Source organism: Oryzomonas rubra (genome assembly GCF_008369015.1).
Classification (GTDB): domain Bacteria; phylum Desulfobacterota; class Desulfuromonadia; order Geobacterales; family Pseudopelobacteraceae; genus Oryzomonas; species Oryzomonas japonica.
Genome location: NZ_SRSD01000003.1, coordinates 57,672 through 287,596 on the forward strand (window position 1 = coordinate 57,672; position 229,925 = coordinate 287,596).

Sequence of the window (229,925 nt, forward strand, 5' to 3'; positions counted from 1 at the left end):
GACAGTCCCTTGCCACAGACAGCCAACAATCATCAGCAGCGCCGCATTGCGACAGACACCATGGAGAACGCCAGGGCGGCGCGCCTCCAGAAGATAATGAACAGCAGGCAATGACAAAACCATTATGCGCAGAAAGTGAGTATCCCATGCCGCACACATCGATCTTGTCCCCGTTTCTGCTGATCCTGACGGGGATATGCCTCATTGCCGCCCCGTCCCATGGGGAAGAACGGCAACAGCTCAATTCCTCCGGAGACAAAATCCAGTACGCCATAGGGGTTGAGGTGGCCAGAAATTTTAAAAACCAGGGACTGGAATTGAATCTGGATTTGGTTACGAAAGGCATGCGGGACGTATTGTCCGGTGAAAAACTTCTTGTTTCGGAAAAGGAGCTTCGAAGCATCCTGATCTCTGTTCAGAGCGACATACGGCGAAAACAGTCGCTGGCGAGGCAGGGGGTTACCGGCGACAAAAAACCATGAAAGGTTGACCTGTATTTGAGTATTTGAAAAGACGTGGAGTATCTGGCTTTTCACCATGTAAAGAGAGGGGCATCATGAAAAGAGAACAATTCTGGATATTGCTACGACTGGTGCTGGTAATTGCCGTTTTCCTCTGGAGCCCCCCACGGGTCCAGGCAGGCCCGGGAGGTGGCACCTACTACGCCAACAGCCCCTCCGGAGGCCTTTCTGGCGCGGCCCTCCGGAAGTTTGTCGACAAGCTTCCAGGCTTGGGGCTCCCCAACTGCACCATGAGCAGCCCACCGGGGGTGGGGACCTGTAATGAAAACAACCTGGGAAGCTACATCCCGATTGCCAACAAGGTCACCAGCCCGACATTTCCGGCAACAACGGCAACGGACGGCGTGACCGCCATACCTGCTTCCGACTATTATGAGATCGGGCTCGTTGAGTATTCCCAGAAGATGCACTCCGACCTGCCGAAAAAAACCCGGCTGCGCGGCTACCGGGACCTCAATGCCAGTTTCACCAACATGTCCACCCAGTATCTGGGCCCCCTGATTATCGCCCAACGGGATGTGCCGGTCCGCGTCAGGTTCAGGAACCTGCTCCCCACGGGTAATGCCGGCAAACTGTTCATCCCGGTGGATACCAGCCTGATGGGCGCCGGACGGGGCCCAACGGTTACCACGTCCGCAATCGCCAGCACGATCGGCGCCACCGTTCCCGCATTCACGAATTACAGCGGCAACTACACCCAGAACCGCGCCACGGTCCACCTCCATGGCGGCAACTCCCCCTGGATCAGCGACGGCACCCCCCACCAGTGGACGGTGCCGGTCAACGAGATATCGACCCCGTACCAGAAGGGTGCCTCCGCCCGGGACGTCCCCGACATGGGTAAAACAAATCCGGGAGAACTGACCTTCTACTGGACCAACCAACAGAGCGGCCGCTTGATGTTCTACCACGACCACTCCCTCGGGATAACCCGCCTGAACGTCTATGCCGGCGAAGCGGCCGGCTACCTGATAACCGATCCGGTGGAAGAGGGGCTGATCAACAACGGAACCCTGCCGAACATCTGCCCCGGCGGAGGGACGGCGGTCTGCGAATACCGTTACGGGATTCCCCTGATCATCCAGGACAAGACCTTTGTGCCCAAGAACATAGACACCCAGGACGCCCTCTGGACAAAGAGTTCCAAAGGGGTGGCAAACAATTGGGGCGTCTACGGCGACCTCTGGTTCCCCCATGTTTATGAACGGAACCAGGACCCCACCAGCCCAGGCGGGGCGAACCCCTTCGGGCGCTGGGACTACGGCCCCTGGTTCTGGCCGCCGGTATCCATAGCGGCGGATAAGAATACCCTGCCCGAGCCTTCCACGACACCGGAAGCGTTCATGGACACCATACTGGTCAACGGCACCGCCTACCCCTATCTGACCGTGGAGCCGAAACCGTACCGGTTCCGCATACTGAACGCCTCCAACGACCGCATGCTCAACCTGAGCCTCTTCGTTGCTGACCCCAACGATCCGCTGGGCACGGAAGTAAAGATGGTGGCGGCCGCCCCCACGCCGTCATTTCCGGCCGGGCCGTTCCCGGATGTGGCTGTCTGGCCCACCGACGGCAGGGCCGGCGGCGTGCCGGACCCAACCACCATGGGGCCGAATATCATCCAGATCGGCAACGAGAGCGGTATTCTGCCCAATCCGGTCGTTCACCCCAACCAGCCGGTCAACTACAACTATAACCGCCGCGACATCGTGGTTCTGAACGTCCAGGAAAAGAACCTCTTCCTGGGGTCTGCGGTGCGTGCCGATGTGATCGTCGACTTCTCCGACCCGAAATACATCGGCAAGAACATTATTCTCTACAACGATGCCCCGGCGCCGGTCCCGGCCTTTGATACGCGTATCGACTACTACACCGGCAATCCGGACCAGACCACCAGCGGCGGCGCCCCCTCGACCCTGCGTGGGTACGGCCCCAATACCCGCACGGTCATGCAGTTCCGGGTGGCGGGCGCACCGCAACCGAATCCCAACCTGCTGGCCAACCTTAAAGCGGCCCTGCCGGCCGCCTTCAAGACCAGCCAGCCGGCCCCGCTCATCCCCGAGCCGACCTATCCCGTGGCGGCATGGGGCGTTACTGCGCCGACGGAGCGATACGCCAGGATTCAGGATTATGCCATCACCCTGAACCCGTTGAATCGCGACTACACCGCGAGCACCATACCGGTGACCATCCCCTTCCAGCCCAAGGCCATCCAGGAGCTGTGGGACCCGTACGGGCGTATGAACGCCACCTTGGGGATCGAACTTCCCTTCACCACCCAGCTCAACCAGACGACCATCCCCATGGGGTACGCCGAGCCGGCCACGGAGCGGATCGTGGACGGGCACCCGCAGATCTGGAAGATAACCCATAACGGTGTCGATACTCACCCGGTCCACTTCCACATGTTTGACGTGCAGGTACTCAACCGGGTCGGCTGGGATGGAGCCATCCGTCCGCCGGACGACAACGAACTGGGCTGGAATGAAACCGTCCGCATGAACCCGCTGGAGGACATCATCGTCGCCCTGCGGCCCAAGGCGCAGGCGTTGCCCGGCGCATGGGTGGGCTTGAATACAGACCCCACTGCTGTTGGCTTGCCTCTTCCCAAAAGTAATCGCCTCATCGACCCGACCATGGCCCTCCACGCCCCTATTGCAACGACCGATATCGGCAATCTCGGCCAGGGGGGGACACCGGTCGCCGGTCTTGCCGTAAACGTACCCAACGATCCCACAGACTACGGTTACGAATACGTCTGGCACTGCCATATCCTCGGTCATGAGGAAAACGACTTCATGCGACCGGTCATATTCAGCGTATCCTCGGCGCCTCCTCTTTCTCCGAGCGGTCTTGTCGCCAGCATTGGTGGGGTTCCAGTACAAGGTCTGACTAACTATGTTACCCCCTACACCAACCCGAACATCAACCAGGTCGTGCTCCAGTGGACCGACAGCGCACCCGTTTCCACGCCCAGCCGTTTCCAGGTGTTTCGCGCTTCCGGTGCCGGTCCTTACACGTATCCCACAGGCTTCACTGCCCTGGCGGAGATATCCTATTTGCCGGGCTATCCGCCAATCTATACCGATACCAATGTCAACCCGGGGACGACATACACCTATGCCGTCATCTCCCTGAACGACTACTCAACGCCTAACAACCCATCGAGTGCCACACAGAGCGCACCGGTCACCACGGCCGCCTGGACCGCGGCCACCGGTGTGACCATCACCGACGGCAAACCGGTGGGGCATGTGGTCGGCACCAATGTTTCGTTCACCGCCGCCGGTACGGGCGCGACATCGGGCAATGCGGCCCTGGCCGTCGTCTATCAGTACCGCTTCCTGCTCAACGGGGTCGAGGTACAGGCTTTCAGCACCAACGACATGTGGACCCTGCCGGATACCGCGGCCGTGGGCAGTTACACCATCACGGTCGAAGCGCGCACCAGCGCGGGGCAGAACCCGGTTGCCACCGCGACCATTACTCATGTGGTCAATAATCCGCCCAGTCCGCCGGTAACGGTTGCCAGCCCGGTCCCCGCCGTCTATTCGGCGGCTCCGGTGGTGGTGTCCCTGACCGCAACAACCAACGCGCCGCCGGCGACCATCTACTACACCCTGAACGGCAGCACGCCCACGACGGCGATGCCTCCCTACACCGGGCCGATCACGCTGACCCAGACCACCACCATCAACTACTTCGCCGTCGACGTCAACGGCACGGCCGAAGCGGTCCACACCGACACCTGGTACATCCATGTGCCGGACCTGGTGGCCACCATGCAGATCAACAACGGCGCTACCCTGACCAAAACCCTGGCCGTTACCCTGAACCTGAACGCCTTTGACCCGGTCGGCGTCGCCACCATGGAATTCTCCAATGACGGCATCAACTGGAGCGGCGAGGAGCCCTATGCGACCCGTAAAACCTGGACTCTTCTTACGGGCAGCGACGGGCCGCGCACGGTCTATGCCCGTTTCCGCGACAAGTCGTTGCCCACCGGTGTCCAGTATCCTCCGATCACCGCCGCCATCACCCTGGATACGACCCCGCCGGTCACCACGCCGAGCCCGGTTCCGGGTACCTACACCAATGGCAGCTCGCTTGCGGTCACCCTGACGGCAAACGAGACAGCCACCATCTACTACACCGCCGACGGCACCACCCCGACTACGGGTTCGCTGGTCTATGCAACCCCGATTCAGATCAATACCGCCGCCGGTTCGTCAACGACCATCAAATACTTCGCCATTGACAGCGCCGGCAACCAGGAATCGGTCAAGAGCGGTGTCTGGAACATGGCGACAATCGACCTGGTCGCCAGCGCCCTGATCAACAACGGGGCCAGTTGGACGCCGACCCCCAATGTCACGCTGACGCTGAAGGTCTTTGATCCAACGGGGATTGCCAGTTATGAACTCTCCAACGACGGCTCGACCTGGTCCGGTCCGTTCGCCTCGCCGGACATGACCGCAGGAGTCACCGTAACCATGACGCCGAGCTGGACCTTGACCAGCGGCGAGGGGTTGAAAACCGTGTACGTGAGATTCACCGACACCAATCTGGGGGGCGGCACGACCTATCCCCCCATCACGGCCTCGATCCTCCTGGGCAATAAGGATGGCCTGCTGCCGGGCACCAGCGGTTACCTGGCCAGCGCCCTGAAGGCGCTCCACATCGCCACCGGTTTCGAGTCACCCACCCCGTTGGACCTCGTTCATGCCGACGTTGCTCCCTACTCCAACGGTGCGGCAAAACCGGACGGCAAAATCAACCTGCTTGACGTCTACGCCATCCTACTCCGCAGCCTTGGTCTGATAGCAACGTTCTAATGATATACGGGAAGGCCTCCGAAAAGGAGGCCTTCCTTACACAACCCAAACCAGGAGAGTTCTTCTATGAAAAGATATGTGACGACAACTATGATCAGCGTTATTTTCGCTCTAACACTTGCCGGATGTGGAGGAGGCGGTGGCGGTGGCGGCTCCGTAACGAAAGCGACCACCAAAGCCTACCTGTTCGGCAACATGACATCCACTAGCACAGTGGTAACCGTCCAGACAACGATGAATGTACCCAGTGGAGTGTTGGTGAATTACTCATCAACTCCTGGCGCCACGACGGGCCTTTGCCCGCTTCGCAAAGGGGTCATCGTGCCATCCGGGCCGGTCTTGGTCTCATCGTCTGATTTCAATTTGAGTTCCTACGACATCGGCAGCAGGGTGCTGACCATCTCTATGGTGAATAACGGCAGGGTGCCACTGAAAAGCAGTACAACCGCCAACACCGGCACTGGAGCCGAGTTTGCGACAATTAACTTTACCCTCGCCACGGCAGGCGCCGTTCCTGCGTCCATGCCTTTGGTTGACCCCGCACCTACAGTCGGGCAGGAGCTCCCTGGTCCCAACTTGAGCATCTTACCCGGCAGCAAAATCAACTTTGTGACAACATATCAATAACCGACGCTCTATACGCCTAGGGACAAAAGTGCTTTACAAGAAAGCTGGTAACGGGACCGCACATCCGTTACCAGCTTTGTTCAGAAACAAACGGCAGCAGGTGAAGATACGCTGAATTCCGTTGCCATCAATTCCGCCCTAAGCTATGCTTATACCTAACAAATTTCATCCGGCAGAAAGAGACAAACCATGACTCGACATATCGGACATATCCTTATGGCGGCAACCCTGATCCTGGCAAGCGCTTCGCTTTCCCTGGGGGCGTCCATAACAGTCAGTTCTTCCGGTAACGGCGTCTATACCGTCCAGGGAAGCAGCATGGATGGTGTGTCGGGTATCGAGATGACCCTGAAATACGACACAACGAGCCTGGCATCGCCGTCGGTCACCCAGGGAAGTCTCATTTCCGGTGCAATGATGGCAGCCAATACCAACGTTGCCGGGTCGATCAGGATCGCCGTCGTCAGCAGCGCATCGTTTTCAGGCAGCGGCACGATCGCCACCATCGCCTTTGGGACACATACGGGAACAGGCACGGTCTCGCTTGCCTCCTCCAGCTTGATCAATAGTAGTGGGAGCGCTATAAACGATTCTTCCTCCACCTCTACAGCAAGCGATAACAACGCGACCAGCACCACCACGACCTCAGACACCACCAGCGCGGCCTCAGTCTCAGGCACCACCGGCACGACTTCAGGCGCTACCAGCGCAACTTCCGGCGCCGCAACTGCTACCAGTAGTGGTGGCGCCACCTATCTCGGCACGGTCACCATGCCGTCGGACAGCCAGATAAAGGGTGAGACAAAAACAACTGCCACCGGTGAAACGCCGGTCCAACCCAGCACTCCTGAGGCGGCCGCCAAGCCGGGGGAAACGCCTCCCGCGGGCGAAGCCCCCGTTGCCGGGGAAGTGCCGGCCGCGACCAAGGCCCCGGCGGCGGCAAAGAAAGCGGAAACGATCAACGTCGCTTCCAACACGGCTGTCCTTGAACGCTTCAGGGCTTACCGGGGAGACAAGACTCCCGCCATCATGGTCGCACTGTTCAAACAGCAGATTTCCCCCTCCTTCCGCCAGGAGCCTTTTGTCGTCCTGAGCGACGGCACGACCACCGTGACCATAGTCGCCGATCTTTCCGCGGAGACGGGAAGTTCGCCCAATTTCGCCCTGACCGGCGCAAAAATGGTCTCCCTGAAAAAAGACGACACTTCATCCACCTGGCTCATTAAAGCCCTTCCTGCGAAAGGCGCGTTGAGCGCAAGCCTGATGGTCCTGAATGAAACCAAGGTGACCGAATACCCTCTGACCATCGCCCCGGCCATCAAGAAAGCGGCAGCTACGGAGAAGGAATTCGCCGCCTTCCTCAAGGATGCCGCCAAGACGCCGGCGAAGCACGACTTGAACGGTGACGGAACGTACGACGGGATCGATGATTACATCTACACCGCCAATTACCTCGTCCGGCAGCAAAAGGCCAAAACAACCGCAAAATAGCTATTCCCCCTTGCAGGCCGCAAACAAAGAAAGCCGACCGGAATTTCCGGTCGGCTTTCCCCTTTCCCCAATAAAGGGCGTTGCCCTATCCGGTCATGGCCACAACCTCTTCATAGGTCGTCACCCCCTCCAGCATCTTCTGAATGGCGATCTGCCGCAGGGAGGCCAAACCGTCCTCGCGGGCTGCGGCCAGCAGGTCCCCCAACTCCACCGACCCGGTAATCAGGGACTTGACCCGCTCCGACATGTCCAGCACCTCGAAGATGCCGGTACGTCCCTTGTAACCGGTGGAGCGGCACTCCTTGCACCCTCCCCCCTCCCAAACCCTGGAAGCCTTTTTACCCAGTTGCAGGTAGGTGCGTTCGTCATGGGTCAGTTCGCGTTCGCTCTTGCAGTGGGGGCAGATCCTGCGCAGCAGCCGCTGCGCCACAATACCGATCACCGTGGCTGAGATGAGGAATGGTGGCACCCCCAAATCGAGCAGGCGGATGATGGCCGAAGCGGAATCGTTGGTATGCAGGGTGGAAAGCACCAGATGGCCGGTCAGGGCGGCCTGTACGGCATTTTCGGCAGTTTCCCGGTCGCGGATCTCGCCGATCATGATGATGTCCGGGTCCTGGCGCAGGATGTTGCGCAGGATGGAATCGAAGCCGACGCCGATGGCCTGCTGCACGCCGATCTGGTTGAACTCTTCCATGACCATCTCGATCGGGTCCTCGACGGTGATGATGTTCACCTCCGGGGAGGAAAGGGAGCGCAGGGAGGAATACAGGGTCGTGGTCTTGCCGCTGCCGGTCGGGCCGGTAACCAGGATGATGCCGTTAGGCCGCCGGATGAACGCGTTGTAGAGGGCGAGTTCCCGGGGATAGAAGCCCATGCTGTCCAGATCCTGCAGCAGGATGTCCGGATCGAAGACCCTGATGACCACCTTTTCGCCGAACGCGACCGGAACGGTCGAGACGCGCAGTTCCACATCCTTGTTGTTGGAACTGGTCTTGATGCGGCCGTCCTGGGGACGGCGCTTCTCCGCCAGGTCCATTCGGGAGAGCATCTTGATGCGCGAAACGATCGGGGCATGAAGCGGCTTGGGGATCACGTGGATATTGTGCATGACGCCGTCGATCCTGAAGCGGATCAGGGACTTTTCCCGCTTGGGCTCGATATGGATATCGCTGGCGTTCTGGTCGAAGGCGTATTGCAGCAGGAAATCCACCGCATCCACCACATGCTTGTCGTTGCCTTCAATGTCGTGGTGCCCCTTGAGCTTGAAGAACTGCTCCAGATTCCCCAGTTCGACACCGGATGACGCCTCGGCTTCGGCGGCCATGACCGAGGCGCGGAACCCGTAGAATTCGCGCAGTATCTTGAGGATATCGCTTTTGGAACTGAGGACGCGCCTGATCTCCAGCCGGCGCGCCGCGGCCAGTTCCTTGACCATGGTATCGTTGAAGGGGTCGGCCACGGCTACCGTGATCACGCCCTTGTCTTCGGCAACGGCGACAATCAGGTTTTTCAGGGCAAAGGGGCGCGGGATGTGGGCGGTGACGACATTCAGATCAAGCTTGAGCGGGTCTATCCTGAGGTAGGGCAGGCCGACGGCGGAGGCCACGACCTCGGTAATGAGATCTTCCGTCAGGAATTTTCCGGGAGAGCCGGACAGTTCGAGATTGAAGGAGGCGATCACCTCCACCGGCGAGATGGCCTCGGCACCGTGCTGGACCCTGCGGGATGCGCCGGCCTGGTAGTAGGCGAACAGCTTGCTTTCCTGAGCCTTGCCGCGGGAAAGGATATCCTTCTGTTGCTCCGGGGAGATGACCCCGCGGCGTTGCAACAGCAGGGCGCAGTTTTCAAGGGTCAATCGGTTCGATGGGGGCATGGTCCCTTCCGGTGTTCCGTGCGGTTGGTCGTGGGAAGTTATTCCGAACCGTTTTGGCTGGTGCCAAGGTGCGGCGACACGGGTGGCGCAGGTTTTACATCAAGGAGCCGCAACGACGGCAGCGGCCAAAAGAGCCGGAAGCACGAGTACGAAGCAACCGCACGGAGCGCTAGTTCGTGAATTTGTTCTTCTTGGCCGCCTCGGCCTTCTGGGTCTCTATGCGCTTGACCACCTCTTCCACCACCTTGTCGGGGGTAAAACTGGACACGGCCGGTATCTGCCCCGCCGCCACCCCTTCAGGTTGGACATTTACCCGTTCCTGCGTCTCCGCCCGACGGGGCTGATGTACCGGCAGCGGAGTCTCCTGATACTGTGCCATGGCGTCCGTCAGGCTGCGCACCAGGCGAATCCCCATGATCACGGTGATCCCCAGCGCCACAATATCCTCGCGCCAGTACGCCAGACTGAGATTGGTCGTCATGGAACCGGCCAGCAATCCCGCCGCTGCAATCAATAGGCAAAGGCCATTGCCGATCACGGTTAATTCGATATCTTGAGGCTCTTTTCGCCCGACCGCCTGGCTCGCCATGGTAGTCCTCCCGTCCCTGCCCGCTACAGTTCCTGATCGGCATCGGTCACTGAAAGCTTTAGCCCGATACGCTGCACGACCCACGTCTGCATGCGGTCCATATAATAATATACCGCCGGGGTGATGTACAGTGTCAGTTACAACAAAGCCCATTCAACCGCCGGATGAATGGGCTTTGCCACAGCTTGCAAAAAATACGGCAGCTATTCTCTCACATACGTGTCCATATCGGTTTCATGCACCATACCCATGACACGCGCATATTCGGACTCGATCATCAGGTAGTGATTGTGGGTTTCCTTGGCGTTCAGTTCGTACACCGCCCGTACCCCGGAGTCGTTAACCTTTGCCGCTGTTTCCAGAAGGGTCTGCTCCAGGTTTTGCTCCCGTTCCATAGCCAGTTCCAGCGCCTTTTGCTCGGTAAAGTCCTCGTCGATGAGCCGGGAGATCGACGTAATCCAGCTCGATTCATTGTCGGGGGGAGTATCAAGGAACTGGTCCAGGGACGGGATATCCTTGCCATCATATATCCGGTAAAATTGCCCGGCATGCTCCCGTTCTTCCTGTGCCAGAATTTCGAATGTCCGGCGGGCCGCCGTGTCCCTCATCTGTTTGGCACCCACCTGGTAAAAATTCATGGCGTTCTTTTCGGTCTGAATTGAACGTTTGACAGCCTCCTGAACGTTAATACTCATGATATCTGATCTCCTTTCCCTGGATTCTGATACTACCGGCACCTGCCGTCGGATAGACATAAACACTACCTATTGCCTCTTATTTGTCAAGCGATTGCCTGCGGAAAAATCCAAAGCGGTTGACAGTCGTCACAAGCGACGTGTAAAAGGATGTGACATTTCGGTTCCCAAAGGAGACTGCGCGTGGCACAGGAAGTTACTAAAATCATTTACTCGATGATGCGGGTCAGCAAGTTTTACGACAAGAAACCGGTCATCAAGGACATATCCCTCTCCTACTTTTATGGTGCCAAAATCGGCGTGCTGGGCCTGAACGGTTCGGGCAAGAGTTCCCTGCTCAGGATCATGGCCGGCGTGGACAAGGATTTCAACGGCCAGGCGGTGCTCTCCCCTGGCTACACCGTGGGCTACCTGGAGCAGGAACCGCACCTGGACGAGGCCAAGACCGTGCGCCAGGTGGTGGAGGAAGGGGTCCAGGAGACGGTAGATCTGCTGGCCGAGTTCAACGCCATCACCGACAAGTTCTCCGAGCCGGACGCCGATTTCGAAAAGTTGTGCGAACGCCAGGCCACGCTGCAGGAGAAACTGGACCACCTGGACGCCTGGGACCTGGACAGCCGCTTGGAAATGGCCATGGATGCCTTGCGCTGCCCGCCGGGAGACACGCCGGTCCAGGTACTCTCCGGCGGTGAAAAACGCCGCGTAGCGCTCTGCCGGTTGCTCCTGAAGAAACCGGACATCCTGCTTCTGGACGAGCCGACCAACCACCTGGACGCCGAAACCGTAGCCTGGCTGGAGCACCATCTGCACAACTATGCCGGCACCGTCATCGCCGTGACCCATGACCGCTATTTCCTGGACAACGTGGCCGGCTGGATTCTGGAGCTGGACCGGGGTGAGGGCATCCCCTGGAAGGGCAACTACTCATCCTGGCTGGAACAGAAGCAAAACCGCCTGGCCCAGGAGGAAAAGCAGGAGAGCGATCGCCAGAAGACCCTGCAACGGGAACTGGAGTGGATCAGGATGTCCCCCAAGGGACGCCACGCCAAGTCCCAGGCCCGCATCAGCGCCTATGAGCAGTTGGTGGCCCAGGAAAGCGAAAAACAGGCCAAAGACCTGGAGATCTACATCCCGCCAGGGCAGCGCCTGGGGGACATCGTCATCGAGGCGGACAACGTGGCCAAAGGCTTCGGCGACCGGCTGCTGTTCGAAACAATGAACTTCCGGCTGCCCCGGGGCGGCATCGTAGGGATCATCGGCCCCAACGGCGCCGGCAAGACGACCCTGTTCCGCATGATCACCGGTCAGGAACAGCCCGACAGCGGCTCGTTCCGTATCGGCGACACCGTGCAGTTGGCCTACGTGGACCAGAGCCGCGACGCCCTGAACCCGGACCGGAATATCTGGGAGGAGATCTCCGAGGGGCAGGACACCGTCCAACTTGGCAAGGTGGCCGTCAACTCACGGGCCTACGTGTCGCGCTTCAACTTTTCCGGTGCGGACCAGCAGAAGAAGGTGGGCATGCTCTCCGGCGGTGAACGCAACCGGGTACATCTGGCCAAGATGCTCAAAAGCGGGGCCAATGTAATCCTGCTGGACGAACCGACCAATGACCTGGACGTGAACACCATGCGCGCCCTGGAAGAGGCGCTCGAGAACTTCGCCGGCTGCGCCGTGGTCATCAGCCATGACCGGTGGTTCCTGGACCGTATCGCCACCCACATCCTGGCCTTCGAGGGAGATTCCAGCGTGGTGTTCTTCGACGGCAACTATTCAGAATACGAAGAGGACCGCAGGAAGCGGCTGGGCGCGGCGGCGGAGCAACCGCACCGGATCAAATACCGTCAGTTGACCAGGGCCTGACACGCAACAACACGATTTCGATCCACAACCAGACAGCCCCGGACCACGGTGAGAAACTCACGAAGAGCGGGGCTGCCTGGTTTTCCGTATTTCACGTGCTTGCCGTCAGGAACGCGAGCGCCCCCGTTCAAACGAGGTCGTCATAAGGTCCACAAAGGCCTCACGGGTTTCAGGGTCGACAATACCGGCCGCCTGTTCGGCAATGAACGCCTTTTGTTGTTCGCCCAGCACTTTCGGGGGCGCCGGCTCGTCATCATCGACAGGTTCGGTATTCTTTTTAAACGTACCGGGCCGAAGGACAATCTCCTTGATCAGCTCCGCCCCAAGCTGTTCGTTGAGCTTTTGCTTCATCATGGTGGTGAGGAACCGCAGCTCCTGCATCCAGGCGGCGCTCGACACGGCAACGGTCAGGGTGCCGTTGATGATCCGCAGCGGTTGCGCCCGCGAGGCCACCGTCGGGCCGACCACCTCGGGCCAGAGACGCCAGATCTCCACCTCCCGCAGCCGTTCCGCCAATCCGAGCCCCGCCATCTGTTTTTTGAGCAGGTCCGGCAGGAGTTGGGGGAAGCGCATCTTCGCCCGCTTAGCCATTTTGTTTTCTCCGCCGGTTGATGATACCACCCGTAATCTGGCCGGCCACCGCCCCTCCCAGGGTGAGGGGGATGACGCGCCAACTGAGGCCGGCCGAGATGCGTAGCAGGGCAATAATGGGGATCGAAATATGAATGAGCAAAAACCACATGAATGAATATTTTTTGTAATTCTGGCGTAAATACCCGCAGGGAATACTGGAAAGGAACGCCACACAAACCACCAGTACAACTATCAAAGACTCTTGCATGAACAACTCCTTTCAAGCATAGTAGAAATTCGTCTACAGTTTGTCAATCCGCTTATGTTCTAACAGGATGGGGAGATGGAGAAACGCCTTATGGTACAGGAGGGACATTTACTGGCGGTATTCAATTCCGGCCACCGGGTCATGAAGGCCGAAGGCGTGCTCAAGGCCCTCGGACTGCCGGTGCTGCTCATACCCGCCCCCCGCCAGCTCCAGACCGACTGCGGGCTGGCCTTGCGTTTCAGCGAAGATGTGCGGGAGGAAATCATGCAGATACTGGAACGGGAGAGCCTGCTGCCGGCCTTTGTCAGCCAATACATGGGGGGAGAGTTCGTTACGTTTTGGGTTAACGAGGCAAACGAGCCCCTGACCATTTTATAGAGAGGTACGGAAAGAAATGACTACCATCGACTGCAGGAACCTGGCCTGTCCGGCCCCGGTGATTACGGTAAAGAAGGCGTTGGAGGAGCAGACGGAACTGCGGGTCCTGCTGGACGACGGCGCACCGCGGGAGAACGTTACCCGATTTGCCCGCAATCGCGGCTGTCAAGTGAGTGAAGAGCGGGACGGCACCGGCTGGGCCCTGACCATCGTCTCCAGCGGCGAACCGGCGCAGAAAGCGGCGACGACTGCCGTCACCGGCGAACGGGTGCTGTTGATCACATCCGACCGTCTGGGGGACGGCCCGGAGGAATTGGGGCGCCTGCTGATGAAAAACTTCATCCACACCCTGCTGGAAACGAGCGAACTCCCGGCGCGCATGCTCTTCCTCAACACCGGGGTGTTCCTGACCACGGAAGGTTCGGATGCGCTGGAGGCGCTGGAAAAACTGGGGGGCATGGGGGTGGAAATTCTCTCCTGCGGCCTCTGCTTGGACTTCTTCAAACTCAAGGACAAGCTAAGGGCCGGCGGCACCACAAACATGCTTACCATCGCCGAAAGCCTGCTTTCGGCAGGACAGGCAATACGGCTTTAAAAACAAATAGTTCTTGACAGTTCTCCAAAGGCTACTTTATAGTAAACCCCTTTTGGAATATTCCGTACCATGAGACGATGCAACGACGATGTTTGACAGCCTTTCGGAAAAACTTGAATCGGTCTTCAAAAAGCTCCGCGGCCAAGGGGTAATGACCGAGGACAATATCAAGGAGGCGCTGCGGGAAGTCCGCCTGGCGCTCCTTGAGGCTGATGTCAATTTCAAGGTCGTCAAGGACTTTGTCGAGAGCGTACGCGTCAAGGCGGTCGGCACCGAAGTCGTGCAGAGCCTGACGCCGGGCCAGCAGGTCATCAAGATCGTCCACGACGAACTGGTGGCCGTCATGGGCGGCAACGAGGACAATGGCCTCAATCTGTCGGCCAAACCGCCGGTGGCGATCATGATGGTCGGCCTTCAGGGCGCCGGCAAGACGACCACCTGCGGCAAACTGGGCCGGCACCTGAAGAACCAGAAACGCCGTCCGTTGCTGGTCCCGGCCGACGTCTACCGCCCGGCCGCCATTGAACAGCTTACCACCGTCGGCAGACAACTCGGCCTTGAGGTCTTCAACTCCTCGGCCGACCAAAAACCGGTCGATATCTGTTCGGCCGCCATGCGTTTCGCCGAATTGAACGGTTTCGACACGGTTATCCTCGATACTGCCGGACGGCACCAGATCGACGATTTCCTGATGAACGAGTTGGCCGAGATCAAGGCCGCCGTTCTGCCCTTGGAAATCCTCTTTGTGGCGGACGCCATGACCGGCCAGGAGGCCGTCAACGTTGCCGGCGGATTCAACGAGCGGCTGGACATCACCGGCGTAGTCCTGACCAAGCTGGACGGCGACGCCAAAGGTGGCGCCGCTCTTTCCGTCAGGGCGGTTACCGGCAAACCGGTCAAGTTCGTCGGCCTGGGTGAGAAACTCGACGCCTTGGAGGTTTTCCACGCCGACCGCCTTGTGTCGCGCATCCTGGGCATGGGCGATGTCCTCACGCTGGTGGAAAAAGCCCAGTCGGTCTTTGACGAAAAAGAGACTGCCCGGCTCCAGCAGAAACTGAAGAAGAACCAGTTCGACCTGGAAGATTTCCTGGCCCAGCTCCAGCAGATCAAGAAGATGGGTTCGCTGGAATCGCTCATGGGGATGATCCCCGGCATGGGCAAAATGATGAAGCAGATGCAGGGGGCCCAGCCCAGCGAGAACGAAATGAAGCGGATCGAGGCGATTATCCGCTCCATGACGCCGGGCGAGAGGGCCAATCACGGTATCATCAACGGCAGCAGGCGCCTGCGGATCGCCAAGGGGAGCGGCACCACCGTGCAGGAGGTCAACCAACTGCTCAAGCGCTTCACCGAGGCGCAGAAGGTGGTCAAACAGCTCCAGAAACTCGGACCCAAGGGGCTCCTCAAGGGTATGGGGGGGCTTGGCAAGGGCATGCTCCCGTTCGGCTAGACAACAATCGCATTACGGTTTTACTTAACTTCGCAGAAGAAAGAATCAGGAGGATTCAGATGGCAATCAAGATCAGGCTTGCACGTGCAGGCGCAAAGAAAAGACCTTTCTACCAAGTGGTTGTAGCCGATGAGCGCTGCCGCAGGGATGGACGTTTCATTGAAAACGTAGGGACCTACGACCCTACCAAAAATCCGGCAGCCATCAAGCTGAACGTGGAAAAGGCCCAGGCCTGGCTTGAAAAGGGCGCACAACCGACCGAAACCGTTCGCCAGCTTCTCAAAAATGCCGGCGTTCTGGGCAAGGCGGCGGCTCCGACGGCATAGCGAGTGTATCCACCCCGGTCCGCCGGCGATTCTACATGAGCAGAGGATACCGACATGAAAGCACTTGTTGAAACCATCGCAAAGGCATTGGTTGACGATCCGACTCAGGTCAAGGCGGCCGAGGAAACGGAAGAGGATACCTTGGTCATCAAACTGACCGTCGCCAAAGAGGACATGGGGCGTATCATCGGCAAGGAAGGCCGCACTGCCAAGGCGATTCGCACGATCCTCAATGCCGTGTCCACCAAGGACAACAAGAAGGCTATCCTCAAAATCGTAGAATAATGGGCGATCCGGACGAACTGATTACCGTGGGCAAGATCAGCGGGACCCATGGGATCAAGGGACAGCTCAAGGTCTATTCCTATTCGGGCAACCTTGAGAGCTTGGGCGCTGCGCGGATCATCACCCTGAGAAGCCCTGACGGCACGACGCTGCGGCAATTCGGCGTCAAGGGTGTAAAGCCGCACAGCGCCGGTTTCATCCTCACTCTGCGGGATTTCGACAGTATCGACCAGGTTCTGCCTCTGGTGGGGAGCGAATTATGCCTCCGGCGCAGTCAGTTGCCGGAACCGGAAGATGACGAGTATTACTGGTGCGACTTGCTCGGCCTTCGGGTCGTGACGGTCGACGGGGTCGAACTCGGTACGCTGGCCGACATCTTTGAGACCGGAAGCAACGACGTCTATGTGGTACGCAAGGAGAAGCAGGAGTACCTGATCCCGGCGGTAGCCTCCGTGATCAGCTCCGTTGATCTGGCGGGCGGCACCATGGTCATCACCCCAATGGACGGGCTTCTGGATCTATGATTTTCGATATATTGACCCTCTTCCCCGGGATGTTCGCCGGTCCTTTCGACGAGAGCATCATCAGGAGAGGGAAAGACAAACAGCTCATTGAGATTGCGTTGCACAACATCCGCGATTGGGCCACCGACCGGCACCAGACCGCCGATGACGCTCCCTATGGCGGCGGCGCCGGCATGGTCATGAAGGTGGAACCTCTGGCCGCCTGCATCGAAGCGGTCAAGGCCCGTCGTCCCGCCTCGACGGTGGTTATGACCTCCCCCCAGGGGAGACGCCTTACCCACCAGGTGGCTGCGGAACTGGCCGGAAGCGACGGTTTGATCATCGTTTGCGGCCGCTATGAAGGGATCGACGAGCGTATCCGCCAGTTGTACGTGGAGGATGATATCTCCCTGGGCGATTATGTCCTTTCCGGGGGCGAAATCGCCGCCATGGCCATCGTGGATACCGTGACGCGGCTTTTGCCCGGCGTGCTCGGCAGCGACGAATCGGCCGAAACCGACTCGTTCTGCGACGGCCTTCTGGAGTACCCCCAGTACACACGCCCGCCGGAATTCGCCGGCATCAAGGTGCCGGAGGTGCTCCTGTCCGGCAACCACGAGCTGATCAGAAAATGGCGGCGGCGCGAATCGCTGCGCAAAACGCGCTCACTCCGGCCGGACCTGCTGGAGGAAATCGCCCTGAACAAGGAAGATCGCGCATTGCTGGCCGAGATTGAACGGGAAGACGGCACCTGTGGCTGCTGACAGGGCCAACATGGCGATAGCGCTGCTGCACTACCCGGTTTATAACAAGCGGCGCGAGGTGGTGACCACCGCCCTGACCAACCTGGATCTGCACGATATCGCCCGTTCATCGCGTACCTTTGGACTGGAGCGCTTTTATATCGTGACCCCGTCCGCCGAACAGCGGAGTCTGGCGGAACGGATCACCGGCCACTGGCAGGAGGGGTGGGGAGCGGACTACAACCCGGACCGCCGCGAGGCGCTCGGTATCGTCCGGATCTGCACGGACCTGAAAATGGCCGTCGACGATCTCCAGGCCGGATTTGCCAAGCCGGTCAAGACGATCATCACCGGGGCGGCACAGCGGCCGGACAGCCTTTCTTTTCCGGCTTTCCGACAGATGCTGGCCGAGGCCGACCAACCGTACCTGCTTCTTCTGGGTACCGGCTGGGGTCTGACGGATGAATGCTTTATTGCGGCAGATCACGTTCTTGAACCCATCGCGGGTGCAGGATCTTATAACCACCTCTCGGTCCGTTCGGCGGCGGCCATCATGCTCGCCCGCCTGAGGGGAACACAACAAGAGGCACTTTAACAGGAAGCAGATACATAGAGGAGGAAGGCACTCATGAACACCATCGATACTCTGGAATTCGAACAAATGAAGAAAAACATCCCCCCCTTCAAGGTCGGGGATACGGTCAAGGTACAGGTTGCGATCGTTGAAGGCGACAAACGTCGCCTCCAGGCCTATCAGGGCGTGGTGATCGCCCGCCAGAACGGCGGCATCCGCGAGTCCTTCACGGTCCGCAAGATTTCCAACGGCATTGGCGTGGAGAGGGTGTTCCCGCTGCACTCCCCCAGCATCGAGGCCATCGAGATCGTGACCCGCGGCCATGTTCGCCGCGCCAAGCTGTACTACCTGCGCAATCTGCGCGGCAAGGCGGCCCGCATCCGCGAGAAGAAATATATCGCCGGAGCCTGAGAAGAAAAGAACCGAAAAAGCCCCGCTTAGCGGGGCTTTTTCGGTTCTAGGGACCAACCATGCGACAAACAGAACTCTTTCCCGTCCCCCCTCTGGACACCCTGGCCCTTGAGCAGCACGCCCGCAGTCGGGGGTTTACCATGATTGCCGGGGTTGACGAGGCGGGGCGCGGCCCCTTGGCCGGTCCCGTGGTTGCGGCGGCGGTCATACTTCCCGAAGGGCTTCGCATCCCCGGGGTCGATGACTCGAAGAAACTTTCTCCGGAAACCCGCGAACGCCTTTTCGATGTCATCCAGGCCCAGGCCCTCGCCATCGGCGTCGGTATGGGCAGCCCGGAGCTGATTGACCGCATCAATATCCTCCAAGCCACCCGCCACGCCATGTTGGAAGCGGTCTCCGCCCTCTCCCCCCGGCCCGATTTCATTCTGATCGACGGAATCACCCAGATCGACTCCACCCTCCCTCAGAAAACCGTCAAAAAGGGGGACTCCCTCAGTCTCTCCATCGCAGCCGCCTCGATCATCGCCAAGGTCACCCGCGACCGCCTGATGCGGAAACTGGATGTCATGTACCCCGGCTACGGCTTTGCCGGCCATAAGGGGTACGGCAGCGCCGCCCATCTTGCAGCGATCCGCCAACTCGGCCCTTCACCGGTCCACCGCCTGAGCTTCGGCGGCGTCAAGGAACACATCCCATGTCCCTCTTCCTGATCACCTTCCTGAGCCTCTACGGCGGCATGCACGCCTATGCCTTTCTCAGGCTGCGCGGCGCATTCCTGCCGAACCACCCCCTCACCCTGGTACTGGCGGCATGGATGATCCTGATGACCGCGGCCCCCATGCTGGTGCGCCTGGCCGAAGGCGCCGGCCTAGAACGGAGCGCCCTTTTCCTGGCATGGCCCGGCTACACCTGGATGGGGGCGCTCTTCATCTTTGTTGCTACGCTGCTGGCATGCGACGCACTAAGGCTGCTCGCCTGGCTGTCGAACCGCCTCTGGGGGACCGCCACCCCGGGGTTTCTGACCGCAACCGTCACCTGCACGGTCGCCCTGGTATTCGCGTTCCTTGCCAGCGCCTATGCCTTCTACGACGCCCGGCGCATCAGGACCGACCATGTGACGGTGACCACCGCCAAGCTTCCGCCATCGGCCGGCCGGGTCAGGATTGTGCAGATATCCGATGTCCACATCGGGCTCCTGTTCCGAGAATCCCGTCTGAACGGCATCCTGACCGCCGTCCGGGACGCTCGGCCCGACATTCTGGTGTCCACCGGCGATCTGGTGGATGGCAGGCTCTCCCGGGAGGATGTCATGTCGCATCAGAACAGACTGGCCACTATGCTGGCGTCCATCGAGACCCCGGGCGGAAAATACGCCGTGACCGGTAACCACGAGTTCTACGCCGGTCTGGACCAGGCGCTGGCCTTCACCCGCACGGCCGGGTTTACCGTGCTCCGCAACCAGGCGGTCCCCCTTCCCAACGGCATCACCATCGGCGGCGTAGACGATCCGGCCGGCCGGCGCATGGGGGTTCCCGCCCCTTCCCCTTCGGAACAGGCGCTCCTGAGGTCCGTCCCCAGAGACCGCTTTTGCCTGCTGCTCAAGCATCGGCCGGATATTCCGGTCGCCAGCGACGGCCTTTTCGATTTGCAGTTGTCCGGCCATGTCCACAAGGGGCAGATATTTCCCTTTAACCTGCTGGTACGTATTCAGTACCCAATCCCCTGCGGAACAACCACTACCGCCAGAAATTCGCTCATCCACGTCTCCCGTGGCAGCGGCACCTGGGGGCCACCGTTACGCCTGCTGGCCCCTCCCGAGGTAACCATCATAGACATCATCCCCCAAGGGGAGCAAAAACCTTGACGTGCTGAGGTGGAGATTATCGTCGAGGATGCGGGAACGCAGGCGCGGCGGGAGGCGGTTTTACGGAAATTTTACCATTTTCGCCACACTCGCTTCACATTTCCCTGCTAAACTTGGTATAATCAATTACATTTATCGGGGGTGTTCGTCAAAGGCTGAAAAGGAGGTTTGTATGGGTAAAAAGATCCGCAATTCCATCGAAATCGTTGTAGAACAATTTCAGAATCTTCTCGAGAAATGCCTGCAAACCAAGGACGACCATGAGAGGGTCGTGTTGGTCAGAAGACTTATCAATCTGGTTGGAGTCATTCAGTTTCTGGTTTCGGTGCAAAAGGCCACGCCCCACACCTGAAACCTGAGCCAAACAAAAAAACAGAAAGCCGGAGCCCCAAACAGGCCATCCGGCTTTTTTTTTGCAGAATTTCACGCTGGTATGGGTATCAGTTTCTGAGATAGCGCGCAACGGCCCGATTATGCTCCTCCAGGGTGCGGGAAAAATAGTGGGTACCATCCTGGCGGGCCACGAAATAGAGGTAGTCGCTGCGGGCCGGATGGAGGGCGGCGCGCAGGGCGTCAGCCCCCGGATTGCCGATGGGGCCGGGTGGCAGTCCCTTGACAAGATAGGTGTTGTAGGGGGAGTGGCGGCCGATGTCGGCCTTGGTGACCTTGCCCGAAAAGGCCCGCACACCGTAGACCGCCGTCGGATCGCTCTGCAGCGGCATTCCCAGGCGCAGACGGTTGTAGAAGACCGAGGAGATCAGCGGCTTTTCATCCCCGGAAACCGCCTCCTTTTCGATGATCGAGGCCAGGGTCACGATCTCGTGGAGGGACAGCCGGCTCTGTCCCCGACCGCCCGTGGTCACATCGTCGTAAACCTTCCGGAAGTGGCCGACCATCTGGGTGACCAACTGTTCTTCCGTGCCGTTGCGCGCCAGGTTGTAGGTGGCCGGAGAGAGGTACCCCTCGGCACTGGCGGCGTGGATACCCAGGCGCTCCAGCAGGGCGGTGTCGCGGCACGCGGCCAGAAACGCATCCCGCTTGAAATACCCCTTCTGGTCCAGCATCTCGGCGGCCTGGTAGACGGAATACCCCTCCGGCAGAGCAAAACGGCGGTAATCCACATCGCCTGTCGCCAGCTTGCGCAGGATATCGCCCGGCGTCATGCCGTCCGTGAGGCGGTAATCACCCGCCTTGAGGCGGTGGGCCTGCCCCCGCAGGCGGGCGAGGAGGATGAAATGCCACGCACTGCGGATAACGCCGCCCCGCTTTAGTTCCCCAGCCAGCTTTCTGATGCCGCTGCCGGCCGGAAAGGAGATATCGCGGACGAGAGCGCCCTTTCCCGGCGGGATAAAGGTGCAAACCAGATACCAGCCCAGCAGGAGCAGAAGACTGGTGCGGATGGAGAGTACGGCAAGTTTTTTGGGTGTGGGGGTTAACGGAAGCATTGTCGGCATTATGGGGTTTTTCCGGCCCGCAGTCAAGCCTGTGGGCGTTCCTTGACATCAGGGGCGAATGTTGTTACAAAAATTGATACAGAGAGAGCCATCATCATTGGGGCACCGACGCGCCGAACCGCCTCGATACGGCGGCGAAAGGGGAAACCATGGAACTGTTCAAGGATATCCGCCAGGTGTTCGACTTTGCCATCGAAAAGGAAGAGGCCTCGTACCAGTTGTACTCCAAGGCCGCCGCGATGGTATCGTCAACCGCCAGCCGCAAGATGCTGGAGGAGATGGCCGGGCAGGAACTGGGGCACAAGCGCCTTTTGCAGGGGCTGGACCGGGAGAAGGTCCATGAATACCGGTTCGTCAAGGTGCCGGATCTGAAGATCGGCGATTACCTGGTAGACATCGAATACCGGGACGACATGACGTTCCAGGAAATCCTGGTCTTTGCCATGAAGGCCGAGGAAAAGGCCGCCCGGCTCTACAGCGAGGCCAGCCACCTGACCGACGTTCCCGAGATCCAGCGCATGTTGTTGATGCTGGCCAACGAGGAAAAGAAGCACAAATACAACCTGGAATCGATGTACGACGACAAGATACTGACCGAGAACTAGTGCCCCATAACTAACCGCACGGGACACTAACGTATCGGATGCCGCCTCCGGGCGGCATTTTCTTTGTGAGGCTCTTATGATGTTTCCCGAACAGATCCACCTCCCCTTCAATTTTGCCATCATCAAAGAGTATTTCCAACTCTGTTATCCCGCCCTGCACGAACCGGCGGAAGAAGGCTACTGGGCCATCATGCAGGGCAACAGCATGCTTGTGGCGCGGGATGAAAACGGCCTATCTCTGCACCAGGGCGGCCTGCCGGGCTGGCTCCAGCCGAAAGCTCCGCCGATCTTCATCGGCCACTGGCATGGCAAGCCGCTCCGCGCCTTTGTCGCCGCCAGCGACCTGCCCCTCCAGGCCCCCTTCGAGGCCGAGGCGTTCAACGCTGCCGAGCAGCGTCTGGATATGGCGACCCTTTCCGTGGGCGGCCTTGCCAAACAGATTCTGCACTGGGACCAGCAGAGCCGCCACTGCTCCCGCTGCGGTGCGCCGACCGAGCCCATGACCGGCAATTGGGGCAAACGGTGCACCGGCTGCAGCACAGAGCACTTCCCCCACATCCACCCCTGCGCCATCGTACTGGTCAAACGGGGCGACCACCTGCTCCTCACCCGCAAGGCGGAATGGCCGGCGGGCAGGTACAGCCTGGTGGCCGGATTCGTCGATTTTGGCGAATCCCTGGAAGAGTGCGCCATCCGCGAGGTCAGGGAAGAGACCGGCATCGGGATCGAAAACGTCCGCTACGTGGGAAGCCAGAACTGGCCCTTCCCGGCCCAGCTCATGGCCGGCTTCGTGGCCGACTATGCCGACGGCGAGATCACGGTTGATCTGAGCGAACTGGAGGATGCACGCTGGTTTCCCCTGGACGCCCTCCCCTCGCTCCCGCCCCAGCGCAGCATTGCGCGCTGGATCCTCGACAACTTCAAAACGCCGACATCCTGCCCTATTTGAGGCAGCCCGTTTCAACCTTACCGTCTGAAAGAGCCTGTTTATGCCATTCCTCCGCACGGCATGTTCTTTGCGTTATACTAATTGAACCGAGAGACACCATCGCCCCAACCGGGGCAAGGAGGCTGTTATGCAACGCGTACTCTGGATAGTTTTCATGCTGTTCATCGCCATCCCGCCATCCTGGTCCCTGGCCGGGGTCATCAGCCCGGCCCGGGTACACCAGCAGGCCGGCGACGTCTATTTCCGCACCCCCAGTGATACGGATTGGCTGCCGGTTGCCATCAACACGCCACTGGACGAGGGGGATTCAGTCTGGTGCCCCGACGGCTCGCGGCTCGAGATCCAGTTGAACGACGGGTCCCTGATCAGGATCGATGGTGGCTCCACCATGGAGATGCTCGCTGTGGAGGAGGGCTTTACCCAGATACATCTCTCCGCGGGGCGCATGTACGTGCACACCGTCAGCAATGTCAAGGAACGCAGCCTGCAAATCGATGCCGAGGACACCACGGTGCTCCCCGCCAGCCGCACGCGCCTGCGGATCGACATGCTGCCCAACAGTGAAGAGGACGTATCCATCTTCAAGGGTTCGGCCTATGTGGAAGGCAACGGCAGCCGCACCAGGGTGCGGGCCGGCGAGCAAATCGCGCTGGAAGAGGGGCATAACGAATTTTTGGCGCTCAATCCCCCCGACGATTGGGAGCGTTGGAACACGGACCGCGACCGGGGTATCATTCGCAGTTCGCGCTCGGAGGCCTATCTCCCCGAGGAGATCAGGGGGTATGCCGGAGAACTCGACGCCAGCGGCGAGTGGGTTCGGGTTCCCGACTACGGCATGGTCTGGCGTCCGACGGTGATCCTGGCCGACGACTGGGCGCCCTACCGGAGCGGCCGCTGGATCTGGAAGGGCGACGACTATGTCTGGATCTCCTACGAGAACTGGGGGTGGGCGCCCTATCACTACGGGCGTTGGATCGTGGTGGGCGGACGTGGCTGGTGCTGGGTTCCGCCCGGTCGCGGCGATGTCTACTGGGGACCGGGGTACGTGGGGTGGTATCGCACCGGCGACCGCGTCGGCTGGACGCCGCTGGCACCGGGCGAGACCTACTACGGACATCGTTCCTACGGCCGCAACAGCGTCAACATCAATGTCACCAACATAAACGTCAGGAACACCACCGTGGTCTACCGGAACAGCCGGGCCCGGGGTGGGATGACCATCGTTCCCCAGAACGATTTCCTGCGGGGCAGGACCGTGAATACCCCGATGAGCGGGAGAAACGCAATGCCCCCTTCGTCGGCCGTATCGGTGGGCAGTCCGCGCATCAAACCGATCCGGGAATCACGCATGCCGGTCGTCAAGGGCACCCCTCCCCGGGTCGCACCGCCTGAGGTGAAACGGGTGGCGCCCCAGGAGATGCGGCAACGTTTCCCGCGGATAACGCCATCTGCGCCCGCCGCCACCCCCGCCCCGGCAAGAACGCCGAAGACAGCAGCGCCTGCGCCCGTAGCGACGCCCCAGGTGCGGGACAGGAAGAATGTCCCCGCCGGGCAGCCAACCGCACAACCACAACCGGCCGGCAGAACGACTGCCCCGGCTGAAACCCGCGCACCGGCCTCTCCGGCAACCCAAGGGAGGGGAGAACGGCGCTCCCCGGTGCCGGTAGTAACGGCACCGGCAGTAAAAACAGCCCCGGCGATGCAAACACGGCCCCAGAGTAGCCCGGCCCCGAATGCCGGACAAAACCGCAGAGCGGCACCGTCACCCCAGGCGCAGCCGAGAAAGGTCTGGAACGTTACGGCTCCTGAACAGCGCAATGAAAATAAGGGGGCGCCGGTCCCCGCACGGGGGCGTTCGGAAGAACGGCGGGAGGGTCCCCAAAGGTAGTTTGAACCGTGAAGAAGTACATCTGCCGGTAACGCAAAAGGCTCTCCATGAGGAGGGCCTTTTGTGTTGGTAAAACATATGTGCAGCCGGGCAGAGGGGAGGCACCATGAGCTAAAGGCTACTTCACCAGCATCTCCATCAGGTCATGCCCCTCCACCTTCAGACCGGTCGTCCCGGCCTGTTCCTCGTCGTAGGAGCTTGCGCCGTTACCCGGCCCTTCCCCGCCGCGATAGATGACAAAGGGAACCGGTTCTGCCGTGTGGGTCATCAGGCGCACCGGCGTGGGGTGGTCGGGGGTGCAGAGGATGGCGAAGTCGCCGAATTTCCTGATCCCCTCCAGCACCGTACCCACCACCTGGCGGTCAAAGTCCTCGATGGCCTGGATCTTGTGATCCATCCTGCCGGAATGGGATGCCTCATCGGGGGCCTCCACATGCACATAGACGAAATCGTGATTTTCCAGGGCCGCAAGGGCGGCTTGGGCCTTGCCCAGGTAGTTGGTGTCGATGTAACCGGTGGCACCCTCCACGTGGATCACGTCCAGGCCGGCGCAGACGCCGATCCCCCTGATCAGGTCCACTGCCGAGATTACCGCTCCCGAGAGGCCGAATTTCTGGCTGTAGGGATCGACCCGGGGGGTCTTGCCGTGCCCCCAGAGCCAGATGGAGTTGGCCTGCCGCTTCCCCTCCTCCTTGCGTTTTTTGTTGAGGGGATGGTCGTGCAACACCATCTGGGCGTGGTTCATGATATTGTTCAACGTGGCGGCGCCATCGCCGCTGGGAAGGTACTCCAGCACCGCCTTGCCGGTGATGTCGTGGGGAGGGGTGGCCGTCATGCCGTCCTTGCCGCCGCGCCAGACCATCAGGTGGCGGTAGCCGACCCCGGGATGGAACTCGAACTCGGCGCTGCCGATCTCCTTCTGGAGCGCTGCCACCAATCCGCGCCCCTCCTCTGTGGAGATGTGGCCCGCCGAGAAATCCTCCATGTAGAGCGAACTGCCGTGGGGCTTGAGGGTAACCAGGTTCATGCGGAAAGCGACATCGTCCGGCCCGAGGGTCACCCCCATGCTCACCGCTTCCAGCGGAGAACGGCCGGTGTAGCAGGTCCGCGGATCGTAACCGAAGATCGACAGGTTGGCTACGTCGCTGCCCGGCGGCAGCCCCTCCGGCACGGTATTGGCCAGGCCGACCTGACCGTGCCGGGCCATGAAATCCATGTTGGGGGTCTTGGCCGCCTGGAGTGGTGATTTGTTGCCGAGTTCGCTGTAGACCACGTCCGACATGCCGTCGCCGAGGAGGATGATGACCTTCATACGCGCCTTTCAGGATGAGAATGGGGATAGAAAGCTAATACTGAGGAAGCCAGGTTATATTAGTTTCCGAATCATCCCCTTGTCAACCTTCCTTGACGCTATTTCCGCACAAAAATCTCTTTTGCCAGGTTGCCGTCGATGGCGAACTCGGAAAATCCGACCCGGAAGATGTAGGAGGGGAACGACTGCACCAGCACGATACGATTGCCCGGCAAGACCCCCATGGCCATCAGCTTCTGCATCTTCTTGCTATCCTCGGTCTGGATGTAGGCGATCTCCCCTTCCTGCCCCGATTTGAATTCGGTCAGGGCCACCACGCCAAGGTCGCCCTGGGCCCGGGCATCCGCGCAGCACTCGCCCGGCGGTATCGGCTTGCCGTGGGGGCAGGTGGTGGGATGGTTGAGCATGGTGCAGATCTTGACGTCCACCCCTTCATTGAGCAGGTGCTCGAACTGGCAGGCCTTGTCGTCTCCCTCGTCGCCGCGGAGGTTGAGCACATCCATCATCAGGCGCTCCGCCAGACGATGGCGGCGGATGGTCATCTTCCCTTCTTCACGCCCCTCGGGCCGGAAATAGACCATCCCCTGGCGCAGTTCCACCAGCGCGCGGTCGGTCAGCTCCCGGTAGGCCGGGTCATCGGCCGGGAACCCCATCTTCTCCGGGTCGAGAAAACGCCCCCCCTCTTCTTCCACCGCGATCCACAGGGCCTCCAGGATCTCTTCCGCCTTTTCGGACAGTTTCATATACGCTCCTTCTTTGCCACCGGGTGACAGGCATACAGAGAAACAACCATCAGATCGGACATCGCGCCATAGCTTTCCCGTCGGGAAAAACTATTTTAAGATGCCTTTGATTTTTTGTCCTCTGAATTCTCTGTAGCCCCAGCGTCGGATGATGTTTTCCGTTTCAACATGTTTTTCAGCTTACCGATAAAGGCCGGTTCCAGGGGATTCTTGTAGTTGCAGCGCGGGCAATGCACGCTGTGGCACCCGCCGGGGCAGCCGCCGCACCCGCGTTTTCCTTCATTTTCATCGAACTCGTGTCCGCAAAATCCGCAAATCATCTTCATATCTCCAAGGGGCCCCCTCGCAGGGTGCTAGGAAAGAATCCCCGTTGCCAGAAGGAAACGGTTGAGCGCATAGCCGCTGCCGAAGGCCAGCAGGCTGACGAACACGCCGATACTGCCCGCTACCTTCCACCCCCGCTCCTTCTTCATGATCAAAAACTGGGCCACACAGGGGATGAACAGGGTCAGGGTCACCGCGGCAACAGTCAGTTGGCGGGCATCCATCAACCCTTTCGTCTGCAATTCGTACAGGCCGGCAGCGCCGTAATCCCGGCGAAAGAAACCGAAGATGAAGGCCACGGCCGTCTCCTTGGGCAGACCGATGGACGCCATCACCGGCGTCATTGCCGTTATCAGCTTTTCGAAGAAGCCGGTGATCTTGCCGAGCCAGAGCAGTATGGAGGCCAGTACGAACAGGGGCAGAATCTCCATGAAATACCACTGCATGCGGGTATAGGTCTTGGTCAATACATTGGAAAGCTGCGGGAGCCGCATGGGGGGCAGTTCCATGTAGAACATGGGGGCTTCGCCCGGCATGACCCGGGCCGCCAGCAGGCCCACAACCACGAACAGCAGCAGCAGACAGACCCCCCACACCACGAGGGCACCGGGGAACTTGGACAAAAGCGCCAGGATCACCCCCAACTGGGCCGAGCAGGGGATGGTCAGGGCCAGCAGCACCGTGGCGATGACCCGCTCGCGGGTCGTTTCCAGGGTACGGGTCACCATGGTCGCCATGGTGTCGCAGCCGAACCCCAGCACCATGGGAATCACCGCCCGGCCGGTGAGGCCGAACCGTTTGAAGATACGGTCGACCAACAGGGCCAGACGCGGAAAGTAGCCGGTATCCTCCAGAAAGGAAAAGAAGATGAAGAAGGTCGCCACGATCGGCAGGATGATCCCCACCGCATAGCGGATCCCCAGGGTGATGATGCCGTACTCCCCCACGAACAGTTCCTGGATGATCTCCCAGGGGATGACCATCTTGACGATACCGGTAATCCAAGGGTTGAATATCTCCACGAAGAGCTTTTTTTCCAGTACGTCAACCAGCGTGCCCGCGCCGAAGTCGCCGACGAACTTGTACAGGCCGAAATAGAGCACGATCAGCAGCAGGGGGATACCGGTCAAAGGCCTCACCGAGATGCGCGACAGCCGCTCGCCCCAGGTAACGACCCGTTTCTCCGGGCTGGTGAACACGTCCAGAACCAGCTTTTTGACGATATCCTTACGCTCCATGGAGAGATCCAGGTGGAACGAGCCGCGGCGATTGAAGGCGATGTCCCGCACCCTTTCGGCAATCACCCCGAACCCCTCCCCCTCCCGGCGGCGCACCAGGGAGGTGATCTCTTCGTCCTGCTGGAAAAGCAGCAGGGCCAGGGCGCGGCGGGAAAGGATGTACTCACCTTCCATGAGCCCGGACACCTCGTTGATGTCGTGCTCCAGGAGACGGCTGTAGGCAAAATGCCGGGGGCTACCCATATCCTGGCAATAGGTGGCGATGGCGGAACGGATCTCGCCAAGCCCCCGTTTGCGGGTCGTGGCCGCTCCCACCACCGGGATGCCGAGCCTCTGCCGCAGCAGTTCCAGGTCGATCTTGAGCCCCATCCGCTCGGCTTCGTCCATGATGTTGACCACCAGAATCACCGGCAGACCCGCCTCGATCAACTGGAGCGTCATGGCCAGCATACGCTCCAGGTTGCGCGCATCGAGCACGTGCAGCACCACGTCCGGGGTCTCGTGCAGCAGGATCTCCCGGGCAACCCGTTCCTCCTCGGTGATGGTATGGATCGAATACATCCCCGGGGTGTCGATCACCTCCCACGGCTGTTCATTGATCACGGCATGGCCGCGGGATACCTCCACCGAGGTCCCCGGATAGTTGGAAACGGTTACGTACGACCCGGTCAGGGCATTGAACAGTACACTCTTTCCGACGTTGGGATTGCCGACCAAGGCCACCCGCTTGGCATTTGGCACCTTTCCCGGCGCTTCCGTCTGTTTACCGCAGCATGTCGCCATTACTCCATCCTTTATGCTCTTGATTTTCAATTTCAAATATATGGCAAAAAAAATTACTGGTTAGCTCTGCATGCTGCGCACAGTCCGTAGAGTTCCAGTTTATGACTCTTGATCATGAAACCGTGGAGTAGCGCTATCTCCTTCTGCAGTTTCTCGATGGTCTCATCCTCGAACTCGATGATCGCGTTGCACCCGGTGCAGACCAGATGGTCATGGTGCTCGCCCGCCGACACGTGTTCATAGCGGGTTTGGCCGTCGTTCAGCAGGATCTCGCGGGCCAAGCCGGCCTCGGTGAACAGCTTGAGGGTGCGGTACACCGTGGCATGTCCGATGCCGGGATGGCTGGCCTTGATCTTCAGGTACAACTCTTCGACGCTGACGTGCTGGCGGGTGGAAAGAAAGAAATCAAGGATTATGTCCCGTTGCCGGGTAGAGCGGAGTCCTTTGGCCGCAGCAAACGCATTGAAAGCCTTTTTCTTTTCGAGGATCATCCCGCCCTCCTTTTTGAACTTGAAATTCAATATAATGGACTCGCCATGATCCTGTCAACACAAAAATATACGGCCCGAAACTGAGCCAATAACTTGAGTTACCGGGAGCAGAATGCTATATAAGGGCTGTTGCAATTTTTGATTCAACTTGAATTGCCGGAATCCCGCAAACGGTGCATTGCGAGGTTTCGTCGGTTTTCCCGGAGATGTTTGACTCGTGGGATTGACCCAAATCGACAATATTGAAGTGGGGATGACCCTGGCAAGCGATGTTCACGACCGCACCGGCAGATTGTTATTGGGCGCGGGCGTGGAGTTGAGCCAAAAGCATCTTGTGGTGTTGCGAACCTGGGGGGTGATGGAGGTCAACATCGTCGGGACGGAGGACGATGATCCGAATAGCCGCCTCCCCGCAGAGATCACCCACGAGCAGTTGGATGCCGCCATGGCGTCACTTGGACCGCTATTTTGCAACAGTGACGTACAGCACCCGGTCATGCGCGAACTGCTCCGCCTCGCAGCGTTGAGAAAGGCCACCCATGAGCTTTGCTGAACGCGCGCCCATCACCCTGGAACGGCTCGTGGAGCAGACGCGGACGATCTACTCCCTCCCCTATTTCTACGAACGCTTCAACGAGGCCATCAATCACCCCCGCAGTTCCATCGCCGATATCGCCAAGATCATTATCGAGGACCAAGGCCTCACCGCACGCATCCTCAAACTCGCCAACAGCCCGCTGTTCGGCTATTACTCCCGGGTCGATTCGATCACCAAGGCGGTGACCATAATCGGTACCCAGCAGTTGCGCGACCTGGCGTTTGCCGCCTCGGCCATGGGCGTGTTCAAGGGTATCCCCGACGATTTGATGAATATGGCCTTATTCTGGCGGCACAGCATCGCCTGCGGCATCATCGCCCGCAATCTGGCGACCTGCCTGCGCGAAAGCAATGTGGAGCGTTTCTTCGTGGCCGGAATCCTCCACGATGTGGGGCAATTGATCCTGTGCGCCGCCATACCGGAGACGGCCGGCGAGTTGCTGGCGCTGAGCCGGTCGCGTCAGGAGCATTACCACCATACCGAGCGGGACCAGTTGGGCTTCGACCATGCAGACCTGGGCGGGGCGCTGTTGCAGGCATGGAAGCTTCCGGCCAACATTTTCGAACCGGTGGCATGTCACCACACCCCCCGCTCCGCGGCCCAGTTCCCCCTGGAATCAGCTATCGTCCACCTGGCGGAAATCGTCTGCCAGGCATTCGAGTTCGGTGCCAGCGGTGAGTGGTGCGTCTCTCCCCTGGATCCGGCGGCCTGGGATCGCCTCGGCATGCCGGTCAACATCCTGGCAACGATCCTGAAACAGTCGGAACCACAGATCGAGGAAACCTTCGACATTCTGATGGAGGGGCAATGAGAGCAAAAAGCCCCCCCCTTCCCCTTGAATTTCTCCAGGAGCGGGTCCAGTTTTTGGAAGAGGCCAACCGGCGTTATATGTCGATTTTGGACATGCTCGCGTCGAGTCTGGACTTCCAGGGCGACCTCAACCGCGCCAAGGACTTTTCCGCCATTTTCCAGGCTACCCAGGTCCAGGTCCGCAGAATCCTGGTGAGCCGCGAAATGGGGTGCCTCGAGGCGATGGAGGATGGCAGCTTCGAGTTGGCATCCTGGGAACCGGGGGATGCCCGAAACGGGATTCAATCCGAGATCGACGCAAAGATCATGGACGGAACCTTCGCCTGGGCCCTGAACCGCAACCAAGCCATCCTGGTGCCCCTTGCCGACAACCGGACCCTGCTCCTGCACAGTATCGCCACCCGTTCCCGCATCCTGGGGATGTTTGCGGCCATCCTGCCCGGAGATTCGACCTCGGTCGATGCGGCGGCCCTCAACGCCATCTCCATCGTACTCTACACCTGCGCCCACGCCCTGGAGAGCACCACGCTCAACGCCAAGCTGCATGAAAATATGGTCACCCTTGAAGAGAAGGTCCTGGAGCGGACCCACGACCTGGCCATCGCCCGTGAACAGGCAGAAGAGGCCAGCCGCGCCAAAAGTGCCTTTCTCGCCAACATGAGCCACGAGATCAGAACCCCCATGAACGGCATCATGGGGATGACCGATCTCCTGCTCACTGGCGGGCTCGCCCCTGCCCAGGAGCGGCAGTTCCACCGCGCCATCATGGATTCGGCCGACGGCCTGATGCTCATCATCAACGATATTCTCGATTTTTCCAAGATCGAAGCGGGCAAGACCGTACTCGACCATGCACCCTTCCTGCTGCGCACGGTTATCGGGCAGATGCTGCGCTCGCTGGCGCCCAAGGCGACCGACAAAAAACTGGAGTTGCTCAGCGTCCCGGAAATAAATGTACCCGACGCGCTGCTCGGCGATGCCGGAAAACTACGGCAGGTGTTGGTCAATCTCGTGGGCAATGCCATAAAATTCTCGGATCGGGGGGAAATCGTCGTCCACACCAACCTCCTGACAGACGATGGCGACCAGGCGCTGCTCCAATTTTCCGTCTCGGACCGGGGGGTCGGGATCGCCCCGGAAGCCTGCGGGCGGATCTTCAACATGTTCGAACAGGCCGATTCGTCCACGACCAAACGCTTCGGCGGCACCGGCCTCGGCCTGACCATCTCCCGGCGGATCGTGGAACTGATGGGGGGCACAATATGGGTCGACAGCACGCCGGGGCAGGGGAGTACATTTCACTTCACCGCCCGCCTCCAGGTCCAGCAGCACGGACCTCCCCGGCCGGAACCGGCCGAACTGCTGGACCAGCACGTCGTGGTGGTGGAACTGATCGAGTTGAACCGGCGCACGTTGGCCCAATACTTGACCGCATGCGGCATGCGGCCTTTTTGTGCTGCCGATGGAGCAGAGGCGCTGGAACTCGTCCGCCGACTGAGTGACGCCTCCAAACGCCCCCTGCTGGCGCTGGTCGATTTGCAGACCCTGGGCGGGGATTGCTGGGGTGTGGTCGAACAGCTTCGTGAAGCCGGCCGCGCCAGCCTGTTGATGATCGTCATGACCAGCGCCGGGATGCGCGGCGACGCCGAACAATGCCGCCGGCTGGGGGTCGGCGGGTATCTCGCCAAACCGTGGATACACGATGAACTGCGGGACGCCATCCTGGAGGTTCTGACCGGCCGGGGCTCAGTGCAGCAGGTGCCGATAGCCCGCCGCCCCCCGCCGGAGGAGCAGGCCCGCCTTGACATCCTGGTGGCCGACGATGTGGAGGTCAACCGGATGCTGGCGTTGGCCATCCTCGAAAAGCAGGGACACCGGGTCACCCTGGTCACCAATGGTCAGGAGGCTGTTGCAGCCTATGCCGCGGGGCATTTCGACGTCATCCTGATGGATGTTCAGATGCCGGTCATGGATGGATTGCAGGCCACACGTCAAATCCGGGAGTTGGAGAAGGCTGCCGGCCGGAAATGTCCCATCCTCGCCCTGACGGCTTATGCCGGCCAGGAAGATCAGGATAAGTGCCTGGCCGCGGGTATGGACGGGTACCTTTCCAAACCATTCAAAGCGGCTGAACTTGAATCCGCCCTGCACAAACAGTGTGGCCTCCCCCTCTCTCCCCAAGAGCACGGTTCGGGGTCACCCGTCCCCAGGAAGACTTCTGAACCGGACCTGCCGGTATTCGACCGCGATGGGTTGCTTTCCCGCCTGGGTGGGAAGACCGAACTGATCGGTAAATTTGTGGCGCTGTTCCGCAAGGGGATGGACGGCAACCTGGAGAAACTTCTCGCTGCCGCGGAAAGCCGTGATCGTGAAGGGATGCGAGTAAACGCCCACACCATCAAGGGGGCAGCCGGCAATATCGGAGCGCCGCGAATCCAGGACATCGCCCGGCGCATCGAAGAGGCCGCCCGGGAAAAGCGACCGGTTGAAGCGCTGGACCTGCTCCCCAGTCTCAACAACGAATATGATGCCTTCGTGCGCCTGACCGATGAAGTCTCATAACCGGCCCGACCCACGTGGGCAGGATTTCACAGAGGAGGAATTACATGGAGCTCAAAAAATGCCTTGTCGTCGATGATGACGAATTGGGACGCGAGATCGTCGCCCAGTACCTGGAGAACGTTCCCGTCGTCGACACCGCCGTCGGCGGCCGGGATGCGGTCGAAAAGTTCCAGGCAGCCATGACGGAGGGCGCCCCCTATGAGCTTATCCTGCTGGATATCGTCATGCCGGACATGGATGGGATCACCGCCGGCAAAGAAATCCGGAAGCTGGAGAAAGGACTGGCCTTGCCGACGGACAGGCAGGTCAAGATCGTCATGCTAACGGCCCTCAATACTCCCCAGGATGTCATGCAGTCCATGCTGGCGGTTCAGTCGTCAGCCTACCTGGTCAAGCCGGTGGAACCGGAGAAGGTCCATAAAACGATCAGCCAACTGGGACTGCGGATTTCCAGCTGAAGGACATTGGCCGGGCAAACCGTCAGGGAAGCTGAAATTACAAGATAATGAGGAAGATTGTCTTGTAATCGGGCGATTTATAGTATGAATTTTGATTAGGGCGATATAATCATGTTAATCTTTCAGGCGTGCTATCGATGACTGTTCCGACAATCCTTATCGTTGACGACGATGAACTGAGCGTTCGCATGCTGGAAGCCCAGCTTGGCGAGGCTGGTTTCGCTCCCGTAGCCGCATTCAGCGGTGCAGAAGCCTTGGACATCATGGAGGAACGCCAGATCGATCTGGTCATCTCCGATCTGGTCATGCATGAAATGGATGGCCTGGAACTCATCGAGCAGATCGGGAAGCGGCACAAAGGGATACCGGTCGTCGTAGTAACGGCAAACGGCAGTGTGGAGAGCGCTGTTGAGGCTATGCGGCGCGGGGCTTACGATTACCTTGAGAAGCCCATCAATCCCGCTATTTTACGCATCACCACCCAACATGCCCTCGACTACCACCACATTGTCCGCGAAAATGAACAGATCAAAGGGCTCCTGGGAGAACCATTCACCTTTCAAAGCATTGTGACCGTCAATCCGTCGATGAAAGAGATGCTGCGGCTGGCTGCCAAGGTGGCTGCGGTACGCCAGACGACCATAGCCATCTACGGCGAAAGCGGTTCCGGCAAAGAGGTGTTGGCGCGAGCCATCCACTTTGCCGGCAAGGGGCTCCCCACCAATTTTGTAGCGGTAAACTGCGCCGCTATTCCCGAGCACCTCTTGGAGAGCGAACTCTTTGGCCATGTTCGGGGAGCCTTCACCGGTGCCGACCGTGATCGGGAAGGCAAGTTCAGCCTGGCCCGTGGGGGAACTCTCCTGCTCGACGAGATCGGCGACATGCCTCTGCCGCTCCAGGCCAAGCTGTTGCGGGTCCTCCAGGAGCGCGTTTTCGAAAAAATTGGGAGCAACACCCCGCTTCCCGCCGACTGCCGGGTCATCGTAGCCACCAACCGCAATCTGGCCGAGTGGGTCTCTGCCGGGCGCTTCCGTGAGGATCTCTACCACCGGATCAACGTTTTTCCGCTTACCATCCCCCCCCTGCGGGACCGCAAGGACGACATCCCCCTGCTCTGCGAACATGTGCTCGACCATCTGCGCCAGCATCTGGGCAAGGCACTGCCCGGCATCTCCCCAAAGGCCATGGAAGCCATGCTCGACTACCATTGGCCGGGCAACGTCCGCGAGCTGCGCAACTGCCTGGAACGCGCAGCCATTCTCACGGACGGAGAGCTGATCCGTCCCGCCCATCTGGGGATCAATTCGGCAGGTTCCACTGATGCCGCCAATGGCGGCAACGTCGGCGACAGCGTCACCTATACCCTGACGGTGCCGGGCGAGACCCTCTCACTCGATACGTTGACGAAACGCATTCTGGCCATCACCCTGGAACGGTGCAACGGCAACAAATCCAAGGCCTCCCAAATGCTCAAGATCGGCCGCAAGGCATTTTACCGTCCCTGACCCTTTGCTGTCCATTCTCCCGCCCCAGTCTGCAGCCGATGTACGCCTCTCATCAAAAGTTTGGCCGGGAAATCCGGGCAAAAACCATAGGCGTGGCGCAGCGGCAGCCGGAACCGTATTCCGGCTGAGACGTCATGAAGGCCGGGAATGGGGGGACATGGAGATTTTTAGTATGTTATGCGGAGGAGACCGACAGAGAGGGCAACGTTGTTGGAGGCTGTGGGCGAATCGACAACCTCGGGAACAATGGTAGGCATGGCAAATTTGATTGTGCCGTCTTCGATTTCAGCCAGCGTCCTTACCGCTTTTGCCAAACCGAAGATGGTGCCGCCGATAGCACCGCACCCCGCCCCTACTCCAAAGTTGACAAGGTGTTTTGCCGGTTTCTTGGTGAAAGCGACGGTCGCGCCGCCGACCAACGTGCCGATCATGACGCCGTAGAGGGCATCCTGGAGCGTTTCCTGAAGGGCTTGGTCAACCGCAGAAGCGGGAATGGCACTCAATATTGTGGCAGAGATCACGATCATTGAAACAATTTTACGGGTTTTGGGTGCTTTCATCGAACCTCCTGTCTATCCGTTGCCATGGTTTCCCGGCATCACCCCGCCAGCGGGCCGCCACCCCAAGATACGCTCTCAGAGGCGTTCCCCGGTTGCGCATATACATACTGCATCTGCACCATTCTTTCGTAGACATCTTTGCGGCAGAACACCTCGACAGCGATAATCTCGCCATCGATTACGTCAACCAGGATATTGCCCTGTTTAGGAGCCAATGCAATCGTGGTCTGCCCCGCTCCCCATCCTTTCGAAGGCTGCAGCCCCGTACAGAGCATGGCGCAAAATCCCCCACCGATCACACATCGCCCCACATCCACCGGCATGTCCCTCACTTGGCAGGCAAGTTCAGGCCTGTCCTCCTCAAGGAGCAGACGCTCCAGTTCCCCCACAAAATCCGGCAGGCAATCTTTCAGATATACTTTTAGCATGACCTTACCATGTACTTGTTCATCTCGCCGGGCAGGGGCACCGCATTTCCGCAGCAACGGCCTCAAATCGCCTCCCCTGCCGGCATACTCACTCGGGTTTCGCTTGCTCGTTCAGGGATGGGGGGAGTGTTTCTTTGATATCGGCCTTGCGGATCAAAGACTTCATGAGTTCCATGGCGGTGAGGTTCACGCCCTCGGAGGTGTCGTTAATGGTTACTCCCCACAACAGCCTGCCGGTTGTGGTATCGGCTATCTTGGCGGTCAGGGAAACGGTGCAGCGGTTTTTCTTGTCCATATTGCTGGCCAGACTGGCTACCAGCGAGGGAGACCGGATCGTCTCGCAACTGAAATCATTGACACTGCCGAAAACCACTGCAGCTATATTACGGGACTGCAAAGCATTCCGCATATCATCACTCAGGCCCGAGCCGTAGAACTTTGTTTCATTCACCAAGGCAGTAGCGGTGCTTCGATCAATAACGATATATCCCTTGGCCACCAGTTCCAATGCTACGCGGTCGGCGGCCTCCTGGCCGATGCTTTTGGAACTGGCGGTAGAAAAGAAGGGCATGAGCGCTACCGTCCTTGTGTCGGGAGGGCTTCTGAACAGAGAGCAGCCGGCCAATGGAATACAGAGAATAATGTGACAGATGATTCGTTTCATTAGTGCTGTTTCCGTAACCTTTCTGTGGTAAATGCCGAGGTAAAAAAGATCATGCGGCCTCAAATTTGTAGCCGGCGCCGTAGACCGAATGGATAAACTCCGTGTCGGGATTGGCACCTGCAATCTTCTTGCGCAACTTTTTAATGTGGCTGTCGATGGTACGACTGCTGACAACGCGGCGGTCGAGATAAATCTGTTCCATGAGTTGCTGACGGCTGTAAATTCGTCCCGGCTTTGCCGCCAAAAACTGTAACAGTTTGAATTCAACAGCGGTGAGGCAGAGTTCGTGTTCGGCAAGCGTGGCCCGATAGCGCGATTCATCAAGCATAAGCCCGGCAGCCTGCGTGGTCAGTTCGTCGCCCATACGGCGCAGAACCGCCTTGACCCGAGCGACGACCTCCCGCGGGCTGAACGGCTTGCAGATATAGTCATCGGCGCCGAGCTCGAGCCCGAGCAAACGATCCACCTCATCAATACGTGCGGTCATCATAATGATCGGCACATTGGAAAAGGTTCTGATCTCCTTGCAGATATCTATACCGTCACGCCCGGGCAGCATCAGGTCGAGCAAGACAAGGCTCGGTCCATTATCTTTTACCCAAGACGCAACTTCAGTACCATTAAACAAGCTAGCCGTTTCGAATCCTGCAAGATAGAGATAATCTTTTAATACATCGACAAGCTTAAGCTCATCTTCAACAATAAGTATCTTTTTTGCCATAGGTATTTCCCCACAAATATGTATCACGAGGTGATACTAGTTTAGCGTGGTACACACTATTACCATAACAAGACCCGACTGTATCGCTACCTGTATATATTTTCCCATTTTTGACACATTCCCGCCACGTTTCCTTCTTTTCTACCCATTTCACCCATTTCAGCATCGCCGAGAGACGCAAACATCATTGGACCGTGCCGCTGACGACGAGGGAGATGGGGGACGACGCCGTGGCCACCGTTGCCGCCCCTGCGGCCAGCGCCCCGGTCGTCTGGTTGACGGTGTACCGGGAGATGGAGTTGCTGTAGTAATTGGCCGCATAGGCGAACGTTCCCGAGGGATCGATAGCCAGCGAGCGGGGCTCTTTACCGGAAGCCGCGGTCGTGCCGGCGGTCAGCGCCCCGGTAGACTGGCCGATGGTATAGGAGGAGATGGTGTCGGAACCGTAGTTGGCCGCATAAAAATACTTTCCGGTGGGATCGACGGCGACAGAATAGGGGCTCGTGCCCGCAGCCACATCCGTTACCTTGACCAGCGCCCCGGTGGTTTGGGTGATGGTGAATACCGAGATGGTGTTGGAGCCGCTATTGGCCGCATAGGCGAATCGCCCCGTGGGATCAATGACAACCGAGACAGGATTCGTACCTGCCGCTGCCGTCCCGACGGCGGTCAAGCCCCCGGTGGTCCGATCGATGGCATAGGCCGAGATCGTGAAAGAGGTATAGCTGGCCGTATAGAGAAATCTTCCCGAGGGGTCCACGGCGATCGAGACCGGGTTGGTATCCGTTCCGACAGAAACCGTCGTCACGGCGGTCAAGGCGCCGCTGGTCTGGTTGATGGTGTAGACCGAAATGGTACTGGCACCGTAGTTGGCCACATAGGCAAATCTTCCCGAGGGATCGACGACTACGGAACGCGGCTCAGTGCCGGCAGCAACCGTCGTCCCGGCGGTCAAGGCACCCGTGGTCTGGTCGATGGTATACACCGAGACATTATTGGACGAGCGGTTTGCCACGTAGGCGTATTTCCCGGAAGGATCGACGGCGATGCCGTAGGGGCCTGTCCCGGCAGCCACAGCCGCCCCGGCGGTCAAGGCTCCACTGCTCTCATTGATGCCATAGACCGAGATACTGTCCGAAGCATAATTCGCCGCATAGACGAATTTCGGCACATAGGTGACGGCAGCGGTCCCGGATACCATGGCCACCTGAACGGGGCCGCTGCCGGTGGAGACCGTTCCTGCGGCGTTTAAGGCGCCGGTGGTTTGGTCGATGGCATAGACCGGGATGGCGTAGGAATTAAAGCTCGTTGCATAGGCAAATTTGCCCGAAGGGTCCACCATGACGGAGGCGGGGTTCGTCCCTGCGGCCACCGACGTTCCCTCGGTCAGGCCCCCCGTGGTCTGATTGATGGTGTAGACCGAAATGGTGTTGGAATCATAGTTGGCCACATAGGCGAATTTGCCCGAAGGGTCGACGGTTACGGCCGTAGGGGTCACCTCGGTGAGGGCTGCGGTCCCCGCAGTCAAGGCCCCAGTAGTCTGATTGACGGTATAGACCGAAATGGTGTTGGAACCGCTATTGGCCACATAGGCGAATTTGCCCGAAGGAGCAACGGTCACGGATACGGGTGTCGTACCGGCAGCCACCGGGACTCCTGCGGTCAACGCCCCGGTAGTCTGATTGATGGTATAGACCGAGACGGTATTGTTTCCGCTGTTGGCTACATAGGCAAAGTTACCGGAGGGGGCGATGGTCACCGAGGAGGGGGTTGCGCCGGTAGCCACGTCGGTTCTTGCACTCAGAGCCCCGGAAGTCTGATTGATGCTGTAGGCTGAAATCGTGTTGTCGACGCTATTGGTCACATAGGCGAATTTACCCGAGGGGGCGACGGTTACGGACAAAGGAGCCGTGCCTGTGGTCACGGCGGTCCCGGCGGTCAGGGCCCCGGTGGTCTGGTTGACGGTGTAGACCGAAATGCTGTTGGAACCGTAATTAGCGACGTAGGCGAATTTGCCGGAGGGGGTGACGGTCACGGCACGAGGATGCGTCTGGGCAGCCACATAGCCGCTATGGCGCAACTGGCCGGTTGAGGCATTGACGCTATAGATGGAAACCGTCCCGTCGTTATAGTTTGCGGCGTAGGCAAAGCGGGGATATGTCGGCGTGGCGTTTGTACTGTTGCTTTCGCCGCTGCCGCACGAAGCCGATACCAAAAGAGCAAGAATCAAGACTGCCGTTTTCATTACATCCCGGACCATAACCATGTCGTCCTCTTTGAATTAGTATTTTACATTTGAAATACGGATCGCGTTGTTGAATGGGATTGCGCTGTCTTTGGGGAAAGAAACAGAGGGACACGGATACTGAGCACGATCTTCAGCTGCCCCAAAACGTCCAACCGTATGAACGGGTTCGGTTTACTTGCGATGCAATTTAGACCAGGAATGTGGTTAAAATATGTCAGAATTGAGCAAACACATCTGAGGGCACCCAATTGCGCCCTTATCCGCGGCACCAGATGCGCTCGGGAAAAGACGTATGCCTGTCCTTGTTATGGTTCGCCAGAAAGGTAAACGGTGGTTCATCAATAAAATCGCATTTTTAAATATGATATGTTCCCAAATAAAGGGTCGTCTCATCCAATTGAGGCGAATGTGCTGCTGCAACCCATCGAATAGGGCCAGCCTCATAACGTTGCAAGCGGGCCGGGAGCGGTCCGCCTCACCTCCGCAACCGTACCCAGAGGACACACCATGTACCTCGCGGGTACACTTCGCTGGTCTCGCCAACTCACAACCCACTGTAATTAGCGCGTTCTTACTATTGGCATCCAACCTGCTAGATATGAGAGGTAGTGCACAGACTGTCCCCATACCGCACAGACAAGGCGGCGAGTGACAGTGCGTGCTTCATCTTGTTACGGGGAGGGAAGACATGGGATTTTCATCGGTCTTGTTGGAGAGACTTCGTACGACTGAGGATATGTTGGCAAAACAACTCGTTCGGGACGTCAAAGAGGTATTCAGCACCATGATCGGCATGGACGATCTGCTGCATCTTCCGCTGGAGATCGACCCCGTGAACCATTTTTCCGGCTGCACCAGCGCCCTGGTCGGCCTGGCGGGCACCTACAACGGCCTCATCAGCCTGCACGTCCCCGACGAATTGGCCCACAACATCACCACCAGCATGCTTGGCAAGGAAGCTGGTGGGGACGCTGATGACGATATCCAGGATGCACTGGGAGAGGTCGCCAACATGATTGCCGGCTCCTTCAAACAACACCTGACCAACAGCGGATTGGATATTCGTCTCTCGACGCCATCGGTGGTCACCGGGAAACGGTACGCCATCGCCCTCACCAACAAGCCGGAGGCAATGGCGCTGCGCTTTGCCGCCTCGGATGAGGATTGGTTCATGGTTGCCGTGGCCCTGGAACAGGGTTAGGCGTCAGGCTCCGCCAGCCACTACCCCTGTCCGACGAAATACCTGATGATATCGTTGTAGAATGCCAGCGCCATCAGTCCCAAGAGCAGCATCAGACCGATCTGCTGGGCATATTCCCGTGCCTTTTGGCTGACCGGGCGGCGGAATACCAACTCCCAAAAGAAGAAGAAGAGATGCCCGCCGTCAAGAACCGGCACCGGCAGGAGGTTGAGCACTCCCAGGTTGACGCTGAGCAGCGCCATGAAGGCCAGGAAACTGGAACCGCCGGCCTGGGCCGTTTCACCGGCCATCTTGGCGATCATGATCGGGCCGCCGAGCGTATCCAGCGGTACGACGCGCTGGGCCAGTTTTACCAGCGACATGACCGTGATCTCGATCACCTTACCGGTTTGGGCCGTTCCCTTGACAACCGACTGCAGGGGGCCGAAATGCTCGGTGACGACCTCACCGGCCGAGGCCACGCCAATGGCGAAGCCGTTGACCTTCTCGCCGAACAGATTCTTGCTTATGCGCGGTTCGGGCAAGATGGTGAACTGCAGGTCCGCAGCGTTGCGCTTTATTGCCACCACAACCGGCTTGCCCTTGGCCGCGGCAATCGCCTCGGCTACCTCTTCCCAATGGGTAATGGCTTTACCGTTGATGGCGGTTACGACGTCGTTCTTTTGAATCCCGGCCTTTGCCGCCGGCTTGTCCTTCAAGACCTCGCCGATTTTGGGGGTGATGGAGGGCACGCCCAGCATGCAGAGCACGATAAAGGCAAACCAGGCAAACACCAGATTGAAGACCGGACCGGCCATTACGATGGCGATCCTTGCCAGAGGAGGCTTATGGGCGAAGGAACGTTTTTTTTCCTCCTCCGTCAACTCCCTCGGAGCAGCGACAGCCTCGCCGGCAACTGCGGCGCTGTTTTCCTCCCCATCTTCAGAAGCGGGATGGTGCGACTCCCCCCCCTCGATGAAGCCCCCTTCGCCGAACATCTTGACGTACCCGCCCAGGGGAAAGGCGGAGATCAGGTATTCCGTCTCGCCGATCTTCTTGCCCGCCAGTTTGGGTCCGAAGCCGAGGGAGAATTTTTCCACCCTGACGTTGAACAGCTTGGCCACCAGAAAATGCCCGAATTCGTGAACGAAGATCAACACACCCAGGACGATTACGGCATAGACGATCATCATATCAGTTCACCATTCCCCGGCAGATCTCGCGCGCCCGGTCGCGTCCCCAGCGGTCGGCCAGCAGCACCTCTTCGATGGATTTCAGGTTATGGGCCTCATGGGCGTCCATGGTCCGTTCAATGACTTGGGCGATCTGCATGAAACCGAGCCGCCCCTCCAGGAACGCCTCCACAGCGATCTCGTTGGCGGCATTCATCACGGCCGGCATGCTCTCCCCGTCCTTGATGGCGCGATAGGCCAGGCCGAGGCAGCGGAATTTTTCCCTGTCAGGCCTGAAGAAGGTCAGCCCGGACAGAGCGGTCAGGTCGAGCGGCTTGACGCCGGTAGCCACCCGTTCCGGATACGACAGGGCGTAGGCGATGGGGGCCTTCATGTCGGGCGAGCCCAACTGGGCGATAACGCAGCCGTCCACGTATTCGACCATGGAGTGGATGATGCTCTGGGGGTGGATGTTGACGTCGATCTTCTCCACGGGCACGCCGAACAACCAGCGCGCCTCCAGTACCTCCAGCCCCTTGTTCATCATGGTTGCCGAATCGATGGTGATTTTGCGCCCCATGCTCCAGTTGGGATGATTGAGGGCATCCCGCACGGTGACGCCGGCCAGTTGCTCGGTCGGCGTGTTCAAAAACGGACCGCCCGAAGCGGTCAGGATGATCCGCGTGATATCCTCGCTACGATGCCCTTCCATGGACTGGAACACGGCGCTGTGCTCGCTGTCCACCGGATAGAGCTTGACGCCGTACTCGGCGACCATATTCATGAAGAGATGCCCGGCGGTGACCAGGGTTTCCTTGTTGGCCAGGGCGATATCCTTACCGGCCCGAATGGCGGCGGCGGTGGGGACCAGACCGGCGGCGCCGACGATGGCGGCCACCACCATCTCCGTCTCGTCGGCGGTGGCTGCGGCGATCAGGCCTTCGACACCTCCCAGAATCTCCACCGTCACCCCGGAACACATCTCCCTGAGACGGGGGACATCCTCCTGGGCGGCGACCACGGCGATGCGCGGCGAGAACGCTTTGATCTGGCGGGCGAAGAGTTCGAGATTGCGGCCGGCGGTCATGGCGACCACACGGAAACGGTCGGGGTACGCGGCGACGATCTCCAGAGTGCTGACGCCGATGGAACCGGTTGAACCGAGAATGGTAAGATGTTTCATAGAGCTATCCCTTGAAAAAATAGATGACGTAGTAATAGAGGGCCGGCGCGGCGAAGATGATGCTGTCCAGACGGTCCAGCACGCCGCCGTGGCCGGGGATGATGGTCCCGGAATCCTTGACCCCGAAACTGCGTTTAAGTAATGATTCGAACAGATCGCCGGCCTGCCCGAGGGCGCCGATGAACAGGGCCGTCACCAGGGCATCCCGAAAACTCAATTGGGGGAAGAAGCTGAACTTGGCGATCAGGGTGCCGACAATGCTGCCGACGAGCCCGCCCAGAGCCCCTTCGACGCTTTTCTTGGGGCTGACCAACGGGTAGAGGGGGTGCTTGCCGAAGGCGCTGCCGGTGTAATATGCCGCCGAATCGTTGGTCATGACGATCAGCATGATGACCAGGAGCCATTGAATGCCGTAGGTCGTCTGGCGCAGCGCGACCAGGTGCATCAACAGGAACGGGATGTAGAGAAACGCCAGCATGGCATAGGCGATCTCCCGCGCGGCATCGGCCACCTCCCGGATACGGAAGAGGAACAGGAGGGCAAAGCCCAGAAACAGGAGAGCGACCCCTGCCAGGAGATGGCGATCATTGCCGAAAAAGGGGATGAAAATAAAGAGCGTCCCGCAGACGGCTGCCGGCCACACCTCAACGGTCCTGGCCGGGAGGGCCATACGGTAGAATTCATGGATGCCGATGAAGACGAAGATGGCCAGCAGACAGGCGAATAACAGCGGGCCGCCCTTGAGAATGGTCAGGATCAGGACCGGCAGGAGGATAAGCGCTGAGATCAGGCGTTTAATAAGGAGCCCCTATTCAGTAGTTGGTCGCTGGTTTTGCCGAACCGCCGTTCACGGGATTGGAAGTCGGCCAGAGCCTTGTGGAACTCGTTGATGGTGAAATCGGGCCAGTAGGTTTCGGTAAAATACAACTCGGTGTAGGCCAGTTGCCACAGCAGGAAATTACTGATGCGCATTTCTCCGCTGGTGCGGATCAGGAAGTCGGGGTCGGGCAGTCCCCCGGTATCGAGATAACCGGAGAAGAGCTCCATCGTGATGTCGTCCGGTTTGATTTTTCCGGCCGCCACGTCCCGGGCCAGCCGGCTCGCCGCCATGCTGATCTCCTGGCGGCCGCCATAGGAAAGCGCCAGGGTCAGCACCATGCCGGTATTGCCGGACGTCTCGCGAATGGCGTCTTCCAGGGTCGCATTAACGTCATCGGGCAGATCGCTGCGGTTGCCGATAACATTGTAGCGGATATTCTTGCGCATCATGCGCGCCGTTTCCTGGCGGATATACTTCTTGAGTAGCGCCATCAGCGCCTTGACCTCCATTGCGGGACGGGACCAGTTTTCCGAGGAAAAGGCGAAGAGGGTCAGGTACTTTATCCCCAGAAGGGACGCCTGCTCCACCACCATCTTGATGGTCTCGGCCCCGCGCTGGTGGCCTACGATGCGCTTGAGCATGCGCTGCTGAGCCCAACGCCCGTTGCCGTCCATGATGATGGCAAGATGCGTGGGCAGTTTGCCCGGTTCGAGCGGTTCCATCAGACTTCCATGACCTCTTTTTCCTTATGGGCCACGGCCTCGTCTATCTTGGTCTCGAAGTTCTTGGTAATGTCCTGAACATCCTTTTCATACTTTTTCAGTTCATCTTCCGTGACCGCCTTGTCCTTTTCCAACTTCTTCAGTTTATCCATCGCGTCGCGGCGGATGTTGCGCAGGGCAACCTTGTCCTCTTCGGCCTTTTTCCTGAGATCCTTGACGATTTCCTTGCGGCGTTCCTCGGTCAGCGGCGGCAGGTTGAGACGGATGATCTTGCCGTCGTTGGAGGGGGTCAAGCCGATATTGGCGTTGAGGATCGCCTTTTCGATGGGGCCGATCATCTTGGCCTCCCACGGGGAGATGGTAATGGTGCGCGGCTCCGGCACCGCCAGGGTCGCCACTTGGCTAATGGCGGAAGGATTGCCGTAATAGTCCACCTTGACCGCATCGAGAATGCCGGTGCTGGCGCGGCCGGTCCTGATCTTCTGGAATTCTACCTTGAGAACGCTGACGGTCTTTTCCATATGGGACTTCATGTCGTCGATCACGGCCTTTGGCATAGTTCTATTCTCCTTGTACGATTGTTCCGATTTCTTCGCCGCAGATGACCTTCTTGATGTTCCCCTCGGTGGTCAGATCGAATACGATAATCGGCAGGTTGTTATCCATGCAGAGCGAGGTCGCGGTGGCGTCCATAACCTGCAGCCCCATCTTGAGCACTTCGAGATAGGTGAGCTTCGGCAGTTTGACCGCCGTGGCATCCTTCTTCGGGTCGGCCGAGTAGACACCATCCACCTTGGTTCCCTTGAGGATCACCTGGGCGTTGATCTCCATGGCCCGCAGGCTGGCTGCGGTATCCGTGGTGAAGTACGGGTTGCCGGTGCCGGCGCCGAAGATCACCACCCGTCCCTTTTCAAGATGCCGTATGGCCCGCCGGCGGATATACGGCTCCGCCACCTCCTGCATGGCGATAGCCGACTGGACGCGTGTGGAAACCCCCACCTTCTCCAGGGCGTCCTGCATGGCCAAGGAGTTGATCACGGTGGCCAGCATGCCCATGTAGTCGGCGCTGGCACGGTCCATCCCCTTGGATGAGGCGGCCAGGCCGCGAAATATATTGCCGCCGCCGATCACGAGCGCCAGTTGGACCCCCGAGTCCACTACCTCTTTGATCTCCCGGGCGATGGTGCTGATGGTCAGCGGATCAATGCCGTATCCCTGGTCGCCGGCGAGCGATTCGCCGGACAGCTTCAAGAGCACTCTGGAAAATGACGGCCTGTTCATGGTCTGCTCCCGTCTTGAATGTGATGTACGTATGAAGTCGTCAGATTTGAAATGATACCAAGGCGGCGAGTAAAAAAAAAGCCGGCCATGGCGGCCGGCTTCGGCGTCTGATTACATGCCGGCCGCTGCTGCCACTTCGGCAGCAAAGTCCGATTCCTTCTTTTCTAACCCCTCGCCCAAGACATACTTGGTAAAGCGGCGAATGGACATATTCTCGCCGATCTTGGCGATGGTTTCATTGAGGTACTGCTCAATGGTCTTATCCGTATCCTTGACGTAAGCCTGCTCCAGGAGACAGACATCGGCGTAGAATTTGTTGACCTGCCCCTCAATGATCTTCTCAATGATGTTTTCCGGTTTGCCGGTTTCACGGGCCTTGGCGCGATAGATTTCCTTCTCGCGCTCCAGAACGTCGGCAGGCACTTCCTCGCGGCGCACGCAGGTGGGCGAGGCAGCAGCGATATGCATGGCGATGTCCTTCACGAAGACCTGGAAGTTTTCATTCTTGGCAACGAAGTCGGTCTCACAGTTGATCTCGACCATGACGCCGATCTTGCCGCCGGCGTGGATATAACAACCGACGGCACCTTCAGTGGCGGCTCTGCCGGCCTTCTTGGCGGCAGCGGCAAGCCCTTTTTTGCGCAGGTAATCCACGGCTTTTTCGAAATCACCGGTACTTTCTTCAAGGGCCTTCTTGCAATCGAGCATGCCGGCCCCGGTCGATTTTCTCAGTTCGTTGATCTGTGCAGCAGTAACAGCCATCATATCCTCCTTCCCCGTACCAGGGGATCAATGTATAATCAGTGCCTATTCGGCAGTCTCGCCGGCAACATCTTCAACCGCTTCAGCAGCGGCGAATTCCTCGGTCCCTTCGCTGTCGGCCTGAAGAGCGGCGTTGCGGGCCTGGTTACCTTCGATGGAAGCGTCGGCAATCTTGGAGCTCAGCAGACGGATGGCGCGGATGGCGTCGTCGTTGCCGGGGATGACGTGGTCGATGGGATCGGGGTCGCAGTTGGTATCGACGATGGCAACAACGGGAATGCCCAGTTTGTTGGCTTCCTGAACGGCGATCTCTTCGTTCTTGGGGTCGATGACGAACATCAGGCCGGGAAGTTTGTTCATCCCTTTGATGCCGCCCAGGATCTTCTGGAGCTTTTCCCGCTCCTTATCGAACTGGAGAGACTCCTTCTTGGTATAGGCGTCAACAGTGCCGTCCTCGAACATGGCGTCGAGCCGTTTGAGACGGTCGATGCTCTGCTTGACGGTGGCGAAGTTCGTCAGCATGCCGCCCAGCCAGCGCTGGTTGACGTAAAACATGCCGCAACGGGTCGCCTCTTCGGCCACCGAGTCCTGAGCCTGCTTCTTGGTGCCGACAAACAACACGGTGTTGCCGCTTTCGACCGATTCCTTGACGAAGTTGTAAGCGGATTTGAAATAACGGACGGTCTTCTGCAGGTCGATGATGTAAATCCCGTTACGGGCCCCAAAGATATAGGGTTTCATCTTGGGGTTCCAACGCTTGGTCTGGTGGCCGAAATGGACGCCGGCCTCCAGCAGTTCCTTCATGCTGATACTTGACATATTCTTCTCCTTTGGTTTTTCCTCCGCCCCGTTGAATCCCTGCAAGCCACAAGGGACACCGCCGGTTCATTACCCGAGGCGTGCGAATTGAAATCGGAATTTTATAGCATGATAGCCACGGGATGACAAGCAAAATCACCTCCGGGTACGTGCGTCTTTCTTCCCGGCCCTCCATGACGCCACACAATTTTTGATCAGGGGGGCTTGACAGAAACCGCAGGCTCTGTTATTCAATTGGAACATTCGGGCGCTTAGCTCAGCGGGAGAGCACTGCCTTCACACGGCAGGGGTCACTGGTTCAATCCCAGTAGCGCCCACCAATGAAAACCATAATGGCTGGCCAACTTGGCAGCCATTTTTTCGTTCGAGCACGGCACGGCCAAACAAAAAATCCGTTCAGCTTTTGATGCTGCCATTGCTTGTTATTTAAATTTGAGAAATACAAGCAGATGAAAAAGTTCACTTTGTCATTGCTGATCTGTCTTGCAGTCATGGCAGGATCAAGATCGTCGCCCCATTCAAAATAGACATTTTTCTAAAATTCCGCGGGGATTCCCTGAAGATCGATGGCAGCAACCTCTCCCTGACCAAAATCAAATAACTCACGCTACGCATTATCCGCGTTGAACAGGCACAAAGGCCGAGGGAACCATTCCCCCGGCCTTTTCTTTTTCAAGCATTCGATAGATCACATCACGCCCTGCAGCGCAATCAGCGTCAACATTCCGCTCCGCCCCTGGCATATGCGTATTCACCACTAAAATACGTTACAATTTTATCGAGTGATGGCCATAACTTATTAGCTCAAAAACCATCGCAACGTTCCTCATGGAAAAATTGACCCACAAATACATCACCAATATGCTAAATATATCCTAAAAATTTATTGACAAAATATATGTAGTTTGTAAATATTGCTTCAAGACAATCGAATAACAACTCAGACCTTATTGAGAGTGGTGGAGGGAAAGGCCCGACGAAACCACAGCAACCGGCCCAGACGGGGCGACAGGTGCTAATTCCTGCCGGTACCGGCAAAGATGAGGTGGAGGTTGCGAAACCCATCCTTCGTGACACCCATCCCATCTGACATCAGATGGGATTTTTTTATGGAGACACATCAAATGGAAACACCACTACGTTTTGATTCGCTACTCGTGCATGGCGGCCTGGAACCGGGACCTGCGGGCGCCACCTCGGTCCCCATCGTTCAGTCCAGCGCCTTTGCCTACGAAACAGCCGATGCCCTTGAGGATGTCTTTCGCGGCCGGGCGGCCGGACAGGTCTATACCCGCCTGGGCAACCCGACTACCGAGGCCCTGGAACGGCGCCTGGCACTGTTGGAGGGGGGCGGCACGGCCATAGCGACCGCTTCGGGCATGGCGGCCATCACCACCACGGTCATGACCATCCTACGGGCCGGTGACGAGATCCTGGCGTCTTCCTCCCTGTTCGGCGGCACCTTTTCCCTGTTCCGCGATACCCTCTCCAACTTCGGCATCACGGCCCGCTTCGTCGATCCCCTTGACCTGGAATCGGTCCGGGCCGCCATCAACGACCGAACCCGGCTCCTGTTCGTCGAGACCGTGGGCAACCCCAAACTGGATGTACCCGACCTCCCCAGACTGGCCGAGATCGCCCACCAGGCGGGACTCCCCCTGATCGTGGACGCCACCGTCACCACCCCCTATCTTGCCGACGGCGCCAAACTGGGGGCGGATATCGTGATCCATTCCACCAGCAAGTACATCAACGGCAGCGGCACATCCATCGGCGGCGTCATCATCGACCGCGGCGTCTTCAACTGGAACACCGCCCGTTTTCCCCATTTCGAACCCTTTCACAAAAAATATCGCCAATTTGCCTTTACCGCCCGCGCCCGCAAGCTGGTGCACAAAGACGTGGGGGCCTGCGCCGCGCCGTTCAACTCCTTCCTGCTGACCGAGGGCATCCAGACCCTGGCCCTGAGGATGGAGCGGCACTGCAGCAATGCCCTGGCCCTGGCGCGTTTCCTCGCACAACACCCCAAGGTGGCGTGGGTCAACTACCCCGGCCTGGAGGACGCCCCCGGCCATGGGGTCGCCACCCGCCTGTACGGCGGCCGCTACGGCGGGCTTTTGACCTTCGGCACCGGCTCCAAGGAAACGGCCTTCCGCGTCATCAACGCCCTGCGTATGGCTAAAAACCTGGCCAACATCGGCGACGCCAAGACCCTGGTGATCCACCCGGCCAGTACCATCTGCGCCGATTACCCCCTGGAGGACAAGGCACTCATGGGGGTGTGCGAAGACCTGGTCCGGGTGTCGGTCGGCATCGAGGCCTCCCAGGACATCATCGACGATTTCAATCAGGCGTTGGACGCCATCTGATACGGAGAACTGCTATGAACATAACTATCAACGGAAAAAAAACCACCCTTGCAGAAAACCCGGCCCGCACCGTAGAATCCCTGCTGGAGGAACTGGATGTGGCGCAGCGCCAGTACGTTACCGTGGAACTGAGCGGCGAGATCCTGGAACGGGACGCCTTCGGGAACACGCTGGTACAAGACGGCGACGCCCTGGAATTCCTCTACTTCATGGGCGGAGGACGCTGACCATGCTGACCGACGAACAGATCGAACGCTATTCCCGCCACATCATGCTGAAAGAGGTGGGGGGCAAGGGGCAGCAGCGACTCTTCGATGGCCGCGTGCTGATCATCGGCGCCGGCGGCCTGGGGGCGCCCATCGCCCTCTACCTGGCGGCGGCAGGAATAGGCACCCTCGGTATCGCCGATGCGGACGACGTGGACCTGTCCAACCTGCAACGCCAGGTGATCCATTTCACCCCCGACGTGGGCAAGCCCAAGGTGGAATCGGCCCGGGAGAAGATGGAGGCCATCAACCCCGCCGTTCAGGTCAAAACCTACAAGGAATGGGTCAACGCGGCCAATATCGCGGACATCATCCGCGACTACGACTTTGTCATCGACGGCACCGACAACTTCGCGGGCAAGTTCCTGATCAACGATGCCTGCGTACTGGCCGGCATCCCCTACTCCCATGGCGGCATCCTGCAGTTCGACGGCCAGACCATGACCGTCAAACCGGGGGAATCGGCCTGCTACCGCTGCATCTTTCCCGAGCCGCCCCCCAAGGACGCCATTCCCACCTGCTCCCAGGCCGGGGTGATCGGCGTGCTGCCCGGCGTCCTGGGCACCATCCAGGCCACCGAGGCGATCAAATTCCTGCTGGGCAAGGGTGAACTGCTGACCAACCGCCTCCTCACCTACAACGCCCTGCGCATGAAGTTCCGGGAGATTCCGCTCAAACGCAACCCGGCCTGCCCGGTCTGCGGCGAGCACCCGACCATCACCGAGGTAAAGGACGAACTGGACGCCCTGACGGTCTGCGATCTGAAGAATTAAACCATTCGGGTTACCTGTGCCACAGAGGCGCAGCGTTAACGAAATTGAGTGATGGTATTTAATGCCACCTCGTTACCGTTCCTCCATCGTGGCAAGCGGTTTTAGACGTACTCCGTGATTTGCTCTGTGTCTCCGCGTCTCTGCGGCAAATACGTAGTGAGGTGTTCATTGTGCTGAAAATTCCCGATTCCATCCATGCCGACCTGATCGCCCATGCCCGCGAGGGATTCCCCCTGGAAGTGTGCGGGATTCTCGGCGGGACGGGCGATACCGTATCTGCGATCTACCCTATGACCAATACCGATGCCAGCAACGAGCACTTCATGATGGAGCCGCGGGAGCAGTTCAGCGTGGTGAAGGATCTGCGGGCCAAGGGGCTCTCCATGCTGGCCATCTATCACTCCCACCCCGAGACGCCGGCCCGCCCGTCTCAGGAGGATATCAAGCTGGCCCTCACGCCGCTGGTTTCCTACGTCATCATCTCGTTGGCCGATCCCACGAACCCTGCCGTGAAATCCTATAAGATTCACGACGGAAATGTAGAGCCTGAGCCGATCGAAACGATTAAACACTAAATCGGTAATAAAACATAAAAATATTCTTGACAATGTCTATGTGTTTAATATAGGTTTAAAGCATACTTTTTCAGGAGAGAAATAAATGTCAAAGGCACAGCAGCCCACAAAGATAGATTTGAGCAATCTCAAGTCCGGCGGGTTCATCAAGGAGCGGGGTAAAGACCTGTTCACCGTGCGTCTGCGGGTTCCCGGCGGCAGGATGTCGGTGCCCCGCCTGAAAAAGATTGCGGAAGTGGCGGAAAAATACGGCGGCGAATTTGTCCATCTTTCCGTGCGGCAATCCATCGAGCTGATCAATATCAACTTCAAGGATTTCGACGTGGTGGTGGAGGAATTGGGCGAGGCGACCCAGAAGGTTGCCTCCTGCGGGGCGCGAGTGCGCGTTCCGGTGGCCTGCGGCGGGTGCGAGTACAACCCCAACGGCCTGGTTGACACCCAAAAGTCGGCTCTGGAGGTGGATGAGAAGCTGTTCGGTACCGCCACCGGCCACCACAAGTTTAAGGTTGCCTTTGCCGGTTGCCCCTTCGACTGCCCCAAGTCGGCCACCAACGATGTCGGCTTCCAGGGCGCGATCTACCCTCAGTTGGACAAGGCGGCCTGCATCAGCTGCGGCCTGTGCGCCAAGAGCTGCGTCCCCAAGGCGATCACCATGGGTGAGGACAACAAGCCGGTTTTCAACGCCGAACGCTGCATCTGGTGCGGCGACTGCGTCAAGGTTTGCCCAACCAGCGCCTGGAGCGAGAAACGGCGCGGCTACACGGTGCGTATCGGCGGCAAGTGGGGGCGCAATCCCTTGGTCGGCACGCTGTTCGCCACCTTCCTCCCCGAAGAACGCGTACTGGACTTCATCTCCGCAGTATTGGGGTGGTACAAAGAAAAGGCGGAGTCCCTGGGGCGCATCAGATTGGGGGACATTATCATCAAGGAAGGCCCCCAGGCCCTGCTCGACCATCTGCGGAAGCAGTTCCCAGACAACACGGTTACGGCAACCATACCGCCCCAGGTCATTGAGACCCAGGTGGGAATACGATCATGAAAGGAGCATGCTCATGCAGGTGATCGATCTGCGGGGCGTCGGTTGTCCCACGAACTTCGTCAAGGCCAAGCTGGCCCTGGAGGATATAGCGGCCGGGGAAACGGCCCAGATCCTCCTGGATGACGGGGAGCCGGTCAAGAATGTTCCCCGCAGCCTCAAGGCCGAAGGGCACAAGTTGCTGGGACTGCGGCAAACGGATGAAGGCCACTATGTCCTGGAGCTGGAAAAGGTTGAGGATTAACACTGGATCAGCGCATTATTTTGGGGTTTATTTCTATAAACTCTATAGACAAAAATAGGAGGTAACACGATCATGCACCCACGCAAGCTTGTCACCACCATCGCCGTACTGTCGTTAACCCTTGCAGCGGCATTGCCGGCATTTTCCGCGCCGGGCGTCACCCTGCAGAACGTTTCCTACGACCCGACCCGTGAATTGTACCAGGATTTCAACAACGCCTTTGCCAGATACTGGCACAAAAAGAGCGGCCAGAACGTCACCGTCAAACAGTCCCACGGCGGCTCCGGCAAACAGGCCCGTTCGGTCATCGACGGCCTTGATGCCGATGTGGTCACCCTGGCCCTGGCCTACGACATCGACGCCATCCAGGAAAAAGGACTGATCAAGCCCGGCTGGCAGAAACGCCTGCCCCACAACAGCTCTCCCTACACCTCGACCATCGTCTTTCTGGTACGCAAGGGCAATCCCAAGCATATCAAGGACTGGAGCGATCTCATCAAGCCCGGCATCTCGGTCATAACCCCCAACCCCAAGACCTCCGGCGGCGCCCGCTGGAATTATCTGGCAGCCTGGGGCTACGCCCTGCACCAGAAAGGTGGCAACGAGGCCAAGGCGAGAGAATTCGTCACCAAACTCTTCAAAAACGTGCCGGTGCTTGACTCCGGAGCCCGCGGCGCCACCAACACCTTTGTGCAGCGCGGCCTGGGCGATGTACTCCTGGCTTGGGAAAACGAGGCCTTCCTGGCCATCAACGAGTTGGGACCGGACAAATTCGATGTCGTCACCCCGCCCGAGAGCATCCTGGCCGAACCGCCGGTAGCCGTTGTGGACAAGATTGTGGATAAACACGGCACCCGCAAGGTGGCCGAGGAATACCTGAAATATCTCTACAGCGCCGAAGGGCAGCGGATCGCGGCCAAGCATTACTACCGTCCCGTCGACAAGAAGGTGCCCACCAAGCTGGCCAAACTCAGGCTCTACACCATCGACCAGGCTTTCGGCGGCTGGCAGAAGGCCCAGAAGAAACATTTCGCCGACGGCGGGGTGTTCGACCAGATCTACGGTGCAAATAAATAAGTGATACACTTTTACTGCAATGTGAGGGGCGGGCACTCCCTGCCCCTCACATAACAAACCCAAATACGTTTCAGCATGATCCCGAGCGAGAGGAAGCGCATGAAACCGACAATCTCCCACACTATATGGGAACCGTCACGCCTCTTCCCCCCGGCTCGGTAGCATCCAAGGGCCTCAATCATGAAACTTTTCAAGCGCCATAACAACGTCCTGCCCGGCTTCGGGCCGACCATGGGGTACACGCTCCTCTACCTGAGTCTGCTCGTGCTGATCCCGCTCTCTGCCCTGATCTTCAAGACCGCGGGGCTGAGCTGGCACGACTTCGTGGCCGTTGTAACGGCGCCGCGGGTGCTGGCCTCCTACAAGGTCACCTTTGGCGCCGCCCTGGCGGCAGCCGGCATCAACGCCCTGTTCGGCGTCCTGGTGGCCTGGGTGCTGGTGCGTTACCCCTTCCCCGGCAAGCGGCTGGTGGACGCCCTGGTGGACCTCCCCTTTGCCCTGCCCACGGCGGTGGCCGGTATCACCCTGGCGACGGTCTACTCCGCCAACGGCTGGGTGGGGCGCTATCTGGAACCCCACGGCATCAAGGTAGCCTTTACCCCCCTGGGGATCATCGTAGCCATGACCTTCATCGGCCTCCCCTTCGTGGTGCGCACGGTCCAGCCGGTGATCGAGGAGTTGGACAGCGAGATCGAAGAGGCGGCTGCCTGCCTGGGGGCCAACCGCCTGCAGACCTTCCGCCGGGTATTGTTCCCGCTCTTGCTCCCGTCAGTTTTGACCGGCTTTGCCCTGGCCTTTGCCCGGGCCGTGGGTGAGTACGGCTCGATCATTTTCATCGCCGGCAACATGCCCATGGTCTCGGAGATCACCCCCCTGGTCATCATCACCAAACTGGAACAGTACGACTACCAGGGGGCAACGGCCGTGGCCACGGTCATGCTGGTGGCATCATTCGTCATACTGCTGGTCATCAACCTGCTCCAGAAGTGGAGCAGAAGGTACGCCGACTAACTACTGAGACTTATGGGACTTATAGGTCTTATGAGACCTATAAGACCTATAAATAACCGTCTTTTATTCTCTCGAGGTCCCCATGTCCGCACCAACCACAACATACGCCGCAAAGGCAAACGACAACCACCGCATCACCGAACCGGCCCTCGTGCGCTGGGGGTTGACGGTCGTGGCCCTGGTTTTCCTGGCCCTGTTCCTTGTCCTCCCCCTGGCGGCGGTGTTCAGCCAAGCCTTCGAAAAAGGGTTGGACGTCTACCTGACCGCCCTCAAGGAGCCGGACACCCTGTCATCCATCAAGCTGACACTGATCACCGTCGCCGTGGCGGTGCCGCTCAACCTGGTGTTCGGCGTGATGGCGGCCTGGGCCATTGCCAAGTTCACCTTTCCGGGCAAGAACCTGCTGATCACCCTGATCGACCTCCCCTTCTCGGTCTCCCCGGTCATCTCGGGCCTGATCTTCGTGCTGCTGTTCGGCCGCCAAGGATGGCTGGGCCCCTGGCTCGACGCCCACGACATCAAGATCGTCTTCGCCGTGCCGGGCATCATCCTGGCCACCATCTTCGTTACCTTCCCCTTCATCGCCCGGGAGTTGATCCCGCTCATGGAGGCCCAGGGGAGGGACGAGGAGGAGGCAGCCCTGGTGCTGGGCGCCAGCGGATTGCAGACCTTTTTCCGGGTCACCCTGCCCAACATCAAGTGGGGCATCATCTACGGCGTGATCCTGTGCAACGCCAGGGCCATGGGGGAATTCGGCGCCGTGTCGGTCGTCTCAGGGCACATCCGCGGCAGCACCAACACCGTGCCGCTGCACGTGGAGATCCTGTACAACGAGTACAACTACACAGCCGCCTTTGCCGTGGCATCGCTCCTGGCCTTCCTGGCCCTGATCACCCTGGTGGTGAAGACCGTGGCAGAGTGGAAGGTCCGGCAGCAGTTAGGTAACTGATAGTAAAAGCTAAAACCTGCCAAGACACGGAGAAAGGCGAATCTCCAAAGAATGAAGGACAACCGCATCACGGTTTTCCATGAGTCCTATCAGTCACATAAGTCATATAAGTAAAAGAATCTGATTTTATAGGTGATCCCATGAGTATCGAGGTAGAAAACATCCATAAGCAGTTCGGCAGCTTCACCGCCCTGAACGACGTCACCCTTTCCATCCCTTCGGGAGAACTGGTGGCACTGCTGGGACCGTCCGGGTCGGGCAAGACCACCCTGTTACGGATCATTGCCGGCCTGGAACGTGCGGACAGCGGGCGCATCCTCTTCAACGGCGAAGATACCACCGAACACCATGTGCGGGAGCGCAAGGTCGGCTTTGTCTTCCAGCATTACGCCCTGTTCAAACACATGACCGTCTTCGACAACGTGGCCTTTGGGTTGAACGTCAGGCCGCGCGGCACCCGCCCCTCCAAATCGGAGATCAACGCCAAGGTTATGGATCTGCTGCGCCTGGTACAGTTGGAAGGTTTGGCGCAACGCTATCCGGCGCAGCTCTCCGGCGGCCAGCGCCAGCGCATCGCCCTGGCCCGCGCCCTGGCGGTGGAGCCGCAGGTGCTGTTGCTGGACGAACCGTTCGGCGCCCTGGACGCCCAGGTGCGGGCTGAACTGCGCCGTTGGTTGCGCAAACTGCACGACGAGATCCACGTCACCAGTGTCTTCGTCACCCACGATCAGGAGGAGGCGCTGGAGGTGGCCGACCGCATCGTGGTCATGAACAAGGGGAGGATCGAGCAGGCCGGCACGCCGGACCTGGTCTACGACCACCCCGCCAACCCGTTTGTACTCAACTTCCTGGGCAACGTCAACCTGTTCCACGGCCGCCTGAACCAGCCGGGCGCCGACCAGCATGGGGCAGACGAAAACGCCGTGTCGTACGTCCGCTCCCACGACATCGAGATCGAGCGCAGCCCCCAGGACTCGACGGCCCTGAAGGCCGAGATCAGGCATATCCAGAAACTGGGCCCCTCGGTGCGGGTCACCCTGGCCATTGACGCCACCGGAGAGTTCATCGAGGCGGAGTTAACCAGGGACGTATTCAAGAACCTGGGATTGCAGCAGAGTGAGCAGGTATATGTGCGGCCACGCCAAGTCAGGGTGTTCGTGGAGGATTACCAGATTTAGCGAGGAACGCGCCTTTTCCGCCCTGGCTGCGTAAGTCTTCGGGCTGGATCGTGCGACGTAGCGCTGCTACGTCTCCTCACCATCCCTCGACAGCCTTGCCAGGACGAAAAAATCGCGTTCCGAAGAGAAAGGCAACTAATGAGTGCAAACATTCCTGAAATAACGGCAAACGCCACCCCGGCGGAGATTCTCCGCGCCGGCATCGAGGCCGCAGGGGGGCCGGTATCCCTGGCCTGCTCCTTCTCCCTGGAGGATGTGGCCATTATCAATATCGCCCATGAAGCGGGGCTTTCCCTGGGGGTATTTGCCCTGGACACCGGGCGGCTGAACGAAGAGACCTACGAGGTGGCCGATGCCCTGGTGGAACGCTACCATCTGCACATCGACTGGTTTTTCCCCCGCCACGAAGAGGTCGAGCGACTGGAACGGGCCGAGGGGCTCTTCTCCTTCCGCGAATCCCTGGACAAGCGCCACGCCTGCTGCCATATTCGCAAGGTGGAGCCGCTCTCCCGGGCTCTCACGGGGCTTGCAGGCTGGGTGACCGGCATGCGCCGCGAGCAGAGTGTCACCCGAAGTGATCTGAAGGCCGTCGAATTGGACTCACTGAACGGCGGCATCTTGAAGATCAACCCGCTGATAGACTGGAGCGAGGAGCAACTCACGAGCTATACCGACGAGCACCGGCTGCCCAAAAACCGCCTGTACAGCCAAGGGTACCGTTCCATCGGCTGCGCCCCCTGCACCAGGGCGGTGCAACCGGGCGAGGATGCCCGCGCCGGCAGGTGGTGGTGGGAGAATCCCGAGAACAAGGAATGCGGGCTGCACCGGCGATAACGGTATGAGGTCAACATGAGCAAAAAACATGTCGTGATAGCCATGAGCGGCGGCGTCGATTCATCGGTCAGCGCGGCCCTGCTGAAGGAGGAGGGTTACGAGGTGACCGGGGTGTCGTTGCAGTTGTACGATCCGGTCCCCCGGGAGCCGGGAAGCCGGATAAAGACCTGCTGTTCCCTCGATGATGTCATGGATGCGGGCAGGGTGGCCAAGAAGCTCGGCATCCCCTTCGAGGTAGTCGACATGCGGACCGAGTTCAAGGAACTGGTCATCCAATACTTCATCGGGGAATATGCGGCCGGTCGCACCCCCAATCCCTGCATACGCTGTAACGACCTGATCAAATTCGACCTGCTGCTGAAGAAGGCGCACGAGATGGGGGCAGATCTGCTGGCAACCGGTCATTATGCGCGTATTGCCGAGGATGGGGCGGGCAAGAAATGGCTATTGACCGGTCTCGACGCCGCCAAGGACCAGTCCTACTTTCTCTTTACCCTGACCCAGGAACAGCTGCAGCACGTCCTTTTTCCGGTCGGCATGCTCGAAAAAACCGCAGTCAGGAAGCTCGCCGCCGAATTCAACCTCCCGGTGGCGCAAAAGCATGAGAGCCAGGAGATCTGCTTCATTCCCGACAATGACTATGTGAACTTCCTGGAGAGCCATGGCGTAGATCAGAAACCGGGTGATATCGTGACCGGTGACGGAACCGTTGTCGGCCGTCACGCCGGGATGCACCGCTACACGATCGGACAGCGAAAGGGGCTGGGGATTGCCTGGAAACATCCGCTGCACGTACGGGCCATCGACACGGACACGAATCGGGTCGTGGTGGGGGGGCGCGAAGAGTTGGCGGCCCTGTCCCTGACTGCGGCCCACTCGACCTGGAACACCACCCCCGCAGCGACGAGGTTTCGCGCAACATGCCGCATCCGCTACCACCACAAACCGGCACCGTGCGAGGTGGTCATGCTTGCGGAAAACCGCTTCGAGGTGCACTTCGATGAGCCCCAGACCTCCGTGACGCCGGGACAGGCCGCGGTGCTTTATGACGGGGAGCGAGGGGAGCGGGTCCTAGGGGGCGGTTGGATAGAGTGAAACAAAAAAAGGTTCAACCTATCGGATGTGGATTTTTCGTCAGGGCAAGGCTGTCGAGGAACCCCGCGGAGGCGTAGCAGCGCTACGCCGCACAAGCGGGTTCCGAAGACTTACGCAGCCCTGGCGGAAAAGCCGCATCCGTACTAACGGAGACAACATGAACTTGACACATTTACAGCAGCTTGAAGCCGAAAGCATCCACATCATCCGCGAAGTCGTCGCCGAATTCGGCAACCCGGTGATGCTCTATTCCATCGGCAAGGATTCTGCGGTCATGCTGCACCTGGCCCGCAAGGCATTTTACCCGGCACCGCCGCCGTTTCCCCTCCTGCACGTGGACACCACGTGGAAGTTCCGGGAGATGATCAGCTTTCGGGACCGCATGGCGGCCGAGTGCGGCCTTGAGCTGATCGTACATGTGAATGAAGAGGGGGTACGCAGGGGTGTCACCCCCTTTACCCACGGCTCGGCGCTTTACACCGACGTCATGAAGACCGAGGGACTGAAGCAGGCGCTGGACCGCTACAAGTTCGACGCTGCCTTTGGCGGCGCCCGCCGGGATGAGGAAAAATCACGGGCCAAGGAGCGTATTTTTTCCTTCCGCAGCGCCAACCACCGCTGGGACCCCAAAAATCAGCGCCCGGAGTTGTGGAACCTGTACAACACCCGCGTTAAACCGGGCGAGAGCATCCGCGTCTTTCCCATCTCCAACTGGACCGAACTGGACGTCTGGCAGTACATCCACCTGGAACAGATTCCGATCGTCCCGCTCTACTATGCCGCCGTCAGGCCGGTGGTGGAGCGGAACGGCATGCTCATCATGGTGGATGACGACCGCCTGGAACTCAAGCCGGGGGAAGTCGTGCAGCACAAGTCGGTCCGTTTCCGGACCCTGGGCTGCTACCCCCTGACCGGGGCCGTGGAATCCACTGCCGACACCCTGCCGGCAATCATCCAAGAGATGCTGCTGACCCGCACCTCGGAGCGCCAGGGGCGCCTGATCGACCACGACCAGGCAGGGTCGATGGAGAAAAAGAAACAAGAGGGGTATTTCTAATGGCACACCAGTCGGATTTGATCGAAAAAGATATCCTCGCCTACCTCAAGAGCCAGGAGGAGAAATCCCTGCTGCGTTTCATCACCTGTGGCAGCGTGGATGACGGCAAGAGCACCCTCATCGGGCGCCTCCTGTGGGATTCCAAGATGGTGTTCGAGGACCAGCTGGCGGCCCTGGAGGTGGACAGCAAAAAGGTCGGCACCCAGGGGGGCGCCATCGACTACGCCCTTCTGCTGGACGGTTTGCAGGCGGAGCGGGAACAGGGGATTACCATTGATGTGGCCTACCGGTACTTCTCCACCGATCGGCGCAAGTTCATCGTCGCCGATACCCCCGGCCACGAGCAGTATACCCGCAACATGGTCACCGGCGCCTCCACCGCCCAGGTGGCGGTGATTCTGGTGGATGCCCGCAAGGGCCTCCTTACCCAGACCAGACGCCACAGCTACCTGGTTTCCCTGGTGGGTATCCGCCATATCGTCCTGGCGGTGAACAAGATGGACCTGATCGGTTTCGACCAACAACGTTTCGATACCATCTTGGGCGACTATCGGCAGTTCGCCGCCCCGCTCGGTTTTGACTCCATAACGGCCATCCCGATCTCCGCCCTGAACGGGGACAATATCATCGAACCGAGCGTCAACACCCCCTGGTATCAGGGGCCCACCCTGATGAACTACCTGGAAACCGTCCAGGTTGAGGGTGAGAACGTGGAAAAGCCGTTCCGGCTGCCGGTCCAGTGGGTGAACCGCCCAAATCTGGATTTTCGCGGCTTCTGCGGCACCATTGCCGCCGGTACCGTTCGTCCGGGCGACGAGGTGCGGGTCGCCTCGTCGGGACGCACCAGCCGGGTGGCCCGGATCGTCACCATGGATGGCGACCTGCCCGAGGCGACCGCCGGTCAGGCGGTGACCCTGACCCTGGCGGATGAGATCGATATCAGCCGGGGCGACACATTGTCCGTCCCCGATGCCCCGCCGCTCCAAACCCGTTTCCTGGAGGCGCACCTGGTATGGCTCCACGACGAGCAGTTGCATCCGGGGCAGAGCTACCTGATCAAGACCTCCTGCGCCGTGATCCCCGGTCGTGTCACGACTCTGCGGCACGTGGTGGATGTCAATACCCTGGAACAGAAGCAGGCGCCGACGCTGAGACTCAACGAGATCGGTGTCGGGCTCCTGGAACTGGACCGCCCGGCGGCCTTCGATCCCTACCGCCTGAACCGTGCAACCGGCAATTTTATCGTTATCGACCGCTACACCAACGCCACCGTGGCGGCAGGGATGGTTATCGCTGCGGCGCCGGAGATCCTGCAACCCCAGGAATTGGTGGCGGGGGGCATCCCGGCACCGGCGGCCGAAAGCAACGCCGCCACCCGGCGGATCGACCTGGGGGCCCGTTTCATAAACGGCGACGAGGGGAACCTGGTGGATCTCACGGAGGAGCCCGGGCAGATCGAATTCGACGTTAGCCCGGCCTTTCTCGACGCCCTGGCGCAGGGAAACCGGGTGCTCTTCCGTCTGCGCAGCCCCGAGCAACTCCCGCCGGTGGCCCTTTTAGCCTACGAGCACAGCCTCCAGTGCACCTTCAGCCGGGCTGGCGACCGGGTAAACCTGATCCTTTTCAGCGGTCCGGCCATTACGATACCCCTGGATGGGGGAGCCGATACCGGCCTCTAGTTTTCGCTATGAGTATCTGCCGGATTCCGGTAAAATTTGTAAAGAAGTATCAAGCTTGTCTGAAAGGATTTGCGCCACCCATGGATCAGGCACTACTGAACAAAACCACTGAACTCAAGAAGCTCCTCGCCGGGATGGGCGGGTGCGTGATCGGCTTTTCCGGCGGGGTGGATTCCACCCTCCTGTTTGCGCTGGCGGCGGAAGTGCTGGGGCCGCGCGCTCTGGCGGTCACCGCCACCTCCGAGACCTATCCCGAACGGGAACGGCGGGAAGCCGAGGCGCTGGCCGAGCGTATCGGCGGCCGTCACCGGCTGGTCGTGTCCGAGGAGCTGGATATCCCCGAGTTCCAGGACAACCCGCCCAACCGTTGCTACTACTGCAAACACGAACTGTTCGGCAAGCTGCGCGCCATCGCCGACCAGGAGGGACTCCCCCATGTGCTGGACGGCACCAACGTGGATGACCGGGGCGATCACCGTCCTGGCCGCCAGGCAGCGGCGGAGATCGGGGTGCGCAGCCCCCTGGAGGAGGCGGGATTCACCAAGGAGGATATCCGCCAACTCTCCCAAGCCATGGACCTTCCCACCTGGGACAAGCCGGCCTTTGCCTGCCTCTCCAGCCGCTTTCCCTACGGCACCGCCATCACCGCGGAGCGGGTCCGCAAGGTAGGGCAGGCCGAGGAATCCCTCCGGGAACTGGGGTTCCGCATCCTGCGCGTCCGCTACCACGACAGCGTGGCGCGGGTCGAGCTGGGGCAGGAGGAGTTTGCCCAGGCGGTGGGACCGTTGCGGGACGAGGTCGGCCGCCGGGTCAGGGCGGCAGGCTTCACCTATGTCGCAGTTGATCTTCAGGGGTACCGCACCGGGTCCATGAACGAGGGGATCGCCGCCGGGACGCCGTGATGCACGAAGAACCGGCCTGATGGCCCATACCCCAACCTTGAGAGAGGGTCAGCACGTTGGTGCCGACCCTCTTTTCTATTTCACCCCCACTATTTATGCAACTCCCTTCCTGTAAATGCCGTTAACGTCCCCATCAGTGGCATTGACCTTTTCTTGACGCTTTTCCCCTCCATTTTCACACCATCTTTACCTGTTACGTCCTATCGTAACAGTGAAGGATAAAAACACGCCCCGGAGGGGCCCGTCCCACAAAAGGAGCCGGATACATGGTACACTTTCTACAAAACGTGACAGGGGAAGATTCATCGCGCAGCCCGATACCCACACAGCGGAGAAACCGTCATGAACTCCTATGATTGGCTGCAAATTATCTGCTTCTTTGTCGTTCTGCTGGCCCTGATCAAGCCCCTGGGTAGTTTCATGGCACACGTTTACCAAGGGGAGCGGACCTTCCTGTCGCCCCTCCTCGTTCCCTGCGAAAACCTGCTGTACCGCATCTGCGGGGTGGACAAGGAGAGTGAGATGGATTGGAAGCGCTACGCCGGGGCCATGGTCCTTTTCAACCTGGTACTCTTCGCGGCGCTCTTCGTCATGCTGCTGACGCAGCACCTGCTGCCCCTCAACCCGCAGAAATTCCCCGCCTTTACCTGGCAGTTGGCGCTCAACACCGCCATCAGCTTTGTCACCAACACCAACTGGCAGGCCTACAGCGGCGAGTCGGTAGCCAGCTACTTCACCCAGATGGTCGGGCTGACGGTGCACAACTTCGTCTCGGCCGCCACCGGCATGGCCGTCGTGATCGCCCTGATCCGCGGCTTTGCCCGGCGCAGGACCTCCCTGCTGGGCAACTTCTGGGTCGATATGACCCGCGGCACCCTCTACATCCTGCTCCCCTTGTCGCTGGTCGGCGCCATCTTCCTGGTCTCCCAGGGGGTGATCCAGAACTTCTCCGCCTACAGGACCGTGCCGCTCCTACAGGCGGTGACCTACGACAAGCCGAAGCTGGACGCCACGGGCAACCCGCTCAAGGACGCCAATGGCAATGCGGTCACCGAGAGGATAACGGCGAAGGAGGTCACCATCCCCATGGGACCGGTGGCCTCCCAGGAGGTCATCAAGGAGTTGGGGACCAACGGCGGCGGTTTCTTCAACGCCAACTCGGCCCACCCTTTTGAAAATCCGACCCCCCTCTCCCATTACGTGGAGATCCTCCTGATCCTGCTGATCCCCGGCGCTCTCACCTACACCTTCGGCGTCATGGTGGGCAATACCCGACAAGGGTGGACGCTCCTGGGGGTGATGCTGGCGCTCCTGATCATCTCCTTCGGGGTCCTGCAAGGCGTGGAGAGCAGCGGGAACCCGCTCGTGGCAAAACTCGGCGTCCAGGGGGCCAACCTTGAGGGCAAGGAGGTGCGCTTCGGCCTGGCGGGCACCAGCCTGTTCGAGGTGGCCGCCACCGGCACCTCCTGCGGCGCCGTCGCGGCCATGCACGACTCCCTGACCCCCATCGGCGGCATGGTGCCCCTGGGCCTGATCCTGCTGGGCGAGATCGTCTTCGGCGGGGTCGGTTCCGGGCTCTACACCATGCTGGCCTTTGCCGTCATTGCGGTCTTCGTGTCCGGCTTGATGATCGGCCGGACGCCCGAATATCTGGGCAAGAAGATCGAAGTGCGGGAGATGTGGATGTCGATCACCACGATCCTGACGGCCGGGATCATGGTCCTCGTCCTCTCGGGCATCGCCTTCCTCGTCCCGGCGGCCGTGGCCTCCATGGCCAACCCCGGCGCCCACGGCCTCTCCGAGGTGATCTACGCCTTTGCCTCCATGGCCAACAACAACGGCAGCGCCTTTGCCGGGCTGAACGCCAACGTCAACTTCTACAACCTGGCCGGCTCCCTGGCCATGATTGCGGGACGCTACGTCCCGGCCATCGCCGTACTGGCCATGGCCGGCTCCCTGGCGGAGAAGAAGTATATCCCTCCCAGCCTGGGTACCCTGCCGACCGACAAGGTGCCCTTTGCCCTCTGGCTGTCGCTGGTCATCCTGATTGTGGGGGCGTTGACCTTCTTTCCGGCCCTGGCCATGGGACCCATCGTCGAACATCTGACCATGCCGGGAGGTAACTAGGCCATGGCGAAGCACGCACAACAACCTCAATCGGCTTTCGATAGAGAACTCATAGGGGGAGCTCTGGCCGACTCCCTGAAGAAACTCGATCCCCGTTCCCTGTGGCGCAATCCGGTCATGTTCTGCGTGGAGATCGCCAGCGTCATAACCCTGATCACCTTTGTCATGTCGCTCACCGGCAGCAACAGGGAACCGGCCTGGTTCACCGGCGCCGTGTCGGTGTGGCTCTGGTTGACGGTGATCTTCTCAACCTTTGCCGAGGCTCTGGCCGAGGGGCGCGGCAAGGCGCGGGCCGCCTCCCTGCGCAAGGCGCGGACCGACATATCGGCCAAGCTCCTCGCCGGGCCCGAATTCGGCAGCGCCTCGACGGCCGTGGCCGCCAGCCAACTCCGCAAGGGTGATTACATCCTGGTGGAGGCGAACGACATGATCGCCGGCGATGGCGACGTGGTAGCCGGCGCAGCGCTGGTGAACGAATCGGCCGTCACCGGCGAATCCGCCCCGGTGATCCGGGAGTCGGGCGGCGACCGCAGCGCCGTCACCGGCGGCACCACGGTCATCGCCAACGCCATCATCGTGCGGATCACCGCCAATCCGGGCGAAACCTTCCTGGACCGCATGATCTGCCTGATCGAGGGCGCCAAACGGCGCAAGACTCCCAACGAGATTGCCCTGGAGGTCTTGCTGATCGCCTTGACCCTGGTGTTCCTGCTGGTCTGCGCCAACATGAGCCCGCTCTCCATCTACAGCGTCAAGGCGGCCGGCCACGGAACGCCGGTTTCGCTGACCATCCTGGTGGCGCTCTTCGTCTGCCTGGCCCCCACCACCATCGCGGCGCTCCTGCCGGCCATCGGCATCGCCGGCATGGACCGCCTCTTCCAGAAAAATGTCATCGCCCTGTCGGGGCGCGCCATCGAGGCGGCCGGCGACGTAAATGTGCTGCTCCTGGACAAGACCGGCACCATCACCCTCGGCAACCGGGAGGCGGTGGCCTGTGTCCCACTGGGGGGCCACAGCGAGCAGGAGGTGGCCGAGGCGGCACTCATGGCATCACTGAGCGACGAGACCCCTGAAGGGCGCAGCATCGTGGCCCTTGCCCGGCAAAAGTACGGTTTCACCAGGGACGCACCGCCCGCAGGGTCCGAGGCCATCGTTTTCAGCGCCGACACCCGTCTTTCAGGGATCAACGCCAACGGCATACAGTACCGCAAGGGCGCCGCCGACTCGGCGGTGGCCTTCGTCAGAAGCCTGGGAGCCACGTCCGTGCCCAGCGACCTGGGCGAGATCGTGGACAGGATCGCCCGCGGCGGCGCGACCCCGCTGGTGGTCAGCCGCAATGAGGAGATCTTCGGCGTGGTCAACCTTAAGGACATCGTCAAGGGGGGCATCCAGGAGCGCTTCCTGCAACTGCGCAGCATGGGGATCAAGACTGTCATGATCACCGGCGACAATCCGCTCACCGCCGCCGCCATTGCCGCCGAGGCCCAGGTGGACGATTTCCTGGCCCAGGCCAAACCCGAGGACAAACTGCGGCTGATCCGGGAGTATCAGGAGCAGGGGTTCATGGTAGCCATGACCGGCGACGGCACCAACGACGCCCCGGCACTGGCCCAGGCCGACGTGGCCGTGGCCATGAACACCGGGACCCAACCAGCCCGTGAGGCGGCCAACATCATCGACCTGGACAGCAACCCCACGAAACTGCTGGACATCGTGGAGGTGGGCAAACAGATACTCATGACCCGTGGCAACCTGACCACCTTCAGCATCTCCAACGACATCGCCAAATACTTCGCCATCATCCCGGCGGCGCTGCTCTCCATCTATCCCCAACTGGGGGTGCTCAACGTGATGCATCTGGCCAGCCCCTACAGCGCCATCCTGTCGGCGGTGATCTTCAACGCCATCATCATCCCGATGCTGGTGCCGCTGGCCCTGAAGGGAACCAGGTTCCGCCCCATGCCCGCCGAAAGGCTCCTGATCCATAACCTGCTCATCTATGGGGTTGGAGGCATCATTGCCCCCTTTGTCGGCATCAAGGCCATCGATCTGGTGGTGGGGCTGTTGGCGTAACACATACTCACAGGAGAGAACGACATGAACGACCTGCGCTCGGCAATCCTTATGTTCCTCGTATTCACCATCATCTGCGGCGGCGTCTATCCGGCCATCGTTACCGGAGTCGCCTCTGCCGTTTTCCCCCATCAGGCCGCGGGGAGCTTCATAACCGACGCAGATAGCAAGGAGGCCGGCTCCGCCCTGATCGGGCAGCCCTTCTCCGCTCCGAAGTACTTCTGGCCGCGCCCTTCGGCCACCACCGATTTCGCTTACAATCCCATGGCATCGGGCGGGTCCAATGCTGGGCCGACCACCCCCGACTTCATCAAGACGGTCGGGGACCGGATAGCGTCGTTGCGCACCGCAGGGGTGGCCGACCCGATTCCCGCCGACCTGGTATTGGCTTCGGCCAGCGGGCTCGATCCCCATATTACGCCGGCCGCCGCACGGCTCCAGATACCTCGAATCGCCAAGGCCCGCCGCTTGGACGAGGGAACAGTGGCAGCGATCCTGTCCCGGAGTGTCGAAGACCGCCAAATGGGCTTTTTGGGGGAATCCCGGGTGAATGTGCTCATGCTGAATCTGGCGCTGGACAGGCTGAAGCCGTAGACGAGGAGCGGTCATATCGTATCGGAACCGCACATACCCTTTGGTCGCATGGCCTCCCGCATCGAGAGGCCATGTCTGTTTTTAGTGGTGAAAAGTGATTGCTAAAATTAAGTTAATGGCAATCAAGTTATGTATAAATAAGCATAATTGTTTGACATGATTTTTGAACAGGTATACAAATATGAAACATTAGCCGACTGCTGTTATGATGATTTCTACTCTAGGAGATAGTTATGTTCCTTCTTCCGAAAGGCAACCCTCTTTTTGAGAATCTGGCAGTCGGCACGCTGAAGCTGCCGGAAGTCCTGGCAAAGCTGAGCACCGGCAATTTCACCGGATATGCCAGCTTTGTTTTTCAGGAATCGACTATCACCCTGGTGTTTGAGGCAGGTAAAGTAGTCAGTGCGCTGCACGAAGAAGAAAACGGCAACCGGCAAACCGGCCTTGAGGCCCTGACGGCCCTGTGCCACCTGATGGTCGGCACAAGCGGCGGCACCCTCAACGTCTACAAGCTTTCCAAAGACCTCACCAGGTGTATCCATGCCCTGCTCCAGGGCGAGATTCTCTACAAGGCACAGGAACTGAAACTGGTCGATATCAAGGCCCTTCTGGAAAAAATCGGTACCGACAGGATGAGTGGCTGCCTGCGGATTTACACCGATGAGCGTTCAACCATAATCTTCTACAAGGACGGCGTTCCCCTGGGATTTTTCCATGACGGTTCCCAGGATATCGAGACATCATCCAGCGAATCCCAGAAGATCGCCGGGCTACCCGGCGCCAAGATCGATCTTTTCACGACCCAGGGGGTTGAGCACCTGATGGGGCTGAACCTGCTGGAGATAATCAACATTCAGAACATCTGGGAAACCGCCGTTGCGCTTCAGCAATCCGAGATCAATAGAATCAATACGGCACGCGAAGAGCGGGAGAGAAAGAACATTGCCGGAAAACTCGAGGAACTGGAAGATCAGGTAAAGACCATTGTCGTCGAATCTGTGGGCAGGGTCGGGCGGGGTATCGTCGATAAAGAGCTGAATGATCAGGGCGGCAACAGCTGTCTGCTCGACGAGACCAATGTTGTGAAATTCCTCGCCGGCGTCGAGCGTTCGGCAAAGCTGCTCATCAGCGCAACCAGCCTTAAAGTAATGATGGAACAACTTTCCAGAACCATCACCGCGGCCAAATCGGGACATTGAACACTTTTTATAGCGCAATCGGAGGCTAATAATGGAACAATTCATTGAGTTGCTCTCCCAGGTCAACACCTTTGAGCTTATCAGGACGATCTTCTGGGGCTTGGCCGGTGCCATAAGTTTTTACTTCAGTATCGGCAACGCCCGCGTGTGGACCAGCATTTCCATCGGCTTCTTTCTCATCTTCCTCGGGCAGGCGTATGCCATTAATCCCTGGGTCCACTATTACAAACTTTCCGCGTTCCACAATATTGTCGGGACCGTGGCGATCGTCGTAATCACCCATGGCTTTCTGGAGTACTATGTTTTTTGCCGCACCTTCGAGATTTCAGGCAAGAAGGTTACAGTCTATCTTTTCTCACTGCTCATCCTGGTCGCAGGCGGCTTCTTCCTGTTTGTTAATCCGACCCCCAGCCCCAATACCATCAGGAACTTTAAAATCGTCGAGAACGCCATCTGGGTGTTTCTCTCGATCATGAACCTGGAACTGATCCGCAAGATCTATGTCGCCATCAAAGACTCCCCCATTTCAAAGGGGTTCATAGCCTTTGGCATTGTTTTCTTCCTGATTTTCCTCTGGAGGGGCTCGGAGCTCTATCTGCAAATCTTCCAGTGGGATAAGGACTGGCAGGACATTATCGCCGTCATGACCGACGAGGTGTCGGATATCGACAAATTTGCCGACCGCGTGCAGATTTCGACCCTCGTCAACAAGTATGCCGGCTTCCTGTCCAGCCTTTCCGTCGGGGGTACGTTCATCTATATCTACCGTTTGCTGAGATAGCTAGACTGCCGTTGAAAGGCATGTTGCGCATTTTTTCAGGAGGATCACACATGGTCTCAAGAATTATCGCTGCATCATTGCTTCTGACAACGTTCCTGCTGGCCTTGGCCGGCTGCGGCGAAAAAACGGTTACGGCCAGCGGCAGCACAAAGCTGGCCCAGTCGGAAGCCTGCTTCAACAACAATTGCCATCAAAACGCCGTCAGTCCCGGCACCGGCAAGAATATCGCCGAGGAATGGAAACTTTCGGTCCACAACACCTCCAACGCCGCCGGTTGCGCCGATTGCCACGAGCCCGAGGCGGGACACCCCAACAGTTGCAGCCGGTGCCATGGCGGTACGCCGAGCGGTACGCCGGGCAGCGCGAATCACGTCAGCAGGAACCCGGATACCGACGGCAAGTGCGACAAGTGCCATGCCAAGTCAAATGGGATATTTAACATAACTACCTATGACGGGATAACCGTTGATACACAATTCAGCCATTTCAGTACCAGTGCTAGCACTAAAGTGCAGCGCCCCGTCTACGTCGCCGCCAATTACAAGCACTACTGTCGTAAGTGTCACAATCCCCACGATACCACCACAGCCAAGACAATGCTTCAGCAGTGGTCCCGTTCCGCCATGGGGGGCCCCACCCTTCCCAGCACCATTGACTTCAAAACCCGTGGCAGTGCGCTGGCGGCGAGTGCCAATTACGGCGGTTTCTGCGTACGTTGCCACACCTCCACCGGTTTTATCAACTTCGTAACATCCAATTTCACCAATGTAAATGCACTACCAAGCGACTCAACCCGCGAGCCAACCGCGGCCTGCGACACCTGCCACAGCGACGGCAGGTCCAACGATGGGAGTGCCTACAGCGGCAAACTGCGCAGTGTACCGGCAGCTTCGATCTGGTACATGTACTCATCCCACCCCGCAGGCGTCTCCCTAATCCGGGCCTCGTTGAATATTCAGTACGACTCACTTGGCAATTCAAACGTATGCATGCCGTGTCACGCAGGGCGCGAAGTCGGGGAAATGATCAAAACCGCCGACAAACTCGGCTTGTTTGACTATAACGGCTTGAACCCTAACGCCATCTCGCCGCACGATTTTGCCTCTGGGGCCAACCTTCAGGGAAGGAGCGGCTTCCAGTTTTTCGCCGACTCCATGTACGCGGTCAACCCAACACACAAAAATGTCGGTGCCGCTCTGAACATGGCGTCAAAAGGCGCCTGCATCGTCTGCCACATGACCAATGACCGTCCCCACTACGTCTTGGCGGCAAGTTGGGGGAATACCAGTACCGTCAGCAATTCCATCAAAAACATGCTGAGTGAGCAACCAGTATGCAGTAAATGCCATTATTCAGGCTCCACGGTAGCGGACCCGAGACCGCGCACGGCAGCATTCATGAACGCCGAACGTGACAGCTACCGTGCAGCAGTGCTGGTGCTCAACGCCCTGTTGAGAAGCCGCGGTGTTTACGGTTCTACTCCCAATCTAAGTCCCAACAACAACTGGAAGAAATTCGGCAATTACACCGTGGCGGCCTCCGGTACCAGCAAAATCCGCGCCGGAGCCTACACCATGGGTGCCTACTTCAACTACAGCCTCTTCTTCAACGATCCGGCCGGATACACCCACAATCCGATCTATTCCAAACAGCTCATCTATGACTCGATCGACTGGCTGGTGAATAACAATCAGAATTTTACCGCCGGCGCAAACCCCGGCACTGTCTATACGGCCATCCATACGGCCACCATGCCGACATTGCCGCTTACCGGCAGCGGATTAACCTACTCGGGCCCCTACAATACCGAGCAGGCCTTGAACTTCATCTGCAAAAACTACGACAGTAGTTCAGGGATGTGCTACCGCTGGTAACGATTTTAATTTAATCAAATTACAGGAGGAAGACACCACCATGACAAGAAAACCGGCTTTGATTCTGTGCCTTATAGGATCTTGTCTTGTCCAACTGATTGTGGTTGCCTCATCCCACGCCATCCCTGCATTCAGCCGCGCCTACAAGGTCGAATGCAGCACCTGCCATACCATCTACCCCGAATTGAACGAGTACGGCGAGGCGTTCCTTAAAAACTCATACGTCTACTTCGGCAAGGGACAGAAGGCGGCCAAGGCCAAGGAAGCCCCCCCCGCCCCCAAGGCGACAGCCAAGCCGGCTGGCGGGGCCATAGAGGTGAAGGGTGAAGGTGACGCCGACAAGTTGAGCAAATTGAAGGGCAGGGCACTGGGGGCCGCAGAGGCGTCCGCACCCGAGCCGGCCCAGGAAGCGGCTGCGCCTGACGCCGCTCCCGGGGGCGAGGCCAAGCCCGAAGGGCTTCTCCTGGCGGCCATCCCCGAACTTCTGCCCATATCCTTCACCGCCTCGATACATGCGACCTACGACCACAGCGCCGCCAACGAGCTCGACCTCTCGACACGTGCCCTCAAACTGAACGCCGGCGGCAATTTCCGGGAAAAGGTCGCCTTTTTCGCCACCTATGTGGCCTACAGCGAGAATACCGACAACATCCTGAATACGAATACGACGAGCACCACCCCGGCCAACAACAGCACCAATATCAATGAACTATTCGTCATCTGGCGCCACGCCTTCGACACCCCCATCAACTTCAAAGTGGGGCGCATGCAGCCGAAACTCGGGCTCTGGAAGTCCAACAACAAACTCTCCACGACCAACTCCTTTGCCCCCTACGCCTACACGGTCGGCACTTCCGAATTCAAGCTCGAACAGCCCCAAGACGCACTGGAGGCCAACGCCGTCCTTGCTAACCGCTTCTTCGTCGCCGCCGGGGTGGTGAACCGCAAGTATCAAAACACCAAGGAAGGTTATGGCCACATCTCCTACAAGTTCGGCGGGGCGGATTACCTGGCAAACGAACCGGAGGTGGATCTGGCCAAGGAGGAGAGCATCTTCGACTTCCTGACGGTCACCGTTGGGGCCTACGGCTACTATGGCAAGAATGGTACCCCAAACACCACGGAAGGCGGCCTCATCCAGAACAGCTACTATCGCAGCGGCCTGGACCTGGACATCCTCTACAAGCTCTTCAGGCTCAGGGTGGCCGGGGTGCTGGGCAAGGACGACAACCCCTACCTGACCACGACCCCGACCGAGGTAAAGTCCTATGTTGCCGCCGTTGAAGGCGAGTATACCTTTCTCCAGAACCTCATCGGTGCCATGCGGTTCGAATATCAGGATGACGGACGCGGCCTGGTGCGTCGTTTTATCCCGACCCTCGCCTACGCACCCCTTCAAAACGTAAAGGTGGCCCTGGAGTACAAACATGAGATCGCCTCTGCGTACAAATCGACCGTGAGCTCGAGCGCCCAGGATTTCACCAACAAGATCGGGACCCTCGGGGTGACGTTCAGCTTCTGATGTTTACGTCATGACCACCCCCAGGGTTCTTTGCTATACTAGCCGCCATAATCTCGTCTGAAGGAGTCTCACATGCGGAAGCTCATCATACTGGTCACGCTCTTCACGCTTGTTATTGCCTCGGTTGCCGATGCACGCATCAGGGTAAAGGGACGCGGGGACAGAATGAATTTCGATCCCGACAGCATCCCGGCCAACTACAGGGCATCGTTCGATCTCATGTCGCGGAAATGCGTCAAGTGCCACACCATGGAACGGACCGTCATTGCCGTGCAGACCGGGAGGGCTCCCATCACCGGCCAGCCCTTTGACCGGCAGGCGGTAAAGGCCTATGGCATCAAAATGCTGCGGAAACCCAATTCCAATATGAACAAACAAGAGATCAGGGAAGTTGTCATACTGTTGAATTACCTGCTTGACGAGAACGCACGGTAGGGGCATCGGCAACACTGGCGTTTGGCCCCCTGTTATCTGCCTGTTCCACACAGCCTCGCCCCTCCCGGTGCGAGGCTGTTTTTATATTATAATCGTCTTATTTTATCTTGAAATTTCCATCCCAATTATGCAGAGTAGGGCTTTATACCGATAGCATCGGAACCAATCGCACGTGTGGGCATATTGGTCGTTTGACGGAAGGGGGGAAGCGGTGCGCCTTTCGTCATGCGTGATCGGCCCCGCGGACAAAGGGGCGTGCCATGCCGCTGAAAAATGACCTCCTGGACGCTCTTCACACGAGCGAAGACGAACTGCTCAAACACCTTATCCGTGATGTGGAAGAGGTGTTCTGCACCATGGTAGGCATGGAAAACCTGCTGCACCTCCCGCTCCAGGTGGCACCGGAGACACATTTCAAGGACTGCATTACGGCAATGGTCGGGTTTGCCGGTGTGTATAACGGCCTGGTGAGCCTGCATGCCCCCCAGAAGCTGGCGCTCGCCTTTACATCAAGCATGCTCGGCATGGAAGTCACCGAGTTGAACGACGATGTTCGCGATGCCCTGGGCGAGATCTCCAACATGATTGCCGGTTCCTTCAAGCAGCATATCTCACCGGGCGGCGCCGATATCAAGCTGTCAACTCCTTCGCTGGTCAGTGGCGACGATTACTATGTCAATGCCGGCAACAATCTCGACACGCTCACCCTCCGGTTCGCAACCGATGAGGATTGGTTCATGGTGGCGATAGTGCTCGAAAAAGAATGAGCAAGGGAGGGCCGCCGGACCGGCAATGATAACCACCCGTCCCACTGCGTTCCGAGCCTCTCCCGCTAAAATATTATTGACAAGATTGGTGGCATATCGTAGGCTCAACCCACAATAATTCACACAAAAAATACATAAAATTTCTTATCGAGAGCGACCGAGGGACTGGCCCAACGACGTCGCGGCAACCAACCTGCAAGGGTAAGGTGCCAATTCCAGCGAAACCGCACGGTTTCGGGAGATAAGGAAGAGATGCCCTAGAGGAATCCTCTTCCACACCCCGGAAGGGGATTTTTATTTTGGGAGGTAGAAGATGAATATCAGTACGCAGGCGGTTCAGATCGGTCTGGAATGGGATACCCGGACCGGCGCGGTTTCGGTGCCCATTTATCAGACCGCCACGTTCAGGCATCCGGGGCTCGGCCAGAGCACCGGCTATGATTACAGCCGCTCGGGCAACCCAACCCGTCAGTCCCTGGAAGACGGCATGGCCCGCCTTGATAACGGGGCACGCGCCTTTGCCTATTCCTCCGGCATGGCCGCCATCGCCAACCTGCTGTTGCTGTTTCGTTCGGGGGACCACCTGGTCGTTACCGAGGACCTGTACGGCGGTACCTGCCGCCTGTTCGACAAGGTGTTCAACCAGTTCGGGCTGACCTTCAGCTATGTCGACACGAGCGACGTGGAGGCGGTGCGGGCAGCGCTCACGCCCCGGACCAGGGCGGTATTCGCCGAATCGCTCACCAACCCCCTGCTGAAGTTCGCCGACATCCCTGCCCTGTCCACCCTCTGCCGTGACCGCGACCTGCTCCTCATCGTGGACAACACCTTTCTCACCCCGTACCTCCTGCGCCCCCTGGACCTGGGAGCCGACATCGCCGTCTACAGCGCGTCCAAATACCTGGCCGGCCACAACGACACCATCGCGGGGCTGGTGGTGGTCAAGGACGCCGAACTGGCCGAGCGGGTCTACTACCACCAGAACGCCGCCGGTACGGTGCTGGGGCCCCAGGACTCCTGGCTGGTGATGCGCGGCATAAAGACCCTGGGGGTTCGCCTGGACCGGCAACAGGAAAATGCCGCAAAAATCGCCGGCTGGCTGAAAAACCACCCGGCCATCGCCAAGGTCTATTACCCGGGTCTCGAAGACCACCCCGGTCATGCCCTGGTAAAGCGCGATTCCCGCGGCTTCGGCGCCATGATCGCCTTTGAGGTCGCGACCCACGCCCTGGTGGAACAGGTGCTCCTGAAAACGCGCCTGATCTCCTTTGCGGAGAGCCTGGGCGGGGTGGAAAGCCTGATCACCTTTCCCGAGGTACAGACCCACGCCGATATACCGCTTGAACTCCGGGCGCGACTCGGCATCAACAACACCCTGCTGCGCCTGTCGGTCGGCATCGAGGACGGCAGCGACCTGATCGAAGATTTGAACCAAGCCCTGGAAGCGTAAGGAGACGACCATGAAATTTGCAACCCAACTCATTCACGGCGGCCAGACCGCCGATCCCTTGACCGGCGCGCTGGGCGTGCCCATCTACCAGACCTCCACCTATCGTCAACAATCGGTGGACCACTTCGGGAAATACGACTACGCCCGTTCCGACAACCCCACCCGCGAGGCGTTGGAGGTGGCCATCGCCGGGCTGGAAAAGGGGAGCCGGGCCTTTGCCTTTGCCTCCGGCATGGCGGCCATTTCCTCCACCCTGTTGATCTTCTCTCCCGGCGATCATCTGGTGGTGTGCGAAGATGTCTACGGCGGCGCCTACCGGGTGCTGACCAGTATCTTCCAGCGCCTCGGCATCAGTTCCACCTTCGTTGACGCCACCAGCCTTGATGCCATCGAGGCCGCCATCAGGCCGGAAACCAAGGGCATCTACCTGGAAAGCCCCTCCAACCCGCTGCTCAAGGTCACCGACCTGCGCGGGGTCGTGGCCTTGGCCCGGCCACGGGGTATCATCACCCTGGTTGACAATACCTTCATGACCCCTTACCTGCAACGCCCCCTGGAACTCGGTTGCGATATCGTTCTGCACAGCGGCACCAAGTTCCTGAACGGCCACAGCGACGTCATCTGCGGTTTCGCCGTTGTCAGCGACCCGGAACTGGGCAATCGTATCCGCTTCATCCAGAATGCCTTCGGCGCCATCCTGGGCCCCCAGGATTCTTTTTTGACCCTGCGGGGGCTCAAGACGCTCAAAGTCAGGATGGACCAGAGCCAACGGAGCGCGGAAAAGATCGCGGCCTGGCTCCAAACCAAAAAGTCAGTCCTCAAGGTGCATTACCCCGGACTCGCCGACCATCCCGGCCATGCCGTCAATGCCGCCCAGGCCGACGGCCCCGGCGCCGTTCTCTCCTTCGAGCTCGAATCCTACGCGTTAACCAAGGAACTATTGGAGAAAGCGCAGCTTTCCGCCTTTGCCGTCAGCCTGGGGGGGGTGGAAAGCATCATCTCCTACCCGGCAAAGATGTCCCACGCGGCAGTTCCCAAAGCAGAACGGGAAAAGAAGGGGATCAAGGACACCCTGGTGCGTTTCTCGGTCGGGCTGGAGGATGTTGACGACCTGATTGCCGACCTCCAGCAGGTCATTGGCCGTTAGATAATAGTCTTGTCTTTCCGAAAGTTTGAGATTAAACATCCGACAGTGCCGGAATGCCCCGGCGATACTTTACAGACGAAAAGCAGTTTGCCCATGCGCATACGGATAAACGAGATAGCAACGGAAATCGACCCGGGGGCAACCCTGGCGTCACTGGCTGCGCAATGGAAACCGGGCGCAGACGTGCTGATCCACAACGGGTTTCCGGCTCCGGCCGAAACTGCGCTCCGGGATGGCGACGAGGTCTACCTTATCAAACGAGGGGAGCGGCCGTCGGAAGATGAGTTGCAACGGCTGATGGCTGCCCGCCACACCCCGGGCGTGCATGCCCGATTGCAGGCGGCCACGGTCGGCATCGCCGGTGTCGGCGGGCTCGGTTCGGCGGTAGCCGTGGCCCTGGCACGGACAGGCGTCGGCAGGATCGTGATCGCGGATTTCGACGTGGTGGAACCGTCCAACCTCAACCGGCAGCAGTATTTCGTCGACCAACTGGGCCACCCCAAGGTGGCTGCCCTGGCCGACAACCTGGCCCGCATCAACCCCTATATCACGGTGGAACCGCACCACGTCATGCTGAGCCCCGCAAACATCCCTACGGTCTTCGCCTTATGCACCGTTGTGGTCGAGGCCTTTGACCGGGCCGATATGAAGGCCATGCTGGTGGAGACGCTCCTCGCCCTGATGCCGGAGGTCGTGGTCGTGGCCGCATCGGGGCTGGCGGGGTATGGCCCCAACAACGCCATTGTCACCCAGCGGGCAGCCTCCCGCCTGTACCTCGTGGGGGACGGCGAATCGGAGGCCCGGACCGGATGCGGCCTGATGGCCCCGCGGGTCGGTATCGCAGCCGGCCACCAAGCCAATCAGGTGGTGCGAATTATTCTCGGAGAGGAGGGTACCTGATGGACTCCGAAAAAAAACCGGTTGTCGCCGTCGCCATGAGCGGAGGGGTGGACTCATCGGTCACCGCCGCCCTGCTGAAACGTCAGGGGTACGAGGTGATCGGCATTACCATGCAGCTCTTCGCACCGCGCAGCACGGGCAGCGGCTCGGCCGCCCACGATGCCGCAGCCGTGGCCCGGCACCTGGGAATCCCCCACCATGTGATCGGCCTTGAAACGGATTTCCGCCACCTGATCATCCAGGACTTCATCGACGAGTACCGTTGCGGCCGTACCCCCAATCCCTGCGTGCGCTGCAACCGCTACGTCAAGTTCGGCCTGCTGCTGGAACAGGCGCGCGCCGTGGGGGCGGACCTTCTGGCCACCGGCCACTACGTCAGGAACACCGTCGATAGCGCGGGCCTCTGCCATCTGCGGCAAGCACGCTGCATCGGCAAGGATCAGTCCTATTTCCTCTACACACTCTCCCAGGAGCAGCTATCTCAGGTGCTCTTCCCGCTGGGAGAGATGGCGAGCAAGGATGAGGTGCGCCGCCTGGCCCACGAGTTTGCCCTGCCGGTGGCCGACAAGGGTGACAGCCAGGAGGTCTGTTTCATCCCCGACGATGATTACGTGGCGTTCCTGGAAGAAAGCGGCGGCCTGGCGGGAACGCCGGGGAACATCGTGCATGTGGGAGGGCAGGTTGTCGGCCGCCACCGCGGGACGCACCGGTATACCATTGGCCAGCGCAGGGGACTGGGGGTCGCCTGGAACAGGCCTCTGTACGTAACAGCCATCGATACCGACCGCAATGTCGTGGTGGTGGGGGAGGAAGAGTATTTGGCAGCTGCCGGCCTGCTTGCCGCAGAGGTGGGCTGGATCGTCCCCCCGGATGGGAAGGAGTTCCAGACGGCCTGCAAAATCCGCTATCGCCATCACCCGGTTGCGTGCCGGGTCAGGCTGCTGCCGAAAGGCAGATGCGAGGTACGCTTCGATGAACCGCAGCGGGCTGTTACGCCGGGCCAGTCGGTGGTTTTTTACCGGGGTGATGAGGTGCTGGGAGGCGGGAAAATCGCAGGGGCGATAGGACCGTCTGCCCCTTGTGCAGAAGAAACGGTTTGACAGCCGGGCAGGGAAGGCATCCCTCGGGCGGGTGATCACGGTTCGGCATCACCCCTGCGGCGACGCGCCGATCTTATCCCAGGTGGGATTTTCATCGGGCTTGCGGATTTTGAACTCCAGGTAGTGCGCAGCCATCTTGAGTTTTTCCGTTGCCGTCTCCGATTTCGAGAAAACCTCCAGCGATTCCAGGACCCGCTGTACGGCGAGCTGACTGGAAAACCCCTCCCCCTCGGCCAAACTTCGAATGTGGCCGAGAACGGCCTTTTGCTCCTCCGCGGTATCGAACCTCTCGGGACCGGTAAGAAAAAGGATATACCGAGCCATGTTCCGAAGGTCCTCCACCAGCCGTTTCTCGTTGAGCAGCGACTCCATCACCGTCGCGATGCTCCCCTTTTCGGCGTAGTTGAGATTCTTGTTTTCGGCGTAAGAGGTGAGATAATCGAGGGCTGCGGTTCGATTCCGGGTGTCCTGCAGCTTGAAGATCAGTATATTGGCGGCCAGTAGTTTGAGCGCGTCGTTCTCTCCCGGGAGCAAAAAACAGTGGAGCATAAGGGCAATCTTCTCCCGGGCGGCCTCGCTGAGCGTTTCCGTATCCAGCTTCGCCCTGATCTGTTCCAACAGGTCATGTTTGTCGGCATATTCGCCATAGATGATCTTGATGATGAGCCCGCGAACCTCGGTCTCATCGCTCACATCCCATAACTCTTCAACTGCTGCGATGATGCGGCGGCAAATCCCCTTGAGTTTTTCTTCCTTGGGCACTTCATCGTTGTTCCAGTAGTCCGGATAGATATCCATGACCGTGTCGGCTTCTTCAGGGTTCCGCGCCTTTTCCAATACAAATTTGAAATAGTTGAGCATCTTGAGTTGGAACGTTTTGCCGCCATCGTTCAAGGGGCGCAGCAGGTCCTCGAGAAAGGTGATATTCAGACCCGAAGCGCCACTGCACAGGTAGCGATACACCCCTTCCGCCTTTTCGATCTGCTTTTCGATATACTTCTGCCGCAGGGTCGCACCGAGGTTGGTGGACTGCACCTTCTTGAAAAAAACGCTCAGCAGGTTGGAGGCGTGATGTTTGATGTTATAATCTGCATCATCGGAAAGAACGATGTCCAGGCAGGCGTCAAAGATCTTAACCTGTTCGCGCTCGTCTTGTGATGAATCGATATAGGCTTCCAAAATGGCAATTATTTCAGCCATATGGGTTCTATTCCTGCTATTGAGCAGGGTCATGAAGGTATCCCGCAGACTACTGGAATCGATAATACCGAAAAGGAACCGTATCGCCGCATTGCGATGGGCTCCTCCCTTGGTATCTACCGTTTTGAGCAGTTTGAGGATGCTTTCGGCCGGATCGGAAACCCAACCGGGGAGCAGGTCCTCCAGCAGTATCTCGGCCTTTCTCCGGACCCGGGCATCCAGATCATAGACGAAATATTTGGCGATCTCGATCTTGAAGTCATGGTTGCCGTTCGAAGCGGAAATGATCTCGAAAGCGGTGGCCTTGTCCTTGGCGGACAGTTTGGCGATGTCCTTTTTTGCCTTGGATGCATCGTTGATTTTTATGTAAAAATTGACTATGTCTTTAACCGACACTTCGGCATCAAGGGCCATGACAGATCACCTTCCACAAAGATTTGAAGAATTATATACTTATCGCCATCCGAGTGCAACCACCAGATTGGCGGCCCCATGGGGCGGCCAACGATTGTATCCGGGCCGAAAGGAACCCGCATGAAGATCATCCTGTCTGCCATCATCCTGCTGCTGATAATCGTTGCAGAGGCCGGCGCAGCCAACAGAAGCGTCACCTTTTTCTCCGACGGCGCTGTCGTGGAACTGACAGGCGTCGCCGCCAGGGGCGTCGTCGAGATCCCCCTGCCGCCCGGTACGCGGGAAGATACCGTGCGAATCAGGCCGGAGAGGGGCACCAGCATTCAACGCGTCGATATATTGCCGCTCCGCCGGGATACCAGGGGAGAAAAGGAGCTCGCTTCTCTGATCGAGCAGAGGAACCGCCTGGAAGATCGACTGGGTACGCTGGCGACGCGTGAGGAGATCTTCAAATCCGCCGCCAAGTCCCAAAGCAGCAAAGCCCCCCGCAAGACCAAATCAAACCCGGACCCGATGCAGTCGATCCGCCAGGGGACCGACTTTGCCATCACCCAACTGGAAGCGGTGTATACGGCCCGGCGCAGGGCGGAGCAGGAAATCCGGCGCATCGACGCCCGTATCGCAACCGCGCGGAAAGCGGGAGCCGGGGAGGACCGGGTGGCACGGGTGATCGTTTCGCCAAGGAATGGGCGGGTCACGGCACGCTTCGCAATGGGCAAAGCCGGCTGGACGCCCTGCTACGACATTCGCAGTAACGGCGGTGGAAACGCCCGGGTCACACTCTACGGTCAGGTGCCCGGGTTCTTCGCCGGCTACCAGATCCGCGTATCCCCCACATCCCTGGCAGGCGCTGCCGCGGAACGATCCAGCGTTCTCCCGGCAGCGGGACAACGCGCCCGATTGGCGGAATATCGGATGGCCACCGAAGAGGAATATTTCGGCAGCGGGCCGCTGCCATCATTCAGCTTCACGCTGAAAAACGCAACCGGCGCCGATCTCCCGGCGGGAGAAGCAGCCATTTACCGGACCGGAGAATATTGGGGGGCCATCAGATTTACGGGGATTTCATCGGGACGCAGCGCCAGGCTCGCCTCCAAAGCGGTACGGTAACAAACAAGGCCGGCCCTTCTGTCGCTGGGCCGGCCTCGTTTCGATGTCACGGGATGTGAACCCCGGTTACTTCAACAGGACCTCAACCTTGGCGGTCTTCCGGAGTTCCGTCAGAAAATCGCCCACAGCGGCGTTAATCTTCTGGTTCTTCAAGTAGTCCTCTATCCGGGGGCGGACCGTGCTGAACGGTACAGTCTCGGCCTTTGTCTTTTCCGTTTGCTTGATGATGTGGTAGCCGAACTGGGTTTCGACCACGCCGCTTATCTCACCCGGCTTGAGGGCAAAAGCGGCCTGCTCGAACGGCGGCACCATCTGCCCTCTGCCGAAGAACCCCAGGTCCCCCCCCTGCTTGCTGCTGGGGCAGGATGAATTCTCCTTGGCCAGGGTGGCGAAGTCCGCTCCATTGGCCAATTCCTTGCGCAATTTTTCCGCCTTTTCGCGGGCCTTCTTCTTTTCTTCGGCACTCGCCTTGGTGTCTATGCCGCACAGGATGTGGCTGGCCCTCACCTGTTCCTCCTGCCGGAATTTATCCATATTCTGGTCGTAAAACTTCTTGCTTTCCTCTTCGCTGACCGCAATCTTGGGGGCAATGGTCGAAGTGACGAAATTGGAGATGATCAGGTCCCTGCGGGTATACTCGCGAAGTTCCTTTTCTGTCATGTCAATGGCTTGGATAGCCTTGGCAAACTCCGCCTCGCTGGCAAAACGCCCCTTGCTCTGTACGATCTTGGCGTCCACCTGCTTGTCGAGGTCCTTGATCTCCAGCTTCAAGCCCGCCTGGTAGAGCAGTTCGGCGGAAACCAGTTGGTCCACCACCCTCGTGTCGAGCTCTTTCTGTTCAGCGGCGGAAAGCTGCCCCACGGGCTGGCTGGCCTCCAGAATCTTGTGGGCCCGTTTCAATTCGGCGGCCGGGATATCCGTGCCGTTCACCCGGGCGACCGGCCCCCGCAGCAGAGCGTCGGCGGCAGGCGCCGGCGTTGTTTTCGGTCCTGACTCCGCAGCTGAAGCAGAAATAACGAACAGACTGAATGCAGTGATCAGGGTCAGTGATCTGCAGGTGATATGACAGAGTGTGCGCATGAACGAATCTCCTTCTATGAGTGTGGTATGGCGCTCCTATATAACATGCTTTACTGGCCGGTTAAAGACAAACATATTTTTGACATTTTACCACTTTTCGAGTACATTCGCTCCGCTCATTAAATTTTGGACAGCCCGGCATGAAGCGGCCGCAATGCGCATCAGGAGGATACATCACATGAAGAAGGTTCTTGTCGTTGACGACAGCCTTTCCGTAGCCCGACAGCTCGAGAAGATCATTTCTGAATCTGGTGAATTCACGTGTGTCGGACATGCCAAAAACGGCGCCGAGGCCATCAAGATGAATCACGCCGAGGACCCGGACATTATCTGCATGGACATGAACATGCCCGGCATGGATGGTCTGACCGCCCTGCGCAGCCTGTCGATGTTGGACAAGGAGGTCAAGGTGGTCATGGTCACCTCTCTTGGCGGCGTAGGCGATAAATTTACCGAAGCGCTCAAACTGGGCGCCAAGAATGTTATCTCAAAACCATTCGAGGCCGACGACGTCCTGAAGATACTTCGGGATCTCTGATTTTTTCAGCACCAATAAACTCACGATACAAGGGGATATGTGCATGGCCGTCAAATTTTTCGGGCAGTTTCTGGTGGAAAAAGGGATCGTTTCACGTGAGGCTCTGCTCAGGGCGATTGAACTACAGGAACAGAAAAACCTCAAATTTGGCGAGATGGCACTGGCTATGGGCTACGTAACGCCGAACGATATCGAACGCGCCCACCACGCACAACTCTCCCGCGACATAAAACTCGGGGATCTGCTGGTGGAGATCGGTATCCTGACCCTTACCCAGTTAAACGAGGTCATCACCCGCCAGAAGAACAACCACCTCTACATCGGCGAGGCGCTGGTACTTGTCGGTGCCTTCTCCAACGAGCAGCTTCAACAGCATCTGAATGAATTCAAGGCCGACCAGGCGCCGTACATCTCCGAACGGGTCGAACTTCCCGCCGGCATCCCCAATCCCGAAGTATGGGAGATGGCCGCAGACCTGACCTACAAGATGATTACCCGTATTCTCGGGCTCCCCTTCAGGGCCGGAAAATGTCAAACCGTCACCACGGTGGACACCAACTTCGTCATGGCGGCCATGGACCTGTCCGGCGATCAGGATGCCCGCTTTATCATCTCGGTTTCCCAGGGGCTTCAGAAGTCGGTGGCCAAGGCGATCCTGCGCGAGACATCGGTGGATAATGAACCGCAGGAGGTTCTCGAAGACACCGTGATGGAATTCGTCAACGTGGTGTGCGGCAACATCGCCGCCAAGGCCTCTCAGGCCGGCAGGATCGTCAACATCAACCCTCCGGTCACCATCCGCCCCGACGCCGAGGGACTGGCCGTACCTGCGGGCCATACCGGCCTCTGCTTCCCGATCCTGGTCGGTGACGGCGAAACCATGCAGTTGGTGCTCCTTATCAAGAACTAAAGGCGGCACACAAACCGACACCGTACCAAAAGGGCGCCCTGCGAGGGGCGCCCTTTTCTATGCCGGTCATATACGACAAGGCTATTCACCCAGAATCCGTTGTGCCTCGCAGGAGTACTCCCCCTGCTCATCGTGGATAAGGAGCGGCGGCAGAACCAGCGTATCCCCTTTTCTGCCCTTGGCGAGCTGCGCCAAGAACATCGTTGCCGGTGCGGCGGCGGAACCGTGCACCATGCGGAGCCTGAGCAGCGCAAGCTTGAGCTCCCCGGCACAGCGGACAAACTCCGCCAGCCGCGAGGGATGGCTGATAAAACAGATGGCTCCCGACGGTTTTACCAGATATTTGGCAACGGACAGGAAATCGAACAGGCCGGCGCTCGATTCATGGCGCGCAAGATCCCGGCCGGCGCGCGGGCTGATGCGGCCGCTGCCCGGTGTACGGTAGGGGGGGTTGGCGGTCACCAGATCAAACGACGAGACCGGGAACCTCCTGCGCAGGGAGAGGATATCGTCACAGATAATCCCGATCCGCTCCTGGAGGCCGTTCAGGGCGACATTACGCATTGCCAGCCCGGCCGCCTCCTCCTGGAACTCCACGCCGACCAGAGAGGCCCCGGCAGCTTTCCGGGCGAGAATCAGGGGAATGATCCCGCAACCGGTGCCGAGATCGATTACCCGGCCAACGGAACCCGCCTCGATAAAATCGCACAGCAGCAGCGGGTCCAGGGAAAAACGGTACCCCTCTTTCGGCTGGCGGACCCGCAGGTCGTAGGCACGGAGTTCGTCGGTGGTTTCCTCAGCTTGCACCTTCCACCCTTCTCCTCAACCACCACTCCCTGCCCAACATGACGGCGAAGAGAGCGAACGACGCCAGGGTCAGCCATTTGCCGACCTTGAACGGCAGCGGATCGAAGACAAACTCCACCCGATGGGGGCCGGGCGTCAGATATACCCCGCGCAGGATATGATCCACCGGCACGATCTCGGTTTTATTGCCATCCACAGAGGCGTACCACCCTTTGTAGTACTTTTCACCCAGGACAAGCAGAGTATTCACCGGAGCAGCCGCATCTACCACGATACGATTCCCCTCGTACACCGGTACGGTCACACGTTGCTGGACCAGCGGCACCGCCCCATCCGGATTGGCCATGGCTATCGACGGCGGGGACTCAACAAGGGCAACCGCCGCAGGGTTGAAACCGGGATTCTGCATGATTCCCACCCGTTGCGCGGGTTCGTTGATTACCGCAGCAGCAGGAACCAGCCACCCCTTAGGCAGTACGTTGCGGTTTTCAAGAACAACCGTGGCACCGCCGGGAGCGGTGAAAACCGGGGCGAATTTATTGCCAAGCAGGCCTTTCTGTTGTTGATAGCTCTCGTTCGCTATGATCAGGTATTTTACATTTACGATATCCGGCATGGGACCGAGCGGGTTAAAACCGTCGAGAAACTGTTGCCAGCGCATCTGCTGAACCGCATTGGAGGTGAACATCACCGGAATGCCTTCTGATACGTACTGCATCGGGTCGCTGCCGTCCATAGGCAACACGCGCCAGGTCTTCTGGGTAGACTTCAGGAACCTCAGCAACGGTGATACCTCACCCGCTTTTGCCTTGACCGGAGCTTCCGTGAGAAAGAGGAACTTGTCGTTGATCCGCCACGTATCGCCGACAAACAGCAGCAGCAACAACCACGGAACCGCAGCCACCAGACGCGGCTTCCTCAGCATCCAGAACACTGCGGCGCAGACCGCAGCCAGCCCGCCGGCAAGGGCCGTTTCACGCACCAGGTTGGCCCAGCGTTGCCCCACCAGTTGCGGTCCCTGTTCATAACGGGTCGGTTGGGCAAGCATATCCATAAATTGCCCCATCCAGTGATCCGCTCCCGCACGTTCTATTCCCAGCAGGACAAACAGCACTATCGGCAGTACGGTAATGCCGAGAAGGTACCGGAAAAACTCCTTTGTTTTGCGTACCTCCTCATCCCTGATCAGATCAATCCCCCGGGCGGCCAGGATCGCCAAGCCCAGCACCGGGATGAACATCATCATCTTGGGCACCCTGAAATGGTTGATTCCAGGGAAAAACCTGTACAGCATCCAGTAGAAAGGCGTGTATTTGCCCATGGAGAACAGGATGCCGCCGACAATTCCGCCCAGGGACAGCCAGGTATACTTGTCGCGCCGGAAGATCAGCGGCAACGGCAGCAACAGCCAGGGGATCAGCCCCATATAACTGACCGTCTGGGTGAAGCGCATCCTCCCCCAGTAATACGAGGCGATGTTAGGAGGGTTATCCCCCGCTTCCTGGCGGGAGAGGCCGAAAAATCCGGGGATGACAAAGGCCCCCAACTCTTCCGGCGGCAGGGACCAGGACATAGCCTCCTCCACATCCAAGCCGCCTTTGGCAGCGCTGCTACCCGCCGCCTGGTTGGCTCCGCTCTGCACGCCCCGGTTGGTATCCTTGGACCAGTTGGCCAGCGGCAGCAGCGAAATTGCAACCGTGGTCAGGAAGAACACCAGCAGCACCATGTTCATACCGAACAACCGGGGGAACAGCTTCCGCCCCTCGTCCTTGTCCGCGACCACAATGCCGAGCAACCGGCAAATGCCGTAAGCGCCGACGCACAGACAGGTGTAGAACGCGATCTGCCAATGGGTGTTGAAAAACTGGAAAGCCAATACGAAAGCGGTGGTAAGGAAAAAAATCACCCGCCGCGTCTGAAACCCCCGTTCCAGGAAATAGAAGGCCCAGGGGGCGTAACAGATGGTAGCGATCTTCATCACATGGCCGGCATTGATGAGCGAAGCATTTTCTGGAGCCAGAACGAATATCAGCCCGCCCAGGAATGCTGCGAGCCGGCTGGCGCCGATGACGCGACAGCAGAGGTAGGTGCCGCATGCGCCAAAGAAGAGGTGGAGCACGATGAACCAGGCCACGCTTTCCGGAGCGGGAATCAGCCAGAACAGGAGATTCCTCCAGACAAGAAAGGCTAAGGAGACATCCCCCCCCTCGACCGAGTAGCCGCTGTTGATCATCATATTCCACGACGCCTGGAGACTCCAGGAAGGAAGGATATCGAGGAACTTCATATCCCTGATCCCCCGTACCCCCCAGTAAAACTCGCCGATGATGTCTGGGGCGCGGATTATCTTGTCGGTGAACAGGATGCGCGAGAAGAAACAGAGCAAAACAAGCAGCATGCCGGTAAAAATGGCCAGTTTTTTCGTACGGTCACTCATGCAATGATCATCTCCGATTCTCGTTTTATGTACCGATATTCCCGCATAGCGCAGGATATTGTCCGGGCAGCAACTTCTGTGGGAGCATAGTCATCCCGTCCCTAGCGACAGCAAACGTCAGATTATTGCTGACAATTCCCCGCGTAAAACGTTGCCAGCCTCCCGGCAAACTCATGCCACGTGAATCGCTCCGCGAGGTAACGGCGTCCCTCTTCCCCGACCTGCCTGCCCAGCGACCTGTCCAGCGCGAGGGTGGCCGTCCTTTCCGCCATGTCTTCCACCTGGGCCGGGTCGCACAGATATCCCGGCGCCCCGTCGCTCACGTATTCGGCAGCCTGCCCGACCCGGTCCGCCACAACCGGTATGCCCGCCCGGATGATCTCCGTCAGCTTGGCGGGGCATTTGGCCCGGTTGACCAGGGTATCGTCCAGCGGATAGATGGCCACGTCGGCAGCCGCCAGATAATCGGGGATCTCCTGCGGCTCGACCCAGCCCGCCATGACCAGCGCCTCCCGGAAGCCCCCGGTTTCCGCGGCACCGGCCAGTCGCTCCTCCTCGCCGTGCCGCCCCTTGCCCACCACCAGGAAACGGACATGGTGGACCCTCCGGTACAGGTCGGCAAACAGCCGGTGCAGACGCTCTTGGGAGAACTCGAAGAAGCGGGTATACAATAGCACCACCGGCGCATCCGCTTCAATACCCAACCGTTTCCGGGCGCGAAGGCCATCCCCCGGCGGAGCCTGCTCCACGCAGTTGGGCAGATAGAGGATCTTTGCGGCCGCCACCCCTAGCCCGGCGGTCAGCCGTTCCAGTTCGCGGCTGGCGACGGTCACACCGGCGGCATGGCGGGACAGCCACTGTTCCTGAAAGGCGAAGAAGCGTTTTTCAAGCGAAGAGTAGGTGTGGAGCTCGTTCATCCCCCCCTTGCCCTCCCAATCGTCGGTATCCACGAACAGGGGGGAGAGCCCTACCCCCAGCCGTTGCAGCGCGATGTGCGCCATGGCCGCCAGACCGCCGTATCCCTTGGGCTTGAAGAGGTGGACCACATCCGCCCGTTCATGGAGGGCGGCCCGGAACATGCGCCACGCTAGGGGGAGGGCCCGCCGGGCATTACCGCCGGTCGGGAGCGCAACGTTCACCAGCCGCACCCCGCGCAGCACCTCCGTCTTCCCCGAGTCCTCGGGATTGGTGTAGGGGGGGGCGACAATCACCACCTGGTGGCCCAGGCCCTGCAACTCCGCCGCCAAGGGCAGCATGCGGGCGATCACGGTCCCCTTGGGGCGGATGCCGAAGGGTGCGAGAAAGACGATCTTCATACCCCGCTCCCCATCTTGCGCAGGAAGATTCCCACAGGGGAGGCCCCCCTCGCCAACAACCCCGCGATTTGAGCGTCGTTCAACCGGCGCAGGCGCGCTATTTCGCGCCGCTTGCGCAGCAGGGGCGGCAGGTCGCGCAGCACGTGCAGCCGGGCCCGCAGCGCCGGCACGAACCGCCCCCGCACGAGCGCCAGCAGCAGCGCGGCCCCGTCCCAGGCGAGGATTCGGGGCAGATGGCGCAGCAGCAGCGTCGGCGGCCAGTTTTTCAGCAGCACATACCACTTGTTGCGCTGGACCTGATACACGGTAAACGGACTCATGCGCCCCCCGGTGGCCGAATGGACATGGTACACCACCGCGCGCGGGGCCGTCACGGCCCGCCACCCCGCCAGCCTGCCCCGCCAGGCCAGGTCCAGGTCCTCGTAATAGGCGAAAAAATCCCCGTCAAAGAAGCCGATCTCCTCCAGCATGGCCCGCCGGTACAACGCCGCCCCGGCGCAGGGGCCGAAGACCTCGGACGGCACGTCGTACTGCCCCTCGTCCGCCTCGCCGACCCCGATATTTATGCCGAGTCCCGCCGTTGTCGGCCGCACCCCCACCGAGTCGATGCGGCCGGTCCGGTAAAAGTTGAGCATCTTGGCCGCCACCATGCCGATGCCCGGATCGGCCTCCACCGCCGCCACCAGTTCGGCGAGGAATTCCGGCTGCACCGCGGTGTCGTTGTTGAGGGTCACGATATGGGCGCCCTGGGCAACGGCCAGCCCCCGGTTGTTCCCTTCGGCAAAGCCCACGTTCTCCGGCAGTTCCACCAGCCGCACCCAGGGATAGGCGTTCCGCACATAATCAGCCGAACCGTCGCGGGAGCCGTTGTCCACCAGGATCGTCTCGAAATCCCGGTACGACTGCGCGGCCAAGGCGTCGAGGCACGGTTGCAGGAACGTTTTGCCGTTCCAGGTGAGGATGATGATGGATATCATGGGCATGCAAGGGCCGTTGAATTATCGAGTGAAAAGATCTCTGGATCTCACGAAAGTTCTTCGAGCCAGAAAATATAGCAGCGCCAAAAAGCTCCAAACCAAGCCAAAATTTTTTCTGACAACCTGTAAAGATTCCGCCAGATCATACCTGCTACTCAAACCGGCAGGCATGGCATACCCAACAAAAGCATCCGAATAAACGAAATTAGCACCCTTCTTTAACAGCCGCTGGTTGAAATCGAAATCCGCAAAGATTTTGAATCTGGTATCAAAGGGCAATTCTGGATGGACCGATTTATTGACCAATAATGCTTGATGGTGGAGAGTATTCCTGACTCTCAGCGCAATAGAGGCCTTTGACGAAAAGAATCTGCCATTTCCCAATTCAACTCTACCGTATATAACATCGTCGAATTCGTATTTATCCATATCCGGAGGTAACGATAGTACCTTGTCACCAGCACCCAAAAACAATATATAGCTATTTTCTTTGGCTGCTTCCCACCCTTTATTCATCGCATCATAAATGCCATTATCCTTTTCACTGACCCAGTAGGATATCTTTGACTGGTATTTTCTTATGACATCAACGGTCCCGTCCGTAGAACCGCCGTCAATAACGATGTACTCCAGATTTTTATAGGTTTGGCCCAGAACGCTGGTGATGGTGTCCTCAAGATGCTCCACCCCGTTATACACAACGGTAATGATGGTAATTGCCGGTTGGCGACCAATGGCCGATTTCTCTAACATGCTAAGCCTTATCCGTTCAGATCACGTACACGGTTTTCAACATATGAGCGGGCAATCGCCAGAAAGGTCATGGCGAAATCATTACATTCCTTCTTGTTTGTTTCCCTGGCCAGCGTCTCTTTGCCACCATCAGGACCAGGAGTAAGAGAATGCCAGAAATCTGCCATTACTTCGGCTAGTGCGGCAGGAGAAGAACATTCGAAAAAGCAGCTCTCCGGCGGATTCTGCTCCAGGTGGACAGGGATATCAGACAAAATCATCGCTTTGCCCAGGCATCGCGCTTCCTCGACTACCGTGCTCCACCCCTCGAACTGGGAAGGCTGTATGAGCGCAAGAGAGCGCCGCAACAGCTGTATCTGATCGTTTTTGGGAATGAGCCCGACCAGTAGAATCTGCTCCTCTAAACCAAAAGATTTAATGGCATCGAGGACAACCGAGGCATATTTCGGCTGCCGGTAATCGTTGAGTTCGCCAGTACAGACGATAACAGGCTTTACACCATTATCCTTCAACAATTTCAAGGCGTTAATTACGGTCAGATGTCCCTTGTGCTGCCAAAACTGGTTACTGACCAAGAAAAACCTGTCGGGCAAAGAATACTTGGCCTGGACGTTTGCCGGGTCCCCCTGGACCCACATATCCCTCATGACGCTCTTAAAAGAAAGGACCCGTGTTTTTTTGATGAAATCGGGATAGAATCTTTCAAAATCAACTGCGGCCGATTTGCTGCTCAGGACCACCATGGGCGAGGAATGGACCAACTTGGAGTAGGTTTTCTCCCGGCCATGAAGCTCTCGCTTCGAGAAGTACTGGGGCAAATGTTTGTGCTGAAAATCCGGAATCCACGCTACAACTTTATCGAGACTGAAGCGGCAATCCCAACTTGTCGCGGGATAGACGAAATTCAGACCAAATTTATTCAGAATGACATCGTACCGTTGGTCGGAAATCCTGAGAAGGCGGCTCTTGATGCTCCAGAGTATCAGTTCGGGAAATTTTGGCGGGACTATCTGGTCGAGATAATGAACGTTTGTTACGTGAGGTTTGATCGAATCGATAAAATTCTCATCGGTCGCAGTGTTCGTCAGAAGATTGACCTCGAACGTAGCGCGGGTCTCCTGCGGGAGGCTTGCCAGGGCCAGGATGATATTCCGTATGTATTCAGCGCCCCCCATCCATCCGGCCCCACCCTGCATGATCAGGCCGATACGAAGCAGATTCGTCATATGCTTGCTATCTCCGCACGGCACCACGTTGCAAACGTTCTGATGCCTTGTTTCAAGGGAATGTCCGGGGTAAAACCCAGTGCGTGCAATTTGGTGATGTCAGCCTGCCAATTAACAGGATTGCCTTGCGGAATAACGCCATCAAACTGTGGAGAGCAGCCTTCGTTCAATGCATCCAGCACCAGAGAAGCAAGCTCCAGAATCGTCGTTTCATTACCGCTTGCAAGATTATACGTCTCGCCTTGCATCGGTGCGTTGGCTGCAACTATATGCAATGCCTTCGCAACGTCGCGTGCATGGATAAAATCCCGGCTTTCCCGGCCTGTCCCCTGGAGTTTCAGCGCATGCCCGGTGATCACCTTAAAACACATATCCCAGAGTACTTGGCGGCGCAAACCGGGTCCGTAGGCGGAAAAAATCCGAACACTGGCCGTCTTTAGACCATAAATCCTGGCAAACTCCGAGCACAACTGTTCGCACTGCCATTTGTGAAAGCCATAGGGCGAAATAGGCGAAGCGGGCTGTTCCTCATTCACCGGCAGGGTCTGCGGGTTACCGTAAACAGCGGCGCTGGACAGCAAGATGAACCGGCACGCTGGTGCGTGCAGCCGCAATGCCTCCAAGACTTCGAACGTCAGGACCGTATTGGTATAAAAGTCGGCTGATGGATCAGAAACCGACAGGGGCACGGAAGCTCGTCCCGCACAGTGAATGCAGACATCTGGCGACAGAGTGCGCAACAGGTCATCGAGAGCCTTATCCGGCAGCTTTACGTTGTGGTATGCGGTAAGATGGGCGAGCGGCGCATTCTCAGGAGGGATGGAGTCAATGCCGATGACGGTACACCCCAACTCTGAAAAAAACTGGGCAGTATAGCGACCGAGGAAGCCTGCGGCACCTGTAATTAGTACTGATTTCATTTATTTCCTAATATCAGCCGGAAGATTTTTTACTAATTTTGCAGGATTTCCTGCCACCACGGTCCACGGTTCAACATCTCTCGTAACCACGCTACCGGCACCAATTATCGCGCCTTCACCAATGGTGACACCTTTAAGTATAATACAGTGCATACCGATCCACACGTTATCTTGTATCACAATAGGCTTTGAATTTACTACTGACCAATCTTTGCTCAATATAAAATTTTTGCCATTCCTATAGTCCTCTAATTGCCTACTCATATCTAAGTGGCGTTGTCGGTAATCAAGCGAGTGGGAATCATGGTCATAGAGATAGCCCCCCCATGCGACAAAGATATCGTTGCCAAATTCAATTTTTGATCTGCAAATTACAGTCCCGCCACCTAAGTAAACTCTGTCACCTATACTGACTTCGCCCCCTTCTGATTCAAAAACAAAATTCCCATTTATCATGCAGTCGTCACCAATTCTAAGGTACTTCTTTTCACGAATTGGGTTCCGCAGATCAAGGTTAAAGCCTGGAAGCATGACTGACTTACCGATTTCGAGGTGCGAGGCATATTTCTTCACAACATTGGGCGATATAATTTTTTTTACAGCTTTGATGATGCCGCCTCTGACGTCCATATCGCCCCCGCTTTCAATCGAACTGCGAATTTTTGGAAGTAATTTTAGCCAAACGCCTGGTTACCATCCGTGCTGAAAAATAAAATAATTTTGACAACATCTTTATTCTACAATTTGACTTAACAAAAGAAATATAGAGATATTTAATACCATCAACCAAGCTAATATCGCCTTGTATTTGTGCAAGCTGATAATAATAAATCGATATTTTGTCGTTAACTATTGAGGTATATACATGATTTAAATATTCATCAACAACGTTATAAGCATTTATTACATCCAGTATGTTTCTGACCTGATTACGTAATGACCATACGCCACCAACGTGATGCCGGTGTCTTCCCAGCACCCTGTTGATATAACCGATATCCCCATGCTGGGCATTCAAAATATGAAGTGTCCAATCGCCCATTCCAAGCGTGTAATACCAGTCAGGAAAATCTTCAAACAGCCTGTTGCGAAAAAGAGCCGAACACGTGGGAATAAAATTACAATATAAGAGAAGATCTTTCAGACTTGATATCTCTTGCTGGTTATCTGCGCAATAATTCCATGATGGCTTTGTTCCATCATCATAAAACTCCTCACTGTTGTGGAAACAGATCGCACATGAGGGGTGTGCATCCAGAAAATCGACTTGGTCCTGCAGTTTATCAGAGGAGGTCCAATAATCATCTCCTTCAAGCAGCGCAATATAGTCACCAGTACACGATTTGAAGGTAGTGACAAAATTATTGGTCATACCCAGATTTTTTTCCGGCAGGAGTAGTCTAATTTTCCCAGGATATTTCTCATGATATTCGAGGAGAATACTCCTCGTATTGTCCGTGGAACAATCCTCCCCAATCACAATTTCATAATCGAAATTCACTTTTTGCATCAGAATACTGTCCAATGCCTGGGCGATATACTTCTCGTGATTATAAGTTATCATCAAAACACTAAGTTTCATATGAGACCTGTTTTTGTCTTTGCCAACCGCCCTGTAATTTCGCCACCATGTGAAACCGCTAGTCGTATAATCCGACCGATTGCTTTGATGTCTTCTTCGTCGACAGCAGTACCCGTTGGCAGAGACATGACTCGCTGGGCCAAGCGCTCGGTATTGGGCAACAGGAGCTCCGCATGAGGAAAGTAGGAGCGATACGGTTCCATCCGATGGCAACCGGGATAGAAATAACGCCGGGCCATGACATTTTCCGCATGGAGGACTTCAACGAGATAATCCCTATTCAAGCCTGCTTTTCCTTCATCAATTTCCAAAACGATATATTGGCAATTGCATCTCTCTTTATCATTATACTTGATCAAGCTGACGCCGGGGATATCCGCAAGCTCAGCGGAGTATCGGCGGTAATTGCGATGATTGACCGCTATAAAATCATCGAGACTCTCCAACCCCGTCAAGCCCATGGCAGCGCATATCTCCGTCATCTTCCCGTTCGTACCGACGTAAATGACATTATCATAACCGGCAAAACCGAAGTTTTTCATCAACCTTATCTTCGCTGCCAACTCATCGCTGTTGGTTACGATGGCGCCTCCCTCGAACGTGTTGAAAAACTTGGTGGCGTGAAAACTAAACACCTCTGCATTGCCGAAATTGCCGATCATCTTCCCATTGTGGGAGCAGCCGAAGGCATGGGCCGCGTCGAACATCAGCTTCAGGTTATGGCTCTCTGCTATTTCGGTTAATGCCTCCACGTTGCAGGGACGTCCCCAGAGGTGCACTCCGACGATACCGCTGGTACGCGGGGTGATCATCCTGCGAACCGCTTGCGGATCAAGAGTGTGCGTATCGGGATCAATATCGCAGAATACAGGTGTTATTTCCTGCCACTGCAATGAATGGGCGGTGGCGACAAAAGTAAACGAGGGGACGATGACTTCGCCAGTTAACCCGAGTGCACGTACAGCAATTTCAAGCGCAACAGTTGCGTTGCAGAGGACGATGCAGTTACGGACACCGAGCATCCCTGCAAGTTTCTGTTCAAGCTCCTGTACCAGCGGGCCATTGTTGGTGAGCCAGTTCCGATCGAACATCTCGTTTACTCTCGCCAGGAAACGCTCACGATCACCGAGGTTCGGCCGACCGACGTGAAGTTTTTCCGGAAAAGAAGGCGATCCGCCAAAAAGTGCAAGTTCTTCAATACAGTCTTTCATGATTGCCTCAATTAAAGGGTCTTTAAAATCCATCCATTGTCTTAATCTGACGTGCTGGGTTTCCTACAGCAAGGACGTTTTCCGGCAGTGACTTGGTCAACACCGATCCGGCTCCGATGAAACTACCGGTCCCGATTGAAAGTTTCTCGATCAAAGTGGCGCCTGTACCGATCTCAACGCCATCGCCTAACGTAATATTCCCCGAAATAGCGACATTGGGTGACAGGGTGCAGAAGTTGCCGATTATCGCGTCGTGGCCGACCGTACAACCAAGATTAACGATGGTGTGGAGGCCTATAACGATTTGCGTTGTCAGTATGCAGCCCGCAGTGATCATGGACCCCTCGCCGATTGAAACAAACGATGATTTTTGGACTGATGGGTGGACCAGTGTCGCAAACTTCGGTTTTCCCTGCCCACTCATTCTCTGGATTATCCCTTTCCGGTGACGTGGCGAACCGATGGCAACAACAAATGAGGCCTCAGCAAAGTGGGGCCAATCGTCGATTCCTCCCAGGTGGGGGATTCCGCAAAGCTCCTTTTCCTCCAAGTATTTTTCATCGACTAGAAACCCGATAGGATTCCATGCACCGGTTTCACGTGCCAGCCAGATTACCTCTCGCGCCATTCCTCCTGCACATACTACTACAAGCGATTTGGCTTCACTCATAATTCACCTCGTCGGTAAGAATAAAATCCGATGCCCGTTTTTTTACCAAATTTTCCCGCACGGACGTATTTCCGTAATAATGGCGCAGGCCGGTATTTATCATCTCCTGTTTCCGCAACAAGTGTTTCCAAAATGCTGAGACACACATCAAGCCCAATAAAATCGGCAAGTTCCAAGGGGCCCATGGGGTGATTTGCTCCAAGTTTCATGCAGTTGTCAATCGTCTTCGGTTCAGCTATCCCTTCCGCCAACAGAAAAATTGCTTCATTAATCATGGGAAAAAGAAGCCGGTTGACGACGAAACCGGGAGTCTCGGGGAGAACCACCGGGTGCTTGTGTAGCACCGCAAGAAACTGACAAATTTCGTCAATGGTTTCATCCGAGGTGTATTCGCCACGGACTAACTCCACCAGCTTCATGGTAAGTGGGGGATTAAAGAAATGAACGCCAATGAATTTCGATGGGTCGCGGGTCTGCGATGCCAAACTCGTAATGCTGAGAGTTGAAGTATTAGTGGCAACAATCTTTTGCTCCGATAACACCGCCATAAGCTTGTTCATAACTGCCAGTTTGACCGGGTAATCTTCCTTCACTGCTTCGATGATAAGGTCACACGATGCAATTTCCAATATGTCATCCACATGAACAACGTTCGCAATAACCGTATCAATGGAACTTTTTTCTATTGCTCCGAGACGTGATTGCAGCAGAATAATCTTCCGGAATGAACGTTCGAAGTCCTCCCTCCGCCGATGATTCCAGAGAACCACGGACATCCCGTGAGCAGCACACAGAAGTGCTAACTGCGTTCCCATTGTTCCCGCCCCCAGAATACCTACTTTTTCTATTCCCACGAAAAGACCTCCTTGCTGCTTTACTGATTCTTCGGCAATCTGCGCATATTTAGAGAATTACCAGAACTTCGGTAAAAGCAAAGAATGCGTAATCATACTTCCGTTTCGACGTAACGGTTTGAACACATAGCAAATAGCGTGTGCAGAAATCCAGTACGAAATACACGATGCTGCAGCGGCACCAACACCGCCGTATTTAGGGATGAGAAAAAAGTTCAACGCAATATTTACAACTGCTGAAGCGACATTAACCCAGAACAGTATCCAAGTCCAGTTCATGGCCAAAAGGAATGTCCCTCGCGCCATCGCCAAGTTGATAAACAGGTCACTCCATATAAGAATGACAAGCATCGGAGCTGCCGTAGCATATGCCTTCCCGTAAAGGAGATGGATGATAATTCCCGCAAGGAACGTTACAGGGACGGCAACAGCGTACCCAACAAAAGCAAGAACATTATACAGTTTTTGAAGCCGGTTATAGAATTCGGCTTCATCAACCTCCTTCGCTCTGATGATGCTTGGGAAAACTGACGCGATGACGGCGGACGGTATGAAAAACCAGACCTCCGCAACTCGAACCGCCGCTGCATAAATGCCGACTTCTTTAGAATCTGCCAGTTGACCGAGAATGACCTGGTCAATTCGAAGCCCTACCATAGAAATGATACCAGCCAAAAGGACAGGCCAACCGGTTCGCAGAAGATTAGTAGCAATGGAAAGCCTGACTCGCCATTTTCTGACTGATCCATTTTTCAGAGAATAGACATAGAGTAGCGCAATAGCGCCCAAGGAAAGCTCCACGAGATTCATTACCGCAAAGGAGACAACCGATGTCTTGGCTAAGATCAGGATCACTCTGCCGATGGCACTGACGATGAACCCGAAGTTCCTCGCAATAACTACATATTTTGAAAGAACTTTTGATTGAAACCAAAAATCAATTACGTCTAAAGCATTAACCGTCAGCGACCAACCAAGGATTGCAACGATAGCATGTGCAATTGTGTCATCAGGCCGGAGAACGAAAACCAGACCAACCACAAAAAAATACGACATAATTCCCGCAAAAAACTTAAGAATAAAGGTCGTACCCAATATTTCGCCACATTTATCTGGGCGGTGGACAAGCTCTCTAATAACAATGCTGTCTAAACCAAGTCCCGCCACGGCCCCAACCATGCCAATCAGAGAACCAGCATAGCTGATCTGACCAAACAGCGCAGGTCCCAAGTACCGAGCAACCCATACGCCAACAAGCAGTCCAACCCCCATGCGAAGAATTTTATCAGCAAAGAGCCAGCCGCTATTCTCCACCGCCTCTTGGAAAACGTGCCGGTCCTCGAAACGTTTGCGGAGAAATGAGGGGAGATAACGCACCCATAACCGATCCGTAGGAGCGGGAGTCATTGACGCCCCCTCTCTGTCACGCACGCCCAACATCCGCTATGCATAAAATTTTTCCGCTGAACACCCATCAACCACAACACGGATCACTCTTTCTTTCCCTCCCCATCCCAATAAGGAATTCTGCAATCCTCCCGGCCGCCTTGCCGTCCCCATACGGGTTATGCGCCTGACTCATTGCCCTATATGCCTCCCCGTCCGTAAGCAGGCGGCCAGCCTCAGCCACAATCCTCTCAGGGTCCGTTCCGACCAGCCGCACCGTTCCCGCCTCAAGGGCCTCGGGACGCTCGGTGGTGTCGCGCATGACCAGCACCGGCTTGCCCAATGACGGCGCCTCTTCCTGCACGCCGCCGGAATCGGTGATGATCAGGCGGGAGCGGTTCATCAGCCAGACAAAGGGGAGGTAATCCTGCGGTTCGATCAGGTGGATGTTGCCATGCTTGCTGCCCAGGAGGCGCCGTACCGGCTCTTGAACATTGGGGTTCAGGTGCGCGGGGTAGACGATCTCTACGTCAGAATACGTCTCACCTATTTCAGCCAGCGCCCGGCAGATATTTTCGAAGCCTTCGCCGAAGTTCTCCCGGCGATGGCCGGTGACCAGGATCACGGGAGAGGTCCGGGAGGTCAGAACGGGGGAATTTTCCGGGAGGCACCGGCGCAAGCGTTCCATGATCCCCGCTTCGTGCTCTGGCTGCCGCACCTTGTCGACGACCGCCAGGAGCGCGTCGATCACCGTGTTGCCGGTGACGTGGATGGTTGCGGGGTCGATCCCCTCGCGCAGCAGGTTGTCCCGCGCCCACGGCGTGGGTGCGAAATGCAGGTCTGCAATCACCCCGGCGACGTGCCGGTTGATCTCCTCCGGGAAGGGGGCGTACTTGTTGTGCGTCCGCAACCCCGCCTCCACGTGCCCCACGGGGATACGCAGGTAGTAGGCGGCCAGCGAGGCGGCCATGGTGGTGGTCGTATCGCCGTGGACCAGGACGATATCGGGCCGTTCCTCTTCCAATACCCCGCGCAGCCCCAGCAGCACGTTGTAGGTGATGTCAAAGAGGTTCTGGCCCGGCTTCATGATGTCCAGGTCGTGATCCGGGACGATGTCGAAGAGGTGCAGCACCTGGTCGAGCATCTGGCGATGCTGGGCCGTGACGCAGACGCGGCTGACGAACCGGTCCGCATGTTTCTCAAGCTCCTTGACCACCGGTGCCATCTTGATCGCTTCGGGACGCGTGCCGAATATGGAGAGGACCTTGATCATGCCCGACCACCGCCATTCTCCTTGCCGCTTTCCGCCCCTGCGGTGAAGATTCGCCCCAAGGCAACCCCCTGCCCCAGGAGCGCCTGCAACAACTCCGTGCGCCGCTTCATGGAGGAGATCACCAGCGAAGCGCCCACCTGGGGCACCCCTGCCGCCAGTGCGACGACCGGCACCCCGAAGAACGTCTCCCCGGCACGTGCGTCGTCCATGACCGCAACCAGCTTGATATCGGTCTCCTGCAACGACAGGTAGGCCACCTCGGCCACCTCGTCCACCCCGCAGAAGGCGACCTCCCGCACACCGGCGGTCTCCAGGCGGCGGAACAGGTCCAGGTAGTCCTGGCGGGCAACGGTGTAGAGGCTGGTGAAGTAACTGAGGTGCTGATAGGCCAGGCGGCTCTTCTCGGCCAGGCCTTGGGGGGTGAGGAGATAGGCGTAGCGGTTGCTGGGGAAGTTTTTGACCCGCACGTAGCCTTTGGAAACAAGGTTTTTCAGATAGGAGTTGACCAGACCGACGGCAATGCCGAGCCGGCGGGAGAGTTCCCGCTGGGACAGGGGCTCTTCGCCGGTTATCTCGGAAAGCAGCAAGAGGGAGCGGTAGGATTCGAGTGATTTTTCGCTGTTGTTCATATTCTGAACATTAGCGAAAAACAGGGGAAAATTGCAAGCTAAAACGGTGAAACTGTGAATTGTGAATTGTGAAAACGGTGAAGGGTGAAACTGTGAATCGTGAAGGGACTACTTCGTATTTTCTCGTACTTTGTTGATGAGGCCGGCAAGCTTTGCTGAAATCGAGTCGATCCTGCTATCCATTTCCTTTTTCTGTGGAGATTCGATAAATCCGAGGTTGAAGGCAATTTCCAACTGCGTGTCAAGCTCACTCAAAGAACCACCGGCAATACTGAGAAACTGGGCAAATTCTTTCGTTGAAAACCGTGCGGCCCCTTCGGCGATATTGCTCGGTATTGAGACTACAGCCCGGCGCATTTGAGAGCTCAAGCCATATATCTCAGATTTTGGAAATGCCTCTGTCAGCTCATATACGGCGGTCGCAAGGGACACACCTTCCTGCCAAACTTCCAGTTTTTTATGAGCCCTCTTCACCATTCACAATCCTTTTACCCGCCTTTTTCACGATTCACCATTCACGATTCACAGCCCTGCTCCTGATACCAGCGATACGTTGCCGCAAGCCCATCCTCCAGGCCGATACGATGCCGCCAGCCGAGGGCATGGAGCCGGGACACGTCGCAGAGCTTGCGCGGCGTGCCGTCGGGCTTGCCGGGGTCGAAGGCCAGATCGCCCGCGAATCCGACCACTTTTTTCACCACCAGGGCCAGTTCGCGGATGGTTAGCTCCTCGCCGCTGCCGATATTGATCAGGGCCGGGGCCGCAGGATCATCCAGCAGGCGGCCATACTCCGCCTCCGGCAGGTTGATCAGGTGCAGGCAGCCGTCCGCCAGGTCATCCACATGGAGGAATTCCCGCAGGGGCGTACCGCTGCCCCAGATGGTCACCGTGGCGTCGCCGCGCTCCTTCGCTTCGTGGAATTTGCGGATCATGGCCGGCAGGACGTGGGATGAGACCAGGTCGAAGTTGTCGTTGATCCCGTAGAGGTTGGTGGGCATGGCGGCCAGGTAGCGGGTGCCGTACTGGCGGTTGAAGGAGCGGCACATGGTGATGCCGGCGATCTTGGCCACGGCATAGGCGTCGTTGGTCGGTTCCAGCGGCCCGGTCAGGAGGTATTCCTCCTTCAGAGGTTGGGGCGCCAGCTTGGGATAGATGCAGGTGCTGCCCAGGAACAGCAGGCGCTTGACGCCGGTGTTCCACGAGCCATGCACGATGTTGTTCTGGATCATCAGGTTCTCGTAGATAAACTGGCCCGGCTGGGTGCTGTTGGCTACGATTCCGCCCACCTTCGCGGCGGCCAGGAAGACGTATTCCGGGCGTTCATCGCGGAAAAAGGCCGCAACCGCAGCCTGGTTGCACAGGTCCAACTCTGCCCGCGAAGGGAGCACCAGGTTGGTGTAGCCCGCCCCCTGGAGTCGGCGCACGATGGCCGATCCGACCATGCCGCGATGTCCGGCCACATATATCTTGTCCTGCGGATTCATCTTGAAACTCCTTAAAGCGTGAATGGTGAAACGTGAAGGGAAAGACGTGAATCGTGAATAGAAAGACGTGAATCGTGAAGGGAAAGATGTGAATGGTGAATGGAAAGACGTGATGCGTGAAGGAAAAGACGTGAAGGGTTGTTATTCACTATTCACCATTCACGATTCACTTTGCACCATTCACGATTCACGTTTCACATTCTCACTTCAAATACCCGAACTTCTTCATCCGGTAGCGGAAGGCGTCGATGCCCAGGCTGAGCTTCTTGGCGGCCTTGGACTGGTTCCACTCCGTGCTGTCGAGGGCCTGGCGGATCAACTCCTTTTCCACCTCCTCGATATCGATGCCCTCGGCCGGCAGCCGGAAGGTCGCCAGGGGGGGGCCGCTCTGGGGGGTGGTCTTGGCGACGATTTCCAGGGGCAGGTGCTCCAGCATGAGCGTGTCTTCGTTACCCAGGATAATGGCCCGCTCGATGACGTTTTTCAGCTCCCGCACGTTGCCCGGCCAGCCGTAATCCGCGAGGATACGTTCGGCCATGCCGGCGATGCCCTGCACCTTCTTGTTGAAGTCCTTATTGTAGACCCCGATGAAATGGTTGGCCAGGGGGATGATGTCCTCCTTGCGGTCCCGCAGGGGCGACAGGTGGATGGGGATGACCTGCAAGCGGTAATAGAGGTCGTTGCGGAAGGTTTTTTCCTCGATGGACTTCTGCAGATCCTTGTTGGTGGCGGAGATGATGCGCACATCGACGGTAAAGACCCGGCCGCCGCCGATACGGCGGAACGAGCGGTCCTCCAGGAAGCGGAGCAGCTTTGCCTGCATCCCCATCTCCATGTCGCCGATCTCGTCCAGAAACACGGTGCCGCCGTCGGCCAGTTCGAACAACCCTTTTTTGGTGTTCTTGGCGTCGGTGAAGGCCCCTTTTTCATGGCCGAACAGCTCGCTCTCCAAAAGCGTGGCCGGCACCGCCGCGCAGTTGATGGCGATGAACGGCTTGTCCGCACGGTTCGAGCTGTAGTGGATCCACTTGGCCACCAGTTCCTTGCCGGTGCCGGATTCCCCCTGCACCAGAACTGTGGAGGCCTCGCTCTTGGCCACCTTGTCCAGCACCTCCATCAACTGCTTTATCTGCCTGCTGTCGCCGATGATATTGGGCGGGAAGGATTTCTTCGTCTCGGAGCGGAGGCGGGCCACCTCGCGCTTGAGGTCCGTGGTCTCCAGCGCCTTTTTGATGATGATGGCCAGTTCGTCCAGATTGAACGGCTTGCTGATATAATCGTAGGCCCCCAGGCGCATGGCGTTGACCGCCGTCTCAAGGCCGCCGTGGGCGGTCACCATGATGACCACGATCTCCTCATCGTATTCCTTGAGCTTTTCCAGCGCCTCGATGCCGTTGATGCCCGGCATCTGGATATCCAGCAACACCAGGTCGGGCTGCTCTTCCCGGGCCAGGCGCAAAGCCTCCTCGCCGTCGCCGGCGGTAACGACCTCATAGCCCTGCTTCTTCAGGTTTTGCTCCAACGACCAACGGATCAGGTGCTCGTCGTCAACAACCAGAATTTTGTTACGTTTCATGCGCTCTCCTTACCTCTTCGATGTCATGAACGCTGCAGGCCGGCAGCTCTATGGTGAATATGGTGCCGCGGGGGGTGTTGTTGGCAACGGTGAAAAAACCGTTGTGCAGGTTGATCAGCTTGTAGCATATGGGCAGCCCCAGGCCGGTGCCCTGGGCCTTGGTGGTGAAAAACGGCGTAAAGATCTTTTCCTGAATCTGGGGGGGAATACCTGAGCCGGTATCGGCCACGTCTATCCGCACATGGTCGCGCCCCTGGCGGGTGGACAGGCTGGTGCTGATGGTCAGCGTCCCCCCTTCGCTCATGGCCTGGAAGGCGTTCAGGATGAGGTTGAGAAATACCTGCTGCATCTGCTTGCCGTCGGCATACACCGTGGGAAGGCCGGGGGCGAACTCCAGCTGCCGTTCGATGTGCTTTACGCCCCGGTGCTGGGAAGCGAATTTGAGGGTCTTCTCGATGATATCGCTGATGTCGATACAAGCCAGTTCAGGGACCGAAGGCTTGCCGAAAAAGAGCAGGTCGTTGACCGTCTTGTCCAGGCGCTGCACCTGTTGCAGCACCTCCTTGAGGATGCCACTGCGCGGGTCGTCCGGCTCCATGTCGTCCCTGATGATGCTCACCGCGGCGGAGATGCCTGCCAGCGGGTTTTTGATCTCGTGGGCGATGCCGGCGGCCATCTCGCCGATGGCGGCCAGGCGGTCCGCCCGTTCCAACTGTTGGAAATGATACTGCTCCAACTCCTTTTTGGTCACCTCGAGCCGGTCCACCATGGAGTTGAAACTGTTGATCAATTTGCCGATCTCGTCATCCGTGCCCCGATAGTCGATGCGCACGCTCAGGTCGCCGTTTTCTACCCGCGACATGTTGGCGGTCATGCTGTCCAGGGGCTTTTTGACAAACTTGAAGAGTATGAACGAAATGGTGATGGAGAGAAAAAAGGTGATGGCAACCGACGAGGCGATAAAGATGCGCGAAGCCGTCAGCATCTGCATCTTGGTCCGGTAGAGCGAATAGTCCACATTGAGGATGCCGATGACCTTGGCCTTGCTGCCGTGGCAGGTGTGGCACGCCGCTTCGTTGTAAATCGGCTTGACCATGGACAGCACCTCGCCGTAGGGGGGGAGGTCGAAGATGCCGTAATGTTTGGGATTGAGGTACAGTCGATAGTCATCCATACCGACCACCTTGCCGACCTCGGCCGGGTTGGACGAACGCAGGATCACCCCATGGGGATGGAAGATGCGCACGCCGACCAACTGATTGTGCTGCCCCATCATGGCCAGGATCGAACTCACATCCTGAACGTTTCCCAGGTGCATGGTGTTGTAGATACTGTTTTCTACGGTATGGAGCAGCAATTCTGTGTTTTCGCGGGCCGTATCGATCAGCTGGGACTGCTGCTGCCGGACGTTAAAAAAGGTATAGATGAAGATGCCACCAACAAGCAGGACAATGGTCGTGGCAATAATGCGGGTTGTCAGGCTCTTGAACACTAATGGTATCCCTGTGCGATGTCAGCACGTCGCTGTTGCGGCCGAAGGGCCCTACGTGACCGTCCGTTTGAGGTAAAGCCCCCACGGCCAGGATTATTTGTCATTGGCACCGAAAAACGAAAGGATGGCGTCGTCAAGCTTGACCACCTCTTTCGCGGCTTTGTCGCGGTCGGCCGCTTCCTGCGGGGCGGCGCCGCCCTGTTGCGGCACAGGCGCTGCGAACAGGAGCGAGACGTCGGTTTTCGCGGCTGACGGAGATGGAGGGGCGAGCGGCGCAGAAAGGAGCTCGGAATCCGCAGATGCCGGGGGAACGGGCTGCTTGTCGGCGACAGCCCCTGCCCGGGAAGAAGGGGCCTGAAAGGCGCGCTGGTCGAATTCCCCTGATTTGAGACGCCGCATCATCTCCTTGTGCTGATCCTTCATCAACTCTTCCACCACGGATTCAAGGTTCTCTATCTTCAGGATGTCGGCGTAACTGGTCTTCTTGGAGCAGAGGATGACTCCCCCCCGATAGAGCAGGGTAATGATGTGGGGAGAGGAGACACCACTGTCCTCGGTTTGGACGTGGAAGACCTCTCCCTTATACATGACGTTGTGATTGAATCCCAGAACCATGAGCAAACCCGTACGCGAAATAACGGAATTAACGTGACGTTACCACAAAAGCCCCAGTAACTGCAACATGTTAAATAGTTGATTCAAAAAGAACTCCCCGCCAAATCACCGCAACAAAATCACCCCTCGGCGCCCAGCAACTGCTTGATCCTGGCAACGGCCTCCATGGCGTCGCGGGCATAGAGATCGGCGCCGATTTGGTCGGCGTATTCCTGGGTCACCACCGCCCCCCCCACCATGGTAAAGGTCTTTACCCCAGAGGCCCTGAGCCGTTTGATCACATTGTCCATCTCGGACATGGTGGTGGTCATCAGGGCCGAGAGTCCCACCGCATCGACGGCGTACTCCTTTGCCTTGGCGATGATGGTGGCTGCCGCTACGTTCTTGCCGATATCGAAGACCTCGAAGCCGTGATTTTCCAGCAAGGTACAGACGATGTTCTTGCCGATGTCATGGATGTCGCCTTCCACGGTGGCCATCAGGATGCGGCCGCGGCTCTCGAACGCCTGCCCCTTCATCTCCTCTTTCAGGCGGACGAAACCGGCCTGCATGGTGTCGGCCGACTGCATGACCTGGGGCAGGAAGAAGATATTCTTCTCAAAGCGCCGCCCCACCTCCTCAAGACCGGGCAAAAAGCCCTCGCTGCTGACCTGCATCGGGGCCAACCCTTCCCGCAGAGCCTCCTCCACCAAGGGAACGATGCCGTCCCGGTCGCCGTCGATGACCGCCCGGGAAAGTCGTTCGCGGATGGAAAGCGGGGCGTCGGATGCCGCGACCGCCTGAACGGTTGCCGCTGCCTGCTCGCCGCGGTAGGCCTCGATATAGACCGCTGCCTGATGATCGCGGTTCAGGAGGACCATGGCCGAACGCCAGGCCGCCATCATGGCGCCGTCCCTGGGGTTGATGATGGCGGCATCCAGCCCGGCCTCCATGGCCATGGCGAAGAATGCCGACGAGATCAACGGCCGCTGGGGCAGGCCGAATGAGATGTTGCTGACCCCCAGCACCGTGGAAAGCCCCAGTTTCTGTTTGACCAGCCGGATGGCCCGCAGGGTTTCGGCGGCCCGCTTCTGCTCGGCGCTGACCGTCAGGGTCAGACAGTCGATGATGATATCGGCGTCCGGGATACCGTGCCGCCGGGCGGCGTTACGGATGCGGCGGGCGATGGCCAGCCGCCCCTCGGCGGTGTCGGGGATTCCCTTCTGGTCCAGGGCCAGGCCGATCACGGCGGCCCCGTACTTTTTGGCCAGGGGCAGCACACGGCGCAGGCTCTTGGCCTCCCCGGAAACCGAGTTGATCAGGACCTTGCCGTCGGCCGCCTTGAGCCCGCGCTCCAGGGCAGCCGGGCTGGAGGAATCCAGCACCAGCGGCACACCGGCGGCAGCGGCGGCGCAAAACACGGCACGCTCCATGGCGGCCGGCTCGTCGATGCCCGGCGTCCCGACATTCACGTCCAGCAGGGTCGCTCCGGCCGCGACCTGTTCCATGGCCTCGCGGCGGATGTAGGCCACCTTGCCGTCCTGGAGTTCCTGGGAATAGATCTTTTTCCCGGTGGGATTGATCCGCTCTCCGATGATGGCGGTCTTGTTGCCGCCCCCCGCCGCCGTCCAGCCGGAACGGCTGGAAAGGAACGTCACGCCGGTCGATTCCGAGCGCGGCTGCCATGGCTGCTGCACCGTGCCGAGCGCCGCCTTCATAACGCTGATATGGGCAGGCGTGGTGCCGCAGCAGCCACCGATCACCCTCACCCCCATCCCGATCATCCGCTCGTGATAGGCGGCCATCTCCTGCGGTGTCCCGGGAAAGACCGTGGCGCCGTCGATGAGTCGCGGCAAACCGGCGTTGGCCTGGGAGATCAGCGGCAGATGGGTCACCGTGCGCATCCTGCAGAGGATATCGTAGATGCCATCCACCCCCAGGCCGCAGTTGGAGCCTATGATGTCGGCCCCGGCAGCGGTCAGGGTGATGGCGGCGGACTCGGGCGGCGTACCCAGCACCGAGCGGCCGTTGTCGTCGAAGGTCAGCATGGCGATGACCGGAATCGTCCCGGAGACCTCGCGGATGGCGATCAGGGCGGCGCGGCACTCCTTGATGTCCAGAAACGTCTCCAGGCTGAGCAGGTCGGCTCCGGCGTCGATCAGCGCCGCCGCCTGTTCGCGGAAGGCGGCCTTCATCTCGTCGAAGGGGATCTCGCCCAAAGGCTCCACGAATTGCCCGGTGGGACCGATGGAACCGCCCACGTACGCCCTGCCGCCCGCTTCCTTGCGGGCGATCTGGACGGCGCGGGCATTGATCTCGGCCAACCGTCCCTCCAGGCCGTAGTGGGCCAGCTTGAAACGGCTGCCGCCGAAGGTATTGGTTATGATGATATCGGCCCCGGCCTCCACATAATCACGGTGCACCGACGCAACAACCTCCGGCATGGTCAGGTTGAGCTCCTCCGGGGACTGCCCCGGCCTCAAACCCCGTTCCTGGAGCATGGTGCCCATGGCCCCGTCGAGAATAAGCACCTTTTCTTGGATGGCTTCGAGGAATGGCTTCATCATTTTCCCTTTTTCGGTGTGGATGGTGCGACGGCCGGGGCCTGTCCGGACGCTTGTTCCAGAGAATAGTCCGGCGCCAGGGGGGCGGACAGATCCAGATGGTTGAGCACTGTCGAGCTATTCCCCTCTACCGTCAGCTTCACCCGACTGATCTGGGGGTAATTGGCACTGATCGTATCGACGATGGAATACACGGCCAACATCTCCGCAGAGCTACCGGACGGCAGATCCACGGCAAACTCCCGGCTCAGATCGACAACGGCCGTACCACCTTCTATGCGCACACTGTTCAAACTCGTGTTTTCCGGCAGAGCTACGTCATAGTCCCCCAGGGGACCGCTCAAAAGGGCATCCAGCGTGTTTTTGATGCAGGCCCCGGCTTCGTTGCACGACTCCAGCTCCCGGGCCTCGCGCGCCAATCGATTGCCGTCGGCCACAAAGAACAACACCACCGTGCGGGTGCCCGAATGTTGCTTGGTTTGCGGGGTCGCAGGAATCCTGTAGCTGGTTTGGTACTTTTGCCAGAGCATCCACCCGAACGCCAGGGCGATCACCAGAAACGGCAGTACCAGGCCAATATTGACACGTTTTCGCCGGACCAATGGCATGGGTCAGCACTCCTCTCCGTCTTTGTCAAGGTCCACCTGATACACATCCCCCAGGCGCCCCCCCAGGAAACGGTTCCCCACCCGGATGAATCCGGCCGGGATATCGCTGACATAGTAGTGATGATTTCCCTCCTCCGCGGCAGGGCGCAGGAGGTGTTTGTCGGCCAGAATGGCGGCCACGGTCCGTGCGGTCTCTTCAGCCGAGTCCACCAGGGTGACGTCCGGCCCCATGATATCGGCGATGAGCGGTTTGAGCAGCGGGTAGTGGGTGCAGCCCAACACCAGGGTATCGATCCCGGCTTCCTTGAGTTCGCGCAGGTAGCTCTCGGCCGTAAGGCGCGCCACCTGATTGTCGGTCCACCCCTCCTCGGCCAGGGGGACGAACAACGGGCAGGCGCGGGTCAGCACACAGGCGTCGGGTTTGAGGCGCTTGATGGCACGGGTATAGGCGCTGCTCCGGATGGTCCCGGCAGTGCCGATCACCCCCACCCGACCGCTGCGGGTCACTTCGACCGCCCGGCGCGCCCCCGGCTCGATCACCCCCACAACCGGGAGCGAGAACTGGCGTTTAAGCCCGGGAAGCGCTACGGCGGAAACGGTGTTGCAGGCCACGACCAGCAGCTTGATATCCCGCCGGCACAGGAACGACGTGATTTCGTGGGCGTACCGGGTCACCGTTTCGGGTGACTTGGTGCCATAGGGCACCCGGGCCGTATCGCCGAAGTAGATGGTATCTTCCTGGGGCAGCGTCCGGATGATCTCGCGCAGCACCGTCAGCCCCCCTACCCCTGAATCAAATATGCCGATGGCCTGCCAAGACACGCCTGAACTCCTCCCAAATGGCCCCTAAACGCTGATGAATTTTGAATTATATACTCGTTTCTCTTTCCGAGGCAAGCCATTTGACGGACCGGCGCAATCGCCGGAATACTTCTTATTGTCCTTGACAAATCAGGAACCACTTATTACCTTGAAATCAAGAACTAGCACTCCCTGATGTTGAGTGCTATTTTTTTGAGGTTTGGTCATGGACGTGGAGCTGTCAACCAGAAGCAGACAGATACTTGAAGCGATTGTCGAGGATTACATCGCCACAGCCGAACCGGTCGGCAGCGGTTCCGTGGCGCGCAGACACGCCCTGCCCCTCTCAACGGCTACCATCAGAAACGTCATGGCCAACCTTGAAGAGATGGGGCTCCTGACCTCGCCCCACACCTCGGCCGGCCGGGTGCCGACCGAAAAAGCCTATCGACTCTACGTGGACTCCCTGGTAGCGCTTCGGCAGGTCAGCCGTGACGAAAAGAAACTGATCATACGCCGCTGTCGCGAAGCCGGGGCCGGACTTCTGGGGATTCTCAAAGAGACCAGCCGCACCCTGTCGTCGCTCTCCAATTATATGGGGATCGTCGTGGCGCCCAGCTTCACTTCAGACGTGTTCCGCCATATCGAATTCATCCGCATCGGGAGCCACAAGGTGCTGGCGATCCTGGTATCCAGCAACGGCACGGTACAAAACCGCCTAGTGGAAAGCGATACGGAATTTTCCCAGACCGATCTGATCACCATGGGCAATTACCTGAACGAGCTGATGCAGGGGCTGACCATCTCCCAGGCCCGGAAGCGCATCCTGGAAGAGATGCACACCGAGAAGATGCAGTACGACAACCTCATGTTGCTCGCCCTGCGCATGACCGAGCAGGCCGTTTCCGGTGAGGGAGACGAAATATTCGTCGAGGGCCAGGCCCGTATCCTTGACCAGCCGGAATTCAACGATGTGGGTCGCATGAAGGATGTTTTCCGCGCCTTCGAACAGAAGGGGCAGTTACTGAAGCTCCTGGAACGGTGCATGTCTGCCGATGGCGTGCAGATCTATATCGGCTCCGAATCCCCCTTGAGCCAATCGGCCGGCGTCAGCCTGATCACATCCCGTTTTGTCACCAGCAGCAATACCGTCGGGTTGTTGGGGGTGATCGGCCCCACCCGGATGGGCTACTCCAGCGTCATCCCCATTGTCGATTACACCGCTCGCCTGGTAAGCCGGATGCTCGCGGAAACCTGAGCCGAAACGCAGTATATCTTAGAAAAAGGATTATAAGCGACCATGAAAGCGCACGATACCGTAGAACCGAAGAACGCCGAACAAGCCGCCGGCCAGGGTGGCGACGCCGCAGACCAAACCGCAGCCGGAGTACCGGAGGTCGAGCCCCTGTCCCTCGAGGAGCAGCTCGCCGCCAAGGAAAAGGAAGCGCGGGAGAACTGGGACCGCTTCCTGCGGGAACGGGCCGATCTGGAAAATCTACGCAAACGCACCAATCGCGAAAAAGAGGAATTGCTCAATTACGGCTACAAGTCGCTGATCGAGGAGATACTGCCGGTACTGGACAACCTGGAGCGCGCCTTGGGCCATGCCTCCGAGGACGGGTTGCCCGCCCTGGTGGAGGGGATTCGCATGACCCATACCATGTTGCTGGCGTCGCTCCGGAAATTCAACGTGACGCCGGTCGAAGCGGTCGGCGCCCCCTTTGATACGGCCTTCCACCAGGCCATGGCCCAGGTGCCGACCGATGAATCCCCCCCCAATACGGTTGTGGAGGAATACCAGAAAGGCTACCTGCTGAAGGATCGCCTGCTGCGCCCGGCCATGGTGTCCGTCTCGACGGAGATCAAAGGATAAAACCGTGAATCGTGAAGGGTGAATGGTGAATGATTGAAAAACGAGTGGTTTGCGGGTTACGCCATTCACGATTCACGATTCACGATTCACCATTCACTTTTTTTCACCATACCCTTGTTTTTTCCCAAAACGATGACTAGTTTTATTTCTACAGGAAGATATGAAAAGGAGGATTATCCGTCATGAGTAAAGTAATCGGAATCGATCTGGGGACCACCAACTCCTGCGTCGCAATCATGGAGGGTGGAGAACCGGTTGTTATCGCCAATTCCGAGGGGAGCCGCACCACACCCTCGATGGTGGCTTTTGCCGAGAATGGTGAGCGCCTCGTGGGGCAGCAGGCCAAACGGCAGGCAGTTACCAACCCGGAGAACACCCTGTACTCCATCAAACGCCTGATCGGCCGCAAGTTTGAAACGGATGCGGTCAAAAAAGACATCGCCATTTCACCTTTCAAGATCGTCAAGGCAGATAACGGCGACGCCTGGGTCGATGTACGCGACAAACGCTACTCCCCCCCCGAGATCTCGGCCATCGTGCTGCAAAAGATGAAGAAGACCGCCGAGGACTACTTGGGCGAGGCCGTCACCGATGCCGTCATTACCGTGCCGGCCTACTTCGACGACTCCCAGCGCCAGGCCACCAAGGATGCCGGCAAGATCGCCGGCCTGAACGTCCTGCGCATCATCAACGAGCCGACCGCCGCCGCCCTGGCCTACGGCCTGGACAAGAAGAAAGACGAGAAGATCGCCGTCTTCGACCTGGGCGGCGGTACGTTCGATATTTCGATCCTTGAGCTGGGCGACGGGGTATTCGAGGTCAAGTCCACCAACGGTGACACCTTCCTGGGGGGCGAGGACTTCGACCAACTGGTGATCGACTGGATCGCCGACGAGTTCAAGAAGGACCAGGGCATCGACCTGCGCGGCGACAAGATGGCCCTGCAGCGCCTGAAGGAAGCGGCCGAGAAGGCCAAGTGCGAACTCTCCACCTCCGTGGAGACCGACATCAACCTCCCCTTCATCACCGCCGACGCCTCCGGTCCCAAGCACCTGACGCTGAAACTTTCCCGCGCCAAGCTTGAATCGATCTGCGCCCAGTTGCTGGCCAGACTGGACGGCCCCTGCCGCACCGCCCTCAAGGATGCCGGTCTCTCCTCCAGCGAGATCGACGAGGTTATCCTGGTGGGCGGCATGACCCGCATGCCGGCCGTGCAGAAACGGGTCGAGGAGATCTTCGGCAAGACCCCCAACAAAGGCGTCAACCCGGACGAGGTGGTCGCCATCGGGGCGGGCATCCAGGGCGGCGTGTTGAAGGGTGATGTGAAGGACGTGCTGCTGCTGGACGTTACCCCGCTTTCGCTGGGTATCGAAACCCTGGGCAGCGTCATGACCAAACTGATCGAAAAGAACACCACCATACCGTGCCGTAAAAGCCAGGTGTTCTCCACCGCAGCCGACAACCAGCCGGCCGTCTCCATCCACGTTCTTCAAGGCGAGCGCGAGATGGCGCATGACAACAAGACCCTCGGCAACTTCGAACTGACCGGCCTTCCGCCGGCACCCCGCGGTGTGCCCCAGATCGAGGTCACCTTTGACATCGATGCCAACGGCATCGTCCACGTCTCGGCCAAGGACCTGGGCACCGGCAAGGAGCAATCCATCCGCATCACGGCCTCCTCGGGGCTTTCAAAGGAAGAGATCGACAAGATGGTGCGCGATGCCGAGGCCCACGCGGAAGACGATCGCAAGAAACGCGAAGCCATCGAGGCCCGCAACCAGGCCGACAGTATGGTCTACAGTACCGAAAAATCGCTCAAGGAGTTCGGCGACAAGATCGATGCCGTTGAAAAGGGGAATATCGAGAACAAGATCGCCGAGCTGAAGAAGGTCATGGAAGGCGAAGACGCCGAAGCGATCAAAAAGGCCACCGACGAACTGGCCCAATCGGCCCACAAGCTGGCCGAGGCCATGTATGCCAAGACCCAGGAGGCCGGGGCCGAAGGAGAAGGCGCTGCCGGCGCCGAACAGGCCGGCGCTTCGAAACACAAGGATGAGAAGGTCGTTGACGCCGATTTCGAAGAGGTCAAAGAAGAGAAGAAGTAAGCCAAAATACTTTTAATATCAGCAGGTAGCACATAATTCACCAAGCACGGGCAGTGCCTCTCCCAAGGGGCGCTGCTCGTTGCATTATCAAGGACACTATTTTGGCAAACGGCGAAAAACGCGATTACTACGAGGTATTGGAGGTCCACCGCAACGCCTCCGAGGCCGAGATCAAGAAGGCCTTCCGCAAGATGGCCATCCAGTATCATCCCGATAAGAACCCGGATGACAAGGCCTCTGAAGAAAAGTTCAAAGAGGTGACCGAGGCCTACGAAGTGCTTTCCGACGCCCAGAAACGCGCCCAGTACGACCAGTTCGGCCATGCCGGCGTCTCCGGTGCGGGCTTCGGCGCTGGCGGGTTCGGCGGCGGATTCGGGGCCGGCACCCCCTTCGGCGACATCTTCAGCGATATCTTCGGCGATATCTTCGGCGGAGGCGGGACCGGACGCGGACGCGCCCAGGGGCGGCGCGGCGACGACCTGCTCTACAACATGGAGATCGGTTTCGAAGAAGCCGCCTTCGGCACCGAGCAGAAAATCGAGGTTCCCTTTGCCAAACGGTGCGGGACCTGCAACGGCTCCGGCTCGAAACCGGGCACCGAGCCAAAGGTTTGCCCTTCCTGCCGCGGAGCGGGCCAAGTCCGCTATCAGCAGGGATTTTTCAGCGTCAGCAAGACCTGCAGCCAGTGCAACGGCGAGGGCAAGGTGGTGGACAACCCCTGCCCGGACTGCCGCGGCAAGGGCAGCGTCAAGGACACCAAGACCCTCTCGGTCAAGGTGCCGGGCGGCGTGGAAACCGGGTCGCGCCTCAAGCTGACCGGCGAGGGGGGCCAGGGCAAAGGCGGCCCCAACGGCGACCTCTATGTGGCCATCAGCGTCAGGGAACACCCCATCTTTCAGCGTGAAGACAACAATGTCATCTGCGAGATCCCGATCAGCTTTATCCAGGCGTCCCTGGGATGCGAACTGGATGTGCCGACCCTGGACGGCAAGGTAGCCATGAAGATCCCGGACGGCACCCAATCCGGCAAGGTCTATCGCCTGCGGGGCAAGGGCATCCCCTCGCTTCAGGGCTACGGCCGGGGCGACCAGTTGGTGATCATCAGGGTGGAGACCCCCACCAACCTCAACAAAAAGCAAAAGGACCTGTTGGAGGAGTTCGCCAAGATCAGCGGCGAGGATGTCCATCCCTTGAAAAAGGGGTTTCTGGACAAGGTCATGGATATCCTGAGCTGACGATTCGCTTCGCCGCCCGGGGAAGAATACGGGATGCCCGCGTCAAATTGGCTTGCCGGGCATCCCGTTTTGCATTACTATTCCAGGGAATCGAGTCCAAACCTGTCAGAAACGGAGCGCTTGCATGGATAACCAGCAACTGACGGAAAAGGCGACCGAGGCGCTGCGCCCCTTCGAAACCGCCAACCTGATGAATACGATTCAGCATCTCACCCTGAAGCAGATATTCACCCACCCGGTATTCTTGGTCGTCGTCACGGCGATCTTTTTCTTCGGCGTCGTCAAACGGTCAAAAACCGTCCTGCTGACGCTGTTCACCCTGATCGCTTTCATCGTCATCGTGCGCTTCGCCATACCGGCACCCGGCGAGGAACTGTCCCTGAAATCCTTGTTGCCGTTCATAAGCGGCGGCTTGGTTATCGGTGGTGTGATCATCTACTTCTCACTCATCAAATCAGACTGAATCCAGGAGAAGGGACGTTATTTCATGAAAATCGACAAACGCGACTGGCTGTTCATCGGGCTCATCGTTGTGGTACTGGGCATATTCTTTGCCATCTCCGGCAAAGAGAAGACCAAGTTCGTTCCTCTGGACGACAAGCATAAACCGTTTTACGATACCTTCGCCCAAACCGGCAGTAAAAAGGAAGCGGAAAAGGGGTGCGAAACCTGCCACAACGAAAAAGGGGTCCCCTTCCCCCCCAACCACCCCCCCAAGAACCGTTGCCTGCTCTGTCACAAACTGAAACGCTAGCAAACCTTTCAGGCAGCCCCCACGTCAAGGGGGCTGCCTATTTTTTAACCTTATCCAGACTCTTTTCCCCTCACCACGGAGCGACATCGGACCGACGCCGCGCCAGAGCGTTCCGTAACCATTGCATTTTGAACGGTATCTTGTTTTGGCCCTAATTTTGCTTCGATTTTCACCGAGCCGCACACACCTCACGCAAAAGACGAGCGCGCTATGGCAGCCATCCCTTCCGACACATCCCAGAAACCCCGCATCTCCTACCACGAATTCTATACCGATGGCTTCACCCCCCGTGAGCACTACCGGCCGCTCTGGGAGCACATCCAGTCGGTCGGCCAGAACGCCTTCGAGGCCAAGGTGCATGAATCGCAACTGGCCCTGCACGCGGAGGGGGTAACCTTTACGGTCTACGGGGACTCGGACGAGGGGATCGAACGCATCTGGCCCTTCGACCTGATCCCGCGCATCATCCCGGCCAGCGAGTGGAGCATCATCGAGTCGGGCCTCAAGCAGCGGGTCCGCGCCCTGAACCTGTTCCTCAAGGATATCTACCACGACCAGCGCATCCTCAAGGACGGCGTCGTGCCGGCCGAACTGATCTACCAGGGCAAGGATTTCCGCCGGGAGATCATGGGCATCGACCCGCCCCACGATATCTACACGCACATCAGCGGCATCGATATCATCCGGGACGAGGACGGCAAGTACCTGGTGCTGGAGGACAACCTGCGCACCCCCTCCGGCGTATCCTACATGATCGAGAACCGGGTCATCGAGCGGCGCATCCTGCCGGAATTTTTCGCCAAATACCGCGTGCGCCGGGTCGAGCATTACCCGGCCCTGCTGCTCGAGGCGCTGCGGGCCGTATCCCCCCGCGGCACGGGCCAGGCCGAGATCGTCGTGCTGACGCCGGGCATCTACAACTCGGCTTATTTCGAGCACACCTTCCTGGCCAAGGAGATGGGGGTGGAGTTGGCCGAGGGGCGCGACCTGGTGGCCAAGGACGACGTGGTCTACCTGAAAACCACCACCGGCCTGCAACGGATCGATGTCATCTACCGCCGGGTGGACGACGACTTCCTCGACCCGCTCGTGTTCAGGTCCGATTCCACACTGGGAGTGGCCGGGATCATCAATGCCTGGCGGGCAGGCAACATCGCCATCGTCAACGCCCCCGGCAACGGCATCGCCGACGACAAGGCGGTCTATCCCTATGTCCCCGACATCATCCGCTACTACCTGGCCGAGGCCCCCATCCTGCACAACGTCCCCACGTACCAGATGACCAACCCCGAGGAACGGGCCTATGTCCTGGACAATCTGGAACGCATGGTGGTCAAGGCGGTCAGCGAATCGGGCGGCTACGGCATGCTGATGGGCCCGGCCTCGACCCCGGCCCTGCGCAAGGAGTTTGCCGCCAAGGTGCAGGAAGATCCCCGGAACTACATCGCCCAACCGGTGATCCAGCTCTCGCGCCACATCTGCTACATGGACGGCGAACTGGAGGCGCGCCACCTGGATCTGCGTCCCTACATCATTTACGGCGACGATATCAATGTGGTGCCGGGCGGCTTGACGCGCGTCGCCCTGACCAAGGGATCGCTGGTGGTCAATTCGTCCCAGGGGGGCGGCAGCAAGGACACCTGGGTCCTGGCCGAGTGAGGAAGCGCGCCGCACACTGAAAGGCTGTTGAAAAATCAAGGTTGTTCAAAAATAGTCAGATCGTCGCACCCGCAGGAGGCGTAGCAGCGCTACGCCGCACGAAAGGGCTTTCGAGGACGAAGGCCTGATGGCTGTTTTTCAACAACCACCCAGTATTCACAAAGGACACACCATGCTGAGCCGCATAGCCGATTCTATCTACTGGATGTCCCGCTATCTGGAGCGGGCCGGCGATACCGCCCGCCTGATGGAGATCAACCTGCTCTACCTGTTGGAGGCCGAGGAGGACATGTCCGAGGGGGACAAGTGGCGGCCGCTGCTCAGCATCACCTCGGCGGAGTCCGCCTTCAGCGGGCTGTACGGCGAGGGGCACCTCACCCAGGGGCGGGTGCTGCAGTTCATGACCGCCGAAAAGAGCAACGGCAACTCGATCCGTACCTGCCTGCGCCTGGCCCGGGAGAACGCGCGCATCGCCCGCGACCGCATCTCGCGGGAGATGTGGGAGGCCATCAACGAGCTCTGGCTGAATGTCGACCAGCAGTTGAAAACGCCGCTGCCCCCCCTGCGGGCCAGCCAGTTTTTCTCCTTTGTGCGCAGCGAGGTGGCCCGTTTCCATGGCCTGACCAGCACCACCATGATGCGGGGCGAGGCCTTCGGCTTCTACCGCCTCGGCACGTTTCTGGAGCAGGCCGACATGACCGCCCGCATCCTGGACGTGAAGTATCACCTGCTCCTGCCGGACCTGAGCCTGGTCGGATCGGCCCTGGATTACTATCAGTGGGCGGCCCTGCTCAAGTCCCTCTCCGGGTATGAGGCGTTCCGCCGCAAGTACCACGCCGGGTTCCGCCCCATGGACGTCGTGGAGTTCACCATCTTCGAGCAGGAGTTCCCCCGCTCCCTGGCCTATACGGTCAGACGCATGCGCCGGGCCCTGGCCGACACCGGCATCACCGGCCAGCAACGCTCTCCGGCGGCCATGGAGCGGCTGGAAGGCATGTTGGCCGGCAATTCGGCGGAGCAGATCTTTTCCACCGGCCTGCATGAGTTCCTGGAGGAGTTTCTGGCCGCCATCGCCGCCCTTAACCAGGCGGCCCAGGCCGATTTCCTCGATACCCATATGGAAGAGCCGTGATATGCGTTATTTCATAGAGCACGAAACCGTTCTGGAGTACCCGGAAGCGGTGCGCGAGCACCACGTCGAACTGCGCCTCACGCCCCGTGAAGATTCGTACCAGCGGCTGTTGGGCATCACGCTGGAAACCGAGCCGACGGCCGGGCTGCGCGGCTACCGGGACTATTACGGCAACCAGGTCACCTGCTTCGACATCATCCAGCCCCACCGCCGCCTGGTAACCCGCATGCGGGCCGAGGTGGAAAACACCCTGGCAAATCCCTTCGACTTCCAGCCGCTGTCCCCCGGCGACGAACAGGAGCGGCTCAGGGAAGCGCTGCGCACGACCCCGTCACTGTACGATTACATCCTGAGCCGGAGCCCGGCCACCCCGAACCTGGGACGGCTGGACCAGGGGTTCGCCTTCCCGTGCCATGAGCCGGGCCGCCCGGTCCTGGAATCGGTGCAACAGGCCATGGAGTGGATCACGACGGTGCTCCGTTATAAAGCCGGCGTGACCACTGTCCACTCCACCCTGACCCAGGCCCTCACCGCCGGAGCCGGGGTCTGCCAGGATTTCGCCCACCTTTTGATCGCCATCGTCAGATCGTGGAAAATTCCCGCGCGATATGTTATGGGATATCTGGCATCGCGGGAAGAGGAGGCGGAGGAGTCTCCGCCCGCCACCCATGCCTGGACCGAGGTGTTCATCCCCGGCCGTGGCTGGACCGGTTTCGACGCCACCCAGCAGATCCTCGCCAACGACCTGTTCATCCCCGTGGCCGTGGGGCGCGACTACCTGGACGCGGCCCCCCAGCGGGGCAGTTTCAAGGGGGATGCGGCGGGCGACAACCCGGTGATACGGCTGTCCATATCCCAACAATAACCCTGGAGCAACGACGCACCATGCCCGAATCCACCATAGCCATCAGTACCTCGTGCATCCTCTCCCTGGAGATGCCCTACAGCGAACAACTCTGCATCCGCCGCACGGTGTACCGCGGCGGCGACGGTCCCCGGGCCGCCATCGTGGCCGGCATCCACGGCGACGAACTGGAAGGGCTCTACGTCTGCCACCTGCTCGCCGACTGGCTGGAACAAATGGCCCGGGAGAACCCGGCCGGGCTGGCCGGGACCGTGGAACTCTATCCGGCCATGAACCCCCTGGGGCTGGACACCCTGACCCGCGCCATCCCGGTCTTCGACACCGACCTGAACCGCAATTTTCCCGGCTCACCCAACGGCGACCTGCCGAAACGGATCGCCCACGCCGCCATCGAGAACCTGTCCGGCGCAGCGCTGGTGGTCGATATCCACGCCAGCAACATTTACCTGCGGGAGATCCCCCAGGTGCGGATCAACACCGACTTCGCCGACAGCCTCGTCCCCCTGGCCCAGCGCCTGAACCTGGACCTGATCTGGCTGCACGGCGCCATGACCGTGCTGGAGGCCACCGTCGCCCACAGCCTCAACAGCGTCGGCACCCCCTGCCTGGTGGTGGAGATGGGGGTCGGCATGCGCATCACCCCCGATTACTGCCGCCAGGTGATGTCCGGCATCCTGACCCTCTGGAAGGACCTGGGCGTGCTGGCCCCGGACGTGGAGCTGCCGCCCCTCAACCACCTCCCCCTGATCGCCGACGACAGCAACGTCCACTACCTGAACGCCCCCACCTCGGGGCTGTTCGTCCCGGTCATCGAACACTGGACCGACGTGCGCAAGGGACAATTGCTGGGCAACATCGTTTCCCCCCTGCAGGGGGGCATCCTGGCCGAGGTGCGCTCCCCGGTGGACGGCATCCTCTTCACCCTGCGGGAATATCCGCTGGTGTACGAGGGGTCGCTCATGGCGCGGGTCATGGCCAGAAAAGGGAGGTTGGCATGAGCAGCCGCGACCTGGTACTCATGACCGCCCCGCTGCGGGAGGACTTCACCATCCCCTGCCACGAGCTCGGCCCGGCTGCGGGGAACCCGGCTGTATCGTTCGTGTCCGGCCTGCACGGCGACGAGATCAACGGTATCTACATCCTGGCCCGCCTGGCCGATTTCCTCACGGCCGTGGAGGGGGGTGGATATCCGAAACTGCGCCTTGCGCAACGGGTCCTGATCATCCCGGCGGTCAATGTCCTGGGCACCAACACCCTGCGCCGCGCCTGGCCCTTCGACCAGAGCGACCAGAACCGCATGTTCCCCGGCAACCAGATGGGCGAAACCACCCAGCGTATCGCCTACACCGTGCTGGAGGCGACCAAGAAGTCCGCCTACCGCGTGGACCTGCACAGCTCCAACCTGTACTTCGAGGAGCTGCCCCAGGTGCGCCTCTACGATCCGACCCCGGAGGAGCGGGAGACCGCGCATCTGTTCGGGCTTTCCGCCATCATGGAGCGCTCGGTGAGCCCGGTATTCACCACCACCCTGATGTACTCATGGAAATACTGGCCCGGTCAGAGTTTCCTCCTCCAAATCGGACAGGCGGGCTCCATACAACTGCCCCACTGTCAGCAGGTCTTTCGGGGGCTGGTTTCGTTTTTGGGGAGGATCGGCGTGCTGGAAGGGGTGGAGGTGGCCGAGGCGGACCAGGAGGCCCTCTACTTCACCCGGGAGTGTTCCGTCCGCATTTATGCCGACCGGGCCGGCATGTTCGTCTCGGACAAAAGTCTGGGGGGATGGGTGAGTAAAGGGCAGGAGTTGGGGTACATCTACGACAGCTTCAACGGCAACGTCCGCACCCGGGTAACCGCGCCGGTAGCAGGCCTGCTCACCGGCATCCGCCGCCAGCCGATGCTGTTCGAGGGGGACCTGCTGATGCGGATCTGCACCAGGACGCCCTGAGGGGTTCAACGCTTTTCAGTACCGGTTCCCGGGCAACGGGCACCACCCCGGACGGATAATGGGCGCATTCAGGGGGCGCGCGAAACCTAAACGGTCTTTTCCCGGTATCAGTACATCTCGTACTTCAACAGCCGGCATTCGATCGGCCCGTTGAAGAGCACATACCGGCGCGAGGCCTTCAGGCCGATGTATTTGGCCAGTTCCAGGTTGCCGGTCAGGATGAAACCGGTCCAGCCCCGGCAGCGTTTTTTCAGGACATCGCCGATCTGGCAGTACAACTCCCGCAGTTCGTCCTCATCCCCCAGACGCTTGCCATAGGGGGGGTTGATGATCACGACCCCCTTGTCCCCCTCGGGCTGGAACTCCTCCAGAGCAGCGTGAAAGAAGTGCACCTGCCCCTCGAATCCGGCCAGGGCGGCGTTGCGGGCCGCCAGGGCCAACGCCCGGCTGTCCCGGTCATAGCCGGTAATCAGGCCGAGAGGGAGCCGCTGCATGCCGCCCTCCGCCTCCCGGAGCAAGCGTTTCCACACCCTTTCGTCGAAATCCTGCCAGCGTTCAAACCCGAAGGAGCGTTTCAGCCCCGGCGGCACATGGGCCGCCAGCAGAGCCGCCTCCACCGGGATCGTCCCCGAGCCGCACATGGGATCGGCCAGGGGGATTGAGCCGTCCCAGCCGGTCAGGGCGACCACGGCGGCGGCCAGGGTCTCGCGCATGGGGGCCTCGTTGCGTTCCAGCCGGTAGCCGCGACGGTCCAAGGCATCTCCCGAACTGTCCAGGCTGACGGTACAGACGTTCTTGGACAGGTGGACATTAATGCGCACGTCGGGCGCAGCGGTATCCACGCTGGGACGGCTGCCACACGCCTCCCGAATCCGGTCGACCACGGCGTCCTTGGTCTTGAGGGCCACAAAACCCGAGTGGGTCAGGGCCGAGTCGCGCAGACTGCAATCCACCGCCAGGGTCATGGCGGGGGTAATCAGTTCCTGCCAAGGGATGGCGTACACCCCGGCATACAACTCCTCGGGGGACAAGCAGGGGAACAGGGCGAGCTGCACCAGCACGCGGCTTGCGGTGCGCAGCCAGAGGTTTGCCCGGTAGAGCCCCTCGCGGTTGCAGGTAAACGAAACCCCGCCCCGTCCGGCGGCCACATCCCCAACCCCCAACTGTTCGAGCTCGTGGGCCGCAATCTCCTCGGCGCCGCGGGGGACAGCGGCAAAGCAGGTCATCTTCGGATCGGGCCGCTGGGCCTGCCGCGGGCCGGGCCGCAGAATGTGATTCTTTTCACTCATGGTGTACCGCTATCTCCTTGTCCCAAATTTCCGCCAAAAGAAGGCGTGTCTCCTCAAGGGTCCCGCTGTTGTCGATCACGACCCTGCCGTGGCGTTCCTTCTCGGCCAGGGGCATCTGACTGCCAATGATCCGTTCGGCCTCTTCCCGGCCGATGCCGTCCCGCGCCATGAGCCGTTCCAGCTGAACCTCCGGCCGCACCGTCACCACCCAGATCTCATCCACACGGTCGGTGACGCCCGCCTCGATCAGGAGCGGCGCCATGTATATCACTATTCGCTGGCCGGTAGCCGCGGCCCGGGTAATGCGTTCCTCCGCCAGACGCCGAATCTCGGGGTGCAGGACCGCCTCAAGCTGCCGCCGCTTGTCCGCGTCGGCGAAAACGATACCTGCCACGCGCTTGCGGTCGAGGGTGCCGTCCCCGCGCAGCACTCCGGCCCCGAGCAGCGCGGCAAGCCGGGCCAGACAGGGGCTCCCCGGCTTGACCGCCTCCCGGGCCAATTGATCGGCATCCACGACCGGCACGCCCCGTTCCGCGAAGAAGCGGGCCACACTGCTCTTGCCGGTGGCGACACCGCCGGTCAGACCGATGACGCGAATCCCGGACGGCCTCATTTCAACTCCTTCAACTCGTTGTAGGCGCGCCGGAAATTGGCGTCGAAAAAGGTGCGGAATCCGGGCATGCCCTGGTATTGCGGCAATGAGAACTCCCGCTTGGCGGCGTCCACGTCGAGCCCTTTCGCGGCAAGGCGCAGGATTTCGGTGGTAAAATCGCGAAAAAAGGCCCGGAAACGTTTGATGCCGTCGTTGTTCGTCACCGCGCCCAGCCCCGGAACAACCGTGCGCGCGCCGACCTCGTCCAGGGTATCGAGGTCCATGAGCCAATCGCGGAAGTAGCCGTCCCCCATGTAACCGCCCACATCGTTGAACAGGAGGTCTGAGGTGAACAGGACCCCGTCTTCGGGAAGGGAGACGAACACGTCCCCCTCGCTGTGCCCGCGCTCGGTGGCGGTCATGACGATCTCCCGGGAACCGCGCTTGATGGTAAGCCCCTGTTCGAAGAAGATTACCTGATTCTTGATCTGGCCCGGTTCCTTCCTGAGGAGTTGCCAGGTACGTTGGGAGGTGATGATGTCGGCATTGCGGGGAAAATCCGTATCCAGGGCGTCGAAGCCGCTATGGTGGTGGGTCAGGATGACGTAGCGCACCTGGAGCGGCGTTATGGTCCCGACAAACTCGAGCAGTTCCCGGGTGGTCGCCTTGGTGAAATGGGCGCCGGCCAGGATGACCTGATAGTCGGCCACAACGATCAGGCAATTGCTGGCGGCCCGGCTCCCCGGCTCGGCAATGGCCGCATAAACATCGCCCCCAACCTTTTGAAACCTGAAGTTGGCCGCATCGGCCACAATCGGCAAAAAAAGCGCAACAAAGAGCACTATGGCCAAGGACACGCGTTTCATGGTTCTCCCTTGAAAGCGCATTCTAACAGAGCATCCGATAAAAAGACAGATTTTTGGCTTGAGTTGCCCGCTCGATTAGTGTAATTTGTTTGGATAATGTCCGAAGCTGGACAGGAATGGTGCGGGCGGTTAGCTCAGTTGGATAGAGTACAGGCCTCCGAAGCCTGGGGTCGTGGGTTCGAATCCCATGCCGCCCGCCAATCCTGCAACACGGGATGATGTTTTACCTCTCTTTGTTCGCTATGGCTCACACGGGTAACAGTCCCATGCCAACACGCAGCACATCAGCCATTTTCTCCAGCCTCCTCCAGCCGTCTCCAATCACCATCTCCATCGTAAACATCGTGCTGCTGGTCATTCTCGGCTGGCTGGACTACATAACCGGCGATTATTCCCTGATCATCTTCTACCTGATCCCGGTATCGCTCGCTGCGTGGCATGTGAGCAGGGGGGGCGGCGCGTTTTTTTGCCTTCTCGCGTTCATCACCCGCTTGACCGCCGATGGAGCCGGCACGTCTTTTTCCTTTTCCTATTCGCCGCTCCACTACTGGAATGTTTTTGTCGAGTTTGTCTTCTTGCTGATCATGAGTTTTCTGGTCGCGGCCTTGAAACGGCACCTGCACGCGGAAAGGTCGCTGGCAAGCAGCGACCCCCTGACCGGCCTGCTCAATCGCCATGCCTTTTTCGAGTCGGCCGCTCATGAGTTGCATCGTTCGCGCCAGAGCAGGCAGCCGGTCTCCATCGCCTGCATCGATCTTAACAATTTCAAGGAGATCAACAACCGGTTCGGCCATAAAACGGGGGACGGCCTGCTCGTGGAGGTGGCCGGCACCATCAGGGCAACGACCCGGGGCAGCGATCTCCACGCCCGGTTCGGCAGCGACGAGTTCGTCGTGCTGATGCCCGATACCGATAGTACCACGGCTCTACCGCTTATCGAGACACTTCACCACCAATTGCAGCAGGCGATGGCACACAAGGATTGGCCGGTCGGTTTCACCATCGGCGCCGTCACCAGCCTGCACGATCTGCCCACCATCGGCGAATTCGTCCACAGGGCCGAAGAACTCGCACGCACCGCCAAGGGGCGCGAAACGGACGGCATAGCGCATGTGGTGGTCTGATCATCTTCATTTTGTGACTATCACGGAGGGACCTCATGGCAAAAGGGAGTTTTGACGCAACCGACTTATTGGCTCCACTCATGTTGCGGATACCGCTGGGGCTGATCTTCATGGCCCATGGCTCGCAGAAATTGCTGGGTCTGTTCGGCGGACAGGGCTTGACCGCCACCTTCAAGACCTTTGAACTGAAAATGGGTATCCCGCCGATCTTCGCCCTCCTGGCGATCATTGCCGAATTCGGCGGCGGCTTCGGCGTGTTGACCGGATTCCTGACCCGGCTTTCGGCGGCCGGCATTTCAGCGGTCATGCTGGTGGCCATCTACAAGGTGAGTTGGGTGAACGGTTTTTTCCTGAACACCTATTGCATACCGGGCCACGGCCATGGCATCGAATTCAATATCGCGCTTTTGGGCATGGCCCTCTATCTGGTTCTCGCCGGTGGGGGCCGCTGGTGCCTGGACCGCCTGGTCTTCCGTTCGTAGGGACGGATTCGGGGACTCGCCCCCCTGAAATCATCATGGAAAAAACAAAGGCGGGCCAAGCCCGCCTTTCGATTGCTAAAGGAGCACACGTGGAAATGCATAACCAGCAGGAAGTCGACAAACGCCGTACCTTTGCCATCATCAGCCACCCTGACGCCGGCAAGACCACCATCACCGAAAAACTGCTCCTCTTCGGCGGGGCCATCCAGCAGGCCGGAGAGGTCCGCGCCCGGAAGAGCTCCCGCCATGCCACCTCCGACTGGATGGAGCTGGAAAAGCAACGCGGTATCTCCGTCACCTCCTCCGTCATGAAATTCACCTATTCCGGTTGCGAGATCAACCTGCTGGACACCCCCGGCCACAACGACTTCTCCGAGGATACCTACCGGGTCTTGACCGCCGTTGACTCGGTGCTGATGGTGATCGACTCGGTCAAGGGGGTGGAGAGCCAGACCAAGAAGCTCCTGGAGGTCTGCCGCCTGCGCCGTACCCCGATCATGACCTTCATGAACAAGCTCGACCGGGAGGGGCAGGACCCCCTGGACCTGTTGGACGACATCGAGAAAAACCTGCACATGCAGACCGCCCCGGTCACCTGGCCGGTGGGGATGGGCAAGCGCTTCCGCGGGACCTATCACCTCCACACCAAGGAGTTGACCTTTTTCGACCCCGATGCGGCCAACGGCACCGGCCAGGTGCTGACCGCCACCGGCCTGGACGACCCGCTGCTGGACGAACTACTGGGCAGCCAGGTGGATGAGCTGCGCCATAACGTGGAACTCCTGGAGGGGGCCGCCCATCCCTTCGACAAGGAGGCCTACCTGGCCGGACAGCAGACGCCGGTCTTTTTCGGCAGCGCCATCAACACCTTCGGCGTTCAACAGCTTCTGGACGCCTTTGTGGAGTATGCCCCCGCGCCGCTGCCCCGCGAGACGATCAGCCGGATGGTGTCGCCCTACGAAGAGCCCTTCAGCGGCTTCACCTTCAAGATCCAGGCGAACATGGACCCGGCACACCGGGACCGGATCGCCTTCTTCCGCATCTGTTCCGGCAAGTTCACCCGCGGCATGAAGGTGCGCCACGTACGCCTGGGACGCGAGGTGCAGATCGCCAACGCCACCATCTTCATGGCCCAGGACCGGACCAATGTGGAGGAGGCTTGGCCGGGGGACATCATCGGCATCCACAACCACGGCACCATCAAGATCGGCGATACCTTCACCCAGGGGGAGGAGTTGAAGTTCACCGGCATCCCCAGCTTTGCCCCGGAACATTTCCGCAAGGTCAGGCTGCTCAACCCCATGAAGTCAAAGGCGCTGGAGAAGGGTCTGGTGCAACTGGCCGAAGAGGGCGCCACCCAGGTTTTCAAACCGCTGATGGGTGCCGACTGGGTCATCGGGGCGGTCGGCTTGCTGCAATTCGAGGTGGTCATGCACCGCCTGGAGTTCGAATACGGGGTCAAGGTGGCCTTCGAGCCGGTCAGCTACGTGACCGCCCGCTGGGTTCTCGGCGAGAAGAAGGAGATCGAGGAGTTCGAGAAGAAGGAGGTCATGCACCTCTATATCGACGGCGAAGGGAAGCTGACCTACATGGCCGGCAGCCAATGGCGTCTGGACAATACGATGGAAAACTGGAAGAAGCTGGAGTTCCACGAAACCAGCGAGCATAGCTAGGCATGACCGAAGCCGCCGCACAACCGGGCAAGCAGGGTGAACCGCGGGGGGGATACCGGGTACGGGCGACCTGGCAGGCCATCAGAAGACTGCCCCTGGAGAATTTTCCCCTGATGCTGCCCCATGTCCATCCGGTTGCCGCATTTTTCATCCTGCGACGGCTGAAACGGCAGGGGTTTTCCAACTGCAAGGTCGTGACCACCGCCAAAGGGCTGGTTGTGCATGCTCAACGATAAGACAAAAAAGGGCGGTCCCTGACAGGGCCGCCCTTTTTGTTTTCGCTTTTCTCTTGAGGAAGGTAGCCCTGCGGCTACCCCATGAACTTGGATATCTCGAAACCGATCTGCCCCAAGGGCAGCACCTCATCGGCGACCCCGCCTTCGACACAGGCCCGGGGCATGCCGTAGATGGTCGATGTCGCCTCGTCCTGGGCAATAGTCAGCCCCCCCTTGCTCTTCAGGAGCTGCATCCCCTTGAAACCGTCGTTGCCCATACCGGTCAGGATAACCCCCAGCATGGAGCCGTTGGTTGCCTCGGCCATGCTCGAAATCATCAGGTCCACCGAGGGGATATAGACATACTGCGGATAGGCGCTGGTGGGGACGGTTTTAACCACAACGCTCGTTCCCCTGCGCACCAGGGTGGTATGCATGCCGCCAGGGGCGACCAGAGCCAGGCCGGGCTTGAGTACATCGCCATCCACCGCCTCCCGGATGGTCATGGAGCATTTGGCGTTCAGGCGATCGGCATAGGGGCCGGTAAAGGCCTTGGGCATGTGAATGCCGACGATGATGCCGTAGGGAAAATTGACGGGAATACGGGAGAGCACCTCTTGGAGCGCCACCGGTCCCCCGGTGGATGCGCCGATCCCCACATAATTGATCTTTTTGCCGGTAAACCGCGATGCCGTGGGGCGCGTCGGAGGTGCGGCAACGGGGGTAACGCCGGCCGGCCGTACCGGCGAGGAGGCTGCGATGCGGCCCACATGGGATTTGCCGGCTTCCCGGACCTTGCGCAGCAACTCCTCGCGAAAGATGTGCTGGGCCTCGGCCGAGTCGGTGACGTTCTTGGGGATGTAATCGATGGCGCCGGCGTCGAGGGCCTCGAAGGTGGCCTTGGCCCCTTCGTTGGTCAGGGTGGAGACCATGAGCACCCTGGTGGGCGCCTTGGCCATGATCTGGCGCAGGGCCGCGATGCCGTCCATGCGGGGCATTTCCACGTCCATGGTGATGACGTCCGGCTTGAGGGCGATGGCCTTCTCCACCCCTTCCATGCCGTCTGCCGCTGTACCGACGATATCAAAGGAGGGGTCCTTGGAGAGCACACTTCGTATCGCCATGCGCATGAACGAAGAGTCGTCAACGATAAGTACCCGTATTTTTCCGCTTCGGGAAGTAAGCATCAATCCCCCGCCTGTTCGTGTGAAGTAAATATCGAACTGACCAACGCCTTGACATCGGGAATGGCGTCGTCCAGCTCGTAGCAGAAACGTTCAATATCAAGGTTTGCCAGATTCGGGGCCTCGTTCCTGAGTATCTGCCAAGCGGCTTCATCGGACAGGTTGAAACTTACCCACTCTCTCCCACCATAATTAAGTTCACGCACGCCGCAGAACAGGTCGGACAGGTTGACGATGGCGCACAGGACCGGGTCGATGGTCGCCTCGGCAGGTGTGTGGTGCTGGGAAATCAGCTCGCAGTACACCTCGGGGAAGTTCCATTTCCGGGCCATGCACAGGCCGATCTCGCAGTGGGTCGTGCCCAGCAGCTCCGCCTCGGCATCCACCAGCTTGATCGGCTTATCCTTGATGCGGTCCAGGACCGCCTGAAAATTCTCGCGCTGGTACTGGCTCAGGAAGACGACGCCCAGGTCGTGGATAATGCCGCCGATATAAGCCTTTTCGAGATCCGGATACCCGATCTTTTCGGCAATGATCTTGGAAACCATGCCGACCCCGAAGGAATGCTCCCAGAAGGCGCTGATCTGAAAATCACCCGTATCGGCGTCAAAGGCATTGATCAGGGAGGTGGTAAGGGCCAGTTCGCGGATGTGCTTCAAGCCGAGATAGACAAGCGCCAGCCTGAGGGAGGTAATGTCGTGGCCGGGCTTGAAGATCGGCGAGTTTACCATCTTCATCACCCGGGCGGTCATGACCTGATCGGTCAGCATCAGGTCGGCCACATCCTCGACCCTCACCTCCGGTTGGTCAAGGAGCAGCAGCACCTGGGTGGCGACCACGGGAATCGTCGGCAGGTCCTCGATTGTACCAACCAGTTCTTCCGCCCTCTGTATCATCGCGAGCTTGTCCATGGAGTATACCTTTCAGGCTACTTTTTGTAGGTGAAGCCACCGGGGAAGTGGACGGTCTTGAACTTGTCGTTGACCCCGTGCAGGGACTCGGACTGGCCTACAAAGAAATAACCGTATGGTTGCAGGTTGTTGTAAAAGTGTTGGACAACCTTGGATTTTGAAGCAGTATCGAAATAGATCAACACGTTGGCACAAAAGATAAAATCAAAACTCTTCATGAAGATCATCTTGGAATCATCGTACAGGTTGAGCTTGTTGAACGTAACGAACTTCTTGACCTCCGGCGCAAGAAGGAACTTGCCGTTCTCCTCCTTTATGTACTTGCGTTTGTAAAGGTCGGGGATGTTACGGACCGAATAGGCGTTGTAAATCCCCTCTTTGGCCTGGGAGATGACGGTTTCGTTGATATCAGTGCCGACGATCTCGATAATCCAGTCCTTGAGGAGCGTCGTACGCTTTTCCAGCAGCATCATGGACATGGTATAGGCTTCCTCCCCCGAGGAGGAGCCGGCACTCCAGATGCGCAGCTTGCGAAACCCCATCTTATTCTTGGTTTCGACGATTTCGGGCAGAAGTTTTGTTTCCAGCGCCGTCAGTTGCGGCACATTACGGAAAAAATAGGTTTCATTGGTGGTGATTTCATCCATCAGATACTTCAGTTCTTCGGAACCGCGGGGCGATTTGAGGAACTGATAGTACTCCAGATGCGTCTTCGTGCCGGTAATCTCCATCCTCCGACTGAGACGGCTCTCCAAGAAGTACTTTTTGGTGGTATGGAAGTACATTCCGCAGATATTGTAGATAAAGTCGCGCAGCTGTATGAAATCACTATCGGATATTGACACGGTCGGTCCTTTTGGGCTTGTGGTTGGCGCCTACTCCAAGAACGCCAGCATATCTATGTCAGTTATCGAATCGGCAACCTTCAATTGTACCGGTTTTTTGTCCAGGTCCCTTTTAACGCGAGTCGAATCGCCGACTCGCGCTGCCGGGAAGAAAAAGATTGGGGGGAGCTGCCGGCCTACCGGCCCGGAGCGCTTTCGCCGTCATCGATGAGCCCAACCGGGTCGACGATCAGGGTGACCCGGCCGTCGCCGAGGATGGTGGACCCGGCAATGCCGGGGATGTTGGCCAGGTAGTTGCCGAGCGACTTGATGGCCACCTCCTGCTGGCCCACCAGGCGTGTGACCACCAGTCCCATGCGCTTGTCCGCGGCGCCGACAACGACGACATAGCAGAAATCGTCGTTTTCATAGCGCTGCTGTACGTTGAACTTCCGTTGCAGGCGCATCAGCGGCAGCACCGATTCGCGCAGCTTGAGCACCTCCTGGCCGCCGACCATGTGGAACGTGCGCTGTTCGACCCGCAGGGTCTCAAGCACGGAGGAGAGCGGAATGGAGTAGATTTCTCCCTCCACCTCTACCAGGAGCGATTGGATAATGGCCAGGGTCAACGGGAGGCGCAGGATAAATTCCGATCCCAGCCCCTTTTCGCTCTTGATCTCGATCAAGCCGTTGAGCTTCTTGATGTTGGTCTTGACCACGTCCATGCCGACCCCCCGGCCCGAGAGGTCGGAAGCCTTCTCCTTGGTCGAGAAGCCGGGCAGAAAGATCAGATCGAAGACTTCACGCTGGCTCATGGCGGCCAGTTGCTCCTCGGTGATCAGCCCCTTTTCCACGGCCTTGCGCCCGACCCGGTCGGTGTCGATGCCGCGGCCGTCGTCCTTGATGCTGATGATGATCTGGTTGCCCTCGTGGACGGCGGCCAGGATCAGGACGCCCACCCGCGGCTTACCGGCGGCAACGCGTTCGTCGGGGGTCTCCAGGCCGTGGTCCATGGCATTGCGGATCAAGTGGATGAGTGGATCGCCGATCTCGTCAACAACCGAGCGGTCCAGCTCGGTCTCTTCGCCGAAGATCTGCAGATCGACCTCTTTGCCCAGATCGCGGGCCAGGCTGCGGACGATACGGGGAAACTTCTTGAAAACCTTGTCCACCGGGATCATGCGCATCTTCAGGACCTGCATCTGCAGTTCCGAGGTGACGAAGCTCATCCGCTTGGTGAGCTTGCCGAATTCCTCATTAAAATCGAGCCGTTCCGATTCACCCTGCTGCAGATCCTGATTAAGCTGGATCATGCGGTTACGCTCAAGCACCAGTTCGCCCACCTGATTCATCAGGTCGTCAAGGCGTTTGACATCGACGCGCACGGTGGTGTTGTCGGAAAGATCCTCTCCCTTTCCCTCGGTCGGCTTGGGCACCGGCGCCTTCTTGGCGACCGCGTCCCCGGCCGGTTTCGGCGGCGGGACCGGTGCGACTTCCTGTTTGACAGGCGACGGCGGCGGTTCGGCCGACGATGCTGCCGCGGCATCCGGGGCAGGAGCCGCATCGGGCTCGGCAGCCGTCTGCGGACTTGCGTCGGCAGCGGGTTGCGGGGCGGCCGGAGCCTGGGCGGCAACGCTCTCGGAAAGGAGCGGCATCAGCTTGGCTATGGTGCCGTCGATCTCCCGTTCCTGAATCTCACCCGCCTTGATATCGCTTACCAGGACCTTGACCAGATCCGTGGCTTCGAGAATGACATCCATGATTTCAGGGTTCACCGTCAATTCGCCTTTTCGCAGGCGATTGAGGACATCCTCCGTCTTATGGGTCACTTTAACCAAGAGGTCGAAGCCCAGAAAACTCGAAGCGCCCTTAACGGTGTGGATCGACCTAAAAATCCGATTGAGAAGTTCGGGGTCGTCCGAGGACTTTTCCTTCTCCAAAGCCACAAGATCGTCGTCGAGTTTCTCGAGCAGCTCGGTTGTCTCGGTAAGGAAGCCTTCCAGCAGTTCCTGGTCTTCACTATCAAACGGTGGCATTAACGTCTCCTTGAAAAAAACTGGACCCTACGACTACATTGATGCAAAAAGCCGTCTCTCGTCGCCGGAGAACATCTTCTCCAGGTCGAGCAAAACCAGCAGACGTTCAGCCTGATTTATTACACCAGCAATGCACTCCTGGTCAATGCCACTGGCCACTACCGCGGGCGAAGGCTGGATCTCGCTGCCGGAAATGCGGATGACCTCCGAAACGGCATCGACGATGAAGCCCATCAGCTCTCCTTCCACATCCATGACCATAATGCGGGTCTGCTTGTCGTTGTCCACTTCCATCAGGCCGAATTTTTTGCGCATGGAAATGATGGGGATCACCTTGCCGCGCAGGTTGATGACACCGTCGACATACTGGGGAGTATTGGGAACGCGCGTCACGTTCGGCATCCGGATAATTTCCCTGACCTTGAGGACATCGACCCCATATTCCTCCTGGTCAAGATTAAAGCTTACCAACTGTATCAATTTATCGCGAGATTCATCAGATTTCACCGGCACGAGCGCATCGTTCATTACTCCCTCCTCCATGTGGATAAGCATGCTCGAAATGATCAAAATAGTTATGGAAGTTTGTCAGGACGACAGACCCCGCATAAATTAGAATACTAAATTATGACTAATATTTATCATGCAGGCCGCTATTTATCAAGTACGATAAAAATTTAATTCGGGCCGACAATACCAAGCAGATCAATTGCCCTGCCAATCGCAAAAAACATAAAGTCATTTTCTTGACTTTAGTGTCAATGAGCCCTATTATTCATCCTCAAGGCCTTTCGAAGCACCCTGGACACATCATCGCATACCTCCGCCAGTAATTGGATACATCATGGATACGCCGGGCACCATTTTCATAGTCGAGGACGATCGCAAAACCCGCGATCTCATATCGGCTTTTTTGAAATACCAGGGGTACAACATCGCCCACGCCACCCAGGCATCCAATATTTTTGACACGCTACATGAAAAACATATCGGCATCGTGATCGCAGACTTGAAGCTGCTGGCCGATATCGCCCCTGATTTCATCGAAGAGGCCAAGAAGATAAACCCGCTTCTCGTCCTGATCGGCTACAGCAACAATGCCCATATCAACTCGGCAAACGAAGACAATGTTTTTTTCCTGTCCAAGCCGCTCAATCTGGACGAGCTGGAAAGTCTGGTCATGCGCGCCAGGGAGTTCCAGACCATGAAAACGCCCCACGCCTGGGCTGCACCACGCGCCCCTCGCGCGCTCTGCTCCTCCATCATCGGGAAAAGCAGCCGGATGGCCGCCCTCTTCGAATTGATCGAAAAGATCGCCGCATCAAACGCCACGGTGTTAATCCAGGGAGAATCGGGCACTGGCAAGGAACTTGCAGCTCGTGCCATACACCAGTTGAGTTCCCGGAGCGACAAGAATTTTGTCCCGATCAACTGCGCAGCCATCCCCGAAGACCTGATCGAAAGCGAGTTGTTCGGCCATATCAAGGGGTCGTTCACCGGCGCGTATGCCAATCGTGCGGGACGTTTCGAGATGGCGGACAAGGGGACGCTGTTCCTGGATGAAATCGGCGACATGAAGGCCAATCTGCAGGTCAAGCTCCTGCGGGTTCTGCAGAGCAAGGAATTCGAGCCGGTCGGGTCGACGAAGTCTCAGAAGGTGGATGTCCGCATCATTGCGGCGAGCAACAAAAAACTGGAGGAACTGGTGGAGTCCCAGGACTTCCGCGAAGACCTCTTTTACCGGCTGTCGGTCATTCCCATCACCATCCCCCCCCTGCGGGAACGGCGTGAGGACATACCGCTGCTGATAGACTTCTTTCTGGACCGTTTCAATGGCGAAAAACGGCATGAGGTAACGGGCTTTTCCAGCGAAACCCTCGGAATCCTCTGCGCCTACGACTGGCCGGGGAACGTCCGGGAGTTGGAGAATCTGGTGGAACGCCTGGTGATCCTCAAGGACAGCGGCCTCATTACCCCTGACGATCTCCCGGAGAAATACCTTTCCCGGACGGTTCAGGTACAGGCCCCGGCAGTCACGGTCGGGAACGAATTCCCGGAAAGCGGCATCTGCCTCAACTCGGTCCTCGACGAGTTCGAGAACCGGCTGATCCTTCAGGCTCTGGAGCGGACCAGGGGGAACAAGAAGGAAGCGGCCATGCTGCTGAACCTGAAACGCACGACCCTGATCGAGAAGCTGAAGAAAAAGAACCTGGCCTACGGCAAGGAGTCCGAGACGCAATGACCATCGATATCAGCGGCAATCTGTCGCTTCTCAAATCGGTTCTGGCGCTGGAATCGCGCAAGAGCGAGCGCCAAGACGCCACTGGACGGACCGACGGCGTCTTCGCCGAACGGCTCGACCGTGCCATGGAGAGCTCGGCGACAGAACAGACGCAGCAGGCCAGCGCCCAAAACCTTGCCGAGGCTCTCAGCCTGCAGATGCTCCAGACCACCCTGAGTCTGGCGGGAGACGGCTCGTCCGACGCCTCGCCGGCCCAGACGCTCGGGCAGCAGCCGTCCCTGCTCCAGCCCCTCATCAAGGCCTATGCCGACGCCGCCGTGCAGGCAACCCCCAGCCAGACAGCCGACAGCGGGGGGAAGTCCCCTTCGGCACAACCTGCTGCGGTGTACCCGTCCGCGTCTTCGACGCCCCTGGGCAGCGACAAAGAATGGCTGGAGCCGATCATCGCCAAGGCCTCCAGCCGTTACGGGGTCGATACGGGGCTCATCAAGGCCGTCATCAAGGCCGAAAGCAACTTCAACCCCACGGCCGTTTCCTCCGCAGGGGCCCGGGGCCTGATGCAACTCATGCCCGGGACCGCCCGTTCCCTCGGCGTCAACGACTCCTTTGACCCCGAGCAGAACGTCATGGCCGGGACGCGCTTCCTGCGCGACCTGCTCGACCGCTATGACGGCAACGTGGACTCGGCCCTGGCCGCCTATAACTGGGGGCCGGGCAACGTGGACAGGAGGCCGGACCGCATGCCCCGCGAAACACAAAATTATCTGGTACGGGTAAAACAGCTCTACGCATCGTACAGCGCCTGATCCTAGCATCTTTACCGCACCTCAAGCCGTGCGGCATCCACCCCGACCCTGAATAGGTGATTTCATGCCACCCCTGTATATCATCGGCACCGGCCCCGGCGACATCGTCCACCTGACCGATGCCGCCCGGCAGGCCCTCGCCGAATCCACAACCATTATCGGTTACGACAGTTATCTGGAGCAGATCAGCCCCCTCATCGCCGGGAAAACGACGGTGGCAACCGGCATGATGCGCGAGATCGAGCGCTGCCGCGAGGCCATCGTCAGGGCGCGCGCCGGCGAAGCGGTCGCCCTGGTCTCCGGGGGGGACGCCGGCATCTACGGCATGGCCGGCCTGGTGCTGGAGTTATTGGAAAACGAGGCCGAAAGCGGCCTGCCCCAGCCGGATGTCCGGGTCATACCGGGCATTTCGGCCATCCAGGCGGCGGCCTCCGTGCTGGGCGCCCCGCTGATGCATGACTTTGCCGTCATCTCCCTTTCCGATCTGCTCACCCCCTGGGACCTGATCATGACACGGCTTACAGCGGCCGCCCGGGCCGATTTCGTCATCGTGATCTTCAACCCCCGCAGCACAAAACGGGTCACCCAGATCGAGGAGGCCCGCCGCATCATCCTGGCCTCCCGGCCGGCCGAGACCCCGGCGGGCATCGTGCGCAACGCCTGCCGCCCGGACGAGCGAAGCACCGTCACCACCCTAGGGGGGCTGTTGGAGCACCGGATCGACATGTCCACCATCGTGATCATCGGCAACAGCAAAAGCTTTGTGGACAGCCACGGACGCATGGTCACGCCCCGCGGCTATGCCGGCAAGTACGGCGCCGCCACCAATACGGAGCCTGAATCCGTGACGCCGGAATGCCGCAGTGGCCAGAAGAACCGGAGCCCGCACGCCGACCATGCCGCAGCGGACCAGGCGCCATGCCGGTCCTCCGCCGGACGGCCGGTTATCTCCATGCCTGCAAAGGCAGAGGTATCCCGGCCGGGCGCCGTCATGTTCTGCGGCACCGCGTCGGACGTGGGCAAATCGGTCATCACGGCCGGCTTCTGCCGTCTGCTGGTCAGGCGCGGCATCAGCACCGCTCCCTTCAAATCCCAGAACATGTCCCTCAACTCCGCCGTCACCCCCGACGGGGGCGAGATCGGCCGGGCCCAGGCCGTGCAGGCCCAGGCCTGCCGCATCGAGACCCATACCGACATGAACCCGGTGCTGCTGAAGCCCAATTCCGACACCGGCAGCCAGGTCATCGTCCAGGGGCGGCCGGTCGGCTCCATGAATGTGGCACAGTACGATGCGTACAAGCCCCAGGCCTTTGCAAGGGTCGCGGAGAGTTTCGAACGTTTGAAAGGCGGTTACGACTTCATCGCCATCGAGGGTGCCGGGAGCATTGCCGAGATCAACCTCAGGCACAACGACATCGCCAACCTCCGGGTTGCCGCCATGGCCCGCTGCCCGGTCATACTGGTGGCCGACATCGACCGCGGCGGCGTCTTCGCCCAGCTCGTCGGCACCATCGACCTGTTGGAGCCCCATGAGAAGGCGATGATCCGCGGGATCATCATCAACAGATTCCGCGGCGACGCCGCCATCCTGCGGCCAGGGCTCGACTTCATCACGGAGCGGACCGGCATCCCGGTCATCGGCGTCCTCCCCTGGCTTGCGGACCTCAATCTGCCGGCCGAAGACAGCATGGCCCTCAGCCGCCCCTCACATCCGACCGGCGGTGCCCCCGCCCCGAATGCCATCCGCATAGGGGTCGTCAGGCTGCCGCGCATCTCCAACTTCACCGATTTCGACGCCTTCAGTTGCGAGCCGGACTGCACCCTCACCTATCTGGAATCGCCGCAGCAGATAGCAGGGCTCGATGTCCTCATCCTTCCGGGCAGCAAGACCACCATCCCCGACCTCCGCTACCTGGAGGAGCGCGGTTTCTCCGAGGCGATCAAGGGCTTCACGGGGCAGATCGTCGGCATCTGCGGCGGCTACCAGATGCTCGGCCAACGGGTGTCGGACCCCCACGGCGTGGAATCGGACGTTCGGGAACTGGCCGGGCTCGGCCTGCTCCCGGTGGAGACGGAACTCCTGCCGAAAAAGACGACCCATCAGGCGGCGGCCCGCCTCGACGACGCCGGTCAGGCACTAGCCCCCGGCTGCGAGGAGGAGTTGGCCGGCTACGAGATCCACATGGGCATCACCACCCCCGTCGGCGCGGGGCGCCCCTTTGCCCGCATCTCCCGACGCGGAGCCGCCCAGGTTGCGGTCCAGGACGGCGCGGTCTCCCCCGATGCCCGGGTCTTCGGTACCTACCTGCATGGCATCTTCGACAACGCCCGTTTCCGGGAGGCCTACCTCAACCGCATCCGCTGCGACAAGGGGCTCCCCCAACGGCATGACGCCCGCGAACCGGATCGCGGCGACCCCTTCGACCGGCTGGCCGACCACCTCGAACGGCACCTCGACATCCCCCTCCTGCTGGATATGTGCGGGCTGGAACGGTGACACCCGCTGAACCGGCAGTGCTGATCCTGGCCCTGGCGTTGGACCTGGCCCTGGGCGACCCCCGCCGGTTGCCCCATCCGGTGGTCCTGATCGGCCGATTGATCGCCTTTCTGGAATCAAGCCTGCGCAAGATCACCCGCCATGAGCGGGCCGCCGGCATCGGCCTGTTGCTCCTCACCGTGGGCACGAGCGCGGCAACCGTTTGGTTGGCGCTGAACGGGCTCACAATCCTTGGTCCCCTTGCCGGCCTCCTGGGCGCAGCGTACGTTTCCTACACCTGCCTGGCCGCCCGCTCCCTCCACCGGGAATCGGCCCTGGTTGCCGACGCTCTGATGGCCGGAGACCGGGAGGCGGCGCGGCGTAACCTGTCCCATATCGTCGGCCGGGACACCCACGATCTCAGCGATGCCGATATATGGCGGGCAGTGGTGGAAACCGTGGCCGAGAACACCGCCGACGGCATTGTGTCGCCCCTGTTCTGGCTGACCCTCGGCGGCCCGGTGGCCGGCATCGCCTTCAAGGCGGTCAGCACCCTGGACTCCATGGTGGGCTACAAAAACGAGCGTTATCTGCGGCTGGGGTGGGCATCGGCCCGCATGGACGACCTGCTGAATTTCCTCCCCGCCCGTCTGACCGCCCTGTTGATGATCATGGCCTCGCCCCTGACCGGACTTTCATGGCGCAACGCCGCGCGCATCACGCTGCGCGACCGCCGCAATCATCCTTCGCCCAACAGCGGCCACCCGGAAGCTGCGGCCGCCGGGGCTTTGGGGGTGCGCCTGGGGGGGACGGCCAGCTATGGCGGCACCCCCTCCTGGAAGGAGCCCATCGGCGACCCGCTCCTCCCCCTTGACGGCCGGGCATACCGGAGTATGATCAGGCTGATGTACGCCACCACCCTGCTCATGGCAGCCATCTGCATTGCCGCTGCCTGGGCGCTGAAAGGCTTCCATGTCCCGCAGTTATGACCACGGCGGCACCATATTCGCGACAGCGCGCCGGATTGGCGTCCCGCTGTCCGCACTGGCCGATTTCTCGGCCAGCATCAATCCGTTGGGACCGTCGCCCCTGGTGAGATCGGCCGTCGACCACGCCTTTGACAGCCTGGTGCATTACCCCGACGCCGGCCATGAAGAGTTGAAAGAGGCCCTCGCCCATTACCACGGGCTTCCCGCAGCTCACTTCGTTATCGCCAACGGCTCGACGGAACTCATCTACCAACTGCCGGCCGTCCTCTCCGGGAAACGCGCCCTGCTCGCCGCCCCCTGCTTCAGCGAATACGAGCGGGCCCTGGAGCGGCAGCGGTGGGAGGTGCACCACTTCCCGCTCGCACCCGAGGACGGTTTTTCCTTGGACCCGGCACGGCTGGAAGCGAAACTTGCCGAGGGGTACGATGCCTTCTACCTCTGCAACCCCGGCAACCCCAGCGGCACGCTCTATCCGCCGCCCATCGTCGAACAGGTCCGCGACCTGTGCAGCGCAGCAGGCACCTTTCTGGTGCTGGATGAAGCCTTTATGGACTTCTGCGAGGAGGCGTCGGCCAAACACGCCGTCGTCACGAGCGATAACGCCCTCATCCTGCGCTCCATGACCAAATTCTTCGGTATCCCCGGCCTGCGCCTGGGGTATGCCATGACAAATGCGCCGTTGTGCGGGCGTCTCGACGCACTCGGCGTACCGTGGAACGTCAACACCCTGGCGCAGGCGGCCGGCATGGCATCCCTGCGGGATCGGGAGCATAATCAACGGACCCTCCTCTTCATCGACCAGGAACGGCGCTTCCTGGCCGACCGGTTGGCCGGCTTTCCCCAGCTCAGAGTCTACCCTTCCCGCGCCAACTTCCTGCTGGTGGAGCTTACGGGCGAGATGACGGCCCGGGAACTGGCGCAAAAACTCCTGCCCGAATTGGTCATTATCCGCGACTGCGCCAGCTTCAGCGGCCTTACGCCCCGTTTTTTCCGCATTGCGGTGCGTACGCGCCCGGAAAACGAACGTCTCGTTGCATGTCTGACGAAGATTCTATCAACAGAATAGGGGGGTGTGATGGGAGAGACCATACGTTTCGGCATATCCATCGACGACGGGCTGTTGGAGCGTTTTGACCGGCTGGTTACGGAAAAGGGCTACGTCAACCGTTCCGAGGCCATACGCGATCTGATCCGCGACGCCCTGGTGGAGCAGACCTGGGAAGACGGCAACGAGGAAACGGTCGGCACGGTGACGCTGGTCTACGACCACCACGTCCACGACCTGGCCGACCGGCTGACCGCCATCCAGCACGACCACCATGACCGCATCATCTCGACCCTGCACGTGCATCTGGACCACCACAATTGTCTCGAGGTGCTGATCGTCAGGGGCAAGGCGAGCCAGATCAAGGCCATAGCAGACTCCCTGATCGGCGTGAAGGGGGTCAAGCACGGCAAGCTGGTGATGACGACCACGGGCCGGGAATTGGGCTAAGGGACGTCAAGTTTATCCTGAATCCGTGACGCCGGAATGCCACAGTGTCCGGAAGAGCCGGGGCCTGCCCGTCGCTATGCCGTAACATAGGCCCGTCCGCCGCCTGATGGTCGCAAACTCTTCAAACGCAGCCTTCCGGACCAGCGGCGGCAGGGAGGCGTCACGGATTCAGGTTTACAAAAAAAAGGGGAAGCGCGAGGCTTCCCCTTTTTTTATTCATTCTCTCCACCCTGCCGTCAGCTTAAAGGACCTCCGGCGAGTTTCCTCAACCATGGGAGTCAGTATACTGCTTCAGGCAAATCCCGCGTAATGGGGCAGCACACCACAGCAGGGAGCGACCCCCGTTTTGTTTAGCATTCCGCCCGGGTGCTACTGCCGACCAACAGGGTAGAGAGAACGATCTGGTGGTTTCATTATTACACCGGCGACCAAATCATTACAAGTCTTTTATAAACGGTCAGACATACCCCAGAAAACCGGTCAGCCGCCGGACCTCTTCCATCAGGTTTCCGAATCCGGGGAAGGTGAGCGACTGGGGACCGTCGGAGAGCGCTTTTTCCGGTTCCGGGTGCACCTCCACCAGCACGCCCTGGGCACCGCCCACCAACGCCGCCAGAGCCATGGGGGGCACCAGGCTGCGCTTGCCGGTGGCGTGGGAGGGATCGACCATGATCGGCAGGTGGGACAGCTCCTTGATCAGCGGCACAATGGCCAGGTCGAGGGTGTTGCGGGTCGCAGTTTCATAGGTGCGGATACCCCGTTCGCACAGGATGACCTGGTCGTTCCCCTCGGCCAGGATATACTCGGCTGCGGCCAGGAACTCCTCCACCGTGGCGCTCATGCCGCGCTTGAGCAGCACCGGCTTGCGGATCCTGCCCAGTTCCCGCAGCAGGTCGAAGTTCTGCATGTTGCGCGCCCCTACCTGGAGCAGGTCGGCGTACTCGGACACCAGCCCCACACTGTCCGGGCTCATCACCTCGGTAACGATGGGCAGGCCGCTCTCCCTCCCCGCCACGGCGAGCAGCTTCAGCCCCTCCTCCCGCAGCCCCTGGAAGGTGTGGGGGCCGGTGCGCGGTTTGAACGCCCCTCCCCGCAGCATGTCGGCGCCGGCCTGTTTCACGAAGAGGGCCGTCTTGACGATCTGCTCCTCGCTCTCCACGGCGCACGGCCCGGCCACCACCACCGGCCGGCACCCCTGGCCGACACGGACGCCCCTGACATCGACGATGGTATTTTCGGGATGAAAATCGCGGGAAACCAGCTTGTATGGTTTGGAAACGTGGATCACCTGTTGTACGCCCGTCAGTTCCAGAATTTTGCTGTCATCGACATATCCCTGGTTGCCCAGGACGCCGATGGCGGTCCGCTCCCTGCCCGGGATCGGCGCCGCCGTAAGGCCCATCTCGTTTACGGTCCGGACCACGGCGTCAATATCGGCCGTGGTGGCATTATGGCTCATGACGATCAACATGAATAGCTCCTTTTACCCAAATCAGACAGAATTTCCCATGGAGATACGGCACGCCTCTGCTGTTTCCGAACCGACAAAGATTTCTATGTCCTTGATCTTGTTTTTCTCTGTATCCCTGTGGCTCCGTGGCAAAAGTATCCTCGATCTTCACTCGTGCCGCTCGGACAGCTTCTGCAGCTTTTCCATCTGGTGGATCACCACCCGGCTCCCCTGGACCTCGATAATCCCCTCGTCCTTCAGTTTGCGCAGGGTGCGGGAGATGGTCTCGCTGGCGGTGCCGAGCCGCGAGGCAAGCTCGCCCTTTTTGACCCCCAGGTCGATGTAGGTGATGCCGCCGTAACTGGCCGACTTTTCGGCGGACCGCCGGACCAGAAAGGAGGCCAGCCGCGAGGTGACGTCGGCAAAGGAGAGCTCCTCGATCTGGCGGGCGAACTGCCGCAGCATGAGCGACAGGGAGACCACCAGGTTGAGGGAGAAATTGGGGTTGCGCCCCATCAGCTCCAGAAACCCTTCCTTGGGCAGGTAGAGCGCCTCGCCGGCCGCCAGGGCGCGGGCTTCGGCAGGATAGCGCCCGTCGCCGAAAAACGCTGCTTCGGCAAAGGTCTCGCGGGGTTGCACGAAGTGCAGCACCTTTTCCCGGCCATCGGGGGCGATACGGCAGAGCTTGATGCTGCCCGATACCAAAAGGTAAAAACCGGTGGCCTCATCACCCTCGCTGAAGAGGGACTCACCTTTCCGGAACGTGCGGCGGACCGTAATGGCGGCCAGTTCAGCCAGGTCGTTATCCTTCAGGCCGGAGAAGAGCAGGGATTTTTTGAGCAGTTCGATCAGCTCCATAAGAAACCTCAAAAAGCCGGACCACGGAGGCAATGGAATGGAGAAAAAACGGAGGTACACGGGGAAGAAGGCAGCAAGCCGTTTTTTAGATGTGCCTACCTTCCCCTTTGTTGTCCTCCGTGGTGAGCTTCGCCTATTACTTTTTCAGGAAAGCAGCGATCTTATCCGCCACCTGGGGCGCGGTGAAGCCGAACTGTTCCGCCAGCACCTTGTCCGGGGCCGAGGCGCCGAAGTGTTCGATGCCGATGAACAGGCCGTCGCATCCCAGAAGCTTGCCCCAGGACTCGCCACGCCCCGCTTCAAAGGCCACGCGGGGAACTCCTGCCGGGAGCACCTCGTCGCGGTAGGCGGCAGGCTGGGCCTGGAACTGCCCCAGGTTGGGCACGGAGACGATGCGGGCTCCGATCCCCCGTGCTGCCAGGAGGCCTGCCGCATCGGCCGCCACATGCACCTCGGAGCCGCTGGCCATGATGACCACGTCGGGCCTTCCGGCGGGCGAGGCCGCGACATATCCTCCCTTGAGGCCATCGGCTCTGTCAAAGGATGCGGGGCGGGCAATGACCGGAAGTTTCTGGCGGGTGAGGATCAGGACCGTCGGCCCATTGCTGCGTTGCAATGCCGCCTGCCAGGCCTGTGCCGTTTCCAGGCCGTCGGCCGGACGGATCACCTGGAGGCCCGGAATCATGCGGAGTGAGGCCACATGCTCGATCGGCTGATGGGTGGGGCCATCCTCGCCGACAAAAAAGGAGTCGTGGGTAAAGATATAGATCGACTGCACGTTCATGAGGGCGGAGAGACGGACGGATGGGCGGCAGTAGTCGGAAAAGACCAGGAACGTGGCGCCGTAGGGGATAAAGCAGCCGTACAGGGCCATGCCGTTCACCACCGCGCCCATGGCGTGTTCACGGATGCCGAAATGCAGGTTGCGGCCGGCAAACGCGCCCGGCTGCACGGAAGGCGCGCCCTTGATATCGCTGTTGTTGGAAGGGGACAGGTCGGCCGATCCGCCCACCAGGGCGGGGATAAGGGCGGCCGCCTTCTGGAGAACCGCGCCGGACAGGGCTCGGGTGGCGCCGTCCTTGTCGGCAACCACGGCGAGCAATTCATCGGCCAGCGTGGCCGGTACCTGCTTGTTCCACATTTCATCCCACAATTTTGCCTTTTCGGGATTGGCGGCATGCCAGCCGGAAAAACCGCGTTGCCAGAAGGTATAGCGGCGTTTGAGCGCCTCGACCCGTTCACGGCAGATGGCACGGACCTCTTCCGGCACCTCGAAGGGGGCATGCTGCCATCCCAGGTTGGCCCGTGTGGCGGCGATCTCGTCTTTGCCCAGGGGCGAGCCGTGGGCCCCGGAGGAATCCTGTTTGGCGGGGCTGCCGAAGGCGATGTGGGTGGTGGCGATAATGATCGACGGGCGCCCCGTCTCGGCCTTGGCGGCGGCAATGGCGGCCATGATCTGGGTGTAGTCGTGGCCGTCGATCTTCTGCACATGCCAGCCGCTGGCGGTAAAACGCCCGGCCACGTCCTCGGACCAGGCCAGATTGGTCTTGCCCTCGATGGTGATGCCGTTGTCATCGTAGAGATACACCATGTTGCCCAGCTTGAGATGACCGGCCAGGGCGGCGGCTTCGTAGCTGATCCCCTCCTGCAGGTCGCCGTCGCCCACCAGGGCGTAGATGGTGTGGTCGATGGGGCTGAAGTCGGCGGTATTGAAGCGTTCCGCCGCCATCCGGCTGGCTATGGCCATGCCGACCCCATTGGCGAACCCCTGGCCCAAGGGACCGGTGGTCACCTCGACCCCGACGGTATGGCCGAACTCGGGGTGCCCGGGGGTTTTGCTGCCCCACTGGCGGAAGTTTTTCAACTCCTCCAGCGGCAGGTCATAGCCGAACAGGTGCAGGAGCGAATAGAGCAGCATGGAGCCGTGGCCGGCCGAGAGGATGAAACGGTCGCGATTGGGCCAGCGGGGGTCTTCGGGGTTAAAGGAGAGATAATTGCCCCACAGGGTAAAGGCGCAGTCTGCGGCCCCCATAGGTAATCCGGGGTGGCCGGAATTGGCCTTTTCAACCGCGTCAGCGGCGAGAAAACGGATGGCGTCGGCACAGAGCCTGGCCTTGTCTGCGGGAATGACTGCCTGCTGCATATCGTGTGATGCTCCTTTCGGAAAGTTATGTAAAGTGGTTGTATCCCTTGTTCTGTGGGGCATATGTGCTGCCGTCGGCTAAAACGACCGTGACCTCGGGCGAGGCCGTTACTATACCAACAGGCCGAGCATCAATGCCACTTTTTTTCATAAGTTGGACAATTTTTTCCCGATTGGCCGCGGGCGCGGTAAATGCCAGTTCGTACTCTTCGCCGCCGGCCAGGGCAAGATCAGGATGAGACGAGGGGTGGGAGAGGAGAACGGTGCGAAAGTCCGGCGAAAGAGGGAGAGCGTCAAGGTGAATCGTACCGCCGAGGGCGGATAGTTCGGCAATATGGCCAAAATCGGCCAAAAGCCCGTCGCTGACATCGATCATGGCCGATACGAGCCCGGCCTCCGCCAGCGCCCGGCCAACAGCGGCCCGGGGGGACGGATCGAGCAGACGGGAGATGAGGCGTTCCTCCTCCACCGTCACGGGAGAGGGGAGTTTCCCCTTTTCCAGCAATTCCAGCCCCAGGGCGGCGTCTCCCAGGGTTCCGGTCACCCAGATGTCGTCATCGGGACGCGCGCCGGAGCGCCGTACGATCCTCTCCGGCTCCTGTTCCCCCATGATGGTGACGGATATGGTCAGGCCGTCGCGGGAGGAACAGGTGTCGCCGCCGATCAGGGCCACGCCGTGTTCCGCGGCCATGGCAAGAAAACCGCGGGTGAATGCGTCCAGGAATTCGAGGGGGGTGTCGGGGGGAACGGCAAGGGAGAGCAGCGCCCAGCGGGGGATCCCCCCCATGGCGGCGATGTCGGAGATGCTGACCGCCAGGGATTTGCGCCCCAGGCGGTAGGGGTCATGCCATACACGGCGGAAGTGCACATCCTCCACCAGCATGTCGGTCGAGGTCAACAACTGCATACCCGGGGAAAGGGCCGTTACGGCGGCGTCATCACCGATGCCGGTGATGACGCCTGTGCCGTTGGCCAGGCCGGAAGCGATACGGGAGATCAGGCCGAATTCGCCCAACTCTCCAATCTTCACCCCCGTGCCCCGGCAGAAATTTCCTTGCGGGGACGCATCAGCACCTTGGGGGTGGCTTCGCCGCTGCGCGGTTTCTTCGCAGGCTCCTTGGGGGTGGACGGCGCTGGGGGCGGAAACTTCTCCAGGGCCAGTTTCAGCACCTCGCTCACCTCGTGCACCGGGACGATCTTGACCTTCTTGAGTATCTCGGCCGGGATGTCCTCCAGGTCCTTTTTGTTCTGCTCGGGGATGATGACCATCCGCATCCGCGAACGCACCGCCGCCAGGATCTTCTCCTTGAGGCCACCGATGGGAAGCACCTTGCCCCGCAGGGTGACCTCGCCGGTCATGGCCACGTCCTTCTTGACCGGGATGCGCGTCAGGACCGAGACCAGCGCCGTGGTCATGGCGACACCGGCCGAGGGGCCGTCCTTGGGAATGGCGCCGGCCGGGACATGGACGTGAATCTCATGGTCCTGGAAAAAATCGGGGTTGATGTGCAGAATGTCTGCGTGGGCGCGGATGTAGGAATGGGCCGCCTGGACCGACTCCTTCATCACGTCCCCCAACTGTCCGGTCAGGGTCAGGGCGCTCTTTCCCTTCATCAGGGTGGCCTCGATGTGCAGAATCTCTCCTCCCACCGGCGTCCAGGCCAGGCCGTTGACCACGCCGACCTCGTTCTTGTCCAGATCCTCTTCCCGCAGATACTTGGGCGCCCCCAGGAAGGTGTGCAGGTTTTTGGCCGCGATCTTGACGGTACGCGTGCCCCCTTCGGCCACCTTGCGCGCCACCTTGCGGCATACCGTGCCGATCTCCCGTTCCAGATTGCGCAAGCCCGCCTCACGGGTGTACTTGGTGATGATCTCGCGGATGGCATCGTCCTCGAAACTGATATCCTTCGCCTTGAGGCCGTTCTCCTTTATCTGGCGCGGCACCAGATAGCGGCGGGCGATTTCCAGCTTCTCCTCCTCGGTGTACCCGGCCAGGTTGATCACCTCCATGCGGTCGCGCAGGGCGGACGGCACCGGGTCGATCTGGTTGGCCGTGGCGATGAACATCACGTTGGAGAGATTGAACGGCATATTGATGTAGTGGTCGGAGAACGAATGGTTCTGTTCCGGGTCCAGCACCTCCAACAGCGCCGACGAAGGGTCCCCTTTGTAGTCGTAGCCCAGCTTGTCCAACTCGTCCAGCATGAAGACCGGATTGTTGGTGCCGGCCTGCTTCATCCCCTGGATGATGCGCCCCGGCAGGGCGCCGATGTAGGTGCGGCGGTGGCCGCGGATCTCGGCCTCATCACGCACGCCGCCCAGGGATATGCGCACGAACTTGCGGTTCATGGCCCGGGCGATGGATTTGCCCAGGGAGGTCTTGCCGACCCCCGGAGGGCCCACGAAGCAGAGGATCGGCCCCTTCATCTTTTTCTTCAGCTTGCGCACCGCCAGGAACTCCAGGATGCGCTCCTTGATCTTGTCCAGGTAGTAGTGATCGTCGTCCAGAATCTCCTTGGCGCGGACGATGTCCAGGCTGTCCCGGCTGGATTTGCTCCAGGGGAGTTCAACCAGCCAGTCCAGATAGGTGCGGATGATACCTGCCTCACCGGCGTCCGGATGCATGTTTTCCAGCCGGTTCAGTTGCTTGAGGGCCTCCTTCTGGGATGCCTCGGGCATCTTGGCGGTCTCGATGGCCTTGCGGATCTCGGCGATATCCTCCTTGCCTTCGCCATCCCCCAACTCCTGCTGAATGGCGCGCATCTGTTCACGCAGGTAGTACTCCCGCTGATTCTTGCCCATCTCCTCGCGGGCCGCGCTCTGGATCTTGGCCTGCACGCTGAGCAGTTCCACCTCGCGGTTCAGGAACTCGTTGACCTTGGTCAGGCGCATGACCGGTTCGCTCATCTCCAGAAGCAATTGGGCATCGGCCACCTTCAGCCCCAGGTTGCTGGCAATCAGATCGGCCATGCTGCCGGGGTCCTGGATATTTTCCAGGATTACCATCACCTCGGGGGAGACCTGTTTGCCCAGTTCAATGACCTTGGTCAGCTGTTCGCGCACGGTGCGCACCAACGCCTCCGTCTCCAGGGAAACGTCCTGGAGCGGGGTGTCGACCATCTTCTCGATGCGTACCGTGTGGAACGGCTTCTCCGTCACATACTCGGTGATACGGGCCTTGCTCAGCCCCTGGACGAGAATCTTCACCCTGCCGTCCGGCAGCTTGAGCATGCGCATGATCATGGCGACCGTGCCGACCTCGTAGATCTTGTCCGGGGTCGGGTCCTCCTCGCCGATCTCATGCTGGGTGGCCAAAAGGATCATCCGGTCCCCGGCCAGAGCGCTGTCAACGGCCTTGACCGACATCTCGCGCCCCACGAAGAGCGGGATGATCATGAAGGGGTAGACCACCACATCGCGCACCGGCAAGAGCGGCAACACCTCGGGAATCTTCACCTCTTCCGATTCCTGTTTTTCCATATCCTTATCTATCTCGCTCAATCTTGTATCTCCTTTATCGTTACCTGCCGGTCACCAGTTTTGGGATATCTCACCCGCAGAACACCGTAACGGTATTCGGCCTTGATGGCGCATGTATCAATACAACCCGGGATATGCAGTGCATGGTGGAAACGGCCGTAACCCCGTTCGAGGCAGACATAATGGGCGTCGCCGACCGCCTGTTCGCAAGGGCGATGCGCCTCGAGCACGAGGGTCGCGCCATGCTGCGTCAGACTGATGTCCTCGATGCGAAAACCGGGCAGATCGAATTCCAGAACGATCTCATTGCAGGTCTCGTACATATCCACCGGCGGGCGGTTCTCCCCCTCGCCGAAGACATCACGAAGTTCAAGGGCGTCCAGCAGATCCCGGATTTCACCGAGGTGCCGGCCAAAGAGTTCCTGCTGAAACGGCTGTCTGCGAGAAAAACGTGGCATATAACCACCTTGCCTACCATTGATGATGAAGCTGACTCTCGGACTGGCTGAAAGGTAAACATTCCCTTCGACAAAGTCAAGGCACACCTTCGGCGGGTGCGCACAATTCGGGACTAACCCGCGTCATCCGGCGCAACCGGCCGTCATGGCGCTATCAAACTCGCCCGAAATCAGCCCCTCCTCCCGGGACATATTTTTATTTGATTGACTTACACTGCAATATTCAATAGAAGAACAAATTTGTTCATTTTTGTTTCGCTCCCCGGCAACGGGCACATTATGTGGGCGATCTTCAATAATATATGCAATAATGCGAAGCACGCCATTGTCCCCCTGCTACACGATGGCTTTCAGCAAATTAATGACGAAAGTTGGTACACGGCCTATGGAACGCTGGACGATTAACGAGTCCGTAAAGCTCTACAACATGGACAACTGGGGCGCCGACCTGTTCTCTATCAACAAGAAGGGGAACATCTGCGTCCATCCGTCCTCCAGTTCCAAGCAGTCCATCGATCTGCGCGCCCTGGTCGACGACCTGATCAAACGCAAGATCAAGCCCCCTATCCTGCTGCGTTTCATGGATGTGCTCCAGGGGCGTATCGCCAGTATCAACCGCGTGTTCAAGAGCGCCATCCAGGAGAACGACTACCCGGCCAAGTACCAGACCTTTTTCCCCATCAAGGTCAACCAGCAGCGCCAGGTGGTCGAGGCCATCGCCAACTTCGGCAAGCGCTACAACATCGGCCTGGAGGTGGGCTCGAAACCGGAGCTGGTAGCAGGCATCTCCATCTCCACCGGCAACGGCCTGCCGATCATCTGCAACGGTTACAAGGACACCGAATATATCGAGACCGTACTCTACGCCACCAAGATCGGCTACGACATCACCCTGGTGGTGGAAAAGCTGTTCGAGTTGGAAAAGATCATCGAACTTTCCAAGAAGACCGGCATCCAGCCCAAGCTCGGCATCCGGGTGAAGCTCTCCTCCAAGGGAACCGGCAAATGGGCCACATCAGGCGGCGAGGACGCCAAGTTCGGCCTGCGCATGTCCGAGATCATCGCCGCCATCCGCATGCTGGAGGAACACGGGATGCTCGGCTGCGTCAAGTTGCTCCATTTCCACATCGGCAGCCAGATCACCAAGATCGACAAGATCAAGACCGCCCTGATCGAGGGGACCCGTATCTACGCCGAAATGCGGAAACTGGGTGTCGGCATCGAATTTCTCGATATCGGCGGCGGCCTGGGCGTGGACTACGACGGCTCCAAGTCCAGCTACTTCTCCAGCGTCAACTACACGGTCGAGGAGTACGCCAACGACGTCATCTACCAGATCAAGAACATCTGCGAAGAGGCTGGTGTCGAGTGTCCCAACATCATCTCCGAATCGGGGCGCGCCACGGTTGCCCACTACTCGGTGTTGATCACCAACGTCCTCAACACCAACACACAGCACCTGATGCCCGATTTCGAGGAGATCCTGACCCAGGCCGAGAATCTGGCGCCCACGGTCAAGAAGCTCATGGACATCTACCAGAGCATCGACCGCTACTCCCTGCGCGAGGACTACCACGATACGATGCAACTGATCAACGAGGCGGTCAGCCTGTTCAACCTGGGCTACCTGACCCTCAACGACCGCGCCATCGCCGAGTGGCTCTACTCCAAGATCATAAAAAAACTCAACGGCATCGTCGAGAAGATCAAACCGATCCCCGAGGAGTTGCAGAACTTTCACCTGGCCCTGCGCCAGACCTATTTCGCCAATTTTTCCCTGTTCCAGTCGATCCCGGACTCCTGGGCCATTGACCAGCTCTTCCCGATCATGCCGCTGCAGCGGCTCAACCAGAAGCCGGACGTCATGGCCTCCATCGCCGACATCACCTGCGACTCGGACGGCGAGATCACCAGTTTTGTCGGCGAGACCGGCAGGACCAAGTTCCTTCCGCTCCACCGCATCCGCAAGGAGGAGGACTATTTCATCGGCTTCTTCCTGATCGGCGCCTACCAGGAGATCCTGGGAGACATGCACAACCTGTTCGGCGACACCAATGCCGTGCATATCACCTTCAACAAGAAAACCGGTTACCTGATCGACACCGTCATCAACGGCGACGCATGCTGGGAGAGTCTGAAGTACGTCCAATACAAGGGGCCAGAGATTCTCAAGCATGTCAGGGACAACCTGGAGAAGAGTGTCGCCCTGCGGAAGATCTCCATCGAGGAGAGCAGCCACTTCATCGAACTCCTGGACCGGACACTTCTGGGCTATACCTATCTGGGCGAGTAACGAGTAACCCTCCATCACTTTGTAAAAGTTTTGTTACGGGCATTGCGCCAGCCGGCCAATGCCCGTAATATCCAGTGCACCATTTTACCAAGCTGCGCAGCGCCAGATTCGCGATGATAACGGCGGTGGTGAGGAGGCAGGCCCGCAGGCGTAGCAACGCTACGTCGAGGAGCATGCCGACGAGCCACCGTCGTTAGGGCGCGAATATGGCACTGCCCGGAGAAGGAGTTTTCCATGAGCAAGGTCCTTATAATCGGCGCCGGCGGCGTCGGTCAGGTTGTGACCCACAAATGCGCCCAACGCCGGGATATCTTCAGCGAGATTACCCTGGCCTCCCGCACCCAGTCCAAATGCGACGCCATTGCGGCCCAGATAGCGACGCCGATCGCAACCGCCCAGGTGGACGCCGACAACGTACCGGAACTGGCGGCCCTGATCCGCAGGGAACAGCCAAAACTGGTGATCAACGTGGCCCTCCCCTACCAGGACCTGACCATCATGGATGCCTGCCTGGAGACCGGGGTTGATTATCTGGACACCGCCAACTACGAGCCGCGCGACACGGCCAAATTCGAATACCATTGGCAGTGGGCCTACCAGGAGCGCTTCAAACGGGCCGGGATCATGGCCCTGCTCGGCTCCGGCTTCGATCCGGGCGTGACCAACGTCTACACCGCCCTGGCGGCCAAGAGCCACCTCGACGAGGTCCAGGAGATCGACATCATCGATGCCAACGCCGGCTCCCACGGCCAGCCCTTTGCCACCAACTTCAACCCGGAGATCAACATCCGCGAGGTGACCGCCCCGTGCCGCCACTGGGAGAACGGCCGGTGGATCGAGAGCGGCGCGCTGGCCACCAAGCACTCCTTCGACTTCCCGGCCGGCATCGGCCCCATGAACATCTACCGCATGTACCATGAGGAGATGGAGTCCATCGTCAAGCATATCCCCACCATCAAAAAGGCCCAGTTCTGGATGACCTTTTCGGATAACTACCTCAAGCACCTGGAGGTGTTGCAAAACGTGGGCATGACCAGGATCGACGAGGTGGAGTACAACGGCCAGAAGATCGTGCCGTTGCAATTTCTCAAGGCCGTGCTGCCCGACCCCGGCTCCCTGGGGCCGCTGACCAAGGGCAAGACCTGCATCGGCGTCATCGCCCGGGGCCTCAAGGACGGCAAGCGCAAGCAGGTCTACATCTACAACATCTGCGACCACGAGGCCTGCTTCAGGGAGGTTAAGTCCCAGGCCATCAGCTACACCACCGGCGTACCGGCCGTGGTGGGGGCCATCATGATGCTGACCGGCAAGTGGCACAAACCCGGGGTCTGGAACATGGAGCAGTTCGACCCGGAGCTGTTCCTGGAGGTGCTGGGGCCCATGGGGCTGCCTACGGTCGTCGTGGATGGCGGCGAATGGCCGGAACTGTGAGAAACGCCACATTTGCGCCCTGACGGCACCGGCTCCTACGGAGGCTCATCGACGTAGCGCTGCTACGCCTCTCTCGCCTCCTCGTCGCCGGCACGGTCATCATCGCAAATCTGACGTTTCTTGTGGGAAAAACCGCTTTTATCATCAACAGGCTTCTTTCAGATTCAATGCCTCCGTGGCAGAAACAGGTTTATATCTTGACCGGTATCGATATCGACAAAATCCTTAAACTCGCCCCCTCCCCGGCCTACGTGGTGGACCTGGGCAGGCTGCGCCACAACCTGGCCATCCTGGATGAGGTTCAGAAGCGCAGCGGGGCTAAGATCCTCATGGCGATGAAGGCCTTCTCCATGTGGAGCGTGTTCCCCATCATCCGCGAGACCCTGCAGGGGGTCTGCGCCAGTTCCCCCTGGGAGGCCCGCCTGGGACGGGAGGAGTTCGGGCGCGAGGTGCACAGCTTCGCCGCGGCCTTCAAGGAGAAGGACGTGGTGGAACTGCTGTCCATCTCCAACCACCTGGTCTTCAATTCCTTCAACCAGTTGGAGCGCTTCCGCCTCCTGTGGGAAAAGGAACGGGGGCGCGTCTCCGTCGGCCTGCGGGTCAATCCCGAGCACTCCGAGGGGCACACCCCCATCTACGACCCCTGCGCCCCGGCCTCGCGGCTGGGCATCCCGCGGGCGGAGTTTGAGGGGCGGTCCCTGGCAGGGGTCGAGGGACTGCACTTCCATACCCTCTGTGAACAGCTGTTCGAACCGCTGGAGCGGACGGCACGGGCGTTCGAGGAGAAGTTCGGCGAGTTCCTGCCCCGGATGAAGTGGCTCAACCTGGGGGGGGGCCACCACATCACCCGAGAGGGGTACGACATCGATGCCCTGGTGGAACTGGTGACGTATTTCCGCGAAAAGTACGACCTGGAGGTCTACCTGGAGCCGGGCGAGGCCATCGCCATCGGCACCGGCATCCTGGTGGGCGAGGTGCTGGACGTGGTGCATAACGAACTGGATATCGCCATCCTGGACGTCTCGGCCACCTGCCACATGCCGGACACCCTGGAGATGCCCTATCGCCCCGATATCGAGGGAGGCTTCACCCCCGCCGAGAAGGCCCATACCTACCGCCTGGGCGGCCCCTCCTGCCTGGCGGGGGACATCATCGGCGACTGGTCCTTCGACCGGCCGCTGCACGTGGGCGACCGGCTTGCCTTCCTGGACATGGCCCACTACACCATGGTCAAGACCACCACCTTCAACGGTATCCAGCACCCGGCCATCTGCACCTACGAACCGCAGACGGGCGAGTTACGGGTCGTGCGCAGCTTCGGCTACGAGGATTTCAAGTCGCGGCTATCGTAGACAAACCAGACTTTGACTATTACGAGGTATTCCCATGGAACTGAAAACAAGAATATGGATGACCGGCGCATTGGAGTGGTACGGGTATGTGGACGACCAGCAGATGTTCCTCGGCCAGCGCTCCTTCCCCAGCCCACTGGAAGAGGGGGACGAGTGGACCACCGAGATCGGCGACATGTTCAAGGTCATTGACGGCGAGATCCGCCTGTTGGGGAAAACCGAGCCCCCCCGGAAGTTCTGGTAGGCCGCGGAGGGCAGCGCCCCCCGCCCTCCCCTTCTTTTCGCTTCTCCGCGCTTTACTTCGCGCCGGGGCTCTGCTATCACCATCCCATGTCCAACCATGTGCCCCACATCATCGAAGTAGCCATCCCGCTCCACCTGGACCGGACCTTCCACTACCGCGTCCCCCGGGAAATGGAAGGGCAGGCCCTTGCCGGGCGGCGCGCCTTCGTCCCCTTCGGCCGCCGCAGGTTGACCGGCTACATCCTGGGAAACGTGACGGAGCCCCCGCCCCACGAACTGAAAGAGATCTTCGAGGTGCTCGATCCCGAACCGCTCTGGACGGACAGCGAGTTGGAGTTCTTCCGCTGGGTGGCCTACTACTACCTGCACCCCTTGGGTGAAGTCCTCAAAACAGCCCTTCCGGCCGGCATCAACATCCAGGACCGCAAGGGTTCGGGGCAGGATGACCCCACCGTCAGCGGCGGGAAGGCCATCAAGACCGAGATCGTCTACCGCGCCGTAGCGCCGTGCGAGCCCGCTCCCCACCTGGGCGCCAAGGCGGCGGACATCCTCGGTGTGATCAGGGAGGCGGGGGATATCCCGGCGGCCGAGTTGCGGCGGCGTTTCGGCACCTGTTCGCCACAGCTCAAACGGCTGGCGGAATTGGGCCTCGTGACCGGCGAGACGCGGGAGGTCTATCGCAACCCGTTCGGCGACGATGCTGTGAAGCGCGACACCCCCCGGGTCCTTTCTCCACACCAGCAGGCAGCCCTGGACGCCCTCTGCGCGGCGCTGGACCGGCACGCCTTTGCCCCCTTCCTGTTGCACGGCGTGACCGGCAGCGGCAAGACCGAGGTCTATCTCCAGGCCATCGACCAAGCCCTGGGGCAGGACAACAACGCCCTGGTGCTGGTGCCGGAGATCTCCCTGACCCCCCAACTGGTGCAGCGCTTCCGCGCCCGCTTCGGCCACGGCATTGCCATCCTGCACAGCGGCCTCTCCGACGGGGAGCGCTATGACGAGTGGCGGCGCATCAGGCGCGGCCAGGCCCGCATCGTCATCGGCGCCCGCTCGGCCATCTTCGCCCCCCTGGCCCGGATCGGCATCATCATCGTCGATGAGGAACACGAGGCATCCTTCAAACAGGCCGACGGCCTGCGCTACAACGCCCGCGACCTGGCCCTGGTCAGGGGACGGATGGAGCGGGCCGTGGTCCTGCTCGGGTCGGCCACGCCGCTGGTCACCAGCCGGTATGCCGCGGAGCACGGCAAGCTGGCGCTGCTCACCCTGCCGGAACGGGTTGAGCACCGCCCCATGCCCACCGTCGAGCTGGCCCCCATGAAGGGGGTTGCCACGGCCATCAGCCCGCTCCTGGTCCCGGCCCTGGAGGCGACCCTGGCCGCCGGCGAGCAGGCGATCATCTTTCTCAACCGCCGCGGCTTTGCCACCTATCTGGTCTGCGCGGAGTGCGGCGCGCCCCTGGCGTGCCCCAACTGCTCCGTGTCCCTCACCTACCACCGCCAGCGGGGGCAGAGCGTCTGCCATTACTGCGATTACGCCATCCCCGCCCCCGGCATCTGTCCTGCCTGCGGCTGCCAGGAGTTGAAGGAGTTGGGGGCAGGCACCGAACGCCTGGAGCACGACCTGCGCGAACTGGTGCCACAGGCGCGCATCCTGCGCATGGACAGCGATACCACCGGCGGCAAGGGGAGCCACGGACGCCTCCTGGCCCGCATGTCCGACGGCAGCGCGGACATCCTGGTGGGGACCCAGATGATCGCCAAGGGGCACGACTTTCCCGGCGTGACCCTGGTGGGTGTGGTCAATGCCGAGGCCAGCCTGGGCATGCCCGATTTCCGCGCGGCCGAACGCACCTTTCAGCTTCTGTCCCAGGTCATCGGCCGGGCCGGACGGGGGGACGCCCCCGGCCGGGTGGTCGTCCAGACGCTCAACAGCGACCACTACGCCATCCAGAACGCCGTGCGGCATGACAGCGATGCCTTCTACCGCCAGGAACTGGAATTCCGCCGCGAGGTTGGCTACCCTCCTTTCAGCTTTCTGGCCTGCCTCGGCTTTTCCGGCACAACGGAGCGACCGGTGGAAGAGCATGCCGAGACCATAGCCCGTTTGTTGACGCAGCTGAAACGGGAAAAGGGCCTGCGTGTGGAGATACTGGGGCCGGCCCCGGCGCCCCTGTACCGCTTGCGCGGCCGTTTCCGCCGTCAGATCCTGCTCAAATCCCCCACCCGCAACGATCTGCGCCGCCTGATCGCCGCCTGGCAGCAGAATCGCCCTGCAGTTTCGACCATCCGCGAATATGTGGATATCGATCCGGTGGATATGATGTGACGGATGCAGATTGATGAACCTAAAATCGGTTGTTACGATTGTGGGAAAGGGTCATTCCCATAAAAGAGTTACAGCGGCAGACTTCAGTTCCGGCGCATTTTGGCGACCAGGAAGAGCTCAACGGTTACGATCTCGTTTACCAGGTGCTGGCCGAGTTTTTCGAAAAACCTCCCCGAGCCGTAAATGGCCCCCCAACGCGTGCGGTCAAGATCGCACAGTACCCTGGCCTTGAGTAGGCCATCCGGCTGGGGCGCCACTTCGGCCGTGAGCGGCAACTCCCTTTTCACCCCCCTCAGTTCGAGGCTGCCCATCACCCGATAGACAAGAGAACAGGTGGACGCCTCCGGCAGAAGCTCCGAGCCGTTGATGGCATAGACCGCCTCCGGGTAGGTGGCCACATCGAAAAAGTCGTCGGATTTCAGATGGCTGACCAGCATGCGGTTGTACCCCTCATCCTTCAGGTCGATGTCCGCAATGGACCCCATATCCAGGGTGATGCTTCCGCCGGCCGGCCCGCCCTTTTTCACCAGGATCTCTCCGCCCGATACGGCTATGGTGCCGTAGTGTCTGCCGTTCAGATTGCGCCCCATCCATTCCAGCCGACTAGCGGCGCAATCCACCACATACCCGCCGTCCGCGATGGCGATCTCCGGGACAGCCGGGCCTTCGCCCGCCTCCACCCCATATCCGGCCGCCCGCCAGGCGGCCAGGCCGCCCGCCAGTTCCCGCACCTCCCGATATCCGGCACGTCTCAGTTTTTCCACCGCAACCGAGGCCTCTCGCGAACGGGCACTGACGCCATACACCACCAACGGCGTATCCCGGTCGCTGACGATCTTTGCCAGGTTTTCCAGAAACGCCATCTCATACACGCACGCATTGCTCGCGCCCGGAATATGGCGCTCCCCGTAGTATTCAGGAGGAAGCACGTCGATCAGGCAGACAGGGCCACCCGAATCCAGCAGCGATTTCAATTCACCTGCCGAGATACTGGACAACATGATTATCACACACCTTTCACCCGCAACGTATACGAGAAGGGGCGATCATTTTAACCCTTTGTTTTTAATTATATGCCCGCCTTGTTACCCGTCAATCAGATTATTGTTGTCTCATTTGACGGCCAATTTTTCTTTGCCCACCCGTGGTGCTTTGTGTTATACAAATCCACTGCTTTTGCACAACGTTTCACCTCAATTTACAGGAGTGTTCGATGATTACCTTTCAAGGCGTGCACAAGTGGTTCAAGAGCCTGCACGTACTCAACGATATCAATCTGCACGTAACCTCCGGCGAAGTGCTGGTCGTCTGCGGGCCGTCCGGCTCCGGGAAGTCCACCCTGATCCGCACCATCAATCAGCTCGAACCGATCGACAAGGGGACGCTGACGGTTGACGGCATGGACCTGCTGGACAAAAAGACCGATATCAACAAACTGCGGGCCGAAGTCGGCTTTGTCTTCCAGCAGTTCAACCTGTACCCCCACCTTTCCGTCCTGAACAACATCATCCTGGCCCCCACCAAGATTCGCAAGACCGCCAAGAGAGATGCCGAAGAGCAGGCCATGGCGTTGTTGGAGCGGGTCGGGCTGGCTGAGAAACGCAATGCCTACCCGTCACAGCTTTCCGGCGGCCAGCAGCAACGCGTGGCCATCGCCCGCGCCCTGGCGATGAAACCGAGGATCATGCTCTTCGACGAGCCCACCTCGGCCCTCGACCCGGAGATGATCGGCGAGGTTCTGGCGGTCATGAAGGATTTGGCCGTGAGCGGCATGACCATGGTTGTGGTCACCCATGAGATGGGATTTGCCCGCGAGGTTGCCCACCGGGTGGCCTTCATGGATGCCGGCACCGTTCTGGAGGAGGCTACCCCCGATGAATTTTTCAGCAGGCCGAAGCACGAACGCGCACAACAGTTCCTGCGCCAGCTTCTGACGCCGATGCACTGCGAATGTCCTTAGAACCGGGCTTTCCGGTCTGTACTACCACTCTTGAAGGAGGAATTCGACATGAAGAAACTGGTAACATTATTCATGGTCACGGTGCTGGCCTCGATGGCCGCCAAAACGGTGCTGGCCGCTGATACGCTGGCTGATGTGAAGAAAAAAGGGGTGCTGGTGGCCGGGGTTAAGGACTCCCTCCCCCCCTTCGGCTATGTGGACGAGAAGACCCGCACCATCGTCGGGTACGACATTGACTTCATCAACGCCATCGCCAAAAAGCTGGGCGTCAGGGTAGAACTCAAGCCGGTCACCTCGGCCAGCCGCATGCCCCAGCTGCAGGAATCTCACATCGACATCATCGCCGCCACCATGACCAAAAACCCCGAGCGGGCCAAACAGGTCGACTTCAGCCACACCTACTTCTTCACCGGCCAGAAGTTCATTACCAAAAAAGGGACCGTCAAGAGCTTGAAGGACCTGGAAGGCAAAAAGATCGGTACCGCCAAGGGTTCCACCTCGGAGCAGAACGTGAAGAAGGCCCTGCCTACCGCCACTGTGCTCTCCTTTGACGACTATCCCCAGGCGCTGCTCGCCCTGGAGCAGGGCAAGGTGTTCGCCGTGACGACCGATGAGGCCATCCTGGCCGGCATCCTGGCCAAGGCTCCCAACAAGGCCCGCTTCGAAATCCCCCGCGTCCAGATCTCCGACGAGCCCTACGGCCTCGGCATGCGCAAGGGCGACAAGCACTTCGTGGATTTCGTCAACAAGACCATCCTGGATATGGAGAAGTCAGGCGAAGCCGCCCGGATCTTCAACAAGTGGTTCGGCCCCACGACCCAGTTCCATCTGCAACGCAACTTCAAGATTACGGCCGGCAAGTAATACAGAGCTTGTAACGTCCAGCAGGCGGGGGGTACGGAGAAGGCTTCCTCCCCCCGCCCCGCTTTTCATGAGGGTTTCACGTGCTTAATTATCAATTCGACTGGTCGACCGTAACCTCGGGCAAGTATTTCGAATGGCTGGCCTCGGGAGTCAAGGTCACCCTACAGCTCTCGGCACTCTCCATCGTGCTGGCCTTCATCCTGGGACTGTTGATCGCCGTCATGCGCATGAGCAACAACAAGCCGGTCCGCTGGATTGCCCATGCCTACCTGGAATTTTTCCGCAACACCCCGCTTCTGGTGCAGATATTCTTCTGGTACTTCGGGTCGTACAAGATCCTTCCGACCGCCGTGAACGACTGGCTGAACGGCACCAACTTCGAGTTCGCCGCCGCCGTGATCGCCCTGACCATCTACACCTCGGCCTTCATCGCCGAGGACATCCGCTCCGGCGTGCTGTCCATACCCAAGGAGCAGATGGAGGCGGCCCGCAGCGCCGGTTTCTCCTACCTCCGCTCCATGCAGTACATCATCCTGCCCCAGGCGGTCCGCCTCACGGTGCCGCCGCTGGTGAACCAGTTTCTCAACCTGGCCAAGAACTCGTCCCTGGCCATGACGATCGGTGTCATGGAGTTGACCTACCAGGCCCGCCAGGTGGAGAGCTACACCTTCAAGGGCTTCGAGGCGTTCACCGCAGCAACCGTGGTCTACGTGGCTATTTCGCTGGTTATCACCGCCCTGGTGAACATCTACAACGAGAAAGTCCTCAACATTCACAAGGCGGCCTGATATGGATCAATTTTTCAATATATCGGTGATTGCCGACAACTTCACCTACTTCATGATCGGCCGTTTTCCCAACGGCCCTCTGGGCGGCCTGGGCCTGACCCTGTACCTGGCGTCGGTTTCCTGCGTCCTCTCCTTTTTCGGCGGCCTGATCCTGGGATTGCTCAGCATCTCCCGTTTTCCGGTCGTGCGCTACCCCGCCGTCGCCTTCATCAACCTCGTGCGCGGCATGCCGCTTCTGATGGTCATCTTCTGGATGTACTTCCTCTTGCCGGCCCTGTTCGGCAAAGTGGCTGAAAGCCAGACCGTCATCATGGCGCTGACCCTGTTCACCTCGGCCTACATGTCCCGCATCGTGGTGGCCGGTATCGAGGGCATCCCCAAGGGGCAGACCGAAGCGGCCATCTCCACCGGCCTCAAGCCGTGGCAGGCCATGCTCTATATCGTACTTCCCCAGGGGCTGCGCAACATGATCCCCTCCTTCGTCAACCAGTTCGTTTCCCTGATCAAGGACACCTCTCTGGCTTTCATCGTCGGCGTATCCGAACTGACCCATGTGGGAACCCAGATCAACAACCGGACCATGGCCTATCCGACGGAAATCTTCGTTTTCATCGCCCTGATCTATTTTATTGTCTGCTACGCTTTCACCTCCCTTTCCCGCTGGCTGGAACAGCGGTTGGCCTGGCGCAAGGCTATTTGACACCCATCTCCGCAAAATTCATTACAGCGGCTTGTCACCGGCCGAATCTCTGATAAAATTGCTGTCGATACGGACGCGCCGCCCCGGCGTTGTCCGTATCGACTTCTTTCTCGTTTGGGGAACATCGTGAACCGTCATGTCCCACCCAACCCAGTCCCAACCCAGCCGATAAAATCTCTGTCCCCCTGCCCGGCGACTGCCATGATTGCCCCCCTGCCGGGAAAGCATCCCATTCCCCCAGCCCCTGATCATCATTTTGATAGAGACGCACGGGCCGCCGGCACGGCGGGACGTCGCTTCGAGGCATGACAATGACGTCACCCCCCTCCCCAGACGACCTCACAATCCTGTACGTGGAGGATGAAACCACCACGCGGGAACAGGTCAAACGCATGCTCGGACTGCGCGGCTACCGGCTGATCGTAGCCGAAAACGGCCGAGAGGGAGTGGAACTCTACCAGACGCATACCCCCGACATCGTACTGACCGATATCATGATGCCGCTCATGAGCGGGCTGGATATGGCCCGGGAGATCCGCAGCAGGACCCGCGATGCCCAGATTATCGTCATGACGGCCTTCAACGATATCGACTACCTGCTCCAGGCCATCGATATCGGCATCAACCAGTTCGTCCTCAAACCGGTCGCCTTCCAGAAGCTTTACGAGGCCATCGAACGGAGCATCGGCGTTGTGACGATGCAGCGACAACTCCGCCGGCAAAACGAACACATCCGCCTGCTTTCCAATGCCCTCGAGCAAAGTCCCAGCATGGCGATCATCACCGACACCACCGGCGCCATCGAATACGTGAACCGCAAGTTCTGCGAGATAACCGGCTTTGACGCCGACGAAGCGATCGGACGGACACCGCGCATCCTCAAGTCAGGCGAGACCTCCCCCGAAGTCTACCAGGATTTGTGGTCCACGATTCTCCAGGGGAGCGAATGGCACGGCAGCATGCGGAACCGGAAGAAAAACGGCGACCTCTTCTGGGAAAATGTGAGCATATCCCCCCTCAAAGCCCCTGACGGCTCATTGCTCAAGTTCATCAAGAACGGGGAGGATGTCACCCGGCAGAGAAAGCTTGAAGCGGAGAGCCTGCGGTCCAGGAAAATGGAAGCCATCGGCATCCTGGCCGGCGGCATGGCCCACGACTTCAACAATCTGTTGCAGGTGATCCTCGGCTACATATCCCTGGCCAAGCTGCATGTCAACTCCCCCCAGACCATCGTCGAAATGCTCGAGACGGCGGAACAGACCTCCCTGCGCGCCAAGGAGCTGAGCCTGCGCCTGCTGGCATTTTCCAAAGGAGGGGACTCCTTCGTGCATCCCGCGCCCCTTGCGCCCCTGGTCACATCAGCCATCGCTGCCGTACTCAGGGGCAAACCGGCCATAACGAGCGAAGTCACTATCGCACCCGACCTGCACCGGGTAAGGATGGACGACTCCCAGATGGAGCAGACCTTTTCCAACCTGGCGGTCAATGCCGTCGAAGCCATGGCCCGGGGCGGGACCCTGCGGATAACAGGGGAGAACGTGACCATCGGCGAACAGGACCCCCTGGCCCTCCCGGCGGGGGAGTACGTTCACCTGGCGTTCCACGATACCGGCACCGGCATCCCCCCCGAAAACCTGCCCAGGATCTTCGACCCCTACTTCACCACCAAGGAGATGGGCAGCCAGAAGGGTATGGGGCTCAGCCTGGCGCTCTGCCACTCCATCGTCCGCAAACACAAGGGCGCCATCACCGCCGAATCCACACCCGACACAGGGGCGACCTTTCACATCTATCTGCCGGCCCTCGCGGACGAACCGACAACTCCGCACGAAACGGCGTCCCCGTAAGCCGCCCCGTTCCCCGGCCCGCAGACGGCCAGGGCGCCACCCCACCGAAAGACACCATTTCACTTCTGCCGCTGATTCTGGTATCGTAGGGCTAGTGCACAACCATCTTGCGGAGTCAGAATGTACCACGGCGGCATCTATGCAGAGGAAATAGCGGGCAAGGCATACGACACCCGCCTGTTGACCCGCTTTGCCCGCTATGTTGCCCCCTACCGCACGGCGATCACCGCGGTGCTGGTCACCGTACCGCTGGTTGCCGCCTGCCGCCTGGCTCAACCCTGGATCATCAAACTGGCCATCGACGGCCACATCACCACCGGCAGACTGGCCGGGCTGGAAGGGATCGCCCTGGCCTTCCTGGCGGTCCTGCTGTCCGAATCGCTCCTCGCCTTTCTGCAGATTTACCTGCTCCAGTCCGTCGGGCAGCGGGTCATGGCCGACATGCGCAACGAACTCTACCGCCATGTCATGCACCTGCCGGTTTCCTGGTTCGACCGGGTCCCCACGGGCAGCGCCGTTACCCGCCTGACCAGCGATGTGGAGGTCCTGGGCGAGATGTTCGCCTCGGGGATCATCACCATCGTGGGCGACGTCATGCTCCTGGTGGGCATCATCTCGGTCATGCTCTGGATGAACCTGAAACTGTCGTTGGTGACCTTCAGCGTCCTCCCCCTGCTCCTGTACGTCGCCTGGGCCTTTCGCCGCAGGATGCGTCAATCGTTCCGCGAGGTGCGGGCGCGCCTGGGCCGCCTCAACGCCTTTCTGGCCGAGTCCATCGGCGGCATCAGCATCATCCAGGCGTTCAACCGCGAGCGGGACGAAGAGCGGCGCTTCAGCGACCTGAACGCATCCTACCGGGACGCCAACATGCCGGTCATATTCTGGGATGCGTCACTGTACGCCATCGTGGAGGCCCTGTCGTCCATCGCCGTTGCCCTGATCATCTGGTACGGCGGCGGCGAGATCATCCGGGGTGCCCTGACCTTCGGGGTTCTGGTGGCCTTTATCCAGTATATCGAAAAATTCTTCACCCCCATCCGCGACCTGTCGGCCAAGTATTCGGTCATGCAGGGCGCCATGGCGGCCTTGGAACGGATCTTTGCCCTGCTGGACACGCCGGCGGACAAACCGGTCCACCAGGCCCCCGTACCGGCCTTTGCCGAAATTGACCGCCCCCCCGGAGAGACTTTCGGGCAGACGCCCCCCCTGATCGAATTCCGTAACGTCTCCTTTGCCTACCGCGAGGGGGATAACGCCCTGGAGGAGTTCAGCCTGGTCGTCCGGCGCGGCGAGCGGATCGCGCTGGTGGGCGAAAGCGGCGGCGGCAAGACCACCATCACCAGGCTCTTGACCCGGCTCTACGAGATCGACAGGGGCAGCATCCTCATCGACGGCATAGATGTGCGCAACATGCGGGGAAGCGACCTGCGCCGGCGCATCGGCATCGTCCTCCAGGACCCCTGCCTGTTTGCCGGTAGTATCGAGTTCAATATCTGCCTGGGGGACGAGGAGGCGCGGTTACGGGTCCGAACGGCGGCGGCCGCGGTCGGGGCCGACCGCTTCATCGAGCGCCTGCCCCAAGGGTACGGAGAAGAGGTCCGGGAGCGAGGCAACAACCTGTCCGTAGGGGAAAAACAGCTCATCTCCTTTGCCCGGGCCGTTGCCTTTGATCCCGAGGTGCTGGTGCTGGACGAGGCAACCGCCAGCGTGGATTCCGCCTCGGAGCAGATGATCCAGGAAGGGATCAGGGGGTTGATGCAGGGGCGCACCTCCCTGGTCATCGCCCATCGGCTCTCCACCATCCAGGACGCCGACCGGATCGTGGTGGTGCACCGGGGCCGCAAATCGGAGGAAGGGACGCACCAGGAGCTCATGGAGGCCAAGGGGCTCTATTACCGGCTGCACCAGTTGCAGTTCAACGGCCTTTGAAAAAAGTGAATGGTGAAAGGTGAACGGTGAAAGCGAGACGTTAAAAGCCTTTTCCCTCCATTCACCATTCACCATTCACGGTTCACAAAGTTCTAGCCAGACGCTGTTGCATAACGACGCGGAAACTGATACGGTTACACCATCATAAGGACCCATTTTCGGAGGAACCCATGTGCACCACTTGCGGCTGCGGCCCGACAGATACGCACGACCATGACCACGATCACGGCGACCATCACCACAGCCACAGCCATAGCCACGACCATGATCACGAGCACCATGACCATGATCATGAAGCCCACGATCACCACGACCACGACCACGGCGACCGGAAACGGACCGTCATCAGCATCGAAGAGGACATCCTGGCCAAGAACAACCGTCTGGCCTCCTTCAACCGCGCCCTGTTCAAGGACAAGGGCATCTTCGTCCTCAACCTGGTAAGCTCTCCCGGATCGGGCAAGACCACCCTTCTGGAGCGTACCCTGCGGGACTTGGGGGACCGGTTCCGCTTTGCCGTGATCGAGGGGGATCAGCAGACCGACAATGACGCCCGACGCATCGCCGCCACCGGCGTGGCGGTCCGCCAGATCAACACCGGCGCCGGCTGCCACCTGGACGCCCATATGGTCATGCACGGCACCGATGGCTTTGATCTGGACAATCTGGATGTGCTCCTCATAGAAAACGTGGGCAACCTGGTCTGCCCGGCCTCCTTCGACCTGGGCGAGCACCACAAGGTGGCGGTCCTCTCGGTGACCGAGGGTGAGGACAAGCCGCTCAAGTACCCCCAGATGTTTCACAACTCCACGGTCATGCTGCTCAACAAGACCGACCTGCTCCCCCACCTGGACTTCGATGTGGAAAAATGCAAGGAATACGCCCGCAGGGTAAGCCCCGGCATCACCATCTTCGAGGTGTCGGCGCGCACCGGCGAGGGGATGGACGGATGGTACCAATGGCTGGCAACGGGGACGGCAAAGCCATAGTCCGCAAGCGTTTCCTCATCAGCGGCATCGTCCAGGGTGTCGGGTTCCGTCCCTTCGTGTTCCGCTCGGCCTGCGAACTCGGCCTGACCGGCTGGGTGCGCAACATCCCCGCCGGGGTGGAGATCGAGGTCCAGGGTACGGTTGAAACCTTGGACACCTTCCAACGCGCCTTGGTCCACGACCTCCCCCCCCTGGCCGCTGTCACGTCCAGCTTTGCGGAGGATATCCCCCCGGTCCCGGAGCGTGGCTTCACCATCCTCCCCAGCGGGGATGGAGCGAAGAATATCCAGGTGGCGCCCGACTCCGCCATCTGCGACGACTGCCTGCGGGAGCTGTTCGACCCGGCCGACCGCCGATACCGCTATCCGTTCATCACCTGCACCAACTGCGGCCCCCGCTACAGCATCATCACCGCTATCCCCTACGACCGGCCCCGGACCACCATGGCCGGATTTCCGCTCTGCCCCGACTGCCGCCGGGAGTACGACGACCCTGCCGACCGGCGTTTCCATGCCCAACCCATCGCCTGCCCGGCCTGCGGTCCGCAACTCCGCCTGCTGGATTGCGCCGCCAATGCTATTGCGGAGCGCAATGATGCGCTCGCCCAGGCTATCGAACTCCTGCACGCAGGCAAGATCCTGGCGGTCAAGGGGATCGGCGGGTATCACCTAGCCGTGGATGCCTGTAACCCGGAGGCGGTCAAGCGGCTGCGCGAGCGGAAAAAGCGGGACGAAAAGCCCTTTGCCGTCATGGCCGCCGACCTGGTGACCGCCCGCGGGCTGGTGGTGCTGGACGACCAGGAGGAACGGCTGCTGACCGGCCCGGAGAGCCCGATCGTTATCGCCCGCAAGACCCCGGATTGCCCGGTTGCGCCCCTGGTGGCCCCAGCCAACGGCTGGCTCGGCCTGATGCTTCCCTACGCGCCGGTCCATCATCTCCTGATGCGCGATCACTTCGCGGCCCTGGTGATGACCAGCGGCAACGTGTCCGACGAACCGGTAGCCTTTGAAGACAGCGATGCCCTCCGGCGCCTGAACGGCATCGCCGATTTCTTTCTCGTTCACAACCGGCCGATCCATGTGCGCAGCGACGATTCGGTCCTGCGCCTCTTCCAGGGCAAACCGCTCTTTTACCGCCGGGCCAGGGGCTATGCGCCGCGGGCCGTGCGACTTCCCTTCACGGCGCCGCCGCTTCTGGCCGTGGGGGCAGAACTGAAAGGGGCGGTCTGCCTGACCCAGGGGGATCAGGCATTCCTGAGCCAACATATCGGCGACCTGCAGAACAGCTCGACCGCCGACTCGTTCCGCCACACCATCCGGCACCTTGCGGGCATTCTCGAAATAGCGCCGCAACTGGTCGCCTGCGATCTGCACCCCGATTACATCTCCTCGCTCCATGCGGCGGAATCCGGGCTGCCCCTGACCCGGGTTCAGCACCACCACGCCCACATGGCGGCCTGCATGGCGGAAAACGGCCTGGAGGGCGAGGTGATCGGCATCATCTTCGACGGCACCGGTTTCGGCGCGGACGGCACTATCTGGGGCGGCGAGTTTCTGGTCGGCGGCTACGAGGGATTCCAGCGGGCCGGTAACTTCCTTCCCGTGCCGCTGGCCGGGGGGGACACCGCGGTACGGGAGCCCTGGCGCATGGCCCTGGCGTGGCTGTACCGGTCCCTGGGCGAAAGAGCCTTCAACCTGGACCACCCGGTTGCACGGCATCTGGACGATACCCAGAAAGGCATCTTTGCCGCCATGCTGGAACGGGGCATCAACGCGCCGCTCACCTCCAGTTGCGGCCGGCTGTTCGATGCCGCCGCAGCCCTGCTGAACGTGCGCCAGACCGTATCCTACGACGGCCAGGCGGCCATTGAACTGGAGGCATTGGCTGAGACCGCGGAGGCCGCGGGGACCTACTCCTTCGGGATTACCGGCAACGAGCGGCTGGTCATCGACTTCACCCCGCTTTTTCAGGACCTCCTGGCCGATACGGCTGCCGGCACGGAGGCGGCGGCCATGGCCTACCGTTTTCACGCCACCGTGGCCAAGGCAGCCGTGGAGACTGCCGTCCGTATTGCCGGGAAAACCGGCCTCGATCGTATTGTTCTCTCCGGCGGCGTTTTTCAGAATCGCCTTTTGAGCGAAATGGTATATACTGGTTTGCTTGATCAGGGACTACAGATATTCACCCACCGGCTGGTTCCCCCCAACGACGGCGGCATCGCCCTCGGGCAGGCGGCAATAGCCGGATGGCAAAGAAGGAGATAAACAGGTATGTGTCTTGGTGTACCCATGAAGATTCTCAGCAGGGACGGCGATACCATTGTGGCCGAGGTGGACGGTGTGCAGAAGGAGGCCAGCGTTATGCTGCTGGGCGAGGAGGTCGGGGTGGGCGACTATGTCATCGTTCATGCCGGATTCGCCATCTCGCGCCTGGATGAGGAATATGCCCAGGAGACCCTGCGCATGATGAAAGAGGTCTTTGCCCCGGAGGATATGCGATGAGCAGGCGGGTATGTGGCTCTGCCGCGGAGGAGGAAGCATGAAATTCCAGGACGAATTCCGCGACCGCGAACTGGTCGGGAACATGGCTGCCAACATCCAGCGCATGGCGCAGCGGTTGAGCAAACCGGTCAACTTTATGGAGGTCTGCGGCACCCACACCATGTCCATCTACCAGTTCGGCATCCGCTCGCTGCTCCCGGAGAACGTGCGGCTCGTCTCCGGTCCCGGATGCCCGGTCTGCGTGACCCCGGTGGGCTACGTGGACAAGGCTGTGGCCTGCACGGCCGATCCAACCAATATCGTAGCCACCTTCGGCGACATGCTGCGCGTCCCCGGCAGCCGCTCGTCCCTGATGGAGGAACGGGCCAAGGGCGCCGACGTGCGCATCGTCTACTCCCCCCTTGATGCGGTTGCCCTGGCAAATGCCAACCCCGAACGCCGGGTGATCTTCCTGGGGATCGGCTTCGAGACCACCGCCCCGACCATCGCCGCCAGCATCCTGGAGGCGACGCGGCTCGGACTTTCGAACTACCTCGTTCTGGCTTCCCATAAAACCATGCCGGTACCGATGGAGATCCTCACCGCCGATCCGGACCTGGCCCTTTCCGGTTACCTCTGCCCCGCCCACGTCAGCACGGTCATCGGCGCCAACGCCTACAAGCCGCTGGCGGAGAAATACCACATTCCCTGCGTGGTGACCGGCTTCGAACCGGCCGACGTCATGCAGGGCATCGAGATGCTGCTGGCCCAGGTCCTGGCCGGGGAAAGCCGGGTGGAAATACAGTACCGCCGCGCCGTGAGCTGGGAAGGCAACTCCAAGGCCCAGACCATCATGGAGCGCGTCTTCGTGCCGTGCGACGCCTCATGGCGCGGCCTGGGGATGCTCCCCGGCAGCGGTCTGGCCATCAAGCCCGAACTTGCACGCTTTGACGCCGAGAAGGCGTTGGAGATCGATCCGGGGGAAGAGCGGGAAAATCCTGCCTGCCGCTGCGGCGAGGTGCTCAAGGGAAAATTGTCCCCCTTCGACTGTCCGCTCTTTTCCACGGCCTGCACGCCGGAATCTCCGGTGGGGGCCTGCATGGTGTCCAGCGAAGGGACCTGCGCGGCGGCGTACAAGTACGGAAGATAACTACGGACAAAGGGTGTCATTATGACCTCGATGCAGGACCTTAAAGACCATTACGGCTTCACCGACGATGACGAGGAATTGCTCAAAGCCTTTCAGCCCCTGGCGGCCCAACACAAGGAGCGTTTTTCCGGCGAATTCCACAACTATCTTTACGGGTTGCCCGAAACCACCGCCATCCTCAATACCAGCAATCGCCAGCGCCTTCTTGAGATGCACAGCAACTGGTTCATGTCGCTCTTCGGCGGCGCCTACGATAACAACTACCTGAACCACTTGACCCGCATCGGCCACGCCCATGTCAAGGTCGGCCTGAATGTCCATTTCGTCAATGTCGCCATGAACCGGGTCCGCCACTTCCTGCTCAACCTGATCGACGAGAACTACCCCGACCGTGACGAGCGACGCGCCCTGCGCGAGGCGACCGAAAAGATCCTCGACATGAATCTGGACGTCATGAGCGCCTCTTACCGCGAGGAAGAGTTGAAGAAGGTCTTTGTCTCGCGCAAACTGGAATCCCACCTCATCCGATTGGCCGAACGCTTCACCTACGGCCTCAACCTGGTGCTGGTGCTGGCCCTGGCAGGGGTTTCCATCTCGGTTGCCCTGCTGTTCGGCTGGGATCTCATCAATATCTTTCGCGGGGATGTGGAGAAAGGCATACTCAGCGCCTTGGGCGAGTTGCTCATCCTCTGGATGATGATCGAGTTGATGGACAACGAGATCAAGAACCTGAAGGGTGGCAAATTCAACATCCTGGTCTTCATCGGCGTTATCATCGTGGCCATGATCCGCGAGATCCTGATCTCCACCCTGCGCCACGACGATCTGGCCACCCAGGCATTTCTGGCCGGCACCCTGCTGATCCTGGGGATTCTCTACTATCTGGTCTCCCGGGCTCAGAAAGACCTGGACAAGGCATAACCCATGCCCCCGTTTGCGCACGTCCTGGCCGGATTCACCCTTGGCTTCACCTTTCGGAAGGAACTCGGCCGGATTCTGCGGGAAACACCGCCCTGTTCAGCCATAACAAACCAGGATCCGGAACATCTCGCCTCCGGGGGTATCACGGCCCTGGCCCTGGATTTCGACGGCGTCCTGGCCCCCCACGGTTTTCCCGAGCCGCTCCCCGAGGCTCGGGAATGGCTGGCCCGTTGCTGCACGGTTTTCGGCGCGGACAGAATCTTCATCCTCTCCAACAAGCCGACCGAGGCCCGCAGGATCTGGTTCAGAGACCATTTCCCCGGGATTCGCTTCATCTCCGGCGTCCGCAAGAAACCCTATCCCGACGGCCTCCACAAGGCGGGCGAACTGGCCCACGTGCCCCTGTCCGCCGTCCTCATGGTGGACGACCGCCTGCTGACCGGCTGCCTGGCGGCCCTCGCGGCCGGCGCCCGCACCCTCTACATCCGCCGCCCCTACCGTTCTTTCCGCCATCGTCCCCTGGCCGAATTCTTCTTCATGCTGCTGCGGGCCGGGGAGCGGGTACTATTCAAATAAGCGTCCTGTTTGTGAAACGGTTCGTCACACCTTCCCCAGCGCCGCCTCGATCCGCTCGCAGAGGGTCTTCAGGATCTTGATGCGGGCATAGTACTTGTCGTTGGCCTCCACCAGGGTCCAGGGCGCAATGTCGGTGCTGGTGCGGTCGATCATGTCGCAGACCGCCACCTCGTACTCGCCCCACTTCTCCCGGTTGCGCCAATCCTCGTCGGTGATCTTGAAACGCTTGAAGCCGATCTTCTCCCGCTCCTTGAAGCGCCTGAGCTGCTCCTCCTGGCTGATGGAGAGCCAGAACTTGACCACCACCGTATGATTGCGGACGAGTTGTTCCTCGAAGTCGTTGATCTCACCGTAGGCCCGCATCCAGTCACCCCTGCCGCACAGCCCCTCCACCCGCTCCACGAGCACCCTGCCATACCAGGAACGGTCGAAGATGGCAAAACGCCCCTTGCGGGGGATGTTGCGCCAGAAGCGCCACATATAGGGCTGGGCCAACTCCTCGTCGGTGGGGGCCGCCACCGGGACGATGCGATAGAGACGGGCGTCCAGGGCCTGGGTGACGCGACGGATGCTCCCCCCCTTGCCGGCGGCGTCGTTCCCCTCGAAGACCGTCACCACGGAGAGCTTGCGGAAACCGGCATGGCGGGTCAGCAGATTGAGCCTGCCCTGGTACTTCTCCAACTCGTCCTCGTAGTCGGACTTTCTCAATTTTTTCGACAGGTCCAGGGTCCTGAGGATCAGCAGGTTGTCGATGGTGGACATGATGGGGGGAATCGGCTCGTCGTGTTGCGGCGGTTCGGCTGCATCCAGCCGTTGACGAAGGGCGGCGAGCAGGGCCTTGCCGATGGTCAGGTAGCGGTAGTTGGGATCGCTCCCCTCCACGATGGTCCAGGGTGATTCGGCGGTACTGGTGGTGCGCAGCATCCGCTCAGAGACCTTGCGGAATTTGTCGTAGAGCTTGTAATGCTGCCAGTCGGTATCGGTGACCCGCCAGCGGGTTTTGGGGTCTTTCTCCAGGCTCTTCAGGCGCTTTTTCTGTTCATCCCGGGACAGGTGCAGCCAGAACTTGAGGACCAGCGCCCCTTCGTTGCAGAGCATCCGTTCGAAGTGAACGATCCGCTCCAGCCGCTGGTCCAGTTCGGCATTCTTGATGGTGCCGTAGACGTTTTCCAGCAGGGGCGCTGAATACCAGGTGCCGATGAAGATGCCGATCTTCCCCCTGGGGGGCAGCACCCGCCAGTATCGATACATTTGGGGCCGTTCCTGTTCTTCGTCGGTCAGGTCGCGCAGGGCGTGGGTCTCGATGTGGCGCGGGTCCATCCATTCGTTGAGGCGATTGACCGTTTCCCCCTTGCCGGCGCAGTCCACACCGGCCACCAGAATGATGACCGGGAATTTCTTCGACTGGAGCAGGTCGAGCTGGGCGTCCAACAGGGCTCCGCGCAGTTCGGGAAGCTCCTTCTTCCAGACGGTTTTGCTGATCTTGTGTCCCAATTCGGCGGACTCGAACATGGCTTCCCTCCTTCAGTATCTCAGTACCTTGTCCAGAAATCCCCGCATTTCAGGGGTGGCCGGCTGTTCAAACAGCCGTGGGGCGTCCCCCCACTCCAGCACCCGCCCCTCGTGGAGAAAGACCACCTGGTCGGCCACCTGGCGGGCAAAACCGATCTCATGGGTCACAAGCACGAGCGGCCGCCCCTCCTGGCGCAGTTCGGCGATCAGGTCCAGCACCTCCACGGTCATCTCCGGGTCAAGGGCCGAGGTCGGCTCGTCGAACAGCAGCAGGCGCGGTTTTATGGCCACGGCGCGGGCTATGGCCACCCGCTGTTTCTGCCCCCCCGAAAGCTGGGCCGGGGTTTTGAGGGCATGCCCGGCCAGATGAAACCGGGCCAGCAGTTGCAGGGCATAGGTTGCCGCCTCAGCGGCCTCGTAGCCGTGCACCTTCTCCAGGGGGAGCGCGATGTTGTCCAGGGCGGTCAGGTGCGGAAACAGGTTGAACGACTGGAATACCGTCCCGATTCCCCTGCGGTGCCGCAGCAGGTATGCCTCGTTGAATTGTATCGGATCGCCGTCCAGGGCGATCTCGCCACCATCCGGGGTTTCCAGGCCCGCCAGTATGCGCAGCAGGGTGGATTTCCCGCCGCCGGACGGCCCCAGGATGGCTACGGTACGGATGTGGGGGATGGTCAGATTCACCCCGTTCAGGGCAACGTGGTCGCCATAGGATTTGACGATAGCGTTGGCCTCAAGTCGCATAACGAAACCTCTTTTCCAGGCGTTTGGTCCAGAGGGAAATCGGCAGGGTAAGGATCAGGTAGCCCACCGCCAGCGGCAGGTAGCTCTCCAGGGTGCTGAAGGTGAAGGCGTTCACCTCCTGGGCGTTGAGGGTGAACTCGTTGACCGAGATGATGGAAAGGAGCGATGAGTCCTTGATGAGTGATGCGAATTGTCCGGCCATGGGGGGCAGGACCTGGCGGGTCACCTGGGGGAAGATGACGTAGCGGTAGATCTGAGCGCGAGTGAAACCGATGGCCCGCGCCGACTCCAACTGGGTCTCGCCAACACTTTCGATCCCGGCCCGGATGATTTCGGAGATGTAGGCCCCAGCAAACATGGCGAGGATGACGATCCCCACCAGATAGCGATTATTGATCCCGAAGGCGTCGGCCACCACGTAAAAAAAGATCAGAATCTGCACCAGGAGGGGGGTGCCGCGGATGATCTCCATATAGACCTGCGCCAGATAGCGCAACGGTAGGAAAGAAGCTCGCTGGGCCAAGGCCGTGGCCAGGCCGATCACCAGGCTTAAAGCCATGGCGGCCGAGGATACGGCCACCGTTATCAGCCACCCTTTCAGAAACTTGTAGCGGTAGGTGTAGACCGCATCCCAGCCCCAGGCAAATTTGACCTGGCTGAAGGCAAACCAGAACAGCAGGGAGAGGAACAGGAACACCGCCAGCCAACTGGCTGCGGAGGCAGCGGCCGGAATCCTGTCCCCGTGGCTGTCGGGGGTCATGAAGAAGTAGCGTCGCACCGTGGTTCGGTTAAAAGAAGAATGGATATTTCAGCTCCTTGAAGGTCGCCTTTTGCTCGCGCAGCCAGCTATCGCCCAGCCGTTCGAAACCGCCCTGTTCACGGAACGTCCCCAGGAACCGGTTAATCCGCTCCTTGAGTTGTGTATCGCCTTTGCGCAGGGCGATACCCCACTTCTCCTGCTGGAAGGGGTTCAACAGGGCACGGGTGGTCTCCCGGTTCTTCTTCCAGTTGGTATAGGTGGACATCTGGTCGTAGATAAAGGCGTCCGCCTTCCCTTGCACGACCTCGAGCACGGCGGCGGCCTCCTTGTCAAGAACCAGAACCTTGGCGTTTTTTAGGTTTCTAGTTGCGTAGGTGTGGCCGGTCGTCCCCTTTTTGACGGCTACGGTGACGCCCGGTTTGTCCAGGTCATCGATTGATTTGATCGGCGATGTTTTGCCCACCAGCAGGCAGAGACCGGTGGAAAGGTAGGGGTCGGAAAAATCCACCGACTGCCGGCGCTCGTCGGTGATGGTCATGGAGGAGATGATCAGGTCGATTTTCCCGGTCTTGAGCGCAGGGATCAGACCATCAAAGGCGGTGTTCTGGATGACGACCTTCTTGCCGAGCGCCTTGCCCAACTCATTGGCCAGATCGACGCTGATGCCCTTGGGCGTCCCCTTTTCATCGGTCATTTCAAAGGGGGGATAGGCTAACTCCATCCCCACGACCAGGGTATTCTTGGCGGCCGGTTCCTGCTTGCTCACGCACGCGGCCAGGGCAAGGAGCAGCGCCGCCAGCATGAAGCACGCGACACTGCGATGGATGGGTGTAATCGTCATATTCCGGCTCCCCCCTTTTGTCTGCAGATATCATTGGCGACATATCACAAACTATAGCACAGAAAAGCAACGCTTCAAAAACCTCTGATTCAATAACTATAGCGCAAAAAATGGAGAGAGGGCGGTGCAGCCCGCATGTTCTCAACTTTTTTATTGGAACATGAGATTAAAATGTGATAGAAACAGTTGTTACTAAAAATCAGGAGGTTGCAGGTGAAAAAAATAGTATTATCCCTTCTTGTTATCGCTGCACTTGCTTTTGCCGGGTGCAAAGAGAAACCCAAAACCGAAGCTCCTCAACAGCCCGCGGGCATGCCTGCACAAGGCCAAATGCCTCCTGGACACCCTGGCACTCCGGGTGCTGACCCCCACGCCGGCATGAAGGCGCAGGAGATCCCCGCCGGCGCAGGCCAAAAAGGGAAGGTAACCCAGACCATGAATTCCGGCGGCTACACCTACGTGGAAGCGGCCAACGACAAAGGTGAAAAGGTTTGGATGGCGCTGCCCGAGTTCAAGGTTAAAGTCGGCGACACCATCGAATTTCCCATTGCTCCGCCGATGGTGAACTTCCAGAGCAAAACCTTGAACAAGACCTTCGACAAGATCATGTTCATTCCGGGTATCAGGATCGTGAAATAACGATTCCCACCGATCAGTAAAAAAGCGGGGCCTCATGGCCCCGCTTTTTTTGTGTCCAGCGCCCGTAGTGCCGCCCCGTGGTTCGGCACCAGGGCCAAAACCCGGCGGTAACATTCGTCGGCCTTTCGTTTTTCGCCCCGTTCGGCATGCAGCTCACCCACCAGCAGCCAGCCCCAGGGGTTATCCGGTTCGCGCTCGGTTATCTCCCTGAACTCCCGTTCTGCCGCGTCGATGGAGCCCGACTGCCGGTACCACTCTCCCGCAAGAACGTTGGTGGTTGAGCAATACCCCAAAAGTGCCTTCTGTTGCCGAAAGCGGCGTTCGTTCCCTTTTCCCGTCCCGGCCGTAAACGCCCCCATGATCCGGTGTGCCGCCCGCCCGGGCTTACCTGCGGCATGGAGGGCCGTATCCGGGGTTTCCTCAAAAATGCCGGGGCGAACCAAGCCGTTTGCGACCGCCTGCTCGAACAACCGGGTACCCGGATAGTAGACCAGCGGCGACACATAACCATCGTCCGGCTTGATGCGCCGGACCAGTTCGACGGTCATGCGGATATCGTCTTCAGTCTCCCCGGGCACATCGGAGATCAGATATACGGAGAGACTGATGCCGACCTTTCTCACAAGCGCGGCCGTTTGTTCCACCTGCCACGGATGGATCGACTTGTCGAGCTGGGCCAGGATACGCGGCGAGCCCGATTCGATCCCGATCTGAACACACTCGCAGCCGGCCCGCTTCATCCACGTCAGAACCTCCTCGTCCAGGGTGGTGACGCGGGATTGGCAGTTCCAGAGCACAGCAGCCCGCCGCGCGATCATGAGACGACAGAATTCAATGGCCCTGGTGCGATCGGCGGTGAAGGTATCGTCCCGCAACGAGAAGTAGATCAGGCCAAACCGATCCCGAATGTACAGGATTTCAGCAACGATATCTGCCGGGGAGCGGAACCGTACCCGACGTCCCCAGAATCCCGGCGAACTGCAGAAGCTGCACGCAGAGGGGCATCCACGGGCGGTCAGGACAAATTCGGGTTGCAGCTCCAGATCGACGCCGATGGAGTGATCCAGATAGCGGGCGGGAAACGGAAGTGTGTCGAGCGTCCTCTGCGGCATACGCGGCTCCGTGAGGACGACCCGGGCTCCGTCGCGAAATGCGATCCCGGGCACATCCCGCCAGCCCCCCCCTTGCGCGATCCTCTCGGTCAACTCCCGTAACGTTTCTTCGCCCTCTCCCACCACGACGATATCGACCGGCGAATTTTCGGCCAGCATTTCATGGTAGCGGAAGGTGGCATGCCCTCCCCCCAGGATGATGATGCTGTTCGGATTCAGCTGACGTGCCAGGCGCGCCACCTCAAGGGAGGCGTGGCGGTTATGGGTCCACTGGGAAATGCCGATGATGTCCGCTTGCAGGGAGGAGAGCTGTTCCTTGATTACGGGGAGGGCCCACCCGGAAAGGTTGGCCAGAAGGGAATCGTAGCCGGCTTCACGCAGCACGGCATGCAGATAACAGAGTCCACTGGGCAGCAAACTGATATAAGGATCGCTGCGATCGGCTTCCCCGGATATGTACGCTAAAATAATTTTCATAGTCGAACAAAAAAATCCGGGCACAAAGGGCCCGGATTTATTATTTACCATAGATTGGCGGCGGCACTAATTCAGGTTAAGAGTAATGCCCATGGTGTCGTTAGCCGGAGCGTCGTTATCCTGCTCTTCCTCAACCCCTTGCAGTAGTTCGTTGAAATTGATCGCCCCGCCGCTGCTGGCAACGGAACCGACCCGCCGTGCGCCCAGGTAGCGCGAAAGATAGTAGGGGGTATCCATGGAGGAGATCACCACCCTGCGGTCGCGGGAGGAAGCATGGATCATCTTGCGATTGCCTAGGTAGATGCCGACATGGGACGGGAAGCGGGCATAGGTTTGAAAGAATACCAGATCACCCTTGCGCAGGTCGCCGCGCACAACCTCGTTGCCGACGTTAAACTGTTCGCGCGCGGTACGAGGCAGGTTGATCTTCTGTTCGCGGAACACCTGCTGCACAAAGCTGGAACAATCGAGCGAGCCACGGCTGTTGCCGCCGAAACGGTAATGAGCCCCCAGGAAACCGTACGCGGTTTTTTTCAGGCCGCTGATCCCCTGATTGGTCTCTTCGATATTCTTGGCAAGGTCAACCGGCCGGTCGGCGTCAATGTCGCTCAGCTCAGCCAGGGTCGACGAGAGTTCCTGTTCATTCAAGAGCTCTTTGCTGACCAGTTGCGATCTGGTGGACGCGGCGGCAACGGGGGCCTTTTCCTCGACTGCCGACGCGGGTTCATTCAGGGCCAGAACTTGCCCCGTCTTGATCCGGTTGCCTTTCAGGCCGTTCAGCCGGCGCAGTTCCGACATCTTGAGGCCGGTCTTCTTGGCGATCCTGGGAAGGGTATCCCCCTTGACAACCTTGTACGATGATGCGGCCTTTGCCACCTTTGCCGTTTTCTGCTCGGCACGGGCGGGAATGATAATGCGGCTTCCCTGTTCGATGCGGGTGCTGCTCAGGTTGTTGACAGATTTAAGTTCTTCGACGGATACGTGATATTTGCGTGCTATGGAATGAAGCGATTCACTTCTGCGCGCGACGTGGGTTTTGGAGGCCAAAACCAGTTGCGGGAAGGAAAGCAGGATGAGACAGATCGCGGCAAGAGTTCGGATATGTGTCATTACCCCTCCTATTCCGTTCTAGTTTTAGTGCGACGGTTTGGGCTTTATATAACAAACTACCCCGTTTGTCAATCCTTTACTGCCCATCGCCGCCCCCGCCGTCTTGCAACCCACATGCCATTTCAACAACATTATTGATGAACCGCACGGCGGGAAACAAGCTTTAAGACCAATGGCTCATCCCGCAGGATAGTGACATTTTTGTACGGCGGCAGCAGGTTTTTTTGATATTCCTTTCCCTTGACAAGCTTGCTGGCATCGACCTCTTCCGTCGCCACCGCTTCAAGCTTCGAGATCTGGCCGGACGGACCTTCCACCTCGACCGTGTCGGGCGACGCGACCACCCGATATGCCCCCAGTCCACGCGGCAGCCTGCCACGCAATGCGACCCTGACCGGCACGGTTTTACGCACTTTTTTCTCCGTTACGATGCGTATGGACGAGGGATTGACGCTGCCGACCACCATGCCGGAAGGGAGTTTGAAGTCCGAGTTCCTGATCCTGACGATTGCCGCCCCCTCCCGCACCTCTGATAAATCGATGTCGGCGGCAATATCAAGTTTTGCCGGCGTGGGCGTCAGACTGGAAAAGGACTTTACCTGGACCTCGACCTCTTCGGGAGAACTCCGCAGCAGCACCAGCCCCTGCGGTATGCCGTGCAGCCGGACGGGAGCCGTCACCGTGGCGATCGCCCCCTGGCGGGAGGTAATCAAGGCCCAAAATGCTATAACAATAAGCAGAACCGCCGTTTTAGGCAGCAAGTTGGAAAAAAAACGCTGCCGCAAACTCTCACGAGGCTTTTCCTTTTCAGGCAAAATCAACTCTTCCAGGAGCGCCACCAACTCGCCAGCGGAGGAAAGGCGATGCAACTCCCCTCCCACGGCCAGCGATACCTCGCCCCGCTCTTCCGAAACCACCGCCACGACAGCGTCGGTGCGTTCCGAGAGCCCGAGGGCGGCGCGGTGGCGGGTACCGTAAAACTGGGGGAGTTCCGGGTTCTGGGACAGTGGCAGGTGGCACGACGCCAGGGCGATTTTTCCTTCCCTGATCAGGGCGGCGCCGTCATGCAGCGGCGCACCATCGTAAAAGATGGCCTCCAGTATCTGCGGGGTAATCTCGCAGTTCAGGCTCACGCCATTCAGCATCTGGTCCACCAGGGATTCGCTCCGCTGAAAGACGACAATCGCCCCGGTCCTCTTCTTCGCCAGACTGAACAGTGTATCGACGATCTCCTGGAACCGGCTCAGTTGCTGCGTCTCCTGGCGGCTGCCGAAAAAATGCCGCATAAGGCTGAAGCGGTACAGCGCCTGCCGGATCTCGGCCTGAAACACCACGATGATCAGGACGATCAGCACCGTGCCCAGTTCCTGCAGGACCCAGCTGGTCATATAGAGGCCGAGAAACCGGGTAACGAAATAGATGACCGTCACCACCCCCAACCCCAGCAGCACCTGCATGGCGCGGGTCCTGCGGAACCAGGAGTAGAGTTGATAGAGCAGCAAGGTCATGATCAGGATATCGGCGATATCCTGTATTCTCAAAAAAGAGGGCACGTCAATTCCCTTTTGCTTTTCTACGGGGTTTGTGGATGGACGGTTTCTCCTGCCTGATCGATGTGGAGCGATTCTGCATGGCAAGCCGGGCCGCATCATGCCTGCGGATATCCTCCAGCACCTGGTCCCTGAGGGGCGGCACCGGGTTCGGCTCGGGTAGTTTTTCCAGATAGGCTGCGTCGGTATAGACGTTGCGGGCATTCCACATGCTGAAACCGAATACCTTGGCGTCCCGGGCGGCCTGGATCTGATCAATGATCATCTTTTTGTCGTAGGCAGCCCCCAGCTTGAAGTCCTGCAGCCAGGGGCGCATCTTGGCCCGTTTCCCTTCAAGCCGCTTCGCGCCCCGCAGGCAGGCGTCGTAAATGACGCGATAGGGGTGCTCGGCCGGGTTCTTCAACCCCAGGTGGCCAGTGGGATAATGGGACGGGTAGATCATGGGGCAGACAAAATCCACATAGTCGGCCACATCCTGAATACGCTGGCCGATGTTCATATCGTCGTCCACCATGGTCGTGAGGCCGAAGATGTCGGCCGAGGTCATCACGTCCACCGGCTTCATCTGCTGGTCCACATACTGGAAAAAACGGCGGATGATCTCATGTTTCGGCACATCGCGCTTATAAACCGGATAGGTCATGGTCTTCAGCTTCCCATCGGTGGGGAAACGGACATAATCAAACTGGATCTCGTCAAAGCCCTTGGCGGCCGCTTCCTTGGCAATGGCCAGATTATAGTCCCAGACCGTCTTCGAAGCGGGGTCAACCCAGGCCAGCCCCTTGCGGTCCTTCCAGACCTTCTGGCCGCCGCCGCCCACCGCCAGGTCCGGGCGCGCCTTGGCCAGGTTGGGGTCCTGAAAAACCGCGATACGGGCAATGGTATAGATCTTTTTGTCGCGGCACTGTTGGAGGATGGCATCCAGATTGCGGATACGCTTCTCGTAGGCACCCGTTTGGGCCACCAGCGGCACCGCGGAGTCGTAGCCAACCTTGCCGGTGCTGTCCTTTATGTCGATCACCACCGCATTCAAGTGGGAGCGGGACACCATATCGGTCAGAGTTTGGAACCGATTGATCCCGGCGGTCCAGGATGTTATGTAGAGCGCCCGCACCTCCATGTTCAGCAATTGCTGGCGCTTGGATGGCGTCGGGGGAACCGGCTTGGAGGCCGCCGTGGAGGACGTGGCGGGTTTCTGCTCATTCTGACAGGAGACAAGAGCACAACAGGTGACGATGATCAGGGCGACACGACCAGCAAGGGCGACAACATTTTTCACTCACGACACTCCGTTGGTTTTTTCTGGTTTATGCCCCGGAAATATGCTACAAGGCAAATAGTGATTTATAGCAGTAAATTATCGGAAAAGGTAGTACAAACTTATGTTCAGACTGTCTGAAAAGGGTGAAAAGATTCAGGGGATGTTCGGGAGTATCGCCCCACGGTACGACTTCCTCAACCGCCTGCTCAGCTTCGGCATCGACCGATACTGGCGCAAAAAGGCTGTGCGGCTTATCAAGTACCGGGAGGGTTCCCGGATTTTGGACGTGGCGACCGGTACCGGCGATGTGGCGCTGGAGATAGCCAGATCGACCCCATCCTCAGTAAAGATTACCGGCGCCGACTTCTGCCAGGAGATGGTGGAATTCGGTCAAGCCAAGGTGGCAACCTCTCCCTATGCCGGACGGATCGATTTCAAGATGGCTCCGTGCGAGGATCTTCCTTTTCCCGACAACACCTTCGATTCGGTAACCATCGCCTTCGGGATCAGGAACGTGGTGGACAGGAGACTGGGGCTGGCGGAGATGTGGCGGGTGCTGCGACCCGGAGGGCGGGTGGTCATCCTGGAGTTCTCTACGCCGCGCTCCCAATTTTTCAAACAGATTTACTACTTCTACTTCCGCCGTCTTCTACCGGTCATCGGTGGTTTCTTTTCGAAATATAACGCCTACAAGTACCTGCCGGACTCGGTACTGGAATTCCCCTCCCATGAGGAATTTTCCCATATGGTTGCCGACGCAGGTTTCCGCAACACCCACATCCACCCCCTGACCTTTGGTATCGCCACCATCTACGCCGGCGAAAAAGAATAGCAGGTTGTTGAAAAACAGCCATCTCACCGCCGTCCTCGAAAGCCGCCTTGTGCGGCGTAGCGCTGCTACGCCTCCGCGGGGCTCTCTGCGGGTGCGGCGATCTGACTATTTTTGAACAACCTGAGTTTTTCAACAGCTCCTTAGTGTCCCGTGCGGTTAGTCGTCGAAAACAACTCCCTCGCTATTTTGGCTGATGCCAAGGTGTGTCCAACCGCACAAGGCCATATCTACGCCTTGAACTTGCTCTCCGTTCCGTCCACCAGCCGCTTGATGTTTGCCCGATGCCGGACAATCACGATTGCGGCCACAATCCCCGTCACCAGCAGCATTGCGCGTCCCCCGTGGAGCACGTATACGGCGAGCGGCATGACCGCCGCCGCAGCTACGGAGCCGAGGGATACGTAGCGCCATTTCAAAACCAGGACCAGAAAGACCGCGAGGGCAATTGCCACGGCCAGGGGCGACAGCGCCAGGAAGACCCCCAGGGCGGTCGCGACTCCCTTGCCCCCCTTGAACCGCAGAAACACCGAAAACACGTGACCGCAGAAGGCCGCCAGACCGACCCAGGCCGCCAGATCCGTTGCCGGGGCATAGTAGTGTGCCGCCAGCACCGGCGCAAGGCCCTTGAGGCAATCGCCGATCAGGGTCAGTACGCCGACCTTGCGTCCCGCGGTGCGGTACAGGTTGGTGGCACCGATATTGCCGCTTCCCTCATGGCGCACGTCAATGCCGCAGGCCTTGCCCAGAAGGAGTCCCGTGGGGATCGACCCCAGGAGGTAGGCCGCCGCACAGGCGGCAGCCAGCATCATGTCGAATTGTGCTGTCATGGTCGCAATCCTGGAATCACTTGCCTGCTGCCTTCGGGATACGGGCCACAAAGGTGCTGCCGGGAAACTCGCGCACCAGCCGGTCAAACGCCTCGCGGCTCTTCTCGCGCTGTCCCGCTTCTTGATAGGCCGTCCCAAGGTAGTACAGCAGTTCGTCATTGTGCTGAAGCCCGGGGAACGTCTTGAGCGCCTCTTCAAAACGGGCGATGGCGGCCGGATATTTCTCGGTCCTCAGGTAGAAACGACCGACATAGATCTCGTACTGCAACTGTTTGTCCTTGCAGTCGCGAACCCTCTCCTGGGCCTCCTGGATATGCTCGCCGCCGGGATACAACTTCAGGTACGATTCCAAAATGGCCAGGGCGTTCTTGACCGGCGTTTGGTCCGTGTCGATACGGTTTATCTGTTTGTAATAGCTCAACCCCTGCCGGAAAAGGGCATAGTCGGCCCGCTCATGCTTGGGGTGAAGCTTGCGAAAATCCTCGTAGGCGGCAGCGGCCTCGATATAGTCTCTGTTGAGAAAATAGGCATCGGCAATGCCAATCTCCGCCTTGGCCGTAAGCTCCGGCGACTTGTAACTTTCCTTGACCTTTTTCCAGCTTGCAACGGCATTCTCGTACCTGCCCTTTTGAAAGGACTGTTCGCCATCCTTGTAAAGTTCATCGGGCGATGTGTTCACCGGCGGCGACGCGCACCCCTGCAACAGGGAGGCGGCAAGGGTGCCGATCGCGATAGCACTCAGTAAGCTCTTCATGGTTTTCCTCGCATGGTGTCCTGCAATCAGATAATTCCCGCTCCGAGTTCATCGTGCAGCAGTCGCGCGATGATATCATGGCTCAACCAGAGGGCGGCAGCCCCGGGCTTCCAGGATGCATGCACCATCAACCGGCCGGTGGACAGAAAAACGATGCGGGAGAGCTCGGCACAGATCAACTGCTTATGGTCGGCATGCATCCCCAGCAATTCGGCGGAACTGGCCAACATCAGCTCCATCTGCTCCCGGGTGCTGTGGTGCGGCCAGGTGGCGAAATCAAGCATCCCGGCCAACAGCGGCGATGCCAGGTAGGCGTCGGCCCGTTCCAACAGATGTTCGACCGTTTCCCCCTCCTTGAGCATGGCTTGGCAGCGCTCGAAAAGCGGTGCGGCGGCGCGTTCGCCCGCCACATTCCGAATGGCGGACAGCAGCGGGTACAGCGAGATTTCCACTCCCAGAAAAAGGGCGCTGGAGTTGGTCTGTATCTCGGGGCAATTGAAGACCGTGGCGACGACACCGTTCCCGGTCGCCTCGGCAGCGATATCTTCGAGGCGCATCTTGGCCCACCCCTGAACATAGGGGGTGTAGGACTGCCAGCGGTACTCGCCCCCCACCAGTACGGCGGTGCCGTGATAGCCGTAGGCGGCGTAGCGCACCTGTCCGCCTGCTGCGCCGAGGCGTCCGCGCAGAGCGGCCGACTCCTCGATCAGATAGCGGAAGGTATCGCCCGTGACCTCGTTGAAACTGGCGTCGCACAGGCGGCCCAGGTCGCTGTTCCAGAAGCCTTCCGAGGCGAGGAACTTATCGCCGGTTCCCTTGAAGACCCGGTTGAGGAGCGGCATGAATACCCGCGCGCGCGGTATGCCGCCGGCCATGGAATGGGCAAAGAGCACATTGGCGCCGGACGGAATACGTGACGCGAGCTGGTGCATCACCTGCGCCAGCGCGGCGCGCATCCGGGCCGTACCGGCGCTCCTGGCCTTCTCGATAAAATCGGGGCTGAAACTGATGGAAGCCCACTCGTCCGGCTTGGCCTTCTTAAGTTGCTCGGCCACCGACAGTTGCCCGTCCACCTGCTCCATGTCAAAGCCAGCCTCCAGCGGGACGTTGATGATGCTCCCGCCCAAGAGCGCCTCGGCGCCCGCCAGTTCCTCCGCGGTCAACGGCCGCAGAGTACCGTCGCTGTCGCGCCGCCCCACGGTAGTGCCGATCACGTCCATGCCGATGCGTCGGGCCTCCTCCACCAGGCCGTTGGCATACCCGCGGCCGAAAAGTTCCCCCACCAGGACCAGCACGTCCCCCGGCTTGTACCCCGCCGTATCCGGCAATTTTTCCAGTGACCTATAATCAGTCATATAATCCTCCGCCTGCTTTCCCGCTGTGCGACGAGATTTTTCAAAACTTGGTACTCTTATCATGAACCGGCCGGCAAAGTGAACAGAAAAAGCTGCCGTGACAAGAGGGGGCTTTCGTGCTATCGTGTGCAAAAACATTCAGCAGGAGACCCAATCTCACCGTGAATAACGACCTCATCCTTCTCGGCCATGGCAGCGGCGGCCGGCTTTCCCATCAACTTCTGGACGAACTGATCATCCCCGCCCTGAGCGGGATCGCCCCTTCCGGGCAAGACGATGCGGCCCTGCTCCCCCCGCCTGCCGGCCAACTCGCCTACACCACCGACTCCTTCGTGGTCGATCCGATCTTTTTCCCCGGCGGCACCATCGGCAGCCTGGCGGTCCACGGCACGGTCAACGACCTGGCCATGATGGGCGCACAGCCGCTCTATCTGAGCGTCGGCCTGATCATCGAAGAGGGGTTCAGCCGGGCAGACCTGAAAACCGTGCTGGACGACATGCGGCAGGCCGCCGACAAGGCCCAGGTACGGATCGTGACCGGCGACACCAAGGTCGTCCCCCGGGGCAAGGCGGACAAAATATTCATCACAACCGCCGGGATCGGCTCGGTGGGACATGATATAGCCATCCACGGCGCCAATGCCCGGCCGGGCGACAAAATCATCATCAACGGCACCGTGGGCGACCATGGCATTGCCGTCATGGCCGGCCGCGAGGGGCTTAACGTCGGGACCGACATCCGAAGCGACTCGGCCGCCCTCAACAGCCTGGTGGCCGCAATCATCGCCGAGGCGGGGGGGCTGCTGCACGTGCTCCGCGACCCGACCCGCGGCGGCATCGCCACCACCATCAAGGAGATCGCCCAGCAGTCGGAGGTGGGAATCACCCTGCACGAGGAGCAGATCCCCGTGAATCAGGCAGTGCGCGGCGTCTGCTCGATCCTTGGCCTCGATCCGCTCTTCGTCGCCAACGAAGGGAAGCTGCTCGCCTTTGTCGCCCCCGAGGCCGCGGAACGGGTCGTGGCGGCGATGAAACAGCACCCCCTCGGCATCCAGGCCGCCATTATCGGCGAGGTTGTTGACGGAGAGCCGGGCCGAGTCCGCATGGAGACCAGCGTAGGCGGCACGCGGGCGGTGGAGATGCTGGCCGGGGAGCAACTGCCCAGGATCTGCTGAAAATGAGAAACGTGAATGGTGAAGGGTGAAAGGCTTACGCGATTCACGTTTCACGATTCACGAGGTTTTAAAAAAATGGCAAAGGAAAAGACACCCATAACCCCGGCCGTCCGCCAATTGCGGGCCGAAAAGGTCGAGTTCATCGACCACCTCTACGCCTATGAGGAAAAGGGGGGCACGGCCGTTTCCGCCCGGGAGTTGGGAGTCGACGAACACTGCGTGATCAAGACCCTGATCATGGAGGATGAAGCAAAGAACCCGCTCATCATCCTGATGCACGGCGATTTGCAGGTTTCGACCAAGGAGTTGGCCCGCATCATCGGTGTCAAGCAGATCACCCCCTGCATGCCGGAAACCGCCCAAAAGCACAGCGGCTATCAGGTGGGGGGCACCTCCCCCTTCGGTACGCGCAGGCAGATGCCGGTATACCTGGAAGAGACCGTCGCCGGGTTGGAGACGATCTACATCAATGGCGGGAAACGTGGTTACCTGGTAGCAATGGCGCCATCGGAACTGGTCAGGGTGCTGAAACCGGTGCCGGTGCACGTGGGGATACATTAGGAGAAAAGGAATGATCCGTAAGGCCCAGATTAGCGACGTCAAGGACATCCAGAAGCTGTTGATGAAGTACGCCAGCCAGGGGGACATGCTCTCCCGCTCCCTGTCGGAACTGTATGAATCGATACGCGATTTTTACGTCGTTGTGGACGACGGCAAACTCCTGGGAGCGGCCGCTCTGCATATCGTCTGGGATGACCTGGCCGAAGTGCGCTCCGTGGCGGTGGCCGAGGAGGTCGGCCGCAGGGGCATCGGCAGCCAACTGGTGCAGGCCTGCATCGACGAAGCGCGCCAGATCGGCCTCAGGCGTATTTTCTGCCTGACCTACAGACCCGACTTTTTCGCCACACTCGGTTTCCGTCTGGTGGACAAGTCCGAGTTGCCCCAAAAGGTATGGGGCGACTGCATCAAATGCGTCAAGTTCCCAGACTGTGACGAGAACGCCATGATCCTAGACCTGAACTAAGGCCTCTTTTAGCCTGTCTGCTTGCTGCAAAGCCCTTTCCGTCACCGGAGAGGGCTTTTCTTTTTGCGGTGCCGCTCATTGAGTATCGCCGGGCCGGTGATAGTATTGGAAACGGTAGCGTATTTTGTTCGACGTAAAGGCAACCAAGATGAACGTCCATGACACACACCGGGCAGACGACCGCCACCGGGCCCTTGAGCGCGTCATGCAGCAGCATCGCCTGCGCCCGGACAGCCTCATCGAGATATTGCACGCCGCCCAGCGGCAGTTCGGCTGGCTGGATCGCGATGTGCTGGGCCTGATAGCTGCGCGGCTCAGGCTCCCTCCCAGCCTCGTCTACGGGGTGGCCGGCTTCTATCACGCCTTTCGACTCGAACCGCCCGGCCGGCACCGCTGTACGGTCTGTACCGGCACCTCCTGCCACCTCAAAGGCGGCTCCAGGCTTTTGCAACGATTGGAGCGGCATTTCGGTATCGCCTGCGGCGCAACCGCCCCCGACGGCAGCCTGACGCTGGAGAACGTGCGCTGCCTGGGCGCTTGCGGCCTAGCGCCGCTGGTCATGCTCGACGGCGAGGCCTGCCCCCACGCATCCTTTGGACCTGTCGTGGAGCGGCTGGCGACCCGCCGGGATGGCGGGGATACGTCGCCGTGAAGACGCCCGGACCGAAGGACAAAGGGGCAACGACATACGGCGGCGGTCTGAAGATCTCTGTCTGCCTCGGCTCTCCCTGTCTTGCCTCCGGTGCGGAAGGGGTGCTGCGGGCGCTTCGCGAAGCCTGGGGCGAAAAAACCATTGCCGTCATCGGCACCGGCTGCATGGGACCGTGCAGCCGCGGCCCCATGATCAGGATCGAGCGGGACGGCTATCCGGCGGCCTATTACGAACGCATGACGCCCCAGGCCGCCTGCACGACGGTTGCGGCGTACCTGGCCGGCGCTGCCCCCGAGCAGGGCCGCCTGGCGCCCGACTTTCCCTTCATCGCCCTACAGACACGGGTCGTCCTGGGGCAGTGCGGCAGGATCGATCCCTGCGACCTGAACAGCGCCCGGGCCGCCGGCGGCTACCGCGCCCTGGCACACGCCATCGGGAAGATGACGCCGGAGCAGATCTGTTGCGAGATCGGCGCCAGCGGCCTGCGCGGCCGGGGTGGGGGCGGCTACCCCACCGGCACGAAATGGGAATTGGTACGAGCGGCCAGTGGCAGGCGGAAATATGTGGTAGCCAACGGCGACGAGGGCGACCCGGGCGCCTTCATGGACCGTACCCTGATGGAGTCCGACCCGCACCGGCTGCTGGAAGGCATAGTCATCGCCGGATATGCCGTGGGGGCCCGCGACGGCTTCATCTTCGTGCGGGGAGAATATCCCCTGGCGGCCCAACGCCTGGGGGCGGCGATCGCCGCTGCCGGCAAGGCCGGCCTGCTTGGGCGCAACATCCTGGGGAGCGGCTTTTCTTTCCGCATCCGCCTGCGCATCGGGGCGGGAGCCTTCGTCTGCGGCGAAGAGACGGCCTTGATGGCTTCCGTCATGGGGCGGCGCGGTCAGCCGGTCATCCGCCCCCCCTACCCGGCCCAGCGCGGCCTGTGGGGCTGCTCGACCCTGATCAACAACGTGGAGACCTTCGGCTGTGTCGCCCCGATCATCCGCAACGGCGCGGCCTGGTTCAGGGCCATCGGGACACCGGGTAACAGCGGCACCAAGGTCTTTTCCATCTCCGGCGACGTGGCCACCGAAGGGGTGCTGGAGGTACCGCTCGGGACGCCGCTGCGGGAGTTGCTGGCCATGGCCGGCGGCGTCAGCGGCGGCAGTTTCAAGGCGGCCCAGACCGGCGGCGCCAGCGGCGGCTGCATCCCGGCCAGCCATATGGATGTGCCGGTGGACTACGAGTCGCTCAAGGGGCTGGGCACCATCATGGGCTCCGGTGGTCTGATCGTGATGAACGACCAGCGCTGCATGACGGATGTGGCCCGTTTTTTCATGCATTTCTGTCAGGAAGAAAGCTGCGGTAAATGCGCTCCCTGCCGGACAGGCACACAGCAGGCGGCACGCCTGCTCGACCGGATAGCCGCCGGCGAGGCGACCTCGGACGATATTTCTCAACTGGAGCTACTCTGCCGGTTTATGCGGGAAACCAGCCTGTGCGGTCTTGGCATGGCGGCCCCCACGCCGGTACTCAGTACCCTGCGCTGGTTCCGGGAGGAGTACGAAAACCACGTCCGCGACCGGCGCTGCCCAGCCGGTGTCTGTGCCATGGAGGGAACCCCATGCCGCGACTGACCCTTACCATAAACAATCGCAGCGTAAGCGCCCGGCGGGGTGAGAGCATCCTGTCGGCAGCGCGCCGCTCGGGTAGTGACATCCCGACCCTCTGCAATCTGAGGGGACTGATTCCCGCCGGTGCGTGCAGGGTCTGCCTGGTTGAGGTGGCAGGGTATCCCCGCCCGGTCCCGGCCTGCGCCACGAGCGCCGAGCAGGGCATGGTGGTGACGACCGACACGGAACGCCTGACAGCGGCGCGGCGCATGATCGTGGAACTGCTGTTGGCGGAACGCAACCATAGCTGCGCGGTGTGTGTGATGAACCGGCACTGCCAATTGCAAGACCTGGCGGCGCGCCTCGGCATCGACCATGTGCGTTTTGCCTTTATCTCGCCCCTGGCCGGGGTGGATATCAGCCACGAGCGTTTCGGGATCGACCACAACCGGTGCATCCTCTGCCGCCGCTGCGTCCGGGTCTGCGACGAGATCGAGGGAGCCCATACCTGGGATGTTGACGGACGGGGGGCGGCCAGCCGGATCATCTGCGATTTGGCGCAACCGTGGGGAACCAGCATCACCTGCACCGGGTGCGGCAAATGCGTGCAAGCGTGCCCCACCGGAGCGCTCTTCGAAAAGGACGCGCCGACAAAAAAGGCGACCATAGACTTGGAGGGGTTGTCCGAGTGGCGGAGGAACCGGAAATGACGCGCCCCAGGCTTGCCACCGTCTGGCTCTCCGGCTGTTCAGGCTGTCACATGAGCCTGCTCAACCTGCACGGCGACCTGCTGGGGATGCTGGAACAGTGCGATCTGGTCTATTCCCCCCTGGCGGATATCAAGGAGTATCCCCGCGGGGTGGATATCGTCCTGGTGGAGGGGGCGGTGGCGAATGAGGACAATCGGGAGATGGCGGGGATCATCAGAAGGCGGAGCGCCTGTGTGGTAAGCCTGGGAGATTGCGCCGTGAACGGCAATGTGAGCGCCCTGCGCAACCCGTCCGGTCTTGCCGCTACTCTGGGACGGGTCTATGGTGAGGCGCCACCGGAACATGGCGTGGCGCACCTCCTGCCCCGTGCGGTGCCGCTGCATCAGGTCATCGGGGTGGATGCGTTCCTGCCCGGCTGCCCGCCAGCTCCGGAAAGGATCCGGCGGCTGCTGACCTGTTTGCTCCAGGGCCAGCCGGCGGAACTGCCGCCGGAGCTGCTCAGCTTCGGCTGACCGGTCCCGCAGGGGATTTTCGACAACCGGTTAATCGAAGACTTCCATGGAGAGGTACCGCTCTCCCGTATCCGGCAGGATCACGACCACGTTCTTGCCGGCCCCCAGCTTTTTCGCCACCCGCAGTGCACCCACCAGGGCCGCGCCGCTCGATATCCCGCACAGGAGCCCCTGCTTGGCCGCCAGGGTGCGGGCAGCGCTGTAGGCTTCCGCATCGGGCACGGCGATCACCTCCTGATAAATCGAGGTATTGAGTACGTCAGGGATAAAACCGGCACCGATCCCCTGAATCTTGTGGGGTCCCGCCAGGCCGCCGGAAAGGACGGGCGAGCCGGCCGGCTCGACGGCAGCAATGTGGACAGCCGGGTTGTGTTGGCGGAGCACCTCACCGACCCCGGTGATGGTTCCACCGGTGCCGACCCCGGCCACAAAGCCGTCGATGCTCAGCCCGTTCATCGCCGCAACGATCTCGGGGCCCGTCGTGCGGCGATGGGCCTCCGGGTTGGCGGGATTGCTGAACTGCTGCGGCAACAGCCAGTGTTTTTCGGCAGCCAGTTCTTCGGCCTTTTGCACCGCCCCCTTCATGCCCTGCGAAGCAGGCGTCAGCACCAGCTCGGCCCGGTAAGCCGTTAAGAGGCGGCGGCGTTCCATGCTCATGGACTCGGGCATGGTCAGCACCAACCGGTACCCCTTCACCGCACAGACCAGTGCCAGACCAATGCCGGTATTGCCGCTGGTCGGCTCGACAATCGTCGCCCCCGGCTTGAGGCAGCCATCCTGCTCGGCCCGCTCGATCATCGCCAGGGCGATGCGGTCCTTGATACTGCCACCAGGGTTAAAGGATTCAACCTTGGCATAGATTTCGGCACCCCCCACCTCCGTCAATCCGGAAAGCTTCACGAGTGGCGTGGCGCCGATCTGTTCGATAGCACTGGTGCTGATGGCAATGGGCATGTTTTTATCCTGGCATAAGGTCTGCGGGCGCAGGTTCCTGCATGGCCGCGGTGTGCGGGACATGGCGGAAACTGCGTTCCCTAGATGTAGTACATAAAGCGGTGGTCCTGCTCCTTCTTGATTCCCATATCCAATCCGCGCTGACACAGTGTCTGGAGGGTTATGCCGGAGAACAGGGTGTTGAGTAACGTGGTGGCCTCTTCCCAGACCGTCTGGGTCACGCACTGTCCTTCAAAGGGGCAGTCGGTCTTGCGGTTGCGTTTTTTCGGCGTCGCTCCGGTGCAATCCACCAGGAGCACGTCCAGTTCGGTGGCGCACAGTACATCCAGGACCGTGATCTCCTCGGGCTTTTTGGCCAGGCAGTATCCCCCCTGAGGCCCGCGCTTGCTTTTCAGTATCCCGGCCCGCTTGAGGTTCTGGAAGATCTGTTCGAGATAACGGGGTGATATCTGCTGACGGCGGGAGATGTCCTGAATCTGGGCCGGCATATTGCCACAGTTATAGGCAATGTCGAAAAGAGCCCTCAGGCCGTACCGACTTTTTGTTGACAGACGCATTAGTTCCTCCCGGAGGTTACATCGTTACGTATCACTATTTATAACAAAAATACACCGCATCCGTCAACAAAACTAACCAAAATACTTTCAAAATTCTACACAAGACGACGATGGTTTCCATGAGCGTCACTGCAGGCTTCGGCTCAACTTTCCACGGCCCTGGCGACCGTCACCACCGCCACCTCGCTGGCTCCGGCTGCCTTGAGCACATGGGCACACTCCTTCACGGTGCTGCCGGTGGTGTAGACATCGTCCACCAGCAACACCCGCCGCCCCTTTACGACACCGGCGTCCCTGACGTCGAAGGCCCCTTTGACATTGTCGCGTCGTTGCGCCGCGGTCAGGGTGATCTGCGGTTCGGTCCACCGGATGCGCCGCATGGCGCCGCGCTCCAAGGGGACGCCCCATTCCCGTGACCAGATTTCGCCCAGCAACACGGCCTGGTTGAAACCGCGCTCCCTGAGCCGCCGGACATGCAGCGGCACCGGCACGATCAGCTCCGAGGCGCATGCGGCGACGAAATCCCGCAGAGGGGCGGCCGTCAGCAGGGCAAGGGGGCGGCGCAGATGGGTTTTATAGCGATATTTGTAGGCATGGATCAGTTCGCGGCACTCACCTTCATAGAGCAACGCCGCCCTGGCGGCTGTAAAATCGGGCTGTGACTGCCGGCACGCGCCGCACACATGGTCATCACCCACCCCCAGGAAGGGGATGCCGCACACCGGGCAGAGCGGATGGGCCACGGCGGGCATCCGTTCCCGGCACGCCGGACAGATGTGCAAGGGGCCGGCATCGGGGATGAACGCCCGGCAGAGGTGACAGAGCGGAGGAAAAAGAACATCGAGGAAGGTTGCGAAAAATTTGTTCACGGTCGATCACCGTAGAGTGGGAGCCCCCGGCTTTCTGGGAAAACCGGGGGGCGAACTATTCGCCTAGTAGCGCATCAACACCCGATAGGTCAGCTTCGCTTCACCATCCGCCGGTACCGGTATTTTGTACTCCAGGGTCCCGGAATTGGCCTTGACGTAGTCATGGGTGGAGTTCAGCACCTGCCAGTCGCCCGGGACCGGTTCCGTCACCCGCACCACGACGGCCTCTTTCTTGTGGTTGCGGATGGAGATTTCGTAGGCCGCCTCGTAGCTGTCCTTGGCGCGCTTCTTCCAGTCGGTCTGCTTCTTGTCGGCCACCACGTCGAAGGCATCCCCCAGCTTGATCCGCACCTTTTCGTCCCGGGGGGTGTGGTCGATGGCATCCTCGCCCACGAACTGGAGCGACTTGTCGCCGTCCTTTTTGTAGACACGCACGGTTCCCTTGGGCAACGGCATCCCCAGACGGTTCTTCTCCCGGTTCTCCAGCTCGATATATACGCCGATCTTCTGCTTCTTGGCGATATCGCCGCTGTAGGCACCCTGATAGTAATAGGAGGCACCGGACAGGAGCAACTCCTTGCGCACCGGTATGTCGGCTACGGTAAACAGGCTGATCTGCTTGGATTGGTTGTCCTTTATGGTGGAGGGACGCTGGAGTGTGTACATGTGGTACTCCAGCAGCCCCTCCTCCCTGAACTGGGGCGCCGGAGCGGCAGCCTCCGCCATCATAACCTTGCCCCGCAAGCGCGGCTGCACCTCGTCGCGAACCCGGTTCACATCCCCGGCCACCAGCTTGACGGCGGCATTGCGATAGGTCGCCCCGCTGTTGTTGGCGATGGTGACCCACCCCCCCAGATCGGCCTTGTCGTCCCGTTCGTTGAGGGTCATGACGTAATCGGCGCGCCAGGTGATGCCGCCGGTCAGGTAGGCGGCCTCCACCGTGTGCGCCTTTTCACGGCTGTTCTCCAGGAGCCATACCAGGGTTGGGCTGGCGATCAGGCTGTCCGGCACCTGGGGGAAGATCACCCGCCCCGGATGGCCGTAGGTGATCTCGTTGCCGATCCTGAATACCGGGCCGTTGTTGTTGGAGAGGAGCGTGGCGGTCACCACCTCTTCCCGCTCGCTGTAGGGGTTTTTCTGGTAGAGCTTGACCTCCTTGCCCACATACTTGTCCAGCAGTTTCTGCGGGCTTAACAGGTCATACTCGTAGTTCTGTTCCAGGACATTCAGGCTGGCCGCATCCGAGAGGGAGCGGATATGGACGCTGGCCGGCACGATGGCCGTGGCCACATCCATGAAACGCAGTTCGCTGCTGCCCTTGGGCAGGTGCAGCACGCGCAGGTCCTTGACCAGGCCGAGGCTGGAGTTATAGATGGTCACCGCCACGCCGGTCTGTTCGGCAATGGTCGAGGTGGTCGTCGCCGCTTCGCCGCCGGCGCCCCACAGCTGATGGGCCATTACCGAAACCAGTGCCATTGCCGCCATCATCGTGCGAATCCAGTGAACCGTCATGTTCCCTCCTCGCCCCTCGGGGCGTTACGCTGGGCAACGTACCGATGCAAAGCCTATTTCAGCACCTTCACGGACTTGATCACCACCTGCTGTTCGGGCACATCCCCCATGCCGTGGTGGAATCCGGTCCTGACCGCCTTTATCTTATCCACCACATTCATCCCCTCAATGACCTTGCCGAAGACGGCATAGCCGTAGCCGTCCGGGCTGGGACGGTTCAGCATATTGTTGTCCACCACATTGATGAAGAATTGCGCAGTGGCGCTGTCCGGCATGCCGGTGCGGGCCATGGCGATGGTGCCCCGGTCGTTCTTCAGGCCATTGGTCGCTTCGTTCCTGATGGGACTGACGGTCGGCTTCTGGACGAAGTCGGTGGTAAAGCCGCCCCCCTGGATCATGAAACCGTTGATGACGCGATGAAAGATCGTACCGCTATAGAACCCCTTGTTGACATACCCGAGGAAATTCTTGACGCTAATGGGCGCCTCCTTTTCAAACAGTTCCAGTTTGATGGTGCCCTGGCTGGTCTCCATCTGGACGACCGGATTCTTCGCCGTGCCGGCGGCACAGGCGATACCCGTGAATACGAAAACAGCTATAAGGGCCACTACTGATTTTCTCAACATTGTGGTTCTCCTTCACATAATAGATTAAAGATTGTTCGCGAGATAGTGCCGGCATGCGCAGCACGATCCCTTGAGATATATACCCGGCACCTAGTTCCCTCAGGGCCGGTTCGGGCACGGCTTACCGTTGCAGCCTGGGTTCATAGCCCTGCCGCACCCCATACCCATTGCGATGCACTCGCCGTCACGTTTTCCGCTCGCGGGAAGACCGCTCTGGACACGCAGAGCACTGATCCTGGCCTGGATCGCGGCGATATCGGCCTGCAAAGCCGCCACCTTAGCGGCATCCGGGACGCCCTTCAAGTTTTCACGCTGCAGATCGAAACGCCTGTTCATCATCTCCTGGCGCAAGTCCAGGGTGTCCTGCTGAAATTTCCTGAACTGCTCAGACTGGCCGGCGTTCTGGGCGCACTTTGCGCAGCCGCCATTCATACCGCCCATGGGGTCGCCGGCGAGAGCCATACTCCCGATGGCCAGAGCCAACACCAGGACCGTCAGAGTTAAAACGAATGCTTTCATAAACCTACCTCCTGAAAATTGTTATCATCTAATTATGTGCAACATCCTTCGGCAAACAGGAAATCATCCGAAAGCGGACCGCTACCCCAGAGAGCGCACCAGATCGGCCAGACACTGGATAAAGGCGGGCGAGCTATTGAGGGACTCGCTGCGCCGAAAGTTCGCAATGCCCAGTTTTTGTGCCTCTTCCCGGTACTGGATATCGATTTCGTAGAGGGTCTCGATATGGTCGGAGACAAACGAAAGCGGCACCATCAACAGATCCTTGCAGCCAGCCTTCGCCAGTTCGCCGATCGTGCTCTCGGTGGAGGGCTCCAGCCACTTGACCGGGCCGGCCCGCGACTGGAAGGCGAGATGGTGCTGGATGCCACCGAAATGTTCCATCACCAGCCGCACCGTGGTCTGGATGTGATCGAGGTAGGGATCGCCGGAATCGATGAACGACCGGGGCAGGCCGTGGGCCGAGAAAACCAGTTGCACGGCGCTCCGGTCGGCAAATCCGGCCAGCCCCTGTTCGACCTTCTCCACCAGAGCCCCGATATAACCGGGATGATCGTAGAACTGGCGGATAGAGCTCAGATCGAAGCGCACCTTTGCCTGGGCCAGCACCCGCTCCAACTCGTTGAAACTGGAACCGGTGGTGGCCCGGGAGTAGTGGGGGTAGAGCGACAGCGCCACGACCCGGCTGATGCCTTCCCGCTTGATGGCCGCCAGGGCCTCGATCGTGTCCGGCTTCCAGTAGCGCATGGCCACGAAGCAGCGGTACCCCTCCCCCAGAACCTTTTCCAGCTCAGCGCCCTGCTGCTCGGTCAGCTCACGCAGGGGGGACTTCCCCCCCATCCGCCGGTAATACTCGACCACCGTCTTGGCGCGCCGGTGGGAGATGATCCGCGCAATCACCGGCTGTAGGAAGGCCGGGCCGATACGGATGATATCCCGGTCCGAAAACAGGTTGCAGAGAAACGGTTCAACGGCGTCCAGGGAATCCGGGCCGCCCATTTGGAGCAGCAATACAGCGGTTTTTTCAGACATTTTGTTCTCTCTCTCCCGCCACGCAACAACGGAGGCCGCACCAAGGACAGAGGCACACGGCAGCCCCTCCGTATTCGTCGTACCGGCGTGGCGGATGTGATTACGCGCGGATCATCACCAGCAGCATCTTGAACGGCTTGACCGCCTTGAGTGCATGGGGTTTGTTGGCCGGCATGATGATCATCTGGCCGGCCCCTACCGTCTGGGGGCTCCCTTCGATGGTCACCTCGGCCTCGCCGTCCACCACCTGCACAAAGGCGTCGTAGGGGGCGGTATGTTCGGAAAGCCCCTGCCCGGCATCGAAGGAAAACAGCGTCACCGTTCCGATTGTCTTGTCGATCAACGTCTTGCTGACCACCGAGCCGTCCTGATAGGCAACCAGGTGGCTCATGGTCAGGGCTTTTCCGATCAGGTCCATGTTCTCCCCCTCTTTCAGCCAATAGAGTCTGCCAGCGGCGCCATAATATGATGTAACCACCTTCCAGGCAATAGTTTAAACGCAAAAGGCCGGAGACATGGTGTCTCCGGCCTTTTGCGTTTTTTCATACCAGTAGCAGGAACGTCGATTTTTCGTCAGATCAAGGCGCCGAGGAAGAGCGAGGAGGCGTAGCAGCGCTACGCCGCACGAGTGACTGACGAAGGCAACGCCGAGCTGGCGTAAAAGCGGCGTTACCCGATTTAGTACATGCCGCCCATGCCGCCCATGCCACCCATCCCGCCGCCCGGCATAGCAGGCAGTGCGGATTCGTCCTTCGGCTTCTCGGCGATGAGGGCCTCGGTGGTCAGCATCAGGCCGGCGATGGAAGAGGCGTTCTGTAGGGCCGAACGGGAAACCTTGGTCGGGTCGATGATGCCGGTCTTGATCATGTCAACGTACTCGTCGGAGGAGGCGTCGTAACCGAAAGCATCCTTGCCGTTCTTGACCTTGTCCACCACGATGGAGGCGTCGATGCCGGCATTGTCGGCGATCTGGCGGATCGGAGCTTCCAGGGAGGCCCTGACCACGTTGACGCCGAACTGCTGCTCGGCTGTCAGCTCGAGGCCGTCCAGCACCTTGAGAGCGCGGATGTAAGCCACGCCGCCGCCAGGGACGATGCCCTCGTCAACGGCTGCGCGGGTAGCGTGCAGTGCGTCTTCCACGCGGGCCTTTTTCTCTTTCATCTCGACTTCCGTAGCGGCACCGACCTTGATGACGGCAACGCCGCCCACCAACTTGGCCAGACGTTCCTGAAGCTTCTCGCGGTCGTAATCGCTGGTGGTTTCCTCGATCTGGGCGCGGATCATCTTGACGCGACCCTGGATGGCCTCTTCCTTGCCGTCGCCATCGATGATGGTGGTGTTGTCCTTATCGATGGTGATGCGCTTGGCGCGGCCCAGCATCTCGATGGTGGTCTGGTCGAGTCTGAAACCGACCTCTTCGGAGATCACCTGGCCGCCGGTCAGGATGGCCAGGTCTTCCAGCATGGCCTTGCGGCGGTCGCCGAAACCGGGAGCCTTGACGGCAGCGACGTTCAGCACGCCGCGCAGCTTGTTGACCACCAGGGTAGCCAGCGCTTCGCCTTCGATGTCCTCGGCGATGATCAGCAGCGGGCGGCCGGTTTTGGCGGTCTGCTCAAGAACCGGGAGCAGGTCCTTCATGTTGGAGATCTTCTTGTCGTGGATCAGGATCACGGCGTTCTCAAGGGTTGCTTCCATGCGCTCCGGATCGGTAACGAAGTAGGGGGAGAGATAACCGCGGTCGAACTGCATCCCTTCCACGGTCTCCAGGCTGGTTTCCATGGCCTTGGCTTCCTCGACGGTGATGACGCCTTCCTTGCCGACCTTCTCCATGGCCTCGGCAATGATGTCGCCGATGGTCTTGTCGTTGTTGGCGGAGATGGTGCCGACCTGGGCGATCTCCTTGTGGTCCTTGATCGGTTTGGAGATCTTTTTCAGCTCATCCACGATGGTTTCCACGGCCTTGTCGATGCCGCGCTTGATTTCCATCGGGTTGTGGCCGGCAGCGACCAGCTTGGAGCCCTGACGGTAGATGGCCTGGGCCAGAACCGTGGCGGTGGTGGTGCCGTCACCGGCGACATCGGAGGTCTTGGAAGCGACTTCCTTCACCAACTGGGCGCCCATGTTTTCGAATTTGTCTTCCAGTTCGATTTCCTTGGCAACCGTCACGCCGTCCTTGGTGATCAGCGGCGCGCCGAAGGATTTGTCGATAACGACGTTACGACCCTTGGGGCCGAGAGTAACCTTAACGGCGTCTGCCAGGGTGTTGACACCCTTCAGAATGGCGTTACGACCGTCCTGGTCGAACTTGATAATCTTTGCAGCCATGTTTTATTCCTCCATGTATGAAATTTTTATGGTGTGATCTTATTGCGGCACAGCAAAAGGCTCCAGATGCAAGGCGCGCGAGGAGCGGGGCGCGAGGCGTACCGGAGGTACGTTGAGTGTCCCGCGACGAACGCAACGCCGCAGATGGACCTTCGGCGAAGTCGCTCTATTCTACGATGGCCAGGATGTCTTCTTCCCGCATAATCAAAAACTCTTCACCGTCCACCTTGATCTCGGTGCCCGAATATTTGCCGAACAGGACTTTGTCCCCTACCTTCACGTCCAGCGGCAAAACCTTGCCGTCTTCGGTCTTCTTGCCGTTGCCGGCAGCCACGATCTCGCCACGCTGCGGTTTTTCCTTAGCGGTTTCAGGGATGAAGAGCCCCCCAGCCGTCCTGGTTTCTTCTTCTACCCTCTTGACGAGGATGCGGTCCTGAAGTGGTCTCAAACTCATGTGTCCTTCTCCTTTCTATTACCGTTGGTGGTGTAAAATCATAGACAAGATTAGCACTCGCAACGACCGAGTGCTAACGTAGGGGAATATAATCAACAGGGGGGTAAAAATCAAGGGGTGTGATAATTTTTTTCCCAACAGACCGTTATATTTGCCGAAACGGGTTCATCATCCGATCCGCCCGCCCGATCGGGACAAGTTTTCCGTTTTCAATTTTATGGCAACCGTCTGGTCCACGCGAATTAAATATGCCAGCAAATACGGGCAACTACCGGAATACGCGTAACGACGGCATGCCGCCCGTCACTTTCCGTTTTGACAATTGGTGTGCCGTCTGGTACAAAATCCGCAACTGTTTATCAACCGGTCTGGTGCCGCGCTCTTGATCAGCGCGGTTAAAAGGGAAGAGGGTGCAACTCCCTCGCTGTCCCGCAACTGTAAGGGGGGACCGATGCCGCAGAACGCCACTGGGGAAACCTGGGAAGGCGCGGCAGAGGAATGATCCTCAAGCCAGGAAACCTGCCATGCCGATGCTTTTGGGACCTCCGTGGAACGAGGGGCCGGAGCCGGATAGCATATTCATCCAGGTATTTTCGAGCCCCTGCCCACGTGTTAACTGTGGCAGGGGCTTTTTTGTTGGAGGAACGCATGGCAAAAACTATCTTCATTACCGGCGGGGCGCGAAGCGGCAAGAGCCGTTTCGCCGAGGAACTGGCCCAACAATTCGGCGCGCCGCTCTGCTATCTGGCAACGGCCCAGGCACTGGACGACGAGATGACGGAACGGGTCAAAAGACACCGTCAGCGCCGGGGCGATGCCTGGCAGACCATTGAGGAGCCTCTGCATCTGTCCCATGCCTTGGCCCGTTGCGACGGCACCGGCAAGGCGGTTTTAGTGGACTGCATAACCCTGTGGCTCTCCAACCTGCTCTTTCACTACGAAGAGCGGGACGAAGACGCCGAGGCGTGCATCATGGAGGATGTGCGCCGCCTGACGGCCACCCTGCGTGAGATGCGGACCCCGGTCATTGTGGTGTCCAACGAGGTGGGCCAAGGGATCGTGCCGGAAAACCGCCTGGCGCGCCGTTTCCGCGACATCGCCGGCCAAACCAACCAACTCCTGGCGGCCATGGCGGACGAGGTGTATGTGGCCATCAGTGGAATACCGATCAAGTTGAAATAAATCAGACATTTAGAGAAGAAAACTCACGAAAAGGAGATTACCAATGAATATCGTAGAGACCACGCTGGAACGCATCAAGCCGGTCAACGCCGAACTGCTGCAACAGGCTCAGGCCAAGCTGGACAACAAGACCAAACCCCTGGGCTCCCTGGGCAGACTGGAGGAATTCGGGCGCCGTGTCGCCGCCATCAGCGGCACCATGAATCCCGACACCACCAAGAAGGTCATCTTCACCTTTGCCGGCGACCATGGCGTGACCGACGAGGGGGTTTCGGCCTTCCCGAAAGAGGTCACGCCCCAGATGGCCTTCAACATGCTGGCCGGCGGCGCCGGAGTCAACGTGCTGGCCCGCCATGCCGGGGTCGAGGTACGGCTGGTGGATGTGGGGATGGACTATGACTTCAACGGGGCCCTTGGCCTGATCGACCGCAAGGTGGCCCGCGGCACCAAAAACTTCGCCAAGGGACCGGCCATGACCCGCGACCAGGCTCTGGCGGCCCTGAAGGTCGGCATCGACCAGGCCGACCAGTGCAAGGCGGAAGGGGTGGCCATGGCGGGAACAGGGGAATTGGGCATCGGCAATACGACCCCCTCCTCGGCCATCATCGCCGCCATCTCCGGCATTTCGGTCAAGGACCTGACCCACCGGGGCACCGGCATCAACGACGCCGCCCTGGCGAACAAGATCCGCGTCATCGAACAGGGGCTGGCCCTCAACCGCCCCGACCCAAAGGACCCTCTGGACGTACTGACCAAGGTGGGGGGACTTGAGATCGCCGCCATTGCCGGCCTGGTGTTGGGATGCGCGGCCAACGGCATCCCGGTGGTGGTGGACGGCTTTATCTCCACCGCCGGGGCATTGATCGCCTCGGAAATGCACCCTAATGTGCGCGACTATATCTTTGCCGCCCATGCGTCGGTGGAAATCGGCCACCGTTTCATGCTGGAACGGATCGGCGCCACGCCGATCCTGGACCTGAACATGCGCCTGGGAGAAGGCACCGGCGCCGCCCTGGCCATGGGCCTGATCGAGGCTGGGGTAAAGGTCTTGAAAGAGATGGCCACCTTCGAGCAGGCTGGGGTAGCGGAACAACTATAACCGGACAAGGGGATCATTCCACCATGAAAACTCAGATAGAAGCAGCCCGCGAGGGCATCATCACCCCCCAGATGGCGGCAGTGGCGGCAGACGAGGCGCTGTCGGCGGAGTTCGTGCGCAACACGGTGGCCGAGGGGCGGATCGTCATCCCCTGGAACCACGGCCGCAAGCCCAAGGCAACCGGTATCGGCTTTGGCCTGCGCACCAAGGTCAACGCCTCCATCGGCACCTCCTCGGACATCATCGACTACGAGGCCGAGGTGGCCAAGGCGCGTGCCGCCCTGGAAAGCGGGGCCGATACCCTGATGGAACTCTCCGTAGGGGGCGACCTGGACCGGGTACGGCGCGAGGTGATCGCCTGCGTTGACCTCCCTGTGGGCAACGTACCGCTTTATCAGGCCTTCTGCGAGGCGGCCCGCAAATACGGTGACCCGAACCGGCTCGACCCCGAAGAGCTTTTCGACCTGATCGAGCGGCAATGCGCCGACGGCATGGCCTTCATGGCGGTGCACTGCGGCATCAACCTCTCCACCATCGAACGCCTCAGAAAGCAGGGATACCGTTACGGCGGCCTGGTTTCCAAAGGTGGGGTCTCCATGGTGGCCTGGATGCTGGCCAACAATCGGGAAAACCCGCTCTACGAGCAGTTCGACCGGGTGGTGGCGATCCTGAAAAAATACGACACCGTACTCTCCCTGGGGAACGGCCTCAGGGCCGGGGCCATCCATGACTCCAGCGACCGGGCCCAGATCCAGGAACTGGTCATCAACTGCGAACTGGCCGAACTGGGGCGCGACATGGGGTGCCAGATGCTGGTGGAGGGACCGGGGCATGTCCCCCTGGACGAAATCGAGGGGAACATCAAACTGCAAAAGCGCATGAGCGGCGGTGCGCCCTACTACATGCTGGGGCCGATCACCACCGACGTGGCACCCGGCTTCGACCACATCACCTCGGCCATCGGCGCGGCCCAGTCGGCCCGCTTCGGCGCCGACCTGATCTGCTACATCACCCCGGCCGAGCACCTGGCCCTGCCCAACGAAGATGACGTTCGCCAGGGGGTCAAGGCCGCCAAGATCGCCGCCTATATCGGAGACATGAATAAATATCCGGACAGGATGCGGGAACGGGACAAGGAGATGTCCAAGGCCCGCCGCGACCTGGACTGGGAAAAGCAGTTCCAGCTGGCCCTCTATCCCGAGGACGCCCGGGCCATCCGCGCCAGCAGGATACCCGAGGACAGCGCCACCTGCACCATGTGCGGCAACTTCTGTGCCTCCCGGGGCGCAGGAAAGCTCTTTGCAGATGACCTGAAACAGGATAAGATCTGACGATCACATCGGCAGGAAAAGAGACACCGTGTACAGTTCCATTACATCGCTGTCGTTACGGCTACAGCCGGGGGATGACATTCGCAACTCCTTATCCCGCCTGCTCCTGGATCGGGAACTGCCGGCAGCCTGCGTGCTCAGCTGCGCGGGCTGCCTGAGCCGGGCAGCCCTGCGGCTGGCCGGCAACGGCGGCGGCACCATCATCGAGGGGCCGCTGGAGATCGTTTCCCTCTCCGGCACCCTCTCCCCCCAAGGCCCGCACCTGCACATCGCCTTTGCCGACAGCATCGGCCGCGTGCTGGGCGGGCACCTGCTGGACGGCTGCATCGTCCTGACAACGGCAGAGATCGTTCTAGCGATCCTGCCCGACGTGCGCTTCTCACGCCGCCACGACGCCGCCACCGGCTATGCGGAGCTGGTCATCACCTCTCCTGTCGAAGTAACGCCATGAAACCCTATCTTGTCGCCTTCCAGTTTCTGACCATCATACCACTCCCTTTCAAGGTGAATTGCGAGGCCCGGGACCTGGGGCGTTCCACGGCGGTCTTCCCCCTGGTGGGGCTGACCATCGGCGCCCTGCTGGCCGGGCTCAACTGGCTGATCACCCCCTGGCTGGCCCGGCCGCTGACCGACGCGCTGCTGGTTACCGCCCTGGCCGCCGTGACCGGAGCCCTGCACCTGGACGGCCTGGCCGACGTCTGCGACGGCATCGCGGCCCGGGGCGGCAGGGAACGCTTCCTGGAGGTCATGAAGGATTCCCGGGTCGGCGCAGTCGGCGTCGTCGGCATCGTCCTCGACCTGCTCCTGAAATGGCAGGCCTTGCTGGCGGTGCCGGCCGGCATCAAGATGCAGGCCCTGCTGTTCTTTCCGGCCCTGGCCCGCTGCGCCCAGGTCCTCGCCATGACCGGCGCCCGCCATGCCCGCAAGGAGGGGCTGGGCGCGGTCTTTATCCAGGGCACCGGCAATGCGCGGCTGATTGCCGCCCTGGCCCTGACCCTGGCAGCGGCATTTGTCCTGCCGCCCCTTACCGGCCTCTCCGCCTACGTCGCCGTCATCCTGTTGACCGTGGCGCTGCGCTGCTACTTCCAGCGCCGGCTGGACGGCCTGACTGGCGACGTGCTGGGCTGCATCAGCGAACTGGCCGAAATCGCGGCCCTGGTGGTCATCTCCATCAGGTTTTCCTGATCCTCCCAGACTACCTTTGAAAGGAACCATACAGACATGACCCCGGCAACCCGCATCTACCTCATTCGCCACGGCCAGGTGGAAGGGCACGACCAGCCCCGTTACAACGGCCAAACCGACGTGGGCTTGACCGATGTCGGCCTGGAGCAGTACCATGTTCTCAAGGAGCGCCTGGCCGGAAAACCGCTCTCGGCCTGCTACACCAGCGACCTGTCGCGCTGCGCCATCGGCGCGGATATCATCTGCGGCCAGTTCGGCATCGAACCGGTGAAGAGGCCGGAGTTACGGGAGCTGAACATCGGCGTCTGGGAAGGCCTGACCTGGAAGGAGATCGCCCAGCGCTGGCCCATGGAATGGCAGGCGCGGCTGAACGATCTGGTCAACTACCGGGTGCCCCGGGGCGAGAACCTGCTGGATGTTGAGGCGCGGGTCATGCCGGTCATCGGGGAGATCGTGGAGCGCCACAAGGGGCAGGAGATACTGGTGGTGGGGCACGGCGGGGTCAACCGTATCGTGCTCTTGAACGCCATCGGCGCACCCTTGGCCGGGATGTTCAACATTGAGCAGAACTACGGTTGCCTGAACATCATCGATTACTATGTCGACGGCAGGGCCACGGTCAAGCTGCTGAACGGGTGAACGGCCGTGCAATAAGCCCGTCTGCGGCGTACCAAGGGGCACGCCTCATGCTTCAGGGGCCGCACGCCTTGCATCTGGAGCTTTTTGCCCAGCCGTTGCCGAAACATTTTTTGAGAAAGGAATTTCACCATGACACCCCCAAAACGACCGGTCACGGTCAAACTCCCCTCGGCCGCCGAAGCCGCGGCCCGCATAGAGGCCATGCGGCGGCAAACGGAGGGCAGCGCCAACTACCGGACAAAGTCCTTGAAGATCCACGGCCCGATCTGCGCCAAATGCGGCCGGGAATTCGACCAGTCCAACCTGCACCTGCTGACCGTCCACCACAAGGACGGCAACCACAACAACAACCCTGCCGACGGCAGCAACTGGGAAAACCTGTGCGCCCACTGCCACGAGGACGAACACAGCCGGGATCTGCTGGGGGACTATCTCAGCAAATAGGTTGACCCTGTTTGCTGAGCTACCCTCGGCCAGAATTCCCCCTGCCAGCGGTCCGCAAAAGGACCTCCTCCCCTGAAAATAGCCACTCGTAGCAAAACCCATCAGTACGCTCGCCACACGGTAATTAAAACATCCTGCAGACGTCTGCAACTTTTGTCGTTTATGTAAATTAAATCAGCATCTTGTTCCCAAGCCTACGCAGCTATAACTGCTACATTTTCCGAATAAGGGGACACAACGGCATGAAGACCCGTTCTCTATAATCTTTTGTTTTTTGGGTTTATTTTCTTTTGATGAAGTATAATTTGAGCCAAAGCACTATGATATTTACCGGCGGTTTCGAAACATGAGACTTCTTTGTTCTGCCATCTTTCTGCTTCTGGCGCTGGCCCCACCTGCCGCTGCCCTGGATCACAACCTGGCCGTGCAGGTCCTGGGAGAGATCAACCTGGCCCGCACCGCACCGCGCACCTATGCCACCTTTCTGCGGGAATTCCGCAACCGGTTCCGGGGCACCTATTTCCTGCTGCCGGGCAGCGACACGCGCATGCAGACCCGTGAAGGGGTTAAGGCCGTGGATGAGGCCATCCGGTACCTCTCCCGCCAGAAGCCCCAGCCGCCCCTTACCTGGTCGGACGGGTTGGCAGCGGCAGCGACCGAACTGGCGGAGGAGCAGGGACGCTCCGGCGCCACGGGCCACACCGGCTTGGAGAGTCACGGCATGCGAGAGCGGATCGACCGGCACGGGAAATGGAACCGGCAGATCGCCGAGAATATCGGCTATGGCCCCACAGAGGCCCGGAACATGGTCATGCAATTGATCATCGACGACGGGGTACCGGACCGGGGGCATCGCAAGAACACCTTCAGCGCGGTTTTCAGGACCGCCGGGGTCGCCTGCGGCCCTCATCCGGGTTTTGGAGGCATGTGCGTCATTGATTTTGCGGATACGTTCAGGGAGTATGGAGAATAGACGGCCATCTATTCGGGGAGAGGAGAGGAAAAGTCGGATGCCCGGTGATCCGATGGAAGTTTTATCGGCCTAGGGAAGCCCAGCGCACAATTCTCGGCCATGAGCAGCGTCACCGGCACTATTCTCACCGACTTGGCGGCCCAGACGCTCAAGATCCGCCTCCGCAGATTACCAGACGCAGTTCACCTTCTGTCACCATGGCCACCCAATCACGCCGCGCGCATCATGGGGTGCCCATGGTGGTGATGCCCCCTGGCGCCGTAGTGGGCGTGCCTGATCTTGACGGTATCCAAGGTCAGGGGCCACAGCTTGTCGCAGAATTTCGTGATCGCGTTCCGAGCGAGATCAAGCTCTTCGGTGTCAGATTCTCCCCGCGCCTTGAGTTCACTGATCTCTACCGTCAGGGCATTCAATATCCGTTTCAGTATCTTTGCCCGCGCTTTTCTCATTTCGATTGTCATGGCTGAACTCCTCACCGACATTCATTCATGGTTAGAGTATACTCCATTTGCCGTCTGGATAGAGCCCTGTTTAACGTTTTCCTGAGCCTATTGAATTATTCGGTCTTTTGTGGCTACAGTGGTTTACAGGGTGCAAACGACTATCAGAACAGATTCAGGAGGTGAATAGTACAATGAAAATGGCAAAAACCATGTTTCTGTACCTGGCGTTCGTGCTGGCGTTTTACGTCGCAACAGCCTTTGGTGCCGGCAAGGAATCCGTGGTTATCGACGTCAGGACCGAAGCGGAATGGAATACGGGGCATGTGGAAGGGGCGCGGCTGATCCCCCATGAGCGGATCGGGAAAGATATCGGTACGGTGACAGGGGATAAAAGGACCAGAATCTATCTCTATTGCCGCACCGGTCGAAGAACCGCCCTTGCCTTCGATGTGCTGAAAAAGGCGGGCTATGAGGACATCATCAATCTGGGGACCGTGGAGAACGCGGCCAAGGAGTTGGGCAGACCGATTGTGAAGTAGCGGTCACGAGGAGAGCACTCATCAGAGACACCCTCCAACTGAAACGTGGTGCCCGTTGCCGAACGAAAGATCCCCCTGCCGCAGGAACGGCAGGGGGATCGGAAAGCGCCTGCCGCGGAGAGCGGCAGGCTAGCGTATGCAACCTTCTTTACAATGCGATACGGGGCGAATCCTGAAACGTTCGGTAAACATGGCTGTTCCTCCTTTCTCTCGGATTTGGAATCAAGCCTGCAGGCTTAATTCCCAGCTTACCTCCACCGGTGACCACTGGCCACCGCGAAGAGGGGAAGGCTCGTTGCGACACACCAAGGCATAGTGAATTTTCCAAAATTGTTACCTTTAACGTTACAATTTATGCCAAAAAGCATCACACACTCTTAACATCTGAAACGACCTCTTCAAGCGTAATACTCTTCAAACTATCCTCAACCGACAGTTGCGTCTTTTCCAAGACCCTCTCCAGGGCAGCCTTGATATTGCAACTCACGGGACATGGTTTTTGGACGTCATAGCCATGGATTGAAAAGGCCTTCGGCGCATCCACCGCCTCGTAAATATCAAACAACGATATCTCACTCGCTTTTTTGGCCAGCGTACAAGTCCCCGCCTTGCCGGTGGTCGTATGAACCAACCCCGCCTTGGATAATTTAGACAGAACTCGCCGAACAAAACTGGGGCACGTATTAACGCTCCTCGCCAGGCTGCTGGAGGTCATGTCCGCCCCATCCTTGTAGCCAAGCCCGGTCATGATATGCACCGCTATGGAGAATTGCGTGTTGTTCGACATATTGTTACTATATTAGTAACAGAATAAAAAAACAAGCATTATCTCGATGGCCTCTCCAAGGACGCAAACGGGCCATCCCTCCCGTGCCATACGCGCAGCACCCTTCCCCTGACAGTACCGCTGAAACAGAAACTCCCCGGGATTATCCGAGGAGTTCATAAACAAAAGAAGCGGCCTTCGGACCTTCCCTTGTATACGTGTATTTATCTCGTATATCAGGTACGTCGTCTTCGTGCTTCTTCCATATTAGCGATCACTTCCCAACCAACACGACAACGGCGCTCTGTTCTGCCGAGCGGCCGCGATGCGCCGGGGTGCCGGGGGACGGCATCACCCCCCGTGGGAAATTTCTTCGAGATTGCCGGCAATGACCGTTGCCGTGGCAGCCTGTTCCTCGGATGCGGTGGCAATCTGGGAGATCACGTCCTTGATCTGATCGATGGAAATGACGATCCCATTCAAGGATTCCTCCACGTGCTTGGAAAGACGCTCACTCCCTTCCGCCTCGTTCTTCCCCTTTTCGATGGACTCCACCGCCTCGGCGGCTCCGGTCTGAATCTCCGCGACCATGGCGCCGATCTTCTTGGTCGATGCCATGGTGCGATCCGCCAGGCGGCGGACCTCGTCGGCGACGACGGCGAACCCGCGGCCTTGTTCACCGGCGCGGGCCGCTTCGATGGCTGCGTTGAGGGCCAGCAGATTGGTCTGCTCGGCTATTTCATTGATCACCGTGACAAACTCGCTGATCTTTTCCGATTTCGCCCCCAGGTCGCCGACGATGGCGGCCGAACTGCGGACGATCTCGGCTACCTTCTGCATCTCCCTGACAGCCTGGTTGACGATCTTCTGCCCATCGTAGGCATTTGCGGCGACGTTGGCGGCCGAATCCGAGGCATTGGTCGTGTTGCGGGCCACCTCGTTGACGGTCATGCTCATCTCTTCCATAGCCGTGGCGATCTGCTCGACCCTGGACTCCAGGTAGTTCTTGCGCTCGATCTCCCTGCGCTGATGTTCCACCACCGCCTTCTCGGCCGTGATGTCGCTCCAGCAGGCCATATAGCACAAGACCTTGGAGGAATCCTGGCTATCCCAAACAGGGTAGGCCGTCGTCCGCAGGGTGACGCTGCCGATGGGTATCTCGGCGGTGTGGGGCAAATCCGTCCGGGGATTGCCGAACAAGCGGCGGATACGGGACGGGTCCTTGTGGTACTGATGGATGGAATTGCCGAAGGCATTGCCCGCATCGGCCCCGCCCAACCCGGCGTTGAGTTCGCTGCGGTGCCGGCTGAGCAATTCCTTTGCCCTCCTGTTCATATAGAAGATCTTGTTATCGGTCGTCGTATCGCAGAGCATGACGATGTTGTCCACATTGTCCATCATCTGCTCCAGTTTGGAGATTTCCGCGTCCTTTGCTTCAATCTCCCGTTTGTTCGTACCTCCGAATATGCCCATGATTGCTGCTCCTTGTGGAAAATGTTTCCTCATATTGAAATCGGCAAAACCAATAAAAGCCACCTTATCCATAACTACTTCTTGTTTGGCCAGTAGTTTCCGCCCACCAGGGTGGCGGTGATGCTGCCGATCTTGACCTTGGATTTCATCAGTACCGGTATGCGACGGTCATCGTCCGTCAGCCAGATGTACATGTCGCCGGTGCGGGCAAAGATTCCCTCCGACTTGAGCAGCGGCTTGATCACCACCGTCTTGAACCTCCCCAGGGGGGTCTCGATCACTTCCCGACGCAGAACCCGCACTTCAGTGTTCCAAAGCTTTTTGCAATCGAATATATCGATATAGTAGGACGTGCCCACCTGGAGCGGGATGGAACGAAAATAGAAAAAGCTGGACAGGGTGTCGTAGGTCCGCCTCGTGATGCTCTTGGTTGTTTCACTGTTCTTCAACAGGTCCTTGGTGCGGACCTCAAGCTTCCGGCGGTCGAAGACCGCATCCTTCTGGAAGCGGGTCCACCCCTCGCGGATACGTTCGCGATACAACCGGGGGACCCCGATATAGAGGGGCGGCGAACCAGAAATCAGCACCGATTCTATCCGGTCTTCCACCGGGAAAAAGACCCTCAGCCAGTCGGCGGATTTGGCGGTGGATACGATATGCACCTCGTTGCCTTCGAGGGTTACCTCCTGCACCGCCCGGCCAGCCGGGATGCCGGTGTAGGAAATCTCGAACTCCAAACGCTCCGGCATCGGAAAAGCCGATACAGAGCGAGGCATCACCACCAGCCCTGCGCAGAGCGCCAGCATCACCATCAGGAAAACGACACTCGCCGGTTTATTCATTGCCCGCTCCCACTTTCGTCTCCTGTCTTCCGTGCGTTCGGCTCGCCGCATCAGGACACACTAAGCCTGTCCGCCGGTGGGAGTGCTCTCAAACGCGTTGCGCAGCTTATGCAGTTCCTCCATCTCTTTCAGCTTGTCCCCCAGCCAGGCGTGGAAGACGCGGGCGTTTTCATAGCTCATCGTCACACCGGTATCGATGAAACGCACCATGCTGCTGCTCAGCCCCTCGGGCTCAACGGCGACTTCCCGGCCGATGGCGCCTTCGGGGGTAATCTCGTGGCTGATCGACTCGGGTAGGGGCTGACGCTCCAGATAAAAGTGTATCACCATTTCGCCGCGGGGCGAGAAGCCCCCCTGGGCACCATTGACATAGGTTGGGTTGTATCCGTAGTTAAAGATATACTTGAAGGTGATCTCGGGTTTCTTGGCGTCCATCCATAATCTCCTTTTCATGTGATTTGTCACCTGATCGAACGAAAGCAATGCGTTCCTATGTCACTTACCACACCCGGCAGAGTCAGGAAAAGAAATTCTTGCAAAAATATTGGCCAGGACCTATAAAAGACCTACAAAGTCTTGTTTCATAGGAGGAATTCCCTGAATGAACAAAACAACACTCACACTTAGCCTCATATTCGCACTGATTCTGACCGCTTTACCATCGTTTGCCGCAGTGGTGCCCCCGACCGTCATTTTCGACCAGGGGCACGGTCAGCGATTTACGACCGGCGACCCGGGGGAACTCCAACTCTCAAAGCTGGCTGACACCCTGCGGGCCTCCGGGGCCACCATCACGACGACCACAGCCCCCCTGAGCGACGAGAGCCTCAAGGGCGCAGCCGGACTGGTCATATCCGGCGCCTTCAAACCGCTCCAGCCGGAGGAGGTCGAGGCGGTTGCCCGTTTTGTGCAGAACGGGGGGAGATTGGCCGTCATGCTGCACATAGCCCCTCCCCTGGGCAATCTGCTGGCCCGGCTGGGAATCGATTTTTCCAACTCGGTCCTGCATGAGCGCCAAAACGTCATCGACAGCGACTTGAACTTCCGCGTCACCGACCTTTCCCCCAATCCCCTCTTCTCGGGTGTCAGCAGCTTCTCGGCCTATGGCGTCTGGGCCATCAGGCCCGGCACGTCATCCAGCGCCATCGCCCGCACCTCGCCCGAGGCCTGGGTTGACCTGAACGGCGACAAGGTCCTGTCCAAGGGGGACGCCGTGGGCGCCTTCGCGGTCATTGTCATGGGGTCCCAGGGAAAAGGCGAGTTTACGGTCTTCGGGGACGACGCCATCTTCCAGAACCGTTTTCTGGATGACAACAACCGGAAACTGGCGGCCAATCTGGGGACATGGCTGACCAGACACTAGAGGCCGGGGAGGGATATTTCCACCCTTTCTCCGGCGACGGCATCCATTACCGTGTGGTCGGAAGCGGCCGTCGCCACATCCTGTTCCTGCACGGCTTCGCCGCTTCGCTGCATACCTGGGACGACCTCGCGCCGTTTTTCCCGGCCGACGAGTACACCCTCCACCTGTTGGACCTCAAGGGGCACGGCGGATCGTTGAAACAGTGCCGGGGCGATTATTCGACCCGGCACAACGCCCGTATCGTCTGTGCATATATCCGTTCCCGCGCCTTGAACAGTGTGAGTGTGGTAGGCCACTCCTTCGGCGGGTTGGTGGGGATGTCCGCAGCCTTGGACTGCCCGCAGATCTCCCGCCTGGTCCTGATCGATTCTCCCGGTTTCCCCCAGGCGTTTCCCCGTTTCATGCGTATCCTGCGCATCCCGTTTCTCGGCCCGCTGTTCATGGCATTCCTGTCCCCCCGCCGGCTCGCCCGCAAGGGGCTTGAATCGGTCTTTTACCGGCACGAACGGATTACGGAACGGCTCGTCGAACGCTACGCCGCCGGGTATGGAGGACTGGTGGCGGCTCATGCCCTGGCGGAAACCGTACGGCAGATGATACCGGATGATGCGGAACAGATGACCTGCCGATATGCCGGCCTCGCCATTCCGGTCCAGATCCTGTGGGGAGAGCACGACCGGGTCGTCAAACCGTGGCAGGGGCACAAACTGCATCAGGAGATAGCCGGTTCCCGGCTCACCATCATCGCCGACTGCGGCCATAATCCCCACGAGGAGCGACCCGAAAGGACTTCTAACCTGATCCGGGCGTTCCTGGCCGGCGAGCCCGGTTGACAGGCCTGAACGGAACCGTTAGAAGGAGTCAATGTGACCACTTTTGGAGTATCCCATGAAAGAAGGCCCTATTCAAAACAGCCATGACCGTTGTTTCGTTGCTCTTGGCCTTCGGCCTTTCGTTTGCCGCCGACGCCGAACAGCCGAAAAAATAGCGGGCAACACCCGTTCGGTTTCCGGAAGAGGGGTGGTCAAAGCGGCCGCCCCTCTTCCGTTTTGCCGCTACGACAATGGTATGCCTTGACTTAATCGGCGAATATCTGTAAGTTTATACTTTTACAATAGCTGTAAGGAGTTGAAATGAAACCACTCTTTTTAAATCCCCCTACCTTCGAGGACTTTGACGGCGGCGCCGGCGCCCGCTACCAGGCATCACGCGAGGTGACCTCATTCTGGTACCCCACCTGGCTCTGTTATCCGGCCGGGATGATCGAGGGGAGCCGCGTCGTCGACGCACCGGTGCAGCGCCTCTCCATCGAGGAGTGCCTGGCTATTGCCAAGGATTACGACCTGGTGGTGATGTACACCTCCACGCCGACCCTGAAGATCGATATCGAGACCGCACGCCGTATCAAAGCCCAGAAGCCGGCAACCGTCACGGTCCTGACCGGCCCGCACGTCACCATCTTGCCGGAGGAATCCCTCAAGGCCGGCGCAGGCGTCATTGACATCGTCTGCCGCGGCGAGTTCGATTACGCCGTCAAGGAGCTGTGCGAGGGGCGGGAGTGGGAGAGCGTGGAGGGGATCAGCTTCCTGCGCGACGGCACGGCGGTGAATACCCCGGACCGGCCGATTCTGACCGATCTGGACGCGCTGCCGTTCGTGGCGCCGATCTACAAGCGCGACCTGCCGATCAAGGAATACGTCATTCCACACTTCAAGAGCCCGTACGTGGCGATCTACACCAGCCGGGGCTGCCCGGCCAAATGTACCTTCTGCCTCTGGCCCCAGACCTATTCCGGCCAGAAGATGCGCACCCGCTCCCCCCAGAGCGTCTTTGAGGAGGTCAAATGGATCAAGGAGAACCTCCCCGAGGTTCGGGACATCTCCTTTGACGACGACACCTTCTCGGCGGACAAGAAACACGCCCGCGCCGTAGCCGAACTGATCAAGCCCCTGGGCGTCTCATGGGTGATCAATGCCCGCGCCAACTGCGACTACGAGACCCTCAAGGTCATGCGCGACGCCGGCCTGCATCACGTCATCGTCGGTTTCGAGAGCGGCAACGCCCAGATCCTCAAGAATATCAAGAAGGGGGTCACCAAGGAGCAGGCCATCCAGTTCGTCAAGGATTGCAAAAAACTGGGGATCACCATCCATGGCGCCTTTATTATGGGGCTGCCGGGCGAAACGAAGGAGACCATTCAGGAAACCATCGCCTACGCCAAGATGCTGGACCTGGAATCGATCCAGGTTTCTCTGGCCTCCCCCTACCCCGGCACCGAGTTCTTCGAACAGTGCAAGCGGGAAGGCTGGATCGCCTCGGACGCCTACATCGACGACACCGGGCACCAGATGTGCGTCATCAACTACCCCCACCTCTCCAACGCCGAGATCTTCAAGGCGGTGGAAGAGTTCTACAACAAGTTCTACTTCCGGCCGAAATACATCCTGCGCAGCATCGGCAAGATGATCGTCAACGGCGAGGAACGCAGAAAGCTGCTCAAGGAAGGCAAACAGTACCTTGACTACATGCGCAAGCGCAAACAGACGGCGTCCTGAAGCAGACCACACCGGCATGAAACAGCTCATCATCACCTCCGACGACTTCGGCCTCTCCCCCGGCGTCAACGCCGCCGTGGAGAAGGCCTGGCGCGACGGCATCCTGACCTGTGCCTCGATCATGCCCGGGGCGGCGGCGTTCGACGAAGCGGTGGGGATCGCCCGCCGCAACCCCGGCCTGCAGGTGGGCCTGCACCTGACCCTGGTTCAGGGCTCGGCCGTGCTGCCGCCGAATGAAATCCCCGGCTTGGTGGATGAGGCGGGCGCCTTCAGGGACAACCCCGTGGCCGCCGGCATGCGCTATTTCTTCGACAAGGGGCTGTACAAACAGTTGCGACGGGAGATTGAGGCCCAGATCGGGCGGGTGAAGGACGCCGGTATCCCCGTGACCCATATCGACGGCCACCTCAATATCCACCTGCACCCCACGGTATTCGCGTTCCTCCGGGAGTTGATGCCCCGCTACGGTATCACCAGCCTCCGCCTCTCGCGGGAGCGCCTCATGCACAACCTGACCTTCAACCGTGAGCGCATCGCAGGAAAGGCCTTGGAGCGGGTCATTTTCGGGGCACTCTCCTCCCAGGCCCTGCCGGCGCTGAAACGGCTGGGTATCCGCCATGCGGGAGAGGTCAAAGGGGTGCTCAACTCCGGACGGATGAGCGAGGAGTACCTCCTCAACATCCTGAACGGACTGAACGAGGGGCTGACGGAGATATACTTCCATCCCGGCATCCTGCCGGACAGCGAGATCACCCGACGTATGCCGGATTACCACCATGAAGACGAACTGGCAGCCATCACCAGCCAGCGGGTCAGACAGAAACTTGCTGCTTTAGAAATTGAATTGACCAATTATCGGGGAGACAGGAAACCGTATGTTTAAGACCGTGATTATCATGTTCATGGCGGTAAGCGCCGGAACCGTGGGCGATATCCTGCTGGCCAAGGGGATGAAGGAGATGGGGGACATATCGGCCATGAACCTGCGGGGTATCATGGATACCGCGTTCAGGGCGCTGACCACCCCCAAGCTCATGATGGGCACCGTCATGCTGGCCATTTTTTTCTTCCTCTGGTTGGCGGTCCTTTCCTGGGAGGATTTGTCGGTGGCACTCCCCATGCAGGCCCTCAACTATGTGCTGGTGGCGTTCCTTTCCCAGTATTTCCTGCATGAAACCGTGACGCCCCTGCGTTGGGCCGGCACCGTACTGGTCTGCGTCGGGGTGATGATGATCACCAAAAGTGGCGGAGCGCAATAACAGGCCGTGAAAAGTGAAAGGTGAATAGTAAAATCGAATACAAACCATTCACGATTCACCGTACAAAGGAGAAATCCATGCTTGACGGAAAGACTATCGGATTCATTGGCGGCGGCAACATGGCCGAGGCGATCATCAAGGGTCTCCTGGCCGGAGGCTTTTCGCCGGCCGCCATCATGGTGGCCGAGCCCACCCCGTTCCGCAGGGAGTTCCTCACCAGCACCTACGGCGTGGAACTCCACGAAGAAAATCTTGACATTGCCCGCCGGGCCGACATCCTCCTCCTGGCCGTAAAACCTCAGGTGGCGGCCAGTGTCCTGGCCGGACTGGAACAGGTCATCTCGCCGGACAAACTGATCATCTCCATCATGGCCGGCATTTCGACCGGCTTTATCGAGGAAAGCTTCAACAACGGCGCACGGGTCGTGCGGGTGATGCCCAACACCCCGGCCCTGATCCAGGCAGCAGCCACGGCCATCTGTCCCGGCCGAAAAGCCACGCAGCAGGATCTGGAGATTGCCCGTGAGATTTTCTCCCGGGTCGGCACGGTCGTCACCCTCGCGGAAAAGCAGATGGATGCGGTAACCGGACTGTCCGGCAGCGGCCCGGGCTATGTCTTTGCCTTTATAGAGGCCTTAGCCGATGCTGGGGTAAAAAACGGCTTGCCGCGAGACGTTGCCGCCCAGTTGGCGGTGCAGACCGTGGTCGGATCCGCCCGTATGGCAGCGGAAACCGGCGAGCACCCGGCACTGCTGCGGGAAAAGGTGACATCCCCCGGCGGGACCACCATCGCGGGCCTGCACACCTTGGAAAACGGCCGTTTCCGGGGTCTTATCATGGACGCCGTGGACAGCGCCAGCCAACGTTCAAAAGAATTATCGGGAAAATAGTCCTTCCGTAAAGCAGAACGGGCGGCTCCAGGGCCGCCCGTTCTGCTTGTCTTCCCTATATCGGCGTTTCCCCCAGGCATCCCCGTTCGAAACGCCCTCTTCAGGTTCACTCCGCCTCATCCCGTACAAACCGGAATGCCACCCCCTCGTCCGTGACCCGCACCACCCGCGCCTTGAGCACCGGCGGTTCCTTGCCCAGAACCAATCCGTTCAGTTGCAGGTGCATTTCGGTATCCACCGGCGGGTGGGGCTCGAACGCAACAAGGACAAACGCCCCGCTATCGCTGAAGTCCCTGGTAACAGCCCGCTTGACCTGCTGCGCTGCGGGCCAGGTGACTTTTATATCCAGCGGGGCTTCGATCCGTTCGCTAATGCGCGTATTCTCCATTCCCCATCCCGTACGGCCGCCCCAGTAAAGAGATATGCGCGGCCCCTTTCGAAGTGTGCTCTATTTCAGGCCGGCCAACGGCCGGTTTCGCGGCAGGTTGACCTCGGGAGACAGGAGCAGATGGGGGGGAATCTCCTGAGCACCCAATATCCTGACCATCCGCTCGAAACCACCCGCAATCGTACGCAACTCCACATCGGGCAGGACTTCCAGCCCCCTGACGAGAAGCCCCTGGGCCACCTCCGGCGATGTCGCCACAACCTGCCTGCCCGCGTCCGTCAGCCCGACATGCACCACCCGCCGGTCCTTGCTGCACCGTTCCCGCTCAACGAGCCCCCGCTTTTCAAGCCGGTCGACGATCCCGACGATAGTGGCGGGATGCAGATACATTCTACGGGCCAGTTCCGATATCTTGATCGGCGCGTTTTCGGCAATGACCTTGATTGCCCACAACTGCGGGCCCGTCAGGCCGGTTTCCCGTTCAACCCTCTTGGATTGTTCGTTGACGACTTGAAATACGCGCCGCAGATTGTCGATAATTTCCGCGACCAAAGCGGGTGTTGGCTGCATACGGCTCCTTTTGCGCGGCCCGTCCAGGGAAGGGAGGTTCAGGCCACACGGCATGTCGTCGTTCATGCTGGCGTTGATTATAAATGTCTTGACGCCCCTCGTCCAGATATGATGACGTTCGTATACCGACAACGGCGGCAACCGGGAAACAGGGGCGGCACGGGTTGCATCATTCCTTGTCGTTCGACCCGGGGCCGCCGGCAGGGCCGTTGAGCGATTCATACAGGGCGATCTGCTCGGCGAGGGACAGCTTGCGACGGCAACAGGCGCTCCTGTTGCGGCAGAGCCGGCAGCGGTCGTCCGAGCACCACTGGCAGTAGGTGCAATCGGGGCAGGGATGTTTTTTCTCGTTTTCCCCGGTCATGGCAGCCTAGTAGACAACGTTCCGTTTGACGGCATTCCCCTCCATAAGCTGGATGAACGCCTTGCCGCTGTCGGAGTTGATCAGCAGGTAGCGGGGGAGTTTCATGATCGGGTCGTGGGGCGTCGCATGACGGCGCTCGATGGTGAAGCTGGCCACGTAGCCGGCCTCAACGGCCTTTTTGATCAGGTAATCGTCGTAGATGCCGAAAGGCCAGGCGAGCAGGTCAACCTTTGCGCCAAGCTCCGACTCGAGTTTGACCTTGGACTTCACAAGCTGCGTCGTGACGAGCTTGTCATAGGCCGCGCTGCTGAGCTTTCTCCGTTCTTTCTTGAAGTTCGGATGCCAGTAGGTATGGGACTGGATATCGAAGAGCCCCGTCTTCTTCAGTTCCCGCAACTGTTCCCAGGTCATGGCGTACTTTGCGTTGGAAATGGCGGAAGGGTAGGCAAAGACCGTAACCGGATAGCCATAGGTGCGAATAACGGGCAGCATGTAGCTATACACGGATTTATGGGCATCATCCGTAACGATGACCACCGATTTCGGTTTTGGAGCCGGGGCCTTGCCGCGGTAATAGTCCACAAGGCGACGGAGCGGGATAACGGTATAACCGTTGTCGTGCAGGTATTTCATATGGGACTCGAATACCGGGGTCGTGACGGTCATGCCGTCGGCAACCGTGGGGCCGAAACGGTGGTAGAGCAGGATCGGAACGCGGAACTCTTCGGCGGCGGAAGCGGAAGGGGCGGCAAACCAGGAAGAAACGGCGATCAACAGACAACAGACAAAACGCAACAACAGCATACACAACCTTTCTGAAAAAAATTTGGCCGCCGGGGGGATCATCCCCTGACGATATACACGGAGCAGGGGGCGCTGCTTGCCACGCGGTGGGAAACGCTTCCCTTGAGGCGGCGCTGGATGAACCCCTTGCCCGAACTGCCGATAGCGATCACATCGATGTGCTCGCGCCTGGCAAATTCGATCAGCTTTTCGGCCGGTTCACCGTACTCGACGATCATCTCCAGGGGAATATCGTGTTCGGAAGCACTTTTCTCGATGACGTAAAAGATGCGGCGGCGTAGCTCGTCCCACTGTTCCGTCTCGGTAACCGGGGCGGACGGCACGAAATCGGTATAGGTTGACGTCGGGGAGTTGGGCAACACCAGCATGGCATAGATGTGACTTTTGAACTGGCTTTTGTTGCCGGCGGCAAGTCTGACCGCTTCTTCGGCCGCCTTATCCGATTGCGGCGAACCGTCGATGGCGACGAGTATCTTTTTTCTCAGGTTCAGCATGCCGCACCCCGCATGTTTTATTCATACCCCTTTGTCAGGGAAAGACTTCTCACCCCTTATTAGGAATATAATGCAATTTTTAGGACTTGACAATTATAAAACATTATTCTACATTTATGTCGCTCTATTGTTTTTTTAGCAATTTTTTGAACAGGTTAGATTTTTTCATTAAATTTCACGATCTTGTTTCCTTCTTTTTTTCATTATACATCTAACGAAACAGGGTACCGACCATGGCAAAGAAAGAAAAAGCGGAATATCTCATTCAGGCCGTCTCCCACGCCCTTGACCTGCTGGAGCAATTCCACGGCGAAACGGACGAGTTGGGCGTCACCGAACTCAGCAAACGCCTGAAACTGCATAAAAACAACGTATTCAGGCTTCTTGCGACGCTGGAGGCGCGGGGCTACATCGAGCAGAACCGTGTGACCGAGAACTATCGCCTCGGCCTGAAAACCCTGGAACTCGGCCAGACCTTCATCCGCCAAATGGGCCTTCTGCGTCAGTCGAAACCGATTCTGGAAGCCCTGGTCAAGGAGTGCAACGAGACCACCTACGTGGCGATCCTCAAGGACTTCAACATCATCTACCTGGATGCGGTGGAGACCGACATGACCGTCCGCGTCGTCCCGCGGGTCGGCTCAAGGCTGCCGGCCTACTGCACCGCCGCGGGCAAGGTTCAGATCGCCCATATGAGCGACGAGGAGTTGGAAAACTACCTCCCCCCCAGAGAGATCAAGCAGTACACAAAGAATACCGTTACCGACCGCGACCTTCTCAAAAAGCAGTTGAAGACCATCGCCGAGCAGGGCTACGCCATCGACAACGAGGAACTGGATGTGGGCGTCAAGTGTGTCAGCGCGCCGATCCGCGACTATACCCGCCGGATCATCGGCGCGGTCAGCATCTCCGGTCCGTCCATGCGCTTCACGGACGAACGACTGGAAAAGGAACTCATCCCGCTGGTGACAAAGGCCGCCCAGGAGATATCCTCCAAGCTCGGTTTTCAATAACGACACCAACCATCATATCCACAACGAGGGCGGCTTTCAGGCCGCCTTCTTCGTTTCCGCTTGAAGATATGCCCGTCGTTGGCTACTATTGCCGAAAAACGTCGAGGTACGAACATGCCGACCTATAAAGTGATCGAACTGGGTACCGTTACCGAAGAGGCCATCGAGGAAACGCTCAACGAATGGAGCGCCAAGGGATGGCGCTTCGACAGCATGCAATTTGCCATGCGCGAGTCCAGCCGGAGGCCGAGCATGGCCTTTGTGCTGTTCACACGGGAACAGGCGGAGAAAAACTCACCATGAACAGCCACGACGACACCCTCTACCTGATCGATGGTTCCTCCTACATCTACCGGGCTTATTACGCCATCCGCCACCTGTCATCTCCCAGCGGCCATCCGACCAACGCCATCTACGGCTTCATTCAGATGTTGCTCAAGTTGATCAAGGATCACGATCCCAAGCAGTTGGCGGTGGTCTTCGATGCCGGCAGGATTACCTTCCGCACCGAAATGTATCCGGAATACAAGGCCAACCGGGCCGCCATGCCGGATGACCTGCGCCAGCAGGTCGGGCCGATCCGCGAGGTGGTACGCGCCTTCAACATCCCGGCCCTGGAGCTGGAGGGGTTCGAGGCGGACGACATCATCGGCGCCCTGGCCGCCCGTTACAGCGCCAATGGCGGTCGGGTCGTGGTGGTGACCGGCGACAAGGACCTGATGCAGATTGTGACGGAAAACGTCACATTGCTGGACACCATGAAGGACAAGCGGTCGGGTCTTGCGGAGGTGAACGAGCGCTTCGGCGTCGTGCCTGATCTGGTGCCGGATATCCTCGGCCTGGCCGGCGACAGTTCGGACAACATCCCCGGTGTGCCGGGCATCGGTGAGAAGACCGCCATCAAACTGCTTCAGGAGTTCGGCACCCTGGATGCCCTTTTGGAACGGGCGGGCGAGGTCAAGGGAAAGAACGGCGAAAAACTGCGGGAATTCCGCGACCAGGCGCTCCTGTCGCGCAAGCTGGCCACCATCGAGCGCAACGTACCGCTGGAGATCAACCTGGACGAACTGGCGGCACGGGAACCGGACACCCCGACCCTGAACGCCTTTTTCAAACAGTACGGTTTCACCACCCTGATCAAGGAGATGACCGGCCACGCAACCCTCTCCAGTGAGGGGTACCGGACCGTCACTGCGGCCGGGGAATTGGAGGCGTTGGCCGCGGCCCTGGAGCAGGCCGGCGAATTCGCCTTCGACCTGGAGACCACCAGCCTCGACCCGCGCCTGGCCGAGATCGTCGGCCTGTCGTTCTCCTTTCGCGACCATGAGGCCTACTATATCCCGGTGGGGCACGTAGCCTCATCCCCCTCCCCGCCTCTTCCCGACGTGGAGGGGACGTTGTTTGCGGCGCACTCTCAAGCCGGGGAACAGGGTGAGGGTGGCGCACCGCTTGCCCCCGATCAGCTCCCGCGGGACAGGGTGCTGGAACGCCTGCGCCCCCTGTTCGTAAATCCCGGGCTGCGCAAGGTCGGGCAAAACATCAAATTCGATATGCAGGTGCTGGCCAACAGCGGCATTACGGTCGCGGGGGTCTGGTTCGACACCATGCTGGCCTCCTATGTGCTCAACCCGGCCCGGAGCGGACACGGCCTGGACGCCCTGGCCCAGGAGCACCTCAACCACCGCATGATCAGCTACAGCGAGGTGACCGGAACCGGCAAGGGGCAGAAGAATTTTTCCCAGGTGGCGGTGCAGGCCGCCTCCCGCTATGCCTGTGAAGATGCGGACGCCACCTGGCTCCTGCGGCGCAAATTCGGGCCGGAACTGGCTGCAACCGGCCTTGAACAACTTTTCCACACCATAGAAATGCCGCTGGTGACGATCCTGGCCGATATGGAAAATTTCGGAGTATTGCTGGACAGGGCGATGCTGAAAGAACTTTCCCGAGACTTTTCAACCCGCCTGGCGGAACTGGAGGGGCAGATCTTCGCCATCGCCGGCGCCCCCTTCAATCTCAATTCCCCCAAGCAGCTGGGCGAGGTGCTCTTCGAACGCATGGGGCTGAAGACCGGCAAGAAGACCAAGGGCAAGACCGGCTGGTCCACGGACAACGAGGTGTTGAGCGCCCTGGCCGAGGAGCATGAGGTTGCCCGCCTGATCGTGGATTACCGGGGCCTGACCAAGCTCAAGTCCACCTACAGCGATGCCCTGGAGCGCCTGGTCTGCCCCAGGACCGGCCGGGTGCATACCTCCTACAACCAGACCGTCACCGCCACCGGACGGCTCTCGTCCTCCGATCCCAACCTCCAGAACATCCCGGTCCGCACCGATGAGGGACGCCGTATCCGCCACGCCTTCATCGCCCCGCCGGGGCACGTCATCCTCTCGGCCGACTACTCCCAGATCGAACTGCGCGTGCTGGCCCACCTCTCCGGCGACCCGGTCTTTTGCCACGCCTTCGCCCACGACGAAGACATCCACACCCGCACCGCGGCCGAGGTCTTCGGCCTGTTCCCCGAGATGGTCACCAGCGAGATGCGCCGCCAGGCCAAGACCATCAACTTCGGCATCATCTACGGCCAGGGGGCCTTCAGCCTGGCAAAGCAGTTGGGCATTGCCCGCAAGACGGCCGAGGAGTTCATCGCCGCCTACAAGGAGCGCCACAGCGGCGCGGTCGGCTTCCTGGACTCCTGCATCCGCCAGGCGGAAGAGACCGGATACGTCACAACCATCCTGGGGAGGCGACTCCCCATACCGGATATCCACAGCACCAACGGCAACGTGCGGGCCTTCGCCCAGCGCAACGCCATCAACTACCCCATCCAGGGCTCGGCGGCCGACATCATCAAGAGCGCCATGATCCGGGTGGACGGACGGATACGGGCCGAGGGGCTGAAGAGCCGCCTGACCATGCAGGTGCACGACGAACTGGTCTTCGAGATACCGGAGGAGGAACTGCTCCCCATGGAACGTTTGGTGGAGGAGGAGATGTCCCGCGCCGTGGAGCTGAAGGTGCCGCTCAAGGTGGATATCAGCTATGGGAAGAACTGGAGCGAGGCGCACTAGCAGGTTGTTGAAAAATAGCCATCTCGCAGCCGTCCTCGAAAGCCCTTTTGTGCGGCGTAGCGCTGCTACGCCTCCGCAGGGCCTTCTGCGGAGGCAACGATCTGACTATTTTTGAACAACCTGAGGTTTTCAACAGCCCACTAGAGGCTACAACGGCACCCTGCGCGCATTGCTGTCGGGATAGGGGTACTCCATGTGCCGGGCCGTGGCCCGCGCCACCTCCTCGCCGTGGTAACGGGCAACCACCTTGAGCGCCATGTCGATCCCGGCCGAGATGCCGGCCGAGGTCACGACCCGTCCGTCCTCCACCACATGCCGGCCGTACTCCACCGTCACGGCGGGAAACGAGTCGCGCATCCAATCCAGGGAGCGCCAGTGGGTCGTGGCGTGCAGCCCGTCGAGCAGGCCGGCAGAGCCCAGCAGCATGGCCCCGGTGCAGACCGAGGCCAGCGTCTCCACGTGGGCATTGCGCTCCCGCAGCCACTGGAGCATGGCCGGATTGCCCAGTTCCCTGCGGGTGCCCCAACCGCCCGGCACGACCAGGACATCCAACCGGGGGCAGGTCGCAAAGGTGGCGTCGGGCGTGACCCTCATCCCGCCCGAGGTGGTCACGGTATCGCTTTTCTCGGCCACCAGCAGCAGTTCGAAGGGGGAAGGCTCCTCGCGCCGCTTCGCCTCATCAAGCCGCACCGCGGAAAAGACCTCGTACGGTCCGCAGAAGTCGAGCACCTCAACGGCGTCGAACAACACGATCCCCACCCGTTTCCTCTCCATGCGTCCCTCCCGCTCTCCCGTGGTGTGATTACGGCTACTTGCCGTGGTGCTGCCCCTTCTGTGGAGCCAGGAACACGATCTCCTGCTTCATGCTTTTCCCCTGCCGTTCGACCAGCACCACCCCGCGGTCGCCGGGATGTTTCCGCTGCACGGCATAGGTCAGGTCGAAATTTCCCGTCAGCGGTTCGCCGTCGAGAGAGAGCAGGATGTCCCCCGGTTGCAGGCCGGCCCGTTCGGCATTGGAGCCGGGCAGCACCCCCTTTACCGCCAGACCGCGGCCGCCGGGCGCCGGCTCGATCATCACGCCGAGACGGATCCCTGGTTCGGGCAGGTCCTCGTAGGCCTGGTACACCAGGAAATCGTACGGCACCATGGGGAAATCGGGGACCGTGACATTCATCAGGCGATCCAGTTTGTCGGGCGGGATGTCGAGTTCCTTGCCGCCGATGATGACCGAGGAGGCGGGGAGACGACGGAATACCCGGCGCGGGATGCCGAAGCCGCTGCTGACATGATCACCCCCGGCGACCACCAGCAAGTGTTTGTCCCCGCCGTCCGGGCTTGCCAGGTAGCGGGCCGCGGATTCGGCCATGGTCTCGTCCCGCAGGGTCTGGGCGCGGATAAAGCCATCGATCGCCATCCCCCCGTGGCTGTGATCGCCGAAGATGGCCGTTACCAGGCCGCGCTGGTAGGGATCGGTCAGGTCGAGTTCCGGCAACTGGGCCCGCTCGGCCGGGCCGAGTTGTTCCGGGGCCGTGCTGCGCACCGCCTTCACCAGGCTCTTCTCGGCATCCAGGGCGATGACCGGGATGTGTCGTTCACGGGCGAGGTCCAAAAGGTCGCGGTAATAGGCAAAATCCATGTTCCAGTTTTCGAACCAGCGGGATTCTTTGAGAAAGGCCTTTTCATCCAGCTCGCCGGCAACCCAGCGGTCGAGGGCCGGCTGTTGGGAGCGCACGAACATCTCCATGCCCAGTGCCAGGCGGCCGGGATAGCGCTCGGCGAGAGCTTGGAGGACCTGTAGTTCCAGGCGGTGGGAGGCGGGGTTGTCATGAGTCTCGCCGACATAGACGATGCGCGCGTCCGTGGCCACGGCCAGCATCTGGGCCGGGCTGACCAGGGTGCCGGTCGGCAGGTGAACGATCTGGCCGACACGGGGCGGCGCCGTGAGCGGATAAGGATCCTGGGGGTCGCCCATCACCTGCCTGCCGACGGGGGCACAGGCGGTCATGGCGAACAGGCCCAGGGCGACTACGGAAACCAATGGAGAGAAACGGACCATACTGCCTCCTCGTGAGAAAGGGGTACGTGAACTTTTTTCTTGCCTTGTGTCTTGGCCTAGAATAAATAAATCCATCCCACATTTCAACAGATCAATGGGCCGCCCATGCATGCCGAAAAACTTCAGGCCATAGTCCTCTCGACGCTCGATTACGGCGATAGCGACCGGATCGCGTCGCTGTTCTCCCTGGAGCATGGCCGCATCAAGGCCTTTGCCCGCGGTGCGCGCACGAGCCGCAAGCGTTTCGGCGCGGCGCTGGAGGCCTTTGCCCGCATCGAGGCCCAGGTCCGGGTCAGGGAGGGACTGGCAGGGCTGCAACAGGCCGAGATCGTCACCATCTACCCCCGCATCCGTGGCGACCTGCCCGCCATTGCCCATGCGCTCTATGCCTGCGAGGTGGTGGAGGCCATGACCCCCGAAGGACACCCCCTGCCGCGACTCTACCGTTTGCTGGCCGCCTACCTGGATCGCCTGGAAACGGAAACGGCGGCCGATGATAGCGACCGCCGTTTCTTTGAAATCAATCTGTTGAACATCCTGGGCTATCGCCCCTCGCTGGAGAGTTGTCCCCGCTGCGACACGCCCTTTGGCACTGCCGGCGTACTTTTGCAGGAGAACGGCGAACCGGTGTGCCGGGCCTGCGCCCCGACCGGCAGGCCGCTGCATCCCTCAGCCCTCAAAGCCCTGGGCGCCTGCATGACAACCGGCACCTTCGGCAAGGTCGTCTTTCCGCCCGACCTCCTGACGGAAGGGGGGGCGCTTCTGGACCGGGCCATCGCCACCCATGCCGGACGCCGGTTGAAGAGCCTGGAGTTTCTGGGACAGGTCACTCCTTAGTCCTGTCATCCTTCTTCCTGCCGTCCAAAAGGGCGCGCCAGCAATACCCGGCCGCAAAACCGCCCACCGCCCCCGCCAGCAGGAACACGAACAACTGTATATCCCCCTCGCCGGTATCGATCAGCGGCTTTCTGGCCTCGCGGCCATGTTCCCTGGCGATCTTCTGAACAACGGTTTCATCGATCCCCTGCCACTGTTCCACAGCCGGGGAAACCGTTGCCACTGACCACAACAACACGCTTATCATGATGATGCGGCGTTTCATCGTTTCCCTCCGTCGACTCCCGCCAAAGCGGTGCGGGCGAGCAGGTCCGGGCGTTTTTTGCGCAGCAGTGAGACCATGCCGGCGGTGATGACCCCTTCGATGATCCCCAGGGGCAACTGGGTGGGGACGAACGCCAGGGCGATCTTGCCGGCCAGGGGCCAGAACGGGCTCGTCCCCCGGATACCGGCCGCCAGGATCATGGCGGTCGTGGCGTAGGTGGCCCAATCGGCCAGGAGTCCGGCCACGAAGGCGGCCGCAACCGGTCCGGCGCCGCAGGCGCGCACGCCTCGAAACACGATAAACCCGGTAAAGGAACCGACAACCCCCATGGCAAAGAGATTGGCGCCCCAGGTGGAGAGGCCGCCATGGGAGAGAAAGAGCGCCTGGATCAAGAGGGCGACCGCAGCCACCACAACTCCCATGGCAGGGCCGAGCAGGATCGCGGCCAACCCCGTACCGCAGGGGTGGGAGCAGGTCCCGGCGGTCGGCACCGGCACCGGCATGCAGGAGATGACGAACACCACGGCCGCCACCATCCCCACCAGCGGCTTGCTGGACAGGTCGTGGGCCGAACGGCGCGTCAGGCTGCGCAACCCCAGGGCCAAAAAGGGCGCCGACGCGGCAAACCAGACCGCTGCCCAGGAAAAGGGCAGAATCCCCTCGGAGATGTGCATGGCAAATGAAGAGGACGGCAGAAGAACGACAGGCAGGCAAACGGACAACAACAGTAACGCAGGATGTTTCATGGTACGCTCCCTTCCCCACGGTCGGAGTGTTTATGCGGCTTCCAGCCAGGTCTCCTGACTCGGGGATCGTCCCGTCACCGCGCCTTCCCATCCTTTACGGACAGTGGCCTCCTGCGGTGACAGTCCCCCCTTACAGTTGCGGGGCAGCGCCGGATTCGCACCGGCTTCCCTTGGACCGGAAGCAGTTTCGATTTTGTAGCACGGCAACAGGCAAAAGACAACCCGAATCCAGTCTGAACAATGGATCGAGCGCCACGCCGGGGTCCATCGCCGCCCATGAGGCATCATGCCGAGGGAGAGGAGCCATGAAGGCGTCACGAATTCGGGGATACCTCAAACTTTCGGCAGGCATCTGCAAAGGTAGGCGCGATTGCCCCGTTGCTGCCGAAATGCAGGTGGATGTAGGACGCCAGGCAGTTTTTGTAGCGATACCCTTCCCGGCCAAACTCCCTCCCCTGTCGGGACACCCGGTAACACCGTTCAATGCGATCGGGCATCGTCCCGACCTCCGAATAGTGGAACTCGTGGCCGCGGGCGCTCCCCCCGGCGGCTATGGCACCGGAATGCGCCGCACATTCGACCTGGCGATACCCGAGCGCCTTGCGTTTCGGCAACATGCGCGCCCGCACCGGGAAGACGCCGACGAAATCGGCCGCCGGTTGCCCCTCCCCGGCCTCCATGCCGCGGGTCAGGTAGATGAAGCCGCCGCACTCGGCATACACCGGCATGCCCGCCTCGACGGCGTCCCGCACGGCGGCCTTCATGGCGCCGTTGGCGGCCAGGCGCTCGGCATACAGCTCCGGGTACCCCCCCGGCAGGTAGATGCCGTTGATATCGGCCGGCAGGTGCACATCCGCCAGGGGCGAAAACGGGACGATCTCGGTGCCCGCCTCCCGCAACAGGCGCAGGTTGTCCTCGTACACGAAGCAGAAGGCCGCGTCCCGGGCCACGGCGATACGGACGGGCGGAATCTCCCCCGTGGAGGCATCCCGCGAAGTCCCCGCCTTTAGAAAAGGGGGGCCGGGGAGGACCTGAATGTCTGCCAGCCCCCCCAGGTCCAGACGGTTCTCCGCCAGAGCGGCCAGGCGCTCCAGGTAGTCGGGCGACAGCGGGTTGTCCTCGGCCGTGACCAACCCCAGGTGCCGCGACGGTATCCCCAGGGATTCGTCCCGGGGGATACAGCCGAAGACCGTCAACTCCGGCAGTGCCGCTGCCAGGGATTGGCGCAGCAGCTCGCCGTGGGACTCGCTCCCCACATTGTTGAAAATTACGCCCGCAATCCTGACGCGTTCGTCGTACCCGGCAAACCCTTTGACCAGGGCCGCCGCGCTGGCCGCCATGCCACGGGCGTTGACCACCAGCACCACCGGCACGCCGCAAATGGCGGCCACCTGGGCGCTGCTCCCCTCCATGGATGCGTGGCCTATGCCGTCGAACAGCCCCATTGCACCTTCGATGACCGCCACGTCGGCCCCCTTCCCATGCAGGCGGAAGGTACCGGCCACGAACTCCTCCGGGCACATCCAGCCGTCTAGGTTGACGGAGGGGCGACCGGTGGCCAGGCGATGGTAGCCGGGATCGATGAAATCAGGGCCGCACTTGAAGGGCGCAACCGTCATCCCGCGCCGTTTGAAGGCGGCCATGACGGCCAGCGCCACGGTGGTCTTGCCGGAACCGCTCTGGGGAGCGGCGATGAGAAAGGCGCGCCGTGTCACCGCAACGACCGTCTTGCGCCGCCGTACTGGAAAAATGCGATCAAATGAAACTCTTCCTTGTCATAACCCCGGGGGAACGACCCCACCGGACCGATGGAGCGCAGGGTGCGCAGAACCTCGTCATCCAGTATCCGTGCGCCGGAGCTTTCCAGCAGTTCCACCTTGGCGATCTCTCCGCGCCGATTGAAGGTGATCCGCACCGGCGTGACCCCCTCGATCCCCTTCATGGCCGCTTCCTGGGGGTAGCGCCAGACGCCGTACACGGCGGTTTCGAAGTGGCGCAGGAACGAACCGAACTGGATGTCGTCGCTGTTGAGAAAGCGGGTGTCCCCCTCGGCTACGTCGTTCTCGAATTTGCGGCGATACCCCTCTTCAAGCTTGGCCAGACGCTGCGCACTCGGGAAGAGTTGGTGCGGGGAAATCTGCGGCGCGCTACTCTGGGACTTTGGCCTGAGCAGGCTGGAAACCGACGAGCCGGGCGCCAGGGGGGATTCCTGGCGTCTTGGGGGCAACGTCTGGGACTGTTTGCCTACGGGGGCCTGCCGGTGCGCGCTCCTCCCGGCCTCCTGGGGCTGGGGCTTTGCGGCCGGCTGAGGCGCCGGCCCGAAGCTGTCCCGGGGGGCGTTCCCGCGGGGGGCCGTCTCACGGGGGACACGCTGCCGTTGCTCGGAGAAGCGCTTTGTCTCCTGCTGCGTGGGCTGTTGGGGCTTCAGCTCCGGGATCTGCTGTATGTCGATGAACACCGGCTCCTTGGGAGGCGGCTTTTGTTCGTGGGGCAGATAGTACATCAGGGCAAACATGCCGACATGCAGCGCCACGGAGATTACCAGGAGATAGATAAAGGTTTTTTCGATATATTTGTCAGACATGCAGGGTGGTCACTCGGAAAAAAAGATAAAAAATCGGATATGCCGCCGTCGGGCGGCGGCTACCCCGCCTCGGGCAGGGGAACGGCCTGGAAGCCCCGGTCGTAATTCAATACTGCATCGTCTTGCTTGCCGGTTTCGGCGCGCAGGTACATCAGGATTTCTTTCAGGCTTTCCAGGATGATATGCTCCGCTTTGGGGAATTCGGACGGATCAAGTTCCAGCGTTACCGTACTCTGATAATCGGTGTTTCGCAAGTGGTTCAGGAAGCGAGTCAG

Annotated in this window: 224 protein-coding genes, 2 tRNA genes, 1 pseudogene and 4 riboswitches (2 of these 231 cut by a window edge); of the genes and pseudogenes, 126 read left to right on the top strand and 101 right to left on the bottom strand. The window is 59.8% G+C overall.

The features are described 5' to 3' along the window. The 5 genes from ET418_RS05300 to ET418_RS05320 all read left to right on the top strand — a co-directional run. Positions 1–114, top strand: the final stretch of a protein-coding gene (locus ET418_RS05300) for a hypothetical protein (RefSeq protein WP_149306552.1). 147 nt of this gene lie to the left of the window's left edge; the window shows 114 of its 261 coding nt (coding positions 148–261); the start codon falls outside the window, past its left edge; its stop codon occupies positions 112–114. Positions 115–146: 32 nt separating this feature from the next. Next, on the top strand, positions 147–482 hold the full coding sequence (locus ET418_RS05305) for an FKBP-type peptidyl-prolyl cis-trans isomerase N-terminal domain-containing protein (RefSeq protein WP_188055336.1): 336 nt from the start codon (positions 147–149) through the stop codon (positions 480–482). Between the two features lie 74 nt (positions 483–556). Continuing rightward, entirely contained in the window at positions 557–5,356 is a 4,800-nt protein-coding gene (locus ET418_RS05310) for a chitobiase/beta-hexosaminidase C-terminal domain-containing protein (RefSeq protein ID WP_149306554.1), read from the top strand. A 66-nt stretch (positions 5,357–5,422) separates the two neighbouring features. After that, positions 5,423–5,983, top strand: a complete 561-nt coding sequence (locus tag ET418_RS05315; protein WP_149306555.1) for a hypothetical protein — start codon at positions 5,423–5,425, stop codon at positions 5,981–5,983. 189 nt (positions 5,984–6,172) lie between these two features. Next, the gene (locus tag ET418_RS05320) at positions 6,173–7,474 is read left to right on the top strand and encodes a cohesin domain-containing protein (protein WP_149306556.1); all 1,302 of its coding nucleotides are present in this window, start codon (positions 6,173–6,175) and stop codon (positions 7,472–7,474) included. An 85-nt stretch (positions 7,475–7,559) separates the two neighbouring features. On the opposite strand, the gene ET418_RS05325 is transcribed toward ET418_RS05320, so the two are convergent. From ET418_RS05325 to ET418_RS05335, 3 genes are all read right to left on the bottom strand, one after another. Continuing rightward, the gene (locus ET418_RS05325; RefSeq protein WP_149306557.1) at positions 7,560–9,350 is read right to left on the bottom strand and encodes a GspE/PulE family protein; all 1,791 of its coding nucleotides are present in this window, start codon (positions 9,348–9,350) and stop codon (positions 7,560–7,562) included. Positions 9,351–9,519: 169 nt separating this feature from the next. Next, positions 9,520–9,939, bottom strand: a complete 420-nt coding sequence (locus ET418_RS05330) for a hypothetical protein (RefSeq protein WP_149306558.1) — start codon at positions 9,937–9,939, stop codon at positions 9,520–9,522. Positions 9,940–10,142: 203 nt separating this feature from the next. Continuing rightward, the gene (locus ET418_RS05335; RefSeq protein ID WP_149306559.1) at positions 10,143–10,634 is read right to left on the bottom strand and encodes a ferritin-like domain-containing protein; all 492 of its coding nucleotides are present in this window, start codon (positions 10,632–10,634) and stop codon (positions 10,143–10,145) included. Between the two features lie 183 nt (positions 10,635–10,817). On the opposite strand from ET418_RS05335, the gene ettA reads away from it, so the two are divergent. Further along, positions 10,818–12,497, top strand: a complete 1,680-nt coding sequence (gene ettA, locus ET418_RS05340; RefSeq protein WP_149306560.1) for an energy-dependent translational throttle protein EttA — start codon at positions 10,818–10,820, stop codon at positions 12,495–12,497. 105 nt (positions 12,498–12,602) lie between these two features. Here the strand turns inward: ettA and ET418_RS05345 are convergent, their stop codons facing one another. Next, the gene (locus ET418_RS05345; RefSeq protein ID WP_149306561.1) at positions 12,603–13,088 is read right to left on the bottom strand and encodes a DciA family protein; all 486 of its coding nucleotides are present in this window, start codon (positions 13,086–13,088) and stop codon (positions 12,603–12,605) included. Next, the gene (locus ET418_RS05350; RefSeq protein ID WP_149306562.1) at positions 13,081–13,338 is read right to left on the bottom strand and encodes a hypothetical protein; all 258 of its coding nucleotides are present in this window, start codon (positions 13,336–13,338) and stop codon (positions 13,081–13,083) included. The genes ET418_RS05345 and ET418_RS05350 overlap by 8 nt, the downstream gene beginning before the upstream one ends. A 75-nt stretch (positions 13,339–13,413) precedes the next feature. On the opposite strand from ET418_RS05350, the gene ET418_RS05355 reads away from it, so the two are divergent. From ET418_RS05355 to ET418_RS05410, 12 genes are all read left to right on the top strand, one after another. After that, positions 13,414–13,716 (top strand): putative Se/S carrier protein, encoded by a 303-nt coding sequence (locus tag ET418_RS05355; RefSeq protein ID WP_246152952.1) that lies wholly within the window; start codon positions 13,414–13,416, stop codon positions 13,714–13,716. Between the two features lie 16 nt (positions 13,717–13,732). Then, positions 13,733–14,311, top strand: a complete 579-nt coding sequence (gene yedF / locus ET418_RS05360) for a sulfurtransferase-like selenium metabolism protein YedF (RefSeq protein ID WP_149306563.1) — start codon at positions 13,733–13,735, stop codon at positions 14,309–14,311. An 88-nt stretch (positions 14,312–14,399) separates the two neighbouring features. After that, positions 14,400–15,761: a signal recognition particle protein gene (ffh, locus tag ET418_RS05365; protein WP_149306564.1), complete on the top strand. Its 1,362-nt coding sequence runs from the start codon at positions 14,400–14,402 to the stop codon at positions 15,759–15,761. Positions 15,762–15,820: 59 nt separating this feature from the next. Beyond that, the gene (gene rpsP / locus ET418_RS05370; RefSeq protein WP_149306565.1) at positions 15,821–16,087 is read left to right on the top strand and encodes a 30S ribosomal protein S16; all 267 of its coding nucleotides are present in this window, start codon (positions 15,821–15,823) and stop codon (positions 16,085–16,087) included. Positions 16,088–16,141: 54 nt separating this feature from the next. Next, positions 16,142–16,372, top strand: coding sequence for a KH domain-containing protein (locus ET418_RS05375; protein WP_149211006.1), 231 nt, complete (start codon positions 16,142–16,144; stop codon positions 16,370–16,372). Continuing rightward, positions 16,372–16,896: a ribosome maturation factor RimM gene (gene rimM, locus ET418_RS05380; RefSeq protein ID WP_149306566.1), complete on the top strand. Its 525-nt coding sequence runs from the start codon at positions 16,372–16,374 to the stop codon at positions 16,894–16,896. The genes ET418_RS05375 and rimM overlap by 1 nt, the downstream gene beginning before the upstream one ends. Beyond that, positions 16,893–17,639, top strand: a complete 747-nt coding sequence (trmD, locus tag ET418_RS05385; RefSeq protein ID WP_149306567.1) for a tRNA (guanosine(37)-N1)-methyltransferase TrmD — start codon at positions 16,893–16,895, stop codon at positions 17,637–17,639. The genes rimM and trmD overlap by 4 nt, the downstream gene beginning before the upstream one ends. Beyond that, positions 17,629–18,213 carry an RNA methyltransferase gene (locus ET418_RS05390; protein ID WP_149306568.1) on the top strand — a complete coding sequence of 195 codons (585 nt, stop codon included), beginning with the start codon at positions 17,629–17,631 and terminating at the stop codon, positions 18,211–18,213. Before trmD ends, ET418_RS05390 begins: the two co-directional genes overlap by 11 nt. 33 nt (positions 18,214–18,246) lie before the next feature. Beyond that, a complete protein-coding gene (gene rplS, locus ET418_RS05395; protein WP_149306569.1) occupies positions 18,247–18,603 on the top strand; it encodes a 50S ribosomal protein L19 in 357 nt (118 codons plus the stop codon). Between the two features lie 59 nt (positions 18,604–18,662). After that, positions 18,663–19,313, top strand: a complete 651-nt coding sequence (locus ET418_RS05400) for a ribonuclease HII (protein ID WP_149306570.1) — start codon at positions 18,663–18,665, stop codon at positions 19,311–19,313. Then, positions 19,298–20,467: a metallophosphoesterase gene (locus ET418_RS05405; RefSeq protein ID WP_149306571.1), complete on the top strand. Its 1,170-nt coding sequence runs from the start codon at positions 19,298–19,300 to the stop codon at positions 20,465–20,467. Before ET418_RS05400 ends, ET418_RS05405 begins: the two co-directional genes overlap by 16 nt. Positions 20,468–20,639: 172 nt before the next feature. Then, positions 20,640–20,819 (top strand): hypothetical protein, encoded by a 180-nt coding sequence (locus ET418_RS05410; protein ID WP_149306572.1) that lies wholly within the window; start codon positions 20,640–20,642, stop codon positions 20,817–20,819. An 88-nt stretch (positions 20,820–20,907) separates the two neighbouring features. On the opposite strand, the gene mltG is transcribed toward ET418_RS05410, so the two are convergent. Beyond that, entirely contained in the window at positions 20,908–21,921 is a 1,014-nt protein-coding gene (gene mltG / locus ET418_RS05415) for an endolytic transglycosylase MltG (RefSeq protein WP_246152953.1), read from the bottom strand. Between the two features lie 149 nt (positions 21,922–22,070). Between mltG and ET418_RS05420 the strand changes: the two genes are divergently transcribed. From ET418_RS05420 to ET418_RS05430, 3 genes are all read left to right on the top strand, one after another. Further along, complete coding sequence (locus tag ET418_RS05420) at positions 22,071–22,526, top strand: ferritin-like domain-containing protein (protein WP_149306573.1); 456 nt, start codon at positions 22,071–22,073, stop codon at positions 22,524–22,526. 76 nt (positions 22,527–22,602) lie between these two features. After that, the gene (nudC, locus tag ET418_RS05425) at positions 22,603–23,475 is read left to right on the top strand and encodes an NAD(+) diphosphatase (RefSeq protein WP_149306574.1); all 873 of its coding nucleotides are present in this window, start codon (positions 22,603–22,605) and stop codon (positions 23,473–23,475) included. A gap of 127 nt (positions 23,476–23,602) precedes the next feature. Beyond that, the gene (locus ET418_RS05430; RefSeq protein ID WP_149306575.1) at positions 23,603–25,363 is read left to right on the top strand and encodes a DUF6600 domain-containing protein; all 1,761 of its coding nucleotides are present in this window, start codon (positions 23,603–23,605) and stop codon (positions 25,361–25,363) included. 118 nt (positions 25,364–25,481) lie between these two features. Here ET418_RS05430 and ET418_RS05435 read toward each other — a convergent pair whose 3' ends face one another. The 4 genes from ET418_RS05435 to ET418_RS05455 form a co-directional block, all read right to left on the bottom strand. Further along, on the bottom strand, positions 25,482–26,675 hold the full coding sequence (locus ET418_RS05435) for a cofactor-independent phosphoglycerate mutase (RefSeq protein WP_149306576.1): 1,194 nt from the start codon (positions 26,673–26,675) through the stop codon (positions 25,482–25,484). A gap of 98 nt (positions 26,676–26,773) precedes the next feature. Next, entirely contained in the window at positions 26,774–27,418 is a 645-nt protein-coding gene (locus tag ET418_RS05440) for a metal-dependent transcriptional regulator (protein ID WP_149306577.1), read from the bottom strand. A gap of 353 nt (positions 27,419–27,771) precedes the next feature. Next, positions 27,772–29,763, bottom strand: coding sequence for a ferrous iron transport protein B (gene feoB, locus ET418_RS05450; RefSeq protein WP_149306578.1), 1,992 nt, complete (start codon positions 29,761–29,763; stop codon positions 27,772–27,774). 53 nt (positions 29,764–29,816) lie between these two features. Continuing rightward, positions 29,817–30,254: a Fur family transcriptional regulator gene (locus ET418_RS05455; RefSeq protein WP_149306579.1), complete on the bottom strand. Its 438-nt coding sequence runs from the start codon at positions 30,252–30,254 to the stop codon at positions 29,817–29,819. Positions 30,255–30,471: 217 nt separating this feature from the next. Here ET418_RS05455 and ET418_RS05460 point away from each other — a divergent pair, with 217 nt between their 5' ends. The 5 genes from ET418_RS05460 to ET418_RS05480 all read left to right on the top strand — a co-directional run bounded on the left by ET418_RS05460 (position 30,472) and on the right by ET418_RS05480 (position 36,187). Then, positions 30,472–30,807 (top strand): hypothetical protein, encoded by a 336-nt coding sequence (locus ET418_RS05460; RefSeq protein ID WP_149306580.1) that lies wholly within the window; start codon positions 30,472–30,474, stop codon positions 30,805–30,807. Then, positions 30,794–31,663, top strand: coding sequence for an HDOD domain-containing protein (locus tag ET418_RS05465; protein ID WP_149306581.1), 870 nt, complete (start codon positions 30,794–30,796; stop codon positions 31,661–31,663). Before ET418_RS05460 ends, ET418_RS05465 begins: the two co-directional genes overlap by 14 nt. Continuing rightward, positions 31,660–34,224: a response regulator gene (locus ET418_RS05470; protein ID WP_149306582.1), complete on the top strand. Its 2,565-nt coding sequence runs from the start codon at positions 31,660–31,662 to the stop codon at positions 34,222–34,224. The genes ET418_RS05465 and ET418_RS05470 overlap by 4 nt, the downstream gene beginning before the upstream one ends. Before the next feature lie 44 nt (positions 34,225–34,268). Further along, the gene (locus tag ET418_RS05475) at positions 34,269–34,682 is read left to right on the top strand and encodes a response regulator (RefSeq protein ID WP_149306583.1); all 414 of its coding nucleotides are present in this window, start codon (positions 34,269–34,271) and stop codon (positions 34,680–34,682) included. A 137-nt stretch (positions 34,683–34,819) separates the two neighbouring features. Further along, positions 34,820–36,187 carry a sigma-54-dependent transcriptional regulator gene (locus tag ET418_RS05480; RefSeq protein ID WP_149306584.1) on the top strand — a complete coding sequence of 456 codons (1,368 nt, stop codon included), beginning with the start codon at positions 34,820–34,822 and terminating at the stop codon, positions 36,185–36,187. A 167-nt stretch (positions 36,188–36,354) separates the two neighbouring features. On the opposite strand, the gene ET418_RS05485 is transcribed toward ET418_RS05480, so the two are convergent. The 5 genes from ET418_RS05485 to ET418_RS05505 form a co-directional block, all read right to left on the bottom strand. Then, positions 36,355–36,747 carry a hypothetical protein gene (locus ET418_RS05485; protein WP_149306585.1) on the bottom strand — a complete coding sequence of 131 codons (393 nt, stop codon included), beginning with the start codon at positions 36,745–36,747 and terminating at the stop codon, positions 36,355–36,357. Positions 36,748–36,785: 38 nt separating this feature from the next. Further along, complete coding sequence (locus tag ET418_RS05490) at positions 36,786–37,175, bottom strand: hypothetical protein (protein WP_149306586.1); 390 nt, start codon at positions 37,173–37,175, stop codon at positions 36,786–36,788. A gap of 88 nt (positions 37,176–37,263) precedes the next feature. Next, entirely contained in the window at positions 37,264–37,839 is a 576-nt protein-coding gene (locus ET418_RS05495) for a CsgG/HfaB family protein (RefSeq protein ID WP_149306587.1), read from the bottom strand. Positions 37,840–37,888: 49 nt separating this feature from the next. Continuing rightward, positions 37,889–38,560 (bottom strand): response regulator, encoded by a 672-nt coding sequence (locus tag ET418_RS05500; RefSeq protein WP_149306588.1) that lies wholly within the window; start codon positions 38,558–38,560, stop codon positions 37,889–37,891. A gap of 184 nt (positions 38,561–38,744) precedes the next feature. Continuing rightward, positions 38,745–40,805, bottom strand: a complete 2,061-nt coding sequence (locus tag ET418_RS05505; protein WP_188055339.1) for a lactonase family protein — start codon at positions 40,803–40,805, stop codon at positions 38,745–38,747. A 691-nt stretch (positions 40,806–41,496) separates the two neighbouring features. Between ET418_RS05505 and ET418_RS05510 the strand changes: the two genes are divergently transcribed. Beyond that, positions 41,497–42,009, top strand: coding sequence for a chemotaxis protein CheX (locus ET418_RS05510; RefSeq protein ID WP_149306590.1), 513 nt, complete (start codon positions 41,497–41,499; stop codon positions 42,007–42,009). Positions 42,010–42,029: 20 nt separating this feature from the next. Here ET418_RS05510 and rseP read toward each other — a convergent pair whose 3' ends face one another. The 8 genes from rseP to rpsB form a co-directional block, all read right to left on the bottom strand. Then, positions 42,030–43,181 (bottom strand): RIP metalloprotease RseP, encoded by a 1,152-nt coding sequence (gene rseP / locus ET418_RS05515; RefSeq protein ID WP_149306591.1) that lies wholly within the window; start codon positions 43,179–43,181, stop codon positions 42,030–42,032. 1 nt (position 43,182) lies between these two features. Further along, the gene (locus tag ET418_RS05520) at positions 43,183–44,343 is read right to left on the bottom strand and encodes a 1-deoxy-D-xylulose-5-phosphate reductoisomerase (RefSeq protein WP_149306592.1); all 1,161 of its coding nucleotides are present in this window, start codon (positions 44,341–44,343) and stop codon (positions 43,183–43,185) included. Positions 44,344–44,347: 4 nt separating this feature from the next. Next, a complete protein-coding gene (locus ET418_RS05525; RefSeq protein WP_149306593.1) occupies positions 44,348–45,142 on the bottom strand; it encodes a phosphatidate cytidylyltransferase in 795 nt (264 codons plus the stop codon). Continuing rightward, positions 45,130–45,885, bottom strand: coding sequence for an isoprenyl transferase (locus tag ET418_RS05530; protein ID WP_149306594.1), 756 nt, complete (start codon positions 45,883–45,885; stop codon positions 45,130–45,132). Before ET418_RS05530 ends, ET418_RS05525 begins: the two co-directional genes overlap by 13 nt. Next, positions 45,885–46,442, bottom strand: coding sequence for a ribosome recycling factor (gene frr, locus ET418_RS05535; RefSeq protein ID WP_149306595.1), 558 nt, complete (start codon positions 46,440–46,442; stop codon positions 45,885–45,887). The genes ET418_RS05530 and frr overlap by 1 nt, the downstream gene beginning before the upstream one ends. Before the next feature lie 4 nt (positions 46,443–46,446). After that, positions 46,447–47,166 carry a UMP kinase gene (pyrH, locus tag ET418_RS05540; RefSeq protein ID WP_149306596.1) on the bottom strand — a complete coding sequence of 240 codons (720 nt, stop codon included), beginning with the start codon at positions 47,164–47,166 and terminating at the stop codon, positions 46,447–46,449. Positions 47,167–47,277: 111 nt separating this feature from the next. Next, the gene (gene tsf / locus ET418_RS05545) at positions 47,278–47,928 is read right to left on the bottom strand and encodes a translation elongation factor Ts (protein WP_149306597.1); all 651 of its coding nucleotides are present in this window, start codon (positions 47,926–47,928) and stop codon (positions 47,278–47,280) included. 45 nt (positions 47,929–47,973) lie between these two features. Beyond that, positions 47,974–48,747, bottom strand: coding sequence for a 30S ribosomal protein S2 (rpsB, locus tag ET418_RS05550; RefSeq protein ID WP_149306598.1), 774 nt, complete (start codon positions 48,745–48,747; stop codon positions 47,974–47,976). A 245-nt stretch (positions 48,748–48,992) separates the two neighbouring features. Here rpsB and ET418_RS05555 point away from each other — a divergent pair. From ET418_RS05555 to mnmA (ET418_RS05695), 29 genes are all read left to right on the top strand, one after another. Continuing rightward, a tRNA-Val gene (locus ET418_RS05555) sits at positions 48,993–49,067 on the top strand. A gap of 624 nt (positions 49,068–49,691) precedes the next feature. Further along, positions 49,692–49,794: riboswitch (SAM riboswitch) on the top strand. A gap of 77 nt (positions 49,795–49,871) precedes the next feature. Then, entirely contained in the window at positions 49,872–51,116 is a 1,245-nt protein-coding gene (locus ET418_RS05560) for an O-acetylhomoserine aminocarboxypropyltransferase/cysteine synthase family protein (protein WP_149306599.1), read from the top strand. A gap of 14 nt (positions 51,117–51,130) precedes the next feature. Further along, positions 51,131–51,343, top strand: a complete 213-nt coding sequence (gene thiS / locus ET418_RS05565) for a sulfur carrier protein ThiS (protein WP_149306600.1) — start codon at positions 51,131–51,133, stop codon at positions 51,341–51,343. 2 nt (positions 51,344–51,345) lie between these two features. Next, positions 51,346–52,155: a HesA/MoeB/ThiF family protein gene (locus ET418_RS05570; protein WP_149306601.1), complete on the top strand. Its 810-nt coding sequence runs from the start codon at positions 51,346–51,348 to the stop codon at positions 52,153–52,155. 170 nt (positions 52,156–52,325) lie between these two features. Continuing rightward, complete coding sequence (locus ET418_RS05575) at positions 52,326–52,730, top strand: M67 family metallopeptidase (RefSeq protein WP_149306602.1); 405 nt, start codon at positions 52,326–52,328, stop codon at positions 52,728–52,730. Between the two features lie 85 nt (positions 52,731–52,815). Next, positions 52,816–53,769 (top strand): 4Fe-4S dicluster domain-containing protein, encoded by a 954-nt coding sequence (locus ET418_RS05580; RefSeq protein WP_149306603.1) that lies wholly within the window; start codon positions 52,816–52,818, stop codon positions 53,767–53,769. Between the two features lie 13 nt (positions 53,770–53,782). After that, a complete protein-coding gene (locus ET418_RS05585) occupies positions 53,783–54,010 on the top strand; it encodes a sulfurtransferase TusA family protein (RefSeq protein ID WP_149211059.1) in 228 nt (75 codons plus the stop codon). Between the two features lie 72 nt (positions 54,011–54,082). Then, a complete protein-coding gene (locus ET418_RS05590) occupies positions 54,083–55,087 on the top strand; it encodes a sulfate ABC transporter substrate-binding protein (RefSeq protein ID WP_149306604.1) in 1,005 nt (334 codons plus the stop codon). 180 nt (positions 55,088–55,267) lie between these two features. Beyond that, complete coding sequence (gene cysT, locus ET418_RS05595) at positions 55,268–56,098, top strand: sulfate ABC transporter permease subunit CysT (RefSeq protein WP_149306605.1); 831 nt, start codon at positions 55,268–55,270, stop codon at positions 56,096–56,098. Between the two features lie 82 nt (positions 56,099–56,180). Then, positions 56,181–57,047, top strand: coding sequence for a sulfate ABC transporter permease subunit CysW (cysW, locus tag ET418_RS05600; RefSeq protein ID WP_149306606.1), 867 nt, complete (start codon positions 56,181–56,183; stop codon positions 57,045–57,047). Positions 57,048–57,187: 140 nt separating this feature from the next. Further along, complete coding sequence (locus ET418_RS05605; protein WP_149306607.1) at positions 57,188–58,225, top strand: sulfate/molybdate ABC transporter ATP-binding protein; 1,038 nt, start codon at positions 57,188–57,190, stop codon at positions 58,223–58,225. 138 nt (positions 58,226–58,363) lie between these two features. Beyond that, positions 58,364–59,059, top strand: coding sequence for a phosphoadenylyl-sulfate reductase (locus tag ET418_RS05610; protein ID WP_149306608.1), 696 nt, complete (start codon positions 58,364–58,366; stop codon positions 59,057–59,059). A gap of 15 nt (positions 59,060–59,074) precedes the next feature. Continuing rightward, positions 59,075–60,154 (top strand): tRNA 2-thiouridine(34) synthase MnmA, encoded by a 1,080-nt coding sequence (mnmA, locus tag ET418_RS05615; RefSeq protein WP_149306609.1) that lies wholly within the window; start codon positions 59,075–59,077, stop codon positions 60,152–60,154. Positions 60,155–60,311: 157 nt separating this feature from the next. Further along, on the top strand, positions 60,312–61,211 hold the full coding sequence (gene cysD / locus ET418_RS05620; RefSeq protein ID WP_149306610.1) for a sulfate adenylyltransferase subunit CysD: 900 nt from the start codon (positions 60,312–60,314) through the stop codon (positions 61,209–61,211). Further along, positions 61,211–62,890: a sulfate adenylyltransferase subunit CysN gene (gene cysN / locus ET418_RS05625; protein ID WP_149306611.1), complete on the top strand. Its 1,680-nt coding sequence runs from the start codon at positions 61,211–61,213 to the stop codon at positions 62,888–62,890. Before cysD ends, cysN begins: the two co-directional genes overlap by 1 nt. A gap of 80 nt (positions 62,891–62,970) precedes the next feature. Continuing rightward, positions 62,971–63,792 (top strand): ATP-dependent sacrificial sulfur transferase LarE, encoded by an 822-nt coding sequence (gene larE / locus ET418_RS05630; RefSeq protein ID WP_149306612.1) that lies wholly within the window; start codon positions 62,971–62,973, stop codon positions 63,790–63,792. Positions 63,793–64,134: 342 nt separating this feature from the next. Next, entirely contained in the window at positions 64,135–65,919 is a 1,785-nt protein-coding gene (gene kdpA / locus ET418_RS05635; RefSeq protein ID WP_149306613.1) for a potassium-transporting ATPase subunit KdpA, read from the top strand. 3 nt (positions 65,920–65,922) lie between these two features. Beyond that, positions 65,923–67,992 (top strand): potassium-transporting ATPase subunit KdpB, encoded by a 2,070-nt coding sequence (gene kdpB / locus ET418_RS05640; protein ID WP_149306614.1) that lies wholly within the window; start codon positions 65,923–65,925, stop codon positions 67,990–67,992. A gap of 24 nt (positions 67,993–68,016) precedes the next feature. Beyond that, positions 68,017–68,586 (top strand): potassium-transporting ATPase subunit KdpC, encoded by a 570-nt coding sequence (gene kdpC, locus ET418_RS05645; protein WP_149306615.1) that lies wholly within the window; start codon positions 68,017–68,019, stop codon positions 68,584–68,586. A 233-nt stretch (positions 68,587–68,819) separates the two neighbouring features. Beyond that, on the top strand, positions 68,820–69,785 hold the full coding sequence (locus tag ET418_RS05650; protein ID WP_149306616.1) for a GTPase-activating protein: 966 nt from the start codon (positions 68,820–68,822) through the stop codon (positions 69,783–69,785). A gap of 31 nt (positions 69,786–69,816) precedes the next feature. Beyond that, positions 69,817–70,566, top strand: coding sequence for a hypothetical protein (locus tag ET418_RS05655; protein WP_149306617.1), 750 nt, complete (start codon positions 69,817–69,819; stop codon positions 70,564–70,566). Positions 70,567–70,616: 50 nt separating this feature from the next. Continuing rightward, positions 70,617–72,440 (top strand): hypothetical protein, encoded by a 1,824-nt coding sequence (locus ET418_RS05660; protein ID WP_149306618.1) that lies wholly within the window; start codon positions 70,617–70,619, stop codon positions 72,438–72,440. Positions 72,441–72,480: 40 nt separating this feature from the next. After that, a complete protein-coding gene (locus ET418_RS05665; protein WP_149306619.1) occupies positions 72,481–73,962 on the top strand; it encodes a hypothetical protein in 1,482 nt (493 codons plus the stop codon). Between the two features lie 72 nt (positions 73,963–74,034). After that, positions 74,035–74,397: a cytochrome C gene (locus ET418_RS05670; RefSeq protein WP_149306620.1), complete on the top strand. Its 363-nt coding sequence runs from the start codon at positions 74,035–74,037 to the stop codon at positions 74,395–74,397. Between the two features lie 260 nt (positions 74,398–74,657). Then, on the top strand, positions 74,658–75,164 hold the full coding sequence (locus tag ET418_RS05675; RefSeq protein WP_149306621.1) for a chemotaxis protein CheX: 507 nt from the start codon (positions 74,658–74,660) through the stop codon (positions 75,162–75,164). 141 nt (positions 75,165–75,305) lie between these two features. After that, a riboswitch (SAM riboswitch) is annotated at positions 75,306–75,412 on the top strand. 65 nt (positions 75,413–75,477) lie between these two features. Then, positions 75,478–76,614 carry a trans-sulfuration enzyme family protein gene (locus ET418_RS05680; protein WP_149306622.1) on the top strand — a complete coding sequence of 379 codons (1,137 nt, stop codon included), beginning with the start codon at positions 75,478–75,480 and terminating at the stop codon, positions 76,612–76,614. A gap of 10 nt (positions 76,615–76,624) precedes the next feature. Next, the gene (locus ET418_RS05685; protein ID WP_149306623.1) at positions 76,625–77,761 is read left to right on the top strand and encodes a trans-sulfuration enzyme family protein; all 1,137 of its coding nucleotides are present in this window, start codon (positions 76,625–76,627) and stop codon (positions 77,759–77,761) included. A gap of 93 nt (positions 77,762–77,854) precedes the next feature. After that, positions 77,855–78,661: a sulfur carrier protein ThiS adenylyltransferase ThiF gene (thiF, locus tag ET418_RS05690; RefSeq protein WP_149306624.1), complete on the top strand. Its 807-nt coding sequence runs from the start codon at positions 77,855–77,857 to the stop codon at positions 78,659–78,661. Then, positions 78,661–79,761, top strand: a complete 1,101-nt coding sequence (mnmA, locus tag ET418_RS05695) for a tRNA 2-thiouridine(34) synthase MnmA (RefSeq protein WP_149306625.1) — start codon at positions 78,661–78,663, stop codon at positions 79,759–79,761. Before thiF ends, mnmA (ET418_RS05695) begins: the two co-directional genes overlap by 1 nt. Before the next feature lie 48 nt (positions 79,762–79,809). Here mnmA (ET418_RS05695) and ET418_RS05700 read toward each other — a convergent pair whose 3' ends face one another. Beyond that, positions 79,810–81,375, bottom strand: coding sequence for a hypothetical protein (locus ET418_RS05700; RefSeq protein ID WP_149306626.1), 1,566 nt, complete (start codon positions 81,373–81,375; stop codon positions 79,810–79,812). 120 nt (positions 81,376–81,495) lie between these two features. Between ET418_RS05700 and ET418_RS05705 the strand changes: the two genes are divergently transcribed. Then, a complete protein-coding gene (locus tag ET418_RS05705; RefSeq protein ID WP_149306627.1) occupies positions 81,496–82,485 on the top strand; it encodes a hypothetical protein in 990 nt (329 codons plus the stop codon). A 66-nt stretch (positions 82,486–82,551) separates the two neighbouring features. On the opposite strand, the gene ET418_RS05710 is transcribed toward ET418_RS05705, so the two are convergent. Then, a complete protein-coding gene (locus ET418_RS05710) occupies positions 82,552–83,565 on the bottom strand; it encodes a peptidylprolyl isomerase (RefSeq protein ID WP_149306628.1) in 1,014 nt (337 codons plus the stop codon). Between the two features lie 178 nt (positions 83,566–83,743). Here ET418_RS05710 and ET418_RS05715 point away from each other — a divergent pair, with 178 nt between their 5' ends. Beyond that, positions 83,744–84,103, top strand: coding sequence for a response regulator (locus ET418_RS05715; protein WP_149306629.1), 360 nt, complete (start codon positions 83,744–83,746; stop codon positions 84,101–84,103). A 43-nt stretch (positions 84,104–84,146) separates the two neighbouring features. Continuing rightward, positions 84,147–85,013, top strand: a complete 867-nt coding sequence (locus tag ET418_RS05720; RefSeq protein WP_149306630.1) for a chemotaxis protein CheX — start codon at positions 84,147–84,149, stop codon at positions 85,011–85,013. 81 nt (positions 85,014–85,094) lie between these two features. Here ET418_RS05720 and ET418_RS05725 read toward each other — a convergent pair whose 3' ends face one another. The 23 genes from ET418_RS05725 to murI all read right to left on the bottom strand — a co-directional run bounded on the left by ET418_RS05725 (position 85,095) and on the right by murI (position 110,194). Beyond that, the gene (locus ET418_RS05725; RefSeq protein ID WP_149306631.1) at positions 85,095–85,820 is read right to left on the bottom strand and encodes a tRNA1(Val) (adenine(37)-N6)-methyltransferase; all 726 of its coding nucleotides are present in this window, start codon (positions 85,818–85,820) and stop codon (positions 85,095–85,097) included. After that, positions 85,810–88,257: a glycosyltransferase family protein gene (locus tag ET418_RS05730; RefSeq protein WP_149306632.1), complete on the bottom strand. Its 2,448-nt coding sequence runs from the start codon at positions 88,255–88,257 to the stop codon at positions 85,810–85,812. Before ET418_RS05730 ends, ET418_RS05725 begins: the two co-directional genes overlap by 11 nt. Before the next feature lie 122 nt (positions 88,258–88,379). Further along, complete coding sequence (locus ET418_RS05735) at positions 88,380–89,573, bottom strand: glycosyltransferase family 4 protein (RefSeq protein ID WP_149306633.1); 1,194 nt, start codon at positions 89,571–89,573, stop codon at positions 88,380–88,382. Next, a complete protein-coding gene (locus tag ET418_RS05740; RefSeq protein WP_149306634.1) occupies positions 89,570–90,556 on the bottom strand; it encodes a glycosyltransferase family 2 protein in 987 nt (328 codons plus the stop codon). Before ET418_RS05740 ends, ET418_RS05735 begins: the two co-directional genes overlap by 4 nt. A gap of 15 nt (positions 90,557–90,571) precedes the next feature. Next, on the bottom strand, positions 90,572–91,303 hold the full coding sequence (locus tag ET418_RS05745; RefSeq protein WP_149306635.1) for a glycosyltransferase family 2 protein: 732 nt from the start codon (positions 91,301–91,303) through the stop codon (positions 90,572–90,574). 8 nt (positions 91,304–91,311) lie between these two features. Next, entirely contained in the window at positions 91,312–92,529 is a 1,218-nt protein-coding gene (locus ET418_RS05750; RefSeq protein ID WP_149306636.1) for a glycosyltransferase family 4 protein, read from the bottom strand. Beyond that, positions 92,526–93,449: an NAD-dependent epimerase/dehydratase family protein gene (locus tag ET418_RS05755; protein ID WP_149306637.1), complete on the bottom strand. Its 924-nt coding sequence runs from the start codon at positions 93,447–93,449 to the stop codon at positions 92,526–92,528. Before ET418_RS05755 ends, ET418_RS05750 begins: the two co-directional genes overlap by 4 nt. Continuing rightward, a complete protein-coding gene (locus tag ET418_RS05760; protein WP_246152955.1) occupies positions 93,450–94,079 on the bottom strand; it encodes an acyltransferase in 630 nt (209 codons plus the stop codon). It lies immediately after the preceding gene. A 13-nt stretch (positions 94,080–94,092) separates the two neighbouring features. Then, a complete protein-coding gene (locus tag ET418_RS05765) occupies positions 94,093–95,031 on the bottom strand; it encodes a glycosyltransferase (RefSeq protein WP_149306638.1) in 939 nt (312 codons plus the stop codon). Further along, positions 95,028–96,275, bottom strand: a complete 1,248-nt coding sequence (locus ET418_RS05770; protein WP_246152957.1) for an aminotransferase class I/II-fold pyridoxal phosphate-dependent enzyme — start codon at positions 96,273–96,275, stop codon at positions 95,028–95,030. Before ET418_RS05770 ends, ET418_RS05765 begins: the two co-directional genes overlap by 4 nt. Beyond that, on the bottom strand, positions 96,265–96,912 hold the full coding sequence (locus tag ET418_RS05775; RefSeq protein ID WP_149306639.1) for an acetyltransferase: 648 nt from the start codon (positions 96,910–96,912) through the stop codon (positions 96,265–96,267). Before ET418_RS05775 ends, ET418_RS05770 begins: the two co-directional genes overlap by 11 nt. After that, complete coding sequence (locus ET418_RS05780) at positions 96,909–97,766, bottom strand: 3-hydroxyacyl-CoA dehydrogenase family protein (protein WP_218043373.1); 858 nt, start codon at positions 97,764–97,766, stop codon at positions 96,909–96,911. The genes ET418_RS05775 and ET418_RS05780 overlap by 4 nt, the downstream gene beginning before the upstream one ends. A gap of 57 nt (positions 97,767–97,823) precedes the next feature. Beyond that, entirely contained in the window at positions 97,824–99,197 is a 1,374-nt protein-coding gene (locus ET418_RS05785) for a flippase (protein ID WP_246152959.1), read from the bottom strand. Between the two features lie 43 nt (positions 99,198–99,240). Then, positions 99,241–100,425: a non-hydrolyzing UDP-N-acetylglucosamine 2-epimerase gene (gene wecB / locus ET418_RS05790; RefSeq protein ID WP_149306641.1), complete on the bottom strand. Its 1,185-nt coding sequence runs from the start codon at positions 100,423–100,425 to the stop codon at positions 99,241–99,243. Continuing rightward, positions 100,422–101,054 (bottom strand): winged helix-turn-helix transcriptional regulator, encoded by a 633-nt coding sequence (locus ET418_RS05795; RefSeq protein ID WP_149306642.1) that lies wholly within the window; start codon positions 101,052–101,054, stop codon positions 100,422–100,424. Before ET418_RS05795 ends, wecB begins: the two co-directional genes overlap by 4 nt. 108 nt (positions 101,055–101,162) lie before the next feature. Next, entirely contained in the window at positions 101,163–101,531 is a 369-nt protein-coding gene (locus tag ET418_RS05800; RefSeq protein WP_149306643.1) for a four helix bundle protein, read from the bottom strand. A gap of 38 nt (positions 101,532–101,569) precedes the next feature. Further along, positions 101,570–102,538, bottom strand: a complete 969-nt coding sequence (locus tag ET418_RS05805; protein ID WP_149306644.1) for a GDP-L-fucose synthase family protein — start codon at positions 102,536–102,538, stop codon at positions 101,570–101,572. A gap of 202 nt (positions 102,539–102,740) precedes the next feature. Continuing rightward, a complete protein-coding gene (locus tag ET418_RS05810; RefSeq protein ID WP_149306645.1) occupies positions 102,741–104,114 on the bottom strand; it encodes a sigma-54-dependent transcriptional regulator in 1,374 nt (457 codons plus the stop codon). Then, the gene (locus ET418_RS05815; RefSeq protein ID WP_246152961.1) at positions 104,104–105,606 is read right to left on the bottom strand and encodes an ATP-binding protein; all 1,503 of its coding nucleotides are present in this window, start codon (positions 105,604–105,606) and stop codon (positions 104,104–104,106) included. The genes ET418_RS05810 and ET418_RS05815 overlap by 11 nt, the downstream gene beginning before the upstream one ends. A 93-nt stretch (positions 105,607–105,699) precedes the next feature. Next, the gene (locus tag ET418_RS05820) at positions 105,700–106,221 is read right to left on the bottom strand and encodes a hypothetical protein (protein WP_149306647.1); all 522 of its coding nucleotides are present in this window, start codon (positions 106,219–106,221) and stop codon (positions 105,700–105,702) included. A 119-nt stretch (positions 106,222–106,340) separates the two neighbouring features. Then, on the bottom strand, positions 106,341–108,767 hold the full coding sequence (locus ET418_RS05825; RefSeq protein WP_149306648.1) for a homocysteine S-methyltransferase family protein: 2,427 nt from the start codon (positions 108,765–108,767) through the stop codon (positions 106,341–106,343). Next, positions 108,764–109,372: a GerMN domain-containing protein gene (locus ET418_RS05830; protein WP_149306649.1), complete on the bottom strand. Its 609-nt coding sequence runs from the start codon at positions 109,370–109,372 to the stop codon at positions 108,764–108,766. Before ET418_RS05830 ends, ET418_RS05825 begins: the two co-directional genes overlap by 4 nt. Before the next feature lie 3 nt (positions 109,373–109,375). Then, entirely contained in the window at positions 109,376–110,194 is an 819-nt protein-coding gene (gene murI, locus ET418_RS05835) for a glutamate racemase (protein ID WP_149306650.1), read from the bottom strand. Positions 110,195–110,399: 205 nt separating this feature from the next. Here murI and hrcA point away from each other — a divergent pair, with 205 nt between their 5' ends. From hrcA to ET418_RS05890, 11 genes are all read left to right on the top strand, one after another. Further along, the gene (gene hrcA, locus ET418_RS05840; RefSeq protein WP_149306651.1) at positions 110,400–111,431 is read left to right on the top strand and encodes a heat-inducible transcriptional repressor HrcA; all 1,032 of its coding nucleotides are present in this window, start codon (positions 110,400–110,402) and stop codon (positions 111,429–111,431) included. 42 nt (positions 111,432–111,473) lie between these two features. Beyond that, positions 111,474–112,046, top strand: a complete 573-nt coding sequence (gene grpE / locus ET418_RS05845; RefSeq protein WP_149306652.1) for a nucleotide exchange factor GrpE — start codon at positions 111,474–111,476, stop codon at positions 112,044–112,046. Between the two features lie 182 nt (positions 112,047–112,228). Beyond that, complete coding sequence (gene dnaK, locus ET418_RS05850) at positions 112,229–114,151, top strand: molecular chaperone DnaK (RefSeq protein WP_149306653.1); 1,923 nt, start codon at positions 112,229–112,231, stop codon at positions 114,149–114,151. Between the two features lie 101 nt (positions 114,152–114,252). Beyond that, positions 114,253–115,386, top strand: coding sequence for a molecular chaperone DnaJ (gene dnaJ, locus ET418_RS05855; protein WP_149306654.1), 1,134 nt, complete (start codon positions 114,253–114,255; stop codon positions 115,384–115,386). 124 nt (positions 115,387–115,510) lie between these two features. Continuing rightward, positions 115,511–115,849, top strand: coding sequence for a hypothetical protein (locus ET418_RS05860; protein WP_149306655.1), 339 nt, complete (start codon positions 115,511–115,513; stop codon positions 115,847–115,849). Positions 115,850–115,873: 24 nt separating this feature from the next. Continuing rightward, complete coding sequence (locus tag ET418_RS05865; RefSeq protein WP_149306656.1) at positions 115,874–116,140, top strand: cytochrome C; 267 nt, start codon at positions 115,874–115,876, stop codon at positions 116,138–116,140. A gap of 210 nt (positions 116,141–116,350) precedes the next feature. Continuing rightward, positions 116,351–117,799, top strand: coding sequence for a circularly permuted type 2 ATP-grasp protein (locus ET418_RS05870; protein ID WP_149306657.1), 1,449 nt, complete (start codon positions 116,351–116,353; stop codon positions 117,797–117,799). Between the two features lie 172 nt (positions 117,800–117,971). Further along, positions 117,972–118,931 carry an alpha-E domain-containing protein gene (locus ET418_RS05875; RefSeq protein WP_149306658.1) on the top strand — a complete coding sequence of 320 codons (960 nt, stop codon included), beginning with the start codon at positions 117,972–117,974 and terminating at the stop codon, positions 118,929–118,931. 1 nt (position 118,932) lies between these two features. Then, positions 118,933–119,796 (top strand): transglutaminase family protein, encoded by an 864-nt coding sequence (locus ET418_RS05880; RefSeq protein ID WP_188055342.1) that lies wholly within the window; start codon positions 118,933–118,935, stop codon positions 119,794–119,796. 20 nt (positions 119,797–119,816) lie between these two features. Then, on the top strand, positions 119,817–120,794 hold the full coding sequence (locus tag ET418_RS05885; RefSeq protein WP_149306660.1) for a M14 family metallopeptidase: 978 nt from the start codon (positions 119,817–119,819) through the stop codon (positions 120,792–120,794). Then, on the top strand, positions 120,791–121,741 hold the full coding sequence (locus ET418_RS05890; RefSeq protein WP_149306661.1) for a M14 family metallopeptidase: 951 nt from the start codon (positions 120,791–120,793) through the stop codon (positions 121,739–121,741). The genes ET418_RS05885 and ET418_RS05890 overlap by 4 nt, the downstream gene beginning before the upstream one ends. A gap of 107 nt (positions 121,742–121,848) precedes the next feature. Here ET418_RS05890 and ET418_RS05895 read toward each other — a convergent pair whose 3' ends face one another. The 3 genes from ET418_RS05895 to ET418_RS05905 are packed head-to-tail and all read right to left on the bottom strand — an operon-like array spanning position 121,849 to position 124,488. After that, positions 121,849–123,030, bottom strand: coding sequence for a THUMP domain-containing class I SAM-dependent RNA methyltransferase (locus tag ET418_RS05895; RefSeq protein WP_149306662.1), 1,182 nt, complete (start codon positions 123,028–123,030; stop codon positions 121,849–121,851). Next, positions 123,023–123,628: a dephospho-CoA kinase gene (coaE, locus tag ET418_RS05900; protein ID WP_188055379.1), complete on the bottom strand. Its 606-nt coding sequence runs from the start codon at positions 123,626–123,628 to the stop codon at positions 123,023–123,025. Before coaE ends, ET418_RS05895 begins: the two co-directional genes overlap by 8 nt. Before the next feature lie 11 nt (positions 123,629–123,639). After that, positions 123,640–124,488 (bottom strand): MBL fold metallo-hydrolase, encoded by an 849-nt coding sequence (locus tag ET418_RS05905; protein ID WP_149306664.1) that lies wholly within the window; start codon positions 124,486–124,488, stop codon positions 123,640–123,642. A 123-nt stretch (positions 124,489–124,611) separates the two neighbouring features. Here ET418_RS05905 and ET418_RS05910 point away from each other — a divergent pair. The 5 genes from ET418_RS05910 (at position 124,612) to ET418_RS05930 (ending at position 128,003) form a co-directional block, all read left to right on the top strand. Beyond that, positions 124,612–124,688, top strand: a tRNA-Arg gene (locus tag ET418_RS05910). A 66-nt stretch (positions 124,689–124,754) separates the two neighbouring features. Continuing rightward, positions 124,755–125,612, top strand: a complete 858-nt coding sequence (locus tag ET418_RS05915; RefSeq protein ID WP_188055345.1) for a GGDEF domain-containing protein — start codon at positions 124,755–124,757, stop codon at positions 125,610–125,612. A gap of 35 nt (positions 125,613–125,647) precedes the next feature. Next, the gene (locus tag ET418_RS05920; RefSeq protein ID WP_149306666.1) at positions 125,648–126,094 is read left to right on the top strand and encodes a DoxX family protein; all 447 of its coding nucleotides are present in this window, start codon (positions 125,648–125,650) and stop codon (positions 126,092–126,094) included. 95 nt (positions 126,095–126,189) lie between these two features. Next, on the top strand, positions 126,190–127,767 hold the full coding sequence (locus ET418_RS05925) for a peptide chain release factor 3 (protein ID WP_149306920.1): 1,578 nt from the start codon (positions 126,190–126,192) through the stop codon (positions 127,765–127,767). Between the two features lie 2 nt (positions 127,768–127,769). Continuing rightward, the gene (locus ET418_RS05930) at positions 127,770–128,003 is read left to right on the top strand and encodes a hypothetical protein (RefSeq protein WP_149306667.1); all 234 of its coding nucleotides are present in this window, start codon (positions 127,770–127,772) and stop codon (positions 128,001–128,003) included. A gap of 74 nt (positions 128,004–128,077) precedes the next feature. On the opposite strand, the gene ET418_RS05935 is transcribed toward ET418_RS05930, so the two are convergent. The 5 genes from ET418_RS05935 to ET418_RS05955 form a co-directional block, all read right to left on the bottom strand. Beyond that, on the bottom strand, positions 128,078–129,169 hold the full coding sequence (locus ET418_RS05935; RefSeq protein ID WP_149306668.1) for a protein-glutamate methylesterase/protein-glutamine glutaminase: 1,092 nt from the start codon (positions 129,167–129,169) through the stop codon (positions 128,078–128,080). Continuing rightward, on the bottom strand, positions 129,169–130,077 hold the full coding sequence (locus tag ET418_RS05940; RefSeq protein WP_149306669.1) for an HDOD domain-containing protein: 909 nt from the start codon (positions 130,075–130,077) through the stop codon (positions 129,169–129,171). Before ET418_RS05940 ends, ET418_RS05935 begins: the two co-directional genes overlap by 1 nt. A 17-nt stretch (positions 130,078–130,094) precedes the next feature. Continuing rightward, positions 130,095–130,922: a CheR family methyltransferase gene (locus tag ET418_RS05945; protein ID WP_149306670.1), complete on the bottom strand. Its 828-nt coding sequence runs from the start codon at positions 130,920–130,922 to the stop codon at positions 130,095–130,097. Positions 130,923–131,098: 176 nt separating this feature from the next. After that, positions 131,099–132,937 carry a chemotaxis protein CheA gene (locus ET418_RS05950; protein ID WP_149306671.1) on the bottom strand — a complete coding sequence of 613 codons (1,839 nt, stop codon included), beginning with the start codon at positions 132,935–132,937 and terminating at the stop codon, positions 131,099–131,101. Between the two features lie 33 nt (positions 132,938–132,970). Further along, a complete protein-coding gene (locus ET418_RS05955; RefSeq protein ID WP_149306672.1) occupies positions 132,971–133,465 on the bottom strand; it encodes a chemotaxis protein CheW in 495 nt (164 codons plus the stop codon). A gap of 316 nt (positions 133,466–133,781) precedes the next feature. On the opposite strand from ET418_RS05955, the gene ET418_RS05960 reads away from it, so the two are divergent. The 6 genes from ET418_RS05960 to nikR all read left to right on the top strand — a co-directional run bounded on the left by ET418_RS05960 (position 133,782) and on the right by nikR (position 140,945). Further along, complete coding sequence (locus ET418_RS05960; protein ID WP_149306673.1) at positions 133,782–135,179, top strand: sigma-54-dependent transcriptional regulator; 1,398 nt, start codon at positions 133,782–133,784, stop codon at positions 135,177–135,179. After that, positions 135,176–135,985: a lytic transglycosylase domain-containing protein gene (locus ET418_RS05965; protein ID WP_149306674.1), complete on the top strand. Its 810-nt coding sequence runs from the start codon at positions 135,176–135,178 to the stop codon at positions 135,983–135,985. The genes ET418_RS05960 and ET418_RS05965 overlap by 4 nt, the downstream gene beginning before the upstream one ends. A gap of 64 nt (positions 135,986–136,049) precedes the next feature. After that, entirely contained in the window at positions 136,050–138,482 is a 2,433-nt protein-coding gene (locus ET418_RS05970; RefSeq protein WP_149306675.1) for a cobyric acid synthase, read from the top strand. After that, positions 138,479–139,450, top strand: coding sequence for an adenosylcobinamide-phosphate synthase CbiB (gene cbiB / locus ET418_RS05975; protein ID WP_149306676.1), 972 nt, complete (start codon positions 138,479–138,481; stop codon positions 139,448–139,450). Before ET418_RS05970 ends, cbiB begins: the two co-directional genes overlap by 4 nt. Continuing rightward, entirely contained in the window at positions 139,434–140,516 is a 1,083-nt protein-coding gene (cobD, locus tag ET418_RS05980; protein WP_149306677.1) for a threonine-phosphate decarboxylase CobD, read from the top strand. The genes cbiB and cobD overlap by 17 nt, the downstream gene beginning before the upstream one ends. A 9-nt stretch (positions 140,517–140,525) precedes the next feature. Then, positions 140,526–140,945 (top strand): nickel-responsive transcriptional regulator NikR, encoded by a 420-nt coding sequence (gene nikR, locus ET418_RS05985; RefSeq protein ID WP_149306678.1) that lies wholly within the window; start codon positions 140,526–140,528, stop codon positions 140,943–140,945. A gap of 457 nt (positions 140,946–141,402) precedes the next feature. On the opposite strand, the gene aroF is transcribed toward nikR, so the two are convergent. The 7 genes from aroF to ET418_RS06020 all read right to left on the bottom strand — a co-directional run bounded on the left by aroF (position 141,403) and on the right by ET418_RS06020 (position 149,655). Beyond that, complete coding sequence (aroF, locus tag ET418_RS05990) at positions 141,403–142,416, bottom strand: 3-deoxy-7-phosphoheptulonate synthase (protein WP_149306679.1); 1,014 nt, start codon at positions 142,414–142,416, stop codon at positions 141,403–141,405. Between the two features lie 147 nt (positions 142,417–142,563). Next, positions 142,564–143,253 (bottom strand): Crp/Fnr family transcriptional regulator, encoded by a 690-nt coding sequence (locus ET418_RS05995; RefSeq protein WP_149306680.1) that lies wholly within the window; start codon positions 143,251–143,253, stop codon positions 142,564–142,566. Between the two features lie 136 nt (positions 143,254–143,389). Next, complete coding sequence (tkt, locus tag ET418_RS06000; protein ID WP_149306681.1) at positions 143,390–145,396, bottom strand: transketolase; 2,007 nt, start codon at positions 145,394–145,396, stop codon at positions 143,390–143,392. Between the two features lie 25 nt (positions 145,397–145,421). Continuing rightward, positions 145,422–146,426: a thiamine-phosphate kinase gene (gene thiL / locus ET418_RS06005; protein ID WP_149306682.1), complete on the bottom strand. Its 1,005-nt coding sequence runs from the start codon at positions 146,424–146,426 to the stop codon at positions 145,422–145,424. After that, positions 146,423–148,897 carry an endopeptidase La gene (gene lon / locus ET418_RS06010; RefSeq protein ID WP_476703885.1) on the bottom strand — a complete coding sequence of 825 codons (2,475 nt, stop codon included), beginning with the start codon at positions 148,895–148,897 and terminating at the stop codon, positions 146,423–146,425. Before lon ends, thiL begins: the two co-directional genes overlap by 4 nt. Continuing rightward, positions 148,894–149,334, bottom strand: coding sequence for an Hsp20/alpha crystallin family protein (locus ET418_RS06015; protein ID WP_149306683.1), 441 nt, complete (start codon positions 149,332–149,334; stop codon positions 148,894–148,896). Before ET418_RS06015 ends, lon begins: the two co-directional genes overlap by 4 nt. Positions 149,335–149,457: 123 nt before the next feature. Then, a complete protein-coding gene (locus ET418_RS06020; RefSeq protein WP_149306684.1) occupies positions 149,458–149,655 on the bottom strand; it encodes a hypothetical protein in 198 nt (65 codons plus the stop codon). Positions 149,656–149,719: 64 nt separating this feature from the next. Here ET418_RS06020 and speA point away from each other — a divergent pair, with 64 nt between their 5' ends. The 5 genes from speA to priA all read left to right on the top strand — a co-directional run bounded on the left by speA (position 149,720) and on the right by priA (position 156,981). Further along, on the top strand, positions 149,720–151,627 hold the full coding sequence (gene speA, locus ET418_RS06025; RefSeq protein WP_149306685.1) for an arginine decarboxylase: 1,908 nt from the start codon (positions 149,720–149,722) through the stop codon (positions 151,625–151,627). A 234-nt stretch (positions 151,628–151,861) separates the two neighbouring features. Next, the gene (locus tag ET418_RS06030; protein WP_149306686.1) at positions 151,862–153,058 is read left to right on the top strand and encodes a saccharopine dehydrogenase family protein; all 1,197 of its coding nucleotides are present in this window, start codon (positions 151,862–151,864) and stop codon (positions 153,056–153,058) included. Positions 153,059–153,255: 197 nt separating this feature from the next. Further along, entirely contained in the window at positions 153,256–154,410 is a 1,155-nt protein-coding gene (nspC, locus tag ET418_RS06035) for a carboxynorspermidine decarboxylase (RefSeq protein ID WP_149306687.1), read from the top strand. Between the two features lie 34 nt (positions 154,411–154,444). Next, positions 154,445–154,654: a hypothetical protein gene (locus ET418_RS06040; protein ID WP_149306688.1), complete on the top strand. Its 210-nt coding sequence runs from the start codon at positions 154,445–154,447 to the stop codon at positions 154,652–154,654. Positions 154,655–154,740: 86 nt separating this feature from the next. Then, complete coding sequence (priA, locus tag ET418_RS06045) at positions 154,741–156,981, top strand: replication restart helicase PriA (protein WP_149306689.1); 2,241 nt, start codon at positions 154,741–154,743, stop codon at positions 156,979–156,981. A gap of 83 nt (positions 156,982–157,064) precedes the next feature. Here the strand turns inward: priA and ET418_RS06050 are convergent, their stop codons facing one another. Further along, positions 157,065–157,982, bottom strand: a complete 918-nt coding sequence (locus ET418_RS06050) for a YceI family protein (protein WP_246152962.1) — start codon at positions 157,980–157,982, stop codon at positions 157,065–157,067. A gap of 212 nt (positions 157,983–158,194) precedes the next feature. Here ET418_RS06050 and ET418_RS06055 point away from each other — a divergent pair, with 212 nt between their 5' ends. The 12 genes from ET418_RS06055 (at position 158,195) to ET418_RS06110 (ending at position 171,185) form a co-directional block, all read left to right on the top strand. Beyond that, positions 158,195–158,941 carry an amino acid ABC transporter ATP-binding protein gene (locus ET418_RS06055; protein WP_149306690.1) on the top strand — a complete coding sequence of 249 codons (747 nt, stop codon included), beginning with the start codon at positions 158,195–158,197 and terminating at the stop codon, positions 158,939–158,941. A gap of 48 nt (positions 158,942–158,989) precedes the next feature. Then, positions 158,990–159,805 carry an ABC transporter substrate-binding protein gene (locus ET418_RS06060; protein ID WP_149306691.1) on the top strand — a complete coding sequence of 272 codons (816 nt, stop codon included), beginning with the start codon at positions 158,990–158,992 and terminating at the stop codon, positions 159,803–159,805. Between the two features lie 80 nt (positions 159,806–159,885). Then, positions 159,886–160,593 (top strand): amino acid ABC transporter permease, encoded by a 708-nt coding sequence (locus tag ET418_RS06065; RefSeq protein ID WP_149306692.1) that lies wholly within the window; start codon positions 159,886–159,888, stop codon positions 160,591–160,593. A 1-nt stretch (position 160,594) separates the two neighbouring features. Next, a complete protein-coding gene (locus tag ET418_RS06070; protein WP_149306693.1) occupies positions 160,595–161,293 on the top strand; it encodes an amino acid ABC transporter permease in 699 nt (232 codons plus the stop codon). 305 nt (positions 161,294–161,598) lie between these two features. Continuing rightward, positions 161,599–163,140 carry an ATP-binding response regulator gene (locus ET418_RS06075; RefSeq protein ID WP_149306694.1) on the top strand — a complete coding sequence of 514 codons (1,542 nt, stop codon included), beginning with the start codon at positions 161,599–161,601 and terminating at the stop codon, positions 163,138–163,140. 120 nt (positions 163,141–163,260) lie between these two features. Beyond that, positions 163,261–165,069, top strand: a complete 1,809-nt coding sequence (locus tag ET418_RS06080; RefSeq protein ID WP_149306695.1) for an ABC transporter ATP-binding protein — start codon at positions 163,261–163,263, stop codon at positions 165,067–165,069. Between the two features lie 170 nt (positions 165,070–165,239). After that, a complete protein-coding gene (gene hypB / locus ET418_RS06085; RefSeq protein WP_149306696.1) occupies positions 165,240–166,058 on the top strand; it encodes a hydrogenase nickel incorporation protein HypB in 819 nt (272 codons plus the stop codon). Continuing rightward, complete coding sequence (gene hypF, locus ET418_RS06090; protein WP_246152963.1) at positions 166,019–168,322, top strand: carbamoyltransferase HypF; 2,304 nt, start codon at positions 166,019–166,021, stop codon at positions 168,320–168,322. The genes hypB and hypF overlap by 40 nt, the downstream gene beginning before the upstream one ends. A 6-nt stretch (positions 168,323–168,328) precedes the next feature. Then, positions 168,329–168,559: a HypC/HybG/HupF family hydrogenase formation chaperone gene (locus ET418_RS06095; protein WP_149211154.1), complete on the top strand. Its 231-nt coding sequence runs from the start codon at positions 168,329–168,331 to the stop codon at positions 168,557–168,559. Between the two features lie 37 nt (positions 168,560–168,596). After that, positions 168,597–169,688: a hydrogenase formation protein HypD gene (gene hypD, locus ET418_RS06100; protein ID WP_149306697.1), complete on the top strand. Its 1,092-nt coding sequence runs from the start codon at positions 168,597–168,599 to the stop codon at positions 169,686–169,688. A 21-nt stretch (positions 169,689–169,709) separates the two neighbouring features. Then, positions 169,710–170,609, top strand: a complete 900-nt coding sequence (locus ET418_RS06105; protein WP_149306698.1) for a protoglobin domain-containing protein — start codon at positions 169,710–169,712, stop codon at positions 170,607–170,609. 3 nt (positions 170,610–170,612) lie between these two features. Further along, on the top strand, positions 170,613–171,185 hold the full coding sequence (locus ET418_RS06110; protein WP_149306699.1) for an HAD family hydrolase: 573 nt from the start codon (positions 170,613–170,615) through the stop codon (positions 171,183–171,185). Positions 171,186–171,209: 24 nt separating this feature from the next. Here the strand turns inward: ET418_RS06110 and pap are convergent, their stop codons facing one another. The 4 genes from pap to ET418_RS06130 are packed head-to-tail and all read right to left on the bottom strand — an operon-like array spanning position 171,210 to position 175,042. Then, positions 171,210–172,697: a polyphosphate:AMP phosphotransferase gene (gene pap / locus ET418_RS06115; protein WP_149306700.1), complete on the bottom strand. Its 1,488-nt coding sequence runs from the start codon at positions 172,695–172,697 to the stop codon at positions 171,210–171,212. A gap of 12 nt (positions 172,698–172,709) precedes the next feature. Beyond that, positions 172,710–173,441 carry an amino acid ABC transporter ATP-binding protein gene (locus ET418_RS06120; protein WP_149306701.1) on the bottom strand — a complete coding sequence of 244 codons (732 nt, stop codon included), beginning with the start codon at positions 173,439–173,441 and terminating at the stop codon, positions 172,710–172,712. Then, positions 173,431–174,201 carry an amino acid ABC transporter permease gene (locus ET418_RS06125; protein ID WP_149306924.1) on the bottom strand — a complete coding sequence of 257 codons (771 nt, stop codon included), beginning with the start codon at positions 174,199–174,201 and terminating at the stop codon, positions 173,431–173,433. Before ET418_RS06125 ends, ET418_RS06120 begins: the two co-directional genes overlap by 11 nt. Before the next feature lie 28 nt (positions 174,202–174,229). After that, positions 174,230–175,042, bottom strand: coding sequence for a transporter substrate-binding domain-containing protein (locus tag ET418_RS06130; protein WP_246152964.1), 813 nt, complete (start codon positions 175,040–175,042; stop codon positions 174,230–174,232). Between the two features lie 213 nt (positions 175,043–175,255). Here ET418_RS06130 and ET418_RS06135 point away from each other — a divergent pair, with 213 nt between their 5' ends. Further along, positions 175,256–175,681, top strand: a complete 426-nt coding sequence (locus ET418_RS06135; protein WP_149306702.1) for a hypothetical protein — start codon at positions 175,256–175,258, stop codon at positions 175,679–175,681. A gap of 32 nt (positions 175,682–175,713) precedes the next feature. Here the strand turns inward: ET418_RS06135 and ET418_RS06140 are convergent, their stop codons facing one another. From ET418_RS06140 to ET418_RS06155, 4 genes are all read right to left on the bottom strand, one after another. Further along, positions 175,714–177,270 carry a B12-binding domain-containing radical SAM protein gene (locus ET418_RS06140; protein ID WP_188055353.1) on the bottom strand — a complete coding sequence of 519 codons (1,557 nt, stop codon included), beginning with the start codon at positions 177,268–177,270 and terminating at the stop codon, positions 175,714–175,716. A 66-nt stretch (positions 177,271–177,336) separates the two neighbouring features. Then, positions 177,337–178,380 (bottom strand): C40 family peptidase, encoded by a 1,044-nt coding sequence (locus ET418_RS06145; protein WP_149306704.1) that lies wholly within the window; start codon positions 178,378–178,380, stop codon positions 177,337–177,339. A 131-nt stretch (positions 178,381–178,511) separates the two neighbouring features. Continuing rightward, positions 178,512–179,933: a diadenylate cyclase CdaA gene (gene cdaA, locus ET418_RS06150; RefSeq protein WP_246152965.1), complete on the bottom strand. Its 1,422-nt coding sequence runs from the start codon at positions 179,931–179,933 to the stop codon at positions 178,512–178,514. Position 179,934: 1 nt separating this feature from the next. Continuing rightward, positions 179,935–181,209 (bottom strand): putative glycoside hydrolase, encoded by a 1,275-nt coding sequence (locus tag ET418_RS06155; RefSeq protein WP_149306705.1) that lies wholly within the window; start codon positions 181,207–181,209, stop codon positions 179,935–179,937. 103 nt (positions 181,210–181,312) lie between these two features. Here ET418_RS06155 and ubiE point away from each other — a divergent pair, with 103 nt between their 5' ends. Next, positions 181,313–182,023, top strand: a complete 711-nt coding sequence (ubiE, locus tag ET418_RS06160; protein WP_149306706.1) for a bifunctional demethylmenaquinone methyltransferase/2-methoxy-6-polyprenyl-1,4-benzoquinol methylase UbiE — start codon at positions 181,313–181,315, stop codon at positions 182,021–182,023. Between the two features lie 227 nt (positions 182,024–182,250). Here ubiE and plsY read toward each other — a convergent pair whose 3' ends face one another. From plsY to ET418_RS06175, 3 genes are read right to left on the bottom strand one after another with little or no spacing between them, the layout of a single operon-like run. Further along, positions 182,251–182,832 carry a glycerol-3-phosphate 1-O-acyltransferase PlsY gene (gene plsY, locus ET418_RS06165; protein WP_246152978.1) on the bottom strand — a complete coding sequence of 194 codons (582 nt, stop codon included), beginning with the start codon at positions 182,830–182,832 and terminating at the stop codon, positions 182,251–182,253. A 34-nt stretch (positions 182,833–182,866) separates the two neighbouring features. Beyond that, positions 182,867–183,604 carry an outer membrane protein assembly factor BamD gene (locus ET418_RS06170; RefSeq protein ID WP_149306708.1) on the bottom strand — a complete coding sequence of 246 codons (738 nt, stop codon included), beginning with the start codon at positions 183,602–183,604 and terminating at the stop codon, positions 182,867–182,869. A 26-nt stretch (positions 183,605–183,630) separates the two neighbouring features. Then, the gene (locus tag ET418_RS06175) at positions 183,631–184,959 is read right to left on the bottom strand and encodes an enoyl ACP reductase FabMG family protein (RefSeq protein WP_149306709.1); all 1,329 of its coding nucleotides are present in this window, start codon (positions 184,957–184,959) and stop codon (positions 183,631–183,633) included. 161 nt (positions 184,960–185,120) lie between these two features. Here ET418_RS06175 and hypE point away from each other — a divergent pair, with 161 nt between their 5' ends. From hypE to ET418_RS06210, 7 genes are all read left to right on the top strand, one after another. Beyond that, positions 185,121–186,134 (top strand): hydrogenase expression/formation protein HypE, encoded by a 1,014-nt coding sequence (gene hypE / locus ET418_RS06180; protein ID WP_149306710.1) that lies wholly within the window; start codon positions 185,121–185,123, stop codon positions 186,132–186,134. Between the two features lie 75 nt (positions 186,135–186,209). Further along, positions 186,210–186,695: a Cys-tRNA(Pro) deacylase gene (ybaK, locus tag ET418_RS06185; protein WP_149306711.1), complete on the top strand. Its 486-nt coding sequence runs from the start codon at positions 186,210–186,212 to the stop codon at positions 186,693–186,695. A gap of 10 nt (positions 186,696–186,705) precedes the next feature. Beyond that, on the top strand, positions 186,706–187,158 hold the full coding sequence (locus ET418_RS06190; RefSeq protein WP_149306712.1) for an N-acetyltransferase: 453 nt from the start codon (positions 186,706–186,708) through the stop codon (positions 187,156–187,158). A gap of 124 nt (positions 187,159–187,282) precedes the next feature. Continuing rightward, positions 187,283–187,810 carry an NAD(P)H-dependent oxidoreductase subunit E gene (locus ET418_RS06195; RefSeq protein ID WP_218043374.1) on the top strand — a complete coding sequence of 176 codons (528 nt, stop codon included), beginning with the start codon at positions 187,283–187,285 and terminating at the stop codon, positions 187,808–187,810. Further along, entirely contained in the window at positions 187,807–189,435 is a 1,629-nt protein-coding gene (locus ET418_RS06200) for a NuoF family protein (protein WP_149306713.1), read from the top strand. Before ET418_RS06195 ends, ET418_RS06200 begins: the two co-directional genes overlap by 4 nt. Beyond that, positions 189,423–190,121, top strand: coding sequence for a bidirectional hydrogenase complex protein HoxU (gene hoxU / locus ET418_RS06205; protein ID WP_149306714.1), 699 nt, complete (start codon positions 189,423–189,425; stop codon positions 190,119–190,121). Before ET418_RS06200 ends, hoxU begins: the two co-directional genes overlap by 13 nt. Continuing rightward, a complete protein-coding gene (locus tag ET418_RS06210; protein WP_149306715.1) occupies positions 190,118–190,633 on the top strand; it encodes an NADH-quinone oxidoreductase subunit B family protein in 516 nt (171 codons plus the stop codon). The genes hoxU and ET418_RS06210 overlap by 4 nt, the downstream gene beginning before the upstream one ends. A gap of 30 nt (positions 190,634–190,663) precedes the next feature. On the opposite strand, the gene cysK is transcribed toward ET418_RS06210, so the two are convergent. From cysK to groES, 10 genes are all read right to left on the bottom strand, one after another. Then, positions 190,664–191,587, bottom strand: coding sequence for a cysteine synthase A (cysK, locus tag ET418_RS06215; protein ID WP_149306716.1), 924 nt, complete (start codon positions 191,585–191,587; stop codon positions 190,664–190,666). 80 nt (positions 191,588–191,667) lie between these two features. Beyond that, positions 191,668–192,144, bottom strand: coding sequence for an RrF2 family transcriptional regulator (locus ET418_RS06220; protein ID WP_149306717.1), 477 nt, complete (start codon positions 192,142–192,144; stop codon positions 191,668–191,670). 143 nt (positions 192,145–192,287) lie between these two features. Then, the gene (locus ET418_RS06225; protein WP_149306718.1) at positions 192,288–193,013 is read right to left on the bottom strand and encodes a ComF family protein; all 726 of its coding nucleotides are present in this window, start codon (positions 193,011–193,013) and stop codon (positions 192,288–192,290) included. A gap of 63 nt (positions 193,014–193,076) precedes the next feature. Beyond that, positions 193,077–194,525, bottom strand: a complete 1,449-nt coding sequence (locus tag ET418_RS06230) for a DUF4139 domain-containing protein (protein WP_246152966.1) — start codon at positions 194,523–194,525, stop codon at positions 193,077–193,079. Between the two features lie 53 nt (positions 194,526–194,578). Then, entirely contained in the window at positions 194,579–195,151 is a 573-nt protein-coding gene (locus ET418_RS06235; protein ID WP_149306719.1) for a peptidylprolyl isomerase, read from the bottom strand. A 99-nt stretch (positions 195,152–195,250) separates the two neighbouring features. Beyond that, on the bottom strand, positions 195,251–195,670 hold the full coding sequence (locus ET418_RS06240; protein WP_149306720.1) for a hypothetical protein: 420 nt from the start codon (positions 195,668–195,670) through the stop codon (positions 195,251–195,253). 81 nt (positions 195,671–195,751) lie between these two features. Beyond that, positions 195,752–196,702 (bottom strand): ferrochelatase, encoded by a 951-nt coding sequence (gene hemH / locus ET418_RS06245; RefSeq protein WP_149306721.1) that lies wholly within the window; start codon positions 196,700–196,702, stop codon positions 195,752–195,754. A gap of 100 nt (positions 196,703–196,802) precedes the next feature. After that, positions 196,803–197,120, bottom strand: a complete 318-nt coding sequence (locus ET418_RS06250) for a cupin domain-containing protein (protein WP_149306722.1) — start codon at positions 197,118–197,120, stop codon at positions 196,803–196,805. Between the two features lie 260 nt (positions 197,121–197,380). Beyond that, positions 197,381–199,027, bottom strand: a complete 1,647-nt coding sequence (gene groL, locus ET418_RS06255; protein WP_149306723.1) for a chaperonin GroEL — start codon at positions 199,025–199,027, stop codon at positions 197,381–197,383. 166 nt (positions 199,028–199,193) lie between these two features. Next, a complete protein-coding gene (gene groES, locus ET418_RS06260) occupies positions 199,194–199,481 on the bottom strand; it encodes a co-chaperone GroES (RefSeq protein WP_149306724.1) in 288 nt (95 codons plus the stop codon). A 352-nt stretch (positions 199,482–199,833) separates the two neighbouring features. Further along, positions 199,834–200,022, top strand: a riboswitch (cobalamin riboswitch). Between the two features lie 107 nt (positions 200,023–200,129). On the opposite strand from groES, the gene cobU reads away from it, so the two are divergent. The 8 genes from cobU to ET418_RS06300 all read left to right on the top strand — a co-directional run bounded on the left by cobU (position 200,130) and on the right by ET418_RS06300 (position 206,334). Continuing rightward, on the top strand, positions 200,130–200,663 hold the full coding sequence (gene cobU / locus ET418_RS06265) for a bifunctional adenosylcobinamide kinase/adenosylcobinamide-phosphate guanylyltransferase (RefSeq protein WP_149306725.1): 534 nt from the start codon (positions 200,130–200,132) through the stop codon (positions 200,661–200,663). 43 nt (positions 200,664–200,706) lie between these two features. Then, the gene (gene cobT / locus ET418_RS06270) at positions 200,707–201,762 is read left to right on the top strand and encodes a nicotinate-nucleotide--dimethylbenzimidazole phosphoribosyltransferase (RefSeq protein WP_149306726.1); all 1,056 of its coding nucleotides are present in this window, start codon (positions 200,707–200,709) and stop codon (positions 201,760–201,762) included. 23 nt (positions 201,763–201,785) lie between these two features. Further along, positions 201,786–203,093 (top strand): phosphomethylpyrimidine synthase ThiC, encoded by a 1,308-nt coding sequence (gene thiC, locus ET418_RS06275; RefSeq protein WP_149306727.1) that lies wholly within the window; start codon positions 201,786–201,788, stop codon positions 203,091–203,093. Positions 203,094–203,121: 28 nt separating this feature from the next. Beyond that, positions 203,122–203,544, top strand: a complete 423-nt coding sequence (locus ET418_RS06280) for a PPC domain-containing DNA-binding protein (protein WP_218043375.1) — start codon at positions 203,122–203,124, stop codon at positions 203,542–203,544. Further along, positions 203,541–204,278 (top strand): adenosylcobinamide-GDP ribazoletransferase, encoded by a 738-nt coding sequence (gene cobS / locus ET418_RS06285; protein WP_149306728.1) that lies wholly within the window; start codon positions 203,541–203,543, stop codon positions 204,276–204,278. The genes ET418_RS06280 and cobS overlap by 4 nt, the downstream gene beginning before the upstream one ends. Positions 204,279–204,314: 36 nt before the next feature. Then, a complete protein-coding gene (cobC, locus tag ET418_RS06290; protein WP_149306729.1) occupies positions 204,315–204,917 on the top strand; it encodes an alpha-ribazole phosphatase in 603 nt (200 codons plus the stop codon). 129 nt (positions 204,918–205,046) lie between these two features. After that, entirely contained in the window at positions 205,047–205,361 is a 315-nt protein-coding gene (locus ET418_RS06295; RefSeq protein ID WP_149306730.1) for a YajD family HNH nuclease, read from the top strand. A 346-nt stretch (positions 205,362–205,707) separates the two neighbouring features. Further along, the gene (locus tag ET418_RS06300) at positions 205,708–206,334 is read left to right on the top strand and encodes a CAP domain-containing protein (protein WP_149306731.1); all 627 of its coding nucleotides are present in this window, start codon (positions 205,708–205,710) and stop codon (positions 206,332–206,334) included. 209 nt (positions 206,335–206,543) lie between these two features. On the opposite strand, the gene ET418_RS06305 is transcribed toward ET418_RS06300, so the two are convergent. Then, on the bottom strand, positions 206,544–206,795 hold the full coding sequence (locus tag ET418_RS06305) for a hypothetical protein (protein ID WP_149306732.1): 252 nt from the start codon (positions 206,793–206,795) through the stop codon (positions 206,544–206,546). A gap of 173 nt (positions 206,796–206,968) precedes the next feature. Here ET418_RS06305 and ET418_RS06310 point away from each other — a divergent pair, with 173 nt between their 5' ends. Further along, a complete protein-coding gene (locus ET418_RS06310; RefSeq protein ID WP_149306733.1) occupies positions 206,969–207,316 on the top strand; it encodes a rhodanese-like domain-containing protein in 348 nt (115 codons plus the stop codon). A gap of 367 nt (positions 207,317–207,683) precedes the next feature. Here ET418_RS06310 and ET418_RS06315 read toward each other — a convergent pair whose 3' ends face one another. The 4 genes from ET418_RS06315 to ET418_RS06330 form a co-directional block, all read right to left on the bottom strand. Continuing rightward, positions 207,684–208,103 carry an Rrf2 family transcriptional regulator gene (locus ET418_RS06315; RefSeq protein ID WP_149306734.1) on the bottom strand — a complete coding sequence of 140 codons (420 nt, stop codon included), beginning with the start codon at positions 208,101–208,103 and terminating at the stop codon, positions 207,684–207,686. 330 nt (positions 208,104–208,433) lie between these two features. Then, complete coding sequence (locus ET418_RS06320; protein ID WP_149306735.1) at positions 208,434–209,555, bottom strand: methyl-accepting chemotaxis protein; 1,122 nt, start codon at positions 209,553–209,555, stop codon at positions 208,434–208,436. Positions 209,556–209,629: 74 nt separating this feature from the next. Continuing rightward, complete coding sequence (locus ET418_RS06325; RefSeq protein WP_149306736.1) at positions 209,630–210,397, bottom strand: DUF3108 domain-containing protein; 768 nt, start codon at positions 210,395–210,397, stop codon at positions 209,630–209,632. Between the two features lie 60 nt (positions 210,398–210,457). Then, positions 210,458–210,832: a hypothetical protein gene (locus ET418_RS06330; RefSeq protein WP_149306737.1), complete on the bottom strand. Its 375-nt coding sequence runs from the start codon at positions 210,830–210,832 to the stop codon at positions 210,458–210,460. Between the two features lie 166 nt (positions 210,833–210,998). Between ET418_RS06330 and ET418_RS06335 the strand changes: the two genes are divergently transcribed. The 6 genes from ET418_RS06335 to proC all read left to right on the top strand — a co-directional run bounded on the left by ET418_RS06335 (position 210,999) and on the right by proC (position 216,464). Beyond that, on the top strand, positions 210,999–211,760 hold the full coding sequence (locus tag ET418_RS06335; protein WP_149306738.1) for a DUF4350 domain-containing protein: 762 nt from the start codon (positions 210,999–211,001) through the stop codon (positions 211,758–211,760). Continuing rightward, entirely contained in the window at positions 211,742–212,593 is an 852-nt protein-coding gene (locus ET418_RS06340) for an alpha/beta fold hydrolase (RefSeq protein WP_149306739.1), read from the top strand. Before ET418_RS06335 ends, ET418_RS06340 begins: the two co-directional genes overlap by 19 nt. Before the next feature lie 300 nt (positions 212,594–212,893). Further along, positions 212,894–214,315, top strand: a complete 1,422-nt coding sequence (gene hpnJ, locus ET418_RS06345) for a hopanoid biosynthesis associated radical SAM protein HpnJ (protein ID WP_149306740.1) — start codon at positions 212,894–212,896, stop codon at positions 214,313–214,315. A 16-nt stretch (positions 214,316–214,331) separates the two neighbouring features. After that, on the top strand, positions 214,332–215,198 hold the full coding sequence (hpnK, locus tag ET418_RS06350; protein ID WP_149306741.1) for a hopanoid biosynthesis-associated protein HpnK: 867 nt from the start codon (positions 214,332–214,334) through the stop codon (positions 215,196–215,198). Further along, on the top strand, positions 215,191–215,574 hold the full coding sequence (locus ET418_RS06355) for an EamA family transporter (protein WP_149306742.1): 384 nt from the start codon (positions 215,191–215,193) through the stop codon (positions 215,572–215,574). The genes hpnK and ET418_RS06355 overlap by 8 nt, the downstream gene beginning before the upstream one ends. 77 nt (positions 215,575–215,651) lie before the next feature. Further along, positions 215,652–216,464, top strand: a complete 813-nt coding sequence (proC, locus tag ET418_RS06360; RefSeq protein WP_149306743.1) for a pyrroline-5-carboxylate reductase — start codon at positions 215,652–215,654, stop codon at positions 216,462–216,464. 106 nt (positions 216,465–216,570) lie between these two features. Here proC and ET418_RS06365 read toward each other — a convergent pair whose 3' ends face one another. The 5 genes from ET418_RS06365 to ET418_RS06385 form a co-directional block, all read right to left on the bottom strand. Further along, complete coding sequence (locus tag ET418_RS06365) at positions 216,571–216,852, bottom strand: PilZ domain-containing protein (RefSeq protein WP_149306744.1); 282 nt, start codon at positions 216,850–216,852, stop codon at positions 216,571–216,573. A gap of 60 nt (positions 216,853–216,912) precedes the next feature. Further along, the gene (locus ET418_RS06370; protein ID WP_149306745.1) at positions 216,913–217,422 is read right to left on the bottom strand and encodes a MarR family winged helix-turn-helix transcriptional regulator; all 510 of its coding nucleotides are present in this window, start codon (positions 217,420–217,422) and stop codon (positions 216,913–216,915) included. 169 nt (positions 217,423–217,591) lie between these two features. After that, positions 217,592–217,786 (bottom strand): hypothetical protein, encoded by a 195-nt coding sequence (locus ET418_RS06375; protein ID WP_149306746.1) that lies wholly within the window; start codon positions 217,784–217,786, stop codon positions 217,592–217,594. Between the two features lie 6 nt (positions 217,787–217,792). Beyond that, complete coding sequence (locus ET418_RS06380; RefSeq protein ID WP_149306747.1) at positions 217,793–218,590, bottom strand: polysaccharide deacetylase family protein; 798 nt, start codon at positions 218,588–218,590, stop codon at positions 217,793–217,795. Positions 218,591–218,628: 38 nt separating this feature from the next. Continuing rightward, positions 218,629–219,084 (bottom strand): universal stress protein, encoded by a 456-nt coding sequence (locus ET418_RS06385; protein WP_149306748.1) that lies wholly within the window; start codon positions 219,082–219,084, stop codon positions 218,629–218,631. A 233-nt stretch (positions 219,085–219,317) separates the two neighbouring features. Between ET418_RS06385 and ET418_RS06390 the strand changes: the two genes are divergently transcribed. From ET418_RS06390 to polA, 3 genes are all read left to right on the top strand, one after another. After that, a complete protein-coding gene (locus tag ET418_RS06390) occupies positions 219,318–220,097 on the top strand; it encodes an IclR family transcriptional regulator (RefSeq protein WP_149306749.1) in 780 nt (259 codons plus the stop codon). A gap of 114 nt (positions 220,098–220,211) precedes the next feature. Then, entirely contained in the window at positions 220,212–220,400 is a 189-nt protein-coding gene (locus tag ET418_RS06395) for a DUF4177 domain-containing protein (protein WP_149306750.1), read from the top strand. After that, positions 220,397–223,162, top strand: coding sequence for a DNA polymerase I (gene polA / locus ET418_RS06400; RefSeq protein ID WP_149306751.1), 2,766 nt, complete (start codon positions 220,397–220,399; stop codon positions 223,160–223,162). The genes ET418_RS06395 and polA overlap by 4 nt, the downstream gene beginning before the upstream one ends. A gap of 147 nt (positions 223,163–223,309) precedes the next feature. Here the strand turns inward: polA and ET418_RS06405 are convergent, their stop codons facing one another. After that, the gene (locus ET418_RS06405; protein WP_149306752.1) at positions 223,310–223,936 is read right to left on the bottom strand and encodes a DJ-1/PfpI family protein; all 627 of its coding nucleotides are present in this window, start codon (positions 223,934–223,936) and stop codon (positions 223,310–223,312) included. A gap of 34 nt (positions 223,937–223,970) precedes the next feature. Beyond that, positions 223,971–225,218 (bottom strand): ChaN family lipoprotein, encoded by a 1,248-nt coding sequence (locus tag ET418_RS06410; RefSeq protein WP_149306753.1) that lies wholly within the window; start codon positions 225,216–225,218, stop codon positions 223,971–223,973. 105 nt (positions 225,219–225,323) lie between these two features. Here ET418_RS06410 and recO point away from each other — a divergent pair, with 105 nt between their 5' ends. Then, positions 225,324–226,055, top strand: coding sequence for a DNA repair protein RecO (recO, locus tag ET418_RS06415; protein ID WP_149306754.1), 732 nt, complete (start codon positions 225,324–225,326; stop codon positions 226,053–226,055). Here recO and ET418_RS06425 read toward each other — a convergent pair. The 4 genes and pseudogenes from ET418_RS06425 to ET418_RS06440 all read right to left on the bottom strand — a co-directional run. Next, a pseudogene (locus tag ET418_RS06425) lies at positions 226,045–227,066 on the bottom strand (energy-coupling factor ABC transporter permease). The gene recO and the pseudogene ET418_RS06425 sit on opposite strands and share 11 nt — an antisense overlap. 26 nt (positions 227,067–227,092) lie before the next feature. Then, a riboswitch (cobalamin riboswitch) is annotated at positions 227,093–227,261 on the bottom strand. 119 nt (positions 227,262–227,380) lie between these two features. After that, positions 227,381–228,781, bottom strand: a complete 1,401-nt coding sequence (locus ET418_RS06430; protein ID WP_149306757.1) for a cobyrinic acid a,c-diamide synthase CobB — start codon at positions 228,779–228,781, stop codon at positions 227,381–227,383. Next, a complete protein-coding gene (locus ET418_RS06435; RefSeq protein ID WP_149306758.1) occupies positions 228,778–229,650 on the bottom strand; it encodes an energy transducer TonB in 873 nt (290 codons plus the stop codon). The genes ET418_RS06430 and ET418_RS06435 overlap by 4 nt, the downstream gene beginning before the upstream one ends. Before the next feature lie 59 nt (positions 229,651–229,709). Next, positions 229,710–229,925, bottom strand: partial view of a sugar phosphate isomerase/epimerase family protein gene (locus tag ET418_RS06440; RefSeq protein WP_149306759.1) — the final stretch only. Its footprint extends 636 nt past the window's final position; 216 of the gene's 852 nt are visible here — the last part of the coding sequence; its start codon lies beyond the right edge, outside the window; the stop codon is at positions 229,710–229,712.

Excerpts from the sequence above, each read along its gene's own strand:
- ET418_RS06060 (WP_149306691.1), top strand. The coding sequence starts at position 158,990 with ATGAAGAAACTGGTAACATTATTCATGGTCACGGTGCTGGCCTCGATG.
- ET418_RS05670 (WP_149306620.1), top strand. The coding sequence starts at position 74,035 with ATGCGGAAGCTCATCATACTGGTCACGCTCTTCACGCTTGTTATTGCC.
- ubiE (WP_149306706.1), top strand. The coding sequence starts at position 181,313 with ATGTTCAGACTGTCTGAAAAGGGTGAAAAGATTCAGGGGATGTTCGGG.
- ET418_RS05795 (WP_149306642.1), bottom strand. The coding sequence starts at position 101,054 with ATGAACAACAGCGAAAAATCACTCGAATCCTACCGCTCCCTCTTGCTG.
- ET418_RS05705 (WP_149306627.1), top strand. The coding sequence starts at position 81,496 with ATGAAGATCATCCTGTCTGCCATCATCCTGCTGCTGATAATCGTTGCA.
- cobC (WP_149306729.1), top strand. The coding sequence starts at position 204,315 with ATGACCCCGGCAACCCGCATCTACCTCATTCGCCACGGCCAGGTGGAA.
- ET418_RS05680 (WP_149306622.1), top strand. The coding sequence starts at position 75,478 with ATGAATATCAGTACGCAGGCGGTTCAGATCGGTCTGGAATGGGATACC.
- ET418_RS06375 (WP_149306746.1), bottom strand. The coding sequence starts at position 217,786 with ATGACCGGGGAAAACGAGAAAAAACATCCCTGCCCCGATTGCACCTAC.
- hpnK (WP_149306741.1), top strand. The coding sequence starts at position 214,332 with ATGAAACAGCTCATCATCACCTCCGACGACTTCGGCCTCTCCCCCGGC.
- ET418_RS05470 (WP_149306582.1), top strand. The coding sequence starts at position 31,660 with ATGAGAGCAAAAAGCCCCCCCCTTCCCCTTGAATTTCTCCAGGAGCGG.
- ET418_RS05660 (WP_149306618.1), top strand. The coding sequence starts at position 70,617 with ATGGTCTCAAGAATTATCGCTGCATCATTGCTTCTGACAACGTTCCTG.
- ET418_RS05495 (WP_149306587.1), bottom strand. The coding sequence starts at position 37,839 with ATGAAACGAATCATCTGTCACATTATTCTCTGTATTCCATTGGCCGGC.
- ET418_RS06300 (WP_149306731.1), top strand. The coding sequence starts at position 205,708 with ATGAGACTTCTTTGTTCTGCCATCTTTCTGCTTCTGGCGCTGGCCCCA.
- ET418_RS05935 (WP_149306668.1), bottom strand. The coding sequence starts at position 129,169 with ATGCTTACTTCCCGAAGCGGAAAAATACGGGTACTTATCGTTGACGAC.
- tkt (WP_149306681.1), bottom strand. The coding sequence starts at position 145,396 with ATGCAGCAGGCAGTCATTCCCGCAGACAAGGCCAGGCTCTGTGCCGAC.
- ET418_RS05665 (WP_149306619.1), top strand. The coding sequence starts at position 72,481 with ATGACAAGAAAACCGGCTTTGATTCTGTGCCTTATAGGATCTTGTCTT.
- ET418_RS05655 (WP_149306617.1), top strand. The coding sequence starts at position 69,817 with ATGGAACAATTCATTGAGTTGCTCTCCCAGGTCAACACCTTTGAGCTT.
- ET418_RS05995 (WP_149306680.1), bottom strand. The coding sequence starts at position 143,253 with ATGGAGCTGATCGAACTGCTCAAAAAATCCCTGCTCTTCTCCGGCCTG.
- ET418_RS05825 (WP_149306648.1), bottom strand. The coding sequence starts at position 108,767 with ATGATGAAGCCATTCCTCGAAGCCATCCAAGAAAAGGTGCTTATTCTC.
- ET418_RS06170 (WP_149306708.1), bottom strand. The coding sequence starts at position 183,604 with ATGAAGAGCTTACTGAGTGCTATCGCGATCGGCACCCTTGCCGCCTCC.
- cysN (WP_149306611.1), top strand. The coding sequence starts at position 61,211 with ATGGCACACCAGTCGGATTTGATCGAAAAAGATATCCTCGCCTACCTC.
- ffh (WP_149306564.1), top strand. The coding sequence starts at position 14,400 with ATGTTTGACAGCCTTTCGGAAAAACTTGAATCGGTCTTCAAAAAGCTC.
- ET418_RS06370 (WP_149306745.1), bottom strand. The coding sequence starts at position 217,422 with ATGCAGCCAACACCCGCTTTGGTCGCGGAAATTATCGACAATCTGCGG.
- rseP (WP_149306591.1), bottom strand. The coding sequence starts at position 43,181 with ATGATGATCGTCTATGCCGTAATCGTCCTGGGTGTGTTGATCTTCGTT.
- ET418_RS05765 (WP_149306638.1), bottom strand. The coding sequence starts at position 95,031 with ATGAAACTTAGTGTTTTGATGATAACTTATAATCACGAGAAGTATATC.
- ET418_RS05715 (WP_149306629.1), top strand. The coding sequence starts at position 83,744 with ATGAAGAAGGTTCTTGTCGTTGACGACAGCCTTTCCGTAGCCCGACAG.
- ET418_RS05905 (WP_149306664.1), bottom strand. The coding sequence starts at position 124,488 with ATGAAACGCGTGTCCTTGGCCATAGTGCTCTTTGTTGCGCTTTTTTTG.
- cobD (WP_149306677.1), top strand. The coding sequence starts at position 139,434 with ATGTCCCGCAGTTATGACCACGGCGGCACCATATTCGCGACAGCGCGC.
- ET418_RS06220 (WP_149306717.1), bottom strand. The coding sequence starts at position 192,144 with ATGCGTCTGTCAACAAAAAGTCGGTACGGCCTGAGGGCTCTTTTCGAC.
- ET418_RS05740 (WP_149306634.1), bottom strand. The coding sequence starts at position 90,556 with ATGCCCATGATATCCATCATCATCCTCACCTGGAACGGCAAAACGTTC.
- pap (WP_149306700.1), bottom strand. The coding sequence starts at position 172,697 with ATGTTCGAGTCCGCCGAATTGGGACACAAGATCAGCAAAACCGTCTGG.
- ET418_RS05465 (WP_149306581.1), top strand. The coding sequence starts at position 30,794 with ATGAGCTTTGCTGAACGCGCGCCCATCACCCTGGAACGGCTCGTGGAG.
- ET418_RS06355 (WP_149306742.1), top strand. The coding sequence starts at position 215,191 with ATGTTTAAGACCGTGATTATCATGTTCATGGCGGTAAGCGCCGGAACC.
- kdpA (WP_149306613.1), top strand. The coding sequence starts at position 64,135 with ATGAACTCCTATGATTGGCTGCAAATTATCTGCTTCTTTGTCGTTCTG.
- recO (WP_149306754.1), top strand. The coding sequence starts at position 225,324 with ATGCATGCCGAAAAACTTCAGGCCATAGTCCTCTCGACGCTCGATTAC.
- ET418_RS06030 (WP_149306686.1), top strand. The coding sequence starts at position 151,862 with ATGAGCAAGGTCCTTATAATCGGCGCCGGCGGCGTCGGTCAGGTTGTG.
- ET418_RS06095 (WP_149211154.1), top strand. The coding sequence starts at position 168,329 with ATGTGTCTTGGTGTACCCATGAAGATTCTCAGCAGGGACGGCGATACC.
- ET418_RS05375 (WP_149211006.1), top strand. The coding sequence starts at position 16,142 with ATGAAAGCACTTGTTGAAACCATCGCAAAGGCATTGGTTGACGATCCG.
- ET418_RS05830 (WP_149306649.1), bottom strand. The coding sequence starts at position 109,372 with ATGCCATTGGTCCGGCGAAAACGTGTCAATATTGGCCTGGTACTGCCG.
- ET418_RS06055 (WP_149306690.1), top strand. The coding sequence starts at position 158,195 with ATGATTACCTTTCAAGGCGTGCACAAGTGGTTCAAGAGCCTGCACGTA.
- trmD (WP_149306567.1), top strand. The coding sequence starts at position 16,893 with ATGATTTTCGATATATTGACCCTCTTCCCCGGGATGTTCGCCGGTCCT.
- ET418_RS05530 (WP_149306594.1), bottom strand. The coding sequence starts at position 45,885 with ATGGAACCGCTCGAACCGGGCAAACTGCCCACGCATCTTGCCATCATC.
- ET418_RS06380 (WP_149306747.1), bottom strand. The coding sequence starts at position 218,590 with ATGCTGTTGTTGCGTTTTGTCTGTTGTCTGTTGATCGCCGTTTCTTCC.
- speA (WP_149306685.1), top strand. The coding sequence starts at position 149,720 with ATGGAACGCTGGACGATTAACGAGTCCGTAAAGCTCTACAACATGGAC.
- mnmA (WP_149306609.1), top strand. The coding sequence starts at position 59,075 with ATGAGCAAAAAACATGTCGTGATAGCCATGAGCGGCGGCGTCGATTCA.
- ybaK (WP_149306711.1), top strand. The coding sequence starts at position 186,210 with ATGGCAAAGGAAAAGACACCCATAACCCCGGCCGTCCGCCAATTGCGG.
- cysW (WP_149306606.1), top strand. The coding sequence starts at position 56,181 with ATGTCCGCACCAACCACAACATACGCCGCAAAGGCAAACGACAACCAC.
- hrcA (WP_149306651.1), top strand. The coding sequence starts at position 110,400 with ATGGACGTGGAGCTGTCAACCAGAAGCAGACAGATACTTGAAGCGATT.
- cysD (WP_149306610.1), top strand. The coding sequence starts at position 60,312 with ATGAACTTGACACATTTACAGCAGCTTGAAGCCGAAAGCATCCACATC.
- cobT (WP_149306726.1), top strand. The coding sequence starts at position 200,707 with ATGAATATCGTAGAGACCACGCTGGAACGCATCAAGCCGGTCAACGCC.
- ET418_RS05325 (WP_149306557.1), bottom strand. The coding sequence starts at position 9,350 with ATGCCCCCATCGAACCGATTGACCCTTGAAAACTGCGCCCTGCTGTTG.
- hypB (WP_149306696.1), top strand. The coding sequence starts at position 165,240 with ATGTGCACCACTTGCGGCTGCGGCCCGACAGATACGCACGACCATGAC.
- ET418_RS05345 (WP_149306561.1), bottom strand. The coding sequence starts at position 13,088 with ATGGCTAAGCGGGCGAAGATGCGCTTCCCCCAACTCCTGCCGGACCTG.
- ET418_RS05520 (WP_149306592.1), bottom strand. The coding sequence starts at position 44,343 with ATGAAACATCTTACCATTCTCGGTTCAACCGGTTCCATCGGCGTCAGC.
- ET418_RS06340 (WP_149306739.1), top strand. The coding sequence starts at position 211,742 with ATGGCTGACCAGACACTAGAGGCCGGGGAGGGATATTTCCACCCTTTC.
- ET418_RS06210 (WP_149306715.1), top strand. The coding sequence starts at position 190,118 with ATGACGCGCCCCAGGCTTGCCACCGTCTGGCTCTCCGGCTGTTCAGGC.
- plsY (WP_246152978.1), bottom strand. The coding sequence starts at position 182,832 with ATGATGCTGGCTGCCGCCTGTGCGGCGGCCTACCTCCTGGGGTCGATC.
- ET418_RS05775 (WP_149306639.1), bottom strand. The coding sequence starts at position 96,912 with ATGAGTGAAGCCAAATCGCTTGTAGTAGTATGTGCAGGAGGAATGGCG.
- hypF (WP_246152963.1), top strand. The coding sequence starts at position 166,019 with ATGGTACCAATGGCTGGCAACGGGGACGGCAAAGCCATAGTCCGCAAG.
- ET418_RS05685 (WP_149306623.1), top strand. The coding sequence starts at position 76,625 with ATGAAATTTGCAACCCAACTCATTCACGGCGGCCAGACCGCCGATCCC.
- thiF (WP_149306624.1), top strand. The coding sequence starts at position 77,855 with ATGCGCATACGGATAAACGAGATAGCAACGGAAATCGACCCGGGGGCA.
- ET418_RS05915 (WP_188055345.1), top strand. The coding sequence starts at position 124,755 with ATGCCAACACGCAGCACATCAGCCATTTTCTCCAGCCTCCTCCAGCCG.
- ET418_RS06190 (WP_149306712.1), top strand. The coding sequence starts at position 186,706 with ATGATCCGTAAGGCCCAGATTAGCGACGTCAAGGACATCCAGAAGCTG.
- ET418_RS06105 (WP_149306698.1), top strand. The coding sequence starts at position 169,710 with ATGACCTCGATGCAGGACCTTAAAGACCATTACGGCTTCACCGACGAT.
- ET418_RS06040 (WP_149306688.1), top strand. The coding sequence starts at position 154,445 with ATGGAACTGAAAACAAGAATATGGATGACCGGCGCATTGGAGTGGTAC.
- ET418_RS05480 (WP_149306584.1), top strand. The coding sequence starts at position 34,820 with ATGACTGTTCCGACAATCCTTATCGTTGACGACGATGAACTGAGCGTT.
- ET418_RS05770 (WP_246152957.1), bottom strand. The coding sequence starts at position 96,275 with ATGGATTTTAAAGACCCTTTAATTGAGGCAATCATGAAAGACTGTATT.
- thiS (WP_149306600.1), top strand. The coding sequence starts at position 51,131 with ATGAACATAACTATCAACGGAAAAAAAACCACCCTTGCAGAAAACCCG.
- ET418_RS05505 (WP_188055339.1), bottom strand. The coding sequence starts at position 40,805 with ATGAAAACGGCAGTCTTGATTCTTGCTCTTTTGGTATCGGCTTCGTGC.
- ET418_RS05885 (WP_149306660.1), top strand. The coding sequence starts at position 119,817 with ATGCCCGAATCCACCATAGCCATCAGTACCTCGTGCATCCTCTCCCTG.
- mltG (WP_246152953.1), bottom strand. The coding sequence starts at position 21,921 with ATGCCGACAATGCTTCCGTTAACCCCCACACCCAAAAAACTTGCCGTA.
- ET418_RS06140 (WP_188055353.1), bottom strand. The coding sequence starts at position 177,270 with ATGAAAATTATTTTAGCGTACATATCCGGGGAAGCCGATCGCAGCGAT.
- ET418_RS05760 (WP_246152955.1), bottom strand. The coding sequence starts at position 94,079 with ATGGACGTCAGAGGCGGCATCATCAAAGCTGTAAAAAAAATTATATCG.
- hypD (WP_149306697.1), top strand. The coding sequence starts at position 168,597 with ATGAAATTCCAGGACGAATTCCGCGACCGCGAACTGGTCGGGAACATG.
- tsf (WP_149306597.1), bottom strand. The coding sequence starts at position 47,928 with ATGGCTGTTACTGCTGCACAGATCAACGAACTGAGAAAATCGACCGGG.
- ET418_RS06435 (WP_149306758.1), bottom strand. The coding sequence starts at position 229,650 with ATGTCTGACAAATATATCGAAAAAACCTTTATCTATCTCCTGGTAATC.
- cysT (WP_149306605.1), top strand. The coding sequence starts at position 55,268 with ATGAAACTTTTCAAGCGCCATAACAACGTCCTGCCCGGCTTCGGGCCG.
- ET418_RS05315 (WP_149306555.1), top strand. The coding sequence starts at position 5,423 with ATGAAAAGATATGTGACGACAACTATGATCAGCGTTATTTTCGCTCTA.
- ET418_RS05720 (WP_149306630.1), top strand. The coding sequence starts at position 84,147 with ATGGCCGTCAAATTTTTCGGGCAGTTTCTGGTGGAAAAAGGGATCGTT.
- ET418_RS05810 (WP_149306645.1), bottom strand. The coding sequence starts at position 104,114 with ATGAAACGTAACAAAATTCTGGTTGTTGACGACGAGCACCTGATCCGT.
- ET418_RS06385 (WP_149306748.1), bottom strand. The coding sequence starts at position 219,084 with ATGCTGAACCTGAGAAAAAAGATACTCGTCGCCATCGACGGTTCGCCG.
- ET418_RS05500 (WP_149306588.1), bottom strand. The coding sequence starts at position 38,560 with ATGGCAAAAAAGATACTTATTGTTGAAGATGAGCTTAAGCTTGTCGAT.
- ET418_RS06015 (WP_149306683.1), bottom strand. The coding sequence starts at position 149,334 with ATGCCACGTTTTTCTCGCAGACAGCCGTTTCAGCAGGAACTCTTTGGC.
- ET418_RS06130 (WP_246152964.1), bottom strand. The coding sequence starts at position 175,042 with ATGACGATTACACCCATCCATCGCAGTGTCGCGTGCTTCATGCTGGCG.
- ET418_RS06070 (WP_149306693.1), top strand. The coding sequence starts at position 160,595 with ATGGATCAATTTTTCAATATATCGGTGATTGCCGACAACTTCACCTAC.
- proC (WP_149306743.1), top strand. The coding sequence starts at position 215,652 with ATGCTTGACGGAAAGACTATCGGATTCATTGGCGGCGGCAACATGGCC.
- ET418_RS06395 (WP_149306750.1), top strand. The coding sequence starts at position 220,212 with ATGCCGACCTATAAAGTGATCGAACTGGGTACCGTTACCGAAGAGGCC.
- ET418_RS05890 (WP_149306661.1), top strand. The coding sequence starts at position 120,791 with ATGAGCAGCCGCGACCTGGTACTCATGACCGCCCCGCTGCGGGAGGAC.
- ET418_RS05490 (WP_149306586.1), bottom strand. The coding sequence starts at position 37,175 with ATGCTAAAAGTATATCTGAAAGATTGCCTGCCGGATTTTGTGGGGGAA.
- larE (WP_149306612.1), top strand. The coding sequence starts at position 62,971 with ATGGATCAGGCACTACTGAACAAAACCACTGAACTCAAGAAGCTCCTC.
- ET418_RS05330 (WP_149306558.1), bottom strand. The coding sequence starts at position 9,939 with ATGGCGAGCCAGGCGGTCGGGCGAAAAGAGCCTCAAGATATCGAATTA.
- ET418_RS05805 (WP_149306644.1), bottom strand. The coding sequence starts at position 102,538 with ATGAATCCGCAGGACAAGATATATGTGGCCGGACATCGCGGCATGGTC.
- ET418_RS05940 (WP_149306669.1), bottom strand. The coding sequence starts at position 130,077 with ATGGACAAGCTCGCGATGATACAGAGGGCGGAAGAACTGGTTGGTACA.
- ET418_RS05455 (WP_149306579.1), bottom strand. The coding sequence starts at position 30,254 with ATGATCCTCGAAAAGAAAAAGGCTTTCAATGCGTTTGCTGCGGCCAAA.
- ET418_RS06310 (WP_149306733.1), top strand. The coding sequence starts at position 206,969 with ATGAAAATGGCAAAAACCATGTTTCTGTACCTGGCGTTCGTGCTGGCG.
- ET418_RS05955 (WP_149306672.1), bottom strand. The coding sequence starts at position 133,465 with ATGAACGATGCGCTCGTGCCGGTGAAATCTGATGAATCTCGCGATAAA.
- ET418_RS06145 (WP_149306704.1), bottom strand. The coding sequence starts at position 178,380 with ATGACACATATCCGAACTCTTGCCGCGATCTGTCTCATCCTGCTTTCC.
- mnmA (WP_149306625.1), top strand. The coding sequence starts at position 78,661 with ATGGACTCCGAAAAAAAACCGGTTGTCGCCGTCGCCATGAGCGGAGGG.
- cobU (WP_149306725.1), top strand. The coding sequence starts at position 200,130 with ATGGCAAAAACTATCTTCATTACCGGCGGGGCGCGAAGCGGCAAGAGC.
- ET418_RS05820 (WP_149306647.1), bottom strand. The coding sequence starts at position 106,221 with ATGGTTCTGGGATTCAATCACAACGTCATGTATAAGGGAGAGGTCTTC.
- ET418_RS05605 (WP_149306607.1), top strand. The coding sequence starts at position 57,188 with ATGAGTATCGAGGTAGAAAACATCCATAAGCAGTTCGGCAGCTTCACC.
- yedF (WP_149306563.1), top strand. The coding sequence starts at position 13,733 with ATGACTACCATCGACTGCAGGAACCTGGCCTGTCCGGCCCCGGTGATT.
- ET418_RS06295 (WP_149306730.1), top strand. The coding sequence starts at position 205,047 with ATGACACCCCCAAAACGACCGGTCACGGTCAAACTCCCCTCGGCCGCC.
- ET418_RS05405 (WP_149306571.1), top strand. The coding sequence starts at position 19,298 with ATGTCCCTCTTCCTGATCACCTTCCTGAGCCTCTACGGCGGCATGCAC.
- ET418_RS05560 (WP_149306599.1), top strand. The coding sequence starts at position 49,872 with ATGGAAACACCACTACGTTTTGATTCGCTACTCGTGCATGGCGGCCTG.
- grpE (WP_149306652.1), top strand. The coding sequence starts at position 111,474 with ATGAAAGCGCACGATACCGTAGAACCGAAGAACGCCGAACAAGCCGCC.
- ET418_RS06235 (WP_149306719.1), bottom strand. The coding sequence starts at position 195,151 with ATGTTGAGAAAATCAGTAGTGGCCCTTATAGCTGTTTTCGTATTCACG.
- ET418_RS06050 (WP_246152962.1), bottom strand. The coding sequence starts at position 157,982 with ATGTTGTCCAGTATCTCGGCAGGTGAATTGAAATCGCTGCTGGATTCG.
- ET418_RS06175 (WP_149306709.1), bottom strand. The coding sequence starts at position 184,959 with ATGACTGATTATAGGTCACTGGAAAAATTGCCGGATACGGCGGGGTAC.
- ET418_RS06240 (WP_149306720.1), bottom strand. The coding sequence starts at position 195,670 with ATGAAAGCATTCGTTTTAACTCTGACGGTCCTGGTGTTGGCTCTGGCC.
- ET418_RS05475 (WP_149306583.1), top strand. The coding sequence starts at position 34,269 with ATGGAGCTCAAAAAATGCCTTGTCGTCGATGATGACGAATTGGGACGC.
- ET418_RS06110 (WP_149306699.1), top strand. The coding sequence starts at position 170,613 with ATGCCCCCGTTTGCGCACGTCCTGGCCGGATTCACCCTTGGCTTCACC.
- ET418_RS05745 (WP_149306635.1), bottom strand. The coding sequence starts at position 91,303 with ATGTTAGAGAAATCGGCCATTGGTCGCCAACCGGCAATTACCATCATT.
- hemH (WP_149306721.1), bottom strand. The coding sequence starts at position 196,702 with ATGTCTGAAAAAACCGCTGTATTGCTGCTCCAAATGGGCGGCCCGGAT.
- thiC (WP_149306727.1), top strand. The coding sequence starts at position 201,786 with ATGAAAACTCAGATAGAAGCAGCCCGCGAGGGCATCATCACCCCCCAG.
- ET418_RS06410 (WP_149306753.1), bottom strand. The coding sequence starts at position 225,218 with ATGGTCCGTTTCTCTCCATTGGTTTCCGTAGTCGCCCTGGGCCTGTTC.
- ET418_RS05675 (WP_149306621.1), top strand. The coding sequence starts at position 74,658 with ATGCCGCTGAAAAATGACCTCCTGGACGCTCTTCACACGAGCGAAGAC.
- ET418_RS05730 (WP_149306632.1), bottom strand. The coding sequence starts at position 88,257 with ATGAGTGACCGTACGAAAAAACTGGCCATTTTTACCGGCATGCTGCTT.
- ET418_RS05865 (WP_149306656.1), top strand. The coding sequence starts at position 115,874 with ATGAAAATCGACAAACGCGACTGGCTGTTCATCGGGCTCATCGTTGTG.
- dnaK (WP_149306653.1), top strand. The coding sequence starts at position 112,229 with ATGAGTAAAGTAATCGGAATCGATCTGGGGACCACCAACTCCTGCGTC.
- ET418_RS05435 (WP_149306576.1), bottom strand. The coding sequence starts at position 26,675 with ATGAAGGTCATCATCCTCCTCGGCGACGGCATGTCGGACGTGGTCTAC.
- feoB (WP_149306578.1), bottom strand. The coding sequence starts at position 29,763 with ATGGCGACATGCTGCGGTAAACAGACGGAAGCGCCGGGAAAGGTGCCA.
- ET418_RS06405 (WP_149306752.1), bottom strand. The coding sequence starts at position 223,936 with ATGGAGAGGAAACGGGTGGGGATCGTGTTGTTCGACGCCGTTGAGGTG.
- ET418_RS06120 (WP_149306701.1), bottom strand. The coding sequence starts at position 173,441 with ATGCGACTTGAGGCCAACGCTATCGTCAAATCCTATGGCGACCACGTT.
- ET418_RS05610 (WP_149306608.1), top strand. The coding sequence starts at position 58,364 with ATGAGTGCAAACATTCCTGAAATAACGGCAAACGCCACCCCGGCGGAG.
- groL (WP_149306723.1), bottom strand. The coding sequence starts at position 199,027 with ATGGCTGCAAAGATTATCAAGTTCGACCAGGACGGTCGTAACGCCATT.
- ET418_RS06330 (WP_149306737.1), bottom strand. The coding sequence starts at position 210,832 with ATGGACGCCAAGAAACCCGAGATCACCTTCAAGTATATCTTTAACTAC.
- ET418_RS05580 (WP_149306603.1), top strand. The coding sequence starts at position 52,816 with ATGTCAAAGGCACAGCAGCCCACAAAGATAGATTTGAGCAATCTCAAG.
- rpsB (WP_149306598.1), bottom strand. The coding sequence starts at position 48,747 with ATGTCAAGTATCAGCATGAAGGAACTGCTGGAGGCCGGCGTCCATTTC.
- ET418_RS05585 (WP_149211059.1), top strand. The coding sequence starts at position 53,783 with ATGCAGGTGATCGATCTGCGGGGCGTCGGTTGTCCCACGAACTTCGTC.
- ET418_RS06335 (WP_149306738.1), top strand. The coding sequence starts at position 210,999 with ATGAACAAAACAACACTCACACTTAGCCTCATATTCGCACTGATTCTG.
- priA (WP_149306689.1), top strand. The coding sequence starts at position 154,741 with ATGTCCAACCATGTGCCCCACATCATCGAAGTAGCCATCCCGCTCCAC.
- ET418_RS05510 (WP_149306590.1), top strand. The coding sequence starts at position 41,497 with ATGGGATTTTCATCGGTCTTGTTGGAGAGACTTCGTACGACTGAGGAT.
- kdpB (WP_149306614.1), top strand. The coding sequence starts at position 65,923 with ATGGCGAAGCACGCACAACAACCTCAATCGGCTTTCGATAGAGAACTC.
- ET418_RS05485 (WP_149306585.1), bottom strand. The coding sequence starts at position 36,747 with ATGAAAGCACCCAAAACCCGTAAAATTGTTTCAATGATCGTGATCTCT.
- ET418_RS06250 (WP_149306722.1), bottom strand. The coding sequence starts at position 197,120 with ATGGACCTGATCGGAAAAGCCCTGACCATGAGCCACCTGGTTGCCTAT.
- aroF (WP_149306679.1), bottom strand. The coding sequence starts at position 142,416 with ATGTTGATCGTCATGAGCCATAATGCCACCACGGCCGATATTGACGCC.
- ET418_RS05930 (WP_149306667.1), top strand. The coding sequence starts at position 127,770 with ATGACCGAAGCCGCCGCACAACCGGGCAAGCAGGGTGAACCGCGGGGG.
- ET418_RS05430 (WP_149306575.1), top strand. The coding sequence starts at position 23,603 with ATGCAACGCGTACTCTGGATAGTTTTCATGCTGTTCATCGCCATCCCG.
- ET418_RS05700 (WP_149306626.1), bottom strand. The coding sequence starts at position 81,375 with ATGGCCCTTGATGCCGAAGTGTCGGTTAAAGACATAGTCAATTTTTAC.
- ET418_RS05440 (WP_149306577.1), bottom strand. The coding sequence starts at position 27,418 with ATGAAACTGTCCGAAAAGGCGGAAGAGATCCTGGAGGCCCTGTGGATC.
- ET418_RS05750 (WP_149306636.1), bottom strand. The coding sequence starts at position 92,529 with ATGACGAATCTGCTTCGTATCGGCCTGATCATGCAGGGTGGGGCCGGA.
- ET418_RS05335 (WP_149306559.1), bottom strand. The coding sequence starts at position 10,634 with ATGAGTATTAACGTTCAGGAGGCTGTCAAACGTTCAATTCAGACCGAA.
- ET418_RS05320 (WP_149306556.1), top strand. The coding sequence starts at position 6,173 with ATGACTCGACATATCGGACATATCCTTATGGCGGCAACCCTGATCCTG.
- frr (WP_149306595.1), bottom strand. The coding sequence starts at position 46,442 with ATGCCAAAGGCCGTGATCGACGACATGAAGTCCCATATGGAAAAGACC.
- rpsP (WP_149306565.1), top strand. The coding sequence starts at position 15,821 with ATGGCAATCAAGATCAGGCTTGCACGTGCAGGCGCAAAGAAAAGACCT.
- nikR (WP_149306678.1), top strand. The coding sequence starts at position 140,526 with ATGGGAGAGACCATACGTTTCGGCATATCCATCGACGACGGGCTGTTG.
- rimM (WP_149306566.1), top strand. The coding sequence starts at position 16,372 with ATGGGCGATCCGGACGAACTGATTACCGTGGGCAAGATCAGCGGGACC.
- ET418_RS06230 (WP_246152966.1), bottom strand. The coding sequence starts at position 194,525 with ATGACGGTTCACTGGATTCGCACGATGATGGCGGCAATGGCACTGGTT.
- ET418_RS05590 (WP_149306604.1), top strand. The coding sequence starts at position 54,083 with ATGCACCCACGCAAGCTTGTCACCACCATCGCCGTACTGTCGTTAACC.
- ET418_RS05710 (WP_149306628.1), bottom strand. The coding sequence starts at position 83,565 with ATGCGCACACTCTGTCATATCACCTGCAGATCACTGACCCTGATCACT.
- polA (WP_149306751.1), top strand. The coding sequence starts at position 220,397 with ATGAACAGCCACGACGACACCCTCTACCTGATCGATGGTTCCTCCTAC.
- ET418_RS06325 (WP_149306736.1), bottom strand. The coding sequence starts at position 210,397 with ATGAATAAACCGGCGAGTGTCGTTTTCCTGATGGTGATGCTGGCGCTC.
- ET418_RS05895 (WP_149306662.1), bottom strand. The coding sequence starts at position 123,030 with ATGAGTGAAAAGAATCACATTCTGCGGCCCGGCCCGCGGCAGGCCCAG.
- ET418_RS05350 (WP_149306562.1), bottom strand. The coding sequence starts at position 13,338 with ATGCAAGAGTCTTTGATAGTTGTACTGGTGGTTTGTGTGGCGTTCCTT.
- ET418_RS05400 (WP_149306570.1), top strand. The coding sequence starts at position 18,663 with ATGCGACAAACAGAACTCTTTCCCGTCCCCCCTCTGGACACCCTGGCC.
- ET418_RS06320 (WP_149306735.1), bottom strand. The coding sequence starts at position 209,555 with ATGGGCATATTCGGAGGTACGAACAAACGGGAGATTGAAGCAAAGGAC.
- wecB (WP_149306641.1), bottom strand. The coding sequence starts at position 100,425 with ATGATCAAGGTCCTCTCCATATTCGGCACGCGTCCCGAAGCGATCAAG.
- cysK (WP_149306716.1), bottom strand. The coding sequence starts at position 191,587 with ATGCCCATTGCCATCAGCACCAGTGCTATCGAACAGATCGGCGCCACG.
- cobS (WP_149306728.1), top strand. The coding sequence starts at position 203,541 with ATGAAACCCTATCTTGTCGCCTTCCAGTTTCTGACCATCATACCACTC.
- ET418_RS05925 (WP_149306920.1), top strand. The coding sequence starts at position 126,190 with ATGCATAACCAGCAGGAAGTCGACAAACGCCGTACCTTTGCCATCATC.
- ET418_RS06315 (WP_149306734.1), bottom strand. The coding sequence starts at position 208,103 with ATGTCGAACAACACGCAATTCTCCATAGCGGTGCATATCATGACCGGG.
- ET418_RS05875 (WP_149306658.1), top strand. The coding sequence starts at position 117,972 with ATGCTGAGCCGCATAGCCGATTCTATCTACTGGATGTCCCGCTATCTG.
- ET418_RS05305 (WP_188055336.1), top strand. The coding sequence starts at position 147 with ATGCCGCACACATCGATCTTGTCCCCGTTTCTGCTGATCCTGACGGGG.
- nudC (WP_149306574.1), top strand. The coding sequence starts at position 22,603 with ATGATGTTTCCCGAACAGATCCACCTCCCCTTCAATTTTGCCATCATC.
- ET418_RS06305 (WP_149306732.1), bottom strand. The coding sequence starts at position 206,795 with ATGACAATCGAAATGAGAAAAGCGCGGGCAAAGATACTGAAACGGATA.
- ET418_RS05920 (WP_149306666.1), top strand. The coding sequence starts at position 125,648 with ATGGCAAAAGGGAGTTTTGACGCAACCGACTTATTGGCTCCACTCATG.
- ET418_RS05970 (WP_149306675.1), top strand. The coding sequence starts at position 136,050 with ATGCCACCCCTGTATATCATCGGCACCGGCCCCGGCGACATCGTCCAC.
- ET418_RS05960 (WP_149306673.1), top strand. The coding sequence starts at position 133,782 with ATGGATACGCCGGGCACCATTTTCATAGTCGAGGACGATCGCAAAACC.
- ET418_RS05355 (WP_246152952.1), top strand. The coding sequence starts at position 13,414 with ATGGAGAAACGCCTTATGGTACAGGAGGGACATTTACTGGCGGTATTC.
- ET418_RS05860 (WP_149306655.1), top strand. The coding sequence starts at position 115,511 with ATGGATAACCAGCAACTGACGGAAAAGGCGACCGAGGCGCTGCGCCCC.
- ET418_RS06365 (WP_149306744.1), bottom strand. The coding sequence starts at position 216,852 with ATGGAGAATACGCGCATTAGCGAACGGATCGAAGCCCCGCTGGATATA.
- ET418_RS05650 (WP_149306616.1), top strand. The coding sequence starts at position 68,820 with ATGTTCCTTCTTCCGAAAGGCAACCCTCTTTTTGAGAATCTGGCAGTC.
- ET418_RS05880 (WP_188055342.1), top strand. The coding sequence starts at position 118,933 with ATGCGTTATTTCATAGAGCACGAAACCGTTCTGGAGTACCCGGAAGCG.
- ET418_RS06125 (WP_149306924.1), bottom strand. The coding sequence starts at position 174,201 with ATGACCCCCGACAGCCACGGGGACAGGATTCCGGCCGCTGCCTCCGCA.
- ET418_RS05735 (WP_149306633.1), bottom strand. The coding sequence starts at position 89,573 with ATGAAGATCGTCTTTCTCGCACCCTTCGGCATCCGCCCCAAGGGGACC.
- ET418_RS05800 (WP_149306643.1), bottom strand. The coding sequence starts at position 101,531 with ATGGTGAAGAGGGCTCATAAAAAACTGGAAGTTTGGCAGGAAGGTGTG.
- ET418_RS06390 (WP_149306749.1), top strand. The coding sequence starts at position 219,318 with ATGGCAAAGAAAGAAAAAGCGGAATATCTCATTCAGGCCGTCTCCCAC.
- ET418_RS05570 (WP_149306601.1), top strand. The coding sequence starts at position 51,346 with ATGCTGACCGACGAACAGATCGAACGCTATTCCCGCCACATCATGCTG.
- ET418_RS06080 (WP_149306695.1), top strand. The coding sequence starts at position 163,261 with ATGTACCACGGCGGCATCTATGCAGAGGAAATAGCGGGCAAGGCATAC.
- ET418_RS05965 (WP_149306674.1), top strand. The coding sequence starts at position 135,176 with ATGACCATCGATATCAGCGGCAATCTGTCGCTTCTCAAATCGGTTCTG.
- ET418_RS05950 (WP_149306671.1), bottom strand. The coding sequence starts at position 132,937 with ATGCCACCGTTTGATAGTGAAGACCAGGAACTGCTGGAAGGCTTCCTT.
- pyrH (WP_149306596.1), bottom strand. The coding sequence starts at position 47,166 with ATGAACAGGCCGTCATTTTCCAGAGTGCTCTTGAAGCTGTCCGGCGAA.
- rplS (WP_149306569.1), top strand. The coding sequence starts at position 18,247 with ATGAACACCATCGATACTCTGGAATTCGAACAAATGAAGAAAAACATC.
- ET418_RS05870 (WP_149306657.1), top strand. The coding sequence starts at position 116,351 with ATGGCAGCCATCCCTTCCGACACATCCCAGAAACCCCGCATCTCCTAC.
- ET418_RS05410 (WP_149306572.1), top strand. The coding sequence starts at position 20,640 with ATGGGTAAAAAGATCCGCAATTCCATCGAAATCGTTGTAGAACAATTT.
- hpnJ (WP_149306740.1), top strand. The coding sequence starts at position 212,894 with ATGAAACCACTCTTTTTAAATCCCCCTACCTTCGAGGACTTTGACGGC.
- ET418_RS05310 (WP_149306554.1), top strand. The coding sequence starts at position 557 with ATGAAAAGAGAACAATTCTGGATATTGCTACGACTGGTGCTGGTAATT.
- kdpC (WP_149306615.1), top strand. The coding sequence starts at position 68,017 with ATGAACGACCTGCGCTCGGCAATCCTTATGTTCCTCGTATTCACCATC.
- ET418_RS06075 (WP_149306694.1), top strand. The coding sequence starts at position 161,599 with ATGACAATGACGTCACCCCCCTCCCCAGACGACCTCACAATCCTGTAC.
- ET418_RS05755 (WP_149306637.1), bottom strand. The coding sequence starts at position 93,449 with ATGAAATCAGTACTAATTACAGGTGCCGCAGGCTTCCTCGGTCGCTAT.
- ET418_RS05420 (WP_149306573.1), top strand. The coding sequence starts at position 22,071 with ATGGAACTGTTCAAGGATATCCGCCAGGTGTTCGACTTTGCCATCGAA.
- groES (WP_149306724.1), bottom strand. The coding sequence starts at position 199,481 with ATGAGTTTGAGACCACTTCAGGACCGCATCCTCGTCAAGAGGGTAGAA.
- hoxU (WP_149306714.1), top strand. The coding sequence starts at position 189,423 with ATGCCGCGACTGACCCTTACCATAAACAATCGCAGCGTAAGCGCCCGG.